General features: G+C 36.2%; 187 protein-coding genes, 3 tRNA genes, 3 rRNA genes and 1 pseudogene (1 of these 194 only partly in view). 106 read left to right on the forward strand and 88 right to left on the reverse strand.

Annotation, left to right across the window (positions count from 1 at the left end):
• Together gltB and AC0L5Q_RS11965 are read left to right on the forward strand one after the other, a co-directional pair.
• On the forward strand, nucleotides 1–2,261 hold the 3' portion of the coding sequence (gltB, locus tag AC0L5Q_RS11960) for a glutamate synthase large subunit (RefSeq protein WP_473608464.1). The gene continues 2,206 nt to the left of window position 1, outside the view; the window shows 2,261 of its 4,467 coding nt (coding positions 2,207–4,467); its start codon lies beyond the left edge, outside the window; it ends in the stop codon at nucleotides 2,259–2,261.
• Between the two features lie 28 nt (nucleotides 2,262–2,289).
• Entirely contained in the window at nucleotides 2,290–3,705 is a 1,416-nt protein-coding gene (locus AC0L5Q_RS11965; protein ID WP_473608468.1) for an FAD-dependent oxidoreductase, read from the forward strand.
• Nucleotides 3,706–3,901: 196 nt separating this feature from the next.
• Here AC0L5Q_RS11965 and AC0L5Q_RS11970 read toward each other — a convergent pair whose 3' ends face one another.
• Nucleotides 3,902–4,333, reverse strand: a complete 432-nt coding sequence (locus tag AC0L5Q_RS11970) for a hypothetical protein (protein WP_473608472.1) — start codon at nucleotides 4,331–4,333, stop codon at nucleotides 3,902–3,904.
• 192 nt (nucleotides 4,334–4,525) lie between these two features.
• A complete protein-coding gene (locus AC0L5Q_RS11975) occupies nucleotides 4,526–6,427 on the reverse strand; it encodes a beta-ketoacyl synthase (RefSeq protein ID WP_473608476.1) in 1,902 nt (633 codons plus the stop codon).
• A gap of 132 nt (nucleotides 6,428–6,559) precedes the next feature.
• On the opposite strand from AC0L5Q_RS11975, the gene AC0L5Q_RS11980 reads away from it, so the two are divergent.
• Nucleotides 6,560–7,567: a GlxA family transcriptional regulator gene (locus AC0L5Q_RS11980; protein ID WP_473608479.1), complete on the forward strand. Its 1,008-nt coding sequence runs from the start codon at nucleotides 6,560–6,562 to the stop codon at nucleotides 7,565–7,567.
• Nucleotides 7,568–7,573: 6 nt separating this feature from the next.
• Here the strand turns inward: AC0L5Q_RS11980 and AC0L5Q_RS11985 are convergent, their stop codons facing one another.
• Nucleotides 7,574–7,879: an ArsR/SmtB family transcription factor gene (locus tag AC0L5Q_RS11985; protein ID WP_473608483.1), complete on the reverse strand. Its 306-nt coding sequence runs from the start codon at nucleotides 7,877–7,879 to the stop codon at nucleotides 7,574–7,576.
• Between the two features lie 174 nt (nucleotides 7,880–8,053).
• Here AC0L5Q_RS11985 and AC0L5Q_RS11990 point away from each other — a divergent pair, with 174 nt between their 5' ends.
• Genes AC0L5Q_RS11990 through AC0L5Q_RS12000 form a run of 3 tightly spaced genes read left to right on the forward strand, consistent with a single transcriptional unit; the run spans nucleotide 8,054 to nucleotide 12,748 of the window.
• Nucleotides 8,054–10,567 carry an efflux RND transporter permease subunit gene (locus AC0L5Q_RS11990; RefSeq protein WP_473608486.1) on the forward strand — a complete coding sequence of 838 codons (2,514 nt, stop codon included), beginning with the start codon at nucleotides 8,054–8,056 and terminating at the stop codon, nucleotides 10,565–10,567.
• A gap of 1 nt (nucleotide 10,568) precedes the next feature.
• Nucleotides 10,569–11,396, forward strand: coding sequence for an outer membrane lipoprotein-sorting protein (locus AC0L5Q_RS11995; protein ID WP_473608489.1), 828 nt, complete (start codon nucleotides 10,569–10,571; stop codon nucleotides 11,394–11,396).
• A 2-nt stretch (nucleotides 11,397–11,398) separates the two neighbouring features.
• Complete coding sequence (locus AC0L5Q_RS12000; RefSeq protein ID WP_473608493.1) at nucleotides 11,399–12,748, forward strand: hypothetical protein; 1,350 nt, start codon at nucleotides 11,399–11,401, stop codon at nucleotides 12,746–12,748.
• 105 nt (nucleotides 12,749–12,853) lie between these two features.
• Here AC0L5Q_RS12000 and efp read toward each other — a convergent pair whose 3' ends face one another.
• Nucleotides 12,854–13,423, reverse strand: a complete 570-nt coding sequence (gene efp, locus AC0L5Q_RS12005; RefSeq protein WP_076420143.1) for an elongation factor P — start codon at nucleotides 13,421–13,423, stop codon at nucleotides 12,854–12,856.
• Between the two features lie 327 nt (nucleotides 13,424–13,750).
• Here efp and epmB point away from each other — a divergent pair, with 327 nt between their 5' ends.
• Together epmB and AC0L5Q_RS12015 are read left to right on the forward strand one after the other, a co-directional pair.
• The gene (epmB, locus tag AC0L5Q_RS12010; protein ID WP_473618295.1) at nucleotides 13,751–14,746 is read left to right on the forward strand and encodes an EF-P beta-lysylation protein EpmB; all 996 of its coding nucleotides are present in this window, start codon (nucleotides 13,751–13,753) and stop codon (nucleotides 14,744–14,746) included.
• A gap of 85 nt (nucleotides 14,747–14,831) precedes the next feature.
• On the forward strand, nucleotides 14,832–15,143 hold the full coding sequence (locus AC0L5Q_RS12015; RefSeq protein WP_473608497.1) for a hypothetical protein: 312 nt from the start codon (nucleotides 14,832–14,834) through the stop codon (nucleotides 15,141–15,143).
• A 181-nt stretch (nucleotides 15,144–15,324) separates the two neighbouring features.
• Here the strand turns inward: AC0L5Q_RS12015 and AC0L5Q_RS12020 are convergent, their stop codons facing one another.
• The 3 genes from AC0L5Q_RS12020 to AC0L5Q_RS12030 all read right to left on the reverse strand — a co-directional run bounded on the left by AC0L5Q_RS12020 (nucleotide 15,325) and on the right by AC0L5Q_RS12030 (nucleotide 20,119).
• Nucleotides 15,325–18,876 carry an EAL domain-containing protein gene (locus tag AC0L5Q_RS12020; protein WP_473608499.1) on the reverse strand — a complete coding sequence of 1,184 codons (3,552 nt, stop codon included), beginning with the start codon at nucleotides 18,874–18,876 and terminating at the stop codon, nucleotides 15,325–15,327.
• A gap of 165 nt (nucleotides 18,877–19,041) precedes the next feature.
• On the reverse strand, nucleotides 19,042–19,539 hold the full coding sequence (locus tag AC0L5Q_RS12025; RefSeq protein WP_473608503.1) for a DUF3016 domain-containing protein: 498 nt from the start codon (nucleotides 19,537–19,539) through the stop codon (nucleotides 19,042–19,044).
• Between the two features lie 115 nt (nucleotides 19,540–19,654).
• Complete coding sequence (locus AC0L5Q_RS12030) at nucleotides 19,655–20,119, reverse strand: hypothetical protein (protein WP_473608507.1); 465 nt, start codon at nucleotides 20,117–20,119, stop codon at nucleotides 19,655–19,657.
• 96 nt (nucleotides 20,120–20,215) lie between these two features.
• Between AC0L5Q_RS12030 and AC0L5Q_RS12035 the strand changes: the two genes are divergently transcribed.
• The 3 genes from AC0L5Q_RS12035 to AC0L5Q_RS12045 all read left to right on the forward strand — a co-directional run bounded on the left by AC0L5Q_RS12035 (nucleotide 20,216) and on the right by AC0L5Q_RS12045 (nucleotide 22,203).
• Nucleotides 20,216–20,821, forward strand: a complete 606-nt coding sequence (locus tag AC0L5Q_RS12035; protein ID WP_473608510.1) for a Crp/Fnr family transcriptional regulator — start codon at nucleotides 20,216–20,218, stop codon at nucleotides 20,819–20,821.
• Between the two features lie 77 nt (nucleotides 20,822–20,898).
• A complete protein-coding gene (locus AC0L5Q_RS12040) occupies nucleotides 20,899–21,354 on the forward strand; it encodes a DMT family transporter (RefSeq protein ID WP_473608514.1) in 456 nt (151 codons plus the stop codon).
• 27 nt (nucleotides 21,355–21,381) lie between these two features.
• Nucleotides 21,382–22,203, forward strand: a complete 822-nt coding sequence (locus AC0L5Q_RS12045; RefSeq protein ID WP_473608517.1) for an arylamine N-acetyltransferase family protein — start codon at nucleotides 21,382–21,384, stop codon at nucleotides 22,201–22,203.
• A 105-nt stretch (nucleotides 22,204–22,308) separates the two neighbouring features.
• On the opposite strand, the gene AC0L5Q_RS12050 is transcribed toward AC0L5Q_RS12045, so the two are convergent.
• The gene (locus AC0L5Q_RS12050; protein WP_473608522.1) at nucleotides 22,309–23,466 is read right to left on the reverse strand and encodes a benzoate/H(+) symporter BenE family transporter; all 1,158 of its coding nucleotides are present in this window, start codon (nucleotides 23,464–23,466) and stop codon (nucleotides 22,309–22,311) included.
• A gap of 96 nt (nucleotides 23,467–23,562) precedes the next feature.
• On the opposite strand from AC0L5Q_RS12050, the gene AC0L5Q_RS12055 reads away from it, so the two are divergent.
• Nucleotides 23,563–24,090 (forward strand): helix-turn-helix domain-containing protein, encoded by a 528-nt coding sequence (locus tag AC0L5Q_RS12055; protein ID WP_473618296.1) that lies wholly within the window; start codon nucleotides 23,563–23,565, stop codon nucleotides 24,088–24,090.
• 89 nt (nucleotides 24,091–24,179) lie between these two features.
• Here the strand turns inward: AC0L5Q_RS12055 and tyrS are convergent, their stop codons facing one another.
• Nucleotides 24,180–25,379, reverse strand: coding sequence for a tyrosine--tRNA ligase (gene tyrS, locus AC0L5Q_RS12060; RefSeq protein WP_473608524.1), 1,200 nt, complete (start codon nucleotides 25,377–25,379; stop codon nucleotides 24,180–24,182).
• A 185-nt stretch (nucleotides 25,380–25,564) separates the two neighbouring features.
• On the opposite strand from tyrS, the gene AC0L5Q_RS12065 reads away from it, so the two are divergent.
• The 4 genes from AC0L5Q_RS12065 to nhaD all read left to right on the forward strand — a co-directional run bounded on the left by AC0L5Q_RS12065 (nucleotide 25,565) and on the right by nhaD (nucleotide 29,947).
• Nucleotides 25,565–26,941: a peptidoglycan DD-metalloendopeptidase family protein gene (locus AC0L5Q_RS12065; protein ID WP_473618297.1), complete on the forward strand. Its 1,377-nt coding sequence runs from the start codon at nucleotides 25,565–25,567 to the stop codon at nucleotides 26,939–26,941.
• The gene (locus AC0L5Q_RS12070; RefSeq protein ID WP_473608527.1) at nucleotides 26,941–28,104 is read left to right on the forward strand and encodes an anhydro-N-acetylmuramic acid kinase; all 1,164 of its coding nucleotides are present in this window, start codon (nucleotides 26,941–26,943) and stop codon (nucleotides 28,102–28,104) included. The genes AC0L5Q_RS12065 and AC0L5Q_RS12070 overlap by 1 nt, the downstream gene beginning before the upstream one ends.
• Before the next feature lie 151 nt (nucleotides 28,105–28,255).
• Entirely contained in the window at nucleotides 28,256–28,447 is a 192-nt protein-coding gene (locus tag AC0L5Q_RS12075) for a hypothetical protein (RefSeq protein WP_473608531.1), read from the forward strand.
• A 258-nt stretch (nucleotides 28,448–28,705) separates the two neighbouring features.
• Complete coding sequence (gene nhaD / locus AC0L5Q_RS12080; protein ID WP_473608534.1) at nucleotides 28,706–29,947, forward strand: sodium:proton antiporter NhaD; 1,242 nt, start codon at nucleotides 28,706–28,708, stop codon at nucleotides 29,945–29,947.
• Nucleotides 29,948–30,023: 76 nt separating this feature from the next.
• Here nhaD and AC0L5Q_RS12085 read toward each other — a convergent pair whose 3' ends face one another.
• Nucleotides 30,024–30,809: a PhzF family phenazine biosynthesis protein gene (locus AC0L5Q_RS12085; RefSeq protein WP_473608538.1), complete on the reverse strand. Its 786-nt coding sequence runs from the start codon at nucleotides 30,807–30,809 to the stop codon at nucleotides 30,024–30,026.
• Between the two features lie 193 nt (nucleotides 30,810–31,002).
• Between AC0L5Q_RS12085 and AC0L5Q_RS12090 the strand changes: the two genes are divergently transcribed.
• Both AC0L5Q_RS12090 and AC0L5Q_RS12095 read left to right on the forward strand, forming a co-directional pair.
• On the forward strand, nucleotides 31,003–31,422 hold the full coding sequence (locus tag AC0L5Q_RS12090; RefSeq protein ID WP_473608542.1) for a tetratricopeptide repeat protein: 420 nt from the start codon (nucleotides 31,003–31,005) through the stop codon (nucleotides 31,420–31,422).
• Between the two features lie 26 nt (nucleotides 31,423–31,448).
• Nucleotides 31,449–31,847, forward strand: coding sequence for a DAK2 domain-containing protein (locus tag AC0L5Q_RS12095; RefSeq protein WP_473618298.1), 399 nt, complete (start codon nucleotides 31,449–31,451; stop codon nucleotides 31,845–31,847).
• Between the two features lie 74 nt (nucleotides 31,848–31,921).
• On the opposite strand, the gene ssb is transcribed toward AC0L5Q_RS12095, so the two are convergent.
• The 4 genes from ssb to AC0L5Q_RS12115 form a co-directional block, all read right to left on the reverse strand.
• Entirely contained in the window at nucleotides 31,922–32,611 is a 690-nt protein-coding gene (gene ssb / locus AC0L5Q_RS12100) for a single-stranded DNA-binding protein (protein WP_473608545.1), read from the reverse strand.
• Nucleotides 32,612–32,927: 316 nt separating this feature from the next.
• Nucleotides 32,928–33,332: an acyl-CoA thioesterase gene (locus AC0L5Q_RS12105; RefSeq protein ID WP_473608549.1), complete on the reverse strand. Its 405-nt coding sequence runs from the start codon at nucleotides 33,330–33,332 to the stop codon at nucleotides 32,928–32,930.
• 70 nt (nucleotides 33,333–33,402) lie between these two features.
• Complete coding sequence (gene pssA / locus AC0L5Q_RS12110) at nucleotides 33,403–34,713, reverse strand: CDP-diacylglycerol--serine O-phosphatidyltransferase (protein WP_473608553.1); 1,311 nt, start codon at nucleotides 34,711–34,713, stop codon at nucleotides 33,403–33,405.
• Nucleotides 34,714–34,818: 105 nt separating this feature from the next.
• Nucleotides 34,819–36,849 carry an oxidoreductase gene (locus AC0L5Q_RS12115; protein ID WP_473608557.1) on the reverse strand — a complete coding sequence of 677 codons (2,031 nt, stop codon included), beginning with the start codon at nucleotides 36,847–36,849 and terminating at the stop codon, nucleotides 34,819–34,821.
• 269 nt (nucleotides 36,850–37,118) lie between these two features.
• On the opposite strand from AC0L5Q_RS12115, the gene AC0L5Q_RS12120 reads away from it, so the two are divergent.
• Nucleotides 37,119–37,610 carry a hypothetical protein gene (locus AC0L5Q_RS12120; protein WP_473608561.1) on the forward strand — a complete coding sequence of 164 codons (492 nt, stop codon included), beginning with the start codon at nucleotides 37,119–37,121 and terminating at the stop codon, nucleotides 37,608–37,610.
• A 2-nt stretch (nucleotides 37,611–37,612) separates the two neighbouring features.
• On the opposite strand, the gene AC0L5Q_RS12125 is transcribed toward AC0L5Q_RS12120, so the two are convergent.
• Nucleotides 37,613–38,986: an MFS transporter gene (locus AC0L5Q_RS12125; RefSeq protein WP_473608565.1), complete on the reverse strand. Its 1,374-nt coding sequence runs from the start codon at nucleotides 38,984–38,986 to the stop codon at nucleotides 37,613–37,615.
• 143 nt (nucleotides 38,987–39,129) lie between these two features.
• Here AC0L5Q_RS12125 and uvrA point away from each other — a divergent pair, with 143 nt between their 5' ends.
• The 4 genes from uvrA to AC0L5Q_RS12145 all read left to right on the forward strand — a co-directional run bounded on the left by uvrA (nucleotide 39,130) and on the right by AC0L5Q_RS12145 (nucleotide 45,742).
• Nucleotides 39,130–41,958, forward strand: a complete 2,829-nt coding sequence (gene uvrA / locus AC0L5Q_RS12130; RefSeq protein ID WP_473608568.1) for an excinuclease ABC subunit UvrA — start codon at nucleotides 39,130–39,132, stop codon at nucleotides 41,956–41,958.
• Nucleotides 41,959–42,188: 230 nt separating this feature from the next.
• Nucleotides 42,189–42,824, forward strand: a complete 636-nt coding sequence (locus tag AC0L5Q_RS12135) for a fused MFS/spermidine synthase (RefSeq protein ID WP_473608571.1) — start codon at nucleotides 42,189–42,191, stop codon at nucleotides 42,822–42,824.
• 23 nt (nucleotides 42,825–42,847) lie between these two features.
• On the forward strand, nucleotides 42,848–43,735 hold the full coding sequence (locus AC0L5Q_RS12140) for a spermidine synthase (RefSeq protein WP_473608575.1): 888 nt from the start codon (nucleotides 42,848–42,850) through the stop codon (nucleotides 43,733–43,735).
• A gap of 129 nt (nucleotides 43,736–43,864) precedes the next feature.
• On the forward strand, nucleotides 43,865–45,742 hold the full coding sequence (locus AC0L5Q_RS12145) for a propionyl-CoA synthetase (protein WP_473608578.1): 1,878 nt from the start codon (nucleotides 43,865–43,867) through the stop codon (nucleotides 45,740–45,742).
• 45 nt (nucleotides 45,743–45,787) lie between these two features.
• Here AC0L5Q_RS12145 and rluF read toward each other — a convergent pair whose 3' ends face one another.
• From rluF to AC0L5Q_RS12170, 5 genes are all read right to left on the reverse strand, one after another.
• Nucleotides 45,788–46,639 (reverse strand): 23S rRNA pseudouridine(2604) synthase RluF, encoded by an 852-nt coding sequence (gene rluF, locus AC0L5Q_RS12150; protein WP_473618299.1) that lies wholly within the window; start codon nucleotides 46,637–46,639, stop codon nucleotides 45,788–45,790.
• Between the two features lie 238 nt (nucleotides 46,640–46,877).
• Nucleotides 46,878–46,992, reverse strand: a 5S ribosomal RNA gene (gene rrf, locus AC0L5Q_RS12155).
• Between the two features lie 140 nt (nucleotides 46,993–47,132).
• Nucleotides 47,133–50,023: ribosomal RNA gene (locus AC0L5Q_RS12160) — 23S ribosomal RNA — on the reverse strand.
• Between the two features lie 552 nt (nucleotides 50,024–50,575).
• Nucleotides 50,576–50,652, reverse strand: a tRNA-Ile gene (locus AC0L5Q_RS12165).
• Nucleotides 50,653–50,814: 162 nt separating this feature from the next.
• Nucleotides 50,815–52,357: ribosomal RNA gene (locus tag AC0L5Q_RS12170) — 16S ribosomal RNA — on the reverse strand.
• The 16S, 23S and 5S rRNA genes sit together here with 1 tRNA gene alongside, the layout of an rRNA operon.
• Before the next feature lie 750 nt (nucleotides 52,358–53,107).
• Between AC0L5Q_RS12170 and AC0L5Q_RS12175 the strand changes: the two genes are divergently transcribed.
• Nucleotides 53,108–53,848, forward strand: a complete 741-nt coding sequence (locus AC0L5Q_RS12175; protein ID WP_473608581.1) for a hypothetical protein — start codon at nucleotides 53,108–53,110, stop codon at nucleotides 53,846–53,848.
• A 148-nt stretch (nucleotides 53,849–53,996) separates the two neighbouring features.
• On the forward strand, nucleotides 53,997–55,319 hold the full coding sequence (locus tag AC0L5Q_RS12180) for an IS4 family transposase (protein WP_473608584.1): 1,323 nt from the start codon (nucleotides 53,997–53,999) through the stop codon (nucleotides 55,317–55,319).
• Between the two features lie 74 nt (nucleotides 55,320–55,393).
• Here AC0L5Q_RS12180 and purD read toward each other — a convergent pair whose 3' ends face one another.
• From purD to prmA, 6 genes are all read right to left on the reverse strand, one after another.
• A complete protein-coding gene (gene purD, locus AC0L5Q_RS12185; protein WP_473608588.1) occupies nucleotides 55,394–56,683 on the reverse strand; it encodes a phosphoribosylamine--glycine ligase in 1,290 nt (429 codons plus the stop codon).
• Nucleotides 56,684–56,758: 75 nt separating this feature from the next.
• A complete protein-coding gene (locus AC0L5Q_RS12190) occupies nucleotides 56,759–57,571 on the reverse strand; it encodes a class I SAM-dependent methyltransferase (RefSeq protein WP_473618300.1) in 813 nt (270 codons plus the stop codon).
• 216 nt (nucleotides 57,572–57,787) lie between these two features.
• Nucleotides 57,788–59,389, reverse strand: a complete 1,602-nt coding sequence (purH, locus tag AC0L5Q_RS12195; RefSeq protein ID WP_473608592.1) for a bifunctional phosphoribosylaminoimidazolecarboxamide formyltransferase/IMP cyclohydrolase — start codon at nucleotides 59,387–59,389, stop codon at nucleotides 57,788–57,790.
• A gap of 159 nt (nucleotides 59,390–59,548) precedes the next feature.
• Complete coding sequence (gene fis, locus AC0L5Q_RS12200) at nucleotides 59,549–59,836, reverse strand: DNA-binding transcriptional regulator Fis (RefSeq protein ID WP_076419387.1); 288 nt, start codon at nucleotides 59,834–59,836, stop codon at nucleotides 59,549–59,551.
• A 16-nt stretch (nucleotides 59,837–59,852) separates the two neighbouring features.
• Entirely contained in the window at nucleotides 59,853–60,818 is a 966-nt protein-coding gene (gene dusB / locus AC0L5Q_RS12205; protein WP_473608598.1) for a tRNA dihydrouridine synthase DusB, read from the reverse strand.
• Nucleotides 60,819–61,012: 194 nt separating this feature from the next.
• Entirely contained in the window at nucleotides 61,013–61,894 is an 882-nt protein-coding gene (prmA, locus tag AC0L5Q_RS12210) for a 50S ribosomal protein L11 methyltransferase (RefSeq protein ID WP_473608602.1), read from the reverse strand.
• Between the two features lie 110 nt (nucleotides 61,895–62,004).
• Here prmA and AC0L5Q_RS12215 point away from each other — a divergent pair, with 110 nt between their 5' ends.
• The 5 genes and pseudogenes from AC0L5Q_RS12215 to AC0L5Q_RS12235 all read left to right on the forward strand — a co-directional run bounded on the left by AC0L5Q_RS12215 (nucleotide 62,005) and on the right by AC0L5Q_RS12235 (nucleotide 67,500).
• On the forward strand, nucleotides 62,005–62,487 hold the full coding sequence (locus AC0L5Q_RS12215) for a putative 4-hydroxy-4-methyl-2-oxoglutarate aldolase (protein ID WP_473608606.1): 483 nt from the start codon (nucleotides 62,005–62,007) through the stop codon (nucleotides 62,485–62,487).
• Between the two features lie 30 nt (nucleotides 62,488–62,517).
• Nucleotides 62,518–63,483, forward strand: coding sequence for a precorrin-2 dehydrogenase/sirohydrochlorin ferrochelatase family protein (locus tag AC0L5Q_RS12220; protein ID WP_473608611.1), 966 nt, complete (start codon nucleotides 62,518–62,520; stop codon nucleotides 63,481–63,483).
• A 104-nt stretch (nucleotides 63,484–63,587) separates the two neighbouring features.
• Nucleotides 63,588–63,995: a hypothetical protein gene (locus AC0L5Q_RS12225; protein ID WP_473608615.1), complete on the forward strand. Its 408-nt coding sequence runs from the start codon at nucleotides 63,588–63,590 to the stop codon at nucleotides 63,993–63,995.
• Nucleotides 63,996–64,368: 373 nt separating this feature from the next.
• Nucleotides 64,369–65,422 (forward strand): annotated as a pseudogene (locus AC0L5Q_RS12230) (IS110 family RNA-guided transposase).
• Between the two features lie 356 nt (nucleotides 65,423–65,778).
• Nucleotides 65,779–67,500 (forward strand): RluA family pseudouridine synthase, encoded by a 1,722-nt coding sequence (locus AC0L5Q_RS12235; RefSeq protein WP_473608619.1) that lies wholly within the window; start codon nucleotides 65,779–65,781, stop codon nucleotides 67,498–67,500.
• Between the two features lie 27 nt (nucleotides 67,501–67,527).
• Here the strand turns inward: AC0L5Q_RS12235 and ggt are convergent, their stop codons facing one another.
• A complete protein-coding gene (gene ggt / locus AC0L5Q_RS12240) occupies nucleotides 67,528–69,195 on the reverse strand; it encodes a gamma-glutamyltransferase (protein ID WP_473608623.1) in 1,668 nt (555 codons plus the stop codon).
• Nucleotides 69,196–69,576: 381 nt separating this feature from the next.
• On the opposite strand from ggt, the gene AC0L5Q_RS12245 reads away from it, so the two are divergent.
• The 4 genes from AC0L5Q_RS12245 to AC0L5Q_RS12260 are packed head-to-tail and all read left to right on the forward strand — an operon-like array spanning nucleotide 69,577 to nucleotide 74,324.
• Complete coding sequence (locus tag AC0L5Q_RS12245; protein ID WP_473608626.1) at nucleotides 69,577–70,437, forward strand: kinase; 861 nt, start codon at nucleotides 69,577–69,579, stop codon at nucleotides 70,435–70,437.
• Nucleotides 70,438–70,443: 6 nt separating this feature from the next.
• Nucleotides 70,444–71,301, forward strand: coding sequence for an HAD-IIB family hydrolase (locus AC0L5Q_RS12250; protein WP_473608630.1), 858 nt, complete (start codon nucleotides 70,444–70,446; stop codon nucleotides 71,299–71,301).
• 24 nt (nucleotides 71,302–71,325) lie between these two features.
• Nucleotides 71,326–72,564 (forward strand): glycosyltransferase family protein, encoded by a 1,239-nt coding sequence (locus AC0L5Q_RS12255; protein WP_473608634.1) that lies wholly within the window; start codon nucleotides 71,326–71,328, stop codon nucleotides 72,562–72,564.
• 5 nt (nucleotides 72,565–72,569) lie between these two features.
• A complete protein-coding gene (locus AC0L5Q_RS12260; RefSeq protein ID WP_473608638.1) occupies nucleotides 72,570–74,324 on the forward strand; it encodes a sugar phosphorylase in 1,755 nt (584 codons plus the stop codon).
• A 116-nt stretch (nucleotides 74,325–74,440) separates the two neighbouring features.
• On the opposite strand, the gene AC0L5Q_RS12265 is transcribed toward AC0L5Q_RS12260, so the two are convergent.
• From AC0L5Q_RS12265 to AC0L5Q_RS12275, 3 genes are all read right to left on the reverse strand, one after another.
• Complete coding sequence (locus AC0L5Q_RS12265; protein WP_473608642.1) at nucleotides 74,441–74,656, reverse strand: TIGR02450 family Trp-rich protein; 216 nt, start codon at nucleotides 74,654–74,656, stop codon at nucleotides 74,441–74,443.
• Nucleotides 74,657–74,738: 82 nt separating this feature from the next.
• The gene (locus tag AC0L5Q_RS12270; protein ID WP_473608646.1) at nucleotides 74,739–75,206 is read right to left on the reverse strand and encodes a CIA30 family protein; all 468 of its coding nucleotides are present in this window, start codon (nucleotides 75,204–75,206) and stop codon (nucleotides 74,739–74,741) included.
• A complete protein-coding gene (locus AC0L5Q_RS12275) occupies nucleotides 75,193–75,468 on the reverse strand; it encodes a DUF3081 family protein (protein WP_473608649.1) in 276 nt (91 codons plus the stop codon). Before AC0L5Q_RS12275 ends, AC0L5Q_RS12270 begins: the two co-directional genes overlap by 14 nt.
• A 208-nt stretch (nucleotides 75,469–75,676) precedes the next feature.
• Between AC0L5Q_RS12275 and AC0L5Q_RS12280 the strand changes: the two genes are divergently transcribed.
• Nucleotides 75,677–76,195 (forward strand): hypothetical protein, encoded by a 519-nt coding sequence (locus AC0L5Q_RS12280; RefSeq protein WP_473608653.1) that lies wholly within the window; start codon nucleotides 75,677–75,679, stop codon nucleotides 76,193–76,195.
• Between the two features lie 822 nt (nucleotides 76,196–77,017).
• Nucleotides 77,018–77,995, forward strand: a complete 978-nt coding sequence (locus AC0L5Q_RS12285; RefSeq protein ID WP_473608657.1) for a helix-turn-helix domain-containing protein — start codon at nucleotides 77,018–77,020, stop codon at nucleotides 77,993–77,995.
• Between the two features lie 671 nt (nucleotides 77,996–78,666).
• On the opposite strand, the gene AC0L5Q_RS12290 is transcribed toward AC0L5Q_RS12285, so the two are convergent.
• Complete coding sequence (locus AC0L5Q_RS12290) at nucleotides 78,667–79,167, reverse strand: lactoylglutathione lyase family protein (RefSeq protein ID WP_473608661.1); 501 nt, start codon at nucleotides 79,165–79,167, stop codon at nucleotides 78,667–78,669.
• A gap of 95 nt (nucleotides 79,168–79,262) precedes the next feature.
• Between AC0L5Q_RS12290 and AC0L5Q_RS12295 the strand changes: the two genes are divergently transcribed.
• Nucleotides 79,263–80,138 carry a LysR family transcriptional regulator gene (locus AC0L5Q_RS12295; RefSeq protein WP_473608664.1) on the forward strand — a complete coding sequence of 292 codons (876 nt, stop codon included), beginning with the start codon at nucleotides 79,263–79,265 and terminating at the stop codon, nucleotides 80,136–80,138.
• Nucleotides 80,139–80,146: 8 nt separating this feature from the next.
• Here AC0L5Q_RS12295 and AC0L5Q_RS12300 read toward each other — a convergent pair whose 3' ends face one another.
• The 3 genes from AC0L5Q_RS12300 to AC0L5Q_RS12310 all read right to left on the reverse strand — a co-directional run bounded on the left by AC0L5Q_RS12300 (nucleotide 80,147) and on the right by AC0L5Q_RS12310 (nucleotide 83,032).
• The gene (locus AC0L5Q_RS12300) at nucleotides 80,147–80,539 is read right to left on the reverse strand and encodes an MmcQ/YjbR family DNA-binding protein (protein WP_473608667.1); all 393 of its coding nucleotides are present in this window, start codon (nucleotides 80,537–80,539) and stop codon (nucleotides 80,147–80,149) included.
• A 73-nt stretch (nucleotides 80,540–80,612) separates the two neighbouring features.
• Nucleotides 80,613–82,805: a ferrous iron transport protein B gene (feoB, locus tag AC0L5Q_RS12305; protein WP_473608671.1), complete on the reverse strand. Its 2,193-nt coding sequence runs from the start codon at nucleotides 82,803–82,805 to the stop codon at nucleotides 80,613–80,615.
• The gene (locus tag AC0L5Q_RS12310) at nucleotides 82,802–83,032 is read right to left on the reverse strand and encodes a FeoA family protein (RefSeq protein WP_473608675.1); all 231 of its coding nucleotides are present in this window, start codon (nucleotides 83,030–83,032) and stop codon (nucleotides 82,802–82,804) included. Before AC0L5Q_RS12310 ends, feoB begins: the two co-directional genes overlap by 4 nt.
• Nucleotides 83,033–83,246: 214 nt before the next feature.
• Here AC0L5Q_RS12310 and AC0L5Q_RS12315 point away from each other — a divergent pair, with 214 nt between their 5' ends.
• Together AC0L5Q_RS12315 and AC0L5Q_RS12320 are read left to right on the forward strand one after the other, a co-directional pair.
• Nucleotides 83,247–84,500 (forward strand): S1 family peptidase, encoded by a 1,254-nt coding sequence (locus AC0L5Q_RS12315; protein WP_473608679.1) that lies wholly within the window; start codon nucleotides 83,247–83,249, stop codon nucleotides 84,498–84,500.
• Entirely contained in the window at nucleotides 84,491–85,450 is a 960-nt protein-coding gene (locus AC0L5Q_RS12320) for an FHA domain-containing protein (protein ID WP_473608683.1), read from the forward strand. Before AC0L5Q_RS12315 ends, AC0L5Q_RS12320 begins: the two co-directional genes overlap by 10 nt.
• Before the next feature lie 79 nt (nucleotides 85,451–85,529).
• Here AC0L5Q_RS12320 and trpS read toward each other — a convergent pair whose 3' ends face one another.
• A complete protein-coding gene (gene trpS / locus AC0L5Q_RS12325) occupies nucleotides 85,530–86,534 on the reverse strand; it encodes a tryptophan--tRNA ligase (protein WP_473608686.1) in 1,005 nt (334 codons plus the stop codon).
• A gap of 43 nt (nucleotides 86,535–86,577) precedes the next feature.
• Nucleotides 86,578–87,246 carry a ribulose-phosphate 3-epimerase gene (gene rpe / locus AC0L5Q_RS12330; RefSeq protein ID WP_473608689.1) on the reverse strand — a complete coding sequence of 223 codons (669 nt, stop codon included), beginning with the start codon at nucleotides 87,244–87,246 and terminating at the stop codon, nucleotides 86,578–86,580.
• 328 nt (nucleotides 87,247–87,574) lie between these two features.
• Here rpe and AC0L5Q_RS12335 point away from each other — a divergent pair, with 328 nt between their 5' ends.
• Together AC0L5Q_RS12335 and AC0L5Q_RS12340 are read left to right on the forward strand one after the other, a co-directional pair.
• Nucleotides 87,575–88,267, forward strand: a complete 693-nt coding sequence (locus tag AC0L5Q_RS12335) for a TorF family putative porin (RefSeq protein ID WP_473608691.1) — start codon at nucleotides 87,575–87,577, stop codon at nucleotides 88,265–88,267.
• Nucleotides 88,268–88,376: 109 nt separating this feature from the next.
• Nucleotides 88,377–88,571, forward strand: coding sequence for a DUF2970 domain-containing protein (locus AC0L5Q_RS12340; protein ID WP_473608693.1), 195 nt, complete (start codon nucleotides 88,377–88,379; stop codon nucleotides 88,569–88,571).
• Here the strand turns inward: AC0L5Q_RS12340 and AC0L5Q_RS12345 are convergent.
• The 9 genes from AC0L5Q_RS12345 to AC0L5Q_RS12385 all read right to left on the reverse strand — a co-directional run bounded on the left by AC0L5Q_RS12345 (nucleotide 88,568) and on the right by AC0L5Q_RS12385 (nucleotide 97,466).
• A complete protein-coding gene (locus AC0L5Q_RS12345) occupies nucleotides 88,568–89,413 on the reverse strand; it encodes a Dam family site-specific DNA-(adenine-N6)-methyltransferase (RefSeq protein ID WP_473608697.1) in 846 nt (281 codons plus the stop codon). The genes AC0L5Q_RS12340 and AC0L5Q_RS12345 overlap by 4 nt on opposite strands.
• A 47-nt stretch (nucleotides 89,414–89,460) precedes the next feature.
• Nucleotides 89,461–90,819: a hypothetical protein gene (locus AC0L5Q_RS12350; protein WP_473608701.1), complete on the reverse strand. Its 1,359-nt coding sequence runs from the start codon at nucleotides 90,817–90,819 to the stop codon at nucleotides 89,461–89,463.
• 40 nt (nucleotides 90,820–90,859) lie between these two features.
• The gene (aroB, locus tag AC0L5Q_RS12355) at nucleotides 90,860–91,924 is read right to left on the reverse strand and encodes a 3-dehydroquinate synthase (RefSeq protein WP_473608705.1); all 1,065 of its coding nucleotides are present in this window, start codon (nucleotides 91,922–91,924) and stop codon (nucleotides 90,860–90,862) included.
• A gap of 14 nt (nucleotides 91,925–91,938) precedes the next feature.
• Complete coding sequence (gene aroK / locus AC0L5Q_RS12360; RefSeq protein ID WP_473608707.1) at nucleotides 91,939–92,457, reverse strand: shikimate kinase AroK; 519 nt, start codon at nucleotides 92,455–92,457, stop codon at nucleotides 91,939–91,941.
• A 150-nt stretch (nucleotides 92,458–92,607) separates the two neighbouring features.
• Nucleotides 92,608–94,692 (reverse strand): type IV pilus secretin PilQ, encoded by a 2,085-nt coding sequence (locus tag AC0L5Q_RS12365; RefSeq protein WP_473608711.1) that lies wholly within the window; start codon nucleotides 94,690–94,692, stop codon nucleotides 92,608–92,610.
• Nucleotides 94,692–95,225 (reverse strand): pilus assembly protein PilP, encoded by a 534-nt coding sequence (locus tag AC0L5Q_RS12370; RefSeq protein WP_473608715.1) that lies wholly within the window; start codon nucleotides 95,223–95,225, stop codon nucleotides 94,692–94,694. The genes AC0L5Q_RS12365 and AC0L5Q_RS12370 overlap by 1 nt, the downstream gene beginning before the upstream one ends.
• Nucleotides 95,222–95,818: a type IV pilus inner membrane component PilO gene (locus AC0L5Q_RS12375; RefSeq protein WP_473608718.1), complete on the reverse strand. Its 597-nt coding sequence runs from the start codon at nucleotides 95,816–95,818 to the stop codon at nucleotides 95,222–95,224. The genes AC0L5Q_RS12370 and AC0L5Q_RS12375 overlap by 4 nt, the downstream gene beginning before the upstream one ends.
• A 2-nt stretch (nucleotides 95,819–95,820) precedes the next feature.
• Nucleotides 95,821–96,399, reverse strand: coding sequence for a PilN domain-containing protein (locus tag AC0L5Q_RS12380; protein WP_473608722.1), 579 nt, complete (start codon nucleotides 96,397–96,399; stop codon nucleotides 95,821–95,823).
• Complete coding sequence (locus AC0L5Q_RS12385) at nucleotides 96,387–97,466, reverse strand: pilus assembly protein PilM (protein ID WP_473608725.1); 1,080 nt, start codon at nucleotides 97,464–97,466, stop codon at nucleotides 96,387–96,389. Before AC0L5Q_RS12385 ends, AC0L5Q_RS12380 begins: the two co-directional genes overlap by 13 nt.
• Nucleotides 97,467–97,589: 123 nt before the next feature.
• Between AC0L5Q_RS12385 and AC0L5Q_RS12390 the strand changes: the two genes are divergently transcribed.
• Together AC0L5Q_RS12390 and pckA are read left to right on the forward strand one after the other, a co-directional pair.
• Nucleotides 97,590–100,178, forward strand: a complete 2,589-nt coding sequence (locus tag AC0L5Q_RS12390) for a penicillin-binding protein 1A (protein WP_473608729.1) — start codon at nucleotides 97,590–97,592, stop codon at nucleotides 100,176–100,178.
• A gap of 297 nt (nucleotides 100,179–100,475) precedes the next feature.
• Nucleotides 100,476–102,086 (forward strand): phosphoenolpyruvate carboxykinase (ATP), encoded by a 1,611-nt coding sequence (pckA, locus tag AC0L5Q_RS12395; RefSeq protein WP_473608733.1) that lies wholly within the window; start codon nucleotides 100,476–100,478, stop codon nucleotides 102,084–102,086.
• Nucleotides 102,087–102,148: 62 nt separating this feature from the next.
• Here the strand turns inward: pckA and envZ are convergent, their stop codons facing one another.
• The 5 genes from envZ to AC0L5Q_RS12420 form a co-directional block, all read right to left on the reverse strand.
• A complete protein-coding gene (gene envZ, locus AC0L5Q_RS12400) occupies nucleotides 102,149–103,441 on the reverse strand; it encodes a two-component system sensor histidine kinase EnvZ (protein ID WP_473608737.1) in 1,293 nt (430 codons plus the stop codon).
• 119 nt (nucleotides 103,442–103,560) lie between these two features.
• Complete coding sequence (gene ompR / locus AC0L5Q_RS12405) at nucleotides 103,561–104,286, reverse strand: osmolarity response regulator transcription factor OmpR (RefSeq protein ID WP_473608742.1); 726 nt, start codon at nucleotides 104,284–104,286, stop codon at nucleotides 103,561–103,563.
• 134 nt (nucleotides 104,287–104,420) lie between these two features.
• Entirely contained in the window at nucleotides 104,421–105,770 is a 1,350-nt protein-coding gene (gene prsR, locus AC0L5Q_RS12410) for a PEP-CTERM-box response regulator transcription factor (RefSeq protein WP_473608746.1), read from the reverse strand.
• 38 nt (nucleotides 105,771–105,808) lie between these two features.
• Entirely contained in the window at nucleotides 105,809–107,845 is a 2,037-nt protein-coding gene (gene prsK / locus AC0L5Q_RS12415) for an XrtA/PEP-CTERM system histidine kinase PrsK (RefSeq protein ID WP_473608749.1), read from the reverse strand.
• A gap of 151 nt (nucleotides 107,846–107,996) precedes the next feature.
• A tRNA-Arg gene (locus tag AC0L5Q_RS12420) sits at nucleotides 107,997–108,071 on the reverse strand.
• Nucleotides 108,072–108,226: 155 nt separating this feature from the next.
• Here AC0L5Q_RS12420 and AC0L5Q_RS12425 point away from each other — a divergent pair.
• From AC0L5Q_RS12425 to AC0L5Q_RS12435, 3 genes are all read left to right on the forward strand, one after another.
• Nucleotides 108,227–108,874, forward strand: a complete 648-nt coding sequence (locus AC0L5Q_RS12425; protein ID WP_473608753.1) for a single-stranded DNA-binding protein — start codon at nucleotides 108,227–108,229, stop codon at nucleotides 108,872–108,874.
• 121 nt (nucleotides 108,875–108,995) lie between these two features.
• Nucleotides 108,996–111,008, forward strand: coding sequence for a PQQ-dependent sugar dehydrogenase family protein (locus AC0L5Q_RS12430; RefSeq protein ID WP_473608756.1), 2,013 nt, complete (start codon nucleotides 108,996–108,998; stop codon nucleotides 111,006–111,008).
• Between the two features lie 54 nt (nucleotides 111,009–111,062).
• A complete protein-coding gene (locus AC0L5Q_RS12435) occupies nucleotides 111,063–111,686 on the forward strand; it encodes a TVP38/TMEM64 family protein (protein ID WP_473608760.1) in 624 nt (207 codons plus the stop codon).
• 248 nt (nucleotides 111,687–111,934) lie between these two features.
• Here AC0L5Q_RS12435 and AC0L5Q_RS12440 read toward each other — a convergent pair whose 3' ends face one another.
• From AC0L5Q_RS12440 to ccoG, 3 genes are read right to left on the reverse strand one after another with little or no spacing between them, the layout of a single operon-like run.
• Nucleotides 111,935–112,585, reverse strand: coding sequence for a thiol:disulfide interchange protein DsbA/DsbL (locus AC0L5Q_RS12440; protein WP_473608764.1), 651 nt, complete (start codon nucleotides 112,583–112,585; stop codon nucleotides 111,935–111,937).
• 36 nt (nucleotides 112,586–112,621) lie between these two features.
• A complete protein-coding gene (locus AC0L5Q_RS12445) occupies nucleotides 112,622–113,599 on the reverse strand; it encodes a serine/threonine protein kinase (protein WP_473608769.1) in 978 nt (325 codons plus the stop codon).
• A 60-nt stretch (nucleotides 113,600–113,659) separates the two neighbouring features.
• Nucleotides 113,660–115,093, reverse strand: coding sequence for a cytochrome c oxidase accessory protein CcoG (gene ccoG, locus AC0L5Q_RS12450; RefSeq protein WP_473608773.1), 1,434 nt, complete (start codon nucleotides 115,091–115,093; stop codon nucleotides 113,660–113,662).
• A gap of 122 nt (nucleotides 115,094–115,215) precedes the next feature.
• Between ccoG and AC0L5Q_RS12455 the strand changes: the two genes are divergently transcribed.
• From AC0L5Q_RS12455 to hemN, 9 genes are all read left to right on the forward strand, one after another.
• Nucleotides 115,216–115,572 carry a hypothetical protein gene (locus tag AC0L5Q_RS12455; protein ID WP_473608777.1) on the forward strand — a complete coding sequence of 119 codons (357 nt, stop codon included), beginning with the start codon at nucleotides 115,216–115,218 and terminating at the stop codon, nucleotides 115,570–115,572.
• A 186-nt stretch (nucleotides 115,573–115,758) separates the two neighbouring features.
• Nucleotides 115,759–117,309 carry an ATP-binding protein gene (locus AC0L5Q_RS12460; protein ID WP_473608780.1) on the forward strand — a complete coding sequence of 517 codons (1,551 nt, stop codon included), beginning with the start codon at nucleotides 115,759–115,761 and terminating at the stop codon, nucleotides 117,307–117,309.
• Between the two features lie 139 nt (nucleotides 117,310–117,448).
• Nucleotides 117,449–118,180, forward strand: coding sequence for a glutathione peroxidase (locus AC0L5Q_RS12465; protein WP_473608784.1), 732 nt, complete (start codon nucleotides 117,449–117,451; stop codon nucleotides 118,178–118,180).
• Nucleotides 118,181–118,322: 142 nt separating this feature from the next.
• Nucleotides 118,323–118,550 carry a VF530 family protein gene (locus AC0L5Q_RS12470; RefSeq protein ID WP_077340010.1) on the forward strand — a complete coding sequence of 76 codons (228 nt, stop codon included), beginning with the start codon at nucleotides 118,323–118,325 and terminating at the stop codon, nucleotides 118,548–118,550.
• 88 nt (nucleotides 118,551–118,638) lie between these two features.
• Nucleotides 118,639–119,499: a formyltetrahydrofolate deformylase gene (gene purU, locus AC0L5Q_RS12475; protein ID WP_473608789.1), complete on the forward strand. Its 861-nt coding sequence runs from the start codon at nucleotides 118,639–118,641 to the stop codon at nucleotides 119,497–119,499.
• 66 nt (nucleotides 119,500–119,565) lie between these two features.
• A complete protein-coding gene (locus AC0L5Q_RS12480) occupies nucleotides 119,566–121,350 on the forward strand; it encodes a M61 family metallopeptidase (protein WP_473608793.1) in 1,785 nt (594 codons plus the stop codon).
• A 228-nt stretch (nucleotides 121,351–121,578) separates the two neighbouring features.
• On the forward strand, nucleotides 121,579–122,166 hold the full coding sequence (gene yihI / locus AC0L5Q_RS12485; protein ID WP_473608797.1) for a Der GTPase-activating protein YihI: 588 nt from the start codon (nucleotides 121,579–121,581) through the stop codon (nucleotides 122,164–122,166).
• 8 nt (nucleotides 122,167–122,174) lie between these two features.
• Entirely contained in the window at nucleotides 122,175–122,663 is a 489-nt protein-coding gene (locus AC0L5Q_RS12490) for a DUF2489 domain-containing protein (protein WP_077340005.1), read from the forward strand.
• A gap of 123 nt (nucleotides 122,664–122,786) precedes the next feature.
• Nucleotides 122,787–124,157, forward strand: coding sequence for an oxygen-independent coproporphyrinogen III oxidase (gene hemN / locus AC0L5Q_RS12495; protein WP_473618301.1), 1,371 nt, complete (start codon nucleotides 122,787–122,789; stop codon nucleotides 124,155–124,157).
• A 21-nt stretch (nucleotides 124,158–124,178) separates the two neighbouring features.
• On the opposite strand, the gene AC0L5Q_RS12500 is transcribed toward hemN, so the two are convergent.
• From AC0L5Q_RS12500 to AC0L5Q_RS12520, 5 genes are read right to left on the reverse strand one after another with little or no spacing between them, the layout of a single operon-like run.
• A complete protein-coding gene (locus AC0L5Q_RS12500) occupies nucleotides 124,179–124,478 on the reverse strand; it encodes a DUF1285 family C-terminal domain-containing protein (RefSeq protein ID WP_473608803.1) in 300 nt (99 codons plus the stop codon).
• A gap of 26 nt (nucleotides 124,479–124,504) precedes the next feature.
• On the reverse strand, nucleotides 124,505–124,726 hold the full coding sequence (locus AC0L5Q_RS12505) for a DUF1285 domain-containing protein (RefSeq protein WP_473608807.1): 222 nt from the start codon (nucleotides 124,724–124,726) through the stop codon (nucleotides 124,505–124,507).
• 29 nt (nucleotides 124,727–124,755) lie between these two features.
• The gene (locus AC0L5Q_RS12510; RefSeq protein ID WP_089024864.1) at nucleotides 124,756–125,613 is read right to left on the reverse strand and encodes a mechanosensitive ion channel family protein; all 858 of its coding nucleotides are present in this window, start codon (nucleotides 125,611–125,613) and stop codon (nucleotides 124,756–124,758) included.
• A gap of 9 nt (nucleotides 125,614–125,622) precedes the next feature.
• Nucleotides 125,623–126,411, reverse strand: coding sequence for a hypothetical protein (locus AC0L5Q_RS12515; RefSeq protein ID WP_473608814.1), 789 nt, complete (start codon nucleotides 126,409–126,411; stop codon nucleotides 125,623–125,625).
• Nucleotides 126,412–126,433: 22 nt separating this feature from the next.
• On the reverse strand, nucleotides 126,434–127,468 hold the full coding sequence (locus tag AC0L5Q_RS12520) for a DUF21 domain-containing protein (RefSeq protein ID WP_473608818.1): 1,035 nt from the start codon (nucleotides 127,466–127,468) through the stop codon (nucleotides 126,434–126,436).
• 187 nt (nucleotides 127,469–127,655) lie between these two features.
• Between AC0L5Q_RS12520 and AC0L5Q_RS12525 the strand changes: the two genes are divergently transcribed.
• Together AC0L5Q_RS12525 and AC0L5Q_RS12530 are read left to right on the forward strand one after the other, a co-directional pair.
• The gene (locus tag AC0L5Q_RS12525) at nucleotides 127,656–128,624 is read left to right on the forward strand and encodes a magnesium transporter CorA family protein (protein ID WP_473608821.1); all 969 of its coding nucleotides are present in this window, start codon (nucleotides 127,656–127,658) and stop codon (nucleotides 128,622–128,624) included.
• Nucleotides 128,615–129,073, forward strand: a complete 459-nt coding sequence (locus AC0L5Q_RS12530) for a hypothetical protein (protein WP_473608825.1) — start codon at nucleotides 128,615–128,617, stop codon at nucleotides 129,071–129,073. The genes AC0L5Q_RS12525 and AC0L5Q_RS12530 overlap by 10 nt, the downstream gene beginning before the upstream one ends.
• 49 nt (nucleotides 129,074–129,122) lie before the next feature.
• Here AC0L5Q_RS12530 and AC0L5Q_RS12535 read toward each other — a convergent pair whose 3' ends face one another.
• Nucleotides 129,123–130,289, reverse strand: coding sequence for a cation:proton antiporter (locus tag AC0L5Q_RS12535; RefSeq protein WP_473608829.1), 1,167 nt, complete (start codon nucleotides 130,287–130,289; stop codon nucleotides 129,123–129,125).
• Between the two features lie 122 nt (nucleotides 130,290–130,411).
• Here AC0L5Q_RS12535 and AC0L5Q_RS12540 point away from each other — a divergent pair, with 122 nt between their 5' ends.
• Nucleotides 130,412–131,266: a universal stress protein gene (locus tag AC0L5Q_RS12540; protein ID WP_473608832.1), complete on the forward strand. Its 855-nt coding sequence runs from the start codon at nucleotides 130,412–130,414 to the stop codon at nucleotides 131,264–131,266.
• Nucleotides 131,267–131,370: 104 nt separating this feature from the next.
• Nucleotides 131,371–131,446: transfer RNA gene (locus tag AC0L5Q_RS12545), tRNA-His, on the forward strand.
• 349 nt (nucleotides 131,447–131,795) lie between these two features.
• Here the strand turns inward: AC0L5Q_RS12545 and AC0L5Q_RS12550 are convergent.
• Nucleotides 131,796–133,004, reverse strand: a complete 1,209-nt coding sequence (locus tag AC0L5Q_RS12550) for a multidrug effflux MFS transporter (RefSeq protein ID WP_473608836.1) — start codon at nucleotides 133,002–133,004, stop codon at nucleotides 131,796–131,798.
• Nucleotides 133,005–133,260: 256 nt separating this feature from the next.
• On the opposite strand from AC0L5Q_RS12550, the gene AC0L5Q_RS12555 reads away from it, so the two are divergent.
• The 4 genes from AC0L5Q_RS12555 to AC0L5Q_RS12570 all read left to right on the forward strand — a co-directional run bounded on the left by AC0L5Q_RS12555 (nucleotide 133,261) and on the right by AC0L5Q_RS12570 (nucleotide 138,078).
• The gene (locus AC0L5Q_RS12555) at nucleotides 133,261–134,238 is read left to right on the forward strand and encodes a hypothetical protein (RefSeq protein WP_473618302.1); all 978 of its coding nucleotides are present in this window, start codon (nucleotides 133,261–133,263) and stop codon (nucleotides 134,236–134,238) included.
• A 56-nt stretch (nucleotides 134,239–134,294) separates the two neighbouring features.
• Entirely contained in the window at nucleotides 134,295–135,161 is an 867-nt protein-coding gene (locus tag AC0L5Q_RS12560; RefSeq protein ID WP_473608839.1) for a hypothetical protein, read from the forward strand.
• A 289-nt stretch (nucleotides 135,162–135,450) separates the two neighbouring features.
• The gene (locus AC0L5Q_RS12565) at nucleotides 135,451–136,068 is read left to right on the forward strand and encodes a hypothetical protein (protein ID WP_473608844.1); all 618 of its coding nucleotides are present in this window, start codon (nucleotides 135,451–135,453) and stop codon (nucleotides 136,066–136,068) included.
• A 9-nt stretch (nucleotides 136,069–136,077) separates the two neighbouring features.
• Nucleotides 136,078–138,078: a putative bifunctional diguanylate cyclase/phosphodiesterase gene (locus AC0L5Q_RS12570; RefSeq protein ID WP_473608848.1), complete on the forward strand. Its 2,001-nt coding sequence runs from the start codon at nucleotides 136,078–136,080 to the stop codon at nucleotides 138,076–138,078.
• 29 nt (nucleotides 138,079–138,107) lie between these two features.
• Here the strand turns inward: AC0L5Q_RS12570 and AC0L5Q_RS12575 are convergent, their stop codons facing one another.
• Nucleotides 138,108–139,055 (reverse strand): LysR family transcriptional regulator, encoded by a 948-nt coding sequence (locus AC0L5Q_RS12575; RefSeq protein WP_473608851.1) that lies wholly within the window; start codon nucleotides 139,053–139,055, stop codon nucleotides 138,108–138,110.
• A 119-nt stretch (nucleotides 139,056–139,174) separates the two neighbouring features.
• Between AC0L5Q_RS12575 and AC0L5Q_RS12580 the strand changes: the two genes are divergently transcribed.
• Genes AC0L5Q_RS12580 through AC0L5Q_RS12595 form a run of 4 tightly spaced genes read left to right on the forward strand, consistent with a single transcriptional unit; the run spans nucleotide 139,175 to nucleotide 145,936 of the window.
• Nucleotides 139,175–140,344, forward strand: coding sequence for an efflux RND transporter periplasmic adaptor subunit (locus AC0L5Q_RS12580; protein ID WP_473608856.1), 1,170 nt, complete (start codon nucleotides 139,175–139,177; stop codon nucleotides 140,342–140,344).
• Nucleotides 140,345–140,353: 9 nt separating this feature from the next.
• The gene (locus tag AC0L5Q_RS12585; protein ID WP_473608860.1) at nucleotides 140,354–143,497 is read left to right on the forward strand and encodes an efflux RND transporter permease subunit; all 3,144 of its coding nucleotides are present in this window, start codon (nucleotides 140,354–140,356) and stop codon (nucleotides 143,495–143,497) included.
• Nucleotides 143,498–143,500: 3 nt separating this feature from the next.
• Nucleotides 143,501–144,901: a TolC family protein gene (locus AC0L5Q_RS12590; protein WP_473608864.1), complete on the forward strand. Its 1,401-nt coding sequence runs from the start codon at nucleotides 143,501–143,503 to the stop codon at nucleotides 144,899–144,901.
• A gap of 9 nt (nucleotides 144,902–144,910) precedes the next feature.
• Nucleotides 144,911–145,936: a zinc-binding dehydrogenase gene (locus AC0L5Q_RS12595; protein WP_473608868.1), complete on the forward strand. Its 1,026-nt coding sequence runs from the start codon at nucleotides 144,911–144,913 to the stop codon at nucleotides 145,934–145,936.
• 567 nt (nucleotides 145,937–146,503) lie between these two features.
• On the opposite strand, the gene AC0L5Q_RS12600 is transcribed toward AC0L5Q_RS12595, so the two are convergent.
• On the reverse strand, nucleotides 146,504–147,718 hold the full coding sequence (locus AC0L5Q_RS12600) for an MFS transporter (RefSeq protein WP_473608872.1): 1,215 nt from the start codon (nucleotides 147,716–147,718) through the stop codon (nucleotides 146,504–146,506).
• 580 nt (nucleotides 147,719–148,298) lie between these two features.
• On the opposite strand from AC0L5Q_RS12600, the gene AC0L5Q_RS12605 reads away from it, so the two are divergent.
• Together AC0L5Q_RS12605 and AC0L5Q_RS12610 are read left to right on the forward strand one after the other, a co-directional pair.
• Nucleotides 148,299–149,027 (forward strand): matrixin family metalloprotease, encoded by a 729-nt coding sequence (locus AC0L5Q_RS12605; RefSeq protein WP_473608876.1) that lies wholly within the window; start codon nucleotides 148,299–148,301, stop codon nucleotides 149,025–149,027.
• Nucleotides 149,028–149,331: 304 nt separating this feature from the next.
• Complete coding sequence (locus AC0L5Q_RS12610; protein WP_473608881.1) at nucleotides 149,332–150,882, forward strand: FG-GAP repeat domain-containing protein; 1,551 nt, start codon at nucleotides 149,332–149,334, stop codon at nucleotides 150,880–150,882.
• A 55-nt stretch (nucleotides 150,883–150,937) separates the two neighbouring features.
• Here the strand turns inward: AC0L5Q_RS12610 and AC0L5Q_RS12615 are convergent, their stop codons facing one another.
• Entirely contained in the window at nucleotides 150,938–159,379 is an 8,442-nt protein-coding gene (locus AC0L5Q_RS12615; protein WP_473608885.1) for a DUF6701 domain-containing protein, read from the reverse strand.
• A gap of 303 nt (nucleotides 159,380–159,682) precedes the next feature.
• Here AC0L5Q_RS12615 and AC0L5Q_RS12620 point away from each other — a divergent pair, with 303 nt between their 5' ends.
• Nucleotides 159,683–160,573 (forward strand): peptidoglycan DD-metalloendopeptidase family protein, encoded by an 891-nt coding sequence (locus tag AC0L5Q_RS12620; protein ID WP_473608888.1) that lies wholly within the window; start codon nucleotides 159,683–159,685, stop codon nucleotides 160,571–160,573.
• A 36-nt stretch (nucleotides 160,574–160,609) separates the two neighbouring features.
• Here the strand turns inward: AC0L5Q_RS12620 and AC0L5Q_RS12625 are convergent, their stop codons facing one another.
• Entirely contained in the window at nucleotides 160,610–161,626 is a 1,017-nt protein-coding gene (locus AC0L5Q_RS12625; RefSeq protein ID WP_473608892.1) for a phospholipase A, read from the reverse strand.
• Nucleotides 161,627–161,737: 111 nt separating this feature from the next.
• Between AC0L5Q_RS12625 and AC0L5Q_RS12630 the strand changes: the two genes are divergently transcribed.
• The 4 genes from AC0L5Q_RS12630 to AC0L5Q_RS12645 all read left to right on the forward strand — a co-directional run bounded on the left by AC0L5Q_RS12630 (nucleotide 161,738) and on the right by AC0L5Q_RS12645 (nucleotide 168,101).
• The gene (locus tag AC0L5Q_RS12630; protein ID WP_473608895.1) at nucleotides 161,738–162,349 is read left to right on the forward strand and encodes a DUF952 domain-containing protein; all 612 of its coding nucleotides are present in this window, start codon (nucleotides 161,738–161,740) and stop codon (nucleotides 162,347–162,349) included.
• Between the two features lie 159 nt (nucleotides 162,350–162,508).
• A complete protein-coding gene (locus AC0L5Q_RS12635; RefSeq protein ID WP_473608898.1) occupies nucleotides 162,509–164,476 on the forward strand; it encodes a PAS domain-containing hybrid sensor histidine kinase/response regulator in 1,968 nt (655 codons plus the stop codon).
• An 84-nt stretch (nucleotides 164,477–164,560) separates the two neighbouring features.
• On the forward strand, nucleotides 164,561–167,200 hold the full coding sequence (locus AC0L5Q_RS12640; protein WP_473608901.1) for a PAS domain-containing hybrid sensor histidine kinase/response regulator: 2,640 nt from the start codon (nucleotides 164,561–164,563) through the stop codon (nucleotides 167,198–167,200).
• On the forward strand, nucleotides 167,193–168,101 hold the full coding sequence (locus AC0L5Q_RS12645; RefSeq protein ID WP_473608905.1) for a GGDEF domain-containing response regulator: 909 nt from the start codon (nucleotides 167,193–167,195) through the stop codon (nucleotides 168,099–168,101). The genes AC0L5Q_RS12640 and AC0L5Q_RS12645 overlap by 8 nt, the downstream gene beginning before the upstream one ends.
• A gap of 75 nt (nucleotides 168,102–168,176) precedes the next feature.
• Here AC0L5Q_RS12645 and AC0L5Q_RS12650 read toward each other — a convergent pair whose 3' ends face one another.
• Nucleotides 168,177–169,364 (reverse strand): amino acid aminotransferase, encoded by a 1,188-nt coding sequence (locus tag AC0L5Q_RS12650; RefSeq protein WP_473608910.1) that lies wholly within the window; start codon nucleotides 169,362–169,364, stop codon nucleotides 168,177–168,179.
• Between the two features lie 214 nt (nucleotides 169,365–169,578).
• Entirely contained in the window at nucleotides 169,579–170,292 is a 714-nt protein-coding gene (locus AC0L5Q_RS12655) for a DUF445 domain-containing protein (RefSeq protein ID WP_473608914.1), read from the reverse strand.
• Between the two features lie 381 nt (nucleotides 170,293–170,673).
• Here AC0L5Q_RS12655 and AC0L5Q_RS12660 point away from each other — a divergent pair, with 381 nt between their 5' ends.
• From AC0L5Q_RS12660 to AC0L5Q_RS12685, 6 genes are all read left to right on the forward strand, one after another.
• Nucleotides 170,674–171,837: an efflux RND transporter periplasmic adaptor subunit gene (locus AC0L5Q_RS12660; RefSeq protein WP_473608918.1), complete on the forward strand. Its 1,164-nt coding sequence runs from the start codon at nucleotides 170,674–170,676 to the stop codon at nucleotides 171,835–171,837.
• A gap of 12 nt (nucleotides 171,838–171,849) precedes the next feature.
• Entirely contained in the window at nucleotides 171,850–174,984 is a 3,135-nt protein-coding gene (locus tag AC0L5Q_RS12665; RefSeq protein WP_473608921.1) for an efflux RND transporter permease subunit, read from the forward strand.
• Nucleotides 174,981–176,381, forward strand: coding sequence for an efflux transporter outer membrane subunit (locus AC0L5Q_RS12670; RefSeq protein WP_473608926.1), 1,401 nt, complete (start codon nucleotides 174,981–174,983; stop codon nucleotides 176,379–176,381). Before AC0L5Q_RS12665 ends, AC0L5Q_RS12670 begins: the two co-directional genes overlap by 4 nt.
• Nucleotides 176,382–176,603: 222 nt before the next feature.
• Nucleotides 176,604–177,221, forward strand: coding sequence for a TetR/AcrR family transcriptional regulator (locus tag AC0L5Q_RS12675; protein ID WP_473608929.1), 618 nt, complete (start codon nucleotides 176,604–176,606; stop codon nucleotides 177,219–177,221).
• Between the two features lie 16 nt (nucleotides 177,222–177,237).
• Nucleotides 177,238–177,723 (forward strand): transcription elongation factor GreB, encoded by a 486-nt coding sequence (greB, locus tag AC0L5Q_RS12680; protein WP_473608933.1) that lies wholly within the window; start codon nucleotides 177,238–177,240, stop codon nucleotides 177,721–177,723.
• Between the two features lie 492 nt (nucleotides 177,724–178,215).
• Nucleotides 178,216–178,845, forward strand: a complete 630-nt coding sequence (locus AC0L5Q_RS12685) for a YiaD family glycine zipper/OmpA-like lipoprotein (RefSeq protein WP_473608938.1) — start codon at nucleotides 178,216–178,218, stop codon at nucleotides 178,843–178,845.
• A 181-nt stretch (nucleotides 178,846–179,026) separates the two neighbouring features.
• On the opposite strand, the gene AC0L5Q_RS12690 is transcribed toward AC0L5Q_RS12685, so the two are convergent.
• Nucleotides 179,027–181,021: a tetratricopeptide repeat protein gene (locus AC0L5Q_RS12690; RefSeq protein ID WP_473608942.1), complete on the reverse strand. Its 1,995-nt coding sequence runs from the start codon at nucleotides 181,019–181,021 to the stop codon at nucleotides 179,027–179,029.
• 376 nt (nucleotides 181,022–181,397) lie between these two features.
• Here AC0L5Q_RS12690 and AC0L5Q_RS12695 point away from each other — a divergent pair, with 376 nt between their 5' ends.
• The 4 genes from AC0L5Q_RS12695 (at nucleotide 181,398) to AC0L5Q_RS12710 (ending at nucleotide 187,044) form a co-directional block, all read left to right on the forward strand.
• The gene (locus AC0L5Q_RS12695; protein WP_473608945.1) at nucleotides 181,398–182,729 is read left to right on the forward strand and encodes a CsgG/HfaB family protein; all 1,332 of its coding nucleotides are present in this window, start codon (nucleotides 181,398–181,400) and stop codon (nucleotides 182,727–182,729) included.
• 177 nt (nucleotides 182,730–182,906) lie between these two features.
• Nucleotides 182,907–185,249 carry a Tex family protein gene (locus tag AC0L5Q_RS12700; protein WP_473608949.1) on the forward strand — a complete coding sequence of 781 codons (2,343 nt, stop codon included), beginning with the start codon at nucleotides 182,907–182,909 and terminating at the stop codon, nucleotides 185,247–185,249.
• An 81-nt stretch (nucleotides 185,250–185,330) separates the two neighbouring features.
• Nucleotides 185,331–186,461, forward strand: a complete 1,131-nt coding sequence (locus tag AC0L5Q_RS12705; RefSeq protein ID WP_473608953.1) for a GNAT family N-acetyltransferase — start codon at nucleotides 185,331–185,333, stop codon at nucleotides 186,459–186,461.
• Nucleotides 186,451–187,044 (forward strand): DUF938 domain-containing protein, encoded by a 594-nt coding sequence (locus tag AC0L5Q_RS12710; RefSeq protein WP_473608956.1) that lies wholly within the window; start codon nucleotides 186,451–186,453, stop codon nucleotides 187,042–187,044. The genes AC0L5Q_RS12705 and AC0L5Q_RS12710 overlap by 11 nt, the downstream gene beginning before the upstream one ends.
• On the opposite strand, the gene AC0L5Q_RS12715 is transcribed toward AC0L5Q_RS12710, so the two are convergent.
• Nucleotides 187,034–187,393: a SpoIIAA family protein gene (locus AC0L5Q_RS12715; RefSeq protein WP_473608961.1), complete on the reverse strand. Its 360-nt coding sequence runs from the start codon at nucleotides 187,391–187,393 to the stop codon at nucleotides 187,034–187,036. The genes AC0L5Q_RS12710 and AC0L5Q_RS12715 overlap by 11 nt on opposite strands.
• Nucleotides 187,394–187,614: 221 nt before the next feature.
• Between AC0L5Q_RS12715 and AC0L5Q_RS12720 the strand changes: the two genes are divergently transcribed.
• The 5 genes from AC0L5Q_RS12720 to AC0L5Q_RS12740 all read left to right on the forward strand — a co-directional run bounded on the left by AC0L5Q_RS12720 (nucleotide 187,615) and on the right by AC0L5Q_RS12740 (nucleotide 192,390).
• Nucleotides 187,615–189,897, forward strand: a complete 2,283-nt coding sequence (locus AC0L5Q_RS12720; protein WP_473608965.1) for a S9 family peptidase — start codon at nucleotides 187,615–187,617, stop codon at nucleotides 189,895–189,897.
• Nucleotides 189,898–190,144: 247 nt separating this feature from the next.
• Nucleotides 190,145–190,858 (forward strand): septum site-determining protein MinC, encoded by a 714-nt coding sequence (minC, locus tag AC0L5Q_RS12725; RefSeq protein WP_473608969.1) that lies wholly within the window; start codon nucleotides 190,145–190,147, stop codon nucleotides 190,856–190,858.
• 22 nt (nucleotides 190,859–190,880) lie between these two features.
• The gene (minD, locus tag AC0L5Q_RS12730) at nucleotides 190,881–191,693 is read left to right on the forward strand and encodes a septum site-determining protein MinD (protein ID WP_077339932.1); all 813 of its coding nucleotides are present in this window, start codon (nucleotides 190,881–190,883) and stop codon (nucleotides 191,691–191,693) included.
• 2 nt (nucleotides 191,694–191,695) lie between these two features.
• Nucleotides 191,696–191,959 carry a cell division topological specificity factor MinE gene (minE, locus tag AC0L5Q_RS12735; protein ID WP_077339931.1) on the forward strand — a complete coding sequence of 88 codons (264 nt, stop codon included), beginning with the start codon at nucleotides 191,696–191,698 and terminating at the stop codon, nucleotides 191,957–191,959.
• Between the two features lie 179 nt (nucleotides 191,960–192,138).
• Nucleotides 192,139–192,390 carry a YdcH family protein gene (locus AC0L5Q_RS12740; RefSeq protein ID WP_473608979.1) on the forward strand — a complete coding sequence of 84 codons (252 nt, stop codon included), beginning with the start codon at nucleotides 192,139–192,141 and terminating at the stop codon, nucleotides 192,388–192,390.
• A 54-nt stretch (nucleotides 192,391–192,444) separates the two neighbouring features.
• Here AC0L5Q_RS12740 and AC0L5Q_RS12745 read toward each other — a convergent pair whose 3' ends face one another.
• The 5 genes from AC0L5Q_RS12745 to rho form a co-directional block, all read right to left on the reverse strand.
• Nucleotides 192,445–192,984 (reverse strand): GNAT family N-acetyltransferase, encoded by a 540-nt coding sequence (locus AC0L5Q_RS12745; RefSeq protein WP_473608983.1) that lies wholly within the window; start codon nucleotides 192,982–192,984, stop codon nucleotides 192,445–192,447.
• A gap of 61 nt (nucleotides 192,985–193,045) precedes the next feature.
• Nucleotides 193,046–193,243, reverse strand: a complete 198-nt coding sequence (arfA, locus tag AC0L5Q_RS12750; RefSeq protein WP_473608987.1) for an alternative ribosome rescue factor ArfA — start codon at nucleotides 193,241–193,243, stop codon at nucleotides 193,046–193,048.
• A gap of 114 nt (nucleotides 193,244–193,357) precedes the next feature.
• Complete coding sequence (gene fre / locus AC0L5Q_RS12755) at nucleotides 193,358–194,053, reverse strand: NAD(P)H-flavin reductase (RefSeq protein WP_473608989.1); 696 nt, start codon at nucleotides 194,051–194,053, stop codon at nucleotides 193,358–193,360.
• A gap of 91 nt (nucleotides 194,054–194,144) precedes the next feature.
• Nucleotides 194,145–195,638 carry a 4-hydroxy-3-polyprenylbenzoate decarboxylase gene (gene ubiD / locus AC0L5Q_RS12760; protein WP_473608992.1) on the reverse strand — a complete coding sequence of 498 codons (1,494 nt, stop codon included), beginning with the start codon at nucleotides 195,636–195,638 and terminating at the stop codon, nucleotides 194,145–194,147.
• 85 nt (nucleotides 195,639–195,723) lie between these two features.
• Nucleotides 195,724–196,983 carry a transcription termination factor Rho gene (gene rho, locus AC0L5Q_RS12765; protein WP_077339925.1) on the reverse strand — a complete coding sequence of 420 codons (1,260 nt, stop codon included), beginning with the start codon at nucleotides 196,981–196,983 and terminating at the stop codon, nucleotides 195,724–195,726.
• 251 nt (nucleotides 196,984–197,234) lie between these two features.
• Between rho and rhlB the strand changes: the two genes are divergently transcribed.
• Nucleotides 197,235–198,497, forward strand: coding sequence for an ATP-dependent RNA helicase RhlB (rhlB, locus tag AC0L5Q_RS12770; protein ID WP_473608999.1), 1,263 nt, complete (start codon nucleotides 197,235–197,237; stop codon nucleotides 198,495–198,497).
• 6 nt (nucleotides 198,498–198,503) lie between these two features.
• Nucleotides 198,504–200,006: a Ppx/GppA phosphatase family protein gene (locus AC0L5Q_RS12775; protein ID WP_473609003.1), complete on the forward strand. Its 1,503-nt coding sequence runs from the start codon at nucleotides 198,504–198,506 to the stop codon at nucleotides 200,004–200,006.
• 121 nt (nucleotides 200,007–200,127) lie between these two features.
• On the opposite strand, the gene AC0L5Q_RS12780 is transcribed toward AC0L5Q_RS12775, so the two are convergent.
• A complete protein-coding gene (locus tag AC0L5Q_RS12780) occupies nucleotides 200,128–200,379 on the reverse strand; it encodes a hypothetical protein (RefSeq protein WP_473609006.1) in 252 nt (83 codons plus the stop codon).
• 232 nt (nucleotides 200,380–200,611) lie between these two features.
• Here AC0L5Q_RS12780 and tesB point away from each other — a divergent pair, with 232 nt between their 5' ends.
• The gene (tesB, locus tag AC0L5Q_RS12785) at nucleotides 200,612–201,469 is read left to right on the forward strand and encodes an acyl-CoA thioesterase II (RefSeq protein WP_473609009.1); all 858 of its coding nucleotides are present in this window, start codon (nucleotides 200,612–200,614) and stop codon (nucleotides 201,467–201,469) included.
• Nucleotides 201,470–201,519: 50 nt separating this feature from the next.
• Here the strand turns inward: tesB and AC0L5Q_RS12790 are convergent, their stop codons facing one another.
• Nucleotides 201,520–202,770 (reverse strand): mechanosensitive ion channel family protein, encoded by a 1,251-nt coding sequence (locus tag AC0L5Q_RS12790; RefSeq protein WP_473609014.1) that lies wholly within the window; start codon nucleotides 202,768–202,770, stop codon nucleotides 201,520–201,522.
• 33 nt (nucleotides 202,771–202,803) lie between these two features.
• Entirely contained in the window at nucleotides 202,804–203,694 is an 891-nt protein-coding gene (locus tag AC0L5Q_RS12795) for an acyltransferase (protein ID WP_473609017.1), read from the reverse strand.
• Between the two features lie 456 nt (nucleotides 203,695–204,150).
• On the opposite strand from AC0L5Q_RS12795, the gene proB reads away from it, so the two are divergent.
• The 7 genes from proB (at nucleotide 204,151) to AC0L5Q_RS12830 (ending at nucleotide 210,327) form a co-directional block, all read left to right on the forward strand.
• Nucleotides 204,151–205,254: a glutamate 5-kinase gene (gene proB / locus AC0L5Q_RS12800; RefSeq protein ID WP_473609020.1), complete on the forward strand. Its 1,104-nt coding sequence runs from the start codon at nucleotides 204,151–204,153 to the stop codon at nucleotides 205,252–205,254.
• 55 nt (nucleotides 205,255–205,309) lie between these two features.
• Nucleotides 205,310–206,572 carry a glutamate-5-semialdehyde dehydrogenase gene (locus AC0L5Q_RS12805; RefSeq protein WP_473609025.1) on the forward strand — a complete coding sequence of 421 codons (1,263 nt, stop codon included), beginning with the start codon at nucleotides 205,310–205,312 and terminating at the stop codon, nucleotides 206,570–206,572.
• 39 nt (nucleotides 206,573–206,611) lie between these two features.
• Nucleotides 206,612–208,024, forward strand: coding sequence for a DUF1570 domain-containing protein (locus AC0L5Q_RS12810; protein WP_473609028.1), 1,413 nt, complete (start codon nucleotides 206,612–206,614; stop codon nucleotides 208,022–208,024).
• 240 nt (nucleotides 208,025–208,264) lie between these two features.
• Nucleotides 208,265–208,468 (forward strand): hypothetical protein, encoded by a 204-nt coding sequence (locus tag AC0L5Q_RS12815; protein WP_473609032.1) that lies wholly within the window; start codon nucleotides 208,265–208,267, stop codon nucleotides 208,466–208,468.
• 333 nt (nucleotides 208,469–208,801) lie between these two features.
• The gene (locus AC0L5Q_RS12820; protein ID WP_473609036.1) at nucleotides 208,802–209,431 is read left to right on the forward strand and encodes a hypothetical protein; all 630 of its coding nucleotides are present in this window, start codon (nucleotides 208,802–208,804) and stop codon (nucleotides 209,429–209,431) included.
• Entirely contained in the window at nucleotides 209,419–209,835 is a 417-nt protein-coding gene (locus AC0L5Q_RS12825; protein ID WP_473609040.1) for a hypothetical protein, read from the forward strand. Before AC0L5Q_RS12820 ends, AC0L5Q_RS12825 begins: the two co-directional genes overlap by 13 nt.
• 252 nt (nucleotides 209,836–210,087) lie before the next feature.
• Nucleotides 210,088–210,327, forward strand: a complete 240-nt coding sequence (locus AC0L5Q_RS12830) for a hypothetical protein (RefSeq protein WP_473609044.1) — start codon at nucleotides 210,088–210,090, stop codon at nucleotides 210,325–210,327.
• 214 nt (nucleotides 210,328–210,541) lie between these two features.
• Here the strand turns inward: AC0L5Q_RS12830 and AC0L5Q_RS12835 are convergent, their stop codons facing one another.
• The gene (locus AC0L5Q_RS12835; RefSeq protein WP_473609047.1) at nucleotides 210,542–211,432 is read right to left on the reverse strand and encodes a LysR substrate-binding domain-containing protein; all 891 of its coding nucleotides are present in this window, start codon (nucleotides 211,430–211,432) and stop codon (nucleotides 210,542–210,544) included.
• 175 nt (nucleotides 211,433–211,607) lie between these two features.
• Here AC0L5Q_RS12835 and AC0L5Q_RS12840 point away from each other — a divergent pair, with 175 nt between their 5' ends.
• The 6 genes from AC0L5Q_RS12840 to AC0L5Q_RS12865 all read left to right on the forward strand — a co-directional run bounded on the left by AC0L5Q_RS12840 (nucleotide 211,608) and on the right by AC0L5Q_RS12865 (nucleotide 216,355).
• Nucleotides 211,608–212,051 (forward strand): DoxX family protein, encoded by a 444-nt coding sequence (locus tag AC0L5Q_RS12840; protein WP_473609051.1) that lies wholly within the window; start codon nucleotides 211,608–211,610, stop codon nucleotides 212,049–212,051.
• A gap of 27 nt (nucleotides 212,052–212,078) precedes the next feature.
• Nucleotides 212,079–213,029 carry a glutathione S-transferase family protein gene (locus tag AC0L5Q_RS12845; RefSeq protein WP_473609054.1) on the forward strand — a complete coding sequence of 317 codons (951 nt, stop codon included), beginning with the start codon at nucleotides 212,079–212,081 and terminating at the stop codon, nucleotides 213,027–213,029.
• 29 nt (nucleotides 213,030–213,058) lie between these two features.
• The gene (locus AC0L5Q_RS12850) at nucleotides 213,059–213,769 is read left to right on the forward strand and encodes a pirin family protein (RefSeq protein ID WP_473609058.1); all 711 of its coding nucleotides are present in this window, start codon (nucleotides 213,059–213,061) and stop codon (nucleotides 213,767–213,769) included.
• Nucleotides 213,770–213,949: 180 nt separating this feature from the next.
• Nucleotides 213,950–214,384 (forward strand): DUF2946 family protein, encoded by a 435-nt coding sequence (locus AC0L5Q_RS12855; RefSeq protein WP_473609061.1) that lies wholly within the window; start codon nucleotides 213,950–213,952, stop codon nucleotides 214,382–214,384.
• 36 nt (nucleotides 214,385–214,420) lie between these two features.
• Nucleotides 214,421–215,521: a transporter family protein gene (locus AC0L5Q_RS12860; protein WP_473609065.1), complete on the forward strand. Its 1,101-nt coding sequence runs from the start codon at nucleotides 214,421–214,423 to the stop codon at nucleotides 215,519–215,521.
• A 342-nt stretch (nucleotides 215,522–215,863) separates the two neighbouring features.
• Nucleotides 215,864–216,355, forward strand: coding sequence for a DUF4234 domain-containing protein (locus tag AC0L5Q_RS12865; RefSeq protein WP_473609070.1), 492 nt, complete (start codon nucleotides 215,864–215,866; stop codon nucleotides 216,353–216,355).
• Between the two features lie 103 nt (nucleotides 216,356–216,458).
• Here AC0L5Q_RS12865 and AC0L5Q_RS12870 read toward each other — a convergent pair whose 3' ends face one another.
• The 10 genes from AC0L5Q_RS12870 to ilvC all read right to left on the reverse strand — a co-directional run bounded on the left by AC0L5Q_RS12870 (nucleotide 216,459) and on the right by ilvC (nucleotide 227,569).
• Nucleotides 216,459–217,787, reverse strand: a complete 1,329-nt coding sequence (locus AC0L5Q_RS12870; protein ID WP_473609074.1) for a DUF58 domain-containing protein — start codon at nucleotides 217,785–217,787, stop codon at nucleotides 216,459–216,461.
• Complete coding sequence (locus tag AC0L5Q_RS12875; protein WP_473609077.1) at nucleotides 217,784–218,761, reverse strand: AAA family ATPase; 978 nt, start codon at nucleotides 218,759–218,761, stop codon at nucleotides 217,784–217,786. Before AC0L5Q_RS12875 ends, AC0L5Q_RS12870 begins: the two co-directional genes overlap by 4 nt.
• Nucleotides 218,758–219,906 carry a hypothetical protein gene (locus tag AC0L5Q_RS12880; RefSeq protein ID WP_473609081.1) on the reverse strand — a complete coding sequence of 383 codons (1,149 nt, stop codon included), beginning with the start codon at nucleotides 219,904–219,906 and terminating at the stop codon, nucleotides 218,758–218,760. Before AC0L5Q_RS12880 ends, AC0L5Q_RS12875 begins: the two co-directional genes overlap by 4 nt.
• The gene (locus AC0L5Q_RS12885) at nucleotides 219,899–221,419 is read right to left on the reverse strand and encodes a hypothetical protein (protein WP_473609085.1); all 1,521 of its coding nucleotides are present in this window, start codon (nucleotides 221,417–221,419) and stop codon (nucleotides 219,899–219,901) included. Before AC0L5Q_RS12885 ends, AC0L5Q_RS12880 begins: the two co-directional genes overlap by 8 nt.
• A complete protein-coding gene (locus AC0L5Q_RS12890; RefSeq protein ID WP_473609091.1) occupies nucleotides 221,406–222,362 on the reverse strand; it encodes a stage II sporulation protein M in 957 nt (318 codons plus the stop codon). Before AC0L5Q_RS12890 ends, AC0L5Q_RS12885 begins: the two co-directional genes overlap by 14 nt.
• Nucleotides 222,359–223,060: an RDD family protein gene (locus AC0L5Q_RS12895; RefSeq protein ID WP_473609093.1), complete on the reverse strand. Its 702-nt coding sequence runs from the start codon at nucleotides 223,058–223,060 to the stop codon at nucleotides 222,359–222,361. Before AC0L5Q_RS12895 ends, AC0L5Q_RS12890 begins: the two co-directional genes overlap by 4 nt.
• Nucleotides 223,061–223,259: 199 nt before the next feature.
• On the reverse strand, nucleotides 223,260–224,606 hold the full coding sequence (locus AC0L5Q_RS12900; protein WP_473609096.1) for a hypothetical protein: 1,347 nt from the start codon (nucleotides 224,604–224,606) through the stop codon (nucleotides 223,260–223,262).
• A gap of 212 nt (nucleotides 224,607–224,818) precedes the next feature.
• Nucleotides 224,819–225,136: a pyrimidine/purine nucleoside phosphorylase gene (gene ppnP, locus AC0L5Q_RS12905; RefSeq protein ID WP_077339892.1), complete on the reverse strand. Its 318-nt coding sequence runs from the start codon at nucleotides 225,134–225,136 to the stop codon at nucleotides 224,819–224,821.
• Between the two features lie 71 nt (nucleotides 225,137–225,207).
• Nucleotides 225,208–225,966, reverse strand: coding sequence for a sulfite exporter TauE/SafE family protein (locus tag AC0L5Q_RS12910; RefSeq protein WP_473609102.1), 759 nt, complete (start codon nucleotides 225,964–225,966; stop codon nucleotides 225,208–225,210).
• 124 nt (nucleotides 225,967–226,090) lie between these two features.
• Nucleotides 226,091–227,569, reverse strand: a complete 1,479-nt coding sequence (gene ilvC, locus AC0L5Q_RS12915; protein ID WP_473609106.1) for a ketol-acid reductoisomerase — start codon at nucleotides 227,567–227,569, stop codon at nucleotides 226,091–226,093.
• A 221-nt stretch (nucleotides 227,570–227,790) separates the two neighbouring features.
• On the opposite strand from ilvC, the gene ilvY reads away from it, so the two are divergent.
• Nucleotides 227,791–228,669, forward strand: coding sequence for an HTH-type transcriptional activator IlvY (gene ilvY, locus AC0L5Q_RS12920; protein ID WP_077339886.1), 879 nt, complete (start codon nucleotides 227,791–227,793; stop codon nucleotides 228,667–228,669).
• 16 nt (nucleotides 228,670–228,685) lie between these two features.
• Here ilvY and AC0L5Q_RS12925 read toward each other — a convergent pair whose 3' ends face one another.
• Nucleotides 228,686–230,212 carry a YifB family Mg chelatase-like AAA ATPase gene (locus AC0L5Q_RS12925; RefSeq protein ID WP_473609111.1) on the reverse strand — a complete coding sequence of 509 codons (1,527 nt, stop codon included), beginning with the start codon at nucleotides 230,210–230,212 and terminating at the stop codon, nucleotides 228,686–228,688.
• Between the last annotated feature and the right edge of the window lie 474 nt (nucleotides 230,213–230,686).

Raw genomic sequence — 230,686 nt, forward strand, 5'->3', positions numbered from 1 at the left:
TAAACGATAACATCATGAAACTTTGTTTCCCTGAGTTACCTAGTCGTCTTCAAGGTGCAGATTTTGAAGATATTGAACAAGACAACATTAACTTAGCCCGTAAAGCATTTTTACCACATCAAAAACTACCTCATGGCGGTTTATTAAAGTATGTACATAATGGTGAATACCATGCGTATAACCCTGATGTTGTAAGTACTTTACAAAAAGCAGTTCGTTCGGGTGAATATTCTGATTATCGCATATACGCCGATACGGTAAATAATCGCCCTGTTGCTATGTTACGTGATCTTCTTGCATTAAAAGATGATACACAAAGTATTGATATTAGCCGTGTTGAACCTGATAGCGAAATGTTTAAACGTTTTGATAGTGCTGCTATGTCTATTGGTGCATTAAGTCCTGAAGCTCATGAAGCTTTAGCGATTGCAATGAACCGCTTAGGTGGTTATTCAAACTCAGGTGAAGGTGGTGAAGACGAACGACGTTTTGGTACAGTGAAAAACTCACGTATCAAACAAATCGCTTCAGGTCGCTTTGGGGTTACTCCACATTACTTAGTAAATGCTGACGTACTACAAATCAAAGTAGCGCAAGGTGCTAAACCAGGTGAAGGTGGTCAATTACCTGGTGATAAAGTATCACCATTAATTGCTAAATTAAGATTCTCGGTTCCAGGTGTAACATTAATCTCACCTCCTCCGCATCATGATATTTACTCAATTGAAGATTTAGCTCAGCTAATTTTCGATTTAAAACAAGTTAACCCTAAAGCTGTTGTATCCGTTAAGTTAGTATCTGGCCCAGGTGTTGGAACTATTGCTTCTGGTGTAGCTAAAGCTTACGCAGACTTTATTACTATTTCAGGTTATGACGGTGGTACAGCTGCAAGTCCATTAACCTCTGTAAAATATGCAGGTTGTCCGTGGGAGCTAGGCTTAGCTGAAGCTCATCAATCACTTGTTTCAAATGGTTTACGTCATAAAGTACGCTTACAAGTTGATGGCGGTTTAAAAACTGGTATCGATATTGTTAAAGCTGCTATTTTAGGTGCTGAAAGCTTTGGTTTCGGTACAGCTCCTATGATAACGTTAGGATGTAAATTCTTACGTATATGTCATTTAAATAACTGTGCAACAGGTGTTGCAACACAAGATGACGTGCTTAGAGAGCAGTTCTTTAAAGGTTTACCTGATCAAGTAATGAATTACTTTAAATTTATTGCACACGACGTACGTGAAATTTTAGCTAAACTAGGTGTTGAAAGCTTAACAGATATTATTGGTAGAACAGATTTATTAGTACCTTTAGCGGGCATTACAGCTAAACAGCAGAAACTGGACTTATCTCCAATTATTGCGCCTGTTATTGCTGGTCCTAATACAGCTCAATACAAAACGGAAGATAACGTGGCGTATGACGAAGGTAAGCTTAACCAAGAAATGTTAGCTGCAGCTTCAGATGCTATAGCACATAGCACAGGTGGAGAATATAGATTTACTATTCAAAATACTGATCGCTCTGTGGGTGCCTCTTTATCTGGTGAAATCGCTCGTCATCATGGCGATCAAGGTATGGCTGCCTCACCAATTAAGATTAGTTTATCAGGTACGGCTGGGCAAAGCTTTGGTGTATGGAATGCTGGCGGTTTAGAGCTTTCATTAACGGGTGATGCAAACGACTATGTAGGTAAAGGCATGGCTGGTGGTAAGTTAACTGTTAAACCACCAAAAGGTGTTGCTTACCTTTCACACGAAACCATGATTATGGGTAACACCTGTTTATATGGTGCAACAGGCGGTAAATTATACGCATGTGGACGCGCTGGTGAACGATTTGGTGTTCGTAACTCTGGTTGTCATGCTGTTGTTGAAGGTACAGGTGATCATACTTGTGAATACATGACAGGTGGTGTTGTTACCGTACTTGGCAACGTAGGTGTAAACTTTGGTGCAGGTATGACTGGTGGTTTCGCTTATGTACTTGATGAAGCAAACGATTTAGATATTCGCTTAAATAAAGAGTCTATCGAAATGTTATCTATTGATAATGATGATCTAACCATTCATCAAGAGCACTTACGTGGCATTATCAGTCAGCACGTTGAAGAAACAGGCAGTATTCGTGCACAAGAAATTCTAGCTAATTTTGATGCATTTGCGCCATTATTTAAATTAGTTAAACCAAAAGCTACTGATGTGAAAACTTTATTGGGTCATCGTAGCCGTTCATCTGCAGAACTTCGCGTTCAAGCACAGTAATCTGAACGCGAATTGAGGAAGAAACAGAATGAGTAAAAATGTTTATCAATTTATCGACGTTAAACGTATCGATCCGCCGAAAAAGAAAATCGAAGATCGTAAAATTAACTTCGTTGAAATTTATCAGCCACTAGGTACTGAACAAAGTGCCGGCCAAGCTGACCGTTGTTTAGATTGTGGTAACCCATATTGTGAATGGAAATGTCCAGTTCATAATTATATCCCACAATGGCTAGAGCTAGTCACTGAAGGTAAGATTTTTGAAGCGGCTGACTTATGTCACCAAACTAATAGCTTACCTGAAATGTGTGGACGTGTTTGTCCACAAGATAGATTATGTGAGTCGGCTTGTACACTAAATGAAGACTTTGGCGCTGTAACCATTGGTAATATTGAAAAATATATTACTGACACCGCATTTGCCCAAGGTTGGAGACCTGATTTATCAGGTGTTGAAAAGCTAGGTAAGAAAGTGGCTATTATTGGCGCAGGCCCTGCTGGGCTTTCATGTGCAGATGTATTAACACGTAATGGTATTGACGCTGTAGTTTACGATAAGCACGCTGAAATTGGCGGTTTATTAACTTTTGGTATCCCTTCATTCAAATTAGAAAAAGAGGTTATCAAAAAACGTCGTGAAATTTTTGAAGGTATGGGAATCGAATTCAAATTAAATGTTAACGTTGGTGTTGATATTACATTTGAATCATTAAGCGAAGAGTACGATGCAGTATTTTTAGCTTTAGGTACATACACGGATATGACTGGTGGCTTCGAAAACGAAGGCGCTACAGGTGTTTACAACGCATTAGATTTTTTAATTGGCAATACTCAAAACTTAATGGGTATTACTGAAAATGCAAAACCTTATGTTAGCTTTGATAAGAAAAAAGTGATTGTGCTTGGTGGTGGTGATACTGCGATGGACTGTGTACGTACATCAGTACGTCAAGGTGCTACAGAAGTTACCTGTGCATACCGCCGTGATGAAGCCAACATGCCAGGCTCTCCACGTGAAGTACAAAATGCTAAAGAAGAAGGTGTAAACTTTGCCTTTAACATTCAGCCTTTAGATATTGCTACTGATGCTAACGGTAATGCTTGTGGTGTTAAATTTGTTAAAACTCAACTAGGCGCTCCTGATGCTAACGGCAGACGTAACCCTGAGCCTATTGAAGGTTCTGAGTTTGTAATGGAAGCTGATGCTGTTGTTATAGCATTTGGTTTCTTACCAAGTCCTCCGCAATGGATGAAAGATGCAGGTGTAGAACTTGACTCTAGAGGTCGTGTTGTCGCTGTTGAAAATAGTAATTTTGCGCTACAAACAAGTAAAGAAAACATCTTTGCTGGTGGTGATATGGTATTAGGTTCAGACCTAGTTGTTACTGCTGTAGATCAAGGCAGAAAAGCAGCTTTAGGTATACTTGATTACGTATGTAATTAAATAAAACCTCACAATATTTAAAAAGCCTAAGTAACTCTGTTGCTTAGGCTTTTTTAGTTATTAGCCAAAGAATACGAACTTCATTAATCATTACTACGAATTGAAACCATCAAAAATGTAGCTCTGTAATAATAAAAAAGCTCAATATAAATATTGAGCTTGCCAAATTAAAGCTATTTTATTTATAGAGAAACAATTAAAGCTTAGATTCCATTTTTGCTTTTTCGGCTTCTTTCTTTGATTTTTCTTTCTTGGCTTTAGCGGCGTCTTTTTTCGATTTAGCCTTATCTTTCATCTTTGCTTTTTTATCACTCATTGAAGACTTAGCTTTATCTTTTTTTGATTTTGCTTTATCTGTCAAATCAGCTTTAGCACTTTTACTTTTAGACGTTGCCGCATCTTTTTTAGATGTAGCTTTTTTCTCAAGTGTACTTTTGCCTTTCGCCGCTCGACAATGTGCCGCAACCGAAGCACCATCTTTACGTTTATAACCTTTTACCCAACTACATGATGAACTACTTGAACAAGCAGACGCAGACATCCCCTTACAATCTGCCGCATTTGCTGAAGTTAGCGTTAAACCAAAGCCAATTACAACAGCTATTAAACCTTTCATTATTCCTTTCATAATATTCTCCTGTTATATGAATGTTAAACGCACATTAGCAACTATTGAATGAGTTATTTTATTTGTCTGGCAAATGTGCGTTAACAAAAATATAACATTAGGGTATGAAAAATCAACAATTACTTATATTTAAGTAAAAAAAAGCTTGAATGCGTAACATTCAAGCTTAAATATTAAGTGACGTTTATAAAACTAAAACATATCTTCAAATGGGTTTTGATGAGGTAACTCTATCTCTAATTCAAAACTCGGTATGTTCATACTTTCTTTCGTCATCACAATATCGCTTTCTTCAATCATGCCATTACCAAAACGATAGATTAGATCAAATTCGCCATTATCAGCTTTTTCTTGATAAACTTTTTGTGCCTGAGTTACTTTTTCTGTTTTATCAATATAAGCTTTAAATACCTCAGTACCATAACGTTTTTCTAACATTGATAAGGTCACAGATGGCGAAAATAATGTTGCTGTCGCATTATTACCACCAAAACCTTTAGAGTTTATAAAAGCAATATCCATAGCACCACAATCCCAATGCTCTGTAGTAATTTTTAAATGCTCGTCGTATACATCATCAGCTACAGCATCGATAGTGTTAATACCTGGCATAATATGATGAGCAAATATTCCTAACGCCATAGTAAATTGGTCTCCACTTGCAGGTGCTATGGTGTGTCCTACATAAGCTTTTGGTGCAGCTATTGGCCAATCATTAATATCAAAGGTTTTAGCAATACGATCATAAATTAACGATTCGGTCACTCTGTTCTGTGGTGTACTTGAACCGTGAGCTAAAATAAAACTACGCTTTTGTACTGACTCGTCACCTAAAACACTATTCGCTAATGCCACTGATTTAGCCATAGTAATATAATTACCAGGTCCAGGAGCTGTGATGGACTTTTTAACGCCATCAGCATTAATAAATACATCAGCAACAGAACCTAAAGGTTTAGCACCTAACTCAATCGCTAAAGCATCATCCATCAATACAAAAAAGTGTGCAGCTTCACCAATGGTAAATCCACAGTTTTGGCCAAACGGACGACTAGTACGACGGTGATCGGCTTCACCTTCTGTAATGCCATCAAGCTTTTTCAAACCTTCTTCATTAGCTAAGGCGCTCATGTTACCAAAGCCTTCAATAATTTCAGGCGTGATTGGACTTTCACTACTACCTACAATAGCAACACGAATACGGCCTGCTTTCATGTCTTGAATAGCATTTCGTAAGTTATATAAAAAACTAGCACAAGCGCCTGTTGCTGTTGATGTAGTACCAACAGAACCTGTTACATAAGCGTTGATGAAATCAGACGACATACTATTTAAACCAAGCGCTAAATTTTTAGTTGTAACGCGTTCACCATTTAAACGGTTTTTCATCATTCCGCCTAAACCTTCAGCCTGCATTTGACCAAAACCTGAACTTGAATAAGTCCCCACTAAATCAGGGCTTATTTTGGCAATAATTTCATCCCACGAAAAACCCGTTGAATGAATAGCATCTGCAGCACCAAAAATAGTGGTTTGTAAACCACGAGGCTGATAACGGCTATTGTATAAGTTAGCCGGCTCAAAACCTGTCGGTAACTGACCAGCCGCTTTAATTGGGTTATTGCGAACAGTATCGTGTTTTACTTCAAGCTCGCCTTCAATTTCAACACGTACTTTTTTATCTTCTAATTCAGTGACTTTCCATGCGCTAGGTAAAGGTACAGGTAAGTCTCTTTTACGCATTTCAAAACAAATAGCATTATCTGCTTGCTGCATGGTAATTTTTTGATGCCAATGCGTTGCATCAGGATCAAAATGATTTTTCTCAATTTTTCGGATCAAAGTGCCATCAAGTATCTGTTGCCCAAAGACTTTTTCAACGTCTTGCTTAGCAACAATATTACCTTCTGAATCAACTAAACTGCCATTATCAGCTTTGACTAAATTCATTAACGTGGCTAAGCCAACGAAAGTTTCTTGTCTTGCTTCTGCATTTAATTTATCAATAACAATACGGCGAAATCCTTGATGAAAAGATGAGCGACCCGAAGCATTAATGCCACCCATGCCAACAATAAGAGGTAAAGCAGTCATAACAAACCTTAAAATAATGATCTAAAAATTGAATTAATTCATTCTACGACTAATTTTAAAACAAAAACATACATATAAAGCCAAAAATAGTGTAATAATAGCCAAAACATTATAACAGGTACATTTAACCTTATGAGCCATAAAAAGATAAGAAAAGTTAAAGTTGCTCTAATGCTCTATGACCATATGCTATCTACAAGTGTAAGTTTACCTGTAGAAATGTTACGAGCAGGTGAAGCTTTTGCTTTACGTAAAAATAAATTAGCGAAACGCTTATCTATTGAAATGGTAGGAGAAGATTTGTCCCCCGTGATCACTCGAGCATTAATAAAACTCCAGCCTGATTTTAATATTGAATTAGCCAGTAAGCCTGATTTTATTTTTATACCCAGCTTATGGCGAAACCCAAGGCCTTTGTTAAAAAAATACCCTAAGATGATTTCATGGTTAAAAAACATGTGGCAAAAAGGAGCGACTTTAGTAGGTGGAGGAACAGGCGTTTGTTTTATGGCAGAGTCAGGGGTGTTAAATAATCACCCTGCAACGACCCATTGGCATTATGTGGAACAATTTAAACGTGATTATCCTAAGGTTACGTTAAAACCGGACTTTTTTATTACGCAGTCGGATCGTATGTATTGTGCAGCGAGTTTAAATGCCTTAGCGGATATTGTTGTACATATTATTCACCAAACCTACGGCGAAGAAGCGGCACAGCATGTAGAGCGAAACTTCTCTCATGAAATAAGAAAACCTTACGAAGAGCAACGTTATTTAGAAGGGGGAGTAGACCGACACCCAGATGAGTTAATCACGCAAATTCAATTTTGGATGCGCACTAATTTGTCATCAACCCTTTCTATTAACAAACTGGCAAATAAGTTTAGTATTAGCCAAAGAACATTCACACGCAGGTTTAAGGCGGCTACAGGTGATACACCTTTAGAATACTGGAAAAAGGTAAGGCTAGAAACAGCACAAGAGTTATTAGCCTCAAGTAATTTATCTATGCAAGAAGTAGCATTTCAAATTGGTTTTCATGATCAGGCAAATTTAACACGCTTGTTTAAACAAACCTTAAAAATTACACCCAGAACATACCGAGCAACAGTGAGGAAGAAGTTATTTACGCAGCAGTAAAATCGGTTAACAAAATTCTGCTTCCAGAAATCCAATCAACTTAACAACCGCTGGGTTTGCAATACTATAGAAAATAGTTTGCGATTCTCTTCGAGTTTTTACCAAACCATCGTTACGTAATCTGGCTAAATGCTGAGATAAACTCGACTGACTTAAATCAATAAAACTATTAAGTTCAGTTACCGACATTTCTTTTTCACCTAAATGGCAAAGAATAAGTAATCGGTTTTCATTACTCATCGATTTTAGTAATTCTGCAACCTGCGTTGCTTTTGTTCGCATTTCTGCAATATCAATTGTGGGTATTGGCAAAAGTTAACTCTTAAAATATTTTTAGTGCAATAATTTTTGATATTACATTAGGAAGTGCTAATATAAAAGTACATTAGCATTTACTAATATACATAAAGGTCCATTTTGTTCTATTCCCGCGTTTTACAATTAGCCATAACTAAACCTAAATGGGTGTACTCTGTAGTAATAGCTATGGTCATTTTAAGCTTACTTATGATGCCAAGTTTGCAAATTGATACAGATCCTGAAAACATGTTGAGCAAAGAAGCTCCAGCACGCGTTTTCCATAATCAAACAAAAAGTAACTTCCTTATTAAAGATATGATTGTGGTGGGTATTGTCAGTAAAAGCAATATTTTCACCCCTGAATCGTTGCAAGTGGTAGACAAGTTAACTCACGAAATATTGAGTATCGACGGTGTAATAAAAGAAGATTTATTGTCGTTAAGTGTCGTAGACAATATTACGCAAGAAAGCTCCAACATAACCGATAGCTCAGCAAGCGTTATTCGTTTTGAATATTTAATGAAACAAGCGCCAGCTACATTACAAGCCAGTAAAAATATACAAGATGCTGTACAGCGTTTACCTATGCTGAAAAACACGCTGATATCTGGTGACAATAAAGCCATAGCAATTTATGTTCCTATCAAAGCAAAAGATTTAAGCTACCCTATCGCTGAAAAAATAAGAGCTTTTACTGCCACTTACACAACCGACTTAAATTTTCACATAACAGGCTTACCTATTGCCGAAGATCAATTTGGTTATGAAATGTTCGTACAAATGGGCGTAGCAGCACCGTTAGCGGGTTTAGCCATATTTGCTTTACTCTGGTACTTTTTCAGAAACATTCCTTTGATTATTGCCCCGATGATTGTCGCGATGGCAACTGTAATTATTATAATGGGCTCGCTTATTGGTTTTGGCTTTACTGTGCATATTATGTCTTCCATGATTGCCATATTTCTGATGCCTATTGCCGTTGTTGACTCGGTTCATATTCTCTCAGAATTTGCCGATCGCTTTAAAAAAGGAGATAACGCAAATGACGTAGTAGCCCAAGTAATGAGCCACTTATATACGCCTATGCTATTTACTTCGGTTACCTCAGCCGTAGGTTTTTACTCACTTATTTTAACGCCTATTCCACCGGTAAAAATATTTGGTGCTTTTATTGGTACAGGTATATTGCTGGCTTTTGTTTTAACCATTACCTTTATTCCTGCTTATATTTCTCGATTAAAACCCGAAACATTAGAAAAATTACAAGTGGCTATTATTCGCTTAGAAGCAAAAGGAACACTCTCTTCGTTTCTGACTAAATTAGGTGCTTTTTCAGTATCAAAAAGTAAATTTATTTTAGTCACTTTTGTCGCGTTATTTGCTGTAAGTATTCAAGGTATTACACGCATTGAAATTAACGACAATCCTGTCAATTGGTTTAAATCGGATCATGAAATACGTATTGCGGATAAAGTATTAAATGAACATTTTGCAGGTACCTACGACGCATGGTTAGTATTTACTAATACCAAAAAGACGTCAGAAAAGTCATACGAAAAATTTACACAAATACTCTCTACTATCTCAAATGAGTCTGACGAAGCAAAGGCTCTTCAACAATTTGTAAAACAATGGCACGACTCATCTCAACAACAAGCATTTTTCAGCCAAGAATTACTCATGTTAATAGACGACTTAAGTTTTTCTGTTGATGAAGCAGCTCAAAACAAAGTAGAACAATTAATTACGCTAACCGATGCAGAGTTCAATCAAAGTAAAGTGTTTTTAGATCCGAGTCTACTTGCATGGATGAGTACGTTACAAAACGAATTACTACAAACTGAACTCGTAGGAAAAGTAAATGGCTTAACGGATATTGTAAAAACAGTAAACCGAGAACTAAACTCGGGCGAAGCGAGCGACTTTGTTATTCCACAAAGCGCTAATGGTGTTGCTCAAACGTTATTACAATATCAATCATCTCATCGTCCACAAGACTTATGGCACTTTGTAACTAAAGACTATCAACAATCTTTATTATGGTTACAAATGACCAGCGGAGACAATCAACACACCACCAAAGTGGTTAATTGGGTTAAGCAATACATTGATAAAAACCCACTCCCAGCAGGCATCAATTATCAATGGGCAGGAAAGTCTTATCTCAATATAGTGTGGCAAGACGCCATGGTAAACGGCATGATCGACAGCTTAATTTCATCATTCGTGATTGTATTTTTAATGATGGTATTATTATTTAGATCCCTTAAATATGGTATTTTAGCCATGTTACCTCTTACCTTTACTATCACCATGATTTATGGGCTCATTGGCTGGACAGGTAAAGCGTACGATATGCCTATCGCCGTATTATCAGCACTTACCTTAGGGCTTTCTATCGACTTTGCTATTCACTTTTTACAAAGAGTTAGAGAGCTAGAAAAAGAAACGCAAAGTTTATCAGCCGCATTAACCTTGATGTTTAACGAACCCGCTAGAGCCATTTCGCGTAATGCAATTGTTATAGCCATAGGGTTTACTCCATTATTACTTTCGCCTTTAATGCCCTATATTACCGTTGGCGTGTTTTTAGCAAGTATTATGGCGCTATCAGCTTTAGTCACTTTAGTCTTATTACCCACATTAATGACGCTGTTTTCTTCTGAAAGCATTGCCATTAATAGCAAAAAGGATAATTAACATGAAACCATCTTATTCATTATTTTCATCTAAGGTTTTATTTACCCCGTTATTACTTTTATTCTCTTTCAGCTTGTATAGCGTAAGTACTAATGCCGCTGATGCTGAAATGGATGTGAATAACATTATTGCTAAGGCTAATAGTGTGTCGTATTACAACGCTGACGATGGTAAAGCTCAAGCTCGTATGATTATTGTAGACGCTCAAAGCAATAAACAAATGCGACAATTTACAATTTTACGTAAAGACCAAAAAGAGTTGGGCGATCAAAACATGTTGGTAATTTTTTCTCGGCCTACCGATGTAGAAGGTACCGTTTTTAGCGTGAATAAAAAAATTAATGACGACGACGATCGTTGGTTATATCTACCCGCATTAGACTTAGTTAAACGTATATCAGCAGGCGACAAACGAACGTCGTTTGTAGGCTCGCATTTTCTTTACGAAGATGTTTCAGGCAGAAACCCAAAAGAAGACACCTTTACGTTAGTGAAAACAACCGATAAGTATTATGTTATTAAGGCAATACCTAACGATCCAAACAGTGTTGAATTTGCCCATTATGAAATAAAAATAGATAAGACGACGTTTCTTCCCGTTGAAGTAAATTATTACAATAGTAACAACGAAAACACGCGTCGAATGGAAGTACTAAAAACAGAACTTATTGACGGTTTTACTACTGTGTTACATTCTAAAATCACACAACTATCGGATGGTAGTTACACCGAAATGCAATTTAGAAAAGTAGAGTACAATTTAGGCTTTCCTGATAGCATATTTTCAGAGCGTAGTTTACGTAACCCTCCTAAAGCATGGCTACAATAAGCATGTTAAAACATTTTAAATATTCTCGTTACGCCCGAAAACTACTGGGTTTGTTAATATTATGCTCCTACCCTCTTCACGCTGCACAAAACAGTACAGATGATTGGGCTGACGATGGTTGGGGCGATGATGAAGCCGTATCGCCATGGAAAATATCAGGCTTTATTGAGGGGGCTTATGGGCGTTTCACTCAAAACCAAACACAAATAAATACATTAAGTGAAAGCGAAAACCTTTATTCAAACTCGCGCTCCAATAGTCCTCTTGAAGAAGTAAGAGCAAGAATAAATGTTAATTATTCCACCTTACATTTCGATATAACCGCAAAAGGAGAGCTATTGTTTGATCAGGTACTTAACAAAAATAAGCTCTTAGTGCGTGAACTTAATATTCAAGCAAGCCCTTTCGATTTTCTTGATATAAAAATAGGTAAACAAGTCCTCACTTGGGGAACAGCCGACTACTTATTTATTAACGACTTATTTCCTAAAGATTGGCAGTCATTTTTTTCAGGGCGAGACGACGAGTACCTAAAAGCTCCGTCTAACAGTGTTAAAACCTCTTGGTTTATAAACGGCTATACCTTAGATGTTGTGTGGACTCCTGAATTTACCGAAGACAACTTTATTCGCGGTGAGCGTTTCTCATTTTATTCGCCGCAATTACAACAGCAAATTGCACCTGAGAATTTTACTTATCAAGAACCCAACGATGAACAATGGTTTACTCGCTTATCTACCACGCAACAAGGTGTTGAATATGCGCTATACGGCTACAAAGGAAGATGGACCACGCCTGAAGGAATAAACTCAAGTCAACTCCCCTACTTTCCTAAAATGAACTCAGTAGGCGCCAGCATTAGAGCACCTTTGTACAAAGGACTTTTTAACGCGGAAATTGTTAACTACAACAGCATAGAAAATACTGAAGCCTATCACTCAAACACGTACTTTGTCCCCCATAGCCAACAACGCTTTTTAATCGGTTACGAAACTGAATTAATAAAAAACGTAACGCTAAATACTCAATATTACGTAGAACACACTAAAAATTATGCACAGCTCGCTAGCTCGTATGCCTACCCCGAACAACTAAAAGACAGAAATAGGCAACTATTCACGGCAAGATTAACCATACGCGCCTTACAACAAACCTTGGTGTATTCTATTTTTACCTTTTATTCGCCTACCGATCACGACGGGTATTTAAAATCATCGATAAGTTACAGGCAAAACGACCATTGGTTATACAGTGTGGGAGCAAATGTGTTTTGGGGGAAAGAAGATTTTACTTTTTTTGGACAACATCAAAAAAATTCAAACATTTGGGCAAAGGTTAGGTATCAGTTTTAACTGATAATACCTAAGATAATACGGATCAATGATGATTAATATAACAGCCACAAACAAAAAAGCTCACATAACGTGAGCTTTCATATCTATTCTACACAACTTAGCTTATTTAGACGCTCTAGATACGTAATCACCTGTTCTTGTATCAACTTTTACTACTTCACCTATTTGAACAAATAAAGGTACACGAATAACAGCGCCAGTAGATAATGTAGCGGGTTTACCACCAGTACCTGCCGTATCACCTTTCAAACCAGGATCAGTTTCAGTAATTTCAAGCTCCACAAAATTAGGTGGTACTACCGAAATAGGCGAATTGTTCCATAATGTTATAGTACAAAGATCAGCTTCAACTAACCATTTAGTCGCATCGGCTACGGCTTTTTCGTCAGCAGCAACTTGCTCAAATGTTTCATTGTTCATGAAATGCCAAAACTCACCGTCTGTATATAAGTAAGCAAGTTCTATATCCATTACATCTGCGCCTTCTACTGAATCGCCAGATTTAAATGTTTTTTCAAGTACTTTACCTGAAACAAGTTTACGGATTTTTACACGGTTGAATGCTTGGCCTTTACCCGGTTTAACAATTTCGTTTTCAAGAATGTTACAAGGTTCGTCATCAAGCATGATTTTAAGACCAGCTTTAAATTGGTTTGTGCTGTAATTAGCCATGATAATTGTGCTCTATATGAATGCTGAGATTTTTAATGCTGCAAATAATACTCTTTATGGCACTCTTTTTCACGGCATTTTGCCTGCTTTTTAACTAATTGTTTTATTTAATGGGTTTTTACGGCTGCTCCCCCTGCAACGAGAGGCAAATTAATTAGCACCATTTTATTTCTTTCATCTAAGGCCTCGTTGCTTTGTGTAAAGCATAAGACTAAAATTAGCGCGCTAACTACAATCAAATCAAACAATAAACCACACCAACAAGGGCAAGCTATTTTGTCGCGAATAAATACTCAAGTAAGCAGTCTAGCTAATACTGAAATTAATATGACAGATACCACGCCTAACACTTGGCAAAAAGAATTAGCCAATGTAGTAACTGATCCGAAAGAGCTACTTGAGCTGCTAGATATTGACCCAAATAACTACCTTCAACATTTTAAAGCAAGGCAGTTATTTCCCGTTAGAGTACCGCGCCCTTTTATTAAAAAAATGAAAAAAGGCGATATTAACGATCCCCTATTAAAGCAAGTAATGCCATTACATAGTGAATTTGTGATCACAGATGGTTTTACGACAGACCCCCTTGAAGAACACGACACAGTTGCAAAAGGCTTATTGCACAAATACAAACATAGAGTGTTAATGATTGTAAAAGCAGGCTGTGCCATTAATTGTAGATATTGTTTTAGACGGCATTTTCCTTACCAAGACAACAGCCCAAGTAAAGCTGACTGGCAAGAGGCGCTCTCTTATATTGCTAAGCACGATGAAATTAACGAAGTTATATTTAGTGGCGGCGACCCTTTAATGGCTAATGACGACCATTTAGCTTGGTTAATAACACAAATAGAAGTAATACCTCATGTTTCTCGCCTTAGGATCCATACTCGCTTGCCTGTTGTTATACCGCAACGTATTACGTCAGCATTTGTGTCGCAATTACAAAATAGTCGTTTAAAAACAACCGTAGTGCTACACATTAATCACCCTAACGAAATAAACCAAGAACTTGCAGATGCATTAGAGCCTTTAAGAGCTGCACGTATTCCTTTGTTTAATCAAAGTGTTTTATTAAAAGCCATTAATGATGAAGCAAAGATATTAGCAAGTTTAAGTGAAAAACTTTTTGATACAGGTATTCAGCCTTATTACTTACACATGTTTGATAAAGTACAAGGTGTAGCGCACTTTGAAGTAGAAGAACAAACGGCCATTAATATTGTTAACGAAACTATGGCAATATTACCGGGATTTTTAATGCCTAAATTAGTAAGAGAAATTGCTGGCGAAGCTAACAAAACCCCTATTAATTTGACATAATAGCCGCAAAATATATGCACATTGTCCAAATCAGCTAACGATATGAGTTTGCGGTTTGGCTATCTAAATAAAAGAGCTTTAATTTATGACCAACGCTGTAAACCAACAATTACTTGATAATATTTCACTTGTGTTAAAAAAATCGTTAGCGGCAGATGCTACCTTAGCGGATTTAAGAGAAAAGAAACAAGCGGGCTTTGAAGCTGTATTTAAAAAAGAAGCGGGCTTTAAATCTAGCGCTAATACTTTTCAACCTTATGTTGAAGAGTTAGCCGATGATTTTATGTTGTGGCAAAAAAATAACGACCAAACCTTATTAATTAGTATTGTTAAAAAAATAGAGCAGTTATTTATTGTATTAGGAAATTTTGAACAAGCACACCAACAAACCCATTAATAAAGAAGAGCTCTTTTAGAGTTTACCATACCATTTCAATACACGAGTTATATACCCGTTACCAATCAAGAGGCTATTTCAGAGCGCTTGAGTGATATGGGTAGAGCTATTTAAACTCTAACTTTTAATCTGAACAAAGTTCATAATCAAAAGCTCAATAGTCACTTCTATTTTTAACTGATTATTTTTCATTATTTTTTTGAATAAGAGCAGAGAAATGCTCAGTAGGCATAGGTCGCCCTAATAAATAACCTTGCCCATAATCACAATGATATTTATGTAAAAAATCTAGTTGTGCTTCTGTTTCTATACCTTCAGCAACAACCTTAATGCTTAATTTTTTAGCCATTAATAATATTGTTTCTATTAATGTTTCTGCGGAAGGTTCTTTACCAATAGCATCTACAAAGCTACGATCTATTTTAATAATATCTACAGGAAATTTAATTAAATAACTCAATGAAGAATAACCTGTACCAAAGTCGTCAATCGCAATTTTTATTCCATACCCTTTTAATATATTTAATACATTAAGGGCTTTGTCGGAATCATTTGTTAATAAGCGCTCTGTTATTTCGATAGTAATATCTAATTGTTGACTTAACTGGTGAATAGAAGCCATCCAACTATCTAGCGCTTTATCTTTAGTATGGAAAATTCGAGGAGAGATGTTAATTGTCAATCCAACATTATGACCTTGTTGATTAATAGTAATAAGTTCTCGAGCTGAATATTCTAACATTGCAAGATCAAGTTTATTAATCAAGCCTGACTCTTCTGCTAGATCTATAAATTCAGACGGGGATATGAAAGTACCATCACTTTGCTGCCATCTTGCTAACGACTCACATTTACACACATGATTTGTTTGCAAATCGATTATAGGCTGGAAGTAAGGTTTTATTTCTTTCTCTTCTATAGCAATAATAAGATCATTCAGTAAATTATGACGGTATTCTGACTTAACTTGCATTTCTCTAGTGTAAAATTGACAACCATTTCTTCCACTATTTTTAACTTCATACATGGCCTGATCTGCTTTTTGAATCAAAGCATCTGCACTAGTCGTATCATCTGGATATAAAGCTATACCAATACTTGCACTACAGTGTAGTAATTTGTCATCAAGCTCATAACTTTGCTGCATGGCTTCATGTATTTTATCACTAACCTTCAATGCATCAGAATACAAATGAATATCAGCGAGAATAACACCAAATTCATCACCACTTAAACGCGATACCGTATCGTAATTACGCACACAATGACTAATACGTTCTGCAGCTGCAACTAATAATTTATCTCCCATTTGATGACCATGATTATCATTAATCGGTTTAAATCTATCTAAATCAATAAAGAGTACGGCAACTTTATTATCTTTTCTTTTTGCAGTTTCCATCGCATTAACCAAACGATCGTTAAATAAAATACGATTAGGTAAATTAGTTAAAGCATCATATGTTGCTTGGCGTTCTATAAGTTTAGCACTGAGTACTTTATCAGTTACATCTTGCATAGTTCCTGTTACTACACTTTCACCTTCTTCCTCTGACACGCTCACAATAACCCTAAGCCAAATCTTAGCGCCTTTGACTTGGTTTAATTGTAAATCAAGTTCAAAAGATTCATTTGAAAGCCCAGCTTGTTCTATTTTATCTTTCCATACATTAAAAGCTTCAGCATCAAAGAAACCGGCAATATCGTCCAAACTTCTTGGACAATAGTCTAATGGCTTACCTAATAAACTAGACGATTGTTTAGACCATTCTAAAAACATTAAATGTTTATCTAACTTCCAGCCACCAATTTTTGCAACTTGACCAACATTCTCAAGTAGTTGTTGATTCGTTAAAATTGTCGTTTGAAGATGATGTTTTTCTTTTTGTTGACGTATACGAACTATGGAAAAAATACAAATAATTAAGGCAGATATAACCAATACCATTCTAAATATAGTAACGTTGGTTGCGCCATGCCCTATCATTTCATTCGGTGTTGCTGCTAAGTGCCAAGTACCAGCACCAACATTAATTGCCGTTTGAATAACATCAGGATCATTAAACGTGGCTTCGTCACCAAAAAATACAGGGCCATATTTACCATTAGTATCAAAACTACGTATCGCTAAATTAAAATGTTTTACGCTGGCTAATATACCTGACTGCATATACAACTTATCAGCATCAAGTGGCGCTGAAATAATTCCCCATAATCTTCTATTCTCACCATTTCCGGTATAAATAGGCGCTCGTCCAATAAATGCGGTACCACCTCTAACTAATTGAATTGGTCCTACAACCATTAATTGTCCTGTCTTTATAACTTTTAACACGGAATCTTTGAGTTCAGGAACTTTTAGATATTCGAGACCAATCACCTTGTCAACATCCTCTAAGGGATAAATATAGTTAACAACAAGGTCTTTAGCGGCCCCAATACTTACTAGCATGGGTTCTTTTCTATATATTTCTTGTGCGTAATTACTAAAATCTTCATAGGTTAGATCTGGCTCTGCAGAGATATAAGCTGCAAAGCCACTAAGCATTGATAAATTGGTTTGTAATTCGCCTTCCACTTTGGCGCTAATAGAACTGAGTTGACGGAACAAATTAAGCTTAGTGTGCTGCTTATGCTCATTCTCTAACACTTTGACAATTTGTATATCAATAATATAAGACAATAATAAAATACATATAATATTAAATATAATGTTTTGTTTATGCCAAGAAATGTAAGTTGCTACTAACAAAATGATGAGTAGAACAAACATCCAGATATTGGTTGATAAGTTATTTTTTTTATCTTGTGAATCGAAAAAAAACTCCTCTTTCACAAGATAAGAATGCACGAGACCCAATTCGCGCATTTTATCATTCATGGTAATCCAACGATTTGGATCTGTATCACCAATCTTTTGTTGCGGGTAGTTAATTAAATCATCAATTAAGTTGGCATAGGCCATATTATATTTGTAGTTATCTGCATAGTTGAAAACATATCTAGGCAGTTTATCCGTAATTTTTTTAGCTATTTCTTCTTTATGCTGCAGTGCATAATGCCAACCTTTGATTGAAGCTGAAACAAAGTTAGCAACAAGCTCAGGATCCCGTTGTATGAGTTGTTGTGAGGTAAATAATGTATCTCCATAGAAATTAATTCCAAAGTCGGCAGGATCTAATTTATTAAGCTTTACCCCCCTTTCCTCAGCTTCATACGTGGCAGAAATATCGTAAGTAACAATAGCATCAACTTCATTTTTTATTAAAGCATCAACGGTATTGTCTGAATGAACAAAATTGATTTTTTCAAGATCAAATCCTTGCGTCATAAAAACAGCTTCTATTTCTGCTTTAGTTGTTCCACTAACGGGAATTCCTATGCGTAATTTTGCTAATTGTGAAAGGTTATCAATAGATGTGTCTGTTAAGGAAAATATAGCGGTTTGGCTTCGTTGAAAAAAAGAAGCTAACACAACTAAATCTAACCCCTTATCTTTTGAGGTTAAAATATCTAATCCACCAACAGCAAAATGGGCATTGCCGTTTTGTATTTCGTCTACCGGAAAAACTAAGGTGCCATCAGGGCGACTAATAGGGCGGATATCTACATCAATATCAAGGTCTTTGTAATATCCTTGCCAGAGTGCGGCATAATAGCCTGCAAACTGAAATTCGTGTTCCCATTTAAGTTGTAACACAACTTTATCTGCGCAAAATGCTTTTGAAACCATGCAACAGACAATAATAATTCCAAAAAATATTTTTTGCATTGAAGAAATTAAGTCATTTGGTATTTTGATTAAGCCTAGCAGAGTTTAGCTTTATTTTCTTTATAGCTGTTTTAAATATCTTAAATTAATCGACTAAAAATTCGTTGCGAATAATATTTAATCACTTTAAGATTTATCCATAAATGTATCTGCAAACCACTTATCTAGCATGACCTTTTCATAGCTCAGGCTTTTATTTTGATAACGCGAAAAAGATCCCATAAATACCATGTCTTTTAAATTAATTTCTCCTGACTGAGCAACCGACTTATCAGCATTCACTAATTGATACGAAAACTCTATACGAGGAAAATATATATCACGAATTACGCGAATTCTGTCCATGGTATCAAAACGCACGTCGCCAGCTAGATCAACATCTATTACTTTGATTTTAAGTATTTGTCCTTCTGGTAATTTTTCAGTCAATTTAGCAAAATGCTTTTCAAAGCTATTAAATATTCTTGCTTCAAATCGTGATTGACTTTCTGAACCTGCACGTATATCAGTATATTTATCTGGATTTTCCCATATAACTTCTGATTCACCTGCTGCAACATTCCATGTAATAACAAGCAATAAAAATGTTGCTACAGACACATTTAATACATTGGATATTTTCATATTGCCTCCTATTTTATTAATTTATAAATATACAGCATGTCTTATTTTGGCTACGAATCGAATCATAACTTTGTTAATATTTGTTACGAATAATATTTTAAGAAGATACAACCTACTACAGCTCACCTTCTATTTGACATATATTTTGTTTACACACGCTGTTTACGTTTTGATTGAACGAAGCACACACATTGCTATTATCAATGCCCTTGCCTTTTTCTTTTTTTAAAGCTTTTTTCACTAAAGAAGCACCTATAGTATTTACAGCAACAAAACAATTAAGATCCGGTTCTTTAGTATTCACTAAAACACATTGCTGTGATGTTGCACAGGTGAGATTTTTGATAATAACGCTTTTAAAATAATTAAGTTTATTTTCTTGTTCTTGCTGCTTATCAACCAAAGTTAATATTGCTTTAGAGGTGTTTTTATCAGAAGAGTTCAATTGTTTTTGTTGATCTAACTTTTGCTTTAATGCTGTAGTCGCTACTTCATTTTCCTTTAGCAAATATCCTAGACTTAATAAAACAATAACAAAGCCTAAACATACGATACCCATAACCGTTAACCATTTGTACATAATGTTCTCCTTTTTCAAAAAACAGATTATGGCGTAAATAATAATTTAAACTTATACAAATAAGAAATTTTTCAATAAGGTTGATACAATTATTTTATGATAAACAATGCCATTAAAAACCAAGCCTTTTTAGCTTTAAAAGCAACCATAAATGCTTATTATCCACTGTCTGATTCAACGTGGAATACATTCATTAAATTTTGCGAGTATAAAAGCATAGAGAAAAATGAAGCTTTATACCCAAGTGGACAAGTACCCCAGTCTTTCGCTTTTGTATATCAAGGTCTTTTTCGGGCTTTTAATATGGACAATAAGGGAAACGAATACAATAAAACCTTTTTTTATGAAAGGTGTTTTCCAGGTTCAATGACAGCTTTACTCACTGATTCTCCAACGACTATTACTATTGAGGCATTAGAACCTTCAATTATTATTACCATTAATTTTAAACAATACCGTCAACTACTATTAACCAGTGAAGACTTAAAATTATTCCAAATTTATTATTTAGAAAAAAACTGGCTATTAACAAAAGATGCGCGTGAAAACGAGATAATTCAAGAAGACGCGACCCAGCGTTATCAAAAGTTTTTACAAGAGTTTCCTGAACTAAGTCAACGATTAGCTCAATATCATATTGCGTCACACTTAGGTATTACACCAACACAGCTGAGTAGAATTCGAAAAAGTAATAAAACCTAAATTATCAACCTATGTAAATGCCTTAAAAAAATAACCAAGATAAAATCTAGTCACCTTACATAGCCACCTTAAACACAATGAATAACTTATTATTAATTGCAGCACTCGCTATTTTAGCAGGTGCGGCAATTGCGCTTCAATCAGCGTTAAATACACAATTGGGTATGCTATTAAACAGTCCGTTAATGGCGAGTAGTATTGCTTTTATACTAAGTGGGATATTTTCTTTTTCAACTTTATTATTATTAAACAACCCGTCAATATCATTCACAAATGCAGAAACAGTTCCTTTATATTTATGGTTTACAGGGAGTATATTTAGTGCTTTTGGCGTGAGTATGTTTTTTTATTTAGCTCCCAAAATAGGGCTTGGTTCTTTAATGTCGTACGCCTTAGGAGGGCAAATAGTTATGGCTATAATCATTAGTCATTTTGGCTGGTTTAATTTACCTATTAAGCCTTTATCAACCATAAAGGTTTTGGGTGTTATTACGCTAATTATGAGTATTACCATGATCAATTACGAACACTAACTTCTTATAAATAAAAACAGGTTCATCATGTCATTTAATAAAAACACCAAAACTTACCTCGAAGAATTAGAGCTAACTTTTGATAAACCCGATCTCAACTTTTTAAATAAACTACAAAGCGCTCATGTCGCTAAATATAGCTTTAATAATCTCGCGGTATTGTTAGGCCAAAACATAAAAATAGACAGCAAGAGTGTCTTTAACAAAATAGTCACTGAAGGCCGAGGTGGTTACTGTTTTGAACACAACAAACTGGTGTATGACACGCTGCAAGATCTCGGTTACAACGTACGTCTATTATTAGCAAAAGTTGTAAGTGACGTGGAACAAGAAGCACCAAGAACTCATCGTATAACCTTAGTTAACCTAAAAGGTGAACACTATATTGTAGATGCCGGTTTTGGTCCTTTTGGCTCGACTTATCCTATCAAACTGTCGTTAGATGAAGTGCAATCTCAAGGTTTTTATCATTACCGTGTTCAACAAGCTAAAACTAACGAATATAGCTTTGAAATAGAAAAAGAAGAGGGATTTTCCACCCTTTACTGTTTTAACTTAAATGAATATACCGAGGCAGATTGTAAAGTAAGCAACTTCTATTCATACCAATACCCTGAAGCAGTATTTGTGAATAACTTAGTGGTGTGTAACAAACTTGAAAAAGACATCCATTCATTACGTAACGGCCTATTTTTTCATATTACAAAAAGTGAAAAAGTAGAGGTTAAAATAACAAGCCCGTCTCTTTTGCAAAAAACGTTACTCAAATACTTCGCTTTAAATTTAACGATTGATGATTGCTCTTATTTGTTTAAAAAGTATATACAGGTATATACCGATGCCACTTAAAAGTGTTAGTTATAATACGTTTGAGCGGATCATGGCTAGTTTATAAAAGTCGTAAATAATAAAATGCTAAGAAGACAGTATTAGCCACTTTAGATGACACACATTTTATTGTCGCTCTCTCATAATAAACAAGGTAAGTATTCCTGCAATGAGTCCCCACAATACAGAGCTAATACCTAACATCATGAGATCTGACGCGGTAACAAGGAAGGTGATCATAGACGCTTCAACATACTTAGTGTCAGATAGAGATTGCTGAATACTATTCGATATGGTGGTAAATAATGCAATTCCTGCTAAAGCAAAAATTAATGACGAAGGAAATGTAGAAAAAACACCAATTAAATATCCTGAAAAAATCCCCATCAAAATATGAAAAACACCGCCAGCCATAGCTGCCCAATAACGCTTTTGCGGATCTTTATCTATTTCTTCGGTCATACAAATAGCCGCAGTTATCGCCGCTAAATTTAACGCATAACCACCAAAAGGTGCAGTGACTAAATTAGTCGCTCCCGTTACCGTTAGTGTTGCTGAAACTGGTGCTTTATAACCGTGCGCTTTTAACACGGCAATACCCGGTAAATTTTGTGCAGCCATGGTAACAATAAATAAAGGAATACCCACACTTAGTATGCCTTCCATAGATAATTGAGGAGCAGTATAAGAAAATTCAGCTACTGTAAATTGTGTATGACTTGGCAATATTAACCCTGTTTGCCACGCAACCAATACACCTACCGCTAAAACAAATATCATTGAATATTTTGGAAAAAAGCGTTTACTAACAAGGTATACCATAAACATAGAAAAAATAAGAAAAGGCGCTTCGTTCATATGATTAAACACACCAATACCAAAGTTAACTAGCACGCCAGCCAGCATAGCCGTTGCGAGTTGAAAAGGAATTTTATTCATTAACTTTTCAAACCAACCGGTAACACCGCAAAGTAAAATAAGTACCGCTGAAAACATAAAGCCAGCTATAGCCTCATTAATACTAACACCTTGGGCATTACTAATGAGTAATGCAGCCCCTGGAGTTGACCAAGCAATAAGAATAGGAATACGGTAAAAAAAGGATAACCCTATTGAAGTGATACCCAATGAAAGCCCCAACACCAGCAGCCAACTCGCAGCAAGGTTAGCATCACCACCCAAATTAATAACCGTTTGGTAAATGAGAGCAATAGTGCTCGCAAAACCAATAAGTACAGCAACAAACCCTGCAATAACAGAATTTAATACTCGATTGACTAACAAAGTGCTGCCTCCCATAATAATATCTTTATGTATTGTTTATAACATTGTGCGCAATAGCGCACAAGGAGAATTAAGATCAGCCTTCCACATAACATTATCGGTCTTCAATTAAAGTCTGCACGAAGTAACAAAAGTTGGAGCCTAGACACTACCAGTAAACATACAGGTGTATCAAAGGCAATGCTAGGACAAATAGAACGCGGAGAGTCTAGCCCAACGGTAAGTAAATTGTGGGAAATAGCAAATGGTTTTGAGTTACCACTGACTTATTTTTTCGGTGAATTAGCCACAAACAATACCCTGCCTGAAAAGCTTATTACCGAACAAAGTATCGCTATTGCAACCTTGTTTCCGTTTGATCCTAAAACCAAAAGTGAAATTTTTTTACTTACATTAGAACCCTTACATCAACATATGTCGGTACCGCATAATACAGGTGTAATAGAGCATCTCATCGTCATTGAAGGTGAAATGGAATATTGCATTAACAACCAATGGCATCATTTAAAACAAGGTGAGTTTGTTAAGTTTAATGCTGATGTAGAACATGGCTATCGTAACCTTTCGGATAAAAAAACCACTTTTCATAATATGATTTTTTATACGGGTGAAGAAAAATTTTAAGCAATATCGTTATAATCAGACACAAAAAAGCCAGTAAAATTACTGGCTTTAGTGGATAAGTTACTTACAGCTAAACGGTAAAATAGAGCTTATTTTACCGTAACTTTTGCAAACTTACGCTTACCTATTTGAAACACAGCACACGTGCCTACTTCAACGGCAAGTTTGTTATCTACAATTTTTTCACCGTCAATTTTTGCTGCGCCTTGTTTGATCATACGCATCGCTTCAGACGTACTTGCTGCTAACCCAGCGTCTTTAAATAAATTAGCGATAGCAATACTTCCATCTTCAGCCGTTACGTCTACTTCAGGAATTTCATCTGGCATTGCACCTTTTTGGAAACGATTAATAAACTCTTGATGAGCGGCTTCTGCTGCACTCTCATCATGAAAACGAGTGATTAATTCTTTCGCTAACGTAATTTTAATATCGCGAGGGTTAGTACCGTTTTCAATATCGGTTTTAAACGCTTCAATTTCAGCTATTGGCCTAAAGCTTAATAAATCAAAGTAACGCCACATGAGTACATCAGAAATAGACATAACTTTACCAAACATTTCTGTAGGGCTGTCTGTAATACCAATATAGTTATTTAATGATTTAGACATTTTTTGAACGCCGTCTAAACCTTCTAATAACGGCATCATTAATACAGTTTGCGGACGTTGCCCTTCAGACTTTTGTAATTCACGACCCATTAATAAATTGAATTTTTGATCAGTACCGCCTAATTCCACGTCAGATTCTAAAGCAACAGAATCCCAACCTTGTACTAACGGATACATAAATTCATGTATAGCTATTGCTTGGCCGCCAGCATAACGCTTTTTAAAATCGTCACGTTCCATCATGCGAGCAACAGTTTGACGAGAAGCCAGCTTTAACATACCAGCCGCACCTAACTTATCCATCCACGTAGAGTTAAAAGCTACGGTCGTTTTAGCAGGGTCTAAAATTTTAAACACTTGCTCTTTATACGTTTCAGCGTTTGATAACACATCTTCTTTCGTTAACGGCTTACGAGTAACATTTTTACCCGTTGGGTCGCCAATCATGCCAGTAAAGTCACCTATTAAAAAAATAACTTCGTGTCCAAGCTGTTGAAATTGACGCAACTTATTAATAAGAACCGTATGGCCTAAATGCAAATCTGGTGCTGTAGGATCAAAACCCGCTTTAATTTTTAAAGGTTTACCTTTCTTTAATTTTGCAAGTAATTCATCTTCTAGCAAGATTTCTTCTGCACCGCGTTTAATTTCGGCAAACGCTTGGCTGACATCAGTCATTAATGGCTCCAATTGGGATAATTTGTAAGATTTTATAGGCGAATTCTACTGCACTTTTTGCTTAGGATAAAACCCTATAGCTGTTGTATTTGCTTTTTTTTGTTATAGTTAGTAGTTCGCCAAAACATAAAACCTATACAATAGAAGTTAAACCATTGAATATCATAAAGAATTACTTTTTAGAGTTGCCTAAAAAACATCAAATTATAATTAGCGTATGTACTGCTATATTCATGGTATTGCTAATTTTGCCTTCAGAAAAGGCTAAAGCCGGTCGTCAATCTCAGGAAACCGCATTAGAAATAGGTAAAAGATATCAATTAACTGTGCCCGAATCAGGCGTGCCTGTATTAAATGAAACAATTGTTGATTCAAATGACGATTCTCTCGATTCAACCAAAACAGATGAACCTATTAATAACCAAGAACCTGAAACGCTTATTGAAGATGCTAGCGAAACTTATACATGGGATACCGCTAAAGTAAAAAGTGGTGACTCTTTAGCTAAAATTCTTAAACGTTTAGGCTATAGCGCACGTACAACCTATGAGCTGAGTATTGCTGAAGGTAAAGATACAAAATTACTTAAAAGATTAAATATAGGCGACATACTCCATATTGCGAAAGACGATACAGGTAAACTTGTTGCCCTTACTTACCCGCTGACTAAAACAGATACCCTATTTGTTAATTGGATAGACGAACAATATCAATCTCATATTGAAACAAAAACCGTTGAAATTAGAGAAACGACAGCGCACGGCATTATCAAATCTAATTTTTGGAGTGCAGGTATTGCTGCTGGTTTAGACGATGCACAAATCATAAACCTAGCAAATATTTTTGGTTGGGATATCGATTTTGCTTTAGATATAAGATCGGGTGACAGTTTTCACGTAGTGTATGAAAATAAATATGTGGATGGCGAATTTATTGGTGCTGGTAAAATATTAGCCGCTGAATTTATTAACCAAGATGAGCCTTTTCAAGCAATACGCTTTAGCGATGGCGAATATTACTCTGCTACAGGTAAAAGTATGCGTAAGGCTTTTTTACGCGCGCCAGTTAATTTCAGATACATAAGTTCTAACTTTAACCCTAAACGCTTCCACCCTATTCAAAAAAGAGTAAAACCACATAACGGTACAGACTATCGAGCAAAAACAGGTACACCTGTTGTTGCTGCTGGTAACGGAAAAGTAACCCATTCAACTTATAATAAATACAATGGTAACTATGTATTTATTCAACACGGTAACGGTATTGTGACTAAGTACCTACATTTTTCAAAACGCGCAGTTAAAGCAGGGCAACGCGTTAAGCAAGGACAAGTTATTGGATATGTGGGATCAACGGGTATGTCTCAGGCTCCCCATTTACATTACGAATTTTTACTTAATGGCGTACACCGTAACCCTAGAACAGTAAAATTACCGAATGCCAATCCATTAGATAAAAAATATAAAGCAGAATTTACTGCTTTAGCTGCACGACGTATGGCTGAACTTGATGGTTCTCGCCAAGCCATGTTAACGATGCAAAAAGCTGATTCTAAATCGTAATGACTGTAAACCAAAGTCAGCTATATATTGGTATTATGTCTGGTACAAGTGCTGACGGTATAGATTTAGCTTTAGTTGACTTTTCTACAGGAAAGCCTGATCTTATTGCAAGCTATTACCAAGCGTATAACGAAACAACCTACCAAAAAATTACTGAGCTTTATCAACCTAATGGTAATGAAATAGATAAAGCTTTTACTTTAGATGTGTTGTTAGCCAAACAGTTTGCACAAGCTATCAACCAGTTTGTTTCACAAGAAAATATAGATATAAACACAATTGCCGCTATTGGTAACCATGGGCAAACCATCAGGCACAGACCAAGTATCACCTCAGAAATAGCCGCTCCTTTTACATTACAAATAGGTTGTAACCAAACCTTAGCTACATTAACAGGCATAAAAGTTATTGGTGACTTTAGAACCAAAGACATGGTGTTAGGTGGTCAAGGAGCGCCTCTCGTTCCAGCTTTTCATAAAGCCTTGTTTCCTAACGAGCCACAAGATGTTTTTGTTATAAACATTGGTGGTATTGCTAATGTGACCTTTCTCCCGGTAGATAAAAGCAAATCTATACTCGGCTTTGATACGGGCCCTGGAAATGCGTTAATCGACGATTGGTATAAAACTCACAAACAAGGAAGGTTCGACAATAATGGCGAATGGGCACAATCAGGTAACGTTAATACCGCGCTTTTAAATCACTTTCTAAAGGACGATTATCTCACATTGTCTGCCCCCAAAAGTACAGGCAGAGAGTATTTTAATATGGACTGGGTTAATACAAATATCGATCAGTTTTTACAAAGTTCCGCATCAAATTCAACACAAAGAAAGCAGCTACTAGCTGAAGATATTCAAGCTACATTAACGGCATTAACTGCACAAACTATAACCGATCAAGTACAATTATTAAGTACGAAAGCTAACGTATACTTATGCGGCGGCGGCACCCTAAACACATACCTATTTAATATTATAAAACAAAGACTTAGCAATTTTAACGTTGCCAGTAGCGACACCATTAATATAAACAGTGATGCATTAGAAGCTTCTGCTTTTGCTTGGTTTGCTTATGCTTTTGATAAAAAAATTACAGGCAACATTCCAGCTGTAACAGGGGCTAGAAAAGAAGCCATTTTGGGTGTTAAATATCAACCTTAAAAAAGCTAGATATAAAAATTTTTCTCTCTATAATGATCTGTCCCTGTTCGAAAAACAAACGCACATTGCGGCTAGATTGAACTATTATTATTACTCACAATCTAAATGTGTACCTTTAGCAATTAATGATAATTAAGGTTAAGGAGAGACAATGCAATTTAACGATATTCATATTGGAATGAAATGCGGGAGCAAGAAAGGTAGCGGTACGGTTACTTGGATTGATGGTTCAACACGCAGAATTTACATGGCCGATACAAATAATAATAAAAATTTTGAAGTTGATTTTGAAGAGTTAATTGACGATCCCCAAGCTCATAATCGAGAAGATACATACTATTAATTTTAAATAGTTTTCAGCAAAACCGATGCTATTTATAAAATAACTATAATGCCCTTAAGTGTTTGTAAATCACCTAAGGGCATTTTATTTTTTATCTCTCATATAACAACATCCCTATATTCCTTAAAAATATTTAAAATACATTCTAATTATTTCGCATAACTTTAGAATATATGCTCTAATCGCGCTACCAAAAATAGACCTCACTATTTAGGACTATTTTTTCTTATAAAACGCATCTACTTAGAGTTAATTAAAATGGTTGAATATCTTCTTATTTCTTTCGCTATCCTTGCTTTATTAAGTATTGTTTTTGAAGAAATAACACACATAAACAAAGCTAAAACAACATTGTTTTTTGGATGTATTTCATGGATAGCATTATTCATCAATGCACAACCTGGAGAACATTCACTACTTAACCATCAACTCGAAGAAAATCTATTAGAAATAGCGGTATTATGGTTATTCTTAATGTCTACAATGACCTTTGTTGCATATTTAAATGCAAAAGGCGTAATACAAACAGCGGTGCAAAAGCTATTTCCAGCTAAGTTATCTAAACGTAGGTTAATGCTATTGGTTGCCCTGTTCTCATTAGTTTTGTCAGCAATTTGCGACAATGTAACCGCAACCTTAGTTACCCTAACCTTATTACAGTCTTTCGATTTAGATAAAAAAACCAAACTTAAAATGGCTGTGTTAACTATTTTCGCTGTGAACTCAGGTGGTGTTTCGTTAATCACTGGTGATGTTACTACCTTGATGATATTTTTAGATGGTCACTTACAAATTTCTGAATTACTTATATTGCTTGTTCCTGCAGTAGCGAGTGTTTTCTTTTTAACGATTATTCTTTCTTTTGGAACTAAAGGTCAAGCCTCCATAGAGCCTTGTGAACGAAGCTATGAGCGAGTTGACATTATGATTGCTGCTATCTTTTTTAGTACCATTGTATTAACCATGGTACTGAATATATTCTTTAAAATACCACCTGTTTTAACCTTTATGGGAGGGCTTTCTATTATGTTTTTAGTAGGAAGAACATACAGAACCGATACTGAAGAAACAGAAATATTAGATTACGTACGTAAAATAGAATACGACACTTTATTGTTCTTTTTAGGTATTTTATTAATTGTTGGTATGTTGAAAGAAATTGGTGTTTTAGAATTAATTACTGAAATTTACAGCAAATTTGATCCTAATGTTTCAAGCTTTTTAGCCGGTATTGGTTCTGCTTTACTTGATAATGTACCTTTAACTGCCGCGTTATTAAAAGCAGAACCGACGTTAACAACACCTGAATGGTTAGGCCTAACTTATGCGGTAGGAGTAGGTGGCTCATTGCTAGTTATTGGTTCTGCAGCAGGTATTATCGCCATGAGTAAAATGAAAGAAATTACCTTTTTGTCATACTCTAAATATATCCCCGCTTTATTTTTAGCTTACGCTTTTGGATATGTAGTAACGATAGGATTAGCGCAATATATCTATTAAGCGATTAAGTGAACTAATAGCTTTCACTCTAAGGGTTAATCATTATTTATATAAATAATGATTAACTCACTCGATATTAAACAAAAATTTCGCCAACCATGTAGCCTACAGCGGTTCCAGTTAAAACCACGCGTTCAGCTTTAACTTCACATAATACAGTTCCACCTCTTTTTGAAACTTGTGCGCCTGTGAGTTTAGACTTTGCTAATTCTTTCTCCCAATATGGAGCAAGCTCGCAATGAGCTGAACCTGTAACGGGATCTTCATTCACTCTTAATTTTGGAAAAAAGCTACGGCTAACAAAATCTGTATTATTTCCAGCTGCTGTTACAACCACACCTCGTAGATCCAGATCTAACCATTTTGAAAAATCAGGGGTAAGTTTGCGTACCTCTTCTTCATTGTTTAACACAACAATATAATCAAAAGCGGCCATAACCTGTTTAGGTAAAATATTAACGCCTAAACCTTTTAATAATGCTGATGGAGCCTTTACTGTTTGAGGCATTGAGGCGGGAAAATTCATACTAAAGCCCTGAGCATTTTTACTGACCACTAACTCGCCACTTTTCGTAATAAAAGTTACTTCTGGTTTGATAAACCCCAAATACTCATAAAGCACATACGCTGTAGATAAAGTCGCATGGCCACATAAATCAACCTCTTCCATTGGCGTAAACCAACGTAGGTGAATTGATTGTTCTGACATGACAAAAAAAGCCGTTTCAGATAAATTGTTCTCTTCCGCTATTTTTTGTAGTAGCTCGTCATCTAGCCATTCAGTTAACGGGCAAACAGCCGCAGGATTGCCTTCAAAAACATTCGATGCAAAAGCATCAACTTGATAAATTTTAAATTTCATAAAAGTTTATTCATTCGCTTATTTACTAATACCAAGTAGAATAATAAAAACTACCTTCTAAAGACACCTAAGTCACAATAGTTTTATTATTGTTATGCGCTAATATCAATAAGTTTCTATTTACCTTGGATAAAACATCTATAATAACTAATCACTTAATTCTTCGTTAACTATAATTACTAAGGCCACAACCATGAATACTAAAATATATAAAAGAGTGCTCTCACTCACCGATGATTTATTAGCGGCTGCCCAAGAAGAAAACCAAACAAAATTTGATGGCCATTATTTAGAATTAAAACAACTATGCGAAGAACACGACAATACTGATAAAGATCACCCTGTACAATGGGAAACCCTCGGCGATTTTACTGACGATTTAGCGCTGGCAGTTACTATTTATGAACGCGCCTTATTAAAAGCTGAAGCGATTAATTCTAAAGATTTTCGATCATCGATCAGCTTTTCAATTGCCACTTTAAAAATAGAATTGGGTGACAAAACAGGCGCTATAGAACATTTAGAAAAAGCAAAAATTAGTTGTAATAAAATTGTAGATAAAGAATTAAAAGCTGAGATTCATGATTTACTGGAAGAATTAAAAAATTCATAAACAGAAAACCCAATAATTATACTAAAATCCAAAAAGTACTTGGTTCAAGCTTTGGTACCTTAATGGCCACATCAATGATAGCTGCAGGTAAATTAATTAAAGGTCAAGAATCGATTAAGGTAACAGAGGTTCCTAAATTACTACAGGCAGCACTCGATGCAATGATGAGCCGTGGTGGCGCTAGTTTAGGCGATAAAATGGTATTGTATTCTATCAGCGCGATGATTGTATCAATGGACAAAGCGCAAACGAATGATGCGATGCTAGATACAGGTATTCAAGCTGCTAATGAAGCATTAGCTGAATTTAATGGTAAGATCAATAAAATTGGTCGTGCACGTATCTTCGGTGAGCGCACTATTGGGATGGATGATCCTGGTATGGTTGCGATTGTTAGAATGTTAGACTGCCTTAAAAACGCTTAAACGACTTACATCAACATATTGTTTTAAAAAAGGTGAGCATTAGCTCACCTTTTCTTTACATTCTATAAATATTCCTAAAACGGTATATCATCATCAAAATCAATCGTCGGCTCTTGAGGGTTTACCTTAGGTGCTGACTGATGATTTTGCTGCTGAAAGCCACCTTGATGTGCTGGCTGTTGTTGCTGAAACCCACCTTGTGGAGCAGCTGGTGCTTGTTGCTGCTGGTAACCACCTTGTGGAGCAGCTGGTGCTTGTTGTTGCTGGAAACCACCTTGTGGCGCAGCTGGTGCTTGTTGTTGCTGATAACCACCTTGTGATGCAGCTGGTGCTTGTTGTTGCTGGAAACCACCTTGCGGTGCTGCTGGCGCTTGTTGTTGGAAACCGCCTTGAGAAGCTCCGCCACCTTGGCCACGCGAATCTAACATTTGCATTACGCCGTTAAAACCTTGTACAACAACTTCAGTTTTATACTGATCTTGGCCTTGTTGGTTTTGCCATTTACGCGTTTGTAATTGACCTTCAATATAAACCTTAGAACCTTTTTTCAGGTATTCGCCAGCAACTTCAGCTAACTTTCCAAATAGAGATACACTATGCCATTCAGTTTTTTCTTTTGGTTCGCCTGTTTGCTTATCTTTCCAGCTTTCAGATGTTGCTATTGTTATGTTAGCAACAGCACTACCGTTAGGTAAAAAACGAACTTCAGGATCTTGGCCTAAATTTCCAAGAATAATAACTTTGTTAACTCCGCGACTGGCCATGTGTAAATCCTATAATCTGCAGTAATAATTGTCACTGATGACCTCCTATTTAACGTTATAGTTTGAGGAATCACCCGTGTTTAAAAATGGGAAATGATTTTACCACGAATATAAATTATTGCTGATATTTTAAAGATTATTTTTTACTTAATACCCGTTTTATTATTTATTTTAGCTATTTTACGCCAAGTACAACTTGTCAATTATAAAGTATATACTTTACTAACCACTTGTTATAGTTAGTAAATAACTAAAAATAATTGGTAATTTTAATGAATACAAATAATCAAATAATTAATAGTTTTTGTACAAAACTTTAAACATTATTTTCTGCATATATATGAGGCTTCATTTCTTGAATAATGTTTTCAGGGATCGGTTGAGTTTTTTGCTTTGTGTAACAAAAATGCACCATTACTGCGGTGCCTGACGCGCATTTTGCACCGTTTTGCCACAGCTCTTGGTAAATATTAAAAGAAGAGCTTCCTATACGGCCAATATACGTTTTTACTTCCATTTCGCTGCCATAATGCATTTGGGCATGAAACGTTACATCAATTTTAGCTAAAATTAAGTTCCACTTTTTAGGGTTTAGATCTGGAATAAACAATTTAAAAACAGGGTCTCTAGCACCTTCAAACCAAATGGGTACGTTAGTATTGTTAATATGCCCTAATGCATCAGTATCGGTAAACCTTGGAGAAAAAGTTTCACTAAACATAATCTACTACCTTAAAACAAACTGACGTTAACGTTAACGTCATATTTTTTATTTTACAAGTAATATTTAATTACAAAAATTTCTTTAGTAGGCGATGAATTTGAGTCAGACGAATTTTTTTAATTAATTTTTTAGGTTTTTTTGCATAATCGGCTATTTGATCTAATTCACTATAGTGATTAAGTATTTGAGTATGCTCAAAAATGAGTTCTGTTTCTTTTTTAAGATCAAGCATTAACGTTTTATTTTCATCATCTAAAAACAAGCCATTCTCTAAATCTAACGACCATGCTCTAGGGTTTAAGTTATTGCCTGTGAGTAAATGATAACGTTCGTCAGATACTATACCCTTTAAATGAAAACTATTACTCTCATGTTTCCATAGTCTTACGGTAAGCAGATCTACATCAATAAATTTTTGCCAGCGTTTAACAAATCTCAGTAATAACATTTCGTATAAATATGGCACGATACCAATAGTCGTGAAGTTTTTTTCTTCTGGAATATAAAAATCATTCGCTGTTTTGTCACCAATAACTAGGGTGATTTTCACACCTCTTTTTAATGCATTAATAATGTCTTTTTTAAGGGGTTTAGGTAAATTAAAGTATGGAGTAAAAATCAGTAAAGATGACTGACTTTTTTGGATCATTCTTCTGATTTTTCGATTCAATCCATTTCGTAAGGGGCCACAAGCAACTAAGGGTTTAATAATTACGTTTTGGCGAGTTTTACACTGAGATAAACGGTAAGAAGATCGTTTGATAAGTGATTTTAATTTAGCAACATTTTGCTTGCTATACGTTGTAATTTCACCACGATTAAGTAATGGGCATAAGTCAGATTCTATAAAGCTAAAATCTAAATAATCACAAAAGCTATTAGCCAAAGGTTTAGCATTGATTAGGTAGTATCGGTCAAGTCTGTATTTTTCATCTTGATGTAAATAAATATTGTTAATACTAGCACCGGTATAAAAAACAGCATCGTCAAACACCATGCCTTTTAAATGCAATACACCTAATAATTCTTTACTTTTTACAGGAACACCATAAATATCGATAGTATTTGTGTATTGTTCTGCAAGCTTTAAATATAGACTACGGTTACCTAAACTGCCTTTTTCACCAATTAAACCACGCTGAGCACGATGAAAGTCAACAAATACTTTTACTTCTAGTTTAGGATTAATCGATTTAGCTTTATAAAGCGCATGAAGCACTTCTCTTCCGGCTTCATCATCTTGTAGATAGAGGGCGGTAATATAAATTCGACGCTTAGCTCGGATAATTAAATCAAGTAATGCTTGCTTGTATTGTTTGGCTGAGAAAAAAGCTTGAATATCTACATTTGAGTTGTCAATTGACGACAATAATTCCATTAACTACCTTATACATTTAGAACTAAATAACGGCGTAAGAGTTATTATAACGTAATTTAATTCTAAATGACTAAAAGACAGTGCTTTAAATTAATTTAGTAACAATTATATCAATGACGCTAACTCTGCCGCTTGCCTAATGGCCCTTTTGGCGTCAAGTTCTGCTGCAACATTAGCCCCACCAATTAAGTGTACATTTGCTTGTGCATCCACAAGGGTTTGATATAAAGCTCGTTCGGGTTGCTGCCCTGCACAAATAATAACGTGATCGACTTCTAGTAATTTTTCTTCACCATTAACGCTGATCAACAAACCTTTATCGTTTACTTCTTTATAGGTAACACCTGGGATCATATGTACATTATTTTTTTGTAATGTGGCTCTATGTATCCAACCTGTTGTTTTGCCTAAGCCGGCGCCAACCTTAGTTTCCTTACGTTGTAAAAGATAAATTTCACGTTCAGTTTTATGTGCTTCAGCTTTAGGAAGTAGCGCCCCTGCTCCTTGGTAGCTTTTATCAACCCCCCAGTTTTTCATCCAAGCATCAGCATCGTTTGTTAACGACTTTTCTTCCGCTAAATAACACGCGACATCAAACCCGATACCACCCGCACCGATAATAGCGACTTTATTCCCGATAACCTCTTTGTCTCTTAATACATTCAAGTAACTTTTAACTTTAGGGTGTTCGAAACCTTTAAGATCGAGCTTTCTAGGAATAATACCTGTGGCGAGTACTACGTCATCAAAACCTTCATCGAGTAAAGCTTGTGCACTCACTTCTGTTGATAACTTTACGGTTACCTCATGCTTTTTAAGTTGCTCGTTAAAGTATCTTAACGTTTCGTAAAACTCTTCTTTACCCGGCACTTGTTTAGCAAAGTTAAATTGCCCACCAATCTCGATCGCTTTATCAAACAAGGTTACGTTATGGCCTCGTTGGGCGGTATATACACTAAAAGCGAGTCCTGCTGGACCTGCGCCCACGACAGCAATATTTTTAGGTTTAACCACTTTATTAAAATGTAATTCAGTTTCATAACAAGCAACAGGATTAACTAAACACGACGCTCTTTTCTGCTTAAAAACATGATCTAAACAAGCTTGGTTACAACCAATACAGGTATTAATTTGATTACTTTGGTTCGCAGCCGCTTTTTGTACAAATTCAGGATCTGCTAAGAAAGGTCTCGCCATTGACACCATATCAGCGTGACCATTAGCTAATACATCTTCAGCAACTTCAGGGGTGTTTATTCGATTAGTAGTAATAAGAGGAATAGTTACCTCTTGTTTCATACGCTGAGTTATCCACGTAAATGCCGCTCGTGGTACAGATGTGGCAATAGTAGGTACACGTGCTTCGTGCCAGCCAATACCTGTATTAATTAGGGTAGCACCTGCGGCTTCAATGGCTTTAGCCATAGTAACAACATCTTCCCAGCTATTACCGCCTTCAACCAAATCAAGCATCGACAAACGGAAAATAATAATGAATTCTTTACCTACTTTTTCGCGAACTGCTTTTACTGTTTCTACAGCAAAGCGCATTCGATTTTCAATGCTGCCACCCCATTCATCGGTACGTTTATTTACACGTATACATGAAAACTGGTTAATTAAATAACCTTCAGATCCCATAATTTCAACACCATCGTAACCCGCTTTTTGAGCAAGCTTTGTTGAATGGGCAAAGTCTTTAATTGTGCTTTTTATTTGTCGAACTGACATGGCCGACGGTGTAAACGGATTAATAGCTGACTTAACTTTACTCGATGAAACACTAAATGGATGATAAGCATATCGCCCAGCATGTAATAACTGAACACATATTTTCGTATCGTATTTATGTACCGCTGATGTGATTTTTTTATGTTTATTTACATGCCAAAACTTACTTAACTCACTGCCTAATGGAGCAAGCCGCCCTCTTATATTAGGACTTATACCTCCCGTAACAATTAAACCAACACCACCTTTAGCTCGTGCTTCATAAAATGCTGCGAGTTTATCAAAGCCATCTTTTTCTTCTTCAAGGCCTGTATGCATGGAGCCCATTAGCACTCTATTAGCTAAAGTTGTAAAACCTAAATCTAAAGGTGTGAGTAAATGTTTATAAGGAGAAGCTTGATTCATAATAATTCGCTATTTCGTATATAAAAGTGAGTGTACAAAAAACCACAATGGTCCAACCAGTTGACATAAATTAGAGCTTGTTAAGGTAAAACTCAAGTTTTATTTACATATAATAAGGTATAACCATTAATCACATAATATGCAAAGCGGCACGAAGGCTGGTCAAATCAATAGGACAAACTTTCAGAGAACACTATTGTTATAGGGTATAGTTAAGGGATGATGTGATAAAATTAACAAAAGAAAACAACTAACACTAAAATGCCTCAATGAATAAAAAAAATATTATCCAACACGTATTACAACATTTATCTACAGAGCTAAAAACAACAGAACTAGCAGCTAACAATGCCCATTTGGCAGCAATAGATGATCAATCCATTGCTGAAACACAATATGATACTGTCGCGATCGAAGCGGGTTATTTAGCTGAAGGGCAATCTAAACGTGTAGATGAAATTAAAAACTCTATTGCGCTATTTGAACAATTTTACGCTCGGGAGTTAAAAAGTTCACCTACGATTGTTATAGGCTCTTTGGTTCAATTAGAAAAAGCGATAACAAACAATAACTGGCTTTTTATTGCGCCTGCCGCAGGTGGGTTTAGATGTGTAGTTGAAGAGAATAATATTACTGTGATCACGCCTCATTCCCCAATGGGACAAGCGTTAATTAATAAAGAAGTTGATGATGAAGTATCTTTATTAATTAACGGGCTAACAACAACTGAAAATATAGATTACATTCACTCAATTATTTAACTTTAGTTTTGTTGGGGGTTCAGCAAAGCTTTAATACTTAAAATATCGGCAAGCTTTTCATCAATTTTTAAATATGCTACCGATTCTTGATACACTAAAGTCGCTTCTAATACACCCGGCATATTAATTAAGTGCTCTGCAACTTCATCGGCTTGTTCTTCACTTTGCAGCGAAGTAGTAAAACTAAAGCTTTTCGATTTTTTAAGAGGCTTCATCCCTAACGTTACAACACACCATAATAAACACAAAATAGACATCACTAAGAAAATAGATTGCTCGCCAAATTTGCTAGCAATTACGCCACCTAAAACACCACCAGCAAAAGCACCTAAAAATTGGCTACTTGAATAAATCCCCATCACACTACCTTTCACTCCAGCAGGCGCTAGACGAGAAAGCATTGAGGGCATTGTTGCTTCTAAGTAATTAAAAGCGGTGAAAAACATCACCACTAAAATAACTAACGACCAAAAACCAAGAGGTAAATACCATAACAGTAATAGAGACAAAGCAAGAAGCAGCACAGCACTCGTAAACATTTGTTTTTCTTTTTGCTTTTTCATAGCAAAAATCATAAAAGGCACCATTAAGAAAAATGATCCTAATAAAGCGGGTAAGTATAGTTTCCAATGCTGCTCTAACGCTAAACCGCTGGCAACAAATTGTTTAGGTAAAGTAATAAAACAAGCCGTTAATGCCATATGAAGAATAAATATACCTGCATTTAAACGGCTAAGTTGAGGATGTTTTATTAATGTTAAAATTTGATCGGGTAACGCTATACTGTCGCCTTTTGGTGCTTTATTCACAGTATAAGGCACCATAAATTGGATCATTACCATAGCAAATACGGTTAATATTGCTGTTAACCAAAACAAGCCACTCAAACCAAATGATTGCGCCACTATTGGTCCTAAAATCATAGCTGCAGTAAATGACAAACCAATAAACATACCTATAGTTGCCATAACCTTAGGACGCTGCTCTTCACGGGTAATATCAGCGGCTAATGCTAAAATAGCGCTGGCTATTGCGCCTGTTCCCTGTAAGGCTCGACCAAAAACCACACCATAAATCGTGTCAGACATGGCCGCAACAACACTTCCCATCAGAAACACAACCAAACCAGCTAATATAATGGGTTTACGGCCATATTTATCAGACAAAATGCCCATCGGAATTTGTAGCATAGCTTGTGTGAGTCCATAAGCGCCAATCGCCAAACCTATCCAAATAGGGCTATAACCTGCGAGTTGCTGACCATAAATAGCAAATACAGGTAATATCATAAACAAACCAAGCATGCGTAGCCCAAATACAGTGGCTAATGAAAACGCTGCTTTTTTTTCAGTATTATTTAAACCTGTGGCACTCATTTACACTTCTTATGTCAGTTTTATCTACGCTAATTAAGAGCGTTATAGTATCACGACTCCACAATGAACAAAATCATATTTAATGTGATCTTAGGGCAGTTTTTGTGCGATAATTGTTGGTTACAAATCCATACGGAACCGTTATGAGAAATATAGAAGTTAGAGGGGCTCGTACCCATAATCTAAAAAATATTAGTTTAGATATTCCTCGCGAAAAGCTCGTTGTTATTACCGGCCTCTCAGGCTCAGGAAAATCATCATTAGCGTTTGATACTTTATATGCCGAAGGTCAACGTAGATATGTAGAGTCTTTATCGGCTTATGCGCGCCAATTTTTATCTTTAATGGAAAAGCCTGATGTTGATCATATAGAAGGGTTATCTCCAGCGATTTCTATTGAGCAAAAATCAACATCTCATAACCCACGATCAACCGTTGGAACTATTACTGAAATATACGATTACTTACGTTTATTGTATGCCCGCGTTGGTGAGCCTCGTTGTCCTACACATAACGAACCGCTTGCTGCTCAAACGGTTTCACAAATGGTAGATAAAGTACTTTCTTTAGAAGAAGGTACAAAGGTCATGGTATTAGCGCCGGTATTGCAAGGCCGCAAAGGTGAACACCTTAAATTACTCGATAATTTAGCGGCCCAAGGTTACATCCGTGCTCGCATCGATGGTGAAGTATATGATTTATCCGATCCGCCAACATTAGAGTTACATAAAAAACACACCATTGAAGTTGTGGTGGATCGCTTAAAAGTAAGAGAAGACATTCAACTACGTTTATCTGAATCTTTTGAAACGGCACTAGCGTTAACCGCTGGTACAGCAAAAGTTGCTTTTATGGATGAACCCAATAAAGAAGAATTGTTGTTTTCAGCTAACTTTGCTTGCCCACATTGTGGTTACAGTATGCAAGAGCTTGAACCAAGACTATTCTCTTTCAACAACCCTGCAGGTGCTTGTCAAACCTGTGATGGTTTAGGTAACCAACAATTTTTCGATGAAAATCGTGTTATTGCTAACCCAGAGTTAAGTCTTGCTGGCGGTGCTATTCGCGGTTGGGACAAACGTAATTTTTATTATTTTCAAATGCTACAAGCATTAGCAGATCATTTTGATTTTGCTTTAGACAAACCATTTAATGAATTAGATAAAAAGCATCAAGAAATAATTTTACGTGGAAGTGGCAAACAAGAAATAGAATTTAAATACATGAACGACCGTGGCGATATTGTTATCCGAAATCATCCGTTCGAAGGTATTTTAAATAACATGGACCGACGCTATCGTGAAACTGAATCGAATGCCGTACGTGATGAATTATCTAAATATTTAAATAGCCAACATTGTCCTGACTGTAACGGGAGTCGACTACGTTTAGAAGCACGTAACGTTTTTGTTAATGAAACTGCCCTACCAGAAGTCGCTGAATACGCGATTGCTGACGCATTAACTTTTTTCCAAGAATTAAATTTACCCGGTCAAAAGGGCCAAATTGCTGAAAAAATTCTTAAAGAAATTATCGATCGATTAGGATTTTTAGTTAACGTAGGTTTAAATTATCTTAACCTTTCTCGTGCTGCGGGTACTTTGTCAGGTGGTGAGGCTCAACGCATTCGTTTAGCAAGTCAAATAGGCGCTGGTTTAGTGGGCGTTATGTATGTACTTGATGAACCTTCAATTGGTTTACATCAACGAGATAACGAACGACTACTTAAGACTTTAATTCATCTTAGAGATCTCGGTAATACGGTGATCGTAGTTGAGCATGACGAAGATGCCATTAGAGAAGCCGACCATGTAATTGATATTGGCCCCGGTGCTGGTGTTCATGGCGGTCAGATAATTGCCGAAGGTACAGTAGACGACATATTAGCGTGTGAAGACTCACTTACTGGTAAATACTTATCTGGCAGAGAACGTATTGAAATACCGAAACAACGCATACCTTTTGATAAAGACAATGTAGTTAAATTAATAGGCGCAACAGGTAACAACTTAAAGAATGTAAATTTAACCATTCCAAACGGCTTGATGACTTGTGTAACAGGTGTTTCTGGCTCAGGTAAATCAACGTTAATTAATGATACTTTATACAAACTTGCTCACATTGAATTAAACGGCGCAACCACTCAAGAACCTTCACCTTATAAAGAAATTATTGGTTTAGACTTGCTCGATAAAGTTATCGATATAGATCAAAGCCCAATAGGTAGAACACCACGTTCAAACCCTGCTACTTATACAGGAATATTTACAGCAGTAAGAGACATCTTTGCTGCTACACAAGAAGCAAGATCTCGTGGTTATAAGCCAGGACGATTCAGCTTTAATGTTAAAGGTGGCCGTTGTGAAGCTTGTCAAGGTGACGGGCTGATCAAAGTAGAAATGCATTTTCTTCCTGATGTTTACGTACCTTGTGACGATTGTAAGAGTCAGCGCTACAACCGTGAAACCTTAGAAGTTAAATACAAAGGTAAGAATATTCATGAAGTATTGGATATGACTATCGAAGATGCTTTTGAGTTTTTTAATGCGATACCTGCTGTTAAACGTAAATTAAAAACCTTACTTGATGTAGGTTTAAGTTATATAAAACTTGGACAATCTGCCACTACACTTTCCGGTGGTGAAGCGCAACGCGTTAAGCTCGCTAAAGAATTATCTAAGCGTGATACAGGTAAAACTCTTTATATATTAGATGAACCAACAACTGGCCTGCATTTCCACGATATTAAACAATTACTACAAGTTATCCATCGCCTACGTGATCAAGGTAATACTATTGTTGTTATTGAACATAATTTAGATGTTGTGAAAACAGCCGATTGGGTTATCGACCTAGGTCCTGAAGGTGGTTCAGGCGGAGGTGAAATTTTAGTGTGTGGTACGCCTGAAGAAGTCGCCGAACACAAAACATCTCATACTGCAGGATTTCTTAAAACCTTACTTAAACAATAAGTTAACTAGCTGTAATTACTAAATTTTAAAGCCTATTATTTTTTCTTAATCGATATAAATAATAGGCTTTTGATATTTCAATTTCATTTAAAAATATTTAGTGGATCGTTCAAAACCTTCAAGCCTTTATACAAATTTCAGCTAATTGAGTTGAATCACTATAGCTAACTCAAAACCATCCAGTTAAGATAAGAACAACCTTTACAATGATCTAAAGAAATAATAATTATATGACTTCAAAAACAAACGCCCTGATCTATTTTTTAGCTTTTTCTAGTGGTTTTAGCATTATGGGCATTGAACTGTTAGGCGGAAGAATTCTCGCGCCATTCTTTGGTAGTAGCGTTCATATTTGGGGGAGTATTATTACCGTATTTATGTTGAGTTTATCATTCGGCTATTTAATTGGCGGTAAGCTTTCTACAAAAAATGCGTCCTTAACACGTTATGGATTAATCTTCCTTTTCGCGAGTATCACAGTTCTTCCTATCGTTTTTTTCTCCCAAGAAATTATGGAATTTATTTTTAATCATGTTGAAGACAGTCGATACGGCTCATTACTCGCTTCAATGGTATTATTTTTTATCCCTACAATAATTCTTGGCATGATCTCACCTTATTCCGTAAGATTACTAGTAACCGATAGTGAAAAAAGTGGGCAAGTTGCTGGTATTTTATATTTTGTCAGCACACTTGGCAGCGCATTAGGCACAATTATTACTTCCTTTTACATGGTACTCGCCTTTAATGTAAACGACATTATTTTAGGCTTTAGTTTAACCCTAGGTTTATTGGGCTTGCTAGCTATAGCTCTACATAAAAGTGCTTTTAAAAATCATATGAAAGTTTCGTCATCTGTTATTTAATAAAACAAAAAATAGAGAATACTATGTTCAAATATTTAAGCCTTATCGTATTAATATTATTACCCTTTACGAGTTTTTCAAAAGTCATTCATAGTGAACGATCGCTATACCGTAATATCATTGTTGATGAAAACGGAAATAAACGCTGTTTAAAATTCAATACTAAAAGTAGTAAAACTAATCAAAGTTGTATATTTAAAGATGATCCACAAAAGCTCGTTTTTAACTATGCCAAACTCGTGTTTTCAAGTTTATTGATGATAGATGATCCTAAAAAAGTATTAATTATTGGCCTAGGTGGCGGAACACTTTCTAATACCATACATCAACTTTATCCCGATGCTTATATTGATAATATTGAAATAGATCCCGCTGTAACTAATGTTGCTAGAGAATATTTCAGCTTTTTTGAAAACGATAAAATAACAGCAACTACTCAAGATGGGCGTATATTTATCAAACGAGCAAAATTAAAAAAACAAAAATACGATTGGATAATTTTAGATGCTTTTAATGGTGACTATATTCCTGAACATTTGTTAACAAAGGAATTTTTTGAAGAAACAAAAAATATCTTATCCCCTAACGGAATAATTTCAGCCAATACCTTCTCTATTAGTAAATTATATTTTCACGAATCTGCGACTTACTACGATGTATTTGGAGACTTTATTAATGTAAGTAATAAAAAGAACAGTAATAGAATAATACTGGCTGGCTATACCGAACAACCAAGTGATGAAGTTATAAAAGCTAGAGTAGAAAAACTCTATCCATTACTCAAACCCTTTGATATAGATATTAGAGAAATAAGAAGTAATATGATATCTACTAAAGACAATATTGATTGGCCTGAAGATACTAAAGTACTAACAGATCAATATTCTCCTGCTAACTTACTTAATTTATAAACAAAATTTCATATTCATTTAATCAAAGATCAAAAAATAAATATTAGGCCTTCATTAGCCGAAGGTCTAATAGAGAATTTACCTTTCAAGTTTTAAACTGGTTATTATCTATCCAACAAGGTAAGAACCATGAGCTATCAAGAAGAATATAATCTATCAAGTAATGATCCTACTGCTTTCTGGAAAAAACAAGCTGACGATATACAGTGGATTAAAAAACCAAAAATAATATTGTCAAAAAATAATGATGGCAATTACCAATGGTTTGAAGATGGCAAACTCAATACTTCTTATCTCGCTTTGGATTATCATATAGAACAAGGCAACGGACATACGCTTGCTTTAATCTACGACTCACCGGTTACCAATACCAAACAACAATTTACCTATAATGAGCTAAAACACGAAGTTGCTAAATTTGCATCTGTACTAAAAAATAAAAATATAAAAAAAGGTGATCGTGTTTTAATTTACATGCCCATGATCCCTCAAGCTGCCATAGCTATGTTAGCTTGCGCAAGAATAGGCGCTATTCATTCGGTTGTGTTTGGTGGCTTTGCGCCACATGAATTAGCCATCAGGATAGATGATGCGCAACCTAAAGTTATTATTTCTGCTAGTTGCGGTGTAGAAATTACCAAAGTTATTCCTTATAAGCCTATGATCGATAAAGCAATTGACTTAGCTGACTTCAAACCCACTTCTTGCATCATTTTTCAACGGGACTTAATCGAGGCTAACTTAATTGATGGCAGAGACTACTCATGGTCTAAGTTAATGGAAAATGCAATAGAAGCCGAACCTGTAGCAGTAAATGCCACTGATCCTCTCTATATTCTCTACACATCGGGAACAACAGGTAAACCTAAAGGTGTTGTGCGCGATAATGGCTCACATGCCGTTGCAATGAAATACAGTATGAAAGCTATATACGATATTAATAAAGGCGAAGTATTTTGGGCTGCTTCAGATGTAGGCTGGGTTGTTGGACATTCATATATCGTCTACGCACCATTAATAGCGGGCTGTACAACCGTTCTTTTTGAAGGTAAACCAGTATTCACTCCTGATGCTGGAACATTCTGGCGAGTTTGCGAAGAATATAAGGTAAAAGCATTATTTAGCGCTCCAACGGCTTTCAGAGCAATATGTAAAGAAGACCCTAATGCTGACCTCATTCACCAATATGATTTATCTAAATTAGAACGCTTATATCTAGCTGGAGAACGTTTAGACCCCGCCACTTACGAATGGTTAAAAAATAAAACTAAACTACCTGTAATTGACCATTGGTGGCAAACCGAAACAGGCTGGGCAATAGCTTCAATCCCTTATGGTATAGAACAAAAAACAACTAAATCAGGGTCAGCTGGATTAGCAACTCCTGGATATAATATAAAAGTAGTTGATGGTTCAGGTAATGAATTAACGAAAGGCGAAGAAGGAAATATAGCGATTAAATTACCTTTACCTCCTGGCTGTTTATCAACTATTTGGAAAAATGCAGATAGATTTAAAGATGGCTATCTAAAGGCTTTCCCTGGTTATTATGTTACAGGCGATAGTGGTTATATAGATAGCGAAAATTATTTATACATTATGGGTCGCACAGACGACATTATTAACGTTGCAGGTCATAGAATGTCGACTGGAGAGATGGAAGAAGTCATCTCAAATCATTTTGCGATTGCAGAATGTGCAGTTATTGGAGGCCATTGTCCTATAAAAGGTCAAATTCCTACTGCATTAGTGGTAGTTAAAAATAATATTAGTTTATCTAACGCTGATCTAGAACTAGAGCTAAAACAAGCAATACGAGAACAAATTGGGCCTATCGCAAGCCTAAAAGCAGTGTATATAGTGGAACGATTACCTAAAACAAGATCGGGAAAAATATTAAGAAAAACCATAAGACAAATTGTCGATGGCGAAGAATATCAAATGCCTTCAACCATCGATGATCCTAATGTCTTAGACGAGTTGCAACTATTATTAAGCGCGGCATAAACATAATATTTTAAACTGAATTTAACAATGACAGTGGATGTCAGGTTATTTTTTTAACGATAACTTATTACGCGTTTGAGACTTTTTAGAAGAAGCTGATTTCTTAGAAGTAAATTTTAGTGCTTTGGTATCTACTTTAGTCATTATTTTGGTTTCATCTTCGACTTTAAAATCAGCTTTAGGAGCTGAAGTATCTCTAGCCGTTTTCGATGATCCAGCCACTGCAGAATTAATCTCATTCATTTCAGATGTTGAAAGATAACGCCATTCACCACTTTTAAGATCACCTAATTCAACACTCATAATACGAGAACGTTTAAGAGTTTGAACTTCGTAATCTAAATATTCACACATGCGGCGAATTTGTCTGTTCAATCCTTGGGTTAGTATGATTTTAAATACATACTTACTCACTACAGTGACAATACAAGGTTTACTTATAGTACCCAGTATAGGAACACCTTTAGACATTCGTTCAATAAACCTCTCACTGATAGGTTTATCAACACTCACAATATATTCTTTGTCGTGAGCATTCTCTGCTCTTAAAATTTTGTTAACTATATCTCCGTCACTTGTCAGAAATATCAAACCCTCTGAAGGTTTATCTAAACGCCCGATAGGGAAAATTCTTTTTTTATGACCAATAGCATCAATAATGTTGCCACGAACATGAGATTCAGTAGTACAAGTAATTCCAACAGGTTTATTATAAGCAATATAGATACGGTCAGATTTATTTTTAGCAACTTGTTCAACGATATGGCCATTTACACGAACTTCGTCATGAGAGGCAACCTTGGTACCTAATTCAGGTATTTTTCCATTGATAGTTACACGACCTTTCTCGATAAGTTTATCCGCCTCTCGTCTTGAACAGAAACCAGAATCACTAATATATTTATTGAGGCGCTTTAGATCTTCAGACACAAACAAACCTTTAAGAAAAAAATCAAAAACATATTATACATCAGTTACAACATAAGTAGAGAAAGTTATATACACGTTACCAATCAAGCGCTTCTTCGATGGGCCTAAAAACAATGTATGTTCGACCTTGGAACGACTGCTGCAATGTTTAACACCAGACAGCAAAAAGCCCGACTCTTTCGAATCGGGCTTTTCTTAATGAGAAGCCTAGCAATGTCCTACTCTCACATGGGAACTCCCACACTACCATCGGCGCTAATGCATTTCACTTCTGAGTTCGGAATGGGATCAGGTGGGTCTACATCGCTATTGTCGCTAGACAAAAAAGGTCAATCTTGAAAGCCTTTCAACAAAAATTATTTTCATTGAACTATAAATACGTTTTAATCTCTTATTCGCACATGTGTACGTGTCACTCATAGAGTGTGTCAAACTTCATACAAAACTATTTAGGTGTTGTATGGTTAAGCCTCACGGGCAATTAGTATCAGTTAGCTCAAGGCCTCACAACCCTTACACACCTGACCTATCAACGTTGTAGTCTCCAACGACCCTTTAGGGAGCTTAAAGCTCCAGTGAGAACTCATCTCAAAGCCTGTTTCCCGCTTAGATGCTTTCAGCGGTTATCAGTTCCGAACGTAGCTACCGGGCAATGCTATTGGCATAACAACCCGAACACCAGCGGTTCGTCCACTCCGGTCCTCTCGTACTAGGAGCAGCCCTCTTCAATTCTCAAACGCCCACGGCAGATAGGGACCGAACTGTCTCACGACGTTCTAAACCCAGCTCGCGTACCACTTTAAATGGCGAACAGCCATACCCTTGGGACCGACTTCAGCCCCAGGATGTGATGAGCCGACATCGAGGTGCCAAACACCGCCGTCGATATGAACTCTTGGGCGGTATCAGCCTGTTATCCCCGGAGTACCTTTTATCCGTTGAGCGATGGCCCTTCCATACAGAACCACCGGATCACTATGACCTACTTTCGTACCTGCTCGACGTGTCTGTCTCGCAGTTAAGCTGGCTTATGCCATTGCACTAACCGTACGATGTCCGACCGTACTTAGCCAACCTTCGTGCTCCTCCGTTACTCTTTGGGAGGAGACCGCCCCAGTCAAACTACCCACCAGACAGTGTCCCCAAGCCCGATGAGGGCCCTAGGTTAGAACATCACGCATACAAGGGTGGTATTTCAAGGTTGGCTCCAACACATCTGGCGACGCATCTTCAAAGCCTCCCACCTATCCTACACATGTAGGAGCAATGTTCACTGTCAAGCTATAGTAAAGGTTCACGGGGTCTTTCCGTCTAGCCGCGGGTATACGGCATCTTAACCGCAATTTCAATTTCACTGAGTCTCGGGTGGAGACAGTGTGGCCATGATTACGCCATTCGTGCAGGTCGGAACTTACCCGACAAGGAATTTCGCTACCTTAGGACCGTTATAGTTACGGCCGCCGTTTACCGGGGCTTCGATCATGAGCTTCGCAGAGCTAACCCAATCAATTAACCTTCCGGCACCGGGCAGGCGTCACACCGTATACGTCATCTTTCGATTTTGCACAGTGCTGTGTTTTTAATAAACAGTTCCAGCCACCTGGTTACTTCGACTCTCCTGTGCTTACTCCGCAAGGGATTCACACCAGAGAGCGTACCTTCTCCCGAAGTTACGGTACTATTTTGCCTAGTTCCTTCACCCGAGTTCTCTCAAGCGCCTTAGTATTCTCTACCTAACCACCTGTGTCGGTTTGGGGTACGGTTCCTATATATCTGAAGCTTAGAAGCTTTTCCTGGAAGCATGGCATCAATGACTTCATCTCCGTAGAGACTCGTCTCGACTCTCAGTGTTAACAGCAACCCGGATTTACCTAAGTCACCCACCTACAATCTTTCACACGGACTACCAACGCCGTGCTCACCTAGCCTACTCCGTCCCTCCTTCGCAATATATAGAAGTACAGAAATATTAATCTGTTTCCCATCGACTACGCGTTTCCGCCTCGCCTTAGGGGCCGACTTACCCTGCCCTGATTAACATGGGACAGGAAACCTTGGTCTTTCGGCGGGGGAGTTTTTCACTCCCCTTATCGTTACTCATGTCAGCATTCGCACTTCTGATACCTCCAGCATGCTTTACAACACACCTTCAACGGCTTACAGAACGCTCCCCTACCACTTGAACCTAAGTTCAAATCCGCAGCTTCGGTGACTAGTTTAGCCCCGTTACATCTTCCGCGCAGACCGACTCGACTAGTGAGCTATTACGCTTTCTTTAAAGGATGGCTGCTTCTAAGCCAACCTCCTAGCTGTCTATGCCTTTCCACATCGTTTCCCACTTAACTAGTACTTTGGGACCTTAGCTGGCGGTCTGGGTTGTTTCCCTCTTCACAACGGACGTTAGCACCCGTAGTGTGTCTCCCGCATATCACTCATTGGTATTCGGAGTTTGCAAAGGGTTGGTAAGTCGGGATGACCCCCTAGCCTTAACAGTGCTCTACCCCCAATGGTGTTCGTGCGAGGCTCTACCTAAATAGATTTCGGGGAGAACCAGCTATCTCCCGGCTTGATTAGCCTTTCACTCCGACCCACAAGTCATCACCGCATTTTTCAACATACGTGTGTTCGGTCCTCCAGTTGATGTTACTCAACCTTCAACCTGCCCATGGGTAGATCGCCGGGTTTCGGGTCTATACCTTGCAACTAAACGCGCAGTTAACACTCGCTTTCGCTACGGCTCCCCTATTCGGTTAACCTTGCTACAAAATATAAGTCGCTGACCCATTATACAAAAGGTACGCAGTCACCCGACTAAATCGGGCTCCCACTGCTTGTACGTATGCGGTTTCAGGTTCTATTTCACTCCCCTCACAGGGGTTCTTTTCGCCTTTCCCTCACGGTACTGGTTCACTATCGGTCAGTTAGGAGTATTTAGCCTTGGAGGATGGTCCCCCCATGTTCAGTCAACGTTTCACGTGTGCCGACCTACTCGATTTCATGGTAAGTTTATTTTCGTGTACGGGGCTATCACCCTGTATCGCTCTACTTTCCAGTAGATTCCACTAACTTACAAACCACTTAAGGGCTAATTCGCGTTCGCTCGCCGCTACTAACGAAATCTCGGTTGATTTCTTTTCCTCGGGGTACTTAGATGTTTCAGTTCTCCCGGTTCGCCTCGCTACCCTATGTATTCAGGTAGCGATACCCGCCTTACGACGGGTGGGTTTCCCCATTCGGATATCTTTGGCTATAACGGTTTTTATCACCTCACCAAAGCTTTTCGCAGATTAACACGTCCTTCATCGCCTCTAACTGCCAAGGCATCCACCACATACGCTTAGTCACTTAACCATACAACCCTAAATAGTCTCGAAAGAATATTAAGTACACCGTGGTGACTAAACCACAGTAATTGTAAAGTCTGACATTTTCACGCACACATTGTGTGTCTTGAATAAGAGTTGATATATTCTTACGAATATATCGGGTTGATAGCGTCTCCGAGGAGGAGCCACTATCACCATCATCACTTCCCGATAAAAGAAGTAACAATAGCTTGGTATTTATACGTTACAAACAACAGCGCGACACCGTTGAATGCTATATAAATACCGGTATTTATATCAGCTTTCCAGATTGTTAAAGAACTTAATCTCAGCACGCATTCGGCTAAAATTTTGGTTTGACCTCCACGGATGGAGGAAAATCCGAGAAACGTACGGAACGTTTCCGGTAAAAAACCAAATCTAAACCATCTCGTTAAACGTTGAGATACGTTAAATTTGGTCTCTATTCTTTCTTTGAAGAAGTATCCTACTGTAATTTACATTTTCACAAGGCCTTTAATGATGACGTTTAATCTTCTTTAAACGCTTTGTTAAATAACGCAGTAGAAATTTAAATTGGTAGGTCTGGGCAGACTTGAACTGCCGACCTCACCCTTATCAGGGGTGCGCTCTAACCAGCTGAGCTACAGACCTATTGTATAGAATCCAAAGCTAGATGTTGGACTTCTTCTTTTTTGTTATCAGGCAATTTGTGTGAACACTCTTGGTACAGGATGTACCTGTGTCGATTAGCCACGGATGGCAAATAATCGACCTAAATAAATCTTATACCCATTAAAACGTTTTACTTCAAGATAAGGAGGTGATCCAACCCCAGGTTCCCCTAGGGTTACCTTGTTACGACTTCACCCCAGTCATGAATCACAAAGTGGTGACCGTCCTCCCGAAGGTTAAACTAGCCACTTCTTTTGCAACCCACTCCCATGGTGTGACGGGCGGTGTGTACAAGGCCCGGGAACGTATTCACCGTAGCATTCTGATCTACGATTACTAGCGATTCCGACTTCATGGAGTCGAGTTGCAGACTCCAATCCGGACTACGACAAGCTTTGTGGGATTCGCTCCACCTCGCGGTATTGCTGCCCTCTGTACTTGCCATTGTAGCACGTGTGTAGCCCATCCCGTAAGGGCCATGATGACTTGACGTCGTCCCCACCTTCCTCCGGTTTATCACCGGCAGTCTCCTTAGAGTTCTCGCCATTACGCGCTAGCAAATAAGGATAGGGGTTGCGCTCGTTGCGGGACTTAACCCAACATTTCACAACACGAGCTGACGACAGCCATGCAGCACCTGTCACTACTTTCCCGAAGGCACGAAACCATCTCTGGTAACTTAGTAGGATGTCAAGGGATGGTAAGGTTCTTCGCGTTGCATCGAATTAAACCACATGCTCCACCGCTTGTGCGGGCCCCCGTCAATTCATTTGAGTTTTAACCTTGCGGCCGTACTCCCCAGGCGGTCAACTTAGCGCGTTAGCTACGCCACCCACAGATCAAGTCTACAGACGGCTAGTTGACATCGTTTACGGCGTGGACTACCAGGGTATCTAATCCTGTTTGCTCCCCACGCTTTCGTGCCTCAGTGTCAGTATTTGTCCAGGTAGCCGCCTTCGCCACTGATGTTCCTTCCAATCTCTACGCATTTCACCGCTACACTGGAAATTCCACTACCCTCTACAATACTCTAGCTTGCCAGTTCAAAATGCAGTTCCCAGGTTGAGCCCGGGGCTTTCACATCTTGCTTAACAAACCACCTACGCACGCTTTACGCCCAGTAATTCCGATTAACGCTTGCACCCCTCGTATTACCGCGGCTGCTGGCACGAAGTTAGCCGGTGCTTCTTCTGCGAGTAACGTCACAGATGCAGAGTATTAGTCTACACCCTTTCCTCCTCGCTGAAAGTGCTTTACAACCCGAAGGCCTTCTTCACACACGCGGCATGGCTGCATCAGGCTTTCGCCCATTGTGCAATATTCCCCACTGCTGCCTCCCGTAGGAGTCTGGGCCGTGTCTCAGTCCCAGTGTGGCTGATCATCCTCTCAAACCAGCTAGAGATCGTCGCCTTGGTAAGCCTTTACCTTACCAACTAGCTAATCTCACTTGGGCTAATCAAATGGCGAAAGGTTCCGAAGAATCCCCTCCTTTGGTCCGTAGACGTTATGCGGTATTAGCAGTCGTTTCCAACTGTTGTCCCCCACCATTAGGCATATTCCCAAGCATTACTCACCCGTCCGCCGCTCGACGCCGAATAGCAAGCTATTCTCGTTTCCGCTCGACTTGCATGTGTTAAGCCTGCCGCCAGCGTTCAATCTGAGCCATGATCAAACTCTTCAATTATAAATCGTTTGTGCATCTTGCGATGCTGCTCAATGAATTCTGTCGTGTTACTAACCGAAGTCAGTAACTACATAAAACGTACAATCTAATCAAAGATTAAATTATACTTTTTTGTGTGACATCAACATAAGCTGTTTTACGTCTTTCTTATTACCTAAGTAATAAAACCGACTATGTAAAATCAATCTTAATGTGAGTGTTCACACAAATTGCATGATAACTAATTTTTAAAGAAAGGCTTCTTTTTATAAAAGAAGCAAGAGGTTAATCGCATTCGTTAAGCTCTTGTGCTGCAGGCCTTGCCTGAAGCGAGATGCGCATTCTACGCGTCTCAGTTTTGATGTCAACAACTTTTTGAAATTCTTTTTAAAAGATTTTAAAAGTTATCTTTCGTTTAATTCGTCAATTAAGCCTAACTAAACCTATCAAAACGTCCACTTCGCTGTCCTTATTCTGTGAACTCAGTATTTCCTATACTTACCTTCTCTGGGTTTCCCTGAAGAAGTGGAGCGCATTCTAACGATCTTTTCTGTCCACGCAAGCTTTTTTTGTTCTTTTTTCTCTTTTTTCGTTTGTTTGATTTATATTTGAACTATTTGATTATTTATGAGACTAACCTTGTAGGATCTTTGATTATCCTGTAAATTTTATGGTGTAGATAATCTGAAAGTTTTACGAAAAAATAATGGAATGTTTATTTAGCTTTAGGTTCATTTATAGTGTTATTCACATAGTTAATAGGCATTAATAATGAAATATGTTTTTATTTTATCGTTGTTCAGTTTTATTAGTATAAGTAGTTTCGCCAAGGAAGACGTATCATCAAAACAAGAATTGTTTATAACTCAATTAATAAATCAACAAACTAAGCAGCAAATATCGCTTCGAAAAAGTATAAGTTCAATTTTAACCCGTTACCCTGAACAAATAGATAAAGTATTAAGCTCTGCTTTAACTCTTCACCCAGCAGAATACAAACAGATTATGTTAGGTGCTTTAGATGCTGAACCTGTAAATGCTTGTAATGTGGTTGAGCATTTTTTAAACAAAGATATTGCATCAAGTACTGAGTTAGTAAAAATAGTGGTAGAAGCTGAGCCAGCTTATGCGCAAGAAATATTAAATACAGCTGCGTTGCATGATCCTGACAATTTAGAACAACTTGTTAGAGTTACAATTCAAACAGAGCCCCTTCATCCTAGAGCTATTTTGTCAAATACAATGACTAGCTTTCCTGATCGAATGGTTGATGTTTTATCTGGCTTAATAAAAGCAATCCCTGAAAAAGTATCTAAATGGGTTTCTTATACCTTCCTATTATTCCCTGATAGCGGAGAGCAAATTGTTTCAACTGCTGTAAGTTCTACAAATGAAAGCCATAACCAAGCAATTGTTAACGCTGCTGTAAATGCCGGCTTAGATAAAGATTTAGCTTTCTCTGCTGCTGTTGATGGCGGAGCACCTATTGAATCGTTAGCACAGCAAAAATAGATACCTATATAGTACAACTCAATATGAAAACATAAAAAAGCCAAGAATTATTCTTAATGCCGATCAGTTAAGAAATGTTTAACGATCCATTGACCGATCTTCTGGTTAGTATATAAAGGCTTCTGAATTTATTCAGGAGCCTTTTCTTTTGCAACTCTCTACTGCCTTATCACAAGTTTCACAAAATAGTTTTACTGAATTTACAGGATTAAGTGAATTATTAGACCCAAGCATCGTTGATGAAGCGTTGGCTCAGTCAGGTATTGCGACCATAAGGAAGCGCAAGCTTCCTATGGAGCAAATGGTGTGGGCTGTTATTGGTATGGCTTTATTTCGTAAAATGTCTATCCGCCAATTAGTTAATCAGCTTGATATCATTCTACCTAACGGTGACCCCTATGTTGCACCTAGTGCCGTAACACAAGCAAGAAAGAAACTTGGTCATAAAGCAATAGAATCTATTTTTAATAAAACACAATCGCTATGGCATGAGGAGTCTACTCACCCCACATGGTGTGGATTGACACTATTAGGTGTTGATGGCGTTGTATGGCGAACACCTGACTCAAAAGAAAATAATGAATATTTTGCACGTACAGGAAACTCTCATGGCAAGGCAAGTTACCCCCAAGTGCGCATGGTATGCCAGATGGAATTAACAAGTCATTTATTAACACAAAGTGCTTTTGATAGTGTTGATATTAACGAAATGAAATTAGCTGGCTCGCTAGTTGAAACAACACCAGATCATAGCTTGACACTATTTGATAGAGGCTTCTACTCGCTTGGATTACTTTATCGTTGGCAATCCACGAGAATATCACGTCATTGGCTGATACCGCTAAAAAAGAACGTACAATATGACATTGTTCGTTCATTAGGACGCCAAGATAAAATAGTTCGTTTAACCGCCTGTCCCCAAGCACGAAAGAAGTTTCCTGAATTACCTGAATCAATTGAAGCTCGATTAGTATCGAGAAAGGTTAATGGTAAAGCGTGCGAAGTGTTAACGTCTATGACGGATGCAATGAAGTTTCCTGTCGCTGATATTGTCGATTTATACGGACATCGGTGGGAAATAGAACTTGGTTTTAGAGAAATGAAGCAGTCACTACTTGATAGCCAATTTACCTTGCGTAGTAATCAACCTGAGCTTATAAAACAAGAGTTGTGGGGGATATTACTCGCTTATAATCTGATCCGTTATCAAATGGTATTAATGGCGAAGTCACTCGATTCAATACATCCAAACCAATTAAGTTTTCATGGTGCTTCAATGCACATAATTTATCAACTGACTATGTTGCCATTTTGTTCGCCAGGAAATGTGTCAAAATTTGTTATGGATATAACCAAAAGTGCCAAACAGTTTGTATTGCCAGCACGTAGAGAGCGGAGTTATCCGCGAGAATTGAAGTGTTCTAAGAATAGGTACCCTGTTAAAAAAAGAAATGCCGCTCACCTTAAGTGAACGGCATTAAGAATTATTCTTGGCTTTTTAATTTTTGATCACTTATTGCTATAGCTAATTGAGTAAATATTAACCTAACCGTTTTGTTCTCTTTCAATAGCACGGTAAGCAATGTCAGTTCTGAATTGAACATCTTTCCACGAGATTTGATTTAATAACGTGTAAGCTTTCTCTTGTGCTTCAGTTACTGTATTACCTAAAGCAGTTGCACATAATACACGTCCACCATTAGTCACTACATTACCATCAACTAAAGATGTACCTGCATGAAAAGTTTTTGCATCGTCAGCTTTGTTAACCTCTAAACCTGAGATCACATCACCTTTATTATAACTTGCTGGATATCCACCTGCGGCAAGAACAACACCTACAGCCGCTCGTTCATCAAAAGAAATAGTCGCTGTATCTAATTTACCATTACATGCCAGTATACATAATTCGGCAAGATCTGATTGTAAGCGCATCATGATAGGTTGAGTTTCGGGATCACCAAAACGACAATTATATTCAATAACATTAGGAGTGCCATTTGCATCAATCATCAAACCTGCATATAAAAAACCTGTATATGGAGCACCTTCTTTTGCCATACCCTCAACGGTTGGATAAATAACTTCATTCATAATTCGATTATGAATTTCAGGCGTTACCACTGGCGCTGGAGAATAAGCTCCCATACCACCTGTGTTTGGACCTTTATCTTCATTGTAGGCACGTTTATGATCTTGGCTAGTAGCAAATGCTAATACATTTTTACCATCAACCATTACGATGAAACTTGCTTCTTCACCTTCTAAAAACTCTTCAATAACAACTCTATGTCCAGCATCACCAAAAGCATTACCCGCTAACATATCTTTGATAGCGTCTTCTGCTTCTTCTAATGTTAAAGCAACGATTACACCTTTACCTGCTGCTAAACCATCCGCTTTTACAACAATTGGAGCGCCCTGCTTTCTAACATAAGCTAAAGCAGGTTCAATTTCGGTGAAATTTTCGTAATAGCCTGTTGGAATATTGTTACGTGCAAGGAAATCTTTAGTAAATGCTTTAGAACCTTCTAATTGCGCCGCTTTTGCACTTGGACCAAAGATTGTTAAACCTTCCGCTTGAAAAGCATCTACTACACCATCAACCAAAGGTTGTTCTGGACCAACAATAGTTAAAGCAATATTATTTTTTTTAGCAAAAGCAACTAAACCAGCTGTGTTGTCAGAAGAAATGTTAATGTTTTCTAATTTATCTTCTGTTGCTGTTCCTGCATTACCTGGAGCCACAAATACTTTTTCTATATTTGCTGATTGTGCCGTTTTCCACGCTAATGCATGTTCACGACCACCACTACCTATTACTAAAACATTCATTTACTCTTATTTCCTAGTGTTTAAAAAAATTAACTAAGTGGCACTATAATTTAGTACCACTTAAAATATGTTAATTTATTTTATAAATTTTAAAGTCATGCGATCGCTTTCGCCAATCGCTAAATATTTTTCTTTATCTTCATCACCCAATCTTAATACGGGCGGTAAAGTCCAAACTCCCTTAGGATGCTTGGCTGAATCTTTTGGATTTGCGTTAATATCGCTACTATCAGCTAAAGTGAAACCTGCTTCTAATGCTAATTTTACCGCTAATGCTTCAGGAAAGTAACCGCTGCCCATATTTTCTGAAAAGTTTTGATTTTCAGGCATACGATGTTCAACTACACCAAGTACACCACCTTTTTTTAACGCGGTATAAGCATCTTTAAAAACCTGTAAAGTACCGTCTTCTTTCCAGTTATGTAAATTACGGAAAGTAAGTACTAAATCAGCAGTACCTTTCGGTGCTAATGTACTTGCTTTTCTTGGTACAAAATTAGTTAATTCAACTTCGCTGTAAATATCATTACTTGCTAATTTTTGCTCTAGTTTTTTACGCGAATTACTATAGTAGTTATCTTCACCCGTATCAGGGTAATGAGCACCATATAGTTTACCCTTACCTTTTAAGGCAGGCGCTAAAATTTCAGTGTACCAACCACCACCAGGAGTAATTTCAACTACCGTCATTGATGAATTAAAACCAAAAAACTCTAAGGTTTCTTTTGGATGGCGATATATGTCACGTGCTTTATTTTTATCTGAACGTTGATCACTCGCAATGGCTTGCGTTAATTGAGAAGGTTCTGGAGTTGCTGATGCACAAGCTGTTAATAAACTTGTTGAAATGATTGAAGCAGTGAGTAATTTTGTAAGTGTTGTCATTATTATTATCTTCCGTTAACTAAAAGTTAAATATAAAAATTAGTTATAACAGACTTTAATGAATATGAGCAGTACATTAAATACTAACTCATTGATTAAAAATAATATTTAATCTTTATAAAATTGTAAAAAAATATATCATGTAAAACATGCTATTTTTCAACTTTATTGAAAGCAAAGCAGTATGTTAATACTGCTTTGCTAAACAATGCTTACAGCTTAGTGTCTAAAGTGACGCATGCCTGTAAATACCATTGCGATACCGTGCTCATCTGCAGCAGCGATAACTTCGTCATCACGCATTGAACCACCCGGTTGGATCACAGCGGTAATACCTGCTTCAGCTGCGGCATCTAAACCATCGCGGAATGGGAAAAATGCATCAGATGCCATAACAGAACCTTTTACTTCTAAGTTCTCATCAGCTGCTTTAATACCTGCTACTTTAGCAGAATATACGCGACTCATTTGGCCTGCACCAACACCAATAGTTGAGCTGTTTTTAACGTAAACAATAGCGTTAGATTTAACAAATTTTGCTACTTTCCAGCAAAATTGTAGATCACGCATTTCGTCTTCTGTTGGTTGACGCTTAGTAACAACTTTTAAGTCGCTCGCTGCAACACGTCCTTGATCTCTATCTTGAACTAGCAAGCCACCGTTAACACGTTTGTAATCAACACCCGTAGTTTTAGTATCCCATTGACCACATTCTAATAAACGAACGTTAGGTTTAGCAGCAACAATTTGAGCGGCTGCTTCAGAAATACTTGGAGCGATAATGACTTCAACAAATTGGCGAGAAACAATAGCTTCTGCTGTGTCAGCGTCTAATTCGCGGTTAAATGCGATAATGCCACCAAAAGCTGATGTAGGATCAGTAACATAAGCGCCTTCATATGCAGCTAAAAGGTTATCACCAATAGCAACACCACAAGGGTTTGCATGTTTAACAATAACACAGGCAGGCTCGTCAAATTCTTTAACACATTCTAATGCTGCATCGGTATCAGCAATATTGTTGTATGAAAGTGCTTTACCTTGAATTTGGTTTGCTGTTGAAACTGATGCTTCTTCAGGATTTGCTTCAACATAAAAAGCAGCATCTTGATGTGAGTTTTCACCGTAGCGTAAATCTTGTTTTTTAATAAACTGACTATTTACAGTACGTGGGAATTTATTGCGGTTTGAAAATGAAACATCTTTGTCGTCTGAATTATACGCTGGTAACATTTTACCAAAGTAATTTGCGATCATTCCATCGTAAGCTGCAGTATGTTCATAAGCGGCAATCGCTAAATCAAAACGTGTTTGATACGTTAATGAATCATTGTTTGCATCCATTTCAGCTAAAACACGTGCATAATCTTGAGCATTAACAACAATAGTTACATCTTTATGGTTTTTAGCTGCTGCACGAACCATTGTAGGACCGCCAATATCGATATTTTCGATAGCGTTTTCTAAACTACAATTCTCATCACTTACTGCATCAGCAAAAGGATAAAGGTTTACTACAACAATATCGATAGCACTAATATCGTTTTCAGCCATAACTGTTTCATCAATTCCACGACGAGCTAAAATGCCACCATGAACTTTTGGATGAAGTGTTTTTACACGACCGTCCATAATTTCAGGATGTCCTGTGTAATTTGAAACTTCAGTAACTTGGATGCCATTATCTGCTAATAGCTTTGCAGTTCCGCCTGTTGATAAAATATCAACACCTTTACCTGCTAAACTTCTAGCGAAATCTACAATACCTGTTTTGTCAGACACACTTAATAGTGCGCGTTTTATTGGGCGAGGGGTGTCCATTGCTGTTTTGTTTACCTTTAATAGGGTAACTATATAACGAGAGTATTAATGAAATCGTTTAGTTACATGTTACTCAAAATAAAATTTAAAATCGTTTGAAGTAAAATAAAAAAGCACCCGAGGGTGCTTTTTAGTGGCAGGCTAAACCTGCCATAATTTTTAATTCATGCCGTATTTTTTTAACTTCTTACGTAAAGTACCACGATTGATACCTAGTAAGTTTGCAGCACGTGTTTGGTTACCGCGAGTATATTGCATTACTTCTTCAAGCATTGGCGCTTCAATTTCAGATAGTACAAGGTCGTACATATCATCAACATCATTTCCGTTTAACTGAGACAGATAATTTTTGATCGCTATTTTAGCTTGTGTACGTAAAGGCGATGCCTTTGTCTGAGTTTGTAAATCACCAGTAATAAATGGAGAGGAAATATTTTGTTCAAACATAAAGTTGAGACTCTTTCTAAGTTAAATTATCAAAATACATATTCAATGATGAGAGCTGTTCATTTACAGACTCTAAACCATTAAAAATAGAACGAAACTGTTTATCTGGGTCGCGCGTCTGCATATACCAAGATACGTGTTTACGAGCAAATCTTACGCCCATAAAATCACCGTAAAAATTGTGTAAATCATTTACATGCTCGATAATCACCGAACGTACCTCATCCATTGAGGGAGCCGGCAAATGCTGGCCCGTAACCAAGAAATGATTAATTTCTCGAAATATCCAAGGATTTCCTTGAGCACCTCGGCCAACCATAATTGCATCGGCATTGGTGTATTCTAGTACTTGCTTAGCTTTTTCAACTGTCGTGATATCACCATTTGCAACTACAGGAATAGAAACAGAAGCCTTAATTGCCTTAATGGTGTCGTATTCCGCATCACCTTTATAAAAGTCGTTACGAGTACGTCCATGAACAGCCAATGATTGAATACCATGTTGTTCAGCAATTTTTGCTATTTCTATTCCGTTACGAGTATCTTCACACCAACCAGTGCGAATTTTTAGCGTTACTGGAACATCAACGGCTTGGACAACAGATTTAATAATTTGTTCTACCAAGTTTGGTTCTTTCAATAACGCTGAACCCGCTAATTTTTTATTTACCTTTTTAGCTGGGCATCCCATATTAATATCAATAATTTGGGCGCCGTTATCAGCATTAACTTTTGCCGCATGTGCCAGTTCTTCAGGATCCGAACCTGCAATTTGCACTGAACGAATACCTGTTTCACTATTACTTACCAGCCGACGTTTAGACTTTTCGGTATCCCATACTTTAGGGTTTGCTGACACCATTTCTGATACCGCTAACCCTGCTCCCATTTGACAACATAATTGCCTAAAAGGTTGATCAGTAATCCCCGCCATTGGCGCTAAAATTACATTGTTTGATAATTGGTATGGACCTATCTTCACGTTGCTGCTTTTTTGAGCTACTCGTCAAAAGGGCGCTAAGTTTACGCGTTTTTTTTACGATTGGAAAGGATATAAATTGAACAAAATAGACTTTTTTTTGTGTTTTTATTATTGACTTTTTGTAAAGCGCTGATGTGAGTAGTTTTCGTACAATATACAAACAAAAACTACTCACTAATTTATTTTATTTGGTTTTATTTTTTAGTGCCTGATAAACGAACCCACTCTTCTTTTACTTCCACAGGATCCATTTTGCACCATTGACCATATATTTCTTGAAGTGTTTGCGCTTGATCTTCTAATACACCTGATAAAGCAATCAGGCCATTTTCACCGACAAATTCAATAATAGTAGGCGCTAATTCACGTAGTGGACCCGCTAAAATATTTGCCACTACCACATCAGCTTTGAACTCAGGTTGATCTTTAGGTAAATACAATTCAAGCCTGTCTTCAACGTTATTACGTTTAGCGTTGGCTAAACTTGCTTGTAAAGCTTGTGGATCAATATCAATACCAATCACTTTACTTGCACCAAGTTTTAAAGCAGCAAGCGATAAAATGCCAGAACCACAACCAAAGTCGACAACAGTTTTTCCTGCTAAGTCTAAACTATCAAGCCATGTTAAACATAAAGCGGTTGTAGGGTGAGTACCTGTACCAAAAGCAAGGCCAGGATCTAACATAACATTAACGGCTTCAGGCTCAGGAACTTCTCGCCAGCTTGGACAAATCCATAAACGTTGACCAAATTTCATCGGATGAAAGTTATCCATCCATTCTCTTTCCCAATCTTTATCTTCAAGCTGTTCAAGTTTATATTTCAACGCTTCCTTATCAGGGTGTATGCTCTTTAAGTAAGCAACCACTTTATCCATGTCATGACTTGCTTCAAACAAGCCCATAACAACAGTGTTATTCCAATAGATAACCTCATCGCCGGGTAAAGGCTCATAAATAGGCGTATCTTTCTCATCAATAAAAGTAACGGCTTGTGCCCCACATGCACTTAACCAGTCACTATATTTTTCAGCTGTTTCTTCATTAGCATTTAATCTAAGCTGTACCCAAGGCATCTTAACTCTCAACTTTTATTTGTTGTTTAACTATTTTATATAGTTTAACACCCAAAGGTTAATACCAATACCAGCATCTGTTAAAGTAGTGAAAAAAATAGGAAACTAACATGTTAGATTTATTACCTGATTTATATGACCTATACCCTGAGCAATTGCATCTATCAGCGCCACTATTTAATAACTACGGAGCTAACACGATATTTTTTGGTGAAATAGTCACGGTAAGCTGCTTTAACGACAACTCAAAAGTAAAAGAATTGGTAGCCACCAATGGTATAGGTAAAGTGATGGTGGTTGATGGTAAAGCAAGTTTAACTAACGCTCTACTCGGTGACATGTTAGCAGAACAAGCCGTTAATAATGGCTGGCAAGGTATAGTTATTAACGGATGTATAAGAGATGCTGGCACTATAGCCACTCTACCGTTAGGCGTTAAAGCTTTAGGTTGTAATCCTATTAAAACTGACAAGTTAGGCCTTGGTGAAATTAACATTCCTGTTAGTTTTGCTGATACGCTATTTACCCCCGGCTATTATATTTACGGCGATGCTAACGGATTAGCCGTAAGCAAACATTTATTAACCCTATAAGATATGACTTATAAATTTTTTGAGTAACCCATGAAATACTTTCCTATATTTTTAGACGCAAAGCACATTAACGCCATAGTGATTGGCGGAGGCGATGTTGCAGCTCGTAAAATTGAATTACTGTTGAAAACAACAACTCGCATTACAGTTATGTCTGAACAACTATCGATTAGTGTTGAACGCTTAGTTAACACTCACCAACTTACATGGTTACAACACAACTATCGCGATGGATATTTAAAAAATTGTAACTTAGTTATTGCGGCAACAGACAATACCCAAGTAAACCAAGATGTCGCTAAGGAAGCCTTTGAACTAAAACTATTAACGAATGTGGTTGATCAACCTGAACTTTGTACTTATATAACGCCAGCGATTATAGATCGTGATCCCATGTTAATTGCTATGTCGAGCTCAGGTAGTGCACCAATATTATTAAGAATGTTACGTGAACAAATAGAAAAAACATTACCCGATGGGTACGGCAAGCTTGCTGATTTTTCACTTAAGTTTAGAGATCATGTAAAAGCACGTGTTAAAGGCATAAGAAATAGAAGAACATTCTGGGAAAACACTTTAAGAGGTTCTATAGGCCAGCTAATTTTAAGTGACGAAAGTAAAGAAGCCGAACAACAGCTCATCGCAAGCTTGAAAGAAAAAATAGCGCCTCCCAAAGGCGAAATAGTCTTTATTCACACCCTTAACGGTGACCCCGATAATTTAACGTTAAAAGCACATAGAGAATTACAATTTGCAGACGCTGTTTTTTATGATGAAACGGTGAATATTACGTTAATAGAATATGTTAGGCGTGATGCCGACAAATATCCGCAAGATATTGCAACATCCGTATTAATTAACTTTCAACATGCTTTAGATTTAGCAGAACAAGGACAAAAAGTGATTTATTTATTATCTGGACATCACCCACTACCTAAAAACAAAGCCTTATTACAAAGTAACATCACCTATAAAGAACTCAACTGCGGTAGTTAAGCCCAATAGATTTACATTTTTTTAACAAAAGTAAATCGATATATAACAATATATACTTTAAAGTGTTAAAATTAGTCTGTCGTTTAATATTAAAGGGAATACCTATGTTCGATCTTAAAAAAATTATTTCTGCTGCTATTTGTGCAGCTTCTGTTTTAGCTCTTTCTGCATGTAGTGAAGATGCATCTAAAACTGAACCTAAAAAAGCTGAAGCTTCTTTAACTGAAAGTGCTACAGATGCTAGTTCATCTGCAATGGATTCAGTAAAAGAAGTAAGTTCTGAAGTTATGGAATCAGCTAAAGAAGCAGGTGCTGAGGTTATGGAATCAGCTAAAGAAGCTGGTACTGAAGCATTAGAAGCAGGCTCTGACGCTATGGAATCGGCTAAAGAAGCTGGTTCTGAAGCTATGGATTCAGCTAAAGAAAAAGGTGCTGACTTAATGGACAGCGCTAAAGATAAAGCTGCTGAAGCGAAAGCAAAAGCTAAGGAAATGATGTCTGACGAAGGTTAATCTTCTTCAACATATAAAAAAACGGACTCAGGTCCGTTTTTTTTATAGTTAAAAACTTACCTTTTTATTAAAGCTGCTATCTGGAGATCCACTAAAAACAGTTTAGACACAGATTTTACATTTCAAGCACAATATAAATACAGACATCCATGTATGCAAGGCATTAAGTTTACGCCATGGTTATTCTCGGTAACTGCTCCTGCATTACCCTAATACCCTACATCCTGTAGGAAGCGGACTAAAGTATGCATTCTTTTTAGAGCCATCGAAGAAGCGCACCTTGATTGGTAACGATGAAATGGTCTCCTCCTAACGGCATCACAATGTGCCAAACTTAGTGTTGAAAATAAAGTTAACAGAAGAAGAGACCATTATGAATATTACAACAGTAGGTTTAGATATAGCAAAAAATGTTTTTCATTTTATCGGCTGTAATCAAGCAGGGAAAATAGTTAAAAAGAAAATGTTAAAAAGACGAGACGTGCTGGTATATTTTTCTCAATTACCGCCTTGCCTTGTTGCCTTGTTGCCTTGTTGCCATGGAAGCGTGTTCAGGTGCACATTATTGGACAAGAGAAATAACAAAATTAGGGCATAACGTGAAACAAATAGCCCCGCAACACGTTAAAGCTTTTTTAAGAGGTAATAAAAATGATTACAACGATGCCTTAGCTATTTGTGAAGCGTCGATGAAACCAGAAATGCGCTTTGTCAGCCCAAAAACACAAGAGCAGCAAGATATTCAAGCTTTGCATGTGTTAAGGAAGAAATGTGAACGAGACAGAACAGCAAACAGTAATGAAATTAGAGGTTTATTATCCGAATATGGTGTGGTGCTCCCGATAGGAATAAACCATGTATATAAAATGCTCCCTGAATTATTTGATAAAGAAAAAGAAAATAATTTAAGTGTGCTATTTAAAGAATTATTAGCACAACATTACCAAAAACTGACGGAATTAAGAGAGCACTTAACTTATTATACGAAAAAGATAAAAGTGTTAAGTAAAAGTGAAGAATGTCAGCGCTTGCAAAGCATTCCAGGGTTTGGTCCGATTGTATCGAGTGCTTTCTATCAACACGTAGGAAATGGAGCCGCCTATAAAAATGGACGTTGTGTTTCAGCTTCCATAGGGCTTGTACCCAAACAGCATAGCACGGGAGGAAAAGAGCGTTTACAAGGAATAAGTAAACGTGGAAATGCATATTTACGAACGTTATTAGTGCATGGAGCACGTTCAGTAGTCAGCAAGAACGAGGGTAAGAAAACGCCGTTAGCTAATTGGATAAGAAGGTTGGTCCTCACACAAGGGAAAAATAAAGCGACGGTAGCCTTAGCAAATAAATTAGCGCGTATAGGTTGGGTGATATTAAAAAAGGGAGGTTGTTATGATGGAGAGCTCGCCAGCTTCACTAACAACACTTGAATTAAATAAAAGTAATAAGTAGTAAAAGTTCAACCCTAAGAATTGCTAAATAAAGTGATAAAAATGACAAACAGGTCAAACCGACCTATTGAAAACCTGATATACCCGTAGGAATTTAATTCCGAGGTCACGATAAGGACAATAGGTGCGAAGTTCATTAAGGCTATGAGTAACAAAACACTTAATAAGCCGAATATACGGACGCAAATCTATCCCTGTCATATTATCAATTTATACTTGCAATATTGGAGGAGACCATATACGGGTATACATTAACGAATGGCCGTTACAAAAAGTTGCACCGTTACGTTATAATAATTAAACATTCGTTTTTCTGAAAACAATCAGCGTTTAATATGCCTCAATCAGATCCTTGCTTTATTACTTTCACCCATTCAATTGAAAGTTATTCATTACCAGAACGCTTTACCTTCCCTTTTTATTATCAACCACACCCTTTATGTGAATTAGCAGCAAAAGAGCTACAACATTATTTAAGTACTCAAAACGAATGGCTGCACAACTTTGGCTTAACCGATGATAAAAATAATGCATCGGGCAAAATGTTTGGCATTTTATTGGTTAAAAACACACAAAAAGAAATAGGTTACTTAACAGCGTTTTCAGGCAAGCTTTGTGGCGAATATACGATAGGTCGTTTTGTGCCTTCAGTACCTGAAACCAAACAACTTGCCAGTCAACCTAACGACAGATCGGGTAAAGAATTTTATGAACAATTCGATGTTGAACAAATTGAGATAAATAAACTTACAACACAACTAACCCTGTTAGAAAGTAATCCACAGTTAACTCTTTTACAAAATGAGTTACTTGCTGTTGGTTTAGCTTTTCAAAAAGAGTTAACAAAGCATCAAGAAATAATGGCTGTAAATAGGAAAAACAGAAAAGAGCAGAGAATAAAGGCTGAGCAAGCACTCGATAACGAAAGTTTAACGCCTTTGTTTAATCAACTTGCTAAAGAAAGCGTACACGATAAAAACCAGTTAAAAATACTAAAGCATAATTGGCAGCAAAAGATAGACAACGTTCAACAACAATTAAACACGCTTGAACATGAAATTGCACAGCTTAAAAATGAGAGACAAAACCGCTCATCTATTTTACAAAATCAATTATTTCAGCAATACCAATTACTGAATAAAAACGGTTGCAGTAAATCATTACAAGAAATTTTCAAACCTACACCACAACAAGTCCCACCTTCTGGTTCTGGCGATTGTGCTGCACCCAAATTAATCCAATACGCTTTTAAAAATAATTACAAAATATTAGCCATGGCAGAATTTTGGTGGGGTGTTTCACCTAAATCAGAAATTAGACAGCACAAAAATTATTATCCTGCTTGTTCAGGTAAATGCGAGCCTATTCTTAATTGGATGCTTGAAGGAATAGAACAAGATGAAAATCCCTTACTCGTAAACACTGTCGATAACAAACAACTCGACATTTTATATCAAGACGAAGTCATGGCGATTATAAACAAGCCACACGACATGTTATCGGTCCCCGGAAAGCACATTCAAGATTCTGTATATACTCGTATTAAGCAATTAATACCTTCAGCCAGTGGCCCTATTATTGTTCATCGTCTTGATATGTCGACTTCTGGCCTAATGGTTATTGCTTTAACTAAAAGAGCACATAAGCAATTACAAAAACAGTTTATTCAGCGAGAAGTGCATAAACGATATGTCGCTTTACTTGATGGGATCATTGAAACCGAAACGGGAGAAATAACCCTACCGCTAATGGGGGATTTTTATAACCGTCCTCGCCAGCTTGTATGTACTGAAATAGGAAAACCAGCTCACACAACATGGCAAGTTATTGGCTATACAAAAAACAATAAAACAAAAGTATATCTAAGCCCAAAAACCGGACGAACACATCAATTAAGAGTACACAGTGCTCACATATTAGGTTTAAACACACCTATTGTAGGTGATGATTTATATGGTACTACCGCGAATCGCTTACACCTACATGCAGAACAATTAACGCTAAAGCACCCATTAACAAAAAAAGAGCTAACGTTTCAATCAGCTCCTGATTTTTAGACTAAAAATAAGTGGTTATACAAAATATTAAAAAACGATTGAAACACCTCTATGACGTTTTCTATGTTCAGAAGCCGCAGTGAGCTTTCCATCACGTTGCAGTATTATTTGTACATCGCCAAAAGACTCTTGCTTGGTGTTGTAGCCCATTTGTTGTAACTCACCAATTACCTTTTTATCTATGCCGGCATAATGCACAATTTTATTTTTAGGCCATAGTTGATGGTGGAATCTCGCGCTATTGGCTGCATTTTCAGCCGTCATATTAAACTCAACCGCGTTCAGTATTGACTGATACACTGATGAAATAATGGTTGTACCGCCAGGCGATCCAGTAACTAACTCAACGTTACCTGCTTTTAATAAAATAGTAGGAGACATAGAAGACAACATACGCTTATGCGGCTGAACTTCGTTTGCTACGCCACCTAAAGCACCAAAAACATTAGCCACTCCAGGTTTTACACTAAAATCGTCCATCTCATCATTTAAAATAAACCCAGCGCCTTCAACAATAACACCACTACCAAATGTATAGTTGATGGTAGTAGTGTTAGAAATAGCATTACCCCATTTATCAACAATTGAAAAATGCGTAGTATCAGTGCTTTCTTTCAAGCCGGGTTTAATACTTTCTGTATTCGATATTTTGTCGAGTGTAATATCAGATGCGCGTTCAACTAAGTACGCTTGAGTCAGTAGTTTTGATTGAGGTACGTTGTAAAAGTCGGGATCACCTAAATATTCAGCTCTGTCAGCAAAAACACGTTTTCCTATTTCTGACAGTAAATGAACATACTGAGTAGAGTTATGTGTTAAAGGCTGATCTTGTTTTACTGCTTTCTGCTTTACCACATCAAACATAGTTAGCCATTGTAGTACCGCAATTCCACCTGAACTTGGCGGTGGTGCAGTAACCACTTCATAATCACGCCATTTTTTCTGTAGCGGTTTACGCCACTTTATACGGTAAGCGTCTAAATCTTCCTCAGTGATAATACCGCCGTGTTCTTTCATAAAAGCACTAATCGTTTTCGCCGTTTTTCCTTTATAAAAACCATCTCGACCATGTTTAGCAATGAGTTTTAAGGTGGCGGCAAGTTCAGGCTGTTTAAATATTTGACCTGTTTTAGCCTGTGAAAAATAACGTGAAAAATTCACATTAATTGCTTCTTTTTCAAAACTGTCAATTCTCCATTCAATAGCTTTACGCAAGGTAGGATGAACAATAAAGCCCTCCTCAGCTAACTTAATCGCGGGTGCTAATAATTCTTCCCACGATTTAGTTCCGTATTTTTTGTGAGCTTGCCACATACCTTCAACCGTACCGGGAACGCCTGACGATAAAATGCCATATAAAGATAAATGAAGGATTACATTTTTTTGCTCATCTAAATACATATCTTTATGAGCAGCAGCGGGAGCAGTTTCTCGATAATCTAAAAAGTCTGAAGTGCCATCTTTATATATGGTCATAAAGCCACCACCACCAATATTACCGGCTTCAGGTAAAGTTACCGCCAAAACAAATTGCGCAGCAATTGCAGCATCAATAGCATTACCACCATTTTGTAATATTTGTTTAGCTTCAGTTGCACTGTAGCTATCAGGCATAGCAACAGCCGATTGAGCAAAACCAGATCTTGATGCAATAAAACTTATTAAAGCAAAAACGATTATGTATATATTTTTCATGCCTACTCCATTCCATTACTTAACATTATTACTGAAGACTTTAGCATGTATATCAATATGAAAAACTACCCAAGCAGTTTTACTTAAAAAGCTTTCCTTTATGATGTAAAAGGATACGTACATTATAAATGTTCTCTATAATCTATTTAAATAATCATTATCCTCATAAACTCGCATTGCACCAAAACAATGCAATAAAGTAGATTTTAGGATGAAACTAAAGATAAACTTAAAATTTAAACACAACAAAAACGAATATAAAAACAAATAAATTCAATAACTTAATTTCGATTTTCGCCATTAAAAATCATCTGGCACAAGAGTTGTAAGACTTATATTACGTAAAATGGATGGATACTAAAGGTTATGCTTTCAGCTTTCATGAAAAAAAATTGGTTACCGGATGAATTCAAACTTTTAGTTGAAGAGAATTATTTACCCTTAGCAGAGCGAATATTTAAAGCTTATCAAGAGCAAGGGTCACCTTATTTTGTGGGTGTAAATGGCTGCCAAGGTAGCGGTAAATCAACACTTTCAGATTATTTAGCGCATTATTTATCAGGTACACATCAACTGAATGTTGTGGTGATGTCGCTTGATGATTTTTACTTATCAAGAACAGCCAGAAATAAACTGGCTCAAATCGTACACCCTTTATTAAAAACCCGTGGAGTTCCAGGAACACATAACACCGATTTACTTGAAAGCATACTAGCTAAAGTAAAAACGCGCCAAACTGATTTTTTGATTCCTCGCTTTAACAAAGTAACGGACGATCCTTATGATGAAAGCCAATGGCAACATATAGATAAGCCTATAGATATTCTTATTCTTGAAGGCTGGTGCTGGGGCGTTACTGCACAAACCACATCAGAACTAACCACTCCTATTAATAGTCTTGAAAAAGAAGAAGACAAACAAAGGGTGTGGCGCACCTATGTTAATGAACAATTACGTGCAAGCTACCAACCTCTATACGACTACATGAATTTTTGGGTGGCTTTACAAACCCCATCTTTCGATAGCGTGTATAAATGGCGCTTAGAGCAAGAACAAAAGTTAATTAAAACGCTTTCATCAACAAAACAAACAAACGTAATGAACGAAGCTCAAATTTTAAATTTTATTCAATATTTTCAACGTTTAACAACACATGGAATACAATCTTTGCCTTTAATCGCTAATACTATTTTTTATCTAAACGAAAACCGCTGTATTACCCAATGTGTTGAAAAGGACTAATTAACAATGAACAAACCCGTAATTATTTTTAGTGATTTAGACGGAACATTACTTGATCACTTCACCTATGAAAGTACTCCTGCTTTGCCTGTTATAAAACAGTTAAACGCAGCGAATATTCCTATTGTATTAACTACAAGTAAAACCTTAGCGGAAGTTCTTAAAATACAAGCAGATCTTAATATTAAAGCCCCACTGATCATTGAAAACGGTGCCGCTATTTTTATTCCTAAAAACACCTTTAGGATACAACCTAAAAACACACTAAGTATGGGGCAATATTGGGTTAAATCGTTTTGCTTACCACGCCAGCATTGGTTAGAAATTATTAAAGACGCGCCGGCAAAGTTTAAAGGCTTATACCAAGGCTTTTCTACATTAACGACTGAAGAGCTAGCTGAGCTTACTGGATTAAGTATAGCTAATACCGATCTAGCCAAAAATAGACAATACGGCGAGCCTATACACTGGCGTGGAGATGAAGAATCAAAACAAGACTTTATTAAATATCTTGAAAAATCAGGCGCTACCATACTTTTTGGCGGTCGTTTCTTTCACGTAAGCGGCAATAGTGATAAAGGCCAAGCCTTAACTTGGTTAACAGAGCATTACCAAAAAAATATAGGAGATGACACAATATCAACAATTGCATTGGGCGACGGTAAAAATGATATTGCCATGCTAGAGGCAGCAAGTATTGCCGTACAAATTCGATCCCCTGTGCATGAGTTTCCGGCACTAAATAAAACAGAAAACGTTATTCAAACACAAGAATATGGCCCAGCAGGTTGGGCTGAAGCAATACAGCATTTATTACCTGAACCGTTATCAAGCAATTCATTGTCTACAAAAATTTATAACTAATTAACCATAACCAAGAGGTATATCATGGCTGACTTTTATCAAAATGGCGTTGTAACTACATTACACAACTTAGCGCAAAGAACGACCGAGGATATGGAAACTGAATTAGAAGCATTCTCTAAAACTCGCCCACTTGGGCTACTTTTACCTTCACTTTTCTCAGAATTAGAGGGTAAAGCATTACCTGACATCATCAATAAAATAAAAGAGGTTAACTATCTATCACAAATTGTGATTGGATTAGACAGAGCAGACTTAGAGCAATACAAACATGCTTTATCTTTTTTTGGCCAATTACCACAACATCACAGAGTATTATGGAACGATGGCCCAAGATTAAAAGCCATTGATGCAAAACTACAAAAACTAGGCCTTGCCCCTAAAGAGTTAGGTAAAGGACGAAATGTTTGGTATTGCATGGGCTATATTCTTGCTTCAGGTAAAGCTGAATCAGTAGCCTTACATGACTGTGACATTCTTACTTATGAAAAAGACTTACTCACTCGACTACTTTATCCAGTAGCAAATCCAAACTTTAACTACTCTTTTTCAAAAGGCTTTTATGCCCGTGTTGCCGATGGAAAAATTAATGGTCGCGTATCAAGATTACTGGTTACTCCATTAATAAAAGCATTAAAGAAAACTGTGGGCCATTGTGATTACCTAGAATACATGGATAGCTTTTTATATCCATTAGCGGGAGAGTTTTCATTCCGTAAAGATGTATTAAAAGATATTCGTATCCCGAGTGATTGGGGTTTAGAAATTGGCGTACTTTCTGAAATGTACCGTAACTACTCGTCAAATCATGTTTGTCAGGTAGATATTGCGGCTACTTACGACCATAAGCATCAAGATTTATCGCTAGACAATACCAGCGGTGGTTTATCAAAAATGTCTATCGACATCAGTAAAGCTTTTATACGTAAGCTGGCTACTGAAGGTGAAACCTTTACCTCTGAAAAATTCAGAACACTTAAAGCCACCTACTACCGTATTGCTTTAGATTATGTTGAAACTTACCGCCACGACGCACAAATGAATGGCCTTAAACTCGACACGCATAACGAAGAAAAAGCAGTAGAAATGTTCGCTGAAAATATATTAGAAGCCGGTAATACCTTTTTAGAACAACCAATGGAAACACCTTTTATTCCGTCTTGGAATCGTGTTATTAGCGCTATGCCTGATATTTTATCGCAAATAAAAGAAGCAGTAGAAGAAGACTACAAAGAATTTAGCACTATTTTAGAAGAGGCTTAAATAATATGGTGACACACTATGAACAATTACTAGGTAAACTCAGTCAACAACTTGAATTTATTTATAAAGACATTAGCCTAACGCAATCGACAGACGACTTGGCAAAGCAAATCACAGAGTTAATGCGCTTGTCTGACGATTGTTCAGCTGTGGCGCCCTATACTAACCAGTGGTCAGAAGAAGATGTTATTTTAATTACTTACGGTGACAGTATAGTTAAAGATAACGAAGCACCACTAAAAACACTACGCCGTTTTATTAACGATAATATGAGCGACACTATAAACAGCGTTCATATATTACCGTTTTTTCCTTACAGCTCTGACGATGGATTTTCAATTATTGACTATTCAACCGTTAATCAATCACTTGGCGATTGGGAAGACATTAAGCTTATCGCAAAAGAGCGAAACTTAATGTCTGACCTAGTAATAAATCATTGCTCAAGTCGTAGTTTTTGGTTTGAAAACTTTATTAAAGGTGAAGGCGAAGGTCACGACTTTTTCTTTACTGCACCAGCAGACACAGACACCTCCGATGTAGTACGCCCTCGAACATCTCCATTATTTAGAGAAGTGAATACCGCTTCAGGTGAAAAGTCGGTGTGGTGTACTTTTAGTCACGATCAAGTAGATTTTGACTTTAGAAATCCAGAAGTACTAAAAGCTTTTGTTATTATTATTCGACAATATTTAGACATGGGCGTTAAAATTTTTAGATTTGATGCCATTGCTTTCTTATGGAAAATAGCAGGAACCCCTTGCATAAACTTACCAGAAACGCACGAAGTGGTTCGCTTACTTAGAACCTTAATAGAGCATGCTAGGCACGACGCTATCATCATTACAGAAACCAATATCCCCAACACCCAAAATTTAACGTATTTTGGTAATGCAAACGAAGCGCACGCTATATATAACTTTTCTTTACCACCTTTACTTATCAACACCTTATTAACAGGAAGTTGTTTATATTTAAAACGTTGGTTAATGAGCATGCCACCCGCACAAGATGGTACCACTTACTTTAATTTTATCGCCTCACATGACGGTGTAGGATTAAGACCCGTAGAAGGTTTATTAAGTGACGAAGAAACCCATGACTTAGTAAAAACCATTGAAGGTTTTGGTGGCAAAATATCTTGTAGAACCACAGAAGACGGTACGCAAAAACCTTACGAAATGAACATCTCTTTATTTGATGCTATGCAAGGCACAACTGAAGGTAAAGACGAATTTAATATGGTTCGTTTTATATGTGCTCATAGCATTATGTTTGCGCTAGAAGGTATTCCCGGTATATATATCCATGGTATGCTCGGTACACAAAATGACTATAAAAAGGTTGAAGATACAGGTAGTAATCGATCAATCAATCGTCATCGCTGGCAAGATGATTTACTTATTGATGCTCTGCAAGACACGGGTAAACATCACGGTGAAGTACTTACAACACTCAATAAATTATTAGCGATAAGAATAAAACAGCCAGCATTTCATCCCAATGCTACGCAATTTACTTTACATTTAGGCTTACAATTATTCGGTTTTTGGCGACAAAGCCAAGACAGAAAACAAAGTATTTTTTGTATCAGTAATATTACTGACAAACCTTTATCGCTACCATTAAGTGAACTTAACTTAATTGTAAATGAAAACTGGTTTGAATTAATTAGCGGTACAGAAGTCACCGACTTAACCGAAGAAATTGAATTAGCGCCATATCAAAGTGTTTGGATTGCTAATACACGCGGTAAATAAAAAGCAGCTCTTAAGGTTATTTATTGAATACTTAAAAAATCAATAAATAACCTTAACCATCTAAAATACACTTAAGAATAACTTAGTGTATTTTATACTTAATAATAAAGCAGTCGCTATTGCCAGCCCAGCTTCCAGCATTGGTTATCCTTTAAATCTCGCCAGTTAATGGAGTATTCATTTTTAGATATAACGGCTTCAATTTTACATTCAACAATACGTTGTTCATCATCAACATTTACCTTAGTAATCATAAAATGTTTTTCTCTATTTTCTACTTCAACTTTAGTCCACTTACTGTGTAATAAAGACTTAGGGCTTACTTTATTCATATTAAATATTCTCTTATGAGCTTAATTCTTGCCTTCATTTACGGCTTTAAACCAAGCAACGTTGATTCATGTAACTCCAGCATTATTTAAATACAATGGAGTGAATAGCCAATGAAAAATGACTACGTTGCTTTGCTGAAACTAAAAATCCAACATGGGTAATAACGTGTGCCTGTAATAATGGCGCACTCGTTATTGAGCGCCCCCTAAAAGACGCTTCAAAATCAGCTAATGTAAAACAATGTGTTTCTACAGTATTTACCTTCGTTTTAAACGCTATTTTATAGGCAAGGTTATAGCCCATCACTTTGCTTCGAATTCTTAGCTGGTAAGTATTACCATCTCCGACTATACGAACATGAATTGATTTTATATCTTTTGAAAGTGTAGATATTTTTGTAAATACACTGGTAAAGCCGCCATTGTTTTCAATTGAAATGGCGCCTGAAAAAACAGTAATTTTATTGCTTAGCATTACATGGCCTTGAGATAACCCGCCCATAACACCATCGTTAGTAACGTCCCAATCATTAAAGCTATGTTCTGTCATGATTTGTTGTAAACTCTTTTTCACTTTTTTCAATCAATAAATAAAATTCTTTTAGCGTTGCTTCTTCCTGATAATCAAACGAAAAACGATTATGAAAATATAAAGTCATCGTGAGATCTTTATAGCCGAGATAACAAGTGTATCCGTCAAAATCATACCAAGCAGAAAGCTTACCCAAATAAAACCGCCCCTCTCGGTTAATTCCAGTAGTGATTACGTGATTAAAAACATAAAGGTATTGAGATGTATTTATAGTAGGCATTGCAGACTCAGTTTAGCGTTTCAAATGAGTTCTACACAAAATATGTAGAAAATAAGTTTCAAAGATTAATACGTGTCAATGCTAAAAATAGTTCAGTCATACTATAAACACGTAACAAATGATGATCATGAACCAACAAATAGTGAGCTAAACTCAATGCTTAAACGTATGGTTAATTTATTACAGTAATAAATAACAGGACACTTACATGAGAATTTTTTTCTTAGCCCTTTTAGTACTAATAACAGGGTGTAGCAGTACTTATTCAAATCAACAAATTACAGGAAAAACATTTCCTTCAGTAATTGGACAAAACCTTGAAAAAAATAAGGTAAGTATTCCAGAAGATTTCAAAGGCGACTTCACTTTATTGCTTGTTGGTTATAAACAAAATTCACAATTTGATATTGATAGATGGCTGATCGGTTTAGACATGACAAAAACTAAAGTAGATGTTTATGAAATACCTACCATACAAGGCTTATTCCCACGTATGTTCAGTACTATGATTGATAACGGTATGCGCAAAGGTATCCCTAAAGAGCTATGGAAAGGCGTAGTTACCGTATATGAAGATGGTGAAAAGGTTCAAATATTTACGGGTAATGAAAATCCCAACAATGCCAGAGTATTATTGTTAGATAAAAATGGGATTATTGTATATTTTTATGATGAGGGTTTTTCCGTAGCTGCATTAAATCAGGTAAGAAGCTTTTTAGCGCCTTAATTTAAATAACCTGAATTCGGCTTAATAAAACTATTTCTTCTTATATTTTAATTCGTTAAGAATATCTTAAACCGAGTTCAGGTTAAATAAAGTAATACAGCAACACAAGGATGTGTTTGATGAAGTAATAACAGAATATACCCGTTACCACTCAAGAGGCTATTTTATAGCTCTTGGGCGATATTAATTCAAGGCAATACTTTGTAATAATGGTCGTCCCTTATAAAAAGGATTAACGAAGAAATGATTTTGCTCAAGCCTTTCTCCAACGGATCTAAAAACAATTTATGGGGCTTATTAACTTTAGTCAGCTTCCTATAGGATCTAAGATATTAGGGTAACGCAGGAGCAGTTAGCGTGAATAACCATAACGTAAACTTAATGCCTTGCATACATGGATGGACTTAGATTTTTTTTGGAACATAAAATTTGTGCTTAAATTGTTTTTAGTTCCCACTGCAACATGCATCTTGAATGATAACGGGTATATCTAAACTTTTATCTACTATCTAATGTGAATTTATCTCAACATTTAAGTGAACAAATGGTAATGTTTTTATGCTGTGACAACGACTATTTTATTTGCTTTTACTGCTTGGTTATTATCAACGGTAACTTCACATTAAAAATACGTTCACGTTAAATTTTTTGTTCTATCGTTTAAATGAAAAAACTAACTTGCTAGCATCCAAATAAAGAATATATTTAACTATTTATTGTAAATGCAACTGTGGGTTGACAAATTAACCTCCTGACTTGCTAGCCTGCAACTACCTAACTACCTAAGCTTACCGCTCAACAACAGATGAAGGAATGAACCTTATGATATTAGCGGATAAAATTATCAAATTAAGAAAACAGTTGGGTTGGTCGCAGGAAGAGCTGGCTGAGAAGATGGGTATTTCCAGACAATCAGTCTCTAAATGGGAAAGCGCAAACAGTATACCTGATATAAATAGAATCATTATGTTAGCGGATATTTTTGAGGTCTCAACAGACTTTCTATTAAAAGACGATATTGAAGAATTAGAACTTCTCAGTGAAAGTACAGAGCCGAGTACTATTCAAATTAATTTAGAACAATCATTGAAGTATGTTGAAAATAAGGTAGAAGTATCAGCATTAATTACTAAGGGTGTTGTGCTTTGTGTATGTTCAGTAATACCGCTACTTTTCTTTTTGGCAATGGCTGAAACAAATAGATTGAATATAACAAGTAATGTTGCAGCATGGATAGGCGTTGTAGGTGTATTAGTAATGATATCTATTGGAGTAAGTTTTTTTATTAGAACAAACCAATATGAGAGTGATATAGCTTCGATAGAAAATGAGACATTTGATTTAGCTTATGGCGTTCACAGTATTTTTAAAGACAAATTACAAAAATTCAGATCTACCTATAATCTAAAATTATCAATAGGTATATTTATATTCATATTCAGTTTTATGCCCTTAATGTTTGCCACTATGTTTTTCAATAGTTCTGATATTATTTTAATCATGCTAATTGTTTTGCTCCTCATGATAGCAACAGGAATATACATTGTGGCTCCTGTATCCGCTAAATATGATGCTTACAACAATATTTTGAAAGATAATAGCGCTAAAGAAAAAAGCAAACGTACAAAACGTGCAGAGAAACTTGCTGCATTCTACTGGCCTTTATTAGTCGCTATATATCTTGGCTGGAGCTTGTGGACTATGGCGTGGGGAATAACGTGGATTGTTTGGCCGGTGGGCGCTGTACTTTTTGCCGCACTGGTTGGATTAATGGAGTTATTGGATAAAGAAGAGTCTTGAAGCTTCATGGCTCTCTTGAAAGGCTTTGATTATTGTGAACTGTTCAGCAAGTCCGACATTAAGGAGTCGTAGCCTTTTTTAAAGTTTCCTTTCCATATTCAATACGAGCAATACGTTTTTTGAGTTCACGTATTTCAAGTTTTTTGGTGTTAATGGTGTTGCTTTACTCGTAATTCCATTACGTTCGCCTTTTAACTGTCAAACCTGCTTGCTGAGTAATAACTCACATTCATTGCTTGAGAAGCTTCAAGAACTAAATAACCTCAGCTCGGGATAAGCAAAGTTACTCAACAAGCTATTTTTATACCTAACTTCGTTGAATTTATTACTAATAGCCAGCTATTAGATAGAAAAATTCGCCTTGTTATACACAAAAATATCAATGTTGAGAGATTAATATAACTTAGGAAAACAACGATACAGATTAAGATTTTGATAAATAAGAATTTTAATTCATTATCTAACATTCATTAACCCGAGTTGAGGTTAAATAACCTTATCAATAATATATTTTTTGTATACTCGTTACCAATCACAATAACCCATTGGTCATTTATACTCGTTTAAATGACCAATGGCATCGTTATTTATTTAATAATTAATTCTCCTTATTAAAATAAATGCCTCGCCTACGGCGCGTAGGAACCTCTTTAAAATTAAATAAATATCATTTAGTAAGCACCCGCTGCATATGTTAATTCATAACTATGGCTGTAAATTTCAAGAATATTACCAAACGGGTCTTCCATATAAATCATGCGGTATGGTTTTTCATTGGGATAGTAGTAACGTGGTTTATCCATCCTTTTTTTACCGCCAGCAGCAACGATTTTCTCTACAAGATCTTCCAAATTTGGATCTTGTACACAAAAATGAAAAACACCTGTTTTCCAGTATTCAAAATTATTTTCTCGACTCTCTTGGTTTTTAAATTCAAAGAGTTCAACTCCTACTCTGTCACCTGTCGACATATGAGCAATTTTAAACTTGCCCCAGTTAGCGCCAAATACATCTGTACACATTTCGCCTATTGGGCTGTCATCTTCTTCAATAATGGTAGGTTTCATAATTAAGTACCAGCCCAGTACTTCGGTGTAAAATTTTACAGCTTCTTCGACACTAGGTACTGAGATACCGATATGTGAGAATGTTCGTGGGTATGCTTTACTCATAATAGCTTCCTTAATTAGTTTTGATATGCAAAGTTTACCCTTAATGATAGAGTATAAAAAATTATCAATATCAATAATTATAAGTACGTTTTGTAATGATAAATCCTAGCTGGCTTAAAACATTTTGCACCCTAGTAGATATAGGGCACTTTACCAAAACGGCTGAAGGGTTATTTATGACACAATCGGGTGTTAGTCAGCACATTAAAAAATTAGAACAACAACTTGATACGCCGCTACTTATTAGGGATGGAAAATCATTTTCATTAACCTCTGCGGGAGAAAAGCTGTATCAGCAAGGTAAATACTTACTCAATAGCTTAACTGAACTTGAAGCATCTATTAAATTAGATGAACCATTTTCAGGTACTGTAAAAATAGTTTCTCCTGGGAGCATAGGTTTAAAGTTATATCCCTACTTATTAAACATTCAACAGCAACACACAAGCTTAGTTATTGATTATACTTTTGGGCCTAACCGCGATATTGAAGAGAAAATAGCTGAGCGAAAAGTTGATATGGGTTTATTAACGCAGCTTAGCAAAACCCCAAATATAGTGTGTAAAAAAATAGCAGTAGAGCCCTTGGTTTTAGTTACCTCAAATAAGATAACCTCAATTAGTTGGCAGAAATTATTAGATTTAGGTTTTATTGTTCATCCTGATGCAGCTCATCATGCACAGTTACTATTAAGTAAAAATTTTGCTGCATTTGAACATATTGAACAATTTGAACGTAAAGGGTTCTCTAATCAAATAAGCTTGATTTTAGAACCCGTTAGCCGTGGGATCGGTTTTACAATTTTACCTTTACATGCAGTTAATGCTTTTCATAAACAACTTGATATTCGTATACATCAGCTTGAGCATTCTGTAGGTGAATCGTTATATCTTTGCCATAATCGACAATCTTTCGAAACTAAGCGAAATCACTATATAAAATCTATTATTTGCGAATTTATTAAAGAATGAAGTGATAATTATAAATGTACTAAAATTGACTGCTGATCTTCCTTACTCATATTACCTACCACTAACTTAAACGAATTATCAATCATGCGTTCAATTTCACCTTTCGGGATTGAGCCATCAAGAATAACCGTATTCCAATGGCGTTTATTCATATGGTATCCGGGAATAACCGAAGGAAATATATCGCGTAGCATAATTGCTTCTTCAGAGTCGCATTTTAAGTTAACGCAATAATGCCCTTCCATTTTGCTACCCACTTCTTTTTCAGTCCCCTTACCTAAAGAGAGTGTGGCAAACATTTTATGTTTTACGCGATAAACTTCTACATCATCACCAAATGGATGGTATAGAGCCGCTTCGGGTTTACTTAATAAATACTTTTTTACTTGCTCATTATTCACTTGTAACTCCTTTTGCAAAATTACTCTTAATACCAATTTATTAACGAAATTGGTATTAGGCACTTTAATAGCATCAATAGTAAGTCACTAGCGTTGGAATTGTTAATATATTTTTACCAAAACGTTTTAAACCAAGGTAAATACTCAAAAATACAAGCGTTATGACCGTCAAAATGATAAATGAATGTACGGGTGTTTGCACAAATGTAGCCACTTGGTATGTTGCTGCTGCTGATAAATAAGCCAAACTAAAACTCCACGAAGCGGCAAAAATAGCCCAACGTGTACCGACTTCATTCTTAATAGCTCCCATTGCTGCTGCACAAGGGGTATAAAGTAAAATAAAGAGTAAATAGCTAAATGCACCTATTTTACCCGCAAAAGCCGCTTGCATAATGGTGATTGTGCTTTCTTCTACGCCTTGCTCTTGAGCCGCAACATGTACATCAGAAACATCCCCAATATCGGTTCCAAGAGGATCATCGGCTTTAATTCCTTGCAAATTATCACTAATACTTGTTATTGCTTGCTGCCATAAATCGGTAAACGATTCTGGGCTTTCAGGATCGGTAGAAGGTGATGAATATAAACTATTAAACGTTGCCACTAACGCTTCTTTTGCAAATAGCCCTGTAATAATACCAACACTTGCTTGCCAGTTATCTTCTTTAACTCCCATTGGTGCTAACAACGGCGTTACAACTTGAGCACTTCGGCTTAATAGAGAGTCTTGCGTATCGTTATGACCAAATTCACCATCCGTTCCTAATGAATTAAAAAAGTTTAAAATACAAACCACAACTACAATGGTTTTACCTGCACCTAAAACAAAAGAGCGAGTTCTTTGCCATACTCGTTTGAATAAATATGACAATTTAGGCCATTCGTATAAAGGTAATTCCATAATGTTAATAGAATTACTCCCCATTAAAATGGTTTTTTTAAGCATCAAGCCTGTAAATAAAGCGGCAGCAATACCAATAAGATAAAGTAAAAAGACAATATTTTGACCTGAATCAGGAAAAAATGCGGCAGCAAATAAAGCATAAACCGGTAACCGCGCCCCACAAGACATAAACGGCGACATCATTACCGTGGTAATTCGTTCACGTTCGTTATCTAAAATACGCGCTGACATTACGGCAGGAACAGTACAACCAAACCCAACAATTAAGGGTACAAAAGCTTTACCGGGTAAACCAATTTTCTGCATAGCACTGTCTACTACAAAAGCAGCTCTGGCTAAATATCCGCTACTTTCTAATAAAGATAAGCCAATAAATAAACAAGCAATAACAGGGATAAAGGTGGCAACCGTTTGAATACCTAAACCAAGACCACCAATAATAGTTGTTAGCCAAGCAGGTAAATCGAAACTACTTAAAAAGTGAAGAGGATAATCTACAAATATTGCACCAGCTAAAATATCAAAAAAATCAATAAAGGCACTACCAACATTAATAGCAAACATGAACAATAAATACATCATGCCTAAAAAAAATGGCACACCAAGTACAGGATGCAACATCCAGCGGTCAACTTTATCACTAAAACTCGTGTTTTCTGTAGGTAATACCGTAACGTTAATTAATAACTCTTGAATAAAAGTATATCTTGCCTGCATAACAGCTAAAGCTTGTTTATCATTAGACTGGCACGATCCCCCATTAGAACAAGCTTTGCGCTCTAACGAGAGTGGAATATCTTTTTTATCTATTAATTCTTTAGCCAGCTCGTCAGGCAAGGTTAATACATGCTGCACTTGTCGCTTTTTAGGTAGATGTTGGAATACTTTTTTAAGTGCTCGCCCTGCATTTTTATCCGTACTATTTTCGCGAACTACCGGACAACCCAGTTGACTAGATAATTTATCTAAATCAATATTTTCAGCTTCTTTTCGATCACTTTTATTTAGCACTACCACCATAGGCAAGCCCAATTCAAGTAGCTGCGTTGTTAAATAAAGTTGGCGTTTAAGCTGAGTTACATCTACTACATTAATCAAACAATCAATGGATTGTTCTTTCAAAAAATTTTGAGTAATAGATAAATCTTGGCCTTGCTGATTACGCTGAGTAAGTGAACTAACGCCAGGTAAGTCAGTTAATAAGGTAGATTTCCCATTGAAATCGCACGTTTGTTGTTTTGATGCGACCGTTACACCAGTCCAATTACCGGTTTTTTGTTTCGCCCCAGTTAATGCATTAAATAATGTGCTTTTACCTGAATTGGCAAAACCCACTAATGCAAAGTTTTGTTCTATCATGTGTTTAATAACTCAATTTTTATTTGATTAGCAATATCACGTGGCAAACACATTTTTGTACCGTGTAAGTAAAAAGCAAGCGGACCATTAAAAGGTGCTTTATGCGCCAAAGAAATATTCGTTTTCAGGGCAAACCCCTGCTCAATAAGCTGCGCACTTAAAGTAAAATTATCAGGTAAAAAACAAATACGAGCTTGTTTATTAATGGGTAATTCAGATAGAGTCATATAAGCCACAAGTAAACGATAATAATTATCATTTGATAATACTAAAACGCAAGTAATGCTACAACTTAAAAAATAAATCCTTACAACTTATTTGAGCTAATCAACAATAAGCCATGTTGTACATCAAATAAAATCGTTATATTTAACGGGATAATGGATGACAATTAAATTTACAGTGGCACAATAGAAAAGAGATCAACGATAAGGATTATAAATGAAAGGTATTATCGCCTTACTACTTATAGCAACAAGCAGTATATGTAATGCAACAGAACAAGCAGAAGCTATTTTTAAACAACTTGCTCCTTCTTTATATCAAATTAGGTTAATTGACAAAGCTAGTGGTGAAAAGTCATCGATCGGTTCAGGTTTCCAAATTACAAGTGACGGTTTAATAGCAACCAATTATCATGTAATTTCAGGTTATGCACGTCACCCAAGTAAATACAGAATAGAGTATTTAGACAATAAGGGGAATAAAGGGGATCTCGAATTAAAAAGCGTAGAAGTTATTAACGATTTGGCTTTAGTAAAGCGTGACGTTTCTAGTGAAATGCCTTTCTTCGTTATTTCTGAATCAACCCCTACTAAAGGGGAAGAATTATTCTCGCTAGGTAATCCACACGATTTAGGCATGATAGTAGTACCGGGTACATACAACGGTTTAAAGAAAGAGTCGTTTAACGATCGCATTCATTTTACCGGCTCAGTAAACTCAGGTATGAGTGGCGGACCCGTTGTAAATGCTCAAACAGAAGTTGTAGGCATTAACGTGGCCACCTCTGGAAATCAAATTGGTTTTTTAGTACCACACGATAAACTAGTTACACTCTTTAATGCTTATAAAGTAGCGCCACCAGAAAATATAGAAAAACAAATGCTAGCGCAATTATCAACAAATCAAGAAAAGCTCATTTCAACAATACTCAACAGCGAATGGCAGCTAAAACAGCTTGGTGAAAGTTTGATCCCTACCGTTGATGTACCTTTTATTAAGTGTTGGGGTGACTCTAATGCCGATAAAGCAGATGCCCTTATTTTAACGGCTGTAGCTAACTGTACATTAGAAGAAAATACGTTCCTCTCCTCTAATTTTTTTACTGGTTTTTTAGAAATGGAATATAGATATATGCAGGCGAAAGAACTTAGTGAAACTAAGTTTTATACCTTGTACGAGCAACAAATTAAAAGAGCAGGCCCTGCAAATAAAGCAACAAAAGAAGATGTAACTGAGTTTCAGTGCCAACATGATATTGTAATGCCGACTCATAAAGGAATTAAAAACAAAACCATTTTTTGTACTAGAGCCTACAAAGATTTTTCTGGATTATTCGATATATTATATTTAGCCGCCTCTATTGATAAAAACGACCAAGCGTTATTGAGTCACTTTACGGTTGCCGGTGTTACTCAAGACTCAGCGATGAAGTTTACTAAGAAGTTTATGGAGTCTGTTACATGGAAATAATCATTGAAGAAATAAGTAAAGGCCACAAGCTAATTGGCAGACATAAGTTTTCTCAACCTTCTCTAAATATAGGCAGAGGTTACCAAAACGATATTATTATATCGGATCCTCATGTATGTGCTGATCATCTTAATTTCAATTTTGATGGCGAAGCATGGTTTGTATCTGACGCTGACACTATTAATGGAAGTTTTTTAGAAGACAGTAAACAGGTAATAAATAACCACAAGATTAAATCTGGTGATGTAATTTCATTAGGTAAGAGCCAAATACGTGTATTCTTTCCTAATCACCCTATTGAAGAAACTGCGACTTTTAGCCCATTTGAAAATTTAATTAATATCGCAAGGCACCCTGCAACCATAGCGTTTAGTATTGCATTATTTGCTTTTGTTACTGGTTTTATTTTTTACTTAAATAACGGCAAAGAAGTTACTTTTACACAATTGCTTGTTCCTGCCATAAGTATGACCTTGATGTTTGCTTTATGGCCTGCGGCTATTTCGGTTGTTTCACATTTAACAAAACATGATGCACGTATTACCAGCCAATTGGGTATTTGTTTTATCTTTTTCAATTTAATGTGGGTAAGTGACATTATTGAACGTTTTGTTCAGTTTAACGTATCAAGCCAATGGCCGTTAATGTGGCTAGTTTCAATTGTACCTATTGGCTTAGCTTTTTGTTTATTTTGGTTTAACTGTAGCATTGGTTTTCATACGACCGAACGCAGACGTATGGTTATTTCGATTGGACTAACTATTTTATTGTATGGCGGAACAGAATTAATTCAATTAAGTAAAAAGCCTGAGTTTAATCCGCGTCCGCAATACAACGCTACGCTAATGACGCCAAACTTTAATATAACATCTAGTTCAAGTGTTGATGAGTTTGTTGAAGATAGCACTAAGCTATTTGAAAAAGCGACTAAAGAGATAGATAAAGACTAAACAACGTTGCGAATTAGAAATTAAAAAGGCCACGTAAACTCAGTTTACGTGGCCTTTTTAATAAGCTTGAATAAAATCACTACGGGCGAGGAATAAAACCCACCGCTTCATAAACAGATTTAAGTACTGTTTGTGCATGTGCTGAAGCTTTTTCAGCCCCTTTACGCATAACCGAGTCTAAGAAGGCTTGGTCGTTTCTATACTGATGATACTTCTCTTGTATTGGCTCTAATAAAGCAACTACAGCCTCAGCAACATCGCCTTTTAAGTGACCATACATTTTATCAGTATATTCAGGTACTAAAGACTCAACGGTTTTACCTGTGCAGCAAGATAATAAAGATAGTAAGTTAGAAACACCTGGTTTTTCAGCAACGTCAAAATAAATATTCGCTTGTTCGTCAGAGTCAGTCATCGCTCGTTTGATTTTTTTCGCTACTTTTTTAGGTTCTTCAAGCAAGCCAATAAAATTGCTTGGATTGTTGTCTGATTTAGACATTTTTTTAGTCGGCTCTTGTAAGCTCATTACACGAGCACCAAATTCAGGAATGAATGGATCAGGTACTGTAAATATTTCACCGTGAATATTATTAAAGCGTGTTGCAATATCTCGCGCTAATTCTAAATGTTGTTTTTGATCATCGCCAACTGGCACTCTATCCGCTTTGTATAATAATATATCTGCAGCCATCAGTACTGGGTAAGTAAACAATCCTGAATTCATATGAGCTTCAGATTTTTGCGACTTATCTTTATACTGAGTCATTCTGTTTAACTCACCCATTTGAGTGTAACAATTAAGCACCCAACTCAGTTGTGCATGTTCTGGAACGTGCGATTGAATGAATATCGTGCTTTTATCAGGGTCAACGCCACAAGCTAAATATAACGCTAAGCCATCAAGGGTTGCTTTACGAAGTGCTTCAGGATCTGGACGAACAGTAATAGCATGTTGATTAACCAGCATATAAAAACATTCGTGGCTATCTTGCATATTAACCCACTGTTTTAAAGCCCCTAAATAATTACCAATAGTTAATTCACCTGACGGTTGGCAGCCACTTAATACAATAGGTTTACTCATGGTTTTCCTTTATTTATTCAATAATATTTATATTTACAAGTTATTACTTAACTGTTGATAACTCAGTTCGTAGTTCATCAATAGCTACTTTATAATCGGGTTGAGAGAAAATAGCGCTTCCAGCAACAAACATATCGGCACCCGCCGCTGCAATATCAGCAATGTTTTTGCTATTAACTCCACCATCTACTTCAAGCCTTATATCTCTACCGCTTTCAGTAATTTTTTGTTTAACGTGTTTAATTTTATCAATAGTAGTAGGTATAAATTTTTGCCCACCAAAACCAGGATTAACTGACATTAATAAAATAACGTCTACTTTATCCATAATATAATCTAAACAGTTTAAAGGCGTAGCTGGGTTTAACACTACACCGGCTTTACATCCTAAATCTTTTATTAACTGCAATGTTCTATCAACATGATCAGTTGCTTCTGGATGAAAAGTAATAATATCAGCTCCGGCTTTAACGAAAGCAGGAATTAAGCTATCAACTGGCTTAATCATTAAATGCACATCAATCGGTGCTTTAATACCAAATGTTCTTAATGCTTCACAAATCATTGGGCCAAAAGTTAAATTAGGAACAAAGTGATTATCCATAACATCAAAGTGGATCACATCTGCACCAGCATCTAATACTTCGGCAACATCATCGCCTAAACGCGCAAAGTCTGCCGATAGGATAGAGGGGGCAATTAAAAAAGACATAGATAAATCCTTCAAAGAAAATCAGCGCTACTTTATAACAAAGCTCATAATTTTTCCATTATTGATAATATTATTAATAAGTCTAGCTATTCCAATAATGTAATGGCTGTCATGAATACCTACAATCATCTTGAAGTAACAAAAGCTCACTTATGGTGCGCCATGCCACTATATCGCACCAAAAACGTTCACTTAGCAAATTATAATTGTATCAGACATAAAAATAAAACCATTAACACATTGATATTACTTACTTATTAACCAAATATAATATTTAGGCATTCATATTGCTTTGTAGTAAGTAAATAAAAACATTAGGGAACTAAACATGAAAAAAACACTTTTATCAATCGCACTTAGTGCAACAGTAGCAACTTCTGCATTTGTTTCTACACAAGCTTCAGCTGTTGAAGGTTTGTCTGCAAACGTTGCAGCGACTAACAATTACCTATGGCGTGGCCTTGAACAAACAGGTGGTTCAGCTGCTATTTCTGGCGGTATTGATTATGCTGCTGATTCTGGTTTTTACGTTGGTACTTGGGCGTCTAACGCTTCTTGGGGCGACATGAAAACTGAATTAGATTTTTATTTTGGCTTTGGTGGTGATATCAACGAAAATGTTTCGTACGATGTTGGGTATATTTATTATGCGTATCCAGATTCAGTTGCTGATGAAAATGATTTCTCAGAAATATATGCAAGCATATCTGCTGGTGGCTTTTCTTTTGGGGTTGCTGTATTAGCTGACTCAGAAGCTGGCGGAGACGGTGCTGAGTTTGGTGATTCTGTTTACGCTAATATTGATTACTCATTTGCTTTAGCAAGTGGTGCTGAAATAGCGTTACACGTGGGAGATTATAGTGGTGATTTTTCTACTGATTCTACAGACCTAGGTGTATCTATCAGCAAAGATGGCTTTACTTTAGGTGTTTCTAAAACTAGCTTTAGTGATGATAGCGGTCTTACTGATGAAGAAGATATGAAATTCTATGTCTCTTACGCGGTAGACTTTGATTTATAATCAAACTTCATAAGTCAAAAATAAATCAAAAAGCCTAAATAATTATTTAGGCTTTTTTTTCGCCTGCTTTTGCCCTATTCTAAAGTACCTAGATAAAAGGAATAACTTTATGAACATTAGTGAAAATAGTTTTAAAGATACCGCAAAAAGTGTAGGCGCAGCATTTCTAGGTGTTCAAAGTGAATCAAATAGAAAACGTGATTTTACTCAAGGTAAGTTTAGCCATTTTATTATAGCAGGTGTTATTGGAGTAGCTCTGTTTATAGGAGCCTTGTTATTAGTGGTATCATTTGTTTTACCTTAGCCTTTAATATCATTAGCTTTAGGTAAATGATATAAAGCGAGTAATTCAGACGCTTTTTTTCGTCCCCCACCTTTTTGGCTTATTGTACGAGCAACTTGGATAGATTTAATATTATTGGCGTGTTCGTAAATTTTTCTTGTCCAGATAGTGTCGTGATTACTAATCAGTACGCTAGTATTTACTTTCTTAATGATTTCTTCTGCTGCATTTGCTAAATCAGCTTGTTCATCCAAACCAAAACCATTACCTGAATAACTAGTAAAACTTGCTGTAGTACTTAATGGTACGTATGGGGGATCACAATAAATCACATCATTGTTTTCAGCATTATCTATGATAGATCGATATCCTTGGCAGACAAACTTAGCTTTAGCTGACTTTTCTGAAAAGTATTCAAGCTCTTCACGCGGAAAATATGGCTTTTTATACTTACCAAAAGGCACATTATAACCACCAGACTTGTTATAACGACACAGGCCATTGTAGCCATGTCTATTCATATATAAAAACAAGAGAGAACGGTAATATGTATCGTTAGTGCTATTAAACTCTCTTCTTAAGTGATAGTAAGCTTCTGCAACATTATTTGATTGATTAAATAACCGAGAGGCATCTTCAATAAACTTTACAGGGGTGTGCTGTACAATTTTATAGAGGTTAATTAAATCAGTATTAATATCATTGAGAAGATATTCGTCATAATCACTATTTAAAAAAACAGAACCAGCTCCAACAAAAGGCTCAATTAGGCGTTTTCCATCTGGTAATATTTTATTGATGGTGTCAGACAGCGTGTATTTACCACCAGCCCATTTAAGAAACGCTCTATGTTTAATTTTCATCTAAATATTTTTTATAACTAACACTGTCTAAGTGGGCAGGATTGTAACTAATTATCTAGGTTGTTGTATAGGTTGATTTCATTATTCACCGCTTGAACTGACTTTATCCAAGGCCCTCTTTGGCGAAGAGCTTGAGGCAATTCATTTATCGCAGTTTTCGCTTCTGCATTAGTGTTATATATACGTGTCGTCACTATATGAGAAACAGCTCCTTTTAATCGTCTTGAGTAACCATAAAGCTCGCTGTTTTTATAAGTATTGAGAAATGATTTAAATCCTGTGATTTTTTCAAAACTGGCTAATTGAATTACGTAACCTTTAGTGCTCTTTTGATAATAATCCTTATCATCATGACTTTCGTTTTTTTTACTGTCCTTAACGGCTAGTGCTGTGTTTATAACGACTTGAGCTGCTTCTTGATCAACTAATTTCAAAGTTTTATTCGCTAATAGACCGGTTTTATCTTCATTAGGCTCACTTAAAGACTCATTAATTTGAGTTGCGGCAAGAGTTTCATCACTTACATTTTTATCACTATTCACTTCATTTATGTTTTCATGAGCATTTGCTATTAATAATTGAAAAACTTCTTTAGGCGTTGCAACAATAGGCTTTATATCTTTATTTAATGAATTTGTTTCTAGTTTAGGAAGTTTTACTTCAACAAATTCTTTTTTGTATTCGTCTATATTAAGCGGTTCAGCTTCTAGTTCATTAATTTCTGTTGTATTGCTCTCAAAAATATCTCTCTTTATAAAAGCAACACTCAAAATAGCGGCACCAATAAGTAACGCGATAAGTATTAAAAAAAACTTACTAAAACCCCAAGCTGAGTCTTTTTTCAATAATGATGAATTAAGACCGATGAGTTGCCCATTTTCAGCCAATAAAATTGATACTTTGTTATCAAATAAGTGTTTATTTTCAGAAAGATTAATTGCGGCCTGAACCCTACCTAATAATAATACATTAATCGTTTTATTAAGCTTTTTAGCTATTTCAGCTAATTGGCAAAGTTCATGGGTAAGTTGTAAGGAAAGAGATTCAGCATTAGCAATAACAATGGTTATTGCTTCATTTTTAGCTTCAGATAACTTAATTACGTTAACAGAGAGAGGTTGTTCTGGATCAAATAAAGTATTACCAAATAATTGCTCGATAATGCGACATCTAATTTGTATATCATTTAATTTAGAAGAGATTGAAACAAAAGCAGCATTGTGCTCTTTAGATAATGAACCAAGAAATTCATTGCCAACATTAGCATAAACATCTGGATCATTATCAATAACAAGTACTGCATGTTTAGAGAATCGTAAAATATAGTCTATGCGTGCGTTGACACTTATTGTTGTAACACTTTGACGTTCATCGAACGATTTTATTGTACTTTCAACTGAAGACATACCATTCTCTTAAACTATGTTCGCTAAACCGCGTTCATTATTACAGTATTTCTTTAAGAAGGTCCTCTGTAATATCATCACGGATCTCTGATTTACCAATGCCAGTTGGAATAATAAATCTTAACTTACCTGCTAAATTCTTTTTATCACGCTTCATATGACAAATAAATTCGTTAAAACCCATATTACTTGGTGCAGTTAATGGTAAGTTGAATGCTTCGATTAACGCTTCTACGCGTCGTAAATCTGACACTTCGAATACATTAAGCTTAACAGCTAATTTAGCAGCAAGTACCATACCAGTAGCTACAGCTTCACCGTGAAGCCACTTGCCGTAACCTTGATCTGCTTCAATTGCATGACCAAAGGTATGGCCTAAGTTTAAAAGGGCTCTTATACCACCTTCTTTTTCATCAGCCGAGACAATATCTGCTTTTAGCTGACAACAAGTTTCTATCATCTTACTTAAGGTTTTAGGTTCGCCAGATTTAATTTGGTCAATATTCTTTTCTAACCAAACAAAAAAGTCATAATCTCCCAAAATACCATACTTAATAACCTCAGCCATACCGGCATTAAATTCACGCTTAGGTAAGGTAGTTAAAGTATTTATATCAATAAAAACAGATGTGGGCTGATAAAAAGCACCTATCATATTTTTACCTAACGGATGATTAACCGCCGTTTTACCACCAACCGATGAATCAACCTGAGATAAAAGCGTTGTGGGTATCTGAATGAAATCGATGCCACGCTGATAACAAGCTGCAGCAAACCCTGTTATATCTCCAATTACACCGCCACCCAAGGCAATAAGAGTAGTATCTCTGCCATGTGCGCTCGATAATAAGTGAGACATAATCACGTCAAAATTAGCTAAGCTTTTTTGTGATTCGCCATCAGGAAGGATAACTTCATCAATATCAAAATCTTTTAAAGAATCTTTTAATAATGATAAATAAAGAGGTTGTACTACTGTATTAGATACAATACACACACGATTACCACGAATGTGATCAGACACAAGGCTACTAGAAGATAGTAGCCCTTTGTCTATATATATTGGATAACTACGTGTATCTAATTCAACATGAAGAATAGTCATGAGTTAAATACAACTTAGAAATCTAAGCGCTCCATAATTTTATGAGCAACCACTTTTGCACTTTGATCATCTGTTTGAACAATTACATCAGCAATCTCTTCATAAAGAGGATTACGTTTAACTGCTAGATTTTCAAGTACGTCACGTGGCTCTTCTTCAGTTTGAAGTAACGGACGTCGTCTATCACGTTGAGTACGAGCAACTTGTTTATCTATTGTTGTTTCTAAATATACAACAATACCACGTGCTGATAAGCGATTACGTACCTGAGCACTAATCACTGAACCACCACCAGTTGCTAAAACAATACCTTGCTTTTCAGTTAAATCTTCAATTACAGACTCTTCTCTTAGACGGAATCCCTCTTCACCTTCGAGATCAAAAACCCAAGCAATATCGGCACCTGTACGACGTTCAATTTCTTGATCTGAATCGTAAAAATCTAGGTGTAATCTATCTGCTAATTCTCTACCAATGGTACTTTTACCGGCGCCCATAGGGCCCACAAGGAAAATATTACGTTTCTCTGCCATTAGACTAACTTTAACTCATTAAATATCAATTATGTAAAATAGGGTATATCTGGAAACCCCCAACGAAAATTTCAAGGGCGCAATTATCGCAATTCTTCTATGTAAAATGCAAGTAAGTGAGGAGAAAAGTCCTCACTTACTTGAAAATAGTTAAAAACGCTCTGTTACTATGCGTGGAGTAACAAATATAAGTAACTCTTTTTTCTCACTAAAGTTGTTAGTATTTCTAAATAACCAACCAAAATAAGGAATATCACCAAGTACTGGTACTTTAGATACAGAATTAATGATAGATTGTTGGTAAATACCACCTAAAACAATGGTTTCACCGTTATTTACCAACACTTGTGTTCCTATACGCTGTGTATCTATGGCAGGAGCAAAACCATTAGTTACCTCAGATACCGTATCTTGAGTCACTCGTAAATCAAGTATTATACGATCGTCTGGTGTTATATGCGGGGTAACCGTTAAGCTTAACACTGCTTTTTTGAAAGACACTGCTGTAGCTCCACTTGAAGCAGCTTGTTGATATGGAATTTCAACACCTTGCTCAATATAAGCTTCTTTTTGATTGGACGTAGTAATACGCGGACTAGCAATAATTTCACCTTTGTTCTCTTTCTCTAATGCGCTTAACTCAAGATCTAAAATTGTACCATTGGCTAATCGAGCAACTTGAAAAGCAAGGCTACCTGCCGCACCACTAACAGGCATATTAACATTTAATCTTTGACCTATATCTGGAATTGCTCCTGTTCCTACTGGTGTTTGTGATAAGCCATTAGCATCATCAAGTCCATCTATTGTTCCTGATGTAGCATAATCACCACCTGCATCAGTAACTCCCCAACGTATTCCTAATTGTTCATTTAAATTATCTTTTACTGTAACCATACGAGCTTCAATCACCACTTGACGAACTGGGATATCTAACACGGTCACCATTCTTTTAATATCTTCAATACTTTTTGCTGTATCGCGTATTAATAAAGTATTTGTTCTTTCATCAACACTTACACTTCCGCGTTCAGATAAGATGCTATTATCATCCGTCTTAACTAAATCAGCTAATTCACTAGCCTTAGCGTAATTAACTTGTACGTATTCAGAATATAAAGGAGCTAACTCTTCTACTTGTTGTAAAGCCTGTAAATCTCGTGCTTCACGAGCAGCAAGTTCATCGCTAGGAGCAACCATTAAAATGTTACCTTCCATGCGCTTATCTAAGCCTTTAACTTTTAGTATAATATCTAACGCTTGGTCCCATGGAACACCATCAAGTCGTAAAGTAATATTGCCTGCAACAGTGTCACTTGTGACTAAGTTAAAACCATTATAATCAGCTATAATTTGTAGAACTGTTCTTACAGGAATATCTTGAAAGTTTAATGAAATCGCTTTACCTGTAAAATCATCACTATCCCCCAAGTAACCAGGAACTTTAACTTTCTCAGCAACCGTTAATGAAAATAAATTATTTAATTGCTGATGTTTAAAAGTAAATTCGCCATCAATATCTATAACTAAACGGGCATTTCTACCTTCTTTAAATGTTTCAATACCAGCTACTATAGTACCAAAGTCAGTTACATCTAATTGATATAAGAGATCTTCCGAAATATCAGTATTATGAAACTCGACATATAACTTACCTAATTTATCACTCACATCAACCGCCACCATACTATCAGCTAAATCGACTAAGATTTGGGCTTCATTACTTTGCCCTTTTCTAAAATCTATTGATTGAAAGTGATTAATAAAATCTTTACCTATATCAGGTAATTTAGACATTGATGAATTTTTCAGGTTTTTATTAAGAACTAATGAAAACTCATTATCAACTTGCGATACATCAAAAATTGATAGCTTATCCATATGGATTGATGCAACTACTTTTCCTGATAATTTCTGTACCGTAATATTTTTAATGCCAGCATGTTCAATAAGTGTATTTTCTAATTTCAAATCAAAATCTTCAGCACTGAATGTTATATCAATACTAGCGGGATTCATCATGGTTTTAACTTCTGGCTGAATATCAATTGACTCTGACAACTCAAAAGTAAGTTTAATTTCTTCATTTTGCATGGTGTTATAACTTACACCAGTTAAGCTTGAAGAAAACCCTAGGTTTGAGAACAAAAGTACAAATACTGAGAAGATAAATTTCATATTTAATGATTTATAGTTTAATAATTTATTTTTTTTCATTTTATTTAATAGCAACATTACTTCCTTTGCCCCTCTGAATCCGATTCCGACATTGTAATAACAGTATCTCTTTCTGCCCAACAACCTGCACCATCAGGGACTAATTCAACAACTGCAACATGTTTTTGGTTAACTTCTGTGATTTTTCCATTAAACAATCCAACATAACTACCTACAGAAACACGATGTAATGTAGCGTCGGATGCTTCAACTAAGCCCCATGTAATACCTAATTCACCTAGTGTACCACGCATAGTTAAATCACTAATTGCAAATTTTTCAAGTGGTTGCTTTCTCCGACGAGGATCAGGGCTCAAACAACCAGACATTTGTTGCATCTTTTCTTGAATAACTTCAGGCTGAGGTAAATCGAAAGGGCTACGTAAATCTTGAGCTTCGTAATCAAAGTGATTAAATACCCGAACTTCAGGCATAGGTTCAATATGAGTTTTTGTATTTGCTTGTACTGAAGCAATATGAGCTCTAATATCACTAGTATCATTAAAACAACCAGTCAAAACCAACGGTAGTAAAAAAATTAATTTTTTCATTCTTCTTCCGCCTCCCTATAACGATACGTTTTAGCTTGTAATTTGAGCGTTAAATCACCGGCCGTATCTTTAATAAAATTAATATCAAAATTATGTAAAGTTACGATTCTTGGTAAGCCTGCTATTTTACTCACAAAATTACCAAATTCATGATAATTACCTTGAACTTCAATATCGATAGGAAGCTCAATATAAATCTCTTTAGTAATTTCAGGCTGCCAATTTAATTTAGCAAAATTTAATCCACTTGTTGTACCAACAAAGGTTATATCATCTAATAAACCTGGTGTTTCATGACTTTCAGGTAAGCTTTTGAGCTGGTTTGCAAACAGTATTTCAGCTTGCTTCATTTGCTCTTGAAACAATTCTAAGTTTGCCGCTACGTGATACTTAGCTCTATATTCTTCTCTTAACGTTAATTCTTGAGCTTGTACGCTTTTGAGGGTGTCCATTTTATCACTAATTAAACCAACATAACCTAAAACTAACACCATCAAACCTATAAAAATAGTTAACACTATTTTAGGTAAAATGGGCCACTCGCCTATGTTATCAACTTCTAAATCATTAAACTGAGAAAAATCTAATTCCATATCTATTTTCCTCCTTGGATTGTATTTTCATCTGTTGATTTTAATCCCTGAATGAGTACTCTCATTTTAAAATCACTCAGTAATTTGCTTTCTGCATCGGTTGATGTAATTGATTCTAATACTGCATCAATAAACAAATCAGAACGTTCAATCTCTCTAATCATGTTGGCTAGATGATTGTTTGATTCACTTTTACCTACGAGCTCTAAAGTATTATCTTGCTTTTTAAGTTCAGTTAAATAGATACCATTAGGTACAACTTTAGCGATTTCATTAAGTACTTGCGTACCAACATTTCGGCTCCGTTGTAACTGCTCAACAACACTCATTCTTTGCTCTAATTCTTTTTTCTTTTCGTCGAGTGTTTTTATCTCAGCAATACGAATATCTAAAATTTGAATTTCATTTTTTAAGTATTGATTTCTGGTGTTTTGTCCGTCAATTTTTGCCTGATAGAATTGGCTAACAGCAAAAACTAGTGCAAAGGCAACAATAGCAACAAGGGCTAATATTGAAAAGTATTCTCTTTGTTTGGTTTTTTCCGCCTCTTCACGCCACGGAAGTAAATTTATATGTGCCATGAACTAAAACTCCTTAATGCGAGCCCAGTAGCAACCATAAACTTAGGCGCCATAGCTTCTAACTTATCCATATTAATATGTTCAGATTTTCGCATTTCTTTGAAAGGATTTGCTATAACGGTATGGATACCAAGCTCTTCTGTCAGTAAGTTTTCAATGCCTTCTACTGATGCGGTTCCTCCTGAAATTACCAAATAATCAACTTTGTCCTTTCCGCTTGAAGTTAAAAACATTTGAATAGCCCTACGAATTTGCTGCACTAATACGGTATGAAATGGGGCAAGCACTTCAAAAGTATAATTAGGTGGTAAGTCGTTACTTACTTTAGCAAATTCAGCTTCTTCGAAGGTTTTATTGTAATAAGACACAATTGAACGAGTGTATTGTTCTCCGCCAAATATTTGATCACGGCTATAAATATGACTTCCTGATTCAGTTACTGAAAACAGAGTCATTACCGAACCTATATCGACAATTGCAACTACTTTATTTTCAGCATCATCAGGCAATTGAGATAGAATTAAATCGTAAGGACGACTAATTGCATATGATTCAACATCAATAACCTTCGCTTGAAAGCCCCCATTTTCCAAGGCCGACACTCGAGCTTCTACAGATTCTGTTCGTGCGGCACTTAGAAGTACATTGACTTTACTCGGATCAGACTCATTAACCTCTAATGATTCAAAATCTAGGCTAACTTCATCTAAAGGGTAAGGAATTAAGCTATCGGCCTCAATTTCTATTTGGCTCGCTAATTCTTGTTCGGTAAGGTTTACGTCCATATAAATTAATTTCGTGATAACTGTTTGACCCGAAACAGCTGCGGCTGCATGAGTAACAGATGATGTAATTTTTTTTCTTATTTTAGCAATTACATTACCAACAGCTTCAATATCTTGAATTTCACGGTCAATTACAGCACCTCTTGGCATTGCTTCTTCTAACAGCGCCTCAAGTGTATAACCGTCACTTCCTTGATTAATTAACACAGCTTTAACGCTATGCGAACCAATATCAATCCCTACAATGAGTGATACTTTCTTTTTCCATAGACTGCTTAACATAACATCCTACTAAGTTATTTTTGTTATTCAAAATAATAAACATAAATACATTTATTACACTGTTTTACAGGATATACTAGTAATATTAAACGATTTTATTAATTTTATTGAGTATTTTTTATTGTGTTTTCTTTTAAAAACCTATTAAAACTAAGTTTTATAATTATTACCTTAGGCATTATATCACTCTCTGTGCTATATATTTCAATGCGTTCAGAGTTACCTAGCGTTAAAATTCTTAAAGAAATTCAATGGCAAACGCCAATGAAAATATTTAGTGCTGATAATAAACTAATTTCTCAGTTTGGCGAAAAAAAACGAATTCCATTAACTCTGGACCAAATTCCTCAAAAACTTATTCAAGCATTGCTAGCAACAGAAGATGACAGATTCTATTATCACTTTGGTGTAGATCCTATTGGTATGTCAAGAGCTGTTTTAGGTCAGCTAACCGGACAAAACAAAGGTGGTGCTAGCACCATTACTATGCAGGTAGCACGTAATTTCTTCTTAAGTTCTGAAATTACTTACACCCGTAAAATTCGTGAAATATTTTTAGCTTTTCATATTGAGAGCTTACTTTCAAAAGACGAAATCCTCACGTTATACTTAAATAAGATCCCCCTAGGCCATCGCTCTTTTGGGTTCGGCGCTGCAGCACAAGTTTATTATGGAAAAGATTTAAATGACCTAACCCTTGCTCAAATAGCTGTATTAGCTGGTTTACCTAAAGCACCGTCAAGTATTAACCCTATTCGATCTCCAGAAAAAGCCAAAGCTAGGCGAGGTGTCGTTTTAAGACGCATGTTAGATAATAATTATATAACTGATCAAGAATACGAAGAAGCTATAAATGCTCCTATTACAGGAAAAATGCATGGCGCAGAAATAGAATTAAGTGCCCCATACCTTGCTGAAATGGCGCACCAAGAAGTTTTAACTATGTATGGTAAAGACAATGCTTACTCTGCAGGCTATAAAGTATATACAACCGTTCCAAGTCACTTACAGATAGCTGCGCAAAAAGCGGTACTGAATAACTTATATGCTTACGATCAACGTCATGGATACCGAGGGCCTCTTTTAAGCTTACGACCCCACTTAAAAGAATATGCGATTAAAAATGAAGAAAACCCTATTGTTTCTACTACCGATTTACTCAATGAAAGTGAAATACAAAATGCTATTAATGAAGTGACTACCTACCAATCTTTAATTCCTGCTGTTGTTATTGAAGTACTAGAAAACTCTGTCAGTGTTCGTTTGGCTGATCAAAGTATTGTAGATATAGGTTGGGATGGGCTCTCTTGGGCCAGAGAATATATTACAGACAGTAAACAAGGGGTCGCTCCTCAATTTGCCTATCAAATTTTAACATACGGCGATGTCATCTTAGTTTCTAAAGATAATGAAGAATATCGTTTAAGCCAATTACCCGCTGCCAGCTCAGCTTTGGTTTCGTTATCACCAGACAACGGCGCTATTCAAGCTATTGTTGGCGGTTATAGTTTTAAGCAAAGTCAGTTCAACCGTGTCACTCAAGCCAAACGTCAAGTAGGGTCGAATATAAAACCTTTTATTTATTCTGCAGCTTTAGAACATGGATTAACCTTAGGTTCATTGATCAATGATGCCCCCATAAATCAATGGGATAAAAGTGGAGGAAGTGTATGGCGTCCATCAAATTCACCAGCCAGATATGATGGCCCTATTAGAGTGAGACTTGCACTTGCACAATCTAAAAACGTTGTAGCTGTTCGTCTTTTTAGGCAAACAGGAAAAGAAAATGTTATTAACCATTTACAATCTTTTGGCTTTGCAAGAGATGAAATACCAAACAATGAAACATTAGCATTAGGCTCGGCCTCTTTTACCCCATTAGAAATTGCAACAGGATATGCTGTTTTTGCCAACGGAGGATTTTTAATAGAGCCCTATTTTATTGAGCGTATAGAAGACTCCTTTGGCAACATTGTATTCCAAGCAAATCCAAAAATTGCATGTGATGAGAAATGTATAAAAAACAAAACAAACGAAATTACTGAACTGTCATCTACTGAGTCTAATGCTCATTTTTTTGACACAACTACAGATTCACCGGTTAATTTAGCTAACGAAAATAAACAAGCCCCCTTAAATATTGCTAATAGAGTATTAAATCCACAAAATGCTTTTCTTATTACCAACGCAATGAACTCTGTTATTTGGGGAGCAGATTGGAATACTAAACCTTTTTGGCAAGGTACAGGATGGCGCTCAAGAGCATTAAAAAGAAAAGATCTATCAGGAAAAACAGGCACCACTAACCAATCTAAAGATGCTTGGTTTAGTGGATTTTCGAGACGACTGGTAACTTCGGCATGGATAGGTTTTGATGATCCCTCTAAAGACTTAGGTAGAACAACATATAATAAAAATTTGCCAGATAATCAAATAACAGGCTCAGAAGCAGGTGCTAATTCAGCTCAGCCTGCTTGGAATTTATTCATGAAGGAAGCACTACCCTACTTTCCGTATGAGCAATTTATACAACCTGATAATATTGTTTCTGCTCGTATTGATAAAGCAACAGGGAAGCTTACGCACAAAACTGATAACTCAAGTGTTTTTGAATACTTTAAGAAAGGTACTTTGCCTAATGAATTTATCCCTCAAAACAATAGTTATGAGACAAATAAAAACACCACATCAACAATTGATAATATTTTTTGAAACATATAACGTAAGTCAACAAACGAAACTTCAAAAATAACAATCGAAATTTTTTATTATTAAGAGGGATTTTATTTCTCTTAATAATAAAAATCTGCAATAACAATAAAAACCATTAAAAATCAATAACTTTAAAATAACACAACCCTCCATTAAAAACACACCTTAGCTATTTATGAAAGGTACACTGAAAACTTTCACAACGAAACACTTTTTTCTTTCGTTTTTTATAAAACTCCATTAGAATAGTCCACAACGCACATTATTTTGAAACTTTTACTCTTGGAGAAACATAAAATGACAACTTCGGAAAATTCAATCGATCTATCGCAATATGGCATTAATAGTGTTGCTGAAATTGTTTACAATCCATCTTACGAAGTGTTGTTTGCCGAGGAAACAAAAAGTGATTTAACGGGGTTTGATAAAGGCGTTGTAACGGAGCTTGGTGCCGTTAACGTTGATACAGGAATATTTACAGGCAGATCACCAAAAGATAAATACATTGTTAGAGATGACGTAAGTCGTGACACGGTATGGTGGTCTGATCAAGGAAAAAATGATAACAACCCAATGAGCCAAAAGACATGGGATCATTTAAAAAACTTGGTAACATCTCAACTAACTGATCAAAAGCTTTATGTTGTAGACACATACTGTGGAGCCAACAAAGATACGCGTTTAAAGGTTCGCTTTATTACGGAAGTTGCATGGCAAGCTCACTTTGTAAAAAACATGTTCATTCGCCCCACAGAAAGTGAGTTAGCCAATTACGAGCCCGACTTTATTGTAATGAACGGAGCGAAAACAACGAATCCATTATGGAAAGAGCAAGGTTTAAACTCTGAAAATTTTGTTGCTTTTAATCTAACAGAAAAAATTCAGCTCATCGGTGGTACTTGGTACGGCGGTGAAATGAAAAAAGGCATGTTCTCTATGATGAACTACCTTTTACCCTTACAAGGTATTGCTTCAATGCACTGTAGCGCAAATGTAGGCTCAGAAGGTGACGTTGCTATATTTTTCGGTTTATCAGGTACAGGCAAAACAACACTTTCAACGGATCCGAAACGTGAGTTAATTGGTGACGACGAACACGGTTGGGATGATAATGGTGTTTTCAACTTTGAAGGTGGCTGTTATGCCAAAACCATCAACCTTAGTAAAGAAAATGAACCTGATATATACAATGCAATCAGACGTGATGCCTTATTAGAAAATGTAACGGTTGATGCTAACGGTAAAATAGATTTTGATGATAATTCAAAAACTGAAAACACACGTGTTTCGTACCCTATTTACCATATAGATAATATTGTTAAACCCGTATCAAAAGCAGGACATGCCAAAAAAGTTATCTTTTTAACGGCTGATGCATTTGGTGTTTTACCTCCTGTAGCAAAATTAACTCCAGAACAAACACAGTACTACTTTTTGTCAGGATTTACAGCAAAATTGGCAGGCACAGAGAGAGGAATAACAGAACCTACACCTACTTTCTCAAGTTGTTTTGGTGCTGCTTTTTTAAGTCTTCATCCTACTAAATATGCTGAAGTACTAAAAAACCGTATGCAAGCTGTAGGCGCTGAAGCTTACTTGGTAAACACCGGATGGAATGGCACAGGTAAACGTATTTCAATTAAAGATACTCGTGCAATTATTGATTCAATATTAGATGGCTCTATTGATAAAGCTGAAACATCAATTGTACCTTTATTTAATCTTGAAATCCCTAACACTTTACCAGGTGTTAATGAAGAAATATTAGATCCAAGAAATACTTATGATTCTGCTAATCAATGGAATGATAAAGCCCAAGATTTAGCCACAAGATTTGTTAATAACTTTGATAAGTTTACTGATAATGATAATGGGAAATCTTTAGTTGCAGCAGGCCCACAACTCTAAATAAAAAGCAGTATAGGTGAAAAACTTATACTGCTTTTTAATTTTAACCTATCAAATTTGGGTTAATTCATAGGTAAAGTCACCGTTGCTTTTAACCCACCATTCTCAACATTAGTTAATTCAACATGACCACCATGTGAATCAACGATACGTTTAATAATAGCTAACCCTAAACCACTACCTTCTCCTCCTCTAGCTGTATCTCCTTGAGTAAAAGGCTGAAATAAACGAGACATCTCTTGTTCTGGGATACCAGGCCCCTTATCTATTACAGAAAAAGAAACACATTTTTGTTTCGCTAGCTCATCAGTTTCAATAATAATATCGTCATCACTGTAACGAAGGGCATTTTGAATAAGATTCGCAACAACCCTTTTTATAGCAATGTAACGAATTGGAATAGGGGTAATACTTTTATCTGTATAAGAAATAACGCGATCAGATATTTTTTCTGCCTGTATCACTTCTTTTAAAAGCTCATTTAAATCGCTCATTTCAACAGCATCTTTTGTATCATGACGAATGTAATCAATAAATTGATCGATAATTTTATTCATGTCATCAATGTCGCTTTCAATCCCTTCTTTAAAGAATTCATCTTCAGCTGACATCATTTCTGTTGCTAATCGAATACGCGTTAGTGGGGTTCTTAAATCATGTGAAATACCCGCCATTAACAAATTACGATCATCTTCTAATTGTAATATTCCTTTAGACATGTGATTAAATGCTTGTGTAACAGCAACAATTTCAGTTGTTCCGTTTTCCTTTAAAGGCTCAGGAAAGTTACCTCGGCCGACTTCTTTAGCAGCATACTGCAATGCTTTTAAAGGCCTATTAAGTTGCCTAACAAACAACCAACCTCCAGCAACACTTAACACACCTAAAATAACGAGAACAACCAATAAAGGGTATAAATTTTCTTCTTCCAAACCTGTTAGCGGAATTTTAACCCACCAATTAGGTGATTGCGGAGGACGGATCCAAAACAAATATTCATCACCTTGAGAAATTCGAACTTCTGCTGGACCACCTAATAATAATGTCATTTCTTCAGAACGAAAAGGATAATAAATGGCGTGTTGTAAACCTAGCTTCATTGCCACTTTTTCACGATAAACCCCTATTCCAGTTTCTTTATGAAAAGCTTCTGCCATCGCGGGTCTTAATACAGGATCATCAATATCAATAAACACCGCTTTTACTTGTTTAGCTAACAGTTGGTTAACTTGTTGAGCATTGGGCTGGAGAATATATATAGCTATAGAAATGTAGGAAACAACCTGATTAACTAAAAGTAAAACACCAATGAGTAATACAGTTTGTCCAAATGCACTTCGTGGTAATACTTTCATAATAATGTTGTACCTAAATACGACTGCTGAGTTACATAATTTTATTCAGAAAATAAGATGGGTTATCTTCACAATTTGAAGGAATGAGTGAAAGGTTTCACTCATTCTTGATAGGTAAGTTAAGCTGTACCGGTTCCTTCGGGTACAAATACATAACCTAATCCCCAAACCGTTTGAATATAACGAGGTTTTGCAGGGTCTTCTTCAAGCATTCTTCTTAAGCGAGAAACTTGAACATCAATACTTCGCTCTAAAGCTGAATAATCTCTTCCACGAGCAAGATTCATTAATTTATCACGTGAAAGAGGCTCCCTTGGATGACTAATAAGTGCTTTTAAAACAGCAAATTCACCACTGGTTAAAGGCATACTTACGTCGCCTTTTAGCATTTCTCTTGTCGCTAAGTTAAGTTGGTATTCACCAAATGAAATGATATTTTCTTCAAGGCTTGGCGCACCAGGAGCTTCTTGAACTTTTCGTCTTAATACCGCTTTAATACGTGCTAAAAGCTCTCTAGGATTAAAGGGTTTAGGCATGTAATCGTCTGCACCTAACTCTAATCCAATGATACGATCAACTTCATCACCTTTAGCGGTAAGCATAACAATAGGAATATCATTATTGTTTTGGCGTAAACGACGACAAATAGATAAACCATCCTCACCCGGAAGCATTAAATCGAGTACTAATAAATGGAAATTTTCTCGCTCTAATAAACGGTCCATTTGCTCAGAGTTTGCCGCACTTCTCACCACATAACCTTGCTCAACAAGATAACGTTCAAGTAGTGCTCGAAGGCGCATATCATCATCAACAACTAAAATTTTTGGAGTTTCTTGACCCATTGGAGTGCTCTCTGTTTTTACTATAAGGTAAATATAAATGAAAAAGCGCTAAAGTTACAAAGCTCCTTTGTGACAATGCCTAGGCATTTGTTACAAATTATGAATAGCTCGTCAATTTTAGCGCTATAGAAGATTTAATCCCCTAAGTTTAAATTATATTTTTCGATTAAAGAGTATAAGGTTGGTCTGGTAACACCAAGCAGTTCAGCCGTTTTAGACATATTGGTTTCAGAAAGCGAATAGGCTTTCTTAATAGCGATAGATTCTGCTTGCTCACGAACCGTACGCAAATTGAGCGATAATTCAAATTCTGAATTTTCATGATCAAAAAAGCCTAAATCTATTGCAGTAACTTGAGTACCTGTACACATAATAACAGAGCTTTTTACTTTATTTTGCAACTCACGAATATTTCCTGGCCATCTATGGCTTTTAATGGCACTAAAACCGTCGTCAGAAAAACTTTTAACATTACTTTTATATTCTTGAGCATAACGTTGTAAAAAGTATTGAGCTAAAATAAGTACATCTTCATCTCTGTCTCTTAGTGGTGGAATATTTAACGTAATTTCACTCACACGGTAAAATAGATCTTCCCTAAAGGTTTTCTCTTTTACCATCTCTTCAAGATTCTGGTTAGTTGCACAAACCACTCTTACATCTACTGAAATTTCTTGTCGTCCACCTAAACGCTCTATTTGCTTTTCTTGTAAAAAACGTAAGAGTTTAGCTTGAAGATTAAAAGGCATATCACCAATTTCATCTAAAAATAGTGTTCCACCTTCAGCACATTCAATTTTACCTTTAGTGGTTTTGTGTGCGCCTGTAAAAGCACCTTTTTCAAAACCAAACAATTCACTTTCTAATAACGTTTCAGGGATTGATGCACAGTTAATAGCAACAAACGGCTTATCTTTTCTATCACTCGCTAAATGAACAGCATTTGCGGTAACTTCTTTACCTGTTCCACTTTCACCCAGTAATAAGGCAGTGATTTGCGTAGGTGCTATACGTTTCACCATAGTACGCAATCTATCTATAGCGGCACTATTACCAATAATACCTATATCGCTACCGGCTACAGAACGCATTAACCTGTTTTCTTCCTCAATGGCGGCAACACTAAATGCACGAGAAATAATCACGTTAATGACTTCTGATTCGATAGGCTTTTGATAAAAATCGTATGCGCCTGCTGATATAGCTTTTAACGCATTGGTTCGATCATCGTTACCCGTAATAACAATTACTTTAGTATGAGGAGCTATTGTGAGAATTTCTTGCAGAGCCGCTAAACCTTCAGAAGCATTCGCTTCATCGGGTGGTAAACCTAAATCTAAAGTGACAACTTTAGGTTCAAAGCGTCTTACTGCAGCAATAGCGCTTTCTCTATCCCCAGCTAAGACAACATCATAATCAGACAGACTCCACTTGAGCTGTTTTTGAATACCCTTGTCATCATCAATGATTAATAATTTTTCCATTTAGAAAGAACCCTTACTTTATACTTATTATTGTTCGCTTATCTTAAAGATGATGTAGCAGGTACATTGACAATAAATTTACTACCAACACCTTCCTCACTCTCGACTTTAATAACCCCTGAAATACTTTCTATAAATTGCTTAGCTTCATAAACACCTATGCCCATACCCGCATTACCTTTAGTTGTGTCAAAAGGTTTAAATAAGCGCTTTTCAATAAACGCTTTAGACATACCGCAACCATTATCTTCAATTATTATTTGAATGTCATTTGAAACACTTCTTAAAAAAACTTTTACCCAACCATTTTTATCAGTTGCTTCTTGAGCATTTTGAATTAAGTGATTTAGCACGGAAAATAAAACATCTTTGTCAGCAGTAACCATAAGATCGCCCACTGAAATATATTCTACTAATGGCTTTTTCACATTCCGTTGAGCAACAACTTGTTCTAATACAGTATTTACATTAACGGTATTACTTTTAACTTGAGCAACTTGCTTATTACGTAATTGCGATAATACTTTATCTAAACGTTCAGTGGCTGATTCTACCGTTTCGAAAACATCATCAACAAATTCGGGGTTATTTCTATGTTTCTCAGCATTATTAGTTATCAATGCTAGCTGAGCTTGTATGTTTTTTAAATCATGAACAAGAAAAGCAGACATACGATTAAAGGCATCAAATTGTTTTGATTCTGCAATTTTGTCGTTGGCCTCATGTAAAGATAAAACATTTCCCAATTGCTGGGAAATGGCAAAAAATAAATCACGATCTTCCCAATTGAATTGAGACAGCTCTTTATCTGTTGCTAAAACAAATAAACCATAAAACTCTTTGCCAATAAAAATAGGTACAACAACCGAAATATTTTTATCTTGCCATTGCAATAAATTAAGAGATAAATCAGGATAAATACTCGGTGCTTCTGAATATTCTTTTAAGTCTATAATCCAACCTTCACGTTTACAAAAATGACAGAGGTGAATTAATTGGGGAACAAATATATCTTCAAACTCTAAGCCTGATGAGTACTTAGTTTCGAATTGCGTATTGGTAATTTGTTTTACAATAGCTCCATACTGAGTTCCAGTTTTAGACATCATGATCTGGGTAGCCATTTGATAATTATTTTCAGCGTCGCTACTTTCAATTTTCCCAATCAAGTTTAGCCATTCATCTCTATATTCATATTTATTAGCAAAAAAGTTTTTCGCTATAAATACTTTAACATTTCTTCTCAATGTTTCTGTTGCTAGTAAAGTGATAAGAACAATACCACCTAAAACCAAAAACCCAACACTAAATACAGAGCCCCACTTGCCACCAAAATAACTTAATACATAACCAACAACCGCCATAATAATTAAATACACACCGGCAATCATTAGCATTGAGCTATAAAAAACAACATTACGGGATACAAAAATTCTTACAGAACCGTTTTTAATTCTTCGGGTGCTGATCATCAGCAAAGGAACAACAACAATCGCGATAAAGCCTCGGCTAAACCAAAAATTAAAATCGAGCCTTTGTACCATCATCGCTTGTGCGTAAAGCACAAAATCAAACAACGACACACTTGCAATCGCGATAACAAGAGGCCATATCGCCCATCGTACTTGAGAATTAGCACTGCGATAAAGTTGCTCTAATAAAACGAGTGTCCATAAATTGAGGACAATAAACAGTAAAAATAAATACTCATATGAAAAATGTAACGTATAGGTCAGCAACCAACAACTTGCCATTAGACCCGCCCAAATAAGGCTATATTTTTTTATATAAATATTGGAGAACAATCTTCGAAACGTGGTTTCTTCCGTATTACAAATGAGAACAAGAATAGACCAACAAGCTATTTTGACACCGTCGGCGACCATAACCCATTGTAAAGTAAATCCAAATTTTATTTGAAGAGCGGCAACAAGGTTGGCTGTAAGAGTAGAAATAGCACAAATGATAATACATCTAGCTAAAAGTGTATTATTTCGAGCAGCAAAGAGCAGTAAGGTAAAAATAACATATGAAAAGCTCGCAAAAGCGTAGCCTAAAAAACCAATTGAATCCATTACCAATCACCATGTATGTTTTTAACTAGTAGCGCACACATAAGCCCTTCTAATCACTAACAACATACTACCGTTAATATGTTACTTTTTCTACGTTTAGCATGTAATACACGATAATTTTTCGTTGATTAGTCAGTATTTTGGTAAGAAATGGCGCTCTCGGCAGGAATCGAACCTGCGACTTAGACTCCGGAGGTCCACGTGATATCCACTTCACCACGAGAGCTACATTTTGTAGGCTGCGATTCTAGTCAAAACCTCACTTCATTTCTAGTGTTAGCTTAAAATAAATACCACTACTTTGAAAAACAATACTCAAGCTTGCCTATCAATAAAACTTTACGTACATTGTATGCTTTGCACTATATCGTTTGAAGGTTCATGCTTAGTTCTCCTGCTAAAAATCATTTATGTAATACCGTACTACTTGGGAATTTAGTTGATAAACCCATTATTAGGTATCAGGCAAATCCCATTTTAGCTATCGCTGAATTTACTTTAGCAACCCACAGTAAATGGTTTGATAAAGCAACCAATCAATATAAAGAATGGACTCGCTACCATGTTATCAAAGTGATAGGTGAAGTTGTTGAGCGCTCACTGATACACGCACAAAAAGGCGATATCATTTTATTACAAGGGTACCTACTTAATAGTAAGAAATCAGGCCGAGAAATTATTCATGCGACTTATGCCCAAACTTACCCTAAAGGTTATGCTAAATCTCTTAATCAAATACACTGCAGTGGGCAAATTCACTCCTCTATTAAGTTTGTAACTACTGAGCACAATAAAGAACTTGCAGAGTTAACATTACTATTAAACTTTTTTGTGCACTCTTCTGTAACTCAAGAACTTAAAAATGTAGAAATTGAAAGACCTATTCACATATGGGGAAAACAAGCGTCTTACATTAATGAACAAGCAAAAATAGGAGATCATTTAGTTATTGAAGGTAAACTAAGTTATTTAAATAACTCAAATAAATCTCAATTAATTGATTGTCAGCAGGTGATATTGCTAAAATGAAGTAATCAATGGACTGTAAAACATAATTCTAGCTTTTACTCATTTATAAATGAAGATAATGAAGAAAAATAAAAACACATTTTATAATATAAAATATCTACTCATTGGTCTTTTGTTTTCAATGGGAATCAATCAAATTGCATTTAGCTCAACTCCATATGTTGTGGAGCCTTTTATTGATTTACCTAAACTAACAACAAACAATTTTTGGTTGTTACCCCTTACTAACACCACACGCAATAATCAACTCTTCTTTACTGATTCAACAGGGAAAATGTATCGCTCTAAAGGGCAAAAAATACAAGCTCAGCCTATTATTAATTTTTCAAAAAACTTAGAACAAAACAAAACCCGTATTTTTACTGCGGTCACATTACATCCTAATTTTCATTTAATGGATCAAACGGGATACAATGTAATTTACACGGCTCATACTGAACTTTACGATCCAACAAAGAAAAATAACCAACTGAGTAAAAAAGAATTAGAAGTACAACATACACACGATGCAGTTATTACTGAATGGCAACTTAGCAATGTTAATAAAGATCAAATAAATATTTCTCACAAAAGAGAAATACTCCGTATTGCAGCCACAGCGTCAAACAAAATTAATCAATTATCTTTTAATCCTTATTTAAAGTCTTGGAGTGATGACTTCGGTTACCTCTATTTTTCATTAACGCCGAATAAAGAGCTTAAAGATTTGCCTTTATATTCAGGCAGTATATTAAGAATTAACCCTGAAAAGTTTGGCTTACGCAATTACACCATCCCGCATAACAATCCATTTATTAAAAATACTAATATTCAAGATGAAATTATTATATTAGGCGTACAAAATATCAGTCAGTTTACTTGGTCTAAACAAACTAAAAATCAATTAATTGTTACCCATGCGTATAATCATGAACACTTAATATCTCTCACATCATTGGGCCAAGATTATTTGTTAACTCCTCCTAAAGATCCTTTATATCAAGATCAAAATGAAAACATTCATTTATCAAACGTGTATTACAAGGGAAGAGAACTCGATACATTATGGAACACAATATTATTTATATTACCTACAGAGAATGATTGGCAATTACATTCATTAAAAGTAAATAACCACTCGACAACAGCCCAACAGTCAGAAAAAGTGATTAGTTTTAACCAAGCAACTTTTCCTACAGCAAACCAACTGGTATTATTTATTGCGCACGAGAACGAGCTCTTTGTGTTTGATAAAACCCATTCTACTGTATATAAAATATTATCAAGTCTAGTACCAGAAACATCTTCAGCTACAGCTAAAAGAGTTGTAGCAGACGAAGAATCATCTTCAAATAGCTGGTTTTATATATTAATACTTTTAGCTCTGATCGGTATTGTTATATTTGTTATTAAAAATAAATACAATCAACTTTTTATAAAAACAAAATCAATGTTACGCAGTAATTTTGCGCGTTTTGAATTTAATACCGCAACAGACGAAGTATCATTATTCAAGCGCCACGAAAATACCGTTAGCAAAGTTATTTCTATCAAAGAAATTCTTTGTAGTGAAATACTGCTTAACGACATTGTCATCAATCAGGTAACACATACAGATGACACCGCTTTTAGTAACTCAATTGAAAACGCATTAAGAATTACTTTTGAACAAGAACATCGAGACAAGATGATTGACGATAAAGTAAGAAAAATCACATTAAAACTCACAACTACTGAAGACGAAGAATTTTCAATTTGCTCTTACCTAAGAGAAGGCAACCAAAGACTTACAAAAGAAAAATACCACACAGTTATTGAACACGTTATCGACTGGCAATGGTATATATCATCAAAAATAAATGTAAATCACATTGCCAATAGAGTAATTAAAACGCCAGTTCCACCAGCAATAAAACAAAGAATTAAAAGCAAAAAACCTACACCTAAACCAGACATACAAAATAAGATCAAAGAAAAAAGTGCCAGTCCAACATTCAACAAAAGCACTAAAAACACATCAAGTGGCAAAGTAAACACAAAATTACTCGATGCTTTAAACAAGTTGGTTCTTTTAAAAGAGCAAGGTTATTTGACTGAAGACGAATTCACTTTAGCCAAAAACAACTTATTAGAAAGCTTAAGCAACGATAGTTAAAAGAATAAGTAGATAACAATCAAACACATTCTATTAAAAAAAAATACGTTATGGTTGATTACTATAAGTACAATTGTTGCCTTGTATGCGCTACTTTCTATTACTTTATTTACTCAAGATTCGTTTCAGCACTATTTACTTTCATTTACACCTAATAATATTTACAGCACATTTATACTGCTTACTATGCTTGTGGGGCTTTCTTGTATTGGTGTACCTAGGCAAGTGATTGCCTTTACTTGTGGCTACTTCTTCAGTGTGATTTTAGGTGTGTTATACGCCACATTTACTGTGACTATAGCCGCTTACATAACCTATAAATTGGCTTCGATATTTCAACACAGTTATATTGCCACAAAATATAAAACCCAACTTATTCAACTCCATAATTTTTTATCTGTTAACACCTTTTCAAAAACACTCATAATTAGATTACTTCCAGTTGGCTCTAACTTTTTGACTAATATTTTAGCGGGCATAGCGAACGTACCACTATCACCTTATATTTTAGGGAGTTGTGTAGGTTTTATTCCACAAATGATAATTTTTTCATTAGCAGGTTCAGGGGTAAAACTAGCGGAGTCTACCCACATTATTGCGGCAGTCATTCTCTTTATTATTGCTAGCTTATTGGGGTGGCGATTACATAAAAGTAATAATACCAATTTGATTAAATAAATGATCTACTTTTTTATGAAAAAAAATGGATAAATATAAGGCACAAAATTTAGTAACTCGTTATTCTACTTATAAATTTTATAACGCTGTAGTTATTCATTTTAACCATTAAAAATGAGCTGTTAATTAATCAGCTTGATATAATCCCCATTAAATTAATCAATTCAGCACTTCGCTAATATTCAAAGATTAAAGACATAAAAAAAGAGCAACTAGTGCTCTTTTCTCTAAAATATATAAAACTTACATTACTTTAAAGTAAGTAAATAATTAACAAGTTTCGTATAATCTTCTTCAAAGTTATTTCTATCTAATGCCGAAGGGTTCACTTTATATTTCCCATTAACAATAACGGTTGGAACCGAATTTAAATACCCTTTCCCGTCAGGTCCTTTTTTTGATGAGAAGTAATCTTGATTCTTTTTCATTAATTTAGCTTGGCTATTTACTGAAAAACTAGACATTAACTTGTCAAATTTATCTCCATCAGCTCCATTTAATACGAAAATATTACGGATATCTTTCTCAGAAGTAATAACCGCACGCTGAATATGAATATAGTTAAAAATAGCGCCTACTAGTTTAGCTTCCATCTCCATTTGTTGAGCAACAACAATTGCTTTACTAAGTAACGCTTGAACTTTAGGAGAAGCTGCGCGCAAAAAATCCACATGATTTTTTTCAAATTTAGTACCTTCTGGAAGCGCTGCTTCAAGCTTAGTCATGATCGGTTCAAACTTGAAACAATGCGGACAATAAAATGAAAAATATTCGCGAACTTCAGATTTTTTAGAAACATTATCGTCAACAACAGTATAGTGCTCACCTGCTTTATAATCTGTCGAGCAAGCCATCAATGGCATACATAACATTACAATCAAACTTAAAATTTTCTTCATTATTACATCCTAATAAATGTGTTTTGCCAACATTGGCTACATTGGAATTAAACTTAAAGGCGGTTGTTGCAAAGCCGACATTTGCTCTTTAAGCATTAAAATTTGTTGTTCCCAGTACTTTTCGCTGTCAAACCATGGGAAATTTCGAGGGAATGCAGGGTCTTTCCATCGCTTACATAACCATGCCATATAATTAACAACACGCATAGTTCGTAATGATTCTATCAAAACAAGCTCACTTGTATCAAATGTAAAGAACTCTTCATACCCTGCTAAAAGTGTATCGAGTTGTAACAGTTGCTCATTACGGTCGCCTGAAAGCATCATCCACAAGTCTTGAATAGCTGGGCCTGTTTTACAGTCATCTAAATCAACAAAATGAGGACCTTTGTCGGTCCAAAATATATTTCCCGCATGGCAATCACCATGTAACCTAATTTGTTTTTTAGGTTTATATTGAGCGGCAGCCACTTCATTTACTTGTTCTAAAATAGTAAAAAATGGAAGATTTAATGACTTAGGTACAAACCCCGATGCTTGAATAATTTTACTTGCATCAAAAAGCATATCATCAACACTTAATGCAGGTCGTAACTCAAAGTTTTTTGTAGAAGATACCCCATGAATACGTGCAATAAAACGCCCCATCCATTCAAGTTGTTCTAAGTTATCTACTTCAAACGTTCGACCACCTCTACAAGGAGATACGGTAAAATAATAGCCCTGATAATTAAATAAAGTTTCACCATTAACGCATAAAGGCGGTACTAAAGGCAGCTCTTGGTTATCAAGTTCTAAAGCAAAGTTTAACTCTTCTCTTATTTGATTTTCGGTCCAACGCTCTGGGCGATAAAACTTAGTGACGTACTTAACAAGATTTTCATCATGAAATTGATAGACACGATTCTCATAACTATTTAAAGCAAGTAAGCCACTGTCTACCTTAAAGCCAACGCTTTCCAACCCATCTAAAATCAAGTCTGGGGAAAGCGAGGTAAAATCAAATACTGACATGTATTTCTCTATAAAAGCACTTCACGCAATAATAAACGTTAGTGCTTTAACATACTAGCTCTAGCGTTTATTAAAAAATCGGCTTTCATGCTCTAACTTAACATCGCTTTCAGGTTCAATTTGTTCAATAACAAATGTTATATCATTCATGTATGACTTTAATTCATATGGGTCTACAGAAATACTAATAGGTAATGTGTATACGCCCGCGCCAGCAACTTTAATAATTTGATCGCCATGCCATTTAGTATTTTCAATGCCCTTAACTGATAATTTATACGTATTGTTGGTTTGCGATTTATTTAATATCTTTAAGGTATATACATTCTCAATATCGCCATTAAAGTTTTCTTTCGATAATTCGTTTCTATCTCTAATAATATCTAAAGATACGGGAGAACGATTCACTATTTCTAAAACCAATAAACTTGACATAATCAATAGTACGCTGGCGTAACCAATGAGTTTTCCACGAACAAAGTGTACTTTCTTGCCTTGTAACTCATGTTCGGTTGCGTACCTAATAAGTCCTCTTTCATACTTCATGTTATCCATTACGCCATCACAGGCATCAACACAAGCACCACAATTTATACACTCATACTGTAGGCCATTTCGAATATCGATACCGGTAGGACATACCTGCACACATAAGTTACAATCTATACAATCACCTAAGCCTAGTTCTTTAGGATCTTGTTTTCTCCCTCTAGGACCTCGATTTTCCCCACGTTTAGCATCATAAGATACCGTCAAGGTATCTTTATCAAACATTGCTGACTGGAAGCGCGCATAAGGACACATATGTAAACACATGGTTTCACGCATCCAGCCCGCATTTCCGTATGTGGCAAAAGTGAAAAAGATAATAATACCGGCGAGTGTAAGTGAAGTATTGAGTGTAAATACATCAATCACAACCTCTCGCATTGGTGCAAAATATCCCACAAATGTCATAGCCGTAAATAAAGAAAACAACACCCAAGCCGTATGTTTTAAGGATTTACGCCAAAATTTATTAAAACTCATGGGTTGGCTATCAAGTTTTTTACGCTGATTGGCACTGCCCTCTATTTTTTCTTCGAACCAAATAAAGATAAAGGTCCATACAGTTTGCGGGCACATATAACCACACCAAACCCTACCTAAAAAGGCAGTCACAAAAAATAATAGAAATGCGCCAAGAATAAATAACCAGGCTAATAAAGTAAGATCTTGTGGCCATAGAGTTAGGCCCCATAAGGTAAAGCGCTGCAATTCAAGATCAAACAATACTGCTTGATGCCCGTTATATTGCAACCAAGGTAAACACGCAAAAAAAGCAAAGTAGACTAAATTCATGCGCTGTCGTAATTTTTGAAAAAAACCAGATACTTTTCGTACATATATCTGGTCACTTGGCTGATATGTTTCAACACCCTTAGGCTTGTGTATCTTGATATTTTTTACAGGAATTTGAACTAATTTTTTATTTTTTAACTCTTGCTCACTCACAAAAAACCCTTACTCAACAAAGCTGTTTTATTAAAAAAATTAAATAGGAAAGCAACAAATATAATATATTGTTGTTGAAAAATTGATTATCCTATAAATACGGCCCCATTATACGACAAGATATGAAAAATTTATTGATATTGATCGTCTCAGCAGCGCTATTTTTGCATTTTTACCCTCAACCTGAATTAACACAATGGTATAACGAGCAAAAAGAGTCTATGTTAGCAAGCTTTAATAATGCAACGGACACTAAAGTAAGGCTAAATGCCAAGAAAGTATTTAGCGATTTAGAGCTCTCTTTTAATCGTTTTTCACCTGAAGAAGTGGAATACGCGACACAAATAACGGCTAATAGAGATAATATTATTTCGTTTTACAAAGCATCTTGCGAGGCTTACAAACCTGATTATAATTTTCAAGCGGCAAACCAAAAAATTGTCTGTAAAACTATTGGTAAGTATCATAAATACTTTTAAATACCTTTATATAAAATGAGCAAAGTTGAAAAATTAACAATTTTGCTCATACATCTTGAATGATAACGGGTATATAAAAAACACTGAAGTACAATTATTTTAATCGCGTATTCATAGACATAAATATTTGATGGTGTAGTATCATTAAAGAAAAAGATTAATAGTTTTGCTACGAGATGTTTAAACATGGTTAACAAATGGAATAACGGATATTTCTTTAAACAAAGAGTTAACATACTCTTCGTAGTCGCTTTTTTTATTGTAAATTTATTCAGCATTAATCATGTAATAGCACATGAAAACACCTCCATTACTACACAACAAAATCAATTAATAAAAACTAATTCTCCCGCAACTTCAGACATTACTATTCAAGATCAAATAAATGAAATTTACCGTAATGCGAGTTATATCATTGGTGTTTTATGCTTCATCGTTATAATTATATTAGCCGTCTATTACCGAAAAATTCAAAGTAAAGAACAAATACGACAAAAAATTTCTGACGAATTAAAAATTGCAGAAAAAGCACGTAAGTTAGCTGAAGAGTCGGCTCAAGAAAAGCTCACCTTTTTAGCAAGAATGAGTCACGAAATAAGAACTCCAATGAATGGCGTTTTAGGTATGGCAGAAGCGCTAACTTATACAGAACTTAATAACCATCAACAAGAATTATTAGGTACGTTAAAAGATTCTGCAGGTAACTTACTAACATTATTAAATGATGTGCTCGACTTCTCAAAAATGGATGCAGGTAAATTAACCTTAGAATCAGTTCCCGTTAATTTACATCAGTTAAGTCGCAATATAACTAACAGCTTTAAACAGTTAATACCTGATGAACTTGAGCTCACCTATAACGTAGCAGATGATATTACTCACAACTATTTAACCGATCCCACACGTATATCACAAGTACTCAATAATTTGGTCAGTAATGCCATTAAGTTTACTGAAAAAGGTGCAGTTACACTCAATATTGATTTGCTCGAATCTAACACAGTAGATAATGACATTATCGATACCATTCGTATTTCAATTAAAGATACAGGTATTGGTATCCCTCTTAGTCATCAATCTTCTTTATTCAACCCTTTTAAACAAGCTGATGATGCGATTACACGTAAATATGGCGGTACAGGGTTAGGACTTAGTATTTGCCAAGAAATAGCCACAGCTATGGGAAGTCATATTGAGTTAGAGTCCACGGAAGGGGTTGGAAGCCATTTTTACTTCAACCTATCGCTTGTTCAGTCAGGTGTAGAAAGTGACACTGAAGACCGACGTAAAAATAAGCGCGTTATCAACCCACCTAACGACAATCGTTTTAAAAACTTACGTGTATTAGTAGCAGAAGATAATATTGTTAATTTAAAAGTACTTACTGCACAACTCGGGCGCTTAAATATACACCCTGATATTGCACAAGACGGCGACCAAGCATTGAAAATGCACAATAGCCTTGCGTACGACATTATTATTTCAGACTGCCACATGCCAATATTAGACGGGTTCGAACTTGCTTCTATTATTTCAAAGCAAGAAAATGTAAACCCCGTATGGATCATCGCAATAACGGCTGATGCGTTAGACGATGCCGCTGAAAAATGTATATCAGCTGGCTTTAACGATTACATGTCGAAACCTTGCCCGCAGGAAATGATCACCAACAAGCTCAACAACGCTTATCGACAATTAGTTAAAAATAATGATGATGCTGCTTCTGAAGATCTTTAATCGCTTTTACCGATTACGACAAGCTAATTTTATCGCTTTAATTAAAAACATAAACCTTGCACAATAGCTCCAAGTTAAACGATACCAAACGGATTCATTTGAATCCGACTCATTCACAATATTTATTACGGAGATACCCATGTTTACTAACAAAGAGAATCAAAACGTACCAAACGTAACATTTAAACTTAGAGCCAACGACGAATGGGCTGAACGTACATCAGATGAAATTTTCAATAATAAAACAGTCGTCGTGTTTTCATTACCCGGCGCATTTACACCAACTTGTTCATCTGCACATTTACCAGGCTACGACGAATTAGCCCCTAAATTTTTCGAAAACGGCGTAGACGAAATTATTTGTATGTCGGTTAACGACACCTTCGTTATGAACTCTTGGTCTGCAGATCAACACACCAAAAATATTAGTTTCATTCCTGACGGTAACGGTGATTTTACTGAAGCGATGGGATTATTAGTTGATAAGTCAGACATAGGTTTTGGCAAACGTAGTTGGAGATACGCTATGTTAGTTAAAAACGGCGTTATCGATAAAATGTTTATCGAACCTGAAGTACCTGGCGACCCGTTTGAAGTTTCAGACGCTGCGACTATGCTTAAATACATTAACCCTGAAGCTGTTTCGACTGACGAAGTAGCTATAATTAGCAAACCGGGTTGTCCATTTTGTGCTAAAGCGAAAGCTCTACTAGCAGAAAAAGGCCTACAGTATGAAGAATTAGAGTTAGGTAAAGATTTAAGCTTAGCTGCACTTAAAGCCATCACTGGCGCTACAGCAGTACCACAAATATTTATTAATGCTGAGCTGATTGGCGGAAGCGATAAATTAGAAGAGCACTTTAACGCTTAGTTTTTTCTAAAATATATACCCGTTATCATTCAGATGCAGGTATAAAACCAAAAAGCAGAACAACTATGTTCTGCTTTTTTATTTAACGGTAAAAATAATCCATATGATAAACTTACTTTAAAATCAATAACGAGACCCTCACTTGGATAATCAACCCTACAACCCATTGCACGGTATAACCCTAAAAGCTATTGTAGAACAACTAGTTGAACACTTTGGTTTTGAGGCGCTTGGCAAACAAATTAAAATTAAATGTTTTACCGATAACCCTAGTATCAAATCAAGTTTAACGTTTTTAAGAAAAACGCCATGGGCAAGAGAGAAAGTGGAAGAGTTATACATTAAAAATAAATCTCATTTTAATGAATAATCTAACATCACTAAAATCTGTTGTTTTCTTACAAAAAATGTAAAAATATGACCAATTAATCAACTTTCAACACTTAATAACGATAAACATGACTCAAACTAACCATTACATACTAACGTGGCAATGCCCAGATACTTCAGGCGTATTAGCCAAAGTTACTCAAAGCTTATTTGAGCATGGTGCTTTCATTACTGAAACATCTCAGTACAGTGACCCTTACAGCAACACCTTTTTTTCACGTATCGCTTTTGACGATCGTAATTTAACGGTGCCTATTGCAGAATTTAGATTAGCCATTGAAGAGCTAGCTAAGCCATTAAATATGGCGTATTCCCTGAGAGATAAAGACCGCTTTCCTAAAGTCGTTATTGCTGTGTCTCAATACGATCATTGCTTAGTGTCGTTATTAACAAAATCGAAAGCAGGCGTATTGCCCATTGATATTGTGGCTGTGGTATCTAATCATTTAGACTGTCAATCGCTAGTAGAATGGCATGGTATTCCATACCACTACCTGCCTGTAACAAAAGACACCAAAGCAGAGCAAGAAGCACAAATATTAAATATTATCAGTGAAACAAATTCAGAACTTTTAATACTCGCCAGATACATGCAAATTCTTTCAGACAATATGTGTGAAAAACTTCGTGGTAATGCCATTAATATTCATCATTCTTTCTTGCCAAGTTTTAAAGGCGCTAAACCTTATCATCAAGCCCACTCACGTGGCGTAAAAGTAATTGGTGCAACGGCACATTACGTAACCGCTGACTTAGATGAAGGTCCTATTATTGTACAAGAAGTTAAACCGATTAATCACACCTTCACCATAGAACAAATGGTACATTTAGGTCATGATTTAGAAGCGACAGCAATCTGTAAAGCCGTAAAAGAACATGCCGAACAACGTGTTTGTTTAAATGGCGATAAAACCGTTATTCTTACCTAACGAAATTCAAAAACGTCCAAGTTTCTGCTACATTGAAGCACCTTTTTCAATGTAGCGTAATTTTTCATGATCAACTATTCCATTTTCCCAATAAATATTAACAGCCACTTATTTTCAGTTTCTTTATCTTTTAACGCTGTTGCTAATCAACAATTTACCTTGTCATTACCTAGCTGGCTTCCAGGCAGTTACATGATCCGCGACTTTGCTAAAAACATTATTGAAATTAATGCTACAACAAGCGATAACAGCCCTTTTACCTTTATTAAAAACGACAAACAAACTTGGTTTATCACCTCAACAACGAATACCACAATAACCCTCAACTACACCGTATTCGCTTTCGATCTATCGGTTAGAACCGCCTATTTAGATACCCAACGTGGTTTTTTTAATGGCAGCTCAGTATTTTTACAAGTTGAAGAATTAGCTGAACAACCATGCGAATTGGAAATAAAAGCACCTGAAAGCATTAAAGACTGGAAAGTAGCGACAGGGCTCACCCGACATAACAGCACAAAAAAATATGAATTTGGTACTTACACGGCTGAAAACTACCAAGAGCTTATTGACGGCCCCGTAGCTATAGGTAACTTTAGCTGCAAAGAATTTGTGGTTGAAGGTGTAACTCATCACGCCGTGTTTACCAGCGAACACTATGGCGACTTAAACCGTTTAGCAGACGACTTAACCAAATTATGCCAACACCATATAAGTATGTTTGGTGAAGCACCTTTTAAAGAATATTGGTTTATTACTCATTTGCTTGCTAACGGATTTGGTGGCTTAGAACACAAAAACTCAACCATATTACAAGCAAGCCGCTTCGACTTACCTAATCCAAATAAACCTGACCAATTAACAGAAGAATACCGTACATTTTTAAGTTTATGTTCGCACGAATATTTTCATGCCTGGAATGTTTGCCGCATTAAACCTAAAGAGTTTATTCCTTATAATCTACAACAAGAAACACACACAACACAGCTTTGGGCATACGAAGGTATAACTTCTTATTACGACGATTTTTCACTGTATCGTACCGGACTTATCTCGTTTAACGACTACCTAAAAATACTCTCTAAAACGGCAACTCGTGTCTTTAGAGGCCAAGGCGAATTAAAGCAAAGTGTTGCTGATTCAAGCTTTGATACCTGGACCAAATTTTACAAACAAGGCCCAGATGCGGTAAATAATATTGTCAGTTATTACACTAAAGGTTCTTTAATCGCCCTGTGGTTAGATTTAACTATACGAGAAAAGTCTAACGGGCAATACAGTTTAGACAACTTGATGAAAGAGTTATGGATCCACTTTGGCCGAACCAATATAGGCACAAGTGAAGACGACTTTATCAATATAGCGAATGTATTATGTAATGCTGATATACGTGATGAATTTACCCAAATGCTACACAATGCAGAACGCGTAAACTTAGCACCTTTACTTAACAATGTAGGTATTGATTTTAGTGCTAGTAAATTTAGCAAACTCAATAGTTTAGAAACTTGCACAACAAATGAATATGTCCCCTTCATTGGTGCTCTTTATAGTGCTACACCATCAGGGCTAAAAGTAACACAAGTGGTAGAAAATAGCCCAGCAGCCGATGCTGGCTTAGCGGTAAATGACATCATAATCGCCGTAGATAGCATGCAAGCAACAGAAAAATCATTACAAAATATAGCTGAACATTTACCTAAAAATAGTAAAGTCACTTGTCATTACTTTAGAGATGATCAACTTATTGAAAATCCAATTACCTTTATAGACTCTCCTACATCCGCTATATCGATTACCGAAACAGATGCAGAACTCAGCCAAAAATGGCGTAATGTGCTAAGTGCATAAATGAATAACCTAAGTGCGAGTTAATTAAATGATTTCCTTTCATTGTGAATATTATAAAAGTCATGATATTCATAATGAAAGCTCTTATACCCGTAACCATTCAAGATGCAGGTTTCAGTGGTAACAGGTATAAATCCCACCTAAATGATGAATGTATCGTACTAGCTATCGCGGTTTAGCAATTAATCGAGTAAAATAGAACCATTAGACTTTAAATGAAGTATTCACATGTCACGCGTTAAAAAATCAAGAAAACCTGGTGTTGGTAGAAGAGAAGTTCTTTCAGAAGCCGATAAAAAGCTTATCGTACCAACAGCTAAAAAACCGAAAAAGAAAGTAGGTAAAGAAGCGGGTAATCGCCAAAAAGAAGCTTTTGAAAACAAGAATCAAAATCAAACAAACTCTGCGGCCAAAGATCCACGTTTAGGCAGCAAAAAATTAATTGATTTAACACCCAAAGATGCACCAAAGGTTATCGCTAATAAACCTAAAAAAGAAAAATCAGCCCCTATTGCTGCAATTAGAATGGTTGAGCCTGAAGCTTTACCCACAACGGCATTAGAAGACGAGTTATATGCCATTGAAGATGATCCGCAATTACAAACTATTCTTGCGCTACAAGAAGAAGATAAAGAGCTAACCGAAGAGCAAATTAACTACTTCAATGCGAAAATGGATCGTCATCAAGAGTTACGTGAATTACTTGGCTGGAATGATGAAGATGAAGACGAGCAAGACGAAGCAGAACGCTCTAGTGATGACGAAGACGACTTATGGGATTCTTTAGACAAAAGCGATTTGTCTAAATACGAATAGGAGTAACCATGCTTAAAGATTATTGGCTCTATATTGTTTTAGCTTTACTCATTATTGTTCCGCTTGCAATCTATGCTGGCATGCTGATGTCTCGCCTAAAAAAGCAAACAGCAGATCAAGCCATTGCCGAACAAGAAAAACAAGCGTCGTTAAAACAACACGACACTAAAATACTCAAAAGTGTTGTTATTATTGTAAGAGCCATGAAAGAAGAGCAATGCGACCTATCTGAAGGCTGTTGGCGTTTATCTGTGCTATTAGACTCGCTTAAATTAAGCAGCGAGTTAGAAAGCCTATTTCCTTCTGTTTATCAGCTATATAATGCTATTAAGCATATGCCTATTTTAGAAGAACGTAAAAAGCTGGCTAAACAAGAACGTATGAAACTTGATTTTGAACGTATGAAACTTGAAGCCGATTTAAAACCTAAAATTCAACAAGACGTTAATGAACTTCATCAGTACGCTAATGAAAGGCTTAGTGTTATTTCTGTGTAGTATGACGAACACAAAGAACAAAGCTTGAGTCAGATCAACTATTACTAATGTAGCAATTGATACAATCACACCTAATCAATACCGTAGAATACTTTAACGGTTCAATAATTTAGGTGTGATGTGATGCAGGTAAGTCAGTTTTTTAATGAAAAATTACTCAATAAATACAATACTGCGGGCCCAAGATATACCTCTTACCCTACTGCTTTAGAGTTTCACGACCAATTCACTCAATCTGACTTAATTCAAGCTATTGAACAATCTCCTAACAGAGAATTATCGCTATATATTCATATCCCGTTTTGCCATAGCCTTTGTTATTACTGCGGTTGTAACAAAGTCATTACTCGCCACAGAAGTAAAGCAGACACCTATTTAGAATACCTTGCCAAAGAAATTAGCTCGCGCGCCCCACTATTTGAAAACTACACAGTAAAACAACTGCATTGGGGCGGTGGTACACCTAGCTTCTTAACTCATGAACAAATGACAACCCTAGTAAGTTTACTCAAAGACAAATTCAATTTTGCTGACAAAGTAGAAATGAGTATTGAAATTGACCCTAGAGAAATAGAGCTAAACCTAGCAGAGCACTTATACAGCTTAGGCTTTAATCGATTAAGTATTGGCGTACAAGACATAGATGAAAAAGTACAGCAAACCATAAACCGAGTGCAGTCTACCGAGTTTATCGAGCAGTTTATTGCGCATGCAAAAGCCGTAGGTTTTAAATCAATTAACATTGATCTTATTTATGGCTTACCTCATCAAACTATAGAAACCTTTACCCGCACACTCGACAAAACCAAAGAAATGGACGTAGATCGTATTTCCCTGTTCAGTTACGCGCACATACCTAGCCGCTTTGCCGCACAACGCAAATTACGAGATGAATGGTTACCTAGTGTTACTGAAAAATTTTCCCTTATGCGTTTAGCCATCGAAAAGCTATGTGCCTATGGTTATGAATTTATCGGTATGGACCACTTTGCCAAGCCAGACGACGAACTTTCTATTGCACAAAAAGAAGGCAAGCTTCACAGAAACTTCCAAGGTTACACAACGAAAGGAAGCTGTGACTTATTAGGTTTAGGTGTTTCATCTATCAGCGGTATTGGCAATGTTTACAGCCAAAATGTTAAAGATTTAAAAACCTATTATCACGAAATAGAAACTAAAGAACACGCATTAGAAAAAGGCGTAGCGCTGACTCAAGACGATATAATTCGAGGAGAAGTTATACGAGAGTTAATGTGTAATTTATTTTTAGATAAAAATGCGCTTAGCCAAAAATATCACATTAACTTTAATGACTATTTTAAAGACGACTTACCCATGCTAACCACCTTTATTGAAGACGGTTTAGTAAATAATAATGAAGACTCTATTCGTATTGCGCCACAAGCCAGATTACTGGTACGTAATATTTGTATGTCGTTTGATATTTACATGAAAAAACACATTAACCAACAACGTTTTTCAAGAGTTATTTAGTATAAAACGGTAGAGGCTAAATTATTCCTCAATAACCCCCAAACTAAAATCACAACCGGCACTGGTAAATAGAAGTTCAGTGCCTTTTTCTGTTTCAACTTGCTGTGCAGCTTCAACCCACTGGTAATAAACATTTCGATGTACTTTGGCCTGTAAATTACGTCTTACGGTAATATACATTTCCCCTTTGTCGTCAAAGGTTAGAGCATGCGATTTATCTAAAACAAACTCATCATCTACATTAGTACAAACCAACATATTGGTTTGTTCCGCATCTTGCCATTCCCATTTAGTTAATACAAAAGGAGCTTGTTCAACCACTATTTTTACTTTTTCTACCGGAGTAACTAAAAAGTAATCGTTGTCCTCTTTTTTATAACCGATGCAAACAGCTTAACTAAAGCTAACCGTTTAAAAATAGTACCGTTATAAAACCAATCACCATTGGCTTTTATGACAATGTCGATTTCACCACAATAAGGCGGATCCCATAATTCAACAGGCGGTATTTTAGACGACTTACCATCAGCTAATTTTCCTAATTGCGACGTTATGTTTTCTAACGACATATCACTCCCCTTTGTGGATAACCTGAACTCTAGTCAGTTTTACGCTTTTCCTGCTTTGATATGGTGATCGGAAAAGGTTCTGTTTTATTTCCTGCATATAAAGACAAATGCGGAAAAGGTATTTCGATATCTTCAGCATCAAAAGCATTTTTAATTTGCTCGTACATACTATTTTTTAACTCTAAAAAGTTCTCTCTTTTTGCCCATACTGAAAACTGTAATGACAAAGAAGAATCTTCAAATCCTTGAAAAATATACAAGGGTTTAGGTTCTTCTAAACACAGCGGATTGGCTGAAGCGACTTTTTCTAAAATATCTTTTACTTTTTTAATGTTCTCTTTATAAGCCACACCTATCTTCATATCTAAACGTCGAATAGGAAACTTAGTCAGTGTAGTAAGTTCAGATTTAATTAACGACTCATTAGGTAATCGCACAAACAAGTTATCAAAGGTTCTAATTTTTACCGACAGCAAATCAATCGATAACACTTCGCCTACGGTACTACCTACCTTAATCACATCACCAATAACAAAAGAGCGTTCAGCCATTAAAAATATGCCACTAATAAAGTTTGATGCTGATGTTTGCGAAGCAAAACCTATCGCTACAGTTAATACACTCGCGGCACCTAACAGTAAACTTAAATTAAACCCTAATTCAAGCAAGGCTGAAAAAATAAAAAGTATAAACAGTAAATAATAAATTCCACGCTGGATTAACTGGCTGGTATGCGGCGTAAAAATTTTATTAATAAATTGCGCACTAAAACGGCTGACTAATTTAGCCACAATAAAGCCCACAATAAGCAAAGCGCTAGCACGAAAAAACTTAACCAGCATTTCACTATTAAAGAGTTCGTTCAGGTATATCCACATTTCATTCATAGTATTTCTCTAACTAAATATTGCACTAAACGCTCGTATTAATTGCCCATGACCTAAGTTAACTCTTGGCCCGTTAACTAAGATAGAATCAGGTTGAGGTGCACCTAGTTTTAATTTAGCAAAATCACCATCGTTTTCTCTAGTTAGCGTTACATTTTGTGTCCATAACTGGCCTGATGGCGTAGTAAATAATGAAAGCGATGGCACGGGTAAAGCTATCCTTTCAAAAATCAAATCGTTATCTGCTTTGTTTTCTATAAGTAAGGGAGTTACGGCTCGTTGCTCTCTGAAAGGAAGTTTATCAATATCTAAACGCCCAATGGTTTGACTGGCATAACACAGTTCACCTTCTCGGGTAGACGCACCAAACCAGGTATCAGACAAACGTTGTGTGGCAACCTCTTTAAGTAGAGTAACCATTTTATCTTTCACGCTTACTGTTAACCAAATAGGTGTGCTTAAATACATAACCACACTTGCACCAGGTACAATGGTAATCGGCGATTTAGGCCGACACACCACAGTTCTATCTGCCAAACTTGGTTTTATTTCTACCGTGTGAGTATTACCACTGGTTATGTGCCTACTAACATCGCTAAAGTCTTCAGGAGAAAACGATCCCTGCGTACGCGTAAATGTATTTTCAGGCGCTTCAGCATTAGCGTTATTATCTCGTTTAATGTGAACACACCATTCTTTATTTTTGTGTTCAACAGCGAGGGTAAAATTGGTACTTTCTAATAAAAAACTATTATTTTCTGGAATATCAACTATTCCCCACCATGGTGTATTTTGCATTTTTATTAACCTAAAAATCAGTTTACGTCAGCAATACTTCTTGTGGTTGCATACCTTTTAATAATAAACCAAAGATATCAGCCCCTGTAATAATACGTTTATTTTCAGCCCAAATAAGCAATACATCGCGCTCAATTACACCATCAAAAGACTGATCTACAGACTCGCTCATTTTCATTTTTATAATGGCATTATTTAACATTGTTGAATCGTCTGTGATAATTGTAGGACGATGACAGTATTTATAGGGATCAAACTTCTCAGGAGCTAAAAACGCATCACGCAAAAAGGCATCCGAATCTACCACAACCAAAGGGTCACCTTCTTCATTGGTTAACACGACCCAACGATGCCCTGATTTATTTAATAATTGTAGAAACTCATTATCTGGCCCTGAAGAAATATCAGGAATGATCGGTAAATCCATTTTAGTTGGCAACGCAATAATAGAATCAGGATCAATCAGCTCACCTTCTTCAGCGACTGAAATTTTATCAAGTTTAAAAAAGTTAAGGGCACCAATACCTTCAACATGGTTAATATCTGTTTCTTCAGCTTCAATATGCTTACGAATAATACTGCTCAATTCGCTTTCAGCTAAATACGTTATACCTTCTTTACCTAACCAAGCATCAAGTATTAATGCCGTAGGTTTAGCTACAGGGTAAAATAATATTTGATAAAACTTGATCACAGGAGATAGCATACTCCCCATTTTTAATGCGTTTCTTGAGAAATAAGCCTGTGGCGTAATTTCACCAATCACCGTTATTGCAATGGTCGAAAACATAAAGGCACTAATACCAGCAAGCACAGAATCAGACAATAACGTAAGCAACACGTTAATTCCTACGTTTCCCCACAAAATAGTGGTTAATAAAAAATTAGAATCGTTTCGTAAAGCTAAAACGTTTTTAGCGGCTTTGTTTCCTTTTGCTGATTCAACCTCAAGCTGTAATCGACTTAGCGAAAATAACGCTATATTTAACCCTGAAAAAATAGCAGATTGCGAAATACATAAGGCAATGGCAACCCAGCTGATAATATCTAAAGACATATGACACCGAATGAATAATATTGAGTATAAAGACTAATTTAGTAGTCTATAGAGTATACCTAGGTAAAGATAATTAATTATTTTGAACAAGCTAACAAAAATAACTCGTTAAACAAATCTCGTAATATCACTATATACTGTCATTTAATAATCCCATTATGTGTAACACTTTAAGAAAGAGAATCTGATGATTAAATGTATGCTTTTAAAAGCAGATAAAACCTGTATTTATGGTGCTGAAGAATTAATTGATACGTGGCGCGCAGACTCAAACACCTATTTATGGATAGATATTGATTCGCATGACAAAGAGCAAGAAAAACTATTATTACAAGAGCTTGGCTGTCATTCATTAGCAATAAAAGATGCTCAAAGAGACCGTCACCCCCCTAAAATAGAGCTGTTTAAAAATTATATCTTTATGCTTTACCGCGGTATTTATCAGCCAAAAGACGATTTATTATTTGATCATTTACAAATTAGTATGTTTGTTAGTAACAACGTATTAATTACCAGCCATGCAAAAGATTCTCTATCAATAAACAGTTTATTCAGTGCCGAAGGTGAAGGTTTTTTAGGTAAAAGCCCAATCACACTCGCTTTAAGAATTTTTCATTACAGTTGTGGTATTTATCTACAAAAATTATTTGAGTTTGAAGAAAAGCTAGAAGCGCTTGAAGATAAATTTCAACTCGGTGGCGATGATAAAATGATGCAAGAAATCACCTTGTATCAATCAAGACTAACCAAGCTCAAACGAACCTTTAGCTACCACAGTAATATTGGCGCTGAGCTAAAAATATTAGTTACCGATGAAACCACTATTATTAACCAAGCGGATCTACATACCGTTATTGATGTACATGAACGTATAGAGCGCTTATTAAGCTTGTCGCAAATGCATTACGATATTTGTAGCGATTTAATTAATGGCTATTTATCGGTAACTTCTCATCAACTAAATGCCACCATGCGAGTATTAACGGTGATCACCGCGATATTTATTCCATTAGGCTTTTTAGCTGGCCTTTACGGGATGAATTTTGAATACATACCTGAATTAAAAGTCACTCACGGATACTTTTATCTACTCGGTTTTATGGGCTTTTTAGCCACCAGTTTAATATTATTATTTAAGAAGAAAAAATGGCTTTAGATGTAAAAATACCCATCAAAATGAGCACTCGCAGCCAAGTTATTATCGTGTTGCTCAGCTTTGTTATTCTGGGTTTAGGATATTATTTTTCGACCATAAACTTACTAAATAAAGAATGGTTATCACGTTCAGGTAGTTTAGTGGTTGTACTTGGTATTATGTCGGGTTTCTCAGGTATTATTCAGGAACGCCTACTGATCAGCCGACTACAAATTAGAAAGCGCGTAGAGCTATTACAAAAAAAGCGTAAGCTTAGATTAATAAAGGCTGACAAAGACTTTATTGAAAAAGAATTAACCGATATTGAAGGGGATTTTACCGACCAAGCAAATAATTTGATGAACTCAATCAAATTTAATGTGGGTATTATTGAAGGCCTATTACTTATTTTTGGCACAATCATTTGGGGCTTTGGCGATATAATAATGATGGCGCTGCAACAGCTATAACGTTTATTAATGGTTACCGTAACATTTGCTACGGTAACCATTAAGTTACTTAACTTTTTGTCTCTTCGTATTTTATTAATTTCTTACTTAAAGCAATCCACAGCGGGCTAATAAGTAACGATAAAGCAATAACACAAATCGCTAACTGATAACCATATTGATTAATAATATTTGCTTGATTACCCACTGCCGCTAACACAAAACTGAACTCTCCTATTTGCGATAACAAAGCGCCAGCGTATAAACTTTCTTTCCACGAAAAATTAGAAATTTTCAAAATACCCGCATTAATAAAAGTATTGGTTATTAACGCCGCCAACACTAATGATATAACTTGAATCCAATTAGCCATTAAAAAATCAACATCAAGCATCATTCCCACCGAGATAAAAAACAATGCCACAAAAAGCACTTTTAACGGGTTCAAATTATGATGCACCCACTGCGTTTCTTTGGCTGCACCAATTAACATCCCACCAAGAAAAGCGCCTAAAGCAGTAGACAGTTCAAACCACGCCGTCAGCATAGACAAACCAAAACAAATACCTAAACCCGCAAATAACTGTAATTCATGATCATGCTTAAGCCACTTAGCTAACGGAATATGCACGACTTTTTTCACAATAATAAAAGCTAAAAGTATTGCCGCCACAATAGAGCCAAAAACTTGCTTGCCCATATGGGCACTTTCTACCGCGTCCGTTTTATATAAACCAATAATAATCAACATAGGAATAATCGCTAAATCTTGCGCAAGCAATATTCCTAATGCGCCTTGGCCAACTTTAGAATCTAACGTATTGCTGTCTTGTAGCAGTTTGATCACAATTGCCGTACTGCTTAAACTGATCACAAAACCAATTAAAATAACCCGTTCAATACCCCACTGAAAATACAAGCCGAGCATCCAAACAAAACCTACACTTAATGCTATTTGTAGCAGAGTACCAAAAATAGCCAGTTTCCAATTTTCTACTAACTTTTTAGCATCGGTTTCCATACCGACAAAAAACAATAAAAAAACAACACCCGCAGCCCCTAAACGACTAATACTATCGGTATCACTTACCAGTCCCATTCCCCATGGGCCAATCACAATACCCACAATTAAATAAGCAACAACATGAGGCTGATGCAATAATTTAAGAGCAAAACCTAGTGCGAGTACAATAAAAATAATACTCACCATTTGCGGCATAAAGGGATCTAAATGCATAATTATCCTGTAGTTAAACTGTATTATGGAAAATATAAAAACATGACAAACACTTGAAAAATGGTAAACAAATTAAATTATTACGATATACTCAAGTGAAAGTCCTTAAGGTGCAACTATATATGATAACAGAGCAATTAATTTGGTTTATTGATAGTCGGTTTTATTATCAAAACACGTCATTAGAGAAAGTTGTTCAACTTGCCCAAATTCATCAAAAACCTGTAAAAATTGTTATTGACGCAAGTGCACAATTAACAGGCCGCGGATATTGGCATTTATTAAATAACAAAGATACATTATCGCAAGAGTTATTAACTACAATAGAACAAAAACAACAGCAATTGCTTAAATTTTTCACCATGAATGCTATTAAAGTTGAAGTAACTATTAACCAATCAGCAAACTACTTTGCGGCTCTCAGTTCCACAATAAAAAACACAAGCAACAGCCTTGTTATTATAGAAGATAATATTTCAGCTAAACGTCACCCTATTTTTCAACAACTTACCGATATCAACGCACCTGTTTTACTATTAAATAAAAAAGCGTGGAAACATCCAGTCAACATACTTGCCGCAGTTGATCCATTACATGAACATGCTCGCCCAGGGAAAATAGACGACAACATCGTATTATTAACGCAACATTGGGCACAAAAATTAACGGCAAAATTAACCGTAGCTCATTGTTACTACGTTGCGTCAGTACTCACTAAATATAAAAATAAAATACTTGCAATGCATAACGACGGATTAGAAGTTTTTGCAAAAAAACTAAGACTCCAAAATGAACAATGCATATTGTTAGAAGGCATTCCAGAAGAAGCCTTAACCGCATACATACAGCACCATCATATTGATGTACTTGCTATGGGATTAGTGGCGAGAAATAAACTAGAACAATTGTGGATTGGCAGTACAACAACTGCACTATTAAGCGAACCACCTTGTGATGTATTACTGATTAAGCATTAAAAGTAATTAAATACGAATAAATTGTAGATTTATCTTGATATCAAACAGCAAAATACAATACAATCCTCGCGCCTTATCACTGGGCGCTTCAAGTAATATCAGTGGTGGCTATAGCTCAGTTGGTAGAGCCCCGGATTGTGATTCCGGTTGTCGAGGGTTCAAGTCCCTTTAGCCACCCCATTTTTTAAATCAAAATACTTTCATCACTTTCACTAAAATCTAAATATTCCGTTCACAAGTTCTTATATAACTTAATAAACGCTAAACATTAGTTACGTCAAAAAGTATTTCTTTCATTATTTAACCTCAACTCGGGTTAATGAATGTTAGCGAATGAATTAAAGTTATTATTTATCAAAAATTTAATATGTATCGTTGTTTTCCTAAGCTATATTAGCTTCTCAACATTGATATTTTTGTGTATAACAAGGCGAATTTTTCTATCTAATAGCTGGCTATTAGTAATAAATTCAACGAAGTTAGACGTAAAAATAGCTTGTTGAGTAACTTTGCTTATCCCGAGCTGAGGTTATTTAACTTTTGAAAAACTCACTAATAAAATAATGCCCACAACGGTAGATGCAAACATCATAGTTGCCATTGGCATTAATGTGCCGTTGTGTAATAACGTGGTTATCCAGCCGACTATTGAAGCAAATAAAAATTGTGATGTACCCAATACTGCATTAGCTGTACCGCTACCTGTTGGAAAATGATCCATATAACAAGACATAATATTAGCAACAATTAACCCTTGTGAACCTACAGAAAACATCACTAAACATACAACTACTGGCAATGGTGTATTGAATAAAAAAGCGGCAATAAATAGTGATAAGTTAGCAATAAATTGAATGCACACTCCAACTTTCAAAATTTTAACCGGTTGAGTTGTTTTTAATTTTTGAGCTGTTATACGATTAAATATCGCCATTACAATAATATTAGCACCAAAAAGAATGGGATAAATTTCTGGTTCTACTTCATAAAGGGTCATATAAACAAACGGAGATTCCGTTAAAAAAGCAAACATTGACGAAAAGCTTAAGGCACCAAAAAATAAAAAGCCAAGCGCTTCTTTATTTTTAAATACTACAATATATTGCTGACTAATTTTTTTAAGCGTGTTTAGCGTAAATTTACTGGTTTGTTGATTCGTCTCTTTAAACATTAGCGTATTTAATATTAACAATACCCCACCAAATACCGTTAAAAATAAAAAGATAGAACGCCAACCATAAAAATTATGTAAAACAGCACCTACAATAGGAGCAAGAACAGGTGCCGCCATCATAATTAAACCGATCAAAGCAAAAAGCCCCGCCGCTTTTGCACCATCATATGTATCTCTAACAATAGCACCAACAACAACTAAAGCCATGCCCGCACCAATAGCTTGTATAAACCTAAGCCACATAACTTGTTGAATATTAGTGCTGTAGTAAATAGCTAAGGAAGAAAATAAAAAAACAACAAGCCCTATTGTCGAAACAAATTTTCGTCCTTTAAAGTCAGAAATTGGCCCCCCAAACAACTGACCAAATGCAGTACCTAATAAAAAAATACCTAATGTTTGTTCTATCACATGCACATTAACACTAAGGCTTTCAGCCATGGCAGGTATTGCTGGTAAATAACTGTCTAATGAAAATGGTGTAATGCCGACCAAAAGTGCTAACAAAACAGCTAACCACTTATCTGACAGTATTTGTTTAGGAGATGATTTTTCTAATGACATGAAACCCACTTGATTATATAAAGATGATAATTAAAGCTAATGACGAAAAATGAAGAATACGACGTGATAAAAATAAGATGCATTATAAAAACAATATTGCATCGTTACTTCCCATCTGTACTACAATATGAAGGTTAATTATACCTTGAGTCCCAATGTAATGTAAGCAAGTAACTCTTTGTTTAATCAAAATCAAATTAAGGACAGTAATTTGTACCTTCTAAAAAAAGTTTCAAGAAACTGCATAATCTTGAGCGTGTTTTGTTCGATTTTCCTACCACATACATTATATGCGGCATCTTTTATTGAAAATAGCCGATGGTCTATTGATGCTTCCACTCGAATAACCCACAACGCAGATAAAAATAAAAATGCTTTTATGCATGTTATAGGGTTAGATTTTCATAGTATTTTTAGTAATGCGACACAAGACATAGGCACCCTTACCTTTCAACCTTATATTGTTAAGTTAAATAACGAACAAAAAGCACCGTTTATTTTTGATGATGGCAACGACACACAACTTACATGGCGTATTGCTAATTTTAACTATACGGGCTTAAGCCAAGGTAAATTCAATATTCGAGTGGGCCACTTTGAAGTACCTTTCGGTTTAGAGTACCAAATAGACACCAATGGCACCTTACGCCAACTCACAACAAGTGATCGCGGAATAAAAGCAGATTGGGGGGTATCAGTAAACGGAATTTTACCTAATTTAGAATATGAAATAGCGCTAACTCGCGGTTCTGGTAATGAAGTTAAAAGCACTGGCAATCCCCATATATTTTCAGGCCGTGTAGGCACCCTTGGTAATAAAAACCTAGTCGCAGGAATATCTTGGTTTACCGGTGATGTATTAGATGGAAATGGTATTACAAACCGCAAAAAAATAGGAATAGATGCTTCCTATTATTATTACCAATGGCAATTTATGTTTGAATCGTCTATTGGTAAAACAGCAGGAAACGATACACTCAATTCTTTTGCTGAAACACGATGGAAAAACCCACAAGAAAATCTTTCAAGCTATTTTCAATTAGGTTATCAAAACACTGAAACTAACCACGAGGTAAATAATAAAACCCACTCAACAAGTTATTGGTTAGTTGGTATTCAATGGCTAAGTTATCAAGGCTTTGACGTTAGTGCCCAATACAAAAACAAGTTAAAAGACACGCCAACAATAGACATTAGTCCTCTTTTAAGTGTACAACTTAGGTATAGAATGTAGTACTGAAAAAGATTTATAATACTATGCTTCAGGCAGCACAAATAAGTAAGTGAATTATGTCTCATAGAAAAAAGCTCTCCAAGAAGAAAATAGCGCTTGGACTCACCATTATCATTGTTATTTCTTACCATGTTTTACTTGCTTATGTTAATCATCAGTTAGAGCACAGAAAATATCTCGACACCTATCAAAATTGCAATAAAATTTGGTCTGCTCGCGGACTTTACAATCAGAGAAGCGAGCAAAATTCTTTGGTTAGTATGAGGCGAGCATTTGAACACGGAGCCATTGGTGCCGAAGTCGATTTTCATTTTGATGTAGATTTAGATCAATTTATTATTTCGCATGACCATCCTAAAAAAGATGCTAATGGGAAATATGTTTATCCCAAAAAGTCGGGAAAACTTTTAACATTGAAGCACTTTTTATCCGAGTTGGGTAAAGACAAATACTTTTGGTTAGACTATAAAAACCTAGATAAATTAAATGAAGAACAAACTCAGCAAGCAATCACCCGACTTTTAAGCATTACTAAATTAGATAATATTAAAGATCGTTTATATATTGAGGGTTCAAACCCCAGTATTTTATCGCAATATACAAATGCAGGTTTTAAAACAATTCTGGCAATATTTCCTTTAAAAGAAAATAATATATTAGCCTCTTTATCACTAAACATTTATAAAATCGGCTTCTCTTTTTATAACATTACAGCCATGGCAATGGGGTATGGTGAAATCGGAAATTCAACATATGGTGAAAAAGGTCAAAAAATTCTAGGTAATATTCCAATATTTATATTTCATGTACCAGTCCATATGGAAACAATTCAGCCACTAGTTAATAACAACAATGTGCGAGTTGCCTTAATAGGAAAAGATTTAAGTATCAATCGTTTTAATGTCAACACTTGTTATGATTGAGGGCAACCTCCCTTTAAAGAATAAGAACACCGAGCACTTTAATTTAGAGCGTGTTGACCTTTTGGATATAAATTTTATTTAAATTAAACGCGATTTAATTTAGGCGTTGGATTGTGGCATAGCCATTTTATGTAAATAGAGCAACAAGAATAAAGCTTTTCAAGACAGGCATAAACTTAAAAAACATCTACAATAGTATAAGGGCAAGTTGATACCTTTATAATTCAAGCTGATATTATCCTCTTTAAAGTTTACAACCTATATACGAAATCTAATGGCAGATATATTCATGAAAAATAAAATTAATGCCGTAATACTATTGTTGATCATTGAGGTATTTACTCTATCAACAGTTCATGCTGCCTTTTGTTCCTTAAGAGATCCCATCTCTGCTATCCAAATGATCTACGATCAAGGCTATCAATTTCGTTCTGTTGTCACTACCGTTACCGAAGAAGACCGCCAAACCGTTAGACAACAACTACCTTTTACGATTCATCAAAGTGAAGTGGGTAAACATACATTATATATACTTTATAAAGATGATAAGCATGTAGGTTTTTTACAAGCTCGGTCTGAATGGGCAAAATGGGGCTTAGTTGAAATTGCATGGGCAATGAATGTTGATAGAAGTATCAAAGGCTTTTATTTCCAACGCTGTCGTAGCCCCGAATGTAACGACAATACAATACAACGCATTAATAAGGTATTAAAAGGTAAAACACTCTCACAATTAAAAGTATTACTCAGTAAAAAGGGAGAAATGCTTTCACCAGAAGGAAAAAGGGCTTTTAGTCAAACTCCTCAACTTGCGTTATTAACGCTACGTTCAGCATTAAAAACACTCGCTATTACCGATATCAGCTGGAAAAAAGATATTGAACAAATTGCAGCTATTAATCATTAAAGAGCGCCCATGAGAATAAGAAGCTATCTCGCTTTACTTGTATTTTCATGCTTACTCGGTGCTTACACCTTAGAACAAGTATTAGGTTATTATTTTGATCATGTTCAAACGTTAGCTGAAAAATACAGCAAAAGTTTATTATGGGCTAAAGATCTTGAGCGTATTGAAAACAGTGCCGCTCAGTTCTTAGTATCAACCGATTTAGTCGTGGCGTCAGGCAACACCTATCTTATTTATGGCGCAAAAAACATGGGGTATTATCTCAGCAATGAGCTTGCCGCAATATCTACTGAAAATCACTTTAAACAGTTTGCTACTGAAATTAAACGATCGCTTGTCAATGTAGATAAAATTAATGACTACCTCGACATTGTTGGATCTATTCCCTTAGATCAACTCGAAACACGTTTAAGTACCTTACTCGAAGAATACGATCCTATCAGCTTAACTTTATCTGAAGATATTCAGTTGCTATTACAGGAAACAAATACCCTTATCACTCAAGAAGCCCTTAACCTCGAAACAGAAAAGCGCTTTATGAACAAAATTAGGTGGATCGCCCGAGGTATATTTTTCTTACTTATTGTCGCTTTATGGTGGTGGGCAAATAGCAAAATTTGCAAACCCCTTAATGGTTTAATTTATTCATCGCACCGCGCACTAGCAGGTGACGATTTTAAAGCCACCAACAATGCACCAACAGAAATTATAGAACTGAGTAATGATTTTAAACACTTAACACAAACGCTTTTTCATCAAGCATCTCACGACCCTTTAACTGAACTCCAAAACCGACGAGCATTTGAACGTAATTTAAATGAAATAATAAACGACAAAGCACACAACTACTTTTTATGTTTTATCGATTTAGATTATTTTAAAACCATTAACGACACCTGTGGCCATGCTGCAGGTGATGACATACTCGTAAGTGTGGCTCGAATATTAAAAAGCAACGTGCGGGCCTACGACACTGTAGCTAGATTAGGCGGTGATGAATTCGCCATTTTAATTAAAAATTGTGGTGTTGAAAAAACAATGCAAATTACCAATAACATTAAAGAAAATATTAATGATCTAAGCTACCACTGGGAAGGGGAAACCTTTAAATTGAGTGCCAGTATTGGTATTGCACCAAAAATAACTGAAAGTACAACAACCGACCTACTGCACTCTGCTGACGTAGCCTGTAGTTTAGCGAAAAATGCTGGCCGAAATACCATACATTTATTTGATATAAATAATAAAAATCCTTTAGATAAACGCCAAGATATGGTGCCTGTTCAACAAATACATAACGCGATAGACAACAACTTATTTGTATTATATAAACAAGACATTGCCCCCCTTCAAAACCAAACAACTGGAAAACACTTTGAAATTTTTCTGCGAATGAAAAATACGCAAAGTGAACTCGTTAACCCTGCAAGTTTTTTTCCAATTGCTGAACGTTATCAGTTATCTAGTCAAATAGACCACTGGATTGTTAATGCCGTATGTGATCATTTTATTCAGCATCATGAACAACTGGTCAATATTAATACAATAGCTATTAATCTATCTGGGCATTCTTTAATTGATACCGACTTAGAGCTTTTTATTTCAGAAAAAATGACGAATAACCCTTCAATTGCTGAAAAAATTTGCTTTGAAATACCTCAAGTAACTGCGATGGAAAATGTACAAAGAACTTGTTTATTTATAGAGAACATTAAAACGTCAGGTTGTAAGTTTGCCATAGAGACTCTTGGTAAAGGCCAATCTTTCCATACTTCTTTGATAGAGTTTCCAACCAATAAAATAAAAATTGATGGCTCCCTTATTAAAAATATGATGGAAAATCCACTTGATTACAGCGCCATTAAATCTATTTGTGCTGTGGCTAAAACAATGAACCAACAAGTGATCGCTAAACATATTGAAGATAAAAAAGTTGTTGATGCTTTAACTAAACTAGGCGTAGATTATGGGCAAGGTTATTACTTTGCAAAACCTGAGCCTTTAGCTTAAAACACAAAGATACTTAACCTGAACTTTGACTACTTCCCCTGATACAACTGTTCAAAATTAGGAATAGAGTTTTCCCATATAGGAATTTCTTTACCTAAGTAATCTTTTACAGCATCAAAAAACAAACGTGTTCTTACCGGTAAATCTCGATGAGGATATATTGCATACATCGGGCTATAGTCCATCAATTTAACGTCTGTTAAAAACGGTATAAGTAAACCCTCTTTAACTTCATTTTCAATAACAAAAGCAGGCGCTAAAACATAAGCCGTTCCCGATAATGCCTTCATTAATAGTACCTCCCCATCATTTGCCCTAAACGTACTTTTAGTTTTTAGTTCACATGCTTGGTTCTGTTCATTGTAGTAGCGAATACTCTCAACTCGAATCGATTGGCTCCAATAACTTGCCGCAGGATAGTCACCTAGCTCTTCTATTGAAGTGGGCATACCATAAGTTTCAATAAACTCTGGCGAAGCAAGGAGTATTAATCGATTACGGGCAATTTTACGGGCAATTAACGAAGAATCTTTAGGCTCGCCCATTCTAAAAGCCAAGTCAAATCCTTCAGCTACAACATCAACGAGCTGATCATCTAAATGTAATTCAATTTCTACTTGCGGGAAACGCTTTTGAAAGTCGTTAATTACTGGCTGTATAAATCGACGGCCAATAATACTCGACGAGGTTATTTTTAAAATACCTCTAGGCTCTTGATGGTAATTTTCAGCTAACCTAACGGTTTCTCCTAGCAGTTCTCTAAGTTGCTCTGCCTTCTTTACCATTTCGGCGCCAGCAGCCGTTAAAGAAAACGAACGTGTCGTTCTATTTAATAACCGAACACCTAACTCTTCTTCTAATCGACTGATTTGTTTAGATATAACAGAGCGATCAATATTGCGCGATGCTGCCGATTTAGCAAAAGATCCTCTTTCTATAACATCTAACAGCATAAGTAACCGACTGGTTGTATCCATAATTTATACCCTGCCTCAATCTTATTGGTGCAATTTTGGCACTAATAAATGTAAAAATATAGGCTTTTTATCTACAAGCTTGTTCCGTATGATCAGATCATTATTAAAGGAGTTCTAAAATGTTCAAATATATTCTTATTTCTACTGCATTCGTTTTAACCATTGCACTTTCGGGGTGTAGCGAAGAAGCCGCGCAAGCACAGGGGCAACGCCCTCTTCAATCTATTGATGTAGCTGAAGTATTAGTTAAACCAGTTCAAAACTGGCATACCTATACAACACGTATAGAATCACCTGAAGAAGTTGCATTGATGCCGAGGGTATCAGGTGTTATCAACCATATCGCTTTTAAAGAAGGCGACTCAGTTAAAGAAGGCGACTTATTATTTCAGCTGGATAACCGACCTTTTACTGCTGTTGTATCAAGCTTAGAAGCACAGGTTATGAGTGCGAAAGCTGCATTAGAGCAAGCTAAAAGCGAAGCAAAACGCGCAATTAGACTCGCCGAACGTAAAGCTATTTCAACAGAACAAGTAGAATCGCGTGAATCAACACTACGCCAGAGTGAAGCACAAGTTGCCGCATTAAACGCTCAACTTGAAGCCGCTATGCTTGATTTAGAATTCACCTCAATTCGTTCTCCAATTAACGGTGTTATATCTCGCGCTAATATCACTAAAGGCAATAATATTATTGCTGGCCAAAGCGTATTAACGTCTATTGTTTCAAACCAGCGCATGTATGCTTACTTTGACATAGACGAACGCACTTGGAACGAAGCTTTCAGCGACGTTACCGCAGAAACCAAGCAAAAAGTTGTTATGCAAAAAGTTGGGCAAAAAGAGTTTTCATATACTGGGTACATTAATTTTATTGATAACCGCATTAACCCATCTACAGGTACTTTACGTGTACGTGCCGTATTTGAAGACGTAGATCACCAATTACGTACGGGTTCTTTTGCTCGTATCAAAGTTGCTGCAAATGCCATTACTGAAAAAGTGATTGTTCCGGCTAGAGCCATTGGTACTGATTTAGAAAATAATTTTATCTTAGTTGTTGGTGCAGATAATGTTTTGCAATACCGACTTGTTGAAGTAGGCGAACGTTACGGAAAATTACGTGCTGTTACCTCTGGCTTATCTAAAGGCGATGTTATTGCTGTAAATGGCCCTGCTCGTGTAGGACCTGGTATGCCAATTAACCCAAATACGGTTACGATTGATAGTGAAGGTATTGCCTTTACGTTAAGTTCAATCGATACCGACAACTTAATTGCCAAGTACTAAGGGTTAAAAATGAAGTTTTCACATTTCTTTATAGAACGCCCTATTTTTGCGGCCATGCTATCACTTATTATTTTAATTGGTGGTGGTATATCCTTATTTCAGTTACCCATAAGTGAGTACCCTGAAGTCGTACCTCCAACCGTTGTTGTAACCGCTAATTATCCGGGAGCTAACCCTACGGTAATAGCCCAAACCGTTGCAACACCATTAGAGCAAGAAATTAACGGCATTGAAAACATGCTGTATATGTCTTCTCAAGCAACGGGCGATGGTCGTTTATCTTTAACGGTAACTTTTGCTTTAGGTACCGATTTAGACCGAGCACAAACCCAAGTACAAAACAGTGTAAACAGTGCTTTACCACGCTTGCCTGAAGAAGTACAAAGATTAGGTGTAGTCGCTGAAAAGTCGTCTCCAGATCTTACAATGGTTGTACATCTTTTTTCTCCTGAAAAAACGCATGACACAGCTTATTTAGCTAACTACGCTGACTTATATATAAAAGACCAAATTACACGTTTACCGGGTGTAGGTGACTTTAGACTTTTTGGTGGTAGCCAATATGCTATGCGTGTTTGGTTAAATCCTGACGCTCTATCTGCTCGATCTCTTACCGCAAATGATGTGTTAAGTGCACTACGTGAACAAAACCAACAAGTAGCCGCAGGTAGCTTAGGTGCTCAACCATCAGCAAACGACAACCAATTTCAAATTTTATTAAATGTAAAAGGTCGTTTAAGCAGCATTGAAGAATTTGAAGACGTAATTATAAAAATAGGTGAACAAGGTCAAATTACACGCCTTAAAGACGTTGCATCAGTAGAGCTAGGACAAAGCAGCTATTCGTTACGCGCATTACTTGATGGGCAACCAGCACTGGCTATGCCTGTATTCCAAAGACCAGGATCTAACGCAATAGAATTGTCTGATCAAGTGCGTGAAACCATGGCACGTTTATCTAAAAACTTTCCTGCAGGTGTGGAATACGACATTGTTTACGATCCTACAATATTTGTTCGTGGCTCAATCGACGCTGTAATAACGACATTACTTGAAGCCATAGTACTTGTTGTAATTGTTGTAATTCTATTTCTACAAACATGGCGCGCATCTATTATTCCTTTGATTGCTGTACCTATTTCACTTGTGGGTACCTTTGCCGTTATGCAATGGTTAGGTATTTCTGTTAATACTCTATCACTCTTTGGTTTAGTACTCGCCATAGGTATCGTGGTGGATGACGCTATTGTTGTTGTAGAAAACGTAGAACGAAATATTGAAAAAGGTTTAAGTCCACTTGAAGCAACACGTGTTGCAATGACAGAAGTAACAGGCCCTATTATTGCTATAGCTCTAGTACTTGGCGCTGTATTTATTCCTACAGCCTTTATTTCAGGTTTATCAGGACAATTTTATAAGCAATTTGCCTTAACTATTACTATTTCAACGTTTATTTCAGCCTTTAACTCGTTAACCTTATCGCCCGCATTGGCGGCTCTTTTATTAAAATCTCATGATAGTAAACCTGATAAATTAACACGTTTATTAAATATGTTATTTGGTAAATGGCTATTCGAACCTTTTAACCGTGTATTTGAACGTAGTGCAAAAGGTTACGAAAAGCTGGTTAAAAAACTTATTCGTATGAGCTTGATTGTAGGTATAGTTTACATTGCACTATTAGGTAGCACGATTACTTTGTTTAACCAAGTGCCGGGTGGGTTTATACCTCCACAAGACAAACAATACTTAGTTGCTATTGCACAATTGCCTGATGCCGCAAGTTTAGATCGCACTGAAGCCGTAGTTAAACAAATGGAGAAAATAGCGCTGCAAGTACCGGGTGTGGCTCATACTGTATCGTTTCCTGGTTTATCAATAAACGGCTTTGCTAATACACCAAATAGCGCAATTATCTTTACACCTTTAAAACCTTTCTCAGAAAGACAAGGCCCTGGTGAATCAGCTAAAGCAATAGCAGGAAGAATGAACAAAGAATTTATGGCGATTGATGAAGCATTTGTTGCGGTATTTCCACCACCACCCATTCGTGGTTTAGGTTCAACAGGGGGCTTTAAACTACAACTGGAAGATCAAGAAAACAAAGGCTTTGAAGTGTTATTTAACAACTTACAAGCGGTTATTAAAAAAGCAAATGCAGATCCCGCTTTAACGAGTATGTTTTCAAGCTTCCGTATTCAAGTGCCGCAAATGGATATTGATATTGACCGTGAACAAGCCTTAATACAGGGTATACCACTAAATGAAGTATTCGATACATTACAAGTTTATTTAGGTTCTGCTTATGTGAATGACTTCAATTTATTTGGTCGTACTTATCAAGTAAATGCACAAGCAGATGCTGAGTTTCGTCAAGATCCAGCACAAATATTAAATTTAAAAGTGCGTAATCGCCAAGGTAATATGGTACCACTCGGCTCAGTATTAACGGTAACACCAACGATAGGTCCAGATCGTGTAATGCACTATAACGGTTACCCAAGTGCAGAGCTTAACGGAAGTGCAGCTCAAGGATACAGCTCAGATCAAGCGCAATCAGCAATCGAACTTATTTTAGCTGACACCTTAGAACAAGGTATTAAATATGAATGGACTGACGTAACTTATCAGCAAATATTAGCCGGTAATACTATGGTTTACGTATTCCCACTGGTTGTACTCTTAGTATTTATGGTACTTGCTGCACAATATGAAAGTTTACGTTTACCACTCGCCATTATTTTAATTGTGCCTATGACAATATTCTCTGCGTTATTAGGTGTTTGGTTAGTAGGCTCAGACAACAACATCTTTACACAAATAGCATTAATTGTATTGGTTGCCTTAGCCTCCAAAAATGCCATTTTAATGGTGGAATTTGCTAAAGACCAACATGATAAAGGCTTATCAAATATTGATGCCATTATCGAAGCTTGTCGTATGCGTTTACGTCCTATATTGATGACATCTATTGCATTTACTGCGGGGGTTGTACCTTTAGTTTTAGCAACAGGCGCTGGTTCAGAAATGCGTCATGCTATGGGTAACGCAGTATTTTCAGGCATGATAGGCGTAACCATATTTGGACTTTTATTTACCCCAGTTTTTTATATGCTGCTAGCTAAAAGCACAAAGAAAAAGGTTGAAGAGTAAATCATGATAAAACATATGAAAAATAAAATAACTATTGCTGCTCTTGTTGTTACTTCAATAGTTGTGTCTGGTTGTGCTAGTAAAATTGACGAAGCACAACATCAGCAATTACTACAAAGCTTTGTGGAGCGAGCAAATATCGCTTCAGATTTGTCAGGGCATGATGAAACAAATTGGTGGTATCAATTAAATTCAGCTCAATTAAATGAACTGGTTAACGACTCTCTTGCAAAGAATTATGATTTAAAAACAAGTCAGTTACAGTTAAAAAGTGCTTTAGCTCTTTTAGGTGCCCAAAAAACAGAATACTTGCCTCAAGGTGGTTTTACCGTTTCAGCTAAGCGTACTAGCTTAGCTGACACCATAACTCGTCAATCGACTGCTAATTTAGGTATGGATTGGCAACTGGATTTATTTGGTAGAATAACAGCATTAGTAGACGCCGCTAATGCCTCTGCCATGAGTAAAGCAGAGCAGTTACGTTTACTTAAAATAGAAATCGTATCGGCTGTTGTAAAAGGTTATATAAATTACCAAGGCAATATACAAAAACAGCGAATTATTAACAATCAAATTGAAGCACTTAAACAAAGTATTGAAGTACTTAAAGTACGGGTAAATGAAGGTGTTGCTAGTGAACTTGATCTTAACAGAACCAAAGCTCAACTCAGCCAGCAGCAAGCGTTACTACCGGATATAAAATATGCTCAATATAGCGATTTATCAACTCTTGCTCTATTAACTGGTAGGCTAACTAACGAAATTTCTGTAAGTACACAGAATAATATACTCGCGAGTTCACTCACCGTAGAGATTGCTCAACCAAATAATGCAATAGCACTAAGACCTGATATAAATCAAGCCTTGTATAACTTTAGTCAGGCATACTCGTTAAGTGTATCAGCAAGCAAAGCTTTATTACCTAATATAAGTTTAAGTGGTTTTGCTGGAATTTTAGGATTAAATAACACACGATTAGTCGACACCCAACAACAGTGGCAAGTTAGCCCTCAAATTGAGTGGTCTTTATTAAGTTACCCTGCATTGCTAGCACAAAAAGAAGCACAGGAGTTTCTCAGTGAAGCCGCTTATAGCGAGTACCAACAAGTTGTACTGAAAGCGATCAATGAAAGTGAATTATCGCTGCAATTATTGGTAAAGCAAACAAACCAGCAAACATTTGCTAAAGAACGCTTTAAGCATGCAAATAATGCGTTCTTACAAGCACAAGCTATGTATCAAGAGGGACAAATCCCCTACTTAGAGTTGTTAGATGCACGACAGGATGTTTTAATAGCCGAAAAAAGTAATATTGACTCTGCCATATCATCGTTAATTGCAAAAGTAAGTACGTATCAAGCATTCAACGGTCATTGGAGTCATAAGTTAACTGTCGAACACTAGAGTTTTTTTATGCCGTCTAACAATGTAGTACAACTTGGCGATTTACCCAGCACAATGCAAGCTATTGTGCTGGAGCAACCCAATGAAGACATGAGCCTGTCTAAAATTAAGCTTCCATTACCTCAATGTGATGAAAACGAAATACTGGTAAAAGTTGAATCTGTTGGGCTAAACCCTTTAGATGCACAATTTGCTAAAACAGGTTTTTGCAAGTGGGAATATCCACATGTTTTAGGATTAGATGCTGTAGGCATTGTTGTACAAGCAAACAAAGGGTTATTTCCCAGTGTTGGCGATCGCGTTATGTGGCACTCAAGTTTGGCACAACAAGGAGTACTAAGTGAATACGCTAAAGTAGCAAATTACGCAGTATCTCTTATTCCAGAGGGTATATTGAGTAATACCGCTGCAACCATTCCCTGCTCAGGTATGTCAGCACTTATTGCTTTAGAGAAAATTCAGATCAGCGAAGGAGACACTGTTTTTATTGAAGCTGGTGCTGGTGCTGTTGGACAATTTGCCATTCAATTTGCCAAACAGCGCGGCGCAGACGTTTTTACAACCGCAGCAAAACATAATCATAAGTTAGTAAAAAAATTAGGTGCTGATGAAGTTTTTGATGCCCGCGACAAAAAACTCTGTGAAAAGATACGCGCTGTATTAGGTCCACAAGGGTTTGATGCCGTTATAGACACCATAGGTGGCGAAGCAACTGTAAGAAACATAGAGCTAATGCGCTTTTGTGGCCGTATAGCCTGTTTAAAAACCTTACCTGCTTTTGAGCCAGAACTTATGTTTAGAAAAGCGCCAAATATCAGTGTAGTATCTCTAGGTGGAGCATGGCTAGCAAATAGCCTGTGTGCACAACAACGTATGAGTTTTATGAGTAACTTATTATTAGAAAATGTCGCTAACGGTAATATTACCGTACCTGAAATATCAATCATCAACTTTGATACAGAAAGCATCTCTCATGCATTGCAAAAGCAACTTAGCGGTGGTTTTGTAGGTAAACAAATTGTAGAAATTATCTAAAATTAAGCATTTAATTTATTACGTGATAATCTTTAATTATACTAATACTACCCACGGTATAAGCCGTACCTTCTTCGATGATATTTAGTGGATCTCAAGATGTCTTTATTCCCAATAAAAACCAAGCACTGGCATCCATACAGGCACATTTAAATAACCATATATATACCCGTTATCATTCAAGATGCAGGTTTCAGTGGGAACTAAAAACAATTTAGGCACAGATTTCACGTTCCAAACGAAATCTAAGTACATACATCCATGTATGCAAGGCATTAAGTTTACGTCATGGTTATTCCCTGACTAAAGTTAATAACGAAGCATAAATTGTTTTTAGACCCATCGAAGAAGCGCTTGAGCAAAATCACTTCTTCGTTAGTGCTTTTTATAAGGGAACGACCATTATTGCAAAGCACTGCCTTGAATTGATATCGCTCAAGTGCTCTGAAATACGCATCTTGATTGGTAACGGGTATAAACACGGATTAGTGTTGCTTACAGAAATGAGAAATTTATTAGTGAGGTAGGTATTAGCTCGATTCAATGAACCGAGCTAAATTGATTGACTTATTCTTGTAAAGCTTCTTGTTCTGGGTACTTACCCAATGATAAAAACAAGAAAATAGACAGTACTAATAAACCTGCCGAAATCATTAAAATAGTGTCATATCCAAACTTATTTGCCACACCACCAAAGATAGGAGGAGCAATACCTGCGCTTACGGTGAAAAAAGCAAAAACACAGCCAAAAACAGAAGGATAGTGTTTTGAACCAAAATACTTACTTGTTAAGTAAGCTAATAAATCAAGCTCTGCTCCAGCAGCTAAACCTACTGTTAGCGCTATGATTAAAGCTACTACAGCTGAACTAGGTACATACACAAGTAACAAAATAGCGATAATAGGCATAGTGAAGAATAAGGCACCTACGGCTGGAGCCCAAAATTTGTCGACTAAAAATCCCGCAGCCATACGACCAAATATAATAGTTAACCCCATTATCGATGCAACTTGCGCAATTGTGCTGCCATCTAAATTCTTACTCAATAATATCGGTTTAAAGTTAGATAATAAGCCTACAACAACAAATACTGTAATAAACAGAACTGCACCTAATATCCAAAACTGTTTCTGCTTCATCGCTTCTGCGCGAGTCATCCCCCAACTAGGTTGTGAATTTTGCTCTGCTGTATCATTTTGCGCTTGAGTATTCGGTTTAAACAATGCAATAACTAGTGGTAGAGATAATACCAGCGCCCCCACACCTATAGCTTGATAAGCAGTACGCCATCCATATACCTCAACAATATAACTAGTTGCTTGTGGTAATATCAACGCGCCAATACCTGTACCCGTCATGGTAATACCTATGGCTTTACCTTTATGTTTTTTAAAATAATCGTTTAGTATGGTAGTCCAAATAACAGGTAATGAACCTGCACCTAGAATAGCTAATAAAGCAAAGCTTAAATACCAAAGTGGTAGAGAACCGGGATTAAAGGAAATAATAACATAACTAAGCGCATGCCCAATCAAGCCGACAATGCCCAATAACCGAACACCATATTTACCCGCTAAAGACCCCACAATAGGAGCACAAATTAATCCCATACACATCATCACGGTAAAACCAAGGAAAAACTGAGGTGTACTCCAACCAAACTCAGCTGTTACAGGGCCTACCAAAAAACCTTGAGAATAATTAGTTACTGTCACCAAACCACACATGGTGCCAAATGTCGCTGCTAATAGCGCCCCCCAACCTTTTTTAAATTCATCCATTATTGTATACACCTATTAATATTTATTTTTTTGAAGTATGTGTTAATAATTGTTCGTCAAAACATCGAATATCAATGAACGTTTAAGTATTATTATATTTAATTTATAACTAAATACTGAAAAGACAACCTAAAGCGACTAAGTGATAATGTGATGGTATATTCAAGTTAACAGAAAAAAATATACAGCGGTTATGAATATTGATCGATTCTCAAGTAAATTTGATCATCAATATTAGGGTTTGTTGAACTTTGTTGATTATTTTTTGCAAGGCATTAAGTTTACGTCATGGCTATTCTCGGTAACTGCTCCTGTGTTACCTAAATATAGGAATCTAACTAAAGTTAATAATAACAAACGCATCTATGAATTATTTTTAGCACTATCAATTAAGCACTGAACAAAATTACTTCCTTGATAACGAGTATATAACTGAAGTGTATTTAGCTTTAGTCATACAATACAGGCTCATTATTCAAGCTGTTGTCTAATTTTTGTTAATCCAATGGAAATTAATAGAGACAAAATAATATAAAGCACCTAAACTAGATTATAACTATTACAAACAAAGTCATTCATCATGAGAACTTTTATACAACTCATTAAAATTTGTTCCATTACTGCAGCCTTGTTTTTTTCTTTATCTAGCCAAGCAGGTGTTATTTCAGGATACAAGTGGGGAGATCCTACGCTAGGTACTTCAGGCGGTGAAGTTACTTGGAGTTTAATGGATGATGGTATTTCATGTTTAGGGACTTTTGAGCCAAACCCATGTACTACATCGGCTTTATCTAGTTTTATGCCGACAGGCTTTCTGACTGAAATCGAAAAAGCCTTTAGTTTATGGTCTTCTATAGCAGATATTACTTTTAAAATGATCACTGATGGTGGTGAACCTTTTGGAGCTCCTCCAGGAGCTGACATTCGTATTGGCGGCCACCTCTTCGATGGACCTTTAGGCGTTTTAGCACATGGTTATTACCCAACAGGTTCTAATGTTGCTGGAGATATCCACTTTGACACAGCAGAGGATTGGGGCATTAACAATTCAGGTTCCTTAGATCTTTTTACCGTTGCTGTTCATGAAATAGGTCATGCGATTGGTTTAGGTCATTCTCTAGATAGTTCAGCTGTAATGTATGCTTTTTATGGTGGCGCAATTAGTGATTTACATGCAGATGACATAACAACTGCACAAGCAATATACGGCCCAGCGTTGTTGGCTTCTGTACCAGAGCCAAGCTCACTCATTTTATTCATGTCTATGATAGGTTTGGTGTTAGTTAATCAACGTAAAAAAGTTAATTAACATCTCCCACAAAAAAAACAATTTATCGCTAAAGGCATATGTTAATAAAGTATGCCTTTTTATTGAGCCTCTAGCTTGTTAGTTTTTCTTAATTCAAGGAAAATTTCGCGTCAATACTCCTCTATTGCAAGTAAATTTAACGCAAAAGTTAGGAAAAATAGCTGCTAGAGAAGCATTTGTTAAGCCGAGTTCCGGTTAACTACCATTTTTACAAAATCTTACCTTAATTTTATTGAACTTAACTGTACAACTGATGTTCAATATAAAGACAACTTACTGTTATATTGTCATTTAAATGCCCTTTATGTTATCGGACAACAAATCATCTTCAACGGCCATCACTTTAATAAGGTCTACTTTATTATTTATCATTGTCGTTAGCTGCAACAGCTATGGTAAATCAGCAGCAAACATTAACTTTACCGAAACCGTGATCAGCGCTCCTTTTAAGCTTACCCATTCTGTTATGCCTATTAATATATTAAAAAATAAAGGTAAAGAGTTAATCACCTTTTCTATTGATGATTCAGGCGATCGATGGTTGATGGTTTATGCACTTAATGAACAAGCAACTTATACTGAATACTATAGAACGCCCCTGCCTAAAGATTTCTATAGTTTTGACATTTCAACTTTACAGGCAGAGCAACTGCAAACGCTTTATTTTTTATCAAGCAATAACATTTACTTATTGAACCAAGATCAAATAGACAAAAAGTCATCTTTCAAACCCATTCATGCTATTTCCTCAATGGCAAAAGGAAATAACGAGCAGTATTTAGCAAAAGGTAATTTTTTAACCCAATTAAATAACGATAAGTATGACGACATTTATATAGCTGATTTCAATCAAGTGCATGTATTGATACCAGAAGAACAAGGCTTTAAAACGTCAGTATTACCTATTCAACCTGAAACAGTTTTTACGCCACAAGAAATAACATACTTTAAAACTACCATACATTTTGGTGATGTAAATTTTGATAGCCTGCCCGATGTTATGTACATACAAAATGGACAGCTGATTTACTTTCTACAACAAGCAGATTTAACTATAAACCCTACTCCTCATTTTATTGCTATTAATAAGCTTATCAGTAGTATTGATTGGTGGAACAAGTTGGGTGCAGATGGTGAAAAACGCGATCAAAGTAACTTAAGTTACCGAAAAATAGAGCAACTTAAAGATATAAATAACGATAATATTATTGATATGGTGGTTAGGTTTACGCAAAGCGAAGGCGTTTTAAATAAAACCAACGACTACGAAGTTTACTTAGGCCAAAACATTGATAATAAACTTCACTTTTCAGAGCGCCCCGATAGCGCTATTAAAGCAGAAGGCACCTTAACAGACATACGATTTGTTGATATTAATAACGACAAAAAAGATGAAATTTTAGTGGCGGGATTTGATATTGGTTTATCTCAAATTATTGGGGCTTTGCTCTCTGGAAGCATTGATCAAGACGTTCATTTATTTTATATGGATGAAAACTTCCATTTTAATAAAAAGTCGAAAGTGAGCAAAGAAGTTCAACTAAATTTTAGCTTAAGCTCAGGTACAAGTGGCAACCCTGTAGTCACCTTATTAGATGTTAACGGAGACAAGTTACAAGACTTAATGCTGTCTGAAGACGACGATACTCTCAAAATTTACCTTGGTACTGACAACGCTCGTTTATTTGCTAAAAAGCCTCAAAAATACGAAACAGTTATACCTGATCAAGGAGAGATGTTAGCGACGAGTGATCTAAACAACGACGGTCAAGACGACATTTTAATAAAATATGGCAGAGCCGATGATAAAAAATACCACAATACTTTTCGTATTCTTATGTCTAATACCAACTAAATAAATTGAGCTATTACTAAAAATAGCTCAATAACATAATAGAAACTATGAATACTTACCTAAAGACTTCTCGCCAGTAAATAACCCTATCGTTACCGCGGTAAATACCAAATACAGCGTTAGCTTGTGGATTGAGTTGAGAACCATCTCCTTGCCAATCATATTGTAACCATGGCATAAGTATCGTCTCGTATTCTAGCTCAGCAGCTCCCCTATTACCTGCGCCTGGTGCACGTAAAACAAACTGAGTAGCCCCTTTAACAAGATCTTCAGAGGCTTTTGTTTTAACCGCCGTTGAACTAAACCCTGTTACTTTTAACTTACCTGAATCGACTGATGTACACTGATCATCTGTATTTACAATAAACTGTGTACCATCCCAATATTGAGCGAATAAGTTAATAGGTAAATCGCTTGTTTCTGGCCCAAAATTATCATTTAACGCTAAACGGCCATAACGAAGCCTGATTTGCGCAGGAGTTATAGATAAAGGTAATGATGTGGATGACTGATTTCCTGAGGTATCTGACACATTATCGCTATCTTTAACACTTTCAAGGGTAATAATATATTTAGAAGAAAATTCACCAATTTTTGAATTTGTATTTTTGGTATAAGTAAATTCATCATCTTTGTTAAAAGTATAAGTCAGAGAGCCGTGAATATCTTTATCAGCAGGGTCTTTAGAAATTGAAAGTGTACCTGCTAATGATGTTCTATCTACATCCACATTATTTATTAAATCAGCCCCTTTTTGGTCTTCATCAAGTAGTGGAAAAGTTCTCTTTATGTTGGTTTCAGAGGCCTTTAATTTTCTGTAATCAGTATGGGTATAGTTTTGAGTAATACCTCCATCCGCATTCATCGCATTAATAATGAGTTTTGGTGCAGACTGATAGGTAAATTTTTGTCCTGTATATGTAAAGTGTTGAGCACCAAGTTCGCAAGCATTTTCAAATGAACCGTTACCATTATTTGTATCTATTGATACATCAAAATGATCAGGTATAAAACGCCCTACATCGATCGCTCCACTTGACGGTATGCTTGTGTTTGCAATACCACCGTATTCAAAATCTTGAATATCGACTTTTAATAAACCAACCTCTGAATATTTTGCATCAGACTGTAACTGACCATTTTCAACTTTTAACACTATAGATTGGTAAGTAGTTGACGTTGTACTAGGGATTGCTGAGTTACTAGCACCAGAATCAAGGCTAAATTCACCATTAAAGGTATCGGTTCCCGTTGGCTCCACTCTTTGTACCGATAATTCCAGATTAGAAGAAGTATAGTTTTGAGTAATATAACTGTTATCAAAGTTAGACTGGGCTTTTGCATTATAAGCAGTCACATTAAATTTAAATGTTTTACCCGCGACTATTGTTGGAGTGCCTGAATTGGTATTGTTATTCAATGGCGTAGTATCAAGGTCTGATACTGCCGTTGTTATTCTTAACATTGCGGGGCTTACCCAAAAATTATTACTAACACCAATTAAATTAGCTCCTCCCACACCCTCACTGTACTTAGCATGTAATCGAATTTGCCCTGCATCGTCATATCTAGCATTTGGAATTATAGCTTTACCCTCATTATCAAAGGTTAACGCCACATTAGTGTAGTTGCCGTATTTTCCAATAGCGGCACTGTTAGTATAAAAAAACAGCCCCGCTGCGCCACTTGGTACCGAATTTTCTTGAGATAGACCTATATTCACCGTTTTATTATTAAAGGTGCTGACACAAGTACCATTGTTATTTTCAACGGCTTTAACATGTAAGCTCTTAGGAAAGACTTCTCCTGCTATCTGATTTTCAATCGGTGTATCGATATTATTGTTATATAAAAATTTCAATTCTGCGTCGTTAAACACCATATTACATGGCGTTGCGGCTTCACCACCAACACACTGAAAACCATTAATAGACGGGCTATTAACATCCGACGTTACCGATAATGCAACTGTTGCGAGTATTTTCTGATCAAAGCTTATTGTCGTTTTTTTAGTAAAAGTAAATGATGAACTAATCACGCCATCTATCAGGAAATTAACAGTTTTAGGTTCTTCATTAAGCCCTGATTCTGTACATAAAGCATCATTACAAGCTTTTATAGTGACGGTTTCAGCTTCACAGGTAAGCCCTAAGCCATCATGCTCTATTCGATAATGATCTGGAGTTATACTAATATCACATGGGTGAAGTACGTCCATATCATTTGCAATTGCAGAGGCGCTTTGCGCAATACGATACACGCGTAATTCATCGATAGTACCTTGAAAATATCGATCAGAATAAACCGTATTGTTGGTGCTATTAAAATCTGCGGCAACATATATGTTTTCGTCTAAATCGATAAGAACTCCTGCTACTGATGCTGAAGCGGCACTTACCCCATTAATATAAATATGTTGTTCACCATCTTTAAAAGTAAGAGCGATATGCGTCCATTGATTTAATGGTACAGCTGAACCACTAGTGAGTTGAGTATTTAGGTATTGCCACTGAATATTACCTGCACTGTTTAAGTAGATAGAAAAATCGTCGCTTTTACTAAAAATAGTACTCAAACTTGCATTATAAGATGTAGGGTTTACCCACGCTGATACGGTTATTTCGTTGAAATTACTTTGTGTGTCTGTATTAGGCGCTATAGCATATTGATCGTTTTCGTAACCGGTATAATAACAAGTACTCGTATTTGAGCCGATGTCACCGTCTTTTGCGCGTTCCGTATCGTTAAAAACAGGTGTATTTACGGGACTTAAATTAAAACCATTACCCGTTGAATCTTGCCAATTTTCTTCAAAATACCAAATACCCAGTAGTTCTTGATCAACGGTAAAATTATCAACGTTAAATACGCGTTCACCAGCGGTTGAATTATAATGCTGCCTAAACCTAAAGCGAACGCTTTCACCTTTGTAATCGGTTAGCGAGCGACTATAATTTTTATAAACAGCAGTATTATCATTTGTGCTAAAAGTTTTTAAGTAGGTCCATGTTGAAGACCCCGCCTTTTGTATTTGTAAATAAGCATAACCACCCAAGAGATTACTCTGATAGTCAAAGCTCACTTTAGGATTAACCGCACTTGCTGGAATAGGAATAAACCCATGCATATTGGCGTATTGTTCATAATGACGACGTTGATCTTCATCGTCAGGGTTATTATCTAAAAACCAATCGCCACTAGCTGCTGAACCTGTAACCGTATTTTGATCAGATATTTTCCAGTCATGCTGCGTATTCCAATGATCTCTACCATTGGTTGAAGCAGTCGATATATCTGTATCAAAGTTATTAAAATAAGGAAAAACATATTGCTCTTGAATAAGATCACCCAGCCTAAAGTTATCAACAACAAAAGCACGTTCACCAACAGTACTGTTCCAATACTGTCTAAAACGAATAATAACTTCGTCACCTTTGTATGCATCTAAATGCGCTTCAAACTTCACATATTCGTCATGATTTTTGTCTTCAACAAAGTTATACAAACCAATCCATCGAGTATCATTTTTACGACGAATCTCTAAATAAGATCCACCATCAAAATTATTTGCTTTATACCAAAAGCTTAATGTGGGTACTACGGCATCAGTTGGGATCTGAATATAATTAGCAAGAGTAATATAGTGCTGACGATGATTTTGCTGCTCTTCAAAGTTTGCATTGTTATCTATAAACCAATCCCCTTCGTAAGGGACATAATCAGTATCGTGGGCTTGTGATATCCCCCAATCACCATCATGAATAAAATCGGCACGCTCGGCTTCGGTTTCAAACGTATTTTCGTAAGGGTAACTTAAAGTAACTCTGTCATCGTCTCCAATTCTAAAATCATCAACCGTAAATACTCTTTCGCCTATGTCGGAATACCAATATTGACGGAATCGAATACGAATAGATTTACCTTTATAGGCGCTTAAATCGTAGTAATATTTAGTATATTCATCATGATTATATTGATCTGAAAAAGTAAAAAGGTGCTTCCAAGTACTTGAGCCTTTTTCTTGTATATAAACGTAAGCAAAGCCTCCGAACACATTAGCCTTGTACCAAAAACTTAACTGCGGGCTATTTGCATCAAGAGCAATGGGCACATAACCTAGCATTGAAGCAAAGAGTTCCCTATGGTTGGCTTGATCTTCATAATCGGCGTTATTATCTAAAAAATAACTACCATTTTTAGCTTTATAAACGGTGTCGTGCTCAGTAGATATATTCCAATCGCCTTGCAGATCCCAATGGTCTCTACCATTAATACTTGCGCTAGATGTTTCCGTTTCAAAATCATTAAAGTAAGGATATTCGTAATCAGGTAAATCAATTTCCCCTACTTTAAAATCATCTACACCAAATACCCGTGCGCCAGCAGTACCGTAATAATATTGTCTAAATCTAAAGCGTACTTTTTCGCCAGCATAGGCTGTTAGTGGTATTTCTTCTCGCATATAACCATCATGGTTATATATACTGGTGTAGGCGCGTAAGTAGGTCCAGTTATCATCACCTAATTTTTGAATATAAATATAAGGCTGACCATCAAATGTATTTAATAAATAGTTGAAGCTAACGACTACATTGCTGGTATCTGCGGGTAAAGGAATGTAACCAGACAATGTTGCATAGTGTTCTCTATGCGTTGCTTGATCTTCGTTATCGGCATTACCGTCTAAAAAGTAGCTGCCTGTTTTGGGATACCACTTAGTGTCATGAGTCGTTGTTACCGCCCAGTCACCTTCATTCTGCCATTCTTCTTGCTCGGCTGGTGTTTCAAAAGTATTAACATATGGATAAGGCAACTCGTCTTTAAGCTCACCAATAAATACGTTGTCAATTGAGAATACGCGCTGATGATTAGGCGCAGGACGTGTATCGGAATACCAATATTGTCTAAATCTAAAACGGACTTTCTTACCCGCGTAAGCTCCTAAAAAATATTCAAATTTAGTGTAAGGGGTATGATTAACCACTTCATTGAACGTCTTTAAATTTCGCCATGTATTTGAGCCGAACTCTTGAATTTGTACGTACCCCTGCCCACCAAATACTTTTGTGTTGTAATCAAAGCTAAGCATAGGATTTTCAGGTTTTGCTGGTAAAGTTACAAAACCATTCATGGTAGCGTAATGTTCTCGATGGTCTTTCTGATTTTCATTGTCGATATTGTTATCTAAAAAGTATTCACCACTTTCAGGTACGTAAACAGTATCATGCGCTTTTGAAACGCCCCAATCGCCAATATTATTCCATTGGTCTTGGCCATTAACGCTAGGTGTTGAAACGGGTGTTTCAAAGTCATTAAAATATGGATACCCGTAATCTTCCAGCGTAACTTCTTCAATTCTAAAATTATCGATAGCAAAAACGCGAGAACCCGTAGTTGAATAATGATACTGACGGAATCTAAAACGAACACTTTCACCACCATACGCCGCTAGAGATATTTCATCTTTGGTGTACCCAGTGCGGTTGAATTGCTCATTATAAGTTTTTAAATAGGTCCAATCACTTTGCCCCTGCTTTTGAATATAAATATAAAACTGACCATCAAAGGTATTTAGCAAGTAATCAAAACTTACCACAACATTGCTACTGTCTGCAGGAAGAGGAACATAACCAGACATTGCGGCGAAGTGCTCTCTATGATTAGCTTGATCTTCGTTATCAGCGTTATTATCTAAGAAATATGAGCCACTACTTGGATACCATCTAGAATCGTGTGCGCTAGATATATTCCAGTCACCATCAGGATACCACTGTGCTTGTTCTTCTGCCGTTTCAAAATCATTAGCATATGGGAAAGGCAGTGTTTCGGTTAATTCTCCAATAAAGAAATTATCTATTGGGAATACTCGCTGCCCAGGATCTGAATACCAATATTGCCTAAAGCGAAATCTAACTTTTTTCCCTAAATATCTCGATAAATTATATTCATATTTTGTATAAGGTGTATGGTTAAACTGATCGGTGAAGGTTTTTAAATAGGTCCAAGTGCTTGAGCCTTCTTCTTGAATTTGTAAATAGACTTGTCCATCAAAAATAGTCGATAAATAGTCAAAACTGATAATAGGATTAGCAGGCGCGGCAGGTAATTGAACAAATCCCTTCATCGTTGAATAATGCTCACGATGGTTGGCTTGATCTACATATTCAACATTATTGTCTAAAAAATAAGAGCCTTCTTTAGGTATATAATCACTATCGTGCGCTGTAGAAACACCCCAGTCACCAATATGTTGCCATTGGTCCTGCCCATTATCGGTAGGTGTTGATATTGGGGTTTCAAAATCATTGAAGTAAGGGTAAGCATATTCCTCTAAATTCGCTTGTTTAACCTGAAAATTATCTACGGTAAACACACGAGCTCCAGCATCAGAGTTCCAATACTGTCTAAACCTAAAACGTACTTTTTCGCCAGCGTATGCAGCTAACGATATCTCTTCTTGAGTGTAAGTTTTTCTATTAAATTGTTCTGTATATGTTTTTAAGGCTACCCAATTACTTTCTCCAAGTTTTTGAATATATAAGTATGCTTGCCCATTTTTAATACTTGCTAAAAAATCATAGCTAACAACAACATGACTACTGTCAGCCGGCAGCGGTATATAACCAGACATGGTTGCGTAGTGTTCTCGATGAAGCGCTTGATCTTCTTTGTCAGGATTATTATCTAAAAAATAATTTCCACTGCTAGGAAACCATTGACTATCATGGGCAGTAGAGATACCCCAATCACCATCAGGGTACCATTGTGATTTTTCGGCTACGGTTTCAAAGTCATTTGTGTAAGGGAAAGGAAGTTCGTCTGTGAGTTCACCAACAAAAATGTTATCAATAGAAAATGCTCGAGCATTTACATTATTGCTATTCCAATATTGCCTAAAACGAAAACGAACTTTTTTGCCTAAATAGTTTGATAAATGGTATTCATACTTTGTATGAGGACTATGATTCAATTGCTCATTAAAGGTTTTTAAATATGTCCATGTTGTAGAGCCATATTCTTGAATTTGTAAATAAACTTGCCCATCAAAAATATCAGATAAATAATCAAAGCTAATCATCGGATTAGCAGAGCCTGAAGGCAAAGTAATAAATCCATTCATGGTGACATAATGGTCGTGGTATTGTACTTGATTTTCATTGTTGTAATTATTATCTAAAAAATAACTGCCTTCGCTAGGAGACCATAATCCATCATGTGCTTGAGAGCTATTCCAGTTTCCTTCATAGTTAAAGTGCTCTCGCAAATTAGCGGTTTCAAAGCCGTTGGTGTATGGGTAACTGTAATCGTCTGATTGAAAATCACCAATACGAAAATCATCAACTACAAATAAGCGAGCACCTACTCCTGTATTATGATATTGGCGAAAACGAATTTGAACCGTTTGGCCTTTGTAGCTTTCTAAATTAACTTCACGCTTTGTGTATTCGTCATGATTATTTCTATCGGTATAGGTTTCTAACGTATCCCAATTAATGCCGTTTGTTGAGATCATGCTATAAATTTGGCCCGAAAATATGCCGGCTTTATAGTAGTAACTTAGTGTTGGCTGAACAGCATTAGTAGGAATATAAACGGGTTTATTCAAAGCAACGTAGTGATTACGGTGAAGTTCTTGGTCAACTTCTGACGGGTTATTATCTAGAAATTTTGAACCTGATCTAGCTTGCCAAGCGGTATGACCTGCACTACTTATTGCCCAGTCGTTATCAGGTGTCCATTCAGTGTTAGCGCCTTCAAAGTCGGTTTCGTATGGATAACTTAAACAACAATCGGGTGATTGAGCCGCTAATGCAGCTATTTCGGTAGGGGTAAGTACACCAGAATATATTCTAAAGTCGTCAATAGAACCGTCTAAATAATCATTACTACCTGTTCGTGTTCCTATACTCAGTGGCTGAGGATTAGAGCGAGCTGTTAGTGTTTCTGAACCGTTATTATCTAATACGCCATCAATGTATACCGACCACGTATTATCTGTTGCGCTTGTAACAACAGCAATATGCATCCAAGTGTTTGTAGCTGTAATGGCTGAGCTAGTACGAATACTATCATTAGTACCTGTTTTATTGATATCTAGGTACATAATATTGTCTGATTCCCAACGTATTTCCCAACCATCATCAAAGCCAAAAATACGTCTTCTAACAGGAGATTTTGGTGGAACTTTCAACCAAAAAGCAACTACACCATCAGCAGGAGGAATAAACGATGGTGAACGTACGCTGGTTTTATTGGCGCGGTTAAAGTCTAGGTAATAGTTAGGACCATTAGCAACCCACGTTGGGCTATTGAGCAATGTACCATTTCGACCATTACCACTAACGTCTGTCGTATTTTGATTAAGACCTTCAGAAAAGGTGTAGTGAAGTTGTAGGGTATAACAATTACTTGTATTTGGGGGCGAGCAAGCGGCTGCATTGGCTTGGCCACTGTATAAGGAAACGCTTATTAATATGAATACAAATAATTTCAACATCGTTAATTTAGCTTAACTCTCTTTGTGGTAAATAAACCGAATACTGTTTTCATAAACAATATCATATCCTATTATTATTGTTTTAACACTACGCCACGCTATTGCAATACTCTGTCTAAGTATAGGTTACTCATCACAATATCGGAGTTTTATGTAAAGTTATTGCAAAAGCTTAAATCTTATTCATAATCAACCCGTTCGTGTGTTATAGCCGTTACCATTCAAGAGGCTATTTCAGAGCGCTTGAATAGTAGCGGTTATATACAGCAAGAAAACAAAATTAAACGGAGTTTAGGTAGGTTGATGGAACATTATAGTTTTAAATTTTTTGTGCTTTATCTCACCTCTGTGTTTTTTATAGCTGGCTCCGCATTCGCGGCCAATGTATACAAATACAAAGATAGCGCAGGCAATTGGGTATATAGTGACAAACCACCAATTACAGATATAAAAGTAGAAACCACCCAATACACTGATACCGTAAAAAAACGCTCTCCGATAAAAATTCAAACACTTTACGATCAAGGCGTATATGAATTTGTAGTCGAGAATACCCTTTATGCGCCTATAGAAATTGAATTGACTTTTCTACACAATCAAGAAAAAAGTCGATATGTAATACCCGCTAGATTGAAAAAAATTATCTACTCAAATGTAGAACCCATGCCTAAATCCTCATATCGTTGGATAATAGGAGATCCATCTAAAGCTCCCGATAATTACAGCTATAAGCTTCCATTTTCATCAGGCTTACCTAAAAAGGTAACTCAATCATTTAATGGTCGTTTTTCTCATAATAAATCACCTAATAACTTTGCTGTAGATATTGCTATGCCAGTAGGTACATACATAACAGCAGCTCGTGATGGTACCGTGATTGAAATCAAAGATGATTACCACATGGGCGGGAAAACCGCTTATTTTTTAGATAAAGCCAACAAGATTACGATATTACATGACGACGGTACTTATGCCCTGTACGCACACATTTTATTAGGAACGGCTCAAGTAAAACTTGGTGATAAAGTTAAGGTAGGAGATGTTATTGCTCGTTCAGGTTCTTCTGGTTATTCAACGGGGCCTCACCTGCATTTTATTATTTATAAAAATGCAGGCTTTAATACGGTTTCTATTCCTTTTGTTTTTCAATCGGGCGGCCGAGCTGTTACTCCCAAACGAGGCATGATGCTGTAATATTCAGAGTAAGGTGACGCGAATTCATTAATGGGTTTATAAAACGTCTGTTAGCGCAAAACCTATTCCTAAACGCTGTTGAGAATGGTTATAGTCAATTAAACTTTCACCATAACCGTTTGTGTATTGAATGTAGCCCCGTAGCTTCCCCCATAAAGGAAAAGTTAACCCTAGCTCCATTCCACCATTGTGGGTATTAAAATTTTCATGCCCTTTAAAAGAGAATTCGTACTCTTCCCATTTGTACACGGTAGCTAACTGAAAATAGCCCATATAATCACTAATATCAGGGTTGTCGTCACCCTTGGGATCTAAATCAAACTCTTTATCACTTTCAGGAATTCGCCACCAAGGCTGAAAAGAGAACGCGAAATTATCTTTTTCAAATAAAAAATTGATGTAAGTTCTATTCCAACTACGAGATAAGCCCTGAGCTCTACCATTAGATTGATGTTCTAAACCCACAATAATTGCGGTATTACCATCAAAAGGGTGATATCTAAGTGGGCTTAAGTAAAAAACCTCGGGTTGATAATTAGTTTCTCTAAAAGGTTTAGATATACCATCTGAATATACTTGCCACCACGACTGCATAGTAAAACCAAAAAATATCCCATCATCACGCGTAAATATTTTTTGAGTATTTAACGGTACTTTAATACTGAGTTGAAATTTAGCTTCAGTATTAATTAAAGAGTCTCCCCAATCGTTTACCGTGTCATATACATCTTTATTAATATTATTGGTGTAGCTTACAGGTAATATGTAATTCATTTTATGAGGTGTTATTACATAAGGATCAAAGGCTGTACGTTTCTCACTAATAATTCTATTAGCGATCCGACCTTTTTTCATATGAGGAGGCGTAACCTCTTCCATGCTACAAATTTTCTTTATATCGTCATAGGTTAATGCTTTTTTAGCTGTTTTTATTGTACTTAAAATACACTCATCACTTACACTTTCAGCTAATAAGTCAAATGAAAATAAAGTTAAATAAACTAAAACGGAAAGTTGATAACATTTGTTTAATGGATAATATATCGAATGCATCTAAACACTTTTAAATGAAATGGCGAGATAGATATTGTAGTAGAAGCTTTTACACTAATAAAGGTGATATTTTAAATACGCTAACAACATAAACTAAAAATAGGAATTACCATGGGATTTAAAGTAGAAATCAACTCCATTCTCCGCTCTGACAACTACCCTGAATTAGTACTAGGGCAAACCTATCCATTTGAAAAACAAGGTAGCAGAATATTTTTTGATAGCATTCCTGTATGGCTAACGCGTAATGATTGGACCGCTCAAGCAGAAATCAGCATTATTAGCCAAACATTAGAAAACCATACCCTAAAAGGCACTTTTAGGGTGGATTATATTTATCAAGCACCTGAACAACTTGCAGTGACCAAAATGTTCGTGCGTATGTATGGTGGCTTAAGCGATCCCTATATTTACTTATTATCGTCTCAGCAAGAATACGACAACGCGTTAAGCCAAGGAACATTTATGCGAGACTCTATAAAGTCGGAAGGATTTATTCATGCCGCGCCTAAAGACCAATTAACGCGCATTGCTAATAAATATTACAAAGAAACAATCAACCCACTTATTTTAGTTGTTGATAAAAATAAAATAACCGCAGAAGTTAAATGGGAGCCCGCAACGGGTGGCCTATATCCTCACATTTATGGACCACTAAATGTCGACGCAATAAAAACCTCTCAACCTATTGCCCTTAAGAATAACGGAGAGTACCTTTTATAAAACATAATTAACGGCCGTTTTACGAGTAAAACAAACTTTTTAAACCATTGAAAAAAATCAATTTATTGATATTATGGGTATTACTAATGAAGTTGGTATAATAATAAAGTTAACCCAGTCGCTACAAGCTCAGGTTAAGCATCTAAAAGGACACATTTCATGGTGAAAAAGGAAAAGCTCATCTCCTTGCTTAGAGGGATTTTAAATGCGTCACCCGATCTAATTTTTGCAAAAGATACCTCATTTACCTACATAGCCTGTAATGATGCCTTTGGTGAACTTATACAAAAAAAGCCTGATGAAATTATTGGTTTCACCGATGAAGAGTTATTTAGCAATTCAGAACAAATCACTCGCTTAAGAGAAACTGATCAAAAAATAGTTTCTGAAAAAAAAATCATTCGCGTTGAAGAATGGGCCACCTACCCTGATGGAAGAAGAGTTCTCTTAGACACCTTAAAAACCCCTTTTTATGATCATGACGGTAACTTAATTGGCTTATTAGGGGTATGTAGAGACATCACCGAAAAGCTTGAAGCTGAACAAGCGCTACTTGCCGCAAAAGAAAAAGCTGAAACCGCAACTGCAGCTAAATCAGACTTTTTAGCGCGTATGAGTCATGAAATACGCACACCGATGAATGCGGTTATTGGTTTAAGTCATATTATTTTAAGAACAGATTTAACTCCTCAACAAAAAGATTATGTTGAAAAAATACTGTGCTCAGGAGAGTCGTTATTAAATTTAATTAACGATATTCTAGATTTCTCTAAAATTGAAGCGGGTAAATTATCTATCGAAGAAAGCCCCTTTGATTTACACGAATTAATTAATCGCTCTGTCAATTTAAGTGCTATGGCGGCTCATACTAAAGGTTTAGAGCTTATTACCGCAATAGATCCTGCTATACCAAATACTTTATCTGGCGACCCACTCAGGTTACAACAAATTATTGTTAACCTAATGAGTAATGCCGTTAAATTTACCGAGCAAGGCTCTGTATTTTTAAATATAACAATAAAAAAAATAACCGCCTCTCACCTAACGTTACAGTTTGCTGTTACCGACACCGGTATAGGCATGACAGAAAAGCAACAAGAAAACTTATTTGAATCATTCAATCAAGCTGACGATTCAATAACTAGAAAGTACGGTGGTACTGGTTTAGGGCTGGCAATATCTAAACAATTAACCGAATTAATGGGTGGCGATATTTGGTTAACAAGCCAAATGAATATGGGTAGTACCTTTTATTTCACCAGTGAAATGAAAATAGTTGATATGCCGTCATTACAAGCCATCAGAATTAAACAAGATTTTTCATATCTTAAAGTACTTATTGTAGATGACATGTCTCTCGCTAGAACCGTTCTAGCAAATACATTAGAAGAGTGTGGTATTTATGCAGAGCAATCGAATAATGGTTTTGACGCAATAAAAAAAGTGCAACAAGCCCACAATCAAGGACATCCCTTCGATCTCATACTCATGGATTGGCGAATGCCAAACATGGACGGAATTGAAACCTCTCAACGTATTGCTGAATTAGCACTTATCAATTCACCCCATATTTTAATGGTATCGGCTTACGATAAAGATGCCGCCAAATTTAAAGCAATAAATAACAATGTGGATATTCATCGCTTTCTTGAAAAACCCGTTAATCATCAAGCCTTGTATAGCGCATTAAATGATATTTGTTCAATTCAAACTCCACAAACAAACGCTCAACCTGCATATCAAGACGAGGTTGAAAACTTCTCAAATGCAACCATATTGCTTGTTGAAGATGATGCAATGAACCAACTAGTAGCAACCACCTTTTTGGCTGACACTAAGGCTACTGTAGAAATAGCAACCGATGGATTTGAAGCGATAGAAAAAATTAAAATAACGTCGTACGATTTGATTTTTATGGATATTCAAATGCCGATTATGGATGGATTAACCGCGACTCGATTTATTAGAGAAGAATTAAAATTAACAAACATTCCTATTATTGCAATGTCGGCCCACGCAATGGAACAAGACATTGAAAAAAGTAAAAACGTAGGTATGAACGAACACATAACAAAACCGATAGATCCCAAAAGTTTATTGAGCATGTTAAAAAAATACATCAAATAGAATTTGCTAAACCAGTAAATATATAACATAACTAAATAACAAACGGATTAATTAATGTTATTTGGATATTAGGGAAGGACAATCATGACTAGCGATAAGAAAATGATTTCTTTGCTAAAAGGAATTTTAAATGCGACCCCTGATCTTATCTTTGCAAAAGACACTTCATATACATACTTAGCCTGTAACCAAGCTTTTGCTAACTTTATTCAACGCCCCATTGATAAAGTTGAAGGATATAAAGACGATGATTTTTTCGATGAGCCATCCCTTATCAAAGGCTTTAGAGATGCTGATCAACAAATACTTGCCACTCAAGAAGTTATTCGTGTTGAAGAGTGGGTAACCTTCCCTAACGGCAATAGAGTATTACTCGATACCTTAAAGTCACCTTTTTATGACGACGACGGTAACTTGATGGGTTTGTTAGGTATCAGCAGAGATATTACCGATAGAATAAAACAAGAAAAACAGCTCATTGCCGCAAAAGAACAAGCAGAACATGCAACAGCTGCTAAGTCTGAATTTATTGCAAAAATGAGTCACGAAATACGCACACCAATGAACGCCATTATTGGTTTAAGCCAACTTACATTAAAAACCAACTTATCAAATGAACAACAAGATTACGCCGAAAAAATATTACATTCTGGCGAGGCGTTATTAGAGTTAATTAACGACATTTTAGATTTTTCTAAAATAGAAGCCGGTAAATTAACCATTGAAGAAATGCCTTTTTCATTAAGCGAAATTATAAATAATGTTATAGATTTAAACGCCATAAATGCCCATAAAAAAGGCTTAGAATTAGTCACCGATATTGACTCATTTATTCCTTTAGAATTGATGGGTGATCCCTTACGTTTACAACAAATACTAGTTAACCTTGTTAATAACTCAGTAAAATTCACTGAAACGGGAACCGTAAAAGTTTCAATTAACTTGAAAGATGAATCTGAAACACACGTTTTATTAGAGTGCTCAGTTATTGATACCGGTATTGGTATGTGTGCAGAACAACAAGAAAACCTTTTTGAGTCATTCTCTCAAGCAGACAATAGTGTTACACGAAAATACGGTGGAACAGGTCTGGGCCTTACCATTGCCAAAGAACTCACTGAACTTATGGGCGGTGAAATAAATCTCAAAAGCTCTCCAAACAACGGTTCTACCTTCACCTTTACTACACGGCTTAATAAATCAATAACAAACACATCTAAACTCAAAATATCTATTGATGATTTCAAACATTTAAAAGTTCTCATCGTAGACGATTCACCTATTGCTCGAGACGTGCTTGTTCAACTCCTATCAAATTGGTGCTTAAGTGTAGAAGAAGTTAGTAATGGGCAAGAAGCGATTGAAATAATAAAAAAATATCAACGAGATGACCAACCCTTTGATATTGTATTTATGGACTGGCGCATGCCAGAAATGGATGGCATTGAAACCTCTCAACGTATTGCGCAACTCAAACTTGAACATTCACCTCAAATACTCATGGTCAGCGCTTTTGACAAAGATGAAGCCAAATTAATCGCACAACAAAAACAAGTCAATATCCATCATTTTCTTGAAAAACCCGTAAATTCAAAAGCCTTATCAGCTTGTATCAATAATATATTACATAATAATACGCATCAATTTATCCCACAAAACACAGCGGATGAAGACATTCCAAATTTCTCTCAATATAAAATCTTAGTGGTAGAAGACAATGCTATTAATAGGCAAGTAGCCGCAGGATTATTACAAGAAACCATGGTGCAAATTGATATTGCTGAAAACGGACTTATTGCGTTAGAAAAAATTAAAACTAACCATTACGATTTAATATTGATGGATATTCAAATGCCCGAAATGGATGGGTTAACAGCTACACAAGAAATAAGAAACACCCTGAAACTAACATCACTGCCCATTATAGCGATGACCGCCCATGCGATGATTACAGATAAAGAAAATAGCATAAACGCGGGCATGAACGACCATATTACTAAACCATTATCACCAAAAAAGTTGTTTAATATTTTATTACAATATTTGAAAACTGTAGGTGCATCAAACTCCCCACAGCCACTTACAAAAGACAAAACAAATGAATTATTGATTGAACCCTTTAAATTTTCATCCGTTGCAAAAATTAACAAGATCCCCCAGTTAAAACCGGCTCAAGCCATTCAAAACATAGGAGGGAAAACCGAACTTTATTTGATGTTACTAACTGATTTTTATAAATATAATATAAACATTACAGAAAAAATAACGCAACAATTTAATAACAACCATTGGAATGAGCTAAGCAGAACTATTCATACATTAAAATCAAATACAGCTTATATTGGCGCCTATCAACTTGCTGCACTCTGTCATGATATTGAACAAGAAATAGCAGAAAAAAATAACGCTATTCCATCATTCAATACAATGATCAATGAACTAAGTTCACTGATGTTAGATTTAAAAGACACAGCGGATCCAATTCAAACCATTGAAAAACAAATGTTAACCACAACGAAACTCATTGAACACTTACACCATATAAAAACATTACTTGAAACTTCAAATGTTAGCGTAGAAGATGAATTACCCTTACTAGAAGTATTTAGCGAACAAAGCATGTTCGCACAAGACATCAACATGATTATTCAATGTATTACTGATGTTGAATACGAACAAGCCACCGTGCTTATTAATCAGATCTTGGCCCAAAAAAATGAATAATGAAAAACAAAAAATTCTGATTATTGATGACGATAAAAGTAACTTAAAGATATTAAGTTCAGTACTTCAAGATAGTGCTCAAATTATTTTAGCCATTAGTGGTCAACAAGGTTTAGCTAAGGCGGTAGATTTTCAACCCGACCTCATTTTGCTCGATGTTTTAATGCCTAATTTAAATGGCTTTGATTTGATCATACAATTAAAAAGCAACCCACTAATATCTTCTATTCCCGTTATTTTTATTACCGGTAAAAATGACAGCAACAGTGAAGAAAAAGGGCTTAGGCTAGGTGCTTGTGACTACATTTACAAACCCTTTAATGTAGACATACTCAAGGCACGTATCACATTACATTTACAGCTTTCTAAGCAACGAAAAACGTTAGAAAACCTTGCAAATGTTGATGCATTAACATCAATTGCCAATAGAAGATTATATGACCAAGTATTAGAAAGAGAGTGGAAAACAGCACTAAGAAATCAATCGCATCTGTCCATAATTATGATTGATATAGACCATTTTAAAAATTATAACGATCATTATGGTCATGCTGCCGGCGATAAAGTTTTAATACAAGTTGCCACAACCCTTAAAAAAAATCTCCTTCGACCAAGAGACTTTATTGCTCGCTATGGCGGTGAGGAGTTTATTATTATTCTCCCTGAGACCTCTGCTGACGGAGCACAACACATTGTTGAAGGGTGCAGAAAATCAATAGAAGACCTTCACATAAAACATGAAGACGCCATAACTCGAGACTATTTATCTATTAGTTTAGGCGCTAATTCAATTATCCCTTCACCTAAAAGTAATATAGAGCAATTTATAAAATCCGCTGACGACATGCTATATAAGGCTAAGGAACGAGGCAGAAATTGTATTGTTTGGAATGAGAGTTAAAATCAAAAAAAAAGCGAAACAGCATTAAACTGTTTCGCTTTCATCAAATGTTTAATCAGTTTTATAAAATATTAACTATAAAACTTTAGCGATAGAGTCAGCTAAGTAATCAACATTACTTGGCGAGATACCCGCAATGCTCATACGACTAGAACCCACCATATAAACACTGTATTCATCTTGTAAAAGTTGAACTTGCTCAGGAGTAATACCTAAGAAAGAGAACATACCTTTTTGGTTAGCAATAAAACTAAAATCTCTTGTTACGCCTTTTTCAATCAGCTTATCAACAATAACTTTACGGTTACCGTTAATGCGATTACGCATTTCAGCTAATTCAACATACCATTCTTGAGTTAACTCTTCTGAACCTAAAATGGTTTCAACAAGTGCAGCACCATGTGCTGGAGGCATAGAGTAAATAGTACGTGCTACACCTAACACTACCGATAATGCAATTTCAGTTGTTGCTGGTGTTTCACCAATAACAGTACAAGCCCCAATACGTTCACGGTATAAACCAAAGTTTTTAGAACATGAGCTACATAAAATCATGTTATCAACCGTATCAGCCATTAAGCGAACGCCGTAAGCATCTTCTTCTAAGCCGTCACCAAAACCTTGGTACGCCATATCAATTAACGGAGTAAAACCAACTTCTTTAGCAACTTGTGCTACTTGTTGCCACTGCTCTTGTGATAAATCCATACCTGATGGGTTATGACAACAAGCATGTAACAATACAAAATCGTCGGCTGATACATTTTTTAACGCGTTTAGCATAGCGTCAAAATCTAATGTTTTGTTTTCGTAATCGTAATATGGGTATTCAGCAATTTCTAAACCTGATGCAGTAAATACACCTTTATGGTTTGCCCAAGTAGGGTTTGAAAGCCAAATTTTAGCGTTTGATTTGCAACGAGCAATAAATTCGCCAGCTACACGTAAAGCACCAGTACCACCTGGAGTAGAAACAGTTTTAACACGGTTTTCATTAATAACTTTATGATCACCAAAAATAAGCGCTGTCATTCTTTCATTAAATAATGGAGAACCTGTGCCGCCAATGTAAGTTTTAGTCAATTCATTTTCTAAACGGAATTTTTCAGCTTTTTTAACACACTCTAAAATCGTGGTGTCACCAGCTTCGTTTTTATAAACACCTACACCCAAATCAATTTTTAGCGGATTTTCATCAGCGCGATACTTAATAGATAAACCTAAAATAGGATCTGCTGGCAAAGCTTCTAAGCGACCAAACATGGCTCAAATTACCTTCTTTACAAGTAGTGGGAAGTAACTAAATTATACAATTACAAATTAGCTAAAAATTATCCCAAAAAATTAGAACGCAAGGATACCTATAAAGACGTACAAATTAAAGAGGCATAGATTAAAAATGAACAAATTTACAACTATTTTTTCTCTCTAATGTACATAATACTGATAAGTATCCGTACAATATCATTTACTCCATTTAATAGGTTTGCGTTATCGCTGCAATCAATCCGATAATGCCACCAAAAACACCACCCCATACCACTAACCAGCCTAAGTGCTGCTTGATCATATTTTGAATAATCGTTTTAACCAATTGAGGTGTTAATTCGTTTAATCTTTTTTCGATAATATCGCTGACCTTATCACGCATATCATCAGACACACCTGAGTGTGAAAGCTCTTCATTTAATATTGCGCCAAATTCATCACTTTTAGCAATATCACTCATAGTAATTTTCATTTCTTCAATAAAGGGTTCGCGCAGAGGTTGTAATACTTCACTACCACCAACCATAGCTAACATAGATCCAAACGATGAGTTTTCGATAACCTTAATTAAGTTATCGAATGCTGGAGATAAATCCACTTTATTAATAATGGGAGACAGATCTATTACCGGTGATGACTGCTGATTGTTGGAAGATAAAAAACGCTGAATGTTTTCTTGTGTAAAAAACTGCTCCATCATTAATTCGCGAATGCCCAGTTTAAAATCTTCAAACCTAGCAGGAATAACACCCGAACCATAAAGGCCAGGTACTTTTTCAAATAGCATATGTATCGCTAACCAATTGGTAATAGCTCCAGATAAAGCAAAAATACCCACAGTAAACACAATATGATTATCAATAAAGTAGCCAGCTACCGTACATAAAAACGCAATTAAATTAACGACCAAACTTTTGTTCACAACAACTCCAAACACATTAAAAATAATTTAAATTAAGAACTTATATAATACCAATCATAGTAAAAAACACATAACAATTATCCATCAACTTCAATTGAGTTAACGGAGCTTCACAAATACATTGAGACCAATAACAGATTAGAAATCAAACATTGTGTATCGCAGTATTATTCTAACCACAATATTTTTTCATATAACCCTGCATCTGTTTTATATGCGATCTACTTTAATATTTATCTTAAAGTGGATCGCTATACTCACAAATTTACGTCAATTAAAATGTATTAATATTTAATTACATTTTCTTAGCTAATAATTATTTAAAACGGGCACATGTTAAGTTAGAATGATCGTTCATTCTAAAATAAAGAGTATTAATCTATGCAGTTTTACCGTATCGGTCTATTTTTTGTATCGGCCATTGTTGGTTCTATTGCTTTAACGGGTTGCGATAGCGCAGCAGAACAAGCTAAAGCGCCAGCTCCTCAAGCAGTCCCCGTTGGCGTAGTTACATTAAAAAGCCAAGCACTTACCCTTAAAAAAGAGCTCCCTGGTCGTATCAGCGCGTTTCAAATAGCTGAAATACGCCCTCAAGTTAGTGGCATTGTAGAATCACGTTTATTTATTGAAGGTAAACAAGTAGAGCAAGGCCAAGCGCTTTATCAAATTAACCCCGCTACATTTAAAGCTGAATTAGCAGCAAGTGAAGCCGCTGTAGCAAGAGCTCAAGCGAGTATTGCAAGCAGCAAATCTAAAGCGTCGCGTTACAGTGAATTACTAAAAATTAAAGCCGTAAGTCAACAAGACTTCGATGAAGCAGATGCTGCTTATAAGCAAGCAAACGCAGAATTATTAACGGCAAAAGCACAGCTACAAACAGCACAAATCAACCTTGATTATAGTCAAGTATCGTCGCCAATTAGTGGCCAAATAAGTAAATCAAATGTAACGGTTGGTGCTTTAGTTAATGCTAATCAAACAATGGCATTGGCGACAGTTACTCAACTAGATCCTATTTATGTTGATTTAACGCAATCGAGCAATGAACTAACAAAGCTTAAAAAATCTTTAGCTTCAGGTTTATTAAGTATTGATGCTGCAACTCAAAGTGATGTTGAACTTATTATGGAAGATGGCTCAATTTACTCTCATAAGGGTACTTTGCAGTTTTCAGAAGTGACCGTTGATCCAAGTACAGGTTCAGTCACGTTACGTGCAGAGTTTCCCAATCCAGAAAAACTGTTATTGCCAGGTATGTATGCACGCGCATCAATTGTTGAAGGTGTAAAAGCAAATGCTATTTTAGTACCGCAACGTGGCGTTAGCCGTAACTCTAAAGGCGAACCTACAGCAATGGTTGTTAGTAAAGAAAATACGGTTGAAAGTAGAGTTTTAAAAATTGATCGTTCAATTGGCGCTAATTGGTTAGTCACTAGTGGATTAAAAGAGGGCGATAGATTAATTGTTGAAGGTCTTCAAAAAATTCGTCCTGGTGCGCCTGTTCAAATTACTGAAGTTAATTCGTCAGCCACCAAAGCACAATAACGGAGAATCTGAATGTCACGATTTTTTATCGATAGACCTATATTTGCTTGGGTACTTGCTATTGTAGTTATGCTAGCAGGTGTTTTGGCAATTAATAGCTTGCCTATTGCGCAGTATCCTTCTATTGCACCGCCTGCTATTAGTATTACGGCTAACTATCCTGGAGCCTCAGCTCGAACGCTTGAAGATTCCGTTACTCAAGTAATCGAACAAAAAATGAAGGGGTTAGATGGCTTGTTGTATATGTCGTCTACTTCACAATCTAGTGGTTCTGCAACGCTTACTTTAACGTTTAGTGCTGATACTGATCCTGATATTGCACAGGTTCAAGTACAAAACAAACTAGCAACAGCAACGCCTCTTTTACCCGAAGAAGTACAAAGACAAGGCGTTGTAGTCGCTAAATCAGCTCGTAATTTTTTACTTGTCGTTGGTTTTGTATCACAAGACGGTAGTATGAATAATATCGATATTGGTGATTACGTTTCATCAAATGTACTAGATATTGTCTCGCGTGTTAATGGTGTTGGTGAAGCTCAGCTCTTTGGTTCTCAATATGCCATGCGCATTTGGTTAGATCCTGCAAAATTACAAAATTTTAAATTAACGCCTGCAGATATTAGTGCTACCATTAGTGCGCAAAATGCCCAAGTATCGGCTGGTCAACTTGGTGGTATGCCTTCAATTGCGGATCAACAACTTAATGCAACAGTTACAGCGCAAAGTCGTTTACAAACAGCTGAACAATTTGAAAATATTTCAGTTAAAACTAATAGTGATGGTTCAAACGTTCGCCTTAAAGATGTAGCCAGTGTTGAACTGGGTGGTGAAAACTACGGTGTAGTAGCTCGCTTCAATGGTCAGCCTGCATCGGGTTTAGGTATAAAACTGGCCAGTGGTGCTAATGCACTTGATACAGCCCAAGGCGTAAAAGATGCACTCAAAGAACTTGAACCATTTTTCCCTGAAGGTTTAGAAACGGTTATTCCTTACGATACAACGCCGTTTGTATCACTCTCTATTGAAAAAGTAATACATACACTCATCGAAGCGGTTGTTTTGGTGTTTGTAGTTATGTACCTATTTTTACAAAACTTCAGAGCAACACTAATTCCTACCATTGCTGTACCGGTTGTATTACTTGGAACATTTGCCATTTTATATACCTTTGGTTACTCCATTAATACCTTAACCATGTTTGCTATGGTACTAGCCATTGGCTTGCTAGTAGATGATGCGATTGTTGTTGTTGAAAACGTTGAACGCTTAATGAGTGAAGAAAAACTATCAGCACTTGAAGCTACACGTAAATCAATGGATGAAATTAAAGGTGCACTTGTAGGTATTGCTATGGTGCTTTCAGCGGTATTTATACCTATGGCATTCTTTAGTGGTTCTACTGGAGTTATCTATCGTCAATTCTCTATTACACTTGTTTCTGCAATGGGGCTTTCAGTATTAGTTGCGTTAATTTTAACCCCAGCGTTATGTGCAACATTACTAAAACCTAGTCATGTTCATAACAACAGTTCATTAATAGGTAAGTTCTTTTCTGGATTTAACCGTGGATTCGATAAAACAAATGCGGGAGCACAAAGCTTTGTTGGCCGTATGATTGCTCACTCTAAACGCTATTTACTTATTTATGGCATTATTGTTGGCGGTATGGTGTATGTATTTTCAAACTTGCCTACGGCTTTTTTACCTGACGAAGATCAAGGCATTTTGTTTAACCAAGTTATGTTGCCAGCGGGTTCAACAACACAACAAACATTAGAAGTGGTTAAAAAAGTAGAAAATCATTACCTGAACGATCAATCAGAAGCGGTTAAGGGTATTTTTACCGTAACAGGTTTTAGCTTTGCTGGTTCAGGGCAAAACTCAGCTATCGGCTTTGTTAGCTTAAAACACTGGGATGAACGTCAACGTGACGATTTATCTATTAATGCCGTTGCTGGAAAAGGCATGGGTTACTTTTCTACGATAAAAGAAGCCTTTGTCTTTGCCTTCCCACCACCTGCTATTGTTGAGCTAGGTACAGCTAACGGTTTTAATATGTTCTTACAAGACCGAGTGGGTCTTGGTCACGACAAATTATTAGCTGCACGAAACCAATTGTTAGGTTTGGCTAGTCAAAGTCCTATCTTGGCAGGTGTTCGTCCTAATGGTCAAGAAGACATGCCAGAGCTAAAACTTGATATTGATCTCCCTAAAGCTGAAGCATTGGGGGTATCACAAGCTAATATCAATAGTACACTTTCTACCGCATGGGGTAGTCGTTATGTTAATGACTTTATCGACCGTGGTCGTGTGAAAAAAGTATACCTACAAGGTAACGCAGAATCTCGTATGGTGCCAGAAGACCTTAATAAGTGGTACGTACGTAACAGTAATGGAGATATGGTGCCATTTTCTGCATTTGCTAGTTCATTTTGGTCGTATGGTTCACCTCGTTTAGAGCGCTATAACGGGTTTTCTTCTATGGAAATTCAAGGTAGTGCTGCACCAGGTTACAGTACAGGACAAGCAATGGATGAAATGGAACGTTTAGTGGCATTACTTCCAAAAGGTGTTGCTTCTGAATGGTCTGGAATATCGTATCAAGAGCGTTCAAGTGGCGGCCAAGCGCCATTACTTTATGGTTTATCTCTGCTGTTTGTATTTTTATGTTTAGCGGCGTTATATGAGAGTTGGTCTGTTCCGTTTGCGGTTATGCTGATTGTTCCTTTAGGCATATTTGGTGCAATTATGGCAGCGTTTGGTGGCGGATTATCAAACGATATTTACTTACAAGTAGGTTTATTAACTACTATAGGTTTAGCGTCTAAAAATGCCATATTGATTGTTGAATTTGCTATTCACCAAATGGAAGAAGGGCTTAGTGTTGTTGATGCCGCAATTGCAGCAGTTCGCTTGCGTTTACGCCCTATTTTAATGACATCAATGGCCTTTATTTGTGGTGTTATACCCCTTGCTATTGCCTCAAGTGCGGGATCTGGTGCGCAAAACGCATTAGGTATTTCAATTATAGGTGGAACGCTTGCATCCTCAATATTAGTAGTAATATTTGTACCTATGTTTTTTGTACTTGTTCGCCGAGTATTTCCAGGTAAACCGAAAAACTCTCCACAGGAGATCTTGAAATGAGTATAAAAACACTAAGTTTAAGCGCTATCACATTGGTTGTTTTAAGTGGTTGTCAATTAGCTCCTCAGCAACAAAAAATTGATTTACCTGTTCCTAATGCTTATTCATCAGATTCGGCTCAAGAGCAAATTACCCCCTTAAAGTGGGAGCAATTTTTCAAAGATGAAAAGTTAAAAACACTGATAACACAAAGCCTTGAATACAATAAAAACATGCAAATTGCTCTGCTTAATATACAGCGTGTGCGTGGTTTATATCAAATTGAAGATTCAGCGTTATATCCTTCATTTGATATAAACGGTTCAGGTAGTCGCCAACGCTTACCTGCTGATTTATCCGGCACAGGTAATGCACGTATTAATTCTCAATATGGCGCTACTGTGGGTATTACGTCTTACGAGTTAGATCTTTGGGGTAAAGTGCACAATCAGTCTGAACAAGCTTTGCAAACGCTATATTCAACAGAGCTTAGCCAATACAGCACACAAATATCATTGATAGCTGAACTGGCCAATGCATGGTTAAACTTTGCTACTGATCAGCAATTATTAACTCTAGCTCAAGAAACACTTACATCTCAGCAAGAATCATTATTGCTTACGCAAAAAAGCTTTGATTTAGGGGCAGCATCAAAAATTACGCTTGAGCAACTAAAAAGTACAGTAGCGGCGGCTAAGGTAGATATTGCTACTTATAATCGCTTAGTAAAGCGTGATAAAAATGCCCTAGATTTACTTGTAGGTAAATCGGTATCGAACGACTTACTCCCCAATAAATCACTCAGTTCATTGCTTGATTTACCTACAGTGCCTGTTGGCCTACCTTCAGAATTATTAACGCAACGTCCTGATATTAAAGCCGCCGAACATCAGTTATTAGCGGCAAATGCTAATATTGGCGTTGCACGTGCAGCCTTTTATCCAAGTATTAGCTTAACGGCCAATGCTGGTAGTGCTTCAAGTGACTTAGGTAACTTATTTAATTCAGGTTCTGGTACATGGAGCTTTGTGCCCACAGTAAGTTTACCCATTTTTAATATGGGTCGTAATCAAGCAAGGTTAGACGTAGCAAAAGCTGATCAACAAATTGCGCTTGTAACTTATCAACAAAAAGTGCAGCAAGCTTTTCGAGAAGTAGCCGATGCATTAGCCGACCGAGAAGGCTATCAAGAACAGCTAACTGCATTAAATATGTTACTGCAAAGTCGGCAATCAACATTCAATTTATCAAAAGCGCGTTACAACAACGGAGTTGATAGCTACCTACAAGTACTTGATGCTCAAAGAACTTGGTATAGCGCCCAACAACAGCAAATTTCAGGTCAACAAGCATTACTGGCCAGCCAAATTAGCTTATATAAAGTGCTCGGTGGTGGATGGGAACAGTCGGTAAAATAGGCCTTTAATACAGCAAATCATACCAATTTGATTAAATAAGTGATCTACCTTTTTATGAAGAAAAATTTATAAATATAAAGCATAAAATTTAATAACTCGTTATTCTACTTATAAATTTTATAACGAGTGAATTGCTCATTTTAACCATTAAAAATGAGCAATTAATCAACTTGGTATTCAATGCATTTATGTCGAACGAAAACGTTCGCTGAGGAGTTTCTTATGAAACCAAAAACGAAAAGACATACTGACCCAGCGTTAGCAGAAGCTCGTCGTAACCAAGTACTGACTGCTGCTGCAGATTGTTTTCGTCGTAAAGGTTTTCATGGTGCGGGTATGGCTGAAATATCAAAAACCGCGGGCATGAGTGCAGGCCATATTTATAATTACTTTGAAAGTAAAGAAGCAATTATAGAAAGTATTATTGAACAAGATATGCAAGAAATGTTTTCTATCTTTCAACAGTTTAAAGAGCAACCGGGAGATATTGTAACTGTACTACTTGATGGTTTAAACGTAGGTGTACAAAGGCACATGGACACAGAATCCTGTGCTGTAGATTTAGAAATGCTAGCCGAAGCAGGACGAAACGATAAAGTTGCTAACTTATTGCAAGTTGCAGATACTCAAGCTCGCGATAGAATGCGACAGTTACTTACAAGTGAACGTAGTATCATAAAAAATATCTCTGAAATTGAGCTAGAAAGTCGAATTAATGTTATTTTTTCGGTTATGGCAGGGTTACTCTTAAGAAAAACACTTTACCCTGAACTCACAGAAGAAATAGTATTAGTTGCACTACGCCCAACAATAAAAACGTTACTTCTACCGTTTGAGTAAAAAGATTAGATAAACAATGAAAACAAAATTAATTACCAAAGAAGGTTACCAAAACCTTCAAAACGAATTAGATACGTTATGGCGTAAAGAAAGGCCAGAAACCACGAGAAAAGTCTCGTGGGCAGCCAGCTTAGGTGATAGATCGGAAAACGCAGATTATCAATATAATAAGAAAAGATTAAGAGAGATTGATCGCAGAGTTCGTTTCTTAACAAAAACATTAGAAGATATAAAAGTTGTTGAATATCACCCCCAACAAGAGGGAAAAGTATTTTTTGGTGCTTGGGTTACACTTGAAAATGAAGACGGTGAAACGCTTAAATTTAGAATTGTAGGACCTGAAGAAATATATGGTCGACACGATTACATCTCTATTGATTCCCCCATGGCACGAGCTTGCTTAAAAAAAGAAGTAGATGATGATGTTACTGTTAAAACGCCAGCAGGTATTAAAGACTGGTTTGTTACCAAAATAGATTATTTACCTCCCTTAAAAGTTTAGCTCACAAGCATGCGCTGTTTTTTCACTAAAATACATAATACGCTTAAGGTGTCTTGTGTTTTTATCTTATTAATCGATTTAACTAAGTAACCTGCAAACCATTCTCACAAAAATCCGATACGTAACCTTAATAGTAGCATTGCCGAAATGAGGATATTTGATCAGGCATTAACCGCGCCTGAAATTACAGAACTGGCTTTATTGTAATCCAACGGCGCAATACCTAAAAATACGGTTCAGTACTATTTAACCTCAACTCAGGTTCATGAATGTTAGTTAATTAATTAAAATCTTTATTTATCTAACACTTAATCCGTATTGTTGTTTACCTAATATATATTAGGGCTTGTTGAGTAACTTTGCTTATCCCGAGTTGAGGTTATTTATCCAATACACATTTCTTTACTTTTGAGGCACCTTTTAAGTTGTTCTGCACTAAACAATTTTGCTACTTTACGCCTTTCCCTTTTTTATTTTCTTCAGGTTATTTATATGCATTTTAAAAAATCAATTCTCACATGTGTTTTCATCTCATTAGCTATGACGGGTTGCGCAACAACTAATCAAGAAAAAGGTGCAGCTATAGGCGCTGTTGCAGGAGCTATTTTAGGTAAATCAACCAGCAATCATAAAAATAAGCGTGCCGTTTGGGGTGCTGCCATTGGGGCACTTGCGGGTACAGCGATTGGTGGATATATGGACAAACAAGAGCAAGAATTTAGAGAAGAACTGTCAGGTTCAGGTATCGATGTAGTAAGAGAAGGTGATAACTTACGATTAATTATGCCTTCTAATATCACTTTTGCTTCAGGGCAGTCATATATTACATCAGGTTTTCATAACACCTTAGATGCTATTGTTCGTGTATTAGCTAAATACGAAAAAACATTACTAAGTATTGAAGGACACACTGACAGCGTTGGTTCAGTAGAATCAAATCAAAAGTTATCAGAAGAAAGAGCCGCAAGCGTCGCAGCTTATTTGGTTAATCAGAACATATTAGAGAGTCGTTTAAAAGTAAGTGGTTACGGTGAGAGCCAAGCTATTGCAAATAACGATAATGAACAAGGCCGAGCACTTAACCGAAGAGTTGAAATTCAAATAATACCTAATAAGGCATAAAATATATCAGCCCCCTACTTTTAAGCCTCAAATAAGCAACTTATTTGAGGCTATTATTTTTATTTTATCAATGCCATGCTTTAACTTATGCTCTTGTCACCGTTAATGCTATTGGTGCTCATTCTACCAAAGCATTAAAGTACTGTATTGAAGAATAAAGTGACATCCCCTACTTAAATAATCAATTAAGCGTTTGTTGTAAATCAGGAAAACTAACATAACCAGGGCATTTCTGTTTAAGCGAAACTAGCGTTTTATCAGCTTGTTCTTGCTGATTGCTATAACGTTGAATTAAAGCTAAATACACGGTTGCGCTCGCATCCAAATCTTCAAGCACTAAATCATCGGGTAAGTTTAAAGCAAATTTATATTGAGTAGGCGATAATTTATTAAGAATAAGACTATAAAACTGCTGATAAATTTTATCCGTTATGGTGATATTACCTCTAAGTTTATCTCTTTCTATAATTTTTAATCCATTGAGGTAAGCTTCAATCGCTTCATCATTTTGTTCAAGTTGTCGATAGGAGTTACCCAAATTCCCCCAAACTTGATGAATACCCCCAATATTAGTGCTATCCATCACTTTTATCGCAGCAGATCTAAACTCTCGAGAAGCTTCAAAGTTAGCGAGTTGATAATAAGCTTGTCCTAAAAACTCTTGTCCTAAATACGAGTTAGGTGCTAGATGATAAGCTTGCTGATAAGACGATAACGCTTCTTGCGTTTGGCCTTGGCACAGCTGCATTGAACCTAAATTAACATACGCCAGCTCGTTAGGGTTTAGCTGGCTGGCTTTTGTGAAGGCTATAATTGCCGCTTTACTATCTCCATTAAAATACTGAATGGTTCCCAAATTAAAATGATGCTTCCAGTAATCAGGCTCTATGTCTATCGCGCGTTGTGCAAAGGATGTCGCTTGAATTAAGGCATCAGGAAATTCAATAAGGTTTTGTCGATGAGCATCTAAATACGTCACACTAACACCTGACAGCGCGTCTATATTTTTAGGCCAATTTTGTAAAATACTATGATATTGATTGATAGCTTGTTCAACTCTACCGGAACGTCGCATCAAATTAGCCGAAGTTGCTAAGGCATAGTTGTTATCAGGCTTAAGTGCTAAGGCAATTTGGCAATGCTCATTGGCTTGCTCTAACTTTTGTTTTTCATTACCAGACCAACTTTCATCGATAAGCGACTCGCACATAGCAACATGTGCCTGAACAAAATCACTAAACGACGTGATCGCATTATCTAAAAGGGTTTGTGCTCTTTTTATGTTTAATTCAGACTGTTGATTGTCTAATAATTTACGCGCTTTTAAGTAGTTATCTTGCGCTAAAATAGAGGGATATAACTGGGCCTTATCGGCACCGTTAAGTGATAAATAAAAATATAAATTATTCAGCACGTTACTTGCTAGTTTTTGTGACTGTTGCTTTAACAAGGTATGAGTAGTTACATCAGTCCAAATAAGCCTTTCTTGATTTTTATAATATAAATAATACTGTAATCCAATATATCGACTTACCTCAGAAACCCTTATTGTTAACACAGAGTCTGATTGAAACTCTTGTGCAATATCGAAAGATCGATCTTGCTTAGATAATAAATTTTGATTAATTGTAATGGCTTTTATATTACTAGGAAGCTTCTGAATAATTCGCCGAGAGAGTCCTTTGGATAACACATTATCAACATCTATTAATAAACTTACTTGTCCTAAAGGCAATAATGCCGTTTTGTCCTTTTTGTTGCTTGAGACTGAAAAGGGTTTAAACAAAAAAATTCCAACAATGAATATAACGAAAAAAGTCGTAAAAATAATAGCGGGTAATATATAGTTGGTTTTGTTTAGTGGTTCGGTTTTAGTTGTTGTTTCTGTTTTAGCTGGATTGACGAGTTGTTCTTTTTGTTCAAATTCTTGCTGAGACAAATAAAGGGTATAAGGTTCTGCATCTAATGCGCTGGCAATTCGAGCTAAGGTATTTGGAGAAACGTTTTCTTCTCTAAAAACCCGATTAACTAAATCTTTCGGAATAGTTTCTAAATTTTCCAATTCCGCTATTTTATGGGCTAACGCAGTTTGAGTTTTTAACCCTATTTTATGTAAAGCAGCTTCAAGCTTTATTCTGGATGCTTTAACACCTCTTTTTCGAGTGCGCTTCTCCACTTAAATATTCCTTATATTTTAGGTATATATTTCCCGTTAACCTATCGTTATAACTCTTCTATTATTTAATAAATACAGCAATGAATTAACGAAAACAATGTCACCTATTGTTATATTTTATTTCTTATAGTCTTACACTTCAAATTTTACTTGTCTACATTTTAACCTCAGTTATCTCTCCTTAAATAACGTTAACTCTCGATTCTAAAATCCCTTTTATTTGACACAATAAACCTGAAAACAAAGGGGGTGTTGAGGTAATAACTCAATGATACTCATTGAATTATGGGTATATACCCATTCTATTTGAAGATGCAGGGGTCAGGTGGAACGGGTATACGTTATCAGAAATAAAATTCGATAGGAATGAATCACTATGGTCACTAAAAAACGGATATCATTAATTTTATCTACTTTAATTTGTACGGGCTTAACGGGGTGTATGAGTACTTCCCCTATACTGGGTGGCGGACAAGGTGGTGGAACAATTACAGGTTCAGCTGGCGGAGCAACTTCGCAAAACGCCAATACGCAATTAACAAAGTGTGACGAAGCTTTAGGCACGGTAACCGTGTTTGAAGACACTAGTTTACCTTGGTGGTCAACCTATCGTAGACGTGTACCTAATTTGGGTAGTACCAAACCTGTTATTCGTTTAATGCTACAACAGTCGGGTTGTTTTGTTGTAGTTGAACGTGGTGGTGCTATGGCAGCAATGCAACGAGAAAGAGCTTTGATGAATTCCGGTGAATCACGAAGTGGTAGTAACTTTGGTAAAGGTCAAATGGTGGCTGCCGACTTTACTTTGTCGCCATCAATTCAATTTGCAGAAAATAATACCAGTGGTATTAAATCTATTGCGGGATCATTTTTAGGACGTTTCGGTAATGTTGTTGCCGGAGGTTTCAAACAAAACGAAGCCGCAACCACATTATTATTAATAGAAAACAGATCAGGCGTGCAAGTCTCTTCGGCGGTGGGTAATGCAAAAAATTATGACTTCAGCTTTGCCGGTGGTTTATTTAGCGGGGGTGCTTTTGCTGGCGCTGGTGGATTTTCAAATACACCAGAAGGTAAAATCATCACAGCTTCTTTTGCCGACTCTTACAATCAAATGGTTAAAGCCTTACGTAATTATAAAGCACAATCGGTTCGTGGTGGCTTAGGTAAAGGTGGGCTTTTACAAGTAGGTGGCGATGATGATCCAATGCCACAAGCGACACAGCAAAGCTCTGGAGCAAGTTTACAGGTGGCACACACTGAAGTGGTTCACACAAAACCTGTAGTTGTACACACTCAAAGAAAAACTAAAGTCTATACAAATCAAGATGATATTCATATTGATGCCTATGACGAAGATGCATTAGAAGATTACTACAGAGCGTTAAAAAGTGCGGTAACCTTTATGTCGTCATTTGCTAATTTTACACCTGAGCAGTTAAAAGCTACGGGGAGTCAAAATATGTGGCCTGCTTGGTCTGGTATTGTTACTGGCCAACTTGAAACCTCTAAAATAGAACTTGAATCTTGGCCTTTAAGCGCCAAACAACAAGGTTGGAAAATTTTAGGTAAAAAAATTGAACAATATAATAAGCTCTTCAATAAACACAGAGCCTCTATTCTGAATAACAATCAGTTTGAAGAACAATTAAAAACCTCAATTCAGCATTTTGATTTAGTTACTAAAGAATCGTTATTTGGTTCTTAAAATAAAAGTATAATAGCGCCACTACTTACTTTGTGGCGCTATAAAAATAAAATAACAACAGCACTCCCCGAACTCATTAGCACTTTAAATACAAAATAGATCTTTCAACTGCCTAACGACACGCGTTATTATTCAAACTTACCAATACAAAATTTTTCATCTTGGGATTTAAGTTAAATGATATCTATTGCTGAGCAAATTGCTAAAGAGCTCAATGTTTCTCCTGTACAAATTAATGCTGCTATTACTTTATTAGACGACGGAGCAACAGTTCCCTTTATTGCTCGTTACAGAAAAGAGGCGACACAAGGACTAGACGACAATCACCTTCGCCATCTTAATCAACGTTTAACGTATATCCGCGATTTAAACGACCGTAGAAATGTCATTCTTAAAAACATTGAAGAGCAAGGTAAATTAACGCCAGCTTTATCTGATGCCTTAAACCAAGCAGATAACAAAACCCGCCTTGAAGATTTATATTTACCCTTTAGACCTAAACGTCGTACCAAAGGCCAAATAGCGATTGAAGCAGGTATAGAACCACTAGCAAATAAACTTTATAACGATTGGCGTTTAGTACCAGAAATAGAAGCCACCGCTTTTATTAACAGCAATGCTGGCTTTAATGATGAAAAAGAAGTGCTCGACGGCGCGATGTCTATTTTAATAGAACGCTTTGCTGAAGACGCAAACTTGCTACAAAAATTACGTAATCACTTATTAAAACAAGCGCACTTAACCAGTAAGGTTGTTAAAGCTAAAACACAAGAAGCCGCTAAATATAAAGATTACTTCGAACATTCAGAGCGCTTAAAATCAGTACCTTCTCATCGCATGTTAGCTATGCTGCGTGGTCGGGCTGAAGGTTTTTTAAAATTAGCCATTAATGTTGACCCACAGCAAGAAACATCAAGCTACTCAAGTGCAGAACAATTGATCACCGAACATTTTAATTTACGCTTAACAGGCCAAGCATGTGCAGAGTTTTTAACCAAAGTGGTTCACAACGCATGGAAAACCAAATTAAGTGTCAGTTTAGAAACTGAATTAATTGGTAACTTACGTGATCAAGCTGAAGTTGAAGCCATTAAAGTTTTTTCAACTAACTTAAGTGATTTATTAATGGCTGCGCCAGCAGGACCTAAAGTGACTTTAGGCCTTGATCCTGGCTTACGTACAGGTTGTAAAATTGCGGTAGTTGACGCTACAGGCAAGCTATTACATACCACCACTATTTTCCCTCATGCACCGCAAAATCACTGGGACAAGTCCGTTAGAACGCTAACCAACTTATGTCAGCAACATAAAGTAGAACTTATTGCGATAGGTAACGGTACAGCATCTCGCGAAAGCGATAAGCTGGCGGCTGAAGTGATCACAAATTTAGAAAAACTAAAACCAAATAAAGTCATTGTGAGTGAAGCCGGTGCATCAGTATATTCAGCGTCTGAATTTGCAGCAAAAGAATTTCCAGATTTAGATGTTTCAATACGTGGCGCAGTTTCAATTGCAAGGCGTTTACAAGATCCACTTGCTGAGCTCGTTAAAATTGACCCGAAAGCCATAGGTGTTGGGCAATATCAACATGACGTAAGCCAAAGTCAATTAAGTAGAACCCTAGATGAAGTAATAGAAGATTGTGTAAACTCGGTTGGCGTTGATTTAAATAGCGCCTCAGTTGCATTACTTACGCGAGTATCGGGGTTAACAAAAACCATGGCACAAAACGTAGTAGATTTTCGTGACCAGCATGGCCGTTTTAACAACCGACAAGAATTAAAAAAAGTAGCGCGTTTAGGTCCTAAAGCCTTCGAACAAGCCGCAGGTTTTCTCCGTATTGCAAATGGTAACAACCCCCTTGATCAATCAGGTGTCCATCCTGAAACTTACCCCGTAGTAGAAAAAATAATCGCACAACTAAACGCGAGCGTAAGCGATCTTTTAACCAATAGTGAGCAATTAAGTAACGTAAATATTGCCGAAGTTGTTACAGATGAATTTGGTGAAGTTACTGTTAAAGATATTATTAAAGAGCTTGAAAAACCCGGCCGAGATCCAAGACCTGAATTTAAAACCGCGACCTTTAAAGAAGGCGTGAACACCATTAACGATCTTGAAGTAGGTATGATTTTAGAAGGTGTTATATCGAACGTTGCTAATTTTGGTGCTTTTGTTGATTTAGGTGTGCATCAAGACGGCTTAGTACATATATCATCTTTAACCAATAAGTTTGTGAGTGACCCACGTGAAGTGGTAAAAGCTGGCGACATTGTTAAAGTTAAAGTAATAGAAGTGGATCCGCAACGTAAACGTATCAGCTTAACCATGCGCTTAGACGATACAATTGAGCAATCTCAACCCCCTAAAAAACAAGCTGATCGCAAACCTGCCGAACACAGAGCAAACAATAAACCAAACCACCCGAAAAAAGAACAACGAGCGCATAAACCTAAAGAAGCCAATAACGCGGTAATGGGTAATGCTTTTGCAGACGCTTTTGCCAAATTAAAGAAATAAAAGCGCCGCTATATATTGTGCTTTGTATTTTATGCAAAGCACAACATGTTACCAACGTTATGATACTTGCTATAAAACCTTATGATTGCTGAATTCAAACGCTCTTTTTCAAACATACCTCAACAAGCATGGGACGCGTTAAATACGTCGAACAATCCTTTTTTGTCGTATCATTTTTTTGAAGCATTAGAAGTAAGTGAATCAGCAAGTTTAACACGTGGCTGGCAACCCCATCATTTAACCATTCACCAAGATGACAAAGTAGAAGCGGTTTTACCCTTGTACCTTAAAACGCATTCTTGGGGAGAATACGTATTTGATTGGGATTGGGCGAGAGCTTATGAAGAGCACGACTTAGAATATTACCCTAAGTTAGTCAGTACCATTCCATTTACGCCCGTAAGCTCTAATAAATTAATATCGCAAACCCTTACTCATCGCGATATTTTACAACCCTTAAGCGACTACTGTAGCGAACACAACATTGCGAGTTGGCACTTACTTTTTTGCCCTAAAATAGAGAATATCCCAAGTGATGTATATGAACGTAATACCGTTCAATTTCATTGGTTTAATAAAAACTATAAGTCGTTTGATGAATATCTTTCAACCTTTACCGCTCGTAAAAGAAAGAACACACGTAAAGAGCGTGAATCAATAAAAAAGCAAAACATTAGTATACGGCAGGTAACAGGTGATCAAATAACTAAACAAGAACTCGACTTTTTTTATTTAACCTACCAACTCACCTATTTAAAACGACAACATACACCGCATTTAAGTTATGAATTTTTCGAGCGTATCTTTCAAACATTACCCGCAAATATCGTACTTTTTATTGCAAGTCATAATGATACCGACGTTGCTTGTGCATTGTTTTTTTATGACGAAAGTCATTTATATGGTCGCTATTGGGGCTCTACAGAATCGTTTTCTAATTTACATTTTGAATTGTGTTATTACCAAGGTATAGAGTTTTGCATTAAACATAATTTACAAAGCTTTAACCCCGGCACACAAGGCGAGCACAAAATTCAACGAGGCTTTGAACCTGTTATGACGTATTCATACCATTGGATCAAACATTCAGGATTTCAGCCCGCCATTAAAGATTTTTGCAAACGTGAACAAGCTCATATGGTAAATTACGCGCAGCAATGTGCTTTATCATTACCTTTCAAAAACAATCAGGATACTGGCAATGACCAATAAACCTTTTTCGCAAGCGTCTGAAAATAACAAACCCTACATCCTACCTATTTTACAGCAAGCATTTTCCACCGCTGATTCAGTGTTAGAAATTGGTTCAGGCACTGGGCAACATGCTGTATATTTTGCCAAACAGCTTGCTCATGTAAATTGGCAAACAAGTGATCTACCAGTAAATCATAATGGTATAAATCAATGGATAGCCGAATACCCCTCCAATAATTTACAGCCCCCTTTAGCACTTGATTTATCAAAGCCATGGCCAATTGAACATACAACAGCAATATACACCGCTAATACATTGCATATAGTCAGCTGGGAACTGGTAATCGCTTTTTTTGAAGGCGTAAAAAAGCACTTACTTCCTAAAGGTAAGCTCTGTATTTATGGCCCATTCAACTACCAAGGTAAATTTACTAGCGAAAGTAATGCTAACTTTGAGTTATGGTTAAAACAACAGAATGAATTGAGTGGGATACGCGATTTTGAAGCCGTTTTAACATTAGCTGAAAAGGCAGGGCTGACACTCGTTAAAGATCACGAAATGCCAGCAAATAATCGCTTATTAGAGTTTGTTAACCAATAGCTAACCAAGCCTTCGCTTTTTCAATGTCTTTATTGAGAAAGCGCTCGGTAGAAACACAAGAACGCAGCTGAAATAAACTAAATTTCCATTTTAACAAACGGCTATCGCTTACAATCGCTAAGCGGTTAATACCATTATATGGAGCAATGTATTGCTTAAATTGTTTCAATAATATCAGCAACGTCCATCCAGTTAACTCATTATTTAATTTTAAAACAATATTTACTTCAGGAAATTCTTTTAACATTGCTTCAAATATTGGAATAAACGCGTTGTTAAAATGTTCTTTGGTAAACGTTCCGTGTACTTGGGTAATAAGTGTATTATTTTTATGATGTATTTCTATCATATCACCTCCTTGTTAATGTGAAATGAAGTTTAGCTCAAATATCCATCAAGTGTTAATATTTTTTTAAATACAAAAATTAATCAAAACCTCCTTTTAAAATATACGCCATTTATCGTAAATAAATCACCACTAACAGATTTTCTCTTATAATATGCATTGATTATGCTAGCTTATCGGAAAAAATATTGAGCTTCGTATGTCTCAAATATAAGGCTATAACTATGTTAAAAAAAATTACTGTACTATTACTTATGTCTCTCCCCTCAACATCACTATTAGCAGCACAACTAAGCACTTCTGATTATCAAAAAGCTGAAAAGCAACTATCAAAATATACGGATAAGCTCGTTACTGGGACAGTAGAAAGTCCTTTTTGGCATAACAACCGTTTGTTTTATAAATCACGTACTAAAAAAGGTGAGCAATTTTTTGAAGTTAACCCTACAACAAAACAAAAAAAATTAGCCTTTGATCATAATAAATTATCGAAAGCGCTAGCTGTTATAACTGACGCTGAAGTAAACGCTTACGATCTACCATTTAGTACATTTACAGTAAGTCTTAACAATAAAATAGCCGTTAAAATAAAAGATAAAAACTATCTTTGTGATTTAGAAAATTACTTATGTGCACCTGATACTGATGCGAAAAAATCAAACGAAATGATTTCTCCAGACGGTAAATTGGCTGTTTTTATACGCGACTACAACTTATGGTCTCGTAATTTAAAAACCAATAAAGAAGTGCAACTAACCAAAGATGGTATTAAAGATTTTGGGTATGCAACAAATAACGCGGGTTGGATACGTAAAGATACGCCAGTAGTTAAATGGTCGCCTGACTCAACCAAATTAGCTACCTTTAAGCATGACAGTCGCAATGTCGGTGATATGGCGCTAGTATCAACAAACGTTGGACACCCTACAATAGATCAGTGGAAATACCCTTTACCCGGCGACGAACATATATTTGCCATACATCGTGTTGTTATTGATGTACAAAAGCAAAAAATCATTCCGTTAGATATGCCAGCAGATCCACATCGTTCATCAATTACCGATCACGTGGCAGGCAATAATGGTGAATTTCTTGATATAGATTGGGCACATAACAGCAAAAGCTTCGCCTTTATTTCTTCAAGCCGAGATCATAAAACCGCTACATTAAAAATTGCCAATGCAGAAAACGGACAAGTCAAAACCGTTTATTCAGAAACAGAAGACAGCTTTTTTGAATCAGGCGTTAGTGCCATCAGTTGGAAATACCTTGATAAAACCAATGAATTTATTTGGTTTTCTCAGCGTAGTAATTGGGGACATTTTTATCTAATTGATAGCAAAACAGGCAAAATTAAAAACCAAATAACCCAAGGTGACTGGACCGTTCTTGAATTGCTCAACGTAGATGAAAAAACAGATACATTATATTTTACTGGTGCAGGTCGTGAAGGTGGAGATCCTTATTTTAACTACCTTTATAGCATAAACAAAAACGGTAAAAACCTTACTTTACTAACTCCTGAGAAAAAACATCATCGTGTGACCATGAATGAAGATAGCACTTATTTTTTAGATCGCTTTTCGACCCCAGAACAAGCAGAAGTCAGCGTTGTACGTAAAACACAATCAAATGAAAAGTTTACGCTAGAGACTATGGATATTAGCCAACTTATTTCAACTGGCTGGGCTCCACCAACACCATTTATTGTTAAAGATCGCAACAACGAGCATAACATTTATGGTTTACTCTACAAACCAAGTCATTTTGATAAAAACAAAAGCTATCCTGTTGTTAACTATATTTATCCAGGACCACAAGTAGGAAGTATTCGAGGTCGCCATTTCAGAACCGCTAGAGGCGACAATCAGGCCTTAGCTGAACTAGGCTTTATCGTAGTAGAAATTGACGCTTTAGGTACACCTGGGCGTTCAAAAAGTTTTCATGAATTTTATTACGCCAACATGGGCGACAGTGGTTTGCCGGATCAAGTAGCAGCAATTAAACAGCTCGCTGAACAACACTCATGGATAGATATTGATCGTGTGGGAATTTGGGGACATTCAGGCGGTGGTTTTGCATCAACAAAAGCCATGTTCAGTTACCCTGATTTTTATAAAGTTGCCGTTTCAGAAGCGGGTAATCACGACAACCGTAACTATGCTGATGAATGGGGTGAAAAATACCACGGTTTATTAGTTAACAACGAAAACAAAACCACAAATTATGACAGCCAAGCCAATCAACTTTTTGCCGACAAACTTAAAGGTAAGCTCTTACTCGTGCACGGAACATTAGATACCAACGTTACACCATACAACACATTAATGGTGGTTGAAGCCCTGATAGAAGCTAACAAAGATTTTGACATGTTAATGTTACCCAATAGAGGTCATGGTTTTGCCCGAGAACCTTACATGGTACGTAAGCGTTGGGATTATTTTGTTACACATTTAATGGGAGCAACGCCTCCTAAAGAGTTTAACTTTAGTTCAACCGTAAAATAAAACCAGTTGTCAATAAAAAGGGAGTATCAACTCCCTTTCTTCCATACTTTCCTGCTTTACAGCGTAAATCTTACCCCACTAATTCATCTGTACAAAAAGAAAACAAAATGACGTTATTTTACACTTTTATACACTTGTAAGTATTATTCTACTTGTGCATAGTCTCTGATACTAATATGCTATCAAGCACTGTTTTTAACCTAGTTTTCATCATCAGAAAATACACTATAAAAGGAAACCACTGTTCATGTCTGAACAGGAAATAGAATTCAAGGGAACTAACTTCACCCTTTCCGTTATACGCATCGAAAAAAACGATTTAACGTTATTAGATTCCCAACTAAAAAATAAAATTGCGCAAGCGCCTCAGTTTTTCAAATGTGCTCCCGTTGTTGCTGATATTAGTGAAATTGAAACGTTTTTTGATTTTACAGCCCTCAAACAAATTATCGAAAATAATAATTTTGTACTTGTTGGTATATGCGGTCATACATCTCCTGAGCAAAAAAAAGCAGCACAAGATGCTGGCCTAGCCATAGTTAACAAAGGCTCTGCGCTACAAAATAAACGTACAGAAATTCAAAAAACACAACCAGAAGTACAAACTCCTGTTGAAACAACCGTTATTGAAAATACCCCAACAAAAATTATTAAAGGCCAAATTCGTTCTGGCCAACAAATTTATGCTAAAAATACAGACCTCATCATTATGGGCTCTGTAGGTAATGGGGCTGAAGTTATTGCTGATGGCAACATTCATGTATACGGGACTATCCGCGGTAGAGCTATTGCGGGTGCAAGCGGACAAAGCGAAAGTAAAATATTCTGTCAAAACTTACAAGCTGAACTGGTGTCTATTGCCGGTGTTTACATGCTAAACGAACAACTAACTGAGCATGCAAATTTACCGCAATGTATTCAAGTTGAAGATCAAAAAATTGTATTTAACCCATTAAATTAGAAAAACTAAGAAAGGAAAAATCATGGCTAAGGTTATCGTTGTGACCTCAGGTAAAGGCGGAGTTGGTAAAACAACTTCTAGTGCTGCAATAGGCACAGGTCTAGCTATAAAAGGCTTTAAAACCGTAATTATCGATTTTGATATTGGATTACGTAATTTAGATTTAATTATGGGTTGCGAACGTAGAGTAGTTTATGACTTTGTTAACGTGATTAAAGGTGAAGCAACACTTAATCAAGCCTTAATTAAAGACAAACGCACGCCAAATCTATCAATACTACCTGCGTCACAAACACGTGACAAAGACGCGCTAAATAAAGAAGGCGTTCAAAAAGTATTAGATGATCTTGCTGAAGCTGGCTTTGAATATATTGTATGCGACTCACCAGCAGGTATTGAAACGGGCGCAATTATGGCGCTTTATTTCGCTGACGAAGCCATAGTAACAACAAACCCTGAAGTATCATCAGTACGAGATTCAGACCGTATTTTAGGTATGTTAGCAAGCAAATCACAACGTGCAGAACAGGGCAAAGAGCCCGTTAAAGAACATCTATTATTAACACGCTACAACCCAGAGCGTGTAACACGTGGCGATATGCTAAGTGTAGAAGATGTATTAGACATTTTAGCAATTCCATTACTTGGCGTTATTCCTGAGTCACCTGCTGTATTAAAAGCATCTAACTCAGGTTCTCCTGTTATTCTAGATACTGAAAGTGATGCTGGCCTTGCATACGGAGACGCTGTAGATCGTTTAATTGGTGAAAAAGTTGAATTCCGTTTTATAGAAGAAGAAAAGAAAAGCTTACTGCGCCGCTTATTTGGAGGTTAAACATGTCTCTTTTAGATTATTTTCGAAGTAAAAAAACTACGCAAACCGCTCAAACAGCGAAAGAGCGACTTCAAATTATTGTTGCTCACGAGCGTGGACAACGTAATAGTCCTGATTATTTACCTGCAATGAAGCAAGATATTATTGATGTTATCCGTCGATATGTACCCATTGATTCAGATCAGGTCACGGTTAATCTAGACAATAAAAATGATAATTTAAGCGTATTAGAACTCAACATTACTTTACCTGACGATAAACGCTAAACATCGAACATTAAGTAAAGATTCTAATACCGTTAGAATGATTAAGGGGAGTTAACTCCCCTTTTTTATGCGCAAAATTGACTATAAAACATTCATTAAAAGTTGAGCCAGATCAATACACAATAACAATGGAGGAATACACTTAACATTAAAGAACAGCAAGTAAACAAGGATATATAATGACGTTACAAAAACATGATCTACACCACGAATTCCCTGAATACAGTAAAGAAATCCATCATTTAAAAATGACGAACAACCACTTCGCTAAACTCTTTAACGAATATCATGAACTCAATAATGAGGTTGTTAAAATTGAGCAAGGAGTCGAAAATACCTCTGATGAGTATTTAGACCAACAAAAAATCAAACGTTTAAGCTTAAAAGATGCGTTGTTTGCCATCATTAAAAAAGAGCAGGTCTCTGCTTAAATATCTTATTTAAAGAGGAGCCACCGTACTCCTCTTTACTTTAATTAACAGTATTTACTGACAAGTTTTATACAAAACATGCTCAAGTAAAGCGCTGTTTATATCCACTAAAGGATGATTAAACGTAATCCCCGTATTTTCCATTCCAATACGCTGCATAACTTTCTCTGATGGCTTATTTACCTTAGCCGTAAAAGATACCACTTCGGTAAGTTTTAACTCATTAAAAGCAAATTCAAGTGACTTTTTAGCAGCCTCTGTTGCATAGCCATTATGCCAATATTGACTATCGAAACGCCAACCAATTTCAACAGCGGGTGAAAACGGTAAGCATTCAGGTGTTTGTTTCAAACCCGTAAAACCAATAAATTGATTGCTCTGTTTTTCTTCAACCGCCCAAAAGCCCCAACCTTTCTCATCAATAAAACCAGCGAGTTTATTTGCTATAGCGTTACTCTCATCTTGAGTTAATAGCCGAGGGAAGTATTTCATCACCTTTGCACAGGCGTTCATTTGTGCAAAAGGCTTAAAATCGCTAGCGCGCCATTGCCTTAACAATAGTCTTTCGGTATGAAGTTCAATAGGATATAGCATACGTAAACTGAGTTTAAAAAATGTAGAAAGCCTTATCTAATAACAACTTAACTTATAACAATTAAGCAGCTATTAAATAAGACTCTTGGCCTTTATTCGAAAATTTAGCTTTACGTTGATATGCACCTTTACCTTTTTTAGGTTGAACAATTTGCTGTTTATAAAGTTTAGAAGTAACCATAGCAGCTAAAAAATTATCTTTGATAGTGCCTCGTCCTAACTCAACTTGAGCTTTATTGGTTTGTTTTTTACTTTTCATTTTATTTCTCTTTTAGTTTAAATTTAATACAAAAAATGCGCGCGTAGTAACCTCGGTTATTACGCGCGCATTCTAGGCGCATAGTTTTAAAAAAGCTATAATAATTTTTAACTATTAGATGTAAGCGAAAGCATCCGCAAACATGTTGTCTTTATTGACTCCGCGCGCAACAAAGTCATCTCTTACTACCCCTACCATTTCAAAGCGGCCAGCAAGATAAATATCGTAATCTTCTAGGTTTTTAATATCATTCATTACCACTTTATGAACCATACCTACTTTGCCAGTCCAGTCATCGTGTGGTGTTTCAACTACCGTATGAAACTCGCCTTCATTTAGCTTAGCGATAATGGCAGCTGATTCGTCTAATTCATAACAAGCACTAGGTTCACGAAGACCCCAATATACGACTACTTTTCTTGAAGACTGTTCTTGAGATAAGTACTCAAACATAGATTTGATATAAGAAAATCCTGTACCACCAGCAATTAATAATAAAGGTTTAGTACTTTCTTCACGTAATTGCGCATTACCCAGTGGTAATTCAACTGTGACTTCTTGATTATTTTTAATATGTTCGATCACTTGCATAGGGTAGCTATCTGCAGAAAAAGCACCTATTTGTAATTCAATCAATTCGTTATTTGGTGAACTTGCGATAGAAAAAGGTCGCTTGTCATCATCACTCAAGACAAAATTTAAATATTGCCCCGGCATAAAATTTACTGCTTGTTCAGGTTTTAACAAAACCTTATATACATAGGGAGTAAGTGCTTCTAATGAAGCGACCTGGCACTTAATTACATTCATTTGTTAAACCTTAACCACTTAAAATACTCATATCATTAATAATTTTTTTGATGAAATCAGTATAGAATCTATAAATAATGACCTTAGTCACTTATGTGTTTTTTTCTTCGTTTGTATCGCCGAATATATTTAGCTCATCCCATAAGCCATCAACTTCGTCTTTAATTGCTTCTGTCATCACGATAGGTTCTCCCCATTCGCGATTGGTTTCACCTGGCCATTTGTTGGTGGCATCTAATCCCATTTTAGAACCTAAACCAGAAACTGGAGAGGCAAAATCTAAATAGTCGATAGGTGTGTTTTCAATCAGCACGGTGTCACGGCTTGGATCCATGCGTGTAGTCATAGCCCAAATCACATCTTTCCAATCTCGCGCATTTATATCGTCGTCACACACAATAACAAATTTAGTGTACATAAATTGACGTAAGAATGACCAAACGCCCATCATGACACGCTTAGCATGACCCGCATATTGCTTCTTGATGGTTACTACAGCTAAACGATACGAACAGCCTTCTGGCGGTAAGTAAAAGTCTTGAATTTCAGGAAATTGCTTTTGTAAAATAGGCACAAATACTTCATTTAAAGCTACACCTAAAATAGCAGGCTCATCAGGCGGTCTACCTGTGTATGTACTATGGTAAATAGGATCTTTACGATGCGTAATATGTGTTACCGTAAATACTGGGAAATTGTCCACTTCATTGTAATAACCGGTGTGATCACCATAAGGACCTTCAGGCGCTATTTCATCAGGATCTAAATAGCCTTCCAATACAATTTCGGCAGTAGCAGGTACTTCTAAATTATTACTAATACATTTGGCTACTTCTGTTTTACTGCCTCGTAACAATCCAGCAAAAGCATATTCGGACAAGGTATCAGGTACTGGAGTTACTGCGCCTAAAATAGTAGCAGGATCAGCGCCTAAAGCGACAGATACAGGAAACTTTTCACCCGGATGTTCTTTTTTCCATTCTTGAAAATCTAATGCACCACCACGATGAGATAACCAACGCATAATTAGCTTATTTTTACCTAATAACTGCTGACGATAAATACCGAGGTTTTGGCGTTCCTTATGAGGGCCACGTGTAACTGTTAAACCCCACGTAATAAGTGGAGCAACATCGCCAGGCCAACAAGTTTGAATAGGTAAAGCTGTTAAGTCTACATCATCACCTTCAATAACAACTTGCTGACAAAGTGGCTTTTTAACCACTTTAACGGGCATATTTAATACTTGTTTATATACAGGTATTTTTGATAATGCGTCTCTAAAACCTTTTGGCGGTTCAGGCTCTTTTAGCATCGCCAACAACTTGCCCACATCTCTTAAAGCATTTACATCAGGTTGCCCCATAGCTAAAGCGACACGCTCTGGAGTACCAAAAAGGTTTGTTAATACGGGAATGGTATGACCCACAGGATTTTCAAATAATAGTGCCGGACCACCTAAGCGTAATGTTCTATCACTTATTTCGGTCATGGCTAATTCAGTCGATATCGGTTTAGATATACGTTTAAGTTGACCTATTTTTTCTAATTGCGCTATAAAGTCGCGCAAGTCACTGTATTTCATAGAAATAAACTTATAGTAAAGAGTGAGCTATTTAAAAACGAAAACGCCAGCATTGATTGCTGGCGTATTAACAAATGAATCAGTGTTATTTTCTTTTCATTGAATCGAAAAACTCATTATTTGTTTTGGTCATGGCCAGCTTATCAATCATAAACTCCATAGCATCAATCTCGCCCATTTCATGAACTATTTTGCGTAAAATCCACATTTTTTGTAGTTCATCAGGCTTAGTGAGTAATTCTTCACGACGAGTACCACTGCGGTTAAAGTGAATCGCTGGGAATACACGTTTTTCAGCAATTTTACGAGAAAGATGTAATTCCATATTACCCGTACCTTTAAACTCTTCGTAAATAACTTCGTCCATTTTAGAACCCGTATCTACAAGAGCAGTAGCGATAATAGTTAAACTACCACCTTCTTCAATTTTACGAGCCGCACCAAAAAATCGTTTCGGGCGATGTAATGCATTGGCATCAACACCACCAGTAAGGATTTTACCTGACGAAGGAATTACCGTGTTGTAAGCACGTGCTAAACGGGTAATTGAATCTAATAAAATAACAACGTCTTTTTTATGCTCAACTAAACGTTTAGCTTTTTCAATTACCATTTCGGCTACTTGAACGTGACGACTTGCTGGTTCATCAAAAGTAGAAGCGATAACTTCGCCTTTAACCAAGCGTTGCATTTCAGTTACTTCTTCCGGACGTTCATCAATAAGTAATACCATTAATTCGCAGTCAGGATTATTGTGGGCAATACTTTGCGCAATATTTTGTAATAAAAGCGTTTTACCTGCTTTAGGTGGAGCAACAATCAGTCCACGTTGACCTTTACCTATAGGTGAAGCTAAATCTAAAACTCGTGCTGTAATATCTTCTGTAGAACCATTACCACGTTCCATGGTTAAACGGCCGATAGGGTGGATAGGAGTTAGGTTTTCAAAAAGGATTTTATTGCGAGTGTTTTCAGGACGGTCAAAATTTACTTCGTTAACTTTTAAGAGGGCAAAATAACGTTCGCCGTCTTTGGGTGGTCGAATCTTTCCGTGGATACTATCACCTGTACGCATACTAAAGCGTCTAATTTGACTCGGTGATACATATATATCGTCTGGTCCAGCTAAGTACGATGAGTCAGCAGAACGTAAGAAACCAAATCCATCTTGTAGTATTTCTAGTACGCCACCGCCAAATATATCTTCACCACTTTTGGCATGTGATTTTAAAATAGCAAAAATAATATCTTGTTTACGAGTGCGAGCTAAGTGCTCTAATTTCATTGATTCGGCTAATTCAACCAATTCACTGATTGATTTTTCTTTAAGTTCGGTAAGATTCATATTAGGAGGTTCTTAAACTAGTTTTACGTTGTGATACACAATGTATTATGCGATAAACGATTGGGTTGGAGTTGTTAAGGTATTCTTGAAGAACAAATTTAGCACTATTTTGTAAATAGGTAAAGGAAGATCCTATTTATCGTTCTATTTTTTGAATATTATAGTAAAAAATTAAATATATCGTGCTTTTTATCACTTTAAAGACTTCAATACTATTTTTTATTAACCAACGAACCTGTTAAGCTAGCGCCATGAAAAAAACACACTTATCAGAAATAAAGTTCTCAGAACTTGATCTTGCGCCGCAAGTAATAGAAGGCCTCAATCAAATGGGGTTTGAATACTGCACATCCATTCAAGCTAAGTCCTTGCCTGTATTAGTAAAAGGTACTGACATTGCAGGCCAAGCACAAACAGGCGAAGGTAAAACTATTGCCTTTTTAGCGGCAACATTCCACACCTTACTCACTAAACCTAAACCTGAGCATAATCAGCCTCGTGCTTTGATCATGGCTCCAACACGTGAATTAGCCATACAAATACACCGAGATGCTATAGAAATGGCAAAAGCGAGTGGCTTAAAAGTAGCAGTTGTTTACGGTGGTGAAGGTTACGAATCACAACGCCAAGAATTAGAAAACGGAGTTGATATTCTTATTGGTACTTGTGGTCGTTTACTCGATTACTTAAAACAAGGGATATATAACTTAGGCAATATTGAAGTTATTGTACTTGATGAAGCAGATCGCATGTTTGATTTAGGCTTTATTAAAGATATCCGTTATATGTTCAATAAAATGCCTCCGGCAACTGAACGTTTAAGCATGCTATTTTCAGCAACACTTTCTTTTAGAGTAAAAGAATTAGCATTCGAACATATGAATGATCCTGTTAGCGTTGAAGTAGAACCTGATCAAAAAACCAATATTCGCATCTCTGAAGAGCTATTTTATCCTTCAAATGAAGATAAAATGCGATTATTACAAACTTTACTTGAAGAAGAGTGGCCAGAAAAAGCCATTATATTTGCGAATACAAAACACGTTTGTGAAAGATTACATGCGCACTTAGATGCTGATGGTATACGTGTTGGTTTATTAACAGGTGACGTACCGCAAAATAAACGCTTAAAAATTCTTGAGCGATTTACAAATGGGCAATTAGACGTGTTAGTTGCAACTGATGTTGCCGCGCGTGGTTTACATATACCACTAGTAACCCATGTTTTTAACTACGACTTACCTGACGATTGTGAAGATTATGTTCACCGCATAGGTAGAACTGGTAGAGCTGGAGCTTCAGGACAAGCGATTAGTTTTGCTTGTGAAGATTCAGTATTTAACTTACCCGCAATTGAAACTTATATAGAACATTCACTACCTGTAAGTAAATATGATCCAGAATCATTAATTACAGACTTTCCAACACCAAAACCAGTGATTCGTCGTCATAAACCGCATAATGGCGGTCAAAACAGAGGACGTTCACAATATAATAAAGCTCGTAGAAGTTAATTATTTATGACAATGTCTCCTTTATATGCCGTTCTTGATTTGGGTTCTAACAGTTTTCATATGTTAATAACCCGATTAGTTGCTAATAGTGTACAAACTGTAGATAAAGTTAAAAGAAAAGTACGTTTAGCATCAGGATTAAACCATAAAAATAAACTCAGTAACGAAGCTATGTTACGCGGTTTAGAATGTTTACATTTTTTTGCTGAACGCCTACAAGACATACCTCCTGATAATATTAGAATTGTTGCCACTGCGACGCTAAGGTTAGCAACTAACTCACAAGAATTTATTGATAAAGCAGAAAAAGTACTGGGCCGTAAAATTATAGTGCTCTCAGGCTTACAAGAAGCAGAGAATATTTATCTGGGTGTTGCTCATACAAGTGCGAGTGAAGACAAAAGACTGGTTTTAGATATAGGTGGGGCCAGCACAGAACTCATTGTTGGCAACGCGTTTGATGCCATTAAAGTGTCTAGCGTAAATATGGGCTGTGTTACATTTAACCAGCAATATTTTATTGGTGGCGAGCTATCAAAAAACAATATGGATAAAGCCAAAGAGGAAGCTAAGAAAATATTAGCGCCTTTAGCTGATGAATATAAAAATATTGGTTGGCAATCAGTTTTAAGTAGTTCAGGTATTATTCAAGCCCTCGCTGAAATTCTTAGAGCTAATCACCAACCCGCTATTATTGCCCTGTCTTTTTTATATTCTTTAGAGAGTGCATTAATTAATAGTAAAAATATTGATAATGTTTCTATTACTGGCTTAACCCTCGATAGACAACCGGTTTTTGCAAGTGGTTTAGCCATTCTTATTGCCGTATTCGAAGCTTTAGATATAACAGAGTTACAATTATCAAGCGGTGCACTACGCGAAGGATTATTGTACGAAATGCTCCCTAACATGCGCCAAATTAACATTAGACAGCGCACGGTAAACTCCCTTGCTGAACGATTTCACGTCGATAAAGAACATGCTTCTCGCGTATCAAAACAAGCACAAGTTATTTTTGATAGCTTTAGTGAACACTTGCCATTAAAAAAAGATAACAGCTTTAAGTTATTATTGGCGAGCTGCGCATTACATGAAATTGGTTTATTACTCGAATTTAAAAACCAACAAGAGCATGGCGCTTATATAATAAAAAATGCCGACTTACCCGGATTTGACCAAATTGATAAACAACTGCTCGCGACCTTTATCCAACTGCAAAAATCTAATATTGATTTGAGTAAGTTAAAAGAACAAACAGCCACGAACTACAAAAATGCGTGTTATTTATTGATTATATTGAGATTGGCGATTATTTTTTGTCAAAGACGAAATGACAATGAACTTCCAACTATCACCACCAATATTTGTAATCGAAATATCTCTCTGCGTTTACCGCAAAAATGGTTAAAGTCTCACCCGTTGATGATTGATGAATTAACACAAGAAAGCTTATATTTAGGGACTTTAGGCGTATCGTTAAGTTTATTAGATGATCTCAATTTAGAATAAAAAAAGAAGATTTTTGATGAAATAGGTATAGCACCTGTTTTATTATAAAATTAATAGCTATAACGCAAAAATCAAGTTGCTCTTTCGAGGAACTTGCTCTAGAAATTTATGTCATTTTCCGTTAGCGAATTTGAATCGCTGGGGCAGTATTAATTTCACCGTCAGATGATATAGTAGCGGCATTATTGTCACATAATAAAACTGCTGTACTACCATCTTGTTGTTCTCGAATGTAAGCCAGATCATAACCAAATTGAGTTAAGCTACTAGCAGCAAACTTTTGTGCTAATGATAACTTGTCCCATAGAGTAGATTGATCTTCTACACTTACTCTCCTTTCTAATAACGCCTCCCTTTCTAAAATCGCCTGCATAATTAACCTCTTTACGATAAAACAAGAAAAGTTTTTTCTTCACGTTCGCAACCGTACTCTAGATTAATTCGTTATGCAACTGTTTAAATTTCAAGCTAACAAGTAACTTACTCATTATTAACATTTTGTTAACAATGAGTATTTGTATGACGTCATTTAAATAAAAACTTATTATAAAATTTAAAAACACTACGTATAATCATTACATTATTTAAATATGGGTTTATAGATTATGGGTCAAGTATTAACAGAATTAGTCTCCTTACTCCAGCTAGAAAAAATTGAACACGGTATTTATAGAGGTCAATCTCAAGATCTCGGCTTTAAGGCCCTTTTTGGTGGTCAAGTTATGGGACAAGCCGTATCTGCAGCGCAGGAAACGGTTACAGAAGATAGAGTCATACATTCACTACATTCATACTTTTTAAGAGCAGGTGATGCAAATAAAGCCGTTGTTTACGAAGTAGAAAACCTACGAGATGGTAAGAGTTTTAACACCAGAAGAATTAAAGCAATTCAAAATGGTAAACCTATATTTTATATGACCGCATCATTTCAAGTGGCAGAGAAAGGGTTTGAACATCAAGATCTTATGCCAAGCGTGCCAGGACCTGATGACGTTAAGTCGTATAACGATTTTATTTTTGATCATCAAGAATACATACCTGAAAGTATTCGCGGGAAATTTTTAGCCGAGAAGCCCATCGAAGTTAGACCCGTGCAAGAATACAACTGGGTGCATCCAGAAAAGTCAGATCCACTTTGCCAAATGTGGATAAAAGCAAATGGTTCGTTGTCTGATGATCCACGCACACACTTTTGTATGCTAGCTTACTGTTCCGATTTCCAGTTTTTAACCACGTCTTTAATGCCTCATGCTGCTAGCCATTGGCACCCTAACTTTCAAATAGCTTCAGTTGATCACGCGATGTGGTTTCATCGCCCTTTTAAAATAGATGAATGGTTGCTGTATTCTACTGATAGCCCGTCGGCTTGTGGTGGAAGAGGTTTAGTGAAAGGACAAATCTATAATCAAAAAGGTGAGTTAGTTGCATCCACGATGCAAGAAGGTGTGATAAGACAACGCTAGTTGTCTCAGTGGTTACTTGTAAAATAATAAGTAACCACATTTATTTAACTTTAATCTTTATCGACAATTTTACGCCAGTCATTACCAGTAGGATGTTGAAAAATACGCAAGCCAAATAATGGTGCCATGGCAAAAATATGATCAAAAATATCCGCCTGAATAGCTTCGTATCTTGCCCAATTTTGATCATTACTAAAACAATAAAGCTCTAATGGAATACCCGATTCTGTTGAGGCTAATTGCCTGACCATACAAGTCATTTCACGATGTATTTTAGGATGTTGATTTAAGTAAGCTGTAATATAAGCTCTGAATGTACCAATATTCGTTAATTGTCTGCTGTTATTTATATCATTAGGGTCTAAGTTTAAAGCTAAACAAGCTTCACTAATTTCTGCTTTTTTTTCTGCTAAATATTGGGTCAATAACTTAATTTTAGCCAACGCTTCTAATTCATTGCTTTGATAAAATTTAACACTGCCAATATCGATAATAACGGAACGCTTAATACGTCGACCACCCGAATGTATCATACCTCGCCAATTTCTAAACGAACCACTAATCAGCGCATAAGTCGGAACTGTAGTTATCGTATTATCAAAGTTTTTTACTTTTACTGTATTCAGGCCTATTTCTAGTACATCACCATCGGCTCCATACGTTGGAAGTTCAATCCAGTCACCAGGCGCTACCATTTTATTCGCTGATATTTGAATACTAGCAACTAGCCCTTTAATGGTGTCTTGAAACACCAATAACAGTACGGCTGTTAATGCACCTAAGCCACTCAATAAGTAAAAAGGAGATTTACCTAAAATAAAAGAAATCGCTAAAATACTCGCAACTAAATAAACAATAAGTTTAATAACTTGTATCGAAGAGTTTAAGGGTAAATATCGCTCTCTCGCTGTTCGGGTGTATGAGCTTTTAATCACATTTAATAATGAATCAATACAACGAGCTACCTGAAAACTAATAGCTATTTTTGCAAAAGTTAAAAAGAAATGTCCGAGTAAACTTTCAGGATCTAAAAAATGAGGAGTTAAAAACCACAAAAATAAGAAAGGAGTTAATAGAGCAATACGAGAAAAAACATTATGCTCAAGCAATAAATCATCCAATGTATTTTTTGAATGCTCTACTATTTTATGGATCATCACCAACAACTGGTGCTTTGACAGATAATAACTGACGCCACACAAAATAAAAATAAGTGCCGTACCTACCCAAGCTGTTGCATAAGGAAGATATTCTACACCTACGTTTTGTTTAACCAACCAAGCACTTATCATTTCTATCATAAAACAACCTTGTTTAAATTTTGAATGATGATTTTATTTTTTATTTAACATGGAAAATGTTGTGTCTTTATCTTCCCACATTTGATTCACATATTTTTGAAAACTAATCTTAAACGCGCGATCATTAAAGTAATCACCCTTTAATTCTGACGCCACATCAGTTGTTTCAATGTTTACTCTGACTTCTTTCACATTACCACAAACAAAATCATAAAAGCTTGGAATACCATCAGGGTAAACAATAGTAATGTTAACTATTTTCGTTAAATGCTCGCCCATGGCATCAAGTACAAAACCAATACCGCCTGCTTTAGGTTTGAGTAAATGCTGGTAAGGTGATTTTTGTTTTTTATGTTTTGCAGAAGTAAATCGCGTACCTTCAATAAAACTCATGACACTAACTGGCTTATATTTAAACTTTTCACACGATTTACGCGTGGTTTTTATATCTTCACCTTTTAAATGAGGATTCTTTTTCAAAAAAGCTTGGCTATGTCTCTTCATAAACGGGAAATCAAGCGCCCACCATGCGATCCCTAAAAAAGGCACATAAATCAGTTCTTTTTTTAGGAAGAACTTTAAAAAAGGTATTTGTCCGTGAAGCACTCTTTGTAGAATTAATATGTCGACCCAACTTTGATGATTACATAACACTAAGTACCATTCACGCATACTTAAGCCATTCAACCCCTCAGTTTTAATGTCTACACGATAAAATAATTTTTGGTTCACCGTATTAATAGCAACCCAATTACTGGCCATTTGATCTAATAAATAACTGAAAAATGTACGCGAAATTTTAAGTGGAATAAGAGCTTTTAATAAAGAAAATATAATAATTGGGATCAACCAAAACAATGTATTAATTACATACATTAAGAAGGAAAAAACACAAATAATAATAGACGGTAAAAAATTTAACATAATCTTACTCTACGTAACCTTAAACATACTTTAACTAAACAAAATCAAATCAATCAATAAGCACTAATTTTAAGCACTTAGCCTTCAATATACTTTCTTTGAAGTGTATACACATTCAATCAAATAATAGTTTATATAATTTTCATGATTTTAACCAACAATAAAGGCTTTGAGAGTTATATTAACTTGTTGTAAAAACATTCAAATAAAAAATATCTACCCACTTTTGTTCTAAAAAATGAAATTTCATCACTATAAAACACTATCCTTAAAGGTTTTATCAACTAAAAGCATTAAAAATAGCTTTCTTGTCTAAAAATCCATAAAAAGTTCATTGCATATTTATAAGGATTTAGTCATTCTACACTAGGGGCAATTGATCTTGTTAAAAGGCTTTTAAGTTTAAAAGCTATGCTATGAAAGTCAATGGCTCCAAATACCAATTTGGGAGAACTAATGAAATTTAATCGCGCTGTAATTAAAGTTGGAAGTGCGCTAGTAGCACCTGATAATAAAGGCTGTAGCGGTAAGCACATACTTGCCATCGCCCGTTTTATCACGGAGTGTAATCTAGCAGGCAAAGAAATTATTCTAGTATCATCTGGTAGCGTAGCTGCTGGGCGTAAACTTATTCAGCATGGCTCTCCTGTTCCCTCTATTCCCGTAAAGCAAGCTATGGCTTCTGTTGGTCAAATGCAGATGATGGCGAACTGGCAACGTTTTTTTGATGTTCCTTGTAGCCAATTACTGATCACTCACGGTGATCTGAAAGACCGTGAACGCTACATCAATATTAAAAATACACTGCGTATTTTACTCGCCAATAATATTATCCCTATTGTTAATGAAAACGATACGGTGGCAACAGATGAATTAAAAGTGGGCGATAACGATAACCTAGCAGCATTAGTTGCATTGGTTAGTGAAGCAGATTGTTTATTTATATTAAGTGATATTGACGGGGTTTATGATAAAAATCCTAAAACTAATCCTGACGCAATCATGATCCCCGAAATTAAAGAAATAACACCTGAAATATATGCAATGGCAGGTAGTACCAATAATGTTATTGCAACTGGCGGAATGAAAACTAAAATTCAAGCGGCTGAAAAAGCAGTAGAAAACGGCATTGAAACTTACATTATTAATGGAAGTGACAGCACGGTTTTTGAAAAACTACTTAAAGGTGAGAACCCAGGTACACGTTTTGTTGCAAATCAGGCTGCCACAAAAGCTAAAAAGCACTGGCTCAAGCATACCTTAAAAAGTAATGGTCATGTTATGCTAGATAAAGGTGCAATAAACGCCGTTGTAAATAAAGGTGCTTCGCTTTTACCTTCAGGAATAAAAAGCATTTCCGGTGATTTTTCTGCAGGTGATTCTATCGATATTATAGATTGCGAATCAAAAAAAATTATAGCTAAAGGCATTTGCCAGTATGGCCATCGCGACTTATCGCGCATTCAAGGTAAAAACAGCGACCAAATAGAAGCTATTTTAGGCTTTCGTCCAAGTAAAGTCGTTATTCATCGAGACGATATGGTCGTTTTATCTAAGTAACTCGAAATAAAAATAAGTAACATACATTTTTGATTAATAGAATTGGTATTAAACAATGAACTCTTCAACAAATTTTAATATGGCTGAAATGGCTGCCCAAGCGAAGGTAGCAAGTAGAGCTGTAGCACAATTAACCACTACGCAAAAAAATCAATTATTAACAGCAATGGCAAGTGAGATTGAAGCACAAAGCCAATTTATTATTGATGAAAACCAAAAAGACATTGAAGCTGGCCGAGCTAAAGGCTTAAGTGAAGCAATGCTCGACAGGCTTTTATTAACGCCGCAACGTATTATTGATATTGCTGATGCTATTCGTGAAATAGTTACATTACAAGATCCTGTTGGCGATATTAGTAATCTATCGTTACGCCCTAATGGTATGCAAGTAGGAAAAATGCGTATTCCTTTAGGCGTTATCTCAATGATTTATGAAGCTCGCCCTAACGTAACCGCTGAATCTGCAGCCTTGTGTATTAAATCAGGTAATGCCGTTATTTTACGTGGTGGCTCAGAAGCCATTCATAGTAACTTAGCCTTAGCTAACTGCTTACATAAAACCATGGAAGCTAACAGCATTGATAAAAATATAGTGTCTGTTATTCCTGATACCAGCCGTGAAGTAATAGAGCAATTACTAAAACAGCGCGATACGATAGATTTAGTGATCCCTCGAGGTGGTGAAGGACTTATTCGTTACGTAACTGAAAATAGTCAAATACCTGTTATTCAACATTTTAAAGGGGTTTGTCATTTATTTATTGATAAGTTTGCCGATCTAAATAAAGCGACCAATATTTTAGTCAATGGTAAAACTCAGCGTCCTAGTGCTTGTAACTCAATTGAAACGGTTTTAGTTCATAAAGATATCGCCGAACAGTTTTTACCTTTAGCGGCTCAAGCTTTAAAGCCAGCCAATGTAAAAGTGCATGCTTGTGAACAAAGTATTAAATACTTCGATAATGCTGAACTTGCAACTGATGACGATTTCCATGCTGAGTACCTAGCACAAGAGGTAGCCATTAAAATTATTGACGGTTTCGACGCTGCGATTGATCATATAAATGAATACACTTCAGATCACACAGAAGTCATTGTTACCCAAGACACCAGCCGAAGCCAACAGTTCATCAGACAAATTAACTCGTCTGTCGTGATGGTAAATGCATCGTCACGTTTTTCAGACGGTGGGCAACTAGGTTTAGGTTCTGAGATTGGAATTTCTACGAGTAAACTTCATGCTTATGGACCTATGGGGCTTGCTTCCTTAACTACTGAAAAATTTGTGGTTTATGGCGATGGACAAGTACGAGATTAGTCGTCTTAGCCACAGTTAAATTAAGGAATTCCACTTTATATGAGAATGTTGATATCAACATTACAAAGCAGTTTGTTTATTGTATTTATTATCTTTTGCTTAAACGTTAATGCAGAAGATAATAAAGAACAGCTGCTTTCTCACGTAAAACAATACCAAAATCTTTTATTAGATAATAAGTTTGAAGATGCGGCAGTTGAAGCTGAAAAAGCTTACACCTTATCTCAAACCTTATTTAAACCAACTAGTGCTAATCATATCGCTATTTCTGAAGACTACGCGTTAATACTGTTACAAATAGAAAGATATAAGCAAGCTATTCCGTTATTACAGTCTCTTGTTAAAATAATAGCGCAAAAGTACAGCACACATGATGAAAAGCTGATCCCTTTACTAGGAGATTTAAAGCTCGCCACTCGAAATATTAACCCTGATCTCAGCCAAGAATATGCCATACGTCAGACACAATTGTATTTACGCTATAATAGTAATGAGTATGTAGATAGCTTAAAAAATCAATCATTACAGTCGACTCAACAAGCCAAAAACTTAGCTGACGATTTAACTAAAATCACAAAAAAAACTTATAAAATTATGGATGCTGGTCAATGGGATCTTATTTATAACGAAGACAGCGATTTTAATTTTAAACAATTAATTAAACAAATGGATATGGGCTACCGTTCAGCGCTGGGCTTTCTTATTTCATTTAATATTTTATCTAAACCGCCTGAAGAAAAACTAACCGCAGTATTCTTCAGCTCAAGAGCTGATTACAAAGCATATTTACATAGCCAAAAAAGTCACAATGCATCAGCAGCAGCTCAACTATCTACGGGAATTTATGCCCAACACCTCAACACACTTTTTTTATTCGACCATCAACTAACAAATAATCGAAAAAACAAATTCAGGGTGTTATCAACACTTCGTCATGAAATTGCCCATCAGCTCTTCTTTAATTTAGGTTTACAGAGTCGTTCAAAGAATGTTGAATATCCTCGTTGGTTAGGAGAAGGTCTTGCAACATCATTAGAATTTCACAATATAACTCAAATTTCTGGACCACAAACCTCAAACTATTCTTTTAGACGCTTGATTAAACTTAAAAAACAACTGAAAAAAGGGCCTTTAACGCCCATTTCTGACATTGTATCAATTCGAGCCGGATCTGAAGGAATAACCAGCAAAAACAATCCAGATATTTATGAATTAGGTGGCTTTCTTGTGCGATTTTTATATGAATATCATCCAGATGAACTTAGAGAATATATTAAATATTTAACTAAAACTCATCGCACTAAGCTCTCTATCCGATCGCCTATTTTTTATCGTTATTTTGGTGATCGAGAATCATTACAGCAGTCATTCGATAATTATATAGCTAATTTAATCAAGCAAATGGATGATAAACGCGCTAAATATTATAAAAACAAAAAAGCGATTGAGTAATAGCCTTATAGGCGACGGTAATACCGCAATCGTTCAAGCACAATTGAACCGGTATTTGGCAATATTCAGATTAATGAAGGTATGAACAAGTTTAATCTATTACCTTAAAACTCTCGGAGTTTTAGTATATCGCTTGACACTAAAATATCTGAAACGATATAGTTCAGCACTAATAGGAATCAAGGATGATTGTTAATTATTTCTTAGTTAACATAACCTCTTAAAATAATGGAATATAAAATGGATTTAGCCACGACAAGCCCGCAAAAAAATAGCCTTACCTTAGAAAAATTTGAAGAACATCTACATAAAGCGATTGATAAGCCAACCACAAACTTTCGCATGAGAAAAATAGGCCCTTCTAGGCAAGGAAAAAGAAGAGAAGTAAAAGTTCATAATGGCGCTCATAGAGCAACGTGGGCTAAAACAATCATATACCCGTAACCATTCAAGATGCAGGTTTCAGTGGGAACTAAAAACAATTTAGGCACAGATTTCACGTTCCAAACGAAATCTAAGGTCTACATCCATGTATGCAAGGCATTAAGTTTACGTCATGGTTATTCTCGGTAACTGCTCCTGCGTTACCCTAATGTCCTACATCCATGTAGGAACCTGACTAAAGTTAATAAGCCCCATAAATTGTTTTTAGACCCATCGAAGAAGCGCTTGAGCAAAATCACTTCTGCGTTAATGCTTTTTATAAGGGAACAACCATTATTACAAAGCATTGCCTTGAATTGATATTGCTCAAGTGCTCTGAAATATGCATCTTGAGTGGTAACGGGTATAAATATCCACTTAAGAACCATCAGCATTAATGTATTTCTTAACTTTAAACAAAATGATTTAAATCAGGCCGATTACAGTAAATTAAAAGCACTAGCTATGGCTGGTATTAAACAATATTGGTCTAACACCATAACGGTTGATGGAGTGCGTTTTAACGTAACCGTCAATGCTTTACATAAAAATAGCAGCGATGCTATTCCTGTTGATTTAAAAATAGAAGAAAGCCCTAACTATGCTAGGTCAATGAATCCAGCAATATTGGGGATAGATGCAAGCTTCATTTATCAAAAAGGTCAAAGTGCAAACCGTATTCCCGAAAAACAAATTGATGATGATTTTAAGTTAGTTTCAGCTCATGAATTTGGCCATTCAGTTTTAATGTACGTTGGCGGTATAACTTTATCTTGGGGGCACAAAGATTCTACTAACACGCTATTTCAAAATATAAAATCATCGACATCTGGATACCCTACGAGTGGGAAGCTTGATTTAATGAAATATTATGATCAGAAAAAACAAAAAGAACAAAAATTTCAGAGGGTTAATGACTCAGTCGCAATGGAAATAGATATTAAACGCTTAATATGGAGTTCAGAAATTGTATGGACAGCTTAAAAAATGGCTACAAATATTTACTGGTAATACTAACGGCTATACTACTCAGTGCTTGTTCAAATATTTACTGGGGAAATATTATAAATGAGACCAATGACGTTATTACGATAAAGCTTACTTTCGTAAACGAATACGGTAAGCATTTTTTGGAAATGAATCCAATTAGAACGAATGAAAATAGTATATGGGAATATGAACAATCATCACTGTTTACAGACAAAATGGATAAAGATTTATTTATGGTTGAGGCAACAAACAATACTGGTTGTACTATTATTTTTGACCGTAAAGCAATAGAGAAAAAAGTTGGGAAGAATAGACAAATAATAGTAATTACACCACAAGATTTTATCGATGCTTGTGACATAAAAGCGAACAAGACTAGCGTTAAATTAAAGAACTAAGCATAGGTGTCAATTTATTCAGGTATTGGGGCTTGAAGCCCGCTTTATCGTATAAGTAAACATTAAAGGCTTAATATGGAGTTCAGAAATTATATGGAAAGTTTAACTAATCTCTATAAATATATCCTAATGCTGTGTTTTCCTTTATTTCTCAGTGGCTGTTCAAATATTTATTGGGGGAGCGTTAAAAACACTACTAATGAGGTTGTGAAGGTAAAATTAATTTTTAAAAATGAATATGGGACTCACTATTTGGAATTACCTCCTTTAAAGCCAATGGGTCATGAGTTATGGGATTATGAGCAGTCTTCGTTAACTATTACCAAAATCGATAAAAATTTATTTGTTGTTGAAGCAACAAATAGTGAAGGATGCACTATTACTTTTGACCGTGCTGCAATAGATAAAAAAGTAGAAAACCATGAGTTAGAAGTTGTTATTACACCACAAGATTTTATCGATGCTTGTGGAACAAAAATAAACCAAGACTAGAGTTAAATTAAAGAACCAAGAACTAACGCCAGGTCCTGAGGAGAATCTTTCCTTTGGCTTCTTGCTGGCTATAATCGACTTTCCCCAAACAACATAGTAACAGCAGCCTGTATGATGATTTTGTTGGTGCTTTTAAAATACATAGGTGTTTTTTCAAAATAAAAGCTTAGGATATAATGGCTTAGTCTGGCCTCGAATTAACTATTAATACCACTTAATTCTCATTAAGGTGCGACACTAACGACGCAAGCCCTTTTCCTTTATTGAGTATTTTCCAAGCGATATATAATTGGCTTTCATGTAACGACTCTTTTAATGGAACAACAACAAGTTCACCAGCATCTAGTAAATGTTGAATACGTTCTATAGGTAAAAAACCTCCGCCCAACCCTGCTGTTATTGCTTTAATTTTTTGTTCAACTGTTGATACGTATAAGTGTTTACTTTGTTCAATAAACCCCGCAGTTGTTTTAGCTACAATACTTTTTGCGCTATCGTGCACAATAATCGTTCGGTAATTTATGAGGTCATCTTGTGATATTGGTGTTGTTATATTAGCTAACGCATGAGAATTATTAACACAAAAAAGCATATGTAATACAGTAAAAGGAATAGCCCTTATCCCTTTTTGAATTGGCACAGGAGCAGAAGCGCCAATCAATAAATCAACCTTATCATCAATTAATGCTTCCCAAGTTCCATTAAGTACCTCTTCTTGTATATCTAATTCTACATTTTTGTGATCATCTAAAAATTGTTTAAATACAGGTAATACCTTGTTGATATCAATAATAGAATCGATAGCGATACGGATTTTAGGCTCCCAGCCATTAGCGATTGTTTTTGTTTGTTCAGATATTTTGTTTATAGCGAGTAAAATATGGCGACCTTCCTCCAGTAAATATTTCCCTGCCGGTGTTAATACTGAGCGTCGCCCTTGCCGCTGAAATAAAGTAACATCAAGTTGCTCTTCTAACTTCTGCACAATATAAGACAAAGCCGAAGGAACTTTATTTAAGTGTTCTGCCGCAGAAGCGTAACTTCCGCGTTCAGCAATAGCATCTAATACCAATAAAGATTCAATAGAAATTGAAGGAGTATTCATCGAGTTAAAACCTAAAGTAATAGAGAACACCATATTGTTCAAAAATTTTGAACAAATCAAACAAATTATCGTAGTTATTTAAATAAATAATATTACTTACAATCTATTCACTGGCTAAATAGAACCTATTAACACTATTAAGAGCCGTTTTTACTTAACTAGAGAGAATAAGATTATGACAACTTCAATTATTAAAAAATTAGTAACATCTACGCCAACCAATAGCACATTACCTTTACGTTTAATTGCTGGCATTATTTTTAGTGCACATGGCGCGCAAAAATTATTTGCTTGGTTTGGTGGTTACGGCTTAGAAGGCACAGGCCAATGGATGGATTCTATTGGATTATCGCCAGGTTATTTTATGGCTTTAGGTGCAGGTAGTGCAGAGTTCTTTGGCGGACTTTTATTACTGTTAGGTTTATTTACCAGAGCATCTGGCGCGGTTTTAACATTTACCATGATTATTGCCATATTTAGTGTTCATTTTACCAATGGTTTATTTATGAGTAACAACGGTTACGAATTTGCCTTAGCTTTATTAGGAATGAGTTTAGCTTTAGCGATTCAAGGTGGCGGAAAATACGCTTTAGACAATATTATCGCTAAAAATCTGTAATTTATTCAATAAACTAGGAGAAAAGTTATGGGATTAATCGTTAACGGAAAATGGGTCGACCAATGGTACGACACAGAAGCAAGTAAAGGTGAGTTTGTGCGACAAGATAGCCGCTTTCGCCATCAAATATCGGCAGATCCAAGTAGCCAATATTATGCAGAAAAAGACAGATATCATTTATATGTATCTCTTGCTTGCCCATGGGCACATCGCACGCTTATTTTTAGAAAATTAAAGCAGTTAGAAGATATTATCTCAGTGAGTGTTGTTAAGCCTGAAATGCTAGATAACGGTTGGGAGTTTGGTGAAAAGGGTGATCCGCTATATCAATTAGATTATGCCTATCAGCTTTACCTAAAAGCCGCACCAGATTATCAAGGTAGAGTAACAGTCCCTATTTTGTGGGATAAAAAAACACAAACTATTGTTAATAACGAGTCGATTGAAATTATTAGAATGTTTAATACCGCGTTTAATGATTTAACAGGTAATAGCGATGATTATTACCCTGACTCTTTACAGGAACAAATTGAAACCGTAAATGAACGAATTTATCACACCGTGAATAACGGCGTTTACCGAGCTGGTTTTGCTACAACTCAAGCAGCGTATGAAGAAGCTTATTACGAATTGTTTGATAGCTTAGATTGGTTAGAACAACATTTATCGACAAACCGTTACCTTGTTGGTGAACATCTTACTGAAGCTGATTGGCGCTTATTTACAACGCTAGTTCGGTTTGACGCGGTATATCACGGACATTTTAAGTGTAATAAGCAAAAACTTAGCGAATATCACCATATTTATAATTACGTTAAAGCGTTATATCAAGTCAACGGTATTAAAGAAACAGTGGATTTGGAATATACCAAGCAACATTATTATGCGAGTCATAAAACTATTAACCCTACGCTTATTGTGCCTCTTGGCGGTATTTGTAACTTTGATGAAGCTCACGATCGCGATAGAAGTTATTAAGACATAAATTATATAGATAGGAGTAAACCATGATTAAACATTATCCTTTTAACCAGTTAGGTAAAGCTAATCATGGTTGGTTAAAAGCAAATTTTCACTTTAGCTTTGCTCATTATTACAACCCAAAACGAATGGGGTTTGGTGTACTACGTGTTGTTAATGATGATGCTATTAATGCAAATACAGGCTTTCCGGCGCATCCGCATAACAACATGGAAATTATCACCATAGTGCGCTCTGGCGCAATTCATCATCAAGACAGTGAAGGAAATAAAGGCATCACTCAAGCAGGCGAAGTACAAGTTATGAGTGCGGGTAGTGGTATTGTTCATTCAGAATATAACCGAACTAAAGATCCTTTAACTCTTTACCAAATATGGATACAGCCAAATAAGCAAAACGTAACACCGCGCTGGGACAGCAAGCTATTTCCAACAAACTATGTAACCAACACATTACCTTTATTGGTTTCAGGCTATGAAGAAGACAAAGATAACGCTTTGTTTATTCATCAAGAAGCTAGAATATTTGGTGGCAAAGTAAAACAGGGTATAAAGCTTACTCATAAAATAACTCATCAAGCTTATATATTAGCTTCAAAAGGGAATTTTGAATTAACCAACAGCGGCCACTTAACAGTTATGCAAAAGGGTGACGGAGCGGAAGTGACTCAAACGAAAGAAGTTACCATTACCGCAACAAGTGACTGTGAAATAGTCATTATTGATGTACCTAGCTAAGCTAAAGACTATTTACTTAAGCTTCTGCTACTCAAACAGTTAAAAAGCTCGAATACAAAATCTCTAGCTTTTTAACTGTTTATATTTATTACATATTATTTTTATAAAGCTCATTTATTTATTGCTATCAAGCGCTTAATCTGTAGAATTCGTGTTAATGATCTCTTATAAAGTCATAACGTGCTAAAAACTCCATTAACTAAATTATTGCTACTTAGCTTTATTTTACTCAGCCATTTATTCAGTATACTCATGCCTGCTAGCGCAGCGATGAATATGCATGCGTCGAATATGCAGGTTAATGATTTAGCACCTATTTGTAGTGGTAACGGTAAAATTAGATGGATCAAGTTATCTGAATATTACCAAACAGGAAAACTGACTTTTTTAGAAAAACCTTCTGTTAGTGATAAAACTGAACAAAATAATAATACGTGCCCAATATGCTCTATTTACACTCAATTAGATAACCTTTCTACAGGACTTGTTTCTGCTCATTCACTTACGCTAGACAACCAAACCTATCAAGCACGTTTTAATTTTTTACAGCATTTTACACAACGTAATACCTTAACACCTAGCTCTAGAGATCCTCCTTCCCTTATCTCAATTTAAACATTACATTTTATTTATTATTTTTAAGGGAAACTTATGTCTTTTTATACAAAAGCAGCTTGTGCTGTTGCTATTTCTTGTTTATCTGTAGCCGTTCAAGCCCATAATGGTGTTGATCATACAAAACAAACTAAACACCACGATAATCCTAAAGTATTACCGCAAACTCATGCGCCTATCGGGGTAATGGGTGATCATATGCATCAAGCAGGCGAATTTATGTTTTCGTATCGCTACATGGATATGGATATGTCGGGAAATTTACAAGGTAATGACGACATTTCATCAGATCAAATAGCGACCACAGTACCCAATAAATTTGCCAGCATGCCAATGATGCCACCAACGGTTCGCGTTGTTCCTCAAACCATGACCACCAAAATGCATATGCTCGGTTTTATGTATGCACCCACTAACGATTTAACTTTAATGTTAATGGTTAATTACCTTGAAAGAGACATGCTTTTATCAACCTATAAAGGCATGATGGGCACAAAGCAATTAGGTAACTTCAATACCGAAAGTGAAGGGCTAGGCGATACAAAGCTTGGCTTGCTTTATCGCTTACACGATAACGACACCCATCATTTTCATATGAATGTAAATTGGCAAATACCAACAGGTGATATTGATAAAACCGCGGAAGTATTAACGCCAATGAATATGCGTACTAACATGCGTATGCCTTATGCCATGCAACTAGGCTCAGGATCAAACATAGTAGAATTAGGTACTACATATAATGGCTATGTTAATAAAAGTAATTGGGGTGCCCAAATATTATATAGCACAGCCTTAGACACTAACGACGAAGGTTATCAAGTAGGTGATAAAATGCAGTTAACCGCTTGGTATGCACATCAACTAACCGATATATTGAGTAGTTCGTTACGTTTGCATTATATAAATACCGATGAAATAGACGGTATAGATAATAAAATAATGGCTCCCGTGGCTACAGCAAATCCTGAAAACTATGGTGGTGATTATATTAATGCTTCATTTGGCTTAAACACCGTATTTGCCAATAAACATCGTGTTTCGTTTGAGTATTCAGTTCCTTTAAAGCAAACCGTAAATGGTGTGCAGATGGAAATGGATAAAATGTTGACTGTGGGTTATCAAATTGCTTTTTAAGATAAAAAGTACGTAAACCGTGACTTAATAGAAGCCCGTAATTAACCTGAACTCGGGTTAAAAGATATTTAACGAAATTGAAATATAACAAAAAATATTTTTATTGAGTCTCTAGCTTGATAGTTTTTCTTAATTCAAGGCAAGTTTCGCGTCATTAGCTGGTCTATTGCAAGTAAATTTAACGCTGAAATTAGAAAAAATAGCTGCTAGAGCAGTATTTGTTAAGCCGAGTTTAGGTTAATTAATATTTACGATTTTTTTTTATTTCTTTTCTATACAAAAGAATATTCTGATAGAATTCCTAATCGGAAGAAAAATATACTATAAAAAAAGGAATAACACATGTCAGATACAGAAATAACACCTGAAACAGAAAATGCTTTTGAAGCACCTAAAGCTGATTTATCAACCCCCTCGACAGATAAACCTATTTTACAAATGAAACGTTTTTCAGCGTGGGGGGTTTTTGGGTTATCAATTATAACATTTGGTATATATCTTATTTATTGGATGTTTACTCGAGTTAATAAGATAAATACTCTATCTAAAGTAGCTAAAGCTAATGTTATAGGAATGTATATTTACATAGCTGCTAGCATCTTTTCTAATGTTGTATTATACGGTTTTACTTTGGTTAACGTTAGCCTTGCTCTATCGCTTATTTCATTGGTTGCATTTTATGTGGCTATATACTCCCTTAGAAGCGCTATAACAGAAGTGATAAACGAAGGAACTAAAGAGAAAGTAAAAATAGGTCCAATTAAAACATTTTTCTTTAATATCCTTTACTTCCAATACAAAATTAACGAAGCAATTGACAATCAAAGAGAATAATTTGAACTAGGTTATTCAACTTAATAAAAAAGAGCCTGATGGCTCTTTTTTTGTATCTCGTTTTCCATTTCTCAACACTAGTTTGTTTATTAATGGTATTGGGTTACAACAGCCCTGCATGTTTTACACTTAAATAGGTGTTAATCACTTGCGGTAATAAATGTTCGGGTTGGCTATTAACACAAATAATATTTTCTTTTCGGAGCCGGTTTAGGTTTTTACGATAAATATTTTGTAAATCAATAGCAGCGCAGTACCTATGGGCTTCGCTTAGCGTTTCAATATCAGCAGATACCGTTTCTGTTAAGGCAACATTTTCAATATTCACTAAAGCAACAAGATGGTGCCGCTGTAAGTTTTTCAGTGCAGGTAATAACTCTTCAATACTTTGATCGTTTAGCGTAGTTACCATCAAAACGAGCGCGCGTTTACTGCGTTTTTTTAGTAAATGGGTTACCGCTTGTTGGTAATCACTTGTGGTTTCATCAGGGTGCAAATCATAAAAATGGTTCATAACTCGAGATACATTCTGTGCGCCTTTAACCGCAGGTAACCAACGTTCTTTTTGATTAAAGCTTTGCATACTAAACCAATCACCTTGTTTTAAGACCGTGTGACTAAGCATAAGCAATGCGTTTAATGCCGCATCAAAATGTGAACCTATAGCGGTTTCTATATTCATTTTATTCCCCGCATCAAGCATCACCACAACATGCTGGTTTTGCTCTTCTTGATATTCTTTGGCAATAAGTTTTTGTCGTTTACTGGTAGCTTGCCAATCAATTTGCCTAATACTGTCGCCTTGACGAAATTCACGTAATTGATGAAATTCAGTGCCACCACCACGCTTTTTCATTTGCTTTAAACCATTAATTGGTTGGTTTTGCACACCGTTAAGACTTTGCTGTTTTAAACGCTCAAAATCAGGGTAAGTTTTAACGGTAATGGTATCGTTCACTAACCAATAGCTTTGCCATAATCGTGCTGGTGAAGTTAAGCAAAACTCGATAGGACCGACTATAGCTTGCCCTCGCTGCGTTGATTTTAATTTAAAACGCACAGTAGCTTTTTGATTCGCAAAGATATGAACAATGTTAGGTAAACCTGCCAATTGAAACTGTTGACCTACATGCTCTCTAATTGATAATGCATATTGGCTATTACTGTTATTCTCAATAATATATTCAATACTATGCCAGCGATTAAAGCTTAGTTTATTGCTTGCTAAACGGGTAATGCTTAACTGAGGAGGTTTTCTACTTTGACTAAAATCGACAATACAAAACAACGTAATTAAAAGTGCACATGCGTCGATAAAACTTAGATAGCTAGTTTCATCACTACCTAACGCTTTCACCGTAATAAACAGTGTAATTAAAACGCCTATAACTTTAATAAGCGTATAGGAGGGTTTAAAAGCTATTCGCTTCATACGCGAGGTGCTTCAATCGATTTTAGTAGATCGTCAATCGTTTGATCTTGAGTTATACCTTCCAACTCAACATCTGCCGATAAAATTAATCGATGTCTTAATACATTTTTAGCAACCACTTTTATATCGTCAGGTACAACAAAATCACGGCCATTCATTAATGCTGTTACTTTGGCTGCTTTAATTAAGTTGATACTTGCCCGTACACCTGCTCCATGAATGATGCCATGCCAGTTTCTAGTTTTAGTGACGATATCTACCGCGTAATGATAAATTTGTTCGTCTACCGTAACTTGAGTGGCTAATACTTTGATTTTTTCAATAACATCAGCATTCATTAATTGCGGTAAGTTATTAGTATTTAGCTCATGGCTTCGTTGTTCGGTATTTAATTTTAATAACGTTATTTCATCGTCTTTTAATGGATAATCTAAATTGACCTTCATCATAAAACGATCAAGCTCAGCTTCAGGAAGTGGGTAAGTACCTTCTTGATCTAATGGGTTTTGTGTTGCCAATACCATAAAAGGAGAGCTTAATAATTGGCTTTCACCATCAATCGTTATTTGCTGCTCTTGCATCACTTCTAATAACGCTGATTGTGTTTTTGCTGGCGCACGGTTAATTTCATCTGCCAATAACAAATTGGTGTGAGCAGGGCCTTTTTTAATAATAAATTCACCCGTTTTTAAATCATATAAGCTATGCCCAAGTACGTCAGAAGGCATAAGATCAGGTGTAAATTGCACACGCGAAAAGTCGACAGATAAACTTTGCGCTAAGGCTCTTACTAATAAGGTTTTTCCTAGTCCTGGCACACCTTCTAATAAAATATGACCGCCAGAAAATAATACCGTAAGTACATTTTCTATTATGGTGTCTTGGCCAATTAATACGCTAGCAATACTGCTTTTTAATTGAGTTACCTGATTAAAGGCTTCTTCGATAGTTAGTTCTGGTGTTGCTTCAATCACAATAAACTCCTTAGTTCTTTGAATAACTTAATAAACTTTATCCTTTTATTTTCATCTTCTGGTAATGGTTCGGATAAGAGTAAATGAATGTCTTGGCTGTTTTTTCCGGTTAACGAGCTGATTAAATCGGCTTGTTCATTCACGTTAAGTTGCTTGTATTTAGGTTGTCTTTTTTCAACCGCATTGGCGAGATCAATAAGTAGGGCGCTTTTAAGTACTTCATGGTGCTGGTATTTAAATAAATAATTACCCACGGCTTCAATATGTTTAGCAAATAAATTTTTTGAATGTTCCGAAGGTTCAATAGCAAGACCTAAACGCATACTCAATTGCCACATAAGTAATAAACTTAATACAGCAATTAGTACAATAACCTGCCAGCACCACTGCCATAACATCACTAACCAGCTAGTCGTTTGCGTACTAGGTAAATAAAAGAGTTGGTCATTAGAACCTATCAACCATAATAAATACTCTCCATGATCTAAATGCCTTAAACCATCATTTGAAATGGCGTTAATACTGGGTACAAAAGTGATAAAACCCTCATCAACCCCCTCTTCACAAATAAGCACTTCCTCGGTATTTTCTTGCAATACTTCAACACCACTACAGTTTTCAAACGTGTAACGATGGGCAATATATATTGAGAATGAGTCTTCTTTTTCAGTAATTATTCCATTAGATTTCGGCGTTGTAAGAATAGATTTTCGGTTAGCGACAAATTCCGCGTCTTTAACTGTTACCGGTGTTAACGCAATAACTGCGTTATTTTCTAACTTAAGCTGCTCTCGCCGTGACGACAAGGTATAAACCAAGTGCCCGCCTTTTTTGACCCAGTCAACTAACGCAGGAATAAGTTGTTCGTATTCAACAAGGGTTGCTTCATCAATCACTAACGTTGATGTTTTAGGTAAAGTAATATCACCTGCTTGTAAAAAAGATTCTTGCGTTGTCAGTTTCTTGAGCTTTTTTTGATAGGTTTCTAAAAATAAAGTGGCTGCAAGTAAAGGCTCTTCTCCTGCTTCTTGCGTTAAACCTATTTCTTCTTCAACCATGTTCCATTCAACAGTACTAATGAAATAAGCTAACGCTATAACCACAATAGCTAAGGTGCTAAATAACAATACCCGAGTTTTATTCATTTTGTGCTTGCTCCGGCTTCATGACTTTAAAAGCAGAAATCACGTCGTCAACTTGTTGCTGATTAACGTCTTTATGCGCCCAAGCTTGCTGGATCCACAAATGAAAAAGTTGTTGGTAGTTTTTATGTAATAACTGAGGTAAAGCTTTCAGTAATGCTATTTCGCATTCTTTTTCTGACATGGATTTGGTGATTAATACATTTGAAAAATTTTGAGCATAAATAAAAGAATACTTTAGCAAATACATTAATGCGGTTCGGTAGGCCTGTTTGTTATTAGCTTGTTGGGCGGCTTTAAGTAAATCTTTAGGCCCTTCACTATTATCAATACTACTCAAAAATGTTGGCAGATCTACTGTGCCCTCTATCGCTTTAGTGTTTCCTGCGCTAAATTTAAGCCATTTAAAGCCACCAGAACTGTACAACTTATATGCTATCCAAACGATTAGTGTCGCGACTAATAACCAAATTAAATATGCAATTACATTACTTATTACAGAAAGTCCTGAAAAAAAGCTTTTTAACCATTCAAAATCAAATTTAGGTTCCTCAGGATCAACCACAGGTTTCCATATATTTGTTTTTTCAATAAGTTGATGTTGTTCATAAATATCAACAACCTCTTTTCTTATTTTTATATTACGCTCATTTAACGGAGTTTCTTCATCAATATCTTCCACTTTTTCTTTATCAGCTTGCTCGGTTGTTACTTCCTGCGCTGATAATGGCGGTGTTGGTAAACTAAAACTCAATATCCCAATAACTAAAACAACAGCAATTTGACGAAAACGAGCAGCAATACCTTTAAAAGTTAGCTCTAAATCCCAACCTTCCATATCTATACGTGAATTTAAATAACCTAAAAATCCACCTGTTACGTAATACGGCGTAAGTAACATTATCGCCGCGATATAACAACAAGAATACAGTAACTCTAATTGGTAAAGAGCTGTTCCACTGGTAAAAAACTGATCATCAATTGAAACACCCTGAGGAATAAAATTATAAACAACCACCATCAAAAGGGTCGCAATAATCAGCTCAATATGCACACAAAATATTAACCAAAACATTTGCTTGTGATCATTTCTATTTAACAAAATATTTTTACGTTTTTTTCGCTCACTTCCTTGCAATAATTCAAGTTGTTCAATGGAGGCTAAATAAGATCTATAAGGACTCAATCGTCGGATGGTTAGCATAGATATAATATCTATTACTTTAAGTTTTTTGATCGACCAAATAGAAGACCAAGTACTCGTCGGCTGATAAAAGCTTCGCTTAGCTAGAAAATCTAATAGTGGGCGCTCCAATATAGGCTTCAACCACCAAATAATAAATGATGCCGTTGATACGCTAAAGATAACTGAAAACAAGATAGCAATAGGTAAGTATACACATATCACTATAAGCATTAATTGAATAAAATGATGTTTCACAACAAGTTGAGTTAAATCGAACACCTGCCATGCATTGCGCTGACGCGCATTAAAAAAGAGTTTAGTTATGTCCATATCTTGTCCCTCGATAAAACATCAACAAAACATAAAACCAGCAAACGGCTCCTGCCGAATATTTAAAAACATTGGGGATATCTAATGGCGACCAGAAAGCTTCAATAACAGCGGCAATCAATAACATGATAAAAGCCCCCACAATTAACGGGAGTACGCTACTTCCAGCCGTTTTAAGGGCATAAGCCCTAGAATATTGTTTTGGCATTAATAAACTAAAACCTATTTTGGCCCCCGCAGCTCCAGCAATAGCAATGGCGGTTAGTTCAAATGAGCCATGGGTAACAACAAACGAAAAAAAGGTACTTTCATAGCCAATATTAACAATATGGGCCGAAATAGCGCCAAAATAAAAGCTGTTAAACAGTAAAGGTAAAATCGCACCAACACCAAATAAAGCACCACCTCCAAACATTTGAAAGGCAATACCTATATTGTTATAAATATAAACACCAAACATTAAAACGGTTGATCCCGAACTTCTTTCTTTTGTTTGCACAGAGCCGGCAGGATCATACATTTTTTCTATGTCTTTAATGCTTTCCACATCAAGAAAATAATACACGGCATCAGGATCAAACCTCACCCAAAAATAAGCCAGCAAAGCTAGCCCATAAAAAGCACCAACCGATAACCAAAGGTAATAACGGTTTTCAAATAACGAACGAAAAAAATTCTGCTTAAAAAGCCGTAACAACGAACCAATTTTTATACCTTCACCTTGGTATAAAATACTTTGTCCGGTGGAAACAAACTCATTTAATTTAGCGATTAATGCGGGGGAATAGTGGCGAGTTCTTGCTGTTGCTAAATCATTACAAACTTGACGATACAGTACCGCAAATTCTGCTGGCATATCCTCTTCGCCGGCTGAATTTACTGATAACGCTTCAAACTGCTGCCAGCGTTTTTCATTTAGTTGAACAAATTGATTTTGTTTCATATTTTTTGGCCTAAATAGAAGTTGGCCATACTTTTTAATTTATTCGTTGCTGCTTCATCTTTTGCGTTCAACGCTTCACTCAATATATTAGCAAGCTCTTCTTGGCGAGCAGGAGAGAGTTTTTTACAGCGTTCTGAAAATTCAATTACAGCTTGTTGTTCATCAATGGCTAACTCTATTTTTGGTGGTTCTTCCTGACTTGTATTCTCACTATTCAGCAAAGTTCCTACGTTCTTTTCTTGATAAATAACGAGTGTACCTGCGCTCCAATCCCCAATACGCTTGTAACTTTTATTAAAGCTCATGGTGGCAATACCTAAGCAATAACCAAAAGGAAAAGCATCTGCGGGGCGCAGTAAATTTCGAATAATAATATTACTCAGCGTGGCGGGTAAACCATTGTCTTGAACAACTTTTAAATTGAATCTTTTTTTACCGGGAGTAGTGCCAGACTTTGCTTCAAAGGCTATATAGTAACCCCATGTAATAATAAAATAAGCAATAAGAATAAGCCCTTGGCCAGCATCTCCTAAAAAAGATAAGATGACAGCAACTAGGCCAAAAACGATAACTCGAATAAAAAAGTCGTAAAGGTAGGCACACGAACGAACAACAATACCTGCAGGCACAAGATTAATACTTACACCTTCAGGTAGTTTGATGAAAAACTTATTATCTAATCCTTGATACTGCATCATTATTATTTTTATCTTAAAACTATAAGTAATATCAATCTCTATAATAAATTGATATTAAGGGTTAGCAACCTTGCGTGGGAAATAAAGTAACACTTTGTTGTTAAATAATAAATGGTTAAAAATTTAACAAACAACTGCTCCTATTGTAGAAATAATTACAATACTACTCTTCAAAAATGTCTACGCGTGTTTATTTTACTTAAAATACTTCAATCTCTTCATCAACAACTACAACGCAAATACTGTCTTTATCTTTAATTTCGGGATGAGCATTAGTAACAATGCTATAAATCAGTTTATTTTTAGTGTTTTCGATAATAATAAAATAAGGGCGCCATGTGCTTTCAGCGTTTTTCTTTTCTTCACAAAAACTGAAAGTCATATTTCCGTCAAGAGTTATAAAGAAACTATAGCTATTACTTGATGGTTCAAAAGCTTGATCAACATAAAATAAAGCTTTAACGTCAATGCTATTACTAGATTCAGCAGTAATATGACCCTCAGCATTCAGTTCAAAACTATTATAGTTATAGCTATTAATAAGCTGAAATGTCTCGAATTGATTAATTCCGCTAAAATCTTGGTTTTCTTCGTCAAATATTGACTCTACTGAGTTTTCTTTTAACCAACCTGAAAAACTCATAAAGCTATCTGCATGTTTTATTTCATCAAAATAAGGCAGGTATAGTTCAGTCAGTGGTGTTTTTTCTAACGCTTTAAAGCCATTTAATACATCAACTGCATTACTTTTAACATAAGGGTATTGCGCAAAAGTAGGCATAATTATATGAAAGGTATAATCGCTATCATTTGTTATAGAAAAATAATCTCCAAACTCATTACTAACAGTGCGAATGTTATCGGTGATTTTGATGGCATATGCTATTTCAGGTTGAGCATCAGCAGTATTTTGATAATTAACATACTTAGGTGTTTCATTATCAATAGTTAACTGCAGTTCTATTTCCCAGCTATTGTTTAACGATAATCGCCATAAATCTTTTGCAGGATCGATAGAACGACTGGTAAAATTTGCTTCAAACTTTTGAATAAGAGAAGTATATAAATCATCGCGTATCAACCAATCTTCAGCAATAGTCGCAGAAAATTTATTCGTGGGAGTTATCGTTTCTAAGTAACAAAATACATTTAGCCACTCATCATTTTCGGTAATACCTGATAAACCTAGTTGCTCAATTAAGTCTGAAGTGTGAGCATTACTTGTTAAAGCAAGCTGCGCTAAGGTAATAAAATTAGCATAACTGTTAACGCCACTAATATTATCAAGTGCAAACATTTGTTGGCTTAATGCATTTAAGTCTTCAATACGATCCGTTAAATAAATTGGTTCTATTGATGTGCAGTTATCTGCTGTTTGTGAGCTTGTGTTTTGCGCTGCGAACAAAGAATGAGGCTCAAATTCAGGTACGACTTCTTCAGGGATTAGGATCTCCTGCTCATTTTGAATTTCTGGCGTATTTTCTTGATCACTTTGACAGGCAGACAAAGTAGTAATAATGATTAATGATAAAACGAGACGTAACATATTAACTTCCATGATATATAAAACGTATAGGTACAGAACCTAATGTATTAATGAGGTTGTATTATACCTGAGATGTTTTTAAAAACATTCAATTCTATGTGTTAATTTTGGTATTTTGGAAGAGCCTTTGATAAAAAGGGAGCATCAATAAAATCAATAACTCCCTTTTTAAAATTCAGCAGAATAAATTTTATGTATAACCTATTATCTACTTACTCAGCAATATAAGAACAACAGTAATCAACTAACGTTAATGCTTTAATTTCAAAAGATGAATGAGCGGGTACGTAAAAAGATCCGCCAGCGTTAATCGTTTGCCATTGAGTTTCACCCGGTAATAAAATTTCACAGTCGCCTGCAAGTATTTCCATTAGCTCTTTTTCTTCTGTACCAAATTTATATTCGCCAGCAACCATAATGCCTAAGGTTTTAAAAGTACCATCAGCAAAGGTTACTTTACGAGAAGTTACTTTACCGTCGAAATATACATTGGCTTCACGAGTAATGGTTACGTTATTAAATTCACTCATTTTCATTCTCTTCTATTTAATTTAAAAATATGATGATTTTAGTTTTACAAAAAATCATCATGGATTGAACACTATAATAATAACGCTGCAACACTAGCCACTATCGTCATTATTAAGACTAAAATCTTTAATGTTTTAGGTTTGATATCAATAGATAATCTAACCGAAACCACCGCGCCTAAAATACTACCTATGGCTAAATATATGCCTGCCATCCACGCGACTTGATCTCTATATATAAATACCCCTAGCGATACTGAAGTAAATAATAATGCCGCTACAATTTTTAATGCGTTTGCTTTTAATAAGTCGTACTTTAAAACACCCACAAAAACAGCGATTAATAAAAACCCAACACCCGCTTGAACAAAACCACCATAAAACCCTGCAATAAAGGTGGTAACAAAACCAAGTTTACTGTCTGAGCAGTTAACAATGCCATCACCTACATTGTTTGTATCGCTTTTAAAAACTACCCATAATGAGACTGCTACCATGGTTGCCAGTAATAAAGGCTTTAAAACATCTACATCTAAATAAGACGCTACAACAGATCCAAACAAACCACCGAGTAAAATAGGTACAAGAATGTTTTTAATTGAGGCTTTATCTAACTTGTCATGTTTATAGTAACCATGAGTGGCTGTTAATGATTGCATAAATATAGCAACACGGTTTGTCGCATTGGCTACATCGGCAGGTAAACCGATCATCATTAATGCAGGCAACGATAAATTGGATCCACCTCCAGCAAAGGTATTAATACCACCAGCTAAAAAGCCTATTACAATCAGTATTACCGCTTGTACTAAATCAACTGATTCAATCATTCCTGACACTCATACCTTTTTAAATAGGGGCTGGATAGTACAACAATCTATTTATTTACGACAATAAAAAAGCGGCTGTAGAATTATCTACATACCGCTTTTTCAGCAATCTATAAAAGGTTAATTAGCCTTCAACAATTTGCTTCATGTCTGTCATGTAGCCACGTAATTCTTTACCAATCGCTTCAACTTCATGGCTGCGAATTGCTTCGTTAACTTCAATTAAACGTTTGTTATCAACACCGTTAGATGTAGTTTTTAAGCCTTCACCTAATTCTTCTAACGTTAACTTAGCAGCATATTCTTCTAATAGAGGAACAGCAGCGTGTGAGAATAAGTAGTTACCGTACTCAGCTGTATCAGAAATAACAACGTTCATTTCGTATAACATGTTACGCGCAATAGTGTTCGCAATTAACGGAGTTTCGTGTAATGACTCATAGTATGCAGAAGCATTGATAATACCTGAATCAACCATAGCTTCAAACGCTAGTTCAACACCGGCTTTAACCATAGCAACTAAGAATATACCTTTGTCGTAGTATTCTTGCTCTGTAATTTCAGTATCACACTCAGGCGCTTTTTCAAAAGACGTTTCAGCCGTTTCTTCACGCCATTTTAATAAGTTAGCATCGCCGTTGTCCCAATCTGCCATCATACCAGCAGAGAAACGACCTTCGATAATGTCATCCATATGCTTTTGGAATAAAGGACGTAAAATTTCTTTTAATTCTAAAGACATATCAAACGCTTTAATTTTAGCTGGGTTTGATAAACGGTCCATCATGTTAGTGATGCCGCCATATTTTAAGCCTTCAGTAACGCCTTCAATACCGTATTGTAATAATTTACGTGCGTAACCTGCGTCAACACCTTGAGCCACTAATTGCTTATGACCTAAGATTGCTGCAGTTTGTAACATACCACAAAGAATCGTTTGCTCACCCATAAGGTCAGACTTAACTTCAGCGATGAAAGACGACTGTAAAACACCAGCACGGTCACCACCAGTTGCTGAAGCGTATGCTTTAGCGATTGCCCAACCGTTACCTTGAGGATCATTCTCAGGGTGAACAGCGATAAGTGTAGGAACACCAAAACCACGTTTGTATTCTTCACGTACTTCAGTACCCGGACATTTAGGAGCAACCATTACAACAGTAATGTCTTTACGAATTTGCATGCCTTCTTCAACGATGTTGAAACCGTGAGAATAAGCTAAAGAAGAACCTTCTTTCATTAATGGCATAACAGCTGTTACCGCTGAAGTATGTTGCTTATCAGGCGTAAGGTTTAATACTAAATCAGCAGTAGGAATTAACTCGTCGTATGTACCAACAGTAAAACCGTTTTCTGTAGCCCACTGCCATGATTGACGTTTTTCAGCAATTGCTGCTTCACGTAAAGCATAAGAAATGTTTAAGCCAGAATCGCGCATGTTTAAACCTTGGTTTAAACCTTGAGCACCACAACCAACAATTACAATGTTCCAACCTTTAAGGAAGTTACAACCGTCTGCGAATTCTTCACGCTTCATGAAACGACATTGACCTAATTGGTCTAGTTTTTCACGTAAGCTTAATGTATTAAAATAGTTAGCCATGTTTGCTCTCCTCAATCGACGTAAACATTATGTTTACTCGAGCACTATTGCATAGTGATAATAAATATAATTGTTAAATTTAATTAACAGATAAATTGTCAGTGTTTCTGACCATAATGCGATATTAAGCCATGACGCACGTTGCTTAAAGTGATATATTTACACCAGAGTGTTGCGTTTTATGCAACACTCTTTCAATGTCATATTATTTTGAGGGTAAGATGGATATTAAATCGCTGAAAATGTTTAGCCATTTGGCTAAAAGTTTACACTTCGGTAAAACGGCTGAAGCCTATCATGTCAGTCCATCAACCCTGAGTCGCTCTATTCAGCGTATTGAAACTGAAATTGGCTGTGATGTTTTACACCGCGATAACCGCACAGTTGTGCTCACCGAAGCAGGTAAACAACTGCAAAATTATGCTGAACAACAAATTGAACAATGGCATTTACTCACCTTATCGTTAGAGCAAAAACAAACGACACTCAAAGGGAAAATTCATATTTACTGTTCAGTTACCGCGGCATACAGCCATTTACCGCCTTTACTTGATAAGTTTCGTGAACAAAATCCGTTAGTAGAAATTATGCTAACCACAGGTGATGCTTCCGACGCATTTGAGCAACTTGAACATCAAGCGGTTGATATTGCCATTGCGGCAAAGCCTGAAAGTCTCACGCGTATTTTCCATTTTGATCAAGTAGCTCGCATTCCGTTATCGATCATAGCCCCCACCATGAGCTGTAAAGTACAGCAGTTGCTTCAAGAAGATATTTTATCGTGGTCAAACATTCCAATTATCTTGCCCGAACATGGCCCAGCCCGTAAACGGTTTGAATATTGGTATCGTAAGAAACAACAAGGTAAGCCAAACATTTACGCAACGGTTTCAGGACATGAAGCCTTGGTGAGTATGGTCGCCTTAGGTTGTGGCGTGGGTATTGTGCCGCAAGTGGTTGTAGAGAATAGTCCGGTAAAAGACCGAGTACAATACTTGCCTAACGCGGGCGAGATTGAACCGTTCGAACTAGGCATATGTTGTTTAAATCAAAACAAAGAACAACCTCTGGTTAAAGCATTCTTTGATACTTTGCTGTAATACTTATTTCGTCAATCTAAACACTCACTTGTTGCGTTAAGTGTTTTATTATTCGGTCCATTGCTCGGTATGACAAGGCTTCTGTAATATGTGAATTATTAATATTTTCCATGCCTTCCATATCAGCTAACGTACGTGCTATTTTTAAAATTTTATGATGAGCTCTTGTCGACAGGCCTAACTTTTCAACAGCTAGCTCTAAAAATTCGTTATCTTGCGTATTTAATTTACAATACTGACGAACTTCTGCACTACCTAAATGTGCATTTGCAATGCCTTGGCGAGCTATTTGTATGTCTCGACACAAAACAACTCGCGCTCGAATCGTTTCGCTTGATTCACTTTTTTGTTCATTTTGAGCCCACATACCTCGTGGTAAACGCGCTACTTCAATTTGAATATCAATGCGATCTAAAAATGGACCTGATAAACGATTTAGGTAACGTAATACTTGTTCAGGTGTACTGCGATTATCGTTATAAAATCCTGTTGGGCTTGGGTTCATCGCCGCAATCAACTGAAATTTTGCTGGAAAGGTTTGCTTTTGCAGCGCTCTTGAAATACACACTTCGCCTGATTCCATAGGCTCTCTAAGCACATCTAAAACTTTTCTTTCAAATTCTGGCAGCTCATCTAAAAATAAAACACCATTGTGAGCTAAAGAGATTTCACCGGGTTGAGGTTGGCTACCTCCTCCGACTAATGCCGCTGACGATGCTGTGTGATGTGGCGCTCGAAAAGGCCTTGTTAGCCAAGAGCTATCATCAATATTTTGATGACATATCGATTGAATAGAAGCAGCTTCTAGCGCTTCTTTCTCTGTCATGGGTGGCAAAATACCGGGCAATCGACTGGCTAACATGGTTTTTCCTGTGCCCGGTGGCCCCACAAAAAGTAGATTATGAGCACCACTAGCAGCAATTTCTAATGCCCTTTTGGCTAATGGCTGGCCAATTACATCAGCCATATCGAGTGCAGCTTTTACTGATTGAGCACAAGCGAGCTCTTTTTCTTCAACCAAAGGTAATGTGATTTGACGAGAAAAATGGGGATAAAGCTGTGTTAAGTGATCTATCGCGTGAATTTTTGCTTGTTTAACCCAACTGGCTTGCTCTGCGTTTGCTTTAGGAATAATTAAAGTACGTTTACTTTCGCAGCTTGCCATCGCCATAGGGATTTCACCGATAATAGATCGTAACTCCCCCGACAACGATAACTCGCCAGCAAATTCATAATCAGATAAATCAACAGCTGGCAATTGCTCTGAAGCGGCAAGAATACCTATCGCGATAGGTAAATCAAAACGACCACCTTCTTTGGGTAAATCTGCTGGAGCTAAATTTATGGTGATTCTTTTGGCTGGAAACTCGTATCCACAATTGATAATAGCGCTACGAACGCGATCTTTAGATTCTCGAACCGAAGTTTCAGGCAAGCCAACAATATTAAAGGCGGGTAAACCATTAGCTAAATGTACTTCAACGGTCACCAAAGGTGATTCAAGACCAAAACGAGCACGGCTATAAACACAAGCAAGCGACATATAAAATCCTTTTTTATTATTCTGTTCTGATCCAGTTTACTCATTTAACAAAAAAGCAACAACAACTGTTTAATATTCACTCTTTCAATGTGTTTTTCATACGCATAAAAAAGGCTAGTTTAGAAACGGGTATATAACAGATCAACCAGTGTGTATTTCAAAAAGCTCTAATTAAAAGCTTGCTCAAAGCCAGTAAGCTATGGTACTAATTTAAATAGGCTGCTTTATTTCATAATGAAATGCATAAACAATTATTCAAGAAAATTAAATAAACATGCAAATACTAAACTCAGTGATTATTAACCTTCTCGTCGTGGTGATTATTAAATCGTCGCAGGGGTTTTCGTTGAGCTAAAATAAAGCAACATACAGATAAACAGACCCTCGCTTCGAAAGAACCGGGGGTCTTTATCGTTTTAGCGTTATCAATATAATGCTCATTAAACGTGAAATAACCTTTAATTCAAACTAACA

It is taken from the genome of Pseudocolwellia sp. G5-9 (assembly GCF_055808995.1).

Excerpts from the sequence above, each read along its gene's own strand:
- AC0L5Q_RS11965 (WP_473608468.1), top strand. The coding sequence starts at position 2,290 with ATGAGTAAAAATGTTTATCAATTTATCGACGTTAAACGTATCGATCCG.
- AC0L5Q_RS11970 (WP_473608472.1), bottom strand. The coding sequence starts at position 4,333 with ATGAAAGGAATAATGAAAGGTTTAATAGCTGTTGTAATTGGCTTTGGT.
- AC0L5Q_RS11975 (WP_473608476.1), bottom strand. The coding sequence starts at position 6,427 with ATGACTGCTTTACCTCTTATTGTTGGCATGGGTGGCATTAATGCTTCG.
- AC0L5Q_RS11980 (WP_473608479.1), top strand. The coding sequence starts at position 6,560 with ATGAGCCATAAAAAGATAAGAAAAGTTAAAGTTGCTCTAATGCTCTAT.
- AC0L5Q_RS11990 (WP_473608486.1), top strand. The coding sequence starts at position 8,054 with ATGGTCATTTTAAGCTTACTTATGATGCCAAGTTTGCAAATTGATACA.
- AC0L5Q_RS11995 (WP_473608489.1), top strand. The coding sequence starts at position 10,569 with ATGAAACCATCTTATTCATTATTTTCATCTAAGGTTTTATTTACCCCG.
- AC0L5Q_RS12000 (WP_473608493.1), top strand. The coding sequence starts at position 11,399 with ATGTTAAAACATTTTAAATATTCTCGTTACGCCCGAAAACTACTGGGT.
- efp (WP_076420143.1), bottom strand. The coding sequence starts at position 13,423 with ATGGCTAATTACAGCACAAACCAATTTAAAGCTGGTCTTAAAATCATG.
- epmB (WP_473618295.1), top strand. The coding sequence starts at position 13,751 with ATGACAGATACCACGCCTAACACTTGGCAAAAAGAATTAGCCAATGTA.
- AC0L5Q_RS12015 (WP_473608497.1), top strand. The coding sequence starts at position 14,832 with ATGACCAACGCTGTAAACCAACAATTACTTGATAATATTTCACTTGTG.
- AC0L5Q_RS12020 (WP_473608499.1), bottom strand. The coding sequence starts at position 18,876 with ATGGTTTCAAAAGCATTTTGCGCAGATAAAGTTGTGTTACAACTTAAA.
- AC0L5Q_RS12025 (WP_473608503.1), bottom strand. The coding sequence starts at position 19,539 with ATGAAAATATCCAATGTATTAAATGTGTCTGTAGCAACATTTTTATTG.
- AC0L5Q_RS12030 (WP_473608507.1), bottom strand. The coding sequence starts at position 20,119 with ATGTACAAATGGTTAACGGTTATGGGTATCGTATGTTTAGGCTTTGTT.
- AC0L5Q_RS12035 (WP_473608510.1), top strand. The coding sequence starts at position 20,216 with ATGATAAACAATGCCATTAAAAACCAAGCCTTTTTAGCTTTAAAAGCA.
- AC0L5Q_RS12040 (WP_473608514.1), top strand. The coding sequence starts at position 20,899 with ATGAATAACTTATTATTAATTGCAGCACTCGCTATTTTAGCAGGTGCG.
- AC0L5Q_RS12045 (WP_473608517.1), top strand. The coding sequence starts at position 21,382 with ATGTCATTTAATAAAAACACCAAAACTTACCTCGAAGAATTAGAGCTA.
- tyrS (WP_473608524.1), bottom strand. The coding sequence starts at position 25,379 with ATGACTGATGTCAGCCAAGCGTTTGCCGAAATTAAACGCGGTGCAGAA.
- AC0L5Q_RS12070 (WP_473608527.1), top strand. The coding sequence starts at position 26,941 with ATGACTGTAAACCAAAGTCAGCTATATATTGGTATTATGTCTGGTACA.
- AC0L5Q_RS12075 (WP_473608531.1), top strand. The coding sequence starts at position 28,256 with ATGCAATTTAACGATATTCATATTGGAATGAAATGCGGGAGCAAGAAA.
- nhaD (WP_473608534.1), top strand. The coding sequence starts at position 28,706 with ATGGTTGAATATCTTCTTATTTCTTTCGCTATCCTTGCTTTATTAAGT.
- AC0L5Q_RS12085 (WP_473608538.1), bottom strand. The coding sequence starts at position 30,809 with ATGAAATTTAAAATTTATCAAGTTGATGCTTTTGCATCGAATGTTTTT.
- AC0L5Q_RS12090 (WP_473608542.1), top strand. The coding sequence starts at position 31,003 with ATGAATACTAAAATATATAAAAGAGTGCTCTCACTCACCGATGATTTA.
- ssb (WP_473608545.1), bottom strand. The coding sequence starts at position 32,611 with ATGGCCAGTCGCGGAGTTAACAAAGTTATTATTCTTGGAAATTTAGGC.
- AC0L5Q_RS12105 (WP_473608549.1), bottom strand. The coding sequence starts at position 33,332 with ATGTTTAGTGAAACTTTTTCTCCAAGGTTTACCGATACTGATGCATTA.
- pssA (WP_473608553.1), bottom strand. The coding sequence starts at position 34,713 with ATGGAATTATTGTCGTCAATTGACAACTCAAATGTAGATATTCAAGCT.
- AC0L5Q_RS12115 (WP_473608557.1), bottom strand. The coding sequence starts at position 36,849 with ATGAATCAAGCTTCTCCTTATAAACATTTACTCACACCTTTAGATTTA.
- AC0L5Q_RS12120 (WP_473608561.1), top strand. The coding sequence starts at position 37,119 with ATGAATAAAAAAAATATTATCCAACACGTATTACAACATTTATCTACA.
- AC0L5Q_RS12125 (WP_473608565.1), bottom strand. The coding sequence starts at position 38,986 with ATGAGTGCCACAGGTTTAAATAATACTGAAAAAAAAGCAGCGTTTTCA.
- uvrA (WP_473608568.1), top strand. The coding sequence starts at position 39,130 with ATGAGAAATATAGAAGTTAGAGGGGCTCGTACCCATAATCTAAAAAAT.
- AC0L5Q_RS12135 (WP_473608571.1), top strand. The coding sequence starts at position 42,189 with ATGACTTCAAAAACAAACGCCCTGATCTATTTTTTAGCTTTTTCTAGT.
- AC0L5Q_RS12140 (WP_473608575.1), top strand. The coding sequence starts at position 42,848 with ATGTTCAAATATTTAAGCCTTATCGTATTAATATTATTACCCTTTACG.
- AC0L5Q_RS12145 (WP_473608578.1), top strand. The coding sequence starts at position 43,865 with ATGAGCTATCAAGAAGAATATAATCTATCAAGTAATGATCCTACTGCT.
- AC0L5Q_RS12175 (WP_473608581.1), top strand. The coding sequence starts at position 53,108 with ATGAAATATGTTTTTATTTTATCGTTGTTCAGTTTTATTAGTATAAGT.
- purD (WP_473608588.1), bottom strand. The coding sequence starts at position 56,683 with ATGAATGTTTTAGTAATAGGTAGTGGTGGTCGTGAACATGCATTAGCG.
- purH (WP_473608592.1), bottom strand. The coding sequence starts at position 59,389 with ATGGACACCCCTCGCCCAATAAAACGCGCACTATTAAGTGTGTCTGAC.
- fis (WP_076419387.1), bottom strand. The coding sequence starts at position 59,836 with ATGTTTGAACAAAATATTTCCTCTCCATTTATTACTGGTGATTTACAA.
- prmA (WP_473608602.1), bottom strand. The coding sequence starts at position 61,894 with ATGCCTTGGGTACAGCTTAGATTAAATGCTAATGAAGAAACAGCTGAA.
- AC0L5Q_RS12215 (WP_473608606.1), top strand. The coding sequence starts at position 62,005 with ATGTTAGATTTATTACCTGATTTATATGACCTATACCCTGAGCAATTG.
- AC0L5Q_RS12220 (WP_473608611.1), top strand. The coding sequence starts at position 62,518 with ATGAAATACTTTCCTATATTTTTAGACGCAAAGCACATTAACGCCATA.
- AC0L5Q_RS12225 (WP_473608615.1), top strand. The coding sequence starts at position 63,588 with ATGTTCGATCTTAAAAAAATTATTTCTGCTGCTATTTGTGCAGCTTCT.
- AC0L5Q_RS12235 (WP_473608619.1), top strand. The coding sequence starts at position 65,779 with ATGCCTCAATCAGATCCTTGCTTTATTACTTTCACCCATTCAATTGAA.
- ggt (WP_473608623.1), bottom strand. The coding sequence starts at position 69,195 with ATGAAAAATATATACATAATCGTTTTTGCTTTAATAAGTTTTATTGCA.
- AC0L5Q_RS12245 (WP_473608626.1), top strand. The coding sequence starts at position 69,577 with ATGAAAAAAAATTGGTTACCGGATGAATTCAAACTTTTAGTTGAAGAG.
- AC0L5Q_RS12250 (WP_473608630.1), top strand. The coding sequence starts at position 70,444 with ATGAACAAACCCGTAATTATTTTTAGTGATTTAGACGGAACATTACTT.
- AC0L5Q_RS12255 (WP_473608634.1), top strand. The coding sequence starts at position 71,326 with ATGGCTGACTTTTATCAAAATGGCGTTGTAACTACATTACACAACTTA.
- AC0L5Q_RS12260 (WP_473608638.1), top strand. The coding sequence starts at position 72,570 with ATGGTGACACACTATGAACAATTACTAGGTAAACTCAGTCAACAACTT.
- AC0L5Q_RS12265 (WP_473608642.1), bottom strand. The coding sequence starts at position 74,656 with ATGAATAAAGTAAGCCCTAAGTCTTTATTACACAGTAAGTGGACTAAA.
- AC0L5Q_RS12270 (WP_473608646.1), bottom strand. The coding sequence starts at position 75,206 with ATGACAGAACATAGCTTTAATGATTGGGACGTTACTAACGATGGTGTT.
- AC0L5Q_RS12275 (WP_473608649.1), bottom strand. The coding sequence starts at position 75,468 with ATGCCTACTATAAATACATCTCAATACCTTTATGTTTTTAATCACGTA.
- AC0L5Q_RS12280 (WP_473608653.1), top strand. The coding sequence starts at position 75,677 with ATGAGAATTTTTTTCTTAGCCCTTTTAGTACTAATAACAGGGTGTAGC.
- AC0L5Q_RS12285 (WP_473608657.1), top strand. The coding sequence starts at position 77,018 with ATGATATTAGCGGATAAAATTATCAAATTAAGAAAACAGTTGGGTTGG.
- AC0L5Q_RS12290 (WP_473608661.1), bottom strand. The coding sequence starts at position 79,167 with ATGAGTAAAGCATACCCACGAACATTCTCACATATCGGTATCTCAGTA.
- AC0L5Q_RS12295 (WP_473608664.1), top strand. The coding sequence starts at position 79,263 with ATGATAAATCCTAGCTGGCTTAAAACATTTTGCACCCTAGTAGATATA.
- feoB (WP_473608671.1), bottom strand. The coding sequence starts at position 82,805 with ATGATAGAACAAAACTTTGCATTAGTGGGTTTTGCCAATTCAGGTAAA.
- AC0L5Q_RS12310 (WP_473608675.1), bottom strand. The coding sequence starts at position 83,032 with ATGACTCTATCTGAATTACCCATTAATAAACAAGCTCGTATTTGTTTT.
- AC0L5Q_RS12315 (WP_473608679.1), top strand. The coding sequence starts at position 83,247 with ATGAAAGGTATTATCGCCTTACTACTTATAGCAACAAGCAGTATATGT.
- AC0L5Q_RS12320 (WP_473608683.1), top strand. The coding sequence starts at position 84,491 with ATGGAAATAATCATTGAAGAAATAAGTAAAGGCCACAAGCTAATTGGC.
- trpS (WP_473608686.1), bottom strand. The coding sequence starts at position 86,534 with ATGAGTAAACCTATTGTATTAAGTGGCTGCCAACCGTCAGGTGAATTA.
- rpe (WP_473608689.1), bottom strand. The coding sequence starts at position 87,246 with ATGTCTTTTTTAATTGCCCCCTCTATCCTATCGGCAGACTTTGCGCGT.
- AC0L5Q_RS12335 (WP_473608691.1), top strand. The coding sequence starts at position 87,575 with ATGAAAAAAACACTTTTATCAATCGCACTTAGTGCAACAGTAGCAACT.
- AC0L5Q_RS12340 (WP_473608693.1), top strand. The coding sequence starts at position 88,377 with ATGAACATTAGTGAAAATAGTTTTAAAGATACCGCAAAAAGTGTAGGC.
- AC0L5Q_RS12345 (WP_473608697.1), bottom strand. The coding sequence starts at position 89,413 with ATGAAAATTAAACATAGAGCGTTTCTTAAATGGGCTGGTGGTAAATAC.
- AC0L5Q_RS12350 (WP_473608701.1), bottom strand. The coding sequence starts at position 90,819 with ATGTCTTCAGTTGAAAGTACAATAAAATCGTTCGATGAACGTCAAAGT.
- aroB (WP_473608705.1), bottom strand. The coding sequence starts at position 91,924 with ATGACTATTCTTCATGTTGAATTAGATACACGTAGTTATCCAATATAT.
- aroK (WP_473608707.1), bottom strand. The coding sequence starts at position 92,457 with ATGGCAGAGAAACGTAATATTTTCCTTGTGGGCCCTATGGGCGCCGGT.
- AC0L5Q_RS12365 (WP_473608711.1), bottom strand. The coding sequence starts at position 94,692 with ATGTTGCTATTAAATAAAATGAAAAAAAATAAATTATTAAACTATAAA.
- AC0L5Q_RS12370 (WP_473608715.1), bottom strand. The coding sequence starts at position 95,225 with ATGAAAAAATTAATTTTTTTACTACCGTTGGTTTTGACTGGTTGTTTT.
- AC0L5Q_RS12375 (WP_473608718.1), bottom strand. The coding sequence starts at position 95,818 with ATGGAATTAGATTTTTCTCAGTTTAATGATTTAGAAGTTGATAACATA.
- AC0L5Q_RS12380 (WP_473608722.1), bottom strand. The coding sequence starts at position 96,399 with ATGGCACATATAAATTTACTTCCGTGGCGTGAAGAGGCGGAAAAAACC.
- AC0L5Q_RS12385 (WP_473608725.1), bottom strand. The coding sequence starts at position 97,466 with ATGTTAAGCAGTCTATGGAAAAAGAAAGTATCACTCATTGTAGGGATT.
- pckA (WP_473608733.1), top strand. The coding sequence starts at position 100,476 with ATGACAACTTCGGAAAATTCAATCGATCTATCGCAATATGGCATTAAT.
- envZ (WP_473608737.1), bottom strand. The coding sequence starts at position 103,441 with ATGAAAGTATTACCACGAAGTGCATTTGGACAAACTGTATTACTCATT.
- ompR (WP_473608742.1), bottom strand. The coding sequence starts at position 104,286 with ATGGGTCAAGAAACTCCAAAAATTTTAGTTGTTGATGATGATATGCGC.
- prsR (WP_473608746.1), bottom strand. The coding sequence starts at position 105,770 with ATGGAAAAATTATTAATCATTGATGATGACAAGGGTATTCAAAAACAG.
- prsK (WP_473608749.1), bottom strand. The coding sequence starts at position 107,845 with ATGGATTCAATTGGTTTTTTAGGCTACGCTTTTGCGAGCTTTTCATAT.
- AC0L5Q_RS12425 (WP_473608753.1), top strand. The coding sequence starts at position 108,227 with ATGCTTAGTTCTCCTGCTAAAAATCATTTATGTAATACCGTACTACTT.
- AC0L5Q_RS12430 (WP_473608756.1), top strand. The coding sequence starts at position 108,996 with ATGGGAATCAATCAAATTGCATTTAGCTCAACTCCATATGTTGTGGAG.
- AC0L5Q_RS12440 (WP_473608764.1), bottom strand. The coding sequence starts at position 112,585 with ATGAAGAAAATTTTAAGTTTGATTGTAATGTTATGTATGCCATTGATG.
- AC0L5Q_RS12445 (WP_473608769.1), bottom strand. The coding sequence starts at position 113,599 with ATGTCAGTATTTGATTTTACCTCGCTTTCCCCAGACTTGATTTTAGAT.
- AC0L5Q_RS12455 (WP_473608777.1), top strand. The coding sequence starts at position 115,216 with ATGAAAAATTTATTGATATTGATCGTCTCAGCAGCGCTATTTTTGCAT.
- AC0L5Q_RS12460 (WP_473608780.1), top strand. The coding sequence starts at position 115,759 with ATGGTTAACAAATGGAATAACGGATATTTCTTTAAACAAAGAGTTAAC.
- AC0L5Q_RS12465 (WP_473608784.1), top strand. The coding sequence starts at position 117,449 with ATGTTTACTAACAAAGAGAATCAAAACGTACCAAACGTAACATTTAAA.
- purU (WP_473608789.1), top strand. The coding sequence starts at position 118,639 with ATGACTCAAACTAACCATTACATACTAACGTGGCAATGCCCAGATACT.
- AC0L5Q_RS12480 (WP_473608793.1), top strand. The coding sequence starts at position 119,566 with ATGATCAACTATTCCATTTTCCCAATAAATATTAACAGCCACTTATTT.
- yihI (WP_473608797.1), top strand. The coding sequence starts at position 121,579 with ATGTCACGCGTTAAAAAATCAAGAAAACCTGGTGTTGGTAGAAGAGAA.
- AC0L5Q_RS12490 (WP_077340005.1), top strand. The coding sequence starts at position 122,175 with ATGCTTAAAGATTATTGGCTCTATATTGTTTTAGCTTTACTCATTATT.
- hemN (WP_473618301.1), top strand. The coding sequence starts at position 122,787 with ATGCAGGTAAGTCAGTTTTTTAATGAAAAATTACTCAATAAATACAAT.
- AC0L5Q_RS12505 (WP_473608807.1), bottom strand. The coding sequence starts at position 124,726 with ATGTCGTTAGAAAACATAACGTCGCAATTAGGAAAATTAGCTGATGGT.
- AC0L5Q_RS12510 (WP_089024864.1), bottom strand. The coding sequence starts at position 125,613 with ATGAATGAAATGTGGATATACCTGAACGAACTCTTTAATAGTGAAATG.
- AC0L5Q_RS12515 (WP_473608814.1), bottom strand. The coding sequence starts at position 126,411 with ATGCAAAATACACCATGGTGGGGAATAGTTGATATTCCAGAAAATAAT.
- AC0L5Q_RS12520 (WP_473608818.1), bottom strand. The coding sequence starts at position 127,468 with ATGTCTTTAGATATTATCAGCTGGGTTGCCATTGCCTTATGTATTTCG.
- AC0L5Q_RS12525 (WP_473608821.1), top strand. The coding sequence starts at position 127,656 with ATGATTAAATGTATGCTTTTAAAAGCAGATAAAACCTGTATTTATGGT.
- AC0L5Q_RS12530 (WP_473608825.1), top strand. The coding sequence starts at position 128,615 with ATGGCTTTAGATGTAAAAATACCCATCAAAATGAGCACTCGCAGCCAA.
- AC0L5Q_RS12535 (WP_473608829.1), bottom strand. The coding sequence starts at position 130,289 with ATGCATTTAGATCCCTTTATGCCGCAAATGGTGAGTATTATTTTTATT.
- AC0L5Q_RS12540 (WP_473608832.1), top strand. The coding sequence starts at position 130,412 with ATGATAACAGAGCAATTAATTTGGTTTATTGATAGTCGGTTTTATTAT.
- AC0L5Q_RS12550 (WP_473608836.1), bottom strand. The coding sequence starts at position 133,004 with ATGTCATTAGAAAAATCATCTCCTAAACAAATACTGTCAGATAAGTGG.
- AC0L5Q_RS12560 (WP_473608839.1), top strand. The coding sequence starts at position 134,295 with ATGTCTCATAGAAAAAAGCTCTCCAAGAAGAAAATAGCGCTTGGACTC.
- AC0L5Q_RS12565 (WP_473608844.1), top strand. The coding sequence starts at position 135,451 with ATGAAAAATAAAATTAATGCCGTAATACTATTGTTGATCATTGAGGTA.
- AC0L5Q_RS12570 (WP_473608848.1), top strand. The coding sequence starts at position 136,078 with ATGAGAATAAGAAGCTATCTCGCTTTACTTGTATTTTCATGCTTACTC.
- AC0L5Q_RS12575 (WP_473608851.1), bottom strand. The coding sequence starts at position 139,055 with ATGGATACAACCAGTCGGTTACTTATGCTGTTAGATGTTATAGAAAGA.
- AC0L5Q_RS12580 (WP_473608856.1), top strand. The coding sequence starts at position 139,175 with ATGTTCAAATATATTCTTATTTCTACTGCATTCGTTTTAACCATTGCA.
- AC0L5Q_RS12585 (WP_473608860.1), top strand. The coding sequence starts at position 140,354 with ATGAAGTTTTCACATTTCTTTATAGAACGCCCTATTTTTGCGGCCATG.
- AC0L5Q_RS12590 (WP_473608864.1), top strand. The coding sequence starts at position 143,501 with ATGATAAAACATATGAAAAATAAAATAACTATTGCTGCTCTTGTTGTT.
- AC0L5Q_RS12595 (WP_473608868.1), top strand. The coding sequence starts at position 144,911 with ATGCCGTCTAACAATGTAGTACAACTTGGCGATTTACCCAGCACAATG.
- AC0L5Q_RS12600 (WP_473608872.1), bottom strand. The coding sequence starts at position 147,718 with ATGGATGAATTTAAAAAAGGTTGGGGGGCGCTATTAGCAGCGACATTT.
- AC0L5Q_RS12605 (WP_473608876.1), top strand. The coding sequence starts at position 148,299 with ATGAGAACTTTTATACAACTCATTAAAATTTGTTCCATTACTGCAGCC.
- AC0L5Q_RS12610 (WP_473608881.1), top strand. The coding sequence starts at position 149,332 with ATGTTATCGGACAACAAATCATCTTCAACGGCCATCACTTTAATAAGG.
- AC0L5Q_RS12615 (WP_473608885.1), bottom strand. The coding sequence starts at position 159,379 with ATGTTGAAATTATTTGTATTCATATTAATAAGCGTTTCCTTATACAGT.
- AC0L5Q_RS12620 (WP_473608888.1), top strand. The coding sequence starts at position 159,683 with ATGGAACATTATAGTTTTAAATTTTTTGTGCTTTATCTCACCTCTGTG.
- AC0L5Q_RS12625 (WP_473608892.1), bottom strand. The coding sequence starts at position 161,626 with ATGCATTCGATATATTATCCATTAAACAAATGTTATCAACTTTCCGTT.
- AC0L5Q_RS12630 (WP_473608895.1), top strand. The coding sequence starts at position 161,738 with ATGGGATTTAAAGTAGAAATCAACTCCATTCTCCGCTCTGACAACTAC.
- AC0L5Q_RS12635 (WP_473608898.1), top strand. The coding sequence starts at position 162,509 with ATGGTGAAAAAGGAAAAGCTCATCTCCTTGCTTAGAGGGATTTTAAAT.
- AC0L5Q_RS12640 (WP_473608901.1), top strand. The coding sequence starts at position 164,561 with ATGACTAGCGATAAGAAAATGATTTCTTTGCTAAAAGGAATTTTAAAT.
- AC0L5Q_RS12645 (WP_473608905.1), top strand. The coding sequence starts at position 167,193 with ATGAATAATGAAAAACAAAAAATTCTGATTATTGATGACGATAAAAGT.
- AC0L5Q_RS12650 (WP_473608910.1), bottom strand. The coding sequence starts at position 169,364 with ATGTTTGGTCGCTTAGAAGCTTTGCCAGCAGATCCTATTTTAGGTTTA.
- AC0L5Q_RS12660 (WP_473608918.1), top strand. The coding sequence starts at position 170,674 with ATGCAGTTTTACCGTATCGGTCTATTTTTTGTATCGGCCATTGTTGGT.
- AC0L5Q_RS12665 (WP_473608921.1), top strand. The coding sequence starts at position 171,850 with ATGTCACGATTTTTTATCGATAGACCTATATTTGCTTGGGTACTTGCT.
- AC0L5Q_RS12670 (WP_473608926.1), top strand. The coding sequence starts at position 174,981 with ATGAGTATAAAAACACTAAGTTTAAGCGCTATCACATTGGTTGTTTTA.
- AC0L5Q_RS12675 (WP_473608929.1), top strand. The coding sequence starts at position 176,604 with ATGAAACCAAAAACGAAAAGACATACTGACCCAGCGTTAGCAGAAGCT.
- greB (WP_473608933.1), top strand. The coding sequence starts at position 177,238 with ATGAAAACAAAATTAATTACCAAAGAAGGTTACCAAAACCTTCAAAAC.
- AC0L5Q_RS12685 (WP_473608938.1), top strand. The coding sequence starts at position 178,216 with ATGCATTTTAAAAAATCAATTCTCACATGTGTTTTCATCTCATTAGCT.
- AC0L5Q_RS12695 (WP_473608945.1), top strand. The coding sequence starts at position 181,398 with ATGGTCACTAAAAAACGGATATCATTAATTTTATCTACTTTAATTTGT.
- AC0L5Q_RS12700 (WP_473608949.1), top strand. The coding sequence starts at position 182,907 with ATGATATCTATTGCTGAGCAAATTGCTAAAGAGCTCAATGTTTCTCCT.
- AC0L5Q_RS12705 (WP_473608953.1), top strand. The coding sequence starts at position 185,331 with ATGATTGCTGAATTCAAACGCTCTTTTTCAAACATACCTCAACAAGCA.
- AC0L5Q_RS12710 (WP_473608956.1), top strand. The coding sequence starts at position 186,451 with ATGACCAATAAACCTTTTTCGCAAGCGTCTGAAAATAACAAACCCTAC.
- AC0L5Q_RS12715 (WP_473608961.1), bottom strand. The coding sequence starts at position 187,393 with ATGATAGAAATACATCATAAAAATAATACACTTATTACCCAAGTACAC.
- AC0L5Q_RS12720 (WP_473608965.1), top strand. The coding sequence starts at position 187,615 with ATGTTAAAAAAAATTACTGTACTATTACTTATGTCTCTCCCCTCAACA.
- minC (WP_473608969.1), top strand. The coding sequence starts at position 190,145 with ATGTCTGAACAGGAAATAGAATTCAAGGGAACTAACTTCACCCTTTCC.
- minD (WP_077339932.1), top strand. The coding sequence starts at position 190,881 with ATGGCTAAGGTTATCGTTGTGACCTCAGGTAAAGGCGGAGTTGGTAAA.
- minE (WP_077339931.1), top strand. The coding sequence starts at position 191,696 with ATGTCTCTTTTAGATTATTTTCGAAGTAAAAAAACTACGCAAACCGCT.
- AC0L5Q_RS12740 (WP_473608979.1), top strand. The coding sequence starts at position 192,139 with ATGACGTTACAAAAACATGATCTACACCACGAATTCCCTGAATACAGT.
- AC0L5Q_RS12745 (WP_473608983.1), bottom strand. The coding sequence starts at position 192,984 with ATGCTATATCCTATTGAACTTCATACCGAAAGACTATTGTTAAGGCAA.
- arfA (WP_473608987.1), bottom strand. The coding sequence starts at position 193,243 with ATGAAAAGTAAAAAACAAACCAATAAAGCTCAAGTTGAGTTAGGACGA.
- fre (WP_473608989.1), bottom strand. The coding sequence starts at position 194,053 with ATGAATGTAATTAAGTGCCAGGTCGCTTCATTAGAAGCACTTACTCCC.
- ubiD (WP_473608992.1), bottom strand. The coding sequence starts at position 195,638 with ATGAAATACAGTGACTTGCGCGACTTTATAGCGCAATTAGAAAAAATA.
- rho (WP_077339925.1), bottom strand. The coding sequence starts at position 196,983 with ATGAATCTTACCGAACTTAAAGAAAAATCAATCAGTGAATTGGTTGAA.
- rhlB (WP_473608999.1), top strand. The coding sequence starts at position 197,235 with ATGAAAAAAACACACTTATCAGAAATAAAGTTCTCAGAACTTGATCTT.
- AC0L5Q_RS12775 (WP_473609003.1), top strand. The coding sequence starts at position 198,504 with ATGACAATGTCTCCTTTATATGCCGTTCTTGATTTGGGTTCTAACAGT.
- AC0L5Q_RS12780 (WP_473609006.1), bottom strand. The coding sequence starts at position 200,379 with ATGCAGGCGATTTTAGAAAGGGAGGCGTTATTAGAAAGGAGAGTAAGT.
- tesB (WP_473609009.1), top strand. The coding sequence starts at position 200,612 with ATGGGTCAAGTATTAACAGAATTAGTCTCCTTACTCCAGCTAGAAAAA.
- AC0L5Q_RS12790 (WP_473609014.1), bottom strand. The coding sequence starts at position 202,770 with ATGATAGAAATGATAAGTGCTTGGTTGGTTAAACAAAACGTAGGTGTA.
- AC0L5Q_RS12795 (WP_473609017.1), bottom strand. The coding sequence starts at position 203,694 with ATGTTAAATTTTTTACCGTCTATTATTATTTGTGTTTTTTCCTTCTTA.
- proB (WP_473609020.1), top strand. The coding sequence starts at position 204,151 with ATGAAATTTAATCGCGCTGTAATTAAAGTTGGAAGTGCGCTAGTAGCA.
- AC0L5Q_RS12805 (WP_473609025.1), top strand. The coding sequence starts at position 205,310 with ATGAACTCTTCAACAAATTTTAATATGGCTGAAATGGCTGCCCAAGCG.
- AC0L5Q_RS12810 (WP_473609028.1), top strand. The coding sequence starts at position 206,612 with ATGAGAATGTTGATATCAACATTACAAAGCAGTTTGTTTATTGTATTT.
- AC0L5Q_RS12815 (WP_473609032.1), top strand. The coding sequence starts at position 208,265 with ATGGATTTAGCCACGACAAGCCCGCAAAAAAATAGCCTTACCTTAGAA.
- AC0L5Q_RS12825 (WP_473609040.1), top strand. The coding sequence starts at position 209,419 with ATGGACAGCTTAAAAAATGGCTACAAATATTTACTGGTAATACTAACG.
- AC0L5Q_RS12835 (WP_473609047.1), bottom strand. The coding sequence starts at position 211,432 with ATGAATACTCCTTCAATTTCTATTGAATCTTTATTGGTATTAGATGCT.
- AC0L5Q_RS12840 (WP_473609051.1), top strand. The coding sequence starts at position 211,608 with ATGACAACTTCAATTATTAAAAAATTAGTAACATCTACGCCAACCAAT.
- AC0L5Q_RS12845 (WP_473609054.1), top strand. The coding sequence starts at position 212,079 with ATGGGATTAATCGTTAACGGAAAATGGGTCGACCAATGGTACGACACA.
- AC0L5Q_RS12850 (WP_473609058.1), top strand. The coding sequence starts at position 213,059 with ATGATTAAACATTATCCTTTTAACCAGTTAGGTAAAGCTAATCATGGT.
- AC0L5Q_RS12860 (WP_473609065.1), top strand. The coding sequence starts at position 214,421 with ATGTCTTTTTATACAAAAGCAGCTTGTGCTGTTGCTATTTCTTGTTTA.
- AC0L5Q_RS12865 (WP_473609070.1), top strand. The coding sequence starts at position 215,864 with ATGTCAGATACAGAAATAACACCTGAAACAGAAAATGCTTTTGAAGCA.
- AC0L5Q_RS12870 (WP_473609074.1), bottom strand. The coding sequence starts at position 217,787 with ATGAAGCGAATAGCTTTTAAACCCTCCTATACGCTTATTAAAGTTATA.
- AC0L5Q_RS12880 (WP_473609081.1), bottom strand. The coding sequence starts at position 219,906 with ATGAATAAAACTCGGGTATTGTTATTTAGCACCTTAGCTATTGTGGTT.
- AC0L5Q_RS12885 (WP_473609085.1), bottom strand. The coding sequence starts at position 221,419 with ATGGACATAACTAAACTCTTTTTTAATGCGCGTCAGCGCAATGCATGG.
- AC0L5Q_RS12890 (WP_473609091.1), bottom strand. The coding sequence starts at position 222,362 with ATGAAACAAAATCAATTTGTTCAACTAAATGAAAAACGCTGGCAGCAG.
- AC0L5Q_RS12895 (WP_473609093.1), bottom strand. The coding sequence starts at position 223,060 with ATGATGCAGTATCAAGGATTAGATAATAAGTTTTTCATCAAACTACCT.
- AC0L5Q_RS12900 (WP_473609096.1), bottom strand. The coding sequence starts at position 224,606 with ATGTTACGTCTCGTTTTATCATTAATCATTATTACTACTTTGTCTGCC.
- ppnP (WP_077339892.1), bottom strand. The coding sequence starts at position 225,136 with ATGAGTGAATTTAATAACGTAACCATTACTCGTGAAGCCAATGTATAT.
- AC0L5Q_RS12910 (WP_473609102.1), bottom strand. The coding sequence starts at position 225,966 with ATGATTGAATCAGTTGATTTAGTACAAGCGGTAATACTGATTGTAATA.
- ilvC (WP_473609106.1), bottom strand. The coding sequence starts at position 227,569 with ATGGCTAACTATTTTAATACATTAAGCTTACGTGAAAAACTAGACCAA.
- ilvY (WP_077339886.1), top strand. The coding sequence starts at position 227,791 with ATGGATATTAAATCGCTGAAAATGTTTAGCCATTTGGCTAAAAGTTTA.
- AC0L5Q_RS12925 (WP_473609111.1), bottom strand. The coding sequence starts at position 230,212 with ATGTCGCTTGCTTGTGTTTATAGCCGTGCTCGTTTTGGTCTTGAATCA.